The organism is Variovorax palleresanus (assembly GCF_051144945.1).
GTDB lineage: Bacteria > Pseudomonadota > Gammaproteobacteria > Burkholderiales > Burkholderiaceae_C > Variovorax > Variovorax paradoxus_S.
Genome location: NZ_JBJNVP010000002.1, coordinates 2,181,970 through 2,399,804, shown reverse-complemented (window position 1 = coordinate 2,399,804; position 217,835 = coordinate 2,181,970). Strand labels below are relative to the sequence as shown.

The following is a 217,835-nucleotide window of genomic DNA, read 5'->3' as shown; positions in this document are numbered from 1 at the left end:
AGCGCGAGGTCGAGCGCGACCAGGCGCACGGCGCAAAAGGCCCGCACTCGGTGGCCGCAGTGTTCCGCGATGCGCGCGTGTGGTGGATGGCGCTGATCTACTTCGCCTTCGTGATGGGCCAATATGCGCTGACTTTCTGGCTGCCCACGCTGGTCAAGGCCACGGGCGTGAAGGGCAACCTGCACATCGGCCTCCTGAGCGCCATTCCGTTCATCTGCGCGATCGTCGCGATGAATCTTTTCGGCCGCAGCGCCGACCGCCGGCAGGAGCGCCGCTGGCACCTGATCGTGCCGGCGCTCATGGGTGCCATCGGGTTCACCGTCGCCGCCTCGTACACGCAGAACACCGTCGTGTCGCTCGCGTTTCTCTCGCTCGCCGCCGCCGGTGTGCTCACCTGCGCGCCGCTCTTCTGGTCGCTGCCCACCGCCTTTCTTTCGGGCACGGCGGCGGCGGCCGGTATTGCGGCCATCAACTCGGTGGGTAACCTTGCGGGGTTTGCCAGCCCCTACCTCATCGGCTACCTGAAGGACCTCACGGGCAGCACGCAGATCGGCATGTACGTGCTGGCCGCCGCGCTGGTGCTCGGAGCCATCGGCGTGTGGCTCACGCCCAAGCAACTCGTCAACCGTTGACCGGAGAACCCACACCATGAACACCCAGATCAACACCCCCGTCGTCGGCGTCGTCGGCCTTGGCGCCATGGGCAGCGGCATGGCGCGATCGCTGCGCCGCGCGGGCCACGTGCCCCGCGTCTTCGACGTTCGCCCCGAAGCGGCCCAGGCCTTCGCGCGCGACGGCGGCGTGGCCTGCGACACGCTGGCCGCGCTCGGCGCGCAATGCGACATCGTGGTTTCCGTGGTCGTCAACGCGGCGCAGACCGAGTCGGTGCTGTTCGGCGACGGCACCACGCCAGGCTGCGCGGCGTCGATGAAGCCCGGCAGCCTGTTCGCGATGTGCTCCACCGTGGATCCGAACTGGTCGATCGCGCTGGAAGCGCGGCTGGCCGAACAGGGCATCCTGTACCTCGACGCCCCGATTTCCGGCGGTGCCGCCAAGGCCGCGAGCGGCCAGATGACGATGATGACCGCCGGCACGCCTGCCGCCTACGAAAAGGCCGGCGCCGTGCTCGACGCCATGGCGGCCAAGGTTTATCGTCTCGGGGACCGCGCGGGGGCGGGCAGCAAGGTCAAGGTTATCAACCAGCTGCTGGCCGGCGTGCACATCGCCGCCGCGGCCGAGGCCATGGCGCTGGGCCTGCGCGAAGGCGTCGACCCGGCCGCGCTGTACGAAGTCATCACCCACAGCGCGGGCAACAGCTGGATGTTCGAGAACCGCATGGCGCACGTGCTGGCGGGCGACTACACGCCGCTCTCGGCCGTCGACATCTTCGTGAAGGACCTGGGCCTGGTGCTCGACGTGGCGCGCGCCAGCAAGTTTCCGCTGCCGCTCTCGTCCACCGCGCACCAGATGTTCATGCAGGCGTCCACGGCCGGCTTTGCGCGCGAGGACGACAGCGCGGTCATCAAGATTTTTCCCGGCATCGAGCTGCCGGCCGCCGACAAGAAAGCCTGAAGAAGAAGGAAGACGAGCACCATGAACATTCTGATCACCGGCGGCTGCGGTTTCGTCGGAGCGCGGCTGGCCCGCACGCTGCTGGCGGGTGGGCCGCTGGCACTGGCCGGCGGCGTTGCCGAACCCCTCTCGCGCATTACGCTGGCCGACCGTGTGCCGCCGCCCGCCGACCTTGCCGCCGATGCCCGCGTGCAGTTCGTGCAGGGTGACCTGTACGAGCAGGCCACCAGCGGCGCACTGCCGCTGGCCGATACCCAAGCCGTATTCCACCTTGCCGCGGCCGTGAGCGGCGAATGCGAGGCCGACTTCGATCTCGGCATGCGCAGCAATCTCGACACCACGCGCGCGCTGCTCGACGCCTGCCGCCGCGCGGGCCATGCGCCGGTGTTCGTGTTCTCCAGCTCGGTCGCTGTCTTCGGCGATTCGCCGGAGCAGCGGCTGCCGGCGGTGATCGAAGACACCACGCTGCCGACGCCGCAGAACAGCTACGGCATCCAGAAGTTCATCGGCGAGCAGCTCGTGGCCGACTTCACGCGCAAGGGCTTCGTGCAGGGCCGCAACGTGCGGCTCATGACGGTCTCGGTACGGCCGGGCCGGCCCAACGGTGCAGCCTCCAGCTTTTTGAGCGGCATGCTGCGCGAGCCGCTGGCCGGCGAACGTGCGCGCTGCCCCGTGTCGCCCGATACGGCGGTCGCCCTCGCGTCGCCCGGCAACACCGTCGCCGGCATCGTCCGCGCGGCCACCGCCAGTGCCGCCGAATGGGGCGCGCGCACGGCCGTCAACCTGCCCGCCCTGACCACCACCGTGCGCGAAATGGCAGAGGCGCTCGAACGCATCGCGGGCCGCGACGCCACCGGGCTGATCGACTGGGAGCCCGATGCCGGCATCGCGAAGATCGTGACCAGCTGGCCTAGCCGCATTCATGCGGCCCGCGCCGAGTCGCTGGGCCTCCAGGCCGATGCGAGCTTCGACGCCATCCTGCGCGACTATGTGCGCGAGAACCCGCAGGCCGTGAAACTGCCTGTCGCGAAGGACTGAGCCATGGCAAAACTATTGCTGGGCTGCATTGCCGACGATTTCACCGGCGCCACCGACCTTGCCAACAACCTCGTGCGCGCCGGCATGCGCGTGGTGCAGGCCATTGGCGTGCCCGAGGGTCCGCTCGACGCCGACGTGGATGCCGTCGTCGTCGCGCTCAAGTCGCGCACCATCACACCGGCCGAGGCCATTGCGCAATCGCTCGACGCGCTGCGCTGGCTGCAGGCCCAAGGCGCGCAACAGATCTACTTCAAGTACTGCTCCACCTTCGACAGCACGCCGCAGGGCAACATCGGTCCGGTGACCGAGGCGCTGATGGAAGCGCTCCACTGCGACTTCACCATTGCCACGCCAGCCTTCCCTGACAACAAGCGCACCGTGTTCAAGGGCTACCTGTTCGCGGGCGACGTGCTGCTGAGCGAGAGCGGCATGCAGAACCATCCGCTCACGCCGATGACCGACCCGAACCTCGTGCGCGTGCTGCAGGCGCAGTGCCGGCGCAAGGTCGGGCTCATCGACCATGCGGTGGTGGCACGCGGCGCGGCGGCCATTTCGGAGCGGATCGAACAGCTGAAGGGCGAGGGTGTGTCGGTCGCCATCGTCGATGCGGTGTCGAACGACGATCTGCTGCGGCTCGGCCCGGCGATTGCGAAGATGCCGCTGGTCACGGCCGGCTCGGGCGTGGCCATCGGGCTGCCGGCCAACTTCGGCCTTGCGCCGTCGTCGCAGGCCAGCGCGTTGCCGGCCGCGGGTGGGTTGTGCGCCGTGGTCTCGGGCAGCTGCTCGCTCGCGACCAACCGGCAGGTGCTGGACTTTATCCAGCGCGGCGGCGCGGCGCTGGCCGTCGATCCGTTGCGCATTGCCGCGGGCGTGGATGTCGCGGCCGAGGCGCTGGCCTGGGCCGCGCCGCTTGTCGAGAAGCAACCGGTGCTGGTCTATTCCACGGCAGAGGCCGGTGCCGTCAAGTCGGTGCAAGGCCGGCTCGGCGTCGAGGAAGCCGGCGCCATGGTCGAGCGCACCATCGCCGCTATTGCGCGCGGCCTGGTCGAGCGCGGCGTGCGCCAGCTCGTGGTGGCGGGCGGCGAAACCTCAGGCGCCTGCGTGCAGGCGCTGGGCATTGCGCAGATGCAGATCGGTCCGCAGATCGACCCCGGCGTGCCGTGGTGCCATGCGCGTACCGACGTGGCAGAAGGCACGCCCGTGCACATCGCGCTCAAGTCCGGCAACTTTGGGGGGGATGATTTCTTCACCAAGGCATTTACAGTGCTGGCATGACGTTCAACCTCAGCGTTCGAGCACGTTCGTGGCGCGCTCCCGCCGACGGGGTACCTTGCTCCGCGAATGTCCCGCGCCCTTCGGGCTCCTCCTTTATTTCGCTGCGCAAGGCACCCCGCCAGCGGGAGCGTTGGGCAGTGCGGCGATTGATCCAGCGGAACAAGCGCAGCGTCCAGTGTGCACAGGGCGCCGGGTGCTCCCCGCAGCGAAATAAAGGAGGAGCCGAAGGCGGGGGACATTCGCGGAGGGGAGTACCCGGTGGCCTGTGCACGCGCCCTGAACAGCACAACAAACACAGCGCGCGTGGAAAACTGACATGACAGAAACCCAAGCCCGCGAAGAAATCTGCCGCGTCGGCCGCAGCCTGTTCGAACGCGGCTACGTGCATGCGACGGCGGGCAACATCAGCGTTCGGGTCGATGACGGTTTTCTCATCACGCCGACCGACGCCTGCCTCGGCTTTCTCGACCCGGCGCGCCTGGCCAAGCTCGACACGCAAGGCAACCAGACCGGCGGCGACCGGGCGAGCAAGACCATCGCCCTGCACACGCGCATCTACGCCGCTGCGCGCAGGTTCGATGCCGGCACGGCCTGCGTGATCCACACGCACAGCACGCATTGCGTCGCACTCACGCTGAACGCACCGGGCGACGACGAACTGCTGCCCGCGCTCACGCCGTATTTCGTGATGAAGGTCGGCCATGTGCCGATCATTCCGTACCACCGCCCGGGCGCACCCGAAGCGGCCGAGCTGGTGGCACAGGCCATCGAGCGCCACGGTGCCGCCGGCACGCCGATCCGCGCCGTGATGCTCGAACGCCTCGGCCCCAACGTCTGGCACGAGAGCCCGGCCGCCGCCATGGCCGTGCTCGAGGAACTCGAAGAAACCGCCAAGCTCCATCTGCTCGCCGGCCCCGCCAAACCCGAGCCGTTGAGCAACGAACAGATCGATGAACTGCGCCGCACTTTCGGTGCGCGCTGGTAGCAAGAGTAAAAACACACCATGCCTCAATTCGCCGCCAACCTCTCGATGCTCTATCCGGAGCTCGATTTCCTCGACCGCTTCGAAGCCGCCGCGAAAGACGGCTTCAAGGCCGTCGAGTATCTTTTTCCCTATCCCTACGAGCGCCGCCAGCTCGCGGCCCGCCTGAAGGACAACGGCCTGCAGCAGGTGCTCTTCAACGCCCCTCCGGGCGACTGGGACCGCGGCGAGCGCGGCCTGGCGTGCCTGCCCGGCCGCGAGACCGAATTCCGCGAAGGCATTGCCAAGGCCATCGACTACGCCGTGGCGCTCGACTGCCCGCGCATCCACGTCATGGCGGGCCTGGTGCCGGAAGGCGTGGAGCGCGAGGCCGTGCAGCCCGTGTACGTGGACAACCTGCGCTGGGCCGCCGCCGAGGCCGCCAAGGCCGGCCGCGACGTGCTGATCGAGCCGATCAACACGCGCGATATCCCGCGCTTCTTTCTCAACCGGCAAGACCATGCGCACGAAATCGTCGACATGGTGGGCGCGCCCAATCTCAAGGTGCAGATGGACCTGTACCACTGCCAGATCGTCGAGGGCGACGTGGCAATGAAGATCCGCAAATACCTGCCCACCGGCCGCGTCGGCCACATCCAGATTGCCGGCGTGCCCGAGCGCCACGAGCCCGACATCGGCGAGCAGAACTACCCGTACCTGTTCGACCTGATCGACGAGGTGTCGGCGCAATGCGGCTGGCAGGGCTGGGTCGGCTGCGAGTACCGCCCCAAGCGCGGCATGGAACCCGGCGGCACTTCGGCCGGCCTGGGCTGGCTGCGGGCATTGCAACAGCGCGCATGAAGCTCGAGGCCGTGCGCATTCCACCGCGGCTGCAAGGTTTTGCCGCGGACGATGCGCAGGTTTTCGACGTCACGCTGGCCGGCGATCGCGTGCAGGCCATCGTGCCGAGCGCATCGCAGGCACAGGCGCGCGGCACCCTGCTGAGCGCACTGGTCGAGGCGCATGCGCACATCGACAAGAACTACACCGTGCAGGAAGTCGGCGCCGCCCAGGGCAACCTGTTCGCGGCCATCGAACGCATGGAAAAGCACCGTGCGGGCTGGACCGGCGAAACGCTGCGCCCGCGCATGGAGCGTGCGCTGCACGAGGCCTGGCAGTCGGGCACGCGGGCGCTGCGCACGCACATCGACTGGGTGCAGGGCGACCCGCCGGCCGCGCTGGCCGTGTTCGAGGCCCTGCGGCATGAGTGGCGCGGCCGCATCGAGTTGCAGTTCGTCTCGCTCACGCCGCTGGACCTGTTCGCCGACCTCGCCGCCGGCGAGCGCATCGCGCGCGAGGTCAAGCGGGCGGGCGGCACGTTGGGTGCCTTCGTCTATCGCAACGAGGGCCTCATGCACAAGCTGGGCCGCGTGTTCGAACTGGCGCAGCACCACGGCCTCGGGCTCGACTTTCATGTCGACGAAGGACTCGATGCCGATGCGAGCGGCCTGCGCAGCATCGCGCAGCTGATGCGTGCGCGCGAATTCCGGCACGGCGTGGTCTGCGGCCACTGCTGCTCGCTGGCCATGCAGGACGACGCGGTGGCCAACGAAACGCTGGCGCTGTGTGCCGGGGCCGGCATCCACATCGTCGCGCTGCCGACCACCAATCTCTATCTTCAGGGCGCCTGGGACCGCACGCCCGTGCCCCGCGGCATCACGCGCATTCACGAAGCGGCGGCACGGGGCTTGCGTGTGAGCCTGGCAACGGACAACGTGCAGGACGCCTTCTATCCCTACGGCAGCTACGACCTTCTGGAGACCTTCGGGCTCGGCGTGCAGATGGCGCATCTCGCGCCCGCGTACGATTGGCTCGACGCCATCACCATTAGTCCCGCAAAGGCGCTGGGGCTCGCGTGGGACGGACGCATCGCGCCGGGCTGCCCCGCGGACCTGGTGCTGCTTGCGGCGACCGGCGAGCATGAACTCATCGGCCCGCGCGGGCGCCAGCGCACCGTGATCCGCGGCGGCCGAATCCTGGAGAAAACACAATGAGCATGGGCAAGCCAATGGCCAACTACGCCGCCGCCAAGCGCGTGGGCGATTTCGTCTTCATGAGCGGCGTGGTGGCGGTCGATCCGGCCACGCGCCGCGCGGTCGCCGGCTACGACGCGATTCCCGAAGAAGCCCGCACGGCCCTGCAGGGCGTGGGCTATGCCACGGGCCAGATGTCGGTCGACATCTTCGAAGCGCCCATCGTCGCGCAGAGCTGGTTCGTGCTCGAACGCATCCGCCAGATCGCGGCCGAGCATGGCGGCACCATGGAAGACGTGGTGAAGCTGGTGCAGTATTTCCGCCACCTGCCGCACTATGCGTTCTACAACCGCGTGCGCGGGCTGTTCTATCCGGGCGAGCCGCCGGTCAGCACGGTGGTCGAGGTGTCGCGCTTCCTGCCGGGCGACGAGGTACTGGTGGAAGTGGAGGCCACCATGTACCTGCCGCAGCACCGGCCTATTTGACCCCTGCGCCCTTGAGCAAAAATTCGGTCACCTGCTCGATCAGGTAGCGCCGGTCCTCGTCGTCGCCCTCTTGGGCCACATTGCGAAAGTAGGCGGCCTGTGTGGCGTGGTCGGCATAGAACTGCGTCACCGCCCAGATGTGGAACAGCACCAGCATCGGGTCGGCCTTGTCCATCAGGCCCTGGTTCATCCAGTTCTGGATCACGGCAGCGGCCTGGTCGGTGTGCTGCTTGCTCGTGTCCATCATGGTGTTGAGCACCGGCGCGCCGCGCATCATCTCGGCGGTGAAGATGCGGGAGCGCAAGGGGTGCTCGAACGAGAACGCCATCTTGCGGCGGATCAGGTCGCCCAGCACCTTGCGCGGACCGAAGGCTTCATCGGCAAAGCCGAACACCACGATCCAGTCGTGGAGGATGTCCTGCAGGATCTGCCGGTAGAGCGCCTCCTTGCTCTCGATGTAGTAGTGCAGCTGCGCCTTCGAGAGCCCGGCCTTGTCGGCAATGGCCTGCGTCGAAGCGCCGGCCAGCCCCTCGCTCGCGAACACTTCGATGGCGGCCTGGTTGATGAGGCCGAGCACCTGGGCGTACTTGCGCGAACGCCCGCGCGTGGGGGGCGCCTCGCCGTCGCTTTCTTCGTCGATGCTCACAGCTGCAGCACCAGTTCCTGGCCTTTGGCGCGCGAGCAGCACAGGGCCACGCGCGTGCGCCGCTCGCTGCCCGTGAGGCAGAAGTCGCGATGCTCCGCGCCTTCGCCGTCGCCCTCGACCACGCAGGTGCCGCACAGCCCCTGCTGGCACGACACCGGAATGTCGATGCCGACTTCATGCAGCGCATCGACGGCGGTCTGGTCGGCCGCCACCGGCACGCGGATGCCGCGCTGCGCGAGCTTGAGCGTGAAGGGCAGGCCCGTCGTGGTGTTGGCGTCGGCCGGTGCGGCGAAGTATTCGGCGTGCAGCGCGTCATCGGGCCAGTGTGCGGCGGCCTCGCGCACGGTTTGCATGAAGCCGCCGGGGCCGCAGACGTACAGGTGGGTGCCGGATGCGCGCTCGGCCAGCAGCGCGCGCAGGTCGATGCGTTGCGAGACGTCGCCCTGGTCGAGGTGCAGCCGCAGATGCGGCGCCAGCGCGGGGTCGCGCAACGCGCCGGCAAAGGCCAGGTGTTCTTCGCTGCGCGCGAACACGCAGAACGTGAAGTCAGCGCCGCGCGCCGCGAGCGCCTGCGCCATCGCCAGCAGCGGCGTCATGCCGATGCCGCCGGCCAGCAGCAGGTGGTGTTTCGCTTCTTCGCGCAGCGGAAAGGTGTTGCGCGGCGCGCTGATAGCCAGCAGGTCGCCTTCGTGCACGCGCTCGTGCATCGAGGCCGAGCCGCCGCGGCTCGCGGCCTCGCGCTTTACGCCGATCACATAAGACGCGGCGTTCGACGGTGCACCCGCAGGCCATCGCGCCAGCGAGTACTGGCGCGAGAAGCCGCCGGGCATGTGCACGTCGATGTGCGCGCCGGCTTCGTAGCCCGGCAGCGTGCGGCCCCACGGATGCGTCAGCTCGAAGGCGAGGATCTCGGGCGTCTGGCGCGAGATGCGTTCGACGCGGACGGTCAGCGTGCGTTCGAGGCTCATGGTGTGTTGTGTCTCCGTGGCTAGATGCGGTGCAGCTTGCGCGAAACGCGCTCGATGAAATGGGTGCGGTCGCGTTCGGTCACGGCGTTCATGTCGTGCAGCTGCAGCCACGTCACCTTGCAGCGCCACGCAAACAGGACCCGCAGCGCGCGCGTGAAGAGCCGCCGGCCCGGGTCGCCGATCATCATCACGAACCAGCGCGGCGAGCCGCCCGTGGTCACCACCGTCAGCCGCCGGATGTGCCGCATGCCCGACTTCGCGAGCTGTCCCTTGCGCTCGGCCGGCAGGAAGGCCACGCCCGGCAGCCACACGCGTTCGAGCCAGCCCTTGAGCATGGACGGCGGTCCGTGGAACCAGGTGGGATAGACGAACACCAGGTGCTCGGCCCACAGCAGCGCGTCGACATGCGGCTTCACGCGTTCGCGGATCAGTTCGGGGTTCTCGAGATAGGCGATGCGTTCTTCGCGGGTCAGCGTGGGGTCGAAGCCTTCGGCATACAGGTCGATGGCCCGGACGGGATGCCGGGGCTCGAGGGCTTCGAGGGCCGTGCGATAGAGCGCGTGGTTGAAGCTGTCAGGATTCGGATGGCAGTGGACGACGAGCGTTTTCATGAAAGAGGGCCGCATCGCCTGTCGGCGAGACGGGGTCAGAGCCCAAGAAGAGAAAAGTCGCGCGGTGCCTTATGGCAACCCAGGCACCGGCATCTGACCCCGGCGCAAGCCCCGCGCGACCCACGGGAAAAACGGTGAAACTCTTGCCTGCCTGCTTACTTTCCAGCGAGCTTCTTGCGGACGTCGACACCGACGCCCTTGTTGACGAATTGCGTGGTGACGACCTTGGAGAGGTCGATCTCGCCCGGCTTGTACAGGCCGGCCTTCACCATCTTGTCGTAGAAGTCCTTCACGCGGGCTTCGTCCATGGCGCCGATACCCTTGGCGAGCGAGTCGCCGCTGTCGACGATGCCCATCTTCTTCATCAGCTCGATGGAGCCCAGCGATGCGGCAACCGGCGAGTCGGGGTTGATCTTGGCGATCATTTCGTTGGCGGCCTTGTTGTCGCCGTAGAGGTAGTTGTTCCAGCCGATGATCGAGGCCTCGACGAACTTGCGCACGGTTTCGGGCTTGGTCTTGACCAGGTCGGCGCGCGTCTCGATGGTGGTCGAGTAGGTCGAGAAGCCGTTGTCGGCCAGCAGTTGCACCACCGGGTCGAAGCCGGCCTGCGCCTTGATCGAGAGCGGCTCCGAGATGGCGTAGCCCTGTTGAATGGACTTCTTGTCGGCCAGGAACGGGCCCACGTTGAAGGTGTAGGGCTTGAGCTGCGAATCCTTGAAGCCGTGCTCCGACTTCATCCACTGCCAGAAGCTGAACTGGCCGTCCTTGCCGATGAAGGCGACGGGCGCCTTGGCCATGTCCTTGAAGGTGTCGTAGCCCTGGCCCGGATGCGCGAACATGGCCTGCGGATCTTTCTGGAAGAAGGCCGCGACCACCACCGTGGGCACGCCGTTCTTCACGTTGTCGAAGGACTGCAGCAGGTTGCCGGTCATCAGAAAATCGACCTTGCCGGCCGGCAGCATCGGCCGGTTGTTGACCATCGGGCCGCCCTGCTGGATATCGACGTCCAGGCCGTACTTCTTGTAGGTGCCGTCCACCAGCGCCTGGTAGAAGCCGCCGTGTCCGGCTTGCGCTTTCCAGTTGGTGGCAAATACCACTTTTTCCTGCGCCTGCGCGGCGAAGGCGGCAGCTGCGAGGGCAAGGCCGAGAGCAAGCGGACGGATGGTCAGAGCGGGAACGCGCATGGCAGTGGACTCCTGGGTTGAATGCTGCGGGGGATTTTCATGTCGCCGTCGATCATGTGATGGAACGGACTTTTTGAGGGCGTGTTTTTTGGGGCGCTTGTGTTCTGTTCAGGGCGCTGTTGTTCAGGGCGCGTGCACAGGCCACCGGGTACTCCCCTCCGCGAATGTCCCCCGGCTTCGCCTCCTCCTTTATTTCGCTGCGGGGAGCACCCGGCGCCCTGTGCACGCCGAGCGCCGTCGTTGTGCTGGCTGATCAACGACCGCTCTGAACAACGCTCCCGTCGATGGGGTGCCTTGCGCAGCGAAATAAAGGAGGAGGCCGCAGGCCGGGGGACATTCGCGGAGCAAGGTACCCCGTCGGCGGGAGCGCACCACGAACAACAGCGTTCAGAACCATCGCGACGGATGACAAAGCAAGGCTTCATTTCAACGCTCGACAGCCATGTCGGATGTCCAGCCGCGCGTCTTTCCAGGGTTCATCAACCCCATCGGATCGCTGCGTTTCTTGAACTCGATCTGCTGCGTGTCGATGGTCTTCATGCCGCCGTCCTCGATGGTGACGACGTGCGGGTTGAAGATCTTGCAGCCGCCCTGCGACTCGATTTCGCGGATCACGTCGTACTGGTGGGCTTCGCCCTTCCAGCGCACCAGCAGGATGCCGAAGGTGCCGCACTCGCCACCGGCGCGCGCAAAGTCCTGGTGCTGCAGCACGTCGTCGCCGAAGATCCGCAGATGGCGCTCGACCACCGAAGGATCGAAGGGCTGGGCGTAGGCCACCTGCAGGTAGGTCCAGCCGCGGTCGGCCTTCAGCGCCTGCAGCGTGGTGTGGTTGAACGCGCATTCGTAGGCGGGCGGCAGTCCCTCTGCCAGCAGCTCGGGCTCGGTGCCCGCGACGGAGAGGGTGCCGCCATGCGCGGCGGCGAGCGCGCGGAAGTCGGCCATCGAATCGGGAGAGACCATGGTGAACGCCGCGTGCCGGTCGATCGGAAAGCGGTCGTGCATCGCCGTGTAGTAGGGCGAGAAGCGCGCCTCGACCGTGGACAGCAGGAAGATGTCGAGCGTGGGCGCCTGCGCCGCGACGGCGAAGGCTAGCGCGCCGCAGTATGTCTCGAACAGCACCGTGCAGTGCACCCATTCGACGGCAGGGCTCAGCGCCACTTCCACGTCGAGGATCACGCCGTTGGTGCCGTAGGCGTGGTGCACCTGCTGGATCTCGTCGCCGTGCAGCTCGATGATGCGCGGCTCGCGCTCCACGGTCATCACGCGCGCGCGCAGCAGGTTGCCCGGGTCGCGCAGGATGCCGTGGCGGAACGAGCCGATGCCACCGAAGCCGCCCGCGATGAAGCCGCCGATGGATGCCACGTGCCAGGTCGAGGGCCACATGCGCAGCGCCTGCCCGGTCTCGCGGGCCGCGAGGTCGATGTCGTGCATGCGCGCACCGGCCTCGACGCGGATGCGGCCCGGCTGGATGTCGAGCACGCGGCACATCTGCGTCACGTCGAGAACGATGCCGCCTTCGAGCGGCACGCACTGGCCGTAGTTGCCGGTGCCGCCCGCGCGCACGGTGAGCGGCAGCTTCCACTTCGCGGCCGTGGCGGCGACCTGGCGCACGTCGTCTTCAGTGCTGACCTTGACGACGAGGTCGGCCACGCAGCCCGCGAGCTGCGCCGTGAGGATGGGGCTGTACCAGTAGAAGTCCTTGGAGAGCTGCTTGCGCTGGCTGGGCGCGGTAATCAGGTTGAGGCCGCGCAGGTCCGCGCGTACGGCGTCCCAATCGACCGCAGGCACGATGGTCCTAGCGTTCACGGCGCATCTCGCTCTCGTGCCAGTGGCCGAGCACCAACCGCGACAACGCGGCGAACACGATGAAGATCACGATGCCGAGCAGGGACACCAGCAGCAGTGCCGCGAACATCATCGGGATCTCGGTGCGGAAACTCGATTCGAGAATGCGTGAGGCCAGCCCGGTCTCCTTGCCCGCGGTGCCGGCCGTGAACTCCGCCACCACCGCGCCGATCAGGCTCAGGCCGCCCGCGATCTTCAGGCCCGCCATGAAATACGGCAGCGCGCTGGGTGCGAGAAGGTAGCGGAAGGTCTGCCACGGCGAGGCCTTGTAGAGCTGGAACAGGTCGCGCAGATTGCTGTCCGCGCTTTTCAGCCCGATGACGGTGTTCGACAGGATCGGGAAGAAGGCGACGATCCACGCGCACAGCAGCAGCGCCGCCGTGGTGCTCGATACGTAGATCAAGATGAGCGGCGCAATCGCGATGATCGGCGTCACCTGCAGGATCACCGCGATCGGGAAGAGGCCGATCTCCACCCACTTGAAGAGCGCGAACGCAATTGCCAGCAGCACGCCGCCCACGATGGCCGCACCGAGCGCGAGCAGCGTGAGCTTGACGGTGAACCACAGCGCGCTGGAGAGCGAGCCCCAGTTGTCGAACAGCGTGCGCAGGATGAGGGAGGGCGCGGGCAATATGTAGTGCGGAATGTTGTTGGCGCGAACCATCCATTCCCACGCCAGCAGAAGCACGATGACGATGCCGGCCGGCACCGCGATGCGCAGCATCGACTCGCGCCGGCGCAGCTTGTCTTCGTGCGCGCGCAGCATCGCTTCCGAGGGCGCGACGTCGGCCGCATCCATCGGAACCTCTGCCGGCACGGCGGGCTCAGTGATCGATGTCATGCAGCGCTCCATGCAGGGACCGCGACACCGCCGTGCAGTGCGCGTTGTAGCGGCTCGAGGTGCGAAAGTCCTCGCCGCGCGGATAGGGTTCGTCGATGCGGATCTCGTCGATCACGCGGCCCGGGCGCGCCGCCATCACGACGATGCGGTTCGACAGATACACCGACTCGTACACGCTGTGCGTGACGAACACCACCGAGAAGCGGTGCTCGCGCCAGATGGCCAGCAGGTCGTTGTTGAGCTTGATGCGCGTCATCTCGTCAAGCGCGGCAAAGGGCTCGTCCATCAGCAGGAGGCGTGGGTGCGTGACCAGTGCGCGCGCAATAGACACGCGCATCTTCATGCCGCCAGACAGCTCGCGCGGATACACGTCGGCGAAGCGCGAGAGGCCCACCATCTCCAGCACCTGCCGCACCACGGGCGCGGCCGCGTCGCGGCTCTGTCCCGCCAGCTTGAGCGGCAGCCACACGTTGTCGAACACCTTGGCCCAGGGCATGAGCGTGGGCTCCTGGAACACGAAGCCCAGGTCGCGGTCGCTTCGGGTCTTTCCGGTGTTGGCGCCGGACCACTGCATCTCGCCGGAGCTGAGCCGGGTGAGCCCGGCGATCAGCCGCAGCGCGGTGCTCTTGCCGCAGCCCGAAGGGCCGAGAAAGCTGATGAAGTCGTGCTCGCCGATGTCGAGCGTCATGCCCTGCAGCGCCAGCGTGCCGTTGGCAAAGCGCTTGCTGACGTGGCGCAGGCTGACCAGCGGTGGCGTGAGTTCGGAACTCATTTCCAGGCGGGCTCGTTGGAAAGGCGGGAGAGCGGAAAGCGGTCGACCTCGTGCAGCAGTTCGACGAAGCGCCGGCCCACGTGGTCGAGCACCGCGGCACCTTTTTCGGCCGTGGCGCGCGTGGCGTCGCCGGCCGCGCCCGAGGGGTTGATGTCGTGCATCTGCCAGCCGAGCTTGCCGCTCGGCGTGATCGAGAGGAACTTGTTCTCGGCCGCCAGTTGCTCGGTCATCGAGCTGAAGTTCTGGAACTGGTCCTTGCGCACGAAGTCCGGCGTGAGGTGCAGCATCACCGAGCTTTCGAGGTCGCCAGCGTGGATGCCGTGCCTGCCCTCGTGCGCGGTGAAGAGCCCTTCGGGCAGGCCCAGCGTGTACCAGTTGGCGGCGACGACCATCATGCCGTGTTCCTCGCGCAGGTCGCGTGCCACGATGTCCATCACGCTCATCTGGCCGCCGTGGCTGTTGTAGAGCACCAGCTTGCGCACGCCGGCCTTCGCCACGCAGGCGCCGATGTCCTTCCACAGCGAGATCAGCGTGGTGGCCGAGACGGTGAGCGTGCCCGGGTAGCGCGAATGCTCGTTGCTCTTGCCGTAGGGCACGGTCGGCAGGAAGAGCACCGGCAGGTCGGGGGGCAGGTGCGGGAGCGTGGCGCGCACCATGCCGTCGATGGTGGCCGTGTCGGTCGACATCGGCAGATGGGGACCGTGCTGCTCGGTGGCGCCCACCGGCAGCACGGCGATGAGCCGTTCGCGGTCGAGGCGGGAGAACTCTTCGCTGGTCAGGTCGGACCAGAAGCGGCTGCGCAAGGGGACCGGGTTCATCGTGGCGTACCTCGTGGTGACGGGCAATAAGGAGCGGATGATGAGCTAAATTATCCGTTCGGTCAAAAAAAGGTGGGATGGCGGTTACCCCGTGCCGCTGCCGCCTGAAATGCGGTACCTACTTGATGGCGGCCCTCCTTGGGCATATAAGTCGTTCATGGTTCCTTGACTCGTCGCAAGACGAAAGGGGGATGCAGTGAAGAGACGCATCTACTGGTTGATGCCCGACCTGGCGAGCGCCAGGCGGGCGATGGACGATCTGGTCCGGGCGCGCGTCGACGTGGCGCACATCCATTTCGCCGGACCGGAAGGCCTGGACATGGCCGGGCTCCACGCGGCCAACGTATGGCAAACCTCCGACCTCGTCCACGCAGCCAAGACCGGGTGGGTGCTCGGCAGTGCCTGCGGCATCGTCGTCGGCCTGGTGGCCGCGCTGATGTTTCCGATCATCGGCGACGACCCCGAATGGGAGGTGGCCGTGTTCGTGGCCCTCCTGGGCGGCGTGGTCGGCGCCTGGTCGGCCAGCATGGTCGGCATTTCCATCCCGAGCCCCAGGCTGCAACGTTTCGAGGGCGCCATCGCACAGGGGCAGATCCTGCTGATGGTGGACCTGCCGCGTGCGCGCGTGCGGGAGATCGAGGCGCTGCTGCAGTCCGCGCATCCCGAAGCCCGGTTCGAGGGTGAAGAGCCCCAAGTCCCGGCTCTCCTCTGAAGCGCGAATGAGCCCCGAGCCCATGCCGAGCCGAGGAAGCGCACATGACCATGGCCGTTGCCCTGTTGCTCATCGTGGCCGGCTCGGTGCTGTTTCACGTTTTCAATCCGTGGTGGACGACGCCCCTTGCTTCGAACTGGAAGCTGATGGACGACACCCTCGGCATCACGCTGGCGATCACGGGCATCTTCTTCATTGTCATCAACGTGTTCATCGCCTACATGCTGGTGCGCTTCCGCCATCGCGCGGGGCGCCGCGCGGCATATGAGCCCGAGAACAGGAAGCTCGAGCGCTGGCTGATCGGCGGCACCACCGTCGCCATCATGGCGCTGCTGGCGCCCGGTCTCCTGGTGTACGCGAACTATGTCAGGGAGCCCCGCGATGCGCTCGTGCTGGAGGTGCTGGCCCAGCAATGGCAATGGCGCTTCCGATTCCCGGGCGAGGACGGCAAGCTGGGCGCGACCGATGCGCGCTTCTTCAGCGCCACCAATCCGTTCGGGATCGACCCCGCCGACCGGGCCGGGCAGGACGATCTGCTGATCGCCGGCACCGAGGTGCATCTGCCGCTCGGCAAGCCGGTGCTGGTGCTGATGCGCTCGCACGACGTGCTGCACGATTTCTTCGTGCCGAACTTCCGCGCCCGGATGAACACGGTGCCGGGGCAGGTCAGCCGCTTCTGGTTCACGCCGACCGTCGCGGGCCGCTATGAAGCGCTTTGCGCGCAACTGTGCGGCGTGGGGCATCCGAACATGCGCGGCCACGTGGTGGTGGAGGACCCGGCGGCCTACGGGGCCTGGCAGGCGGCGCTGCCGACCTTTGCCAAGTCGCAGATCAAGGCGCCCGAGGCCCCGGCCGGTGCCGTGGCGGCGGGCGGCGACGCACGCGTTCAGCAGGGACGCGCGCTGGCGGACAGCAAGGGCTGCGTGGCCTGCCACACGGTCGACGGCAGCCCGCGCGTGGGACCGACCTGGAAGGGGCTGTACGGCAAGACCGAAAACATGGCGGACGGTTCCACCGCACTGGTCGACGAAGCCTTCCTGCGCAGCTTCATCCGCGACCCGCAGGCGCGCCATGTGAAGGGCTTTCCGCCCGTCATGCCCAAGGTCGAGTTGAGCGAAGAAGAGCTGGCCGCGCTGGTGGCCTATATCCAGAGTCTGGGCAGCCCGCCGGCGCAGGCTGCCGCCGAACAGAAGGCGCCGCGATGAACACTCCTTCACCCACGGGGCACGCCGTGACCCACGACGACGACGCCGGGCATCCCGCGCCGCAGAGCTTTCTGACCCGCTACGTCTGGAGCCAGGATCACAAAGTGATCGCCGTCCAGTACGCCTGTACCGCCATCGCGGTGGGCGTGGTGGGCGTGGTCCTGTCCAACCTGATGCGGCTGCAGCTTGGCTTTCCGGGCCAGTTCGAGTTCATCAACGCGGAGCGCTACTACCAGTTCGTGACCATGCACGGGATGATCATGGTGATCTACCTGCTCACGGCGCTGTTCCTCGGCGGCTTCGGCAACTACCTGATCCCGCTGATGGTGGGGGCGCGGGACATGGTCTTCCCCTACCTCAACATGCTGAGCTTCTGGGTCTACCTGCTGTCGGTGGTGGTCCTGATGGCGAGCTTCTTCGTCGCGGGCGGCCCCACGGGTGCGGGCTGGACGCTGTATCCACCGCAGTCGATCCTGCCCGGCACGCCGGGCCATACCGGGGGCATCATCCTGATGCTGGTGTCGCTGGTGATCTTCATCGTGGCAACCACGATGGGCGGCCTCAATTACGTGACCACCGTGCTGCAGGCGCGCTGCGAAGGCATGACGCTGCTGCGCATGCCGCTCACGGTGTGGGGCATCTTCGTGGCCACCATCCTCGCGCTGCTCGGCTTCCCGGCGCTGTTCGTCAGCGGCGTGATGCTGCTGCTCGACCGGACGATGGGCACCAGCTTCTTCATGCCGGCGCTGGTGTCGATGGGCCAGGTGACAGGCTACAAGGGCGGCAGCCCACTGCTGTTCCAGCACCTGTTCTGGTTCTTCGGCCATCCAGAGGTCTACATCGTGGCGCTGCCGGCCTTCGGCATCGTCTCCGACCTGATCAGCGTGCACGCGCGCAAGTGCATCTTCGGCTACCGGATGATGGTGTGGGCCATCATCGCCATCGGCGGACTCAGCGTGGTGGTCTGGGCGCACCACATGTTCGTGAGCGGCATGAACCCGTACTTCGGCTTCTTCTTCGCGACCACCACGCTGATCATCGCGGTGCCCACCGCGATCAAGGTCTACAACTGGCTCCTGACGCTGTGGCGCGGCGACATCCACCTGACGGTGCCGATGCTGTTCGCGCTGTCCTTCCTGTGCACTTTCCTCATCGGCGGGCTGACCGGGCTGTTCCTGGGCAACGTGAGCGTGGACATCCCGCTGTCCGGCACCTACTTCGTGGTGGCGCACTTCCACATGGTGATGGGCGTGGCGCCGCTCTTGGTGGTGTTCGGCGGCATCTACCACTGGTTCCCCAAGGTCACCGGCCGCATGCTGGACGACCGGCTCGGCCGGCTGCATTTCTGGATCACCTTCCTCGGCACCTACGCGATCTACTTTCCGATGCACTACCTCGGTGTGCTGGGCATGCCGCGGCGCTACTACAACTTCGACGGCTACGACTTCATTCCGCCGTCGGCATTCACCATGAATGAATTCATCACCGTGGTCGCCTTGATCGTCGGCGTGGGGCAGTTGCTGTTCATCTTCAACCTTGCCTGGAGTGCCTGGCGCGGCCAGCCGGCCGACGCCAATCCATGGCGCGCCGCGTCGCTCGAATGGCAGACGCCCGCAACGCCGCCGGGTCACGGCAACTGGGGCCCGCAGCTGCCGGTGGTCTACAGGTGGGCCTATGCCTATGGCGAGCCGGGTGCGACGGAAGATTTCATTCCGCAGAACACACCGCCGAAGCCCGCGGCAGGGGAGCCCGAGCCGGAGGGCCAGAGCGAGGTCCGGGGAGCACCGGCATGAGCACAGCGCTGGGCCGCTCCCTGGCAGGCGCGCTCCACGGTGCGGAGCGCGGCGGCCGCCCTCGCGATGCCCACGCGAGCGCGGCCAGCATCGGCCTGTGGGTCTTCATGGGCGTGGCCACCGCGTTGTTCTCCCTCTTCATCGTGGCCTACGTGATGCGCATGAGCGGCGACGACGCGATCACGATCGCACTGCCGTGGCAGCTCTGGCTCAGCTCGGCGCTGCTCGTGGCGGGCAGCGTGGCGCTGCAATGGGCCGGTAACGCATCGCGCGGCCTCGACCCGATGCGGGCCCGTCGCCTGCTGCTGGCCGGCGGCCTTTGCGCAGTGGGCTTCCTGGGCGTGCAGCTGTGGGCCTGGCAGGCGCTGCTGGGCGCACAGGTGATGCCGGCCGGCAATCCGGCGGGCAGCTTCTTCTATCTGTTGACCGCCATGCACGGGCTCCACCTGGCGGGTGGGCTGGCCGGCTGGGCATGGACGGCACGCGCCGCGTGGCCCGACCCTGCCCGGGCCGCTTGGCGCATCGCGCTGTGCGCGCGCTACTGGCACTTCATGCTGGCGGTGTGGCTGGTGCTGTTCGGGCTGCTGGGCTGGGTGACGCCGGAGGTGGCGCGCTTCATCTGCGGCACATCCTGAGGAGGCGTTTTTCATGAACAACACCGCAACCGTCGCAGCAACGCCGTTGACTCCCGAGATCGCCGCCAGTGGCTGGCGCGGGCTGATTTCCGACTGGTCTTCCGACCGTCAGGCGTTCCACGTCTCGTGGGGCAAGGCGATGATGTGGATCTTCCTGCTCAGCGACACCTTCGTGTTCAGCTGCTTCCTGACTGGCTACATGACGGTGCGCGTCTCGACCACCGCGTCGTGGCCCAATCCGAGCGAGGTATTCGCGCTCCACGTGGGGGGCGCCGACATCCCGTTGCTGCTGATCGCGATCATGACCTTCGTGCTCATCACCAGCAGCGGCACGATGGCCATGGCCGTCAATTTCGCCTACCGCGGCGACCGCCTGAACGCCGCCACGCTCATGCTCGTGACCGCGACCTTCGGCGAACTCTTCGTCGGCATGCAGGCCTTCGAGTGGTCCAAGCTGATCCTCGAAGAGGGCGTGCGGCCCTGGGGCAACCCGATGGGCGCGGCGCAATTCGGCTCGGCCTTCTTCATGATCACGGGCTTTCACGGGCTGCACGTGTCGGCCGGCGTGGTTTTCCTGTTTGTCGTGGCCTTCAAGCTGTTGCGCGGCGACTATGACAAGGGCGGCGGCAACTACCAGATCGTCGAAATTGCCGGCCTGTACTGGCACTTCGTGGACCTGGTGTGGGTGTTCATCTTTGCGCTGTTCTATCTCTGGTGAGGACGACCATGAACTCCGTCACAGGCCAACAACATCCGATCAGCCTCTATCTCAAGATCTGGGGGCTGCTGTTCGTGCTCAGCGCGATGTCGTACATGGTCGACTACTTCCATTTCGAGGGGTATCTGCGCTGGAGCCTGATCATCACCTTCATGTTGCTGAAGGCGGGTCTGATCGTCGCGGTCTTCATGCACATGGCGTGGGAGCGGCTGTCGCTGGTCTATGCCATCCTGGTGCCGCCCCTGTGCCTGCTGGTCCTGGTCTGGCTCATGGCGGAGGAGGCCGGCCATACCTTCCTGACGCGGCTGCTGTTCTTCCACTGACGGCCTGGCGGGCCGCTCAGCGCCGCACGATGTAGCGCGTGACGACAGGCTGTGCTTCGCCGATGTGGAATGCGAGCCGGCGCTCCCGCAGCGCCATGTCGCTGGCCGTGGCGCGGTTGAAGCGGCGAAGGTGGTCGGTCCACGAGTCGTCGACGATCTGCTCCACATAGCGGCTGGGCTGCCCGATGTCGTGCAGCAGCTCCCAGCCGATGGCGCCCTGGCTCAGGCGCGCGCGGCGCGTCTGCTGCATCACGAGGTGGAAGGCCGCGGCGCGCGACGGCTCGATGAGGTATTCGACCGTGATCACCACGCGGCCGTCTTCCTGCGGCGCCTCGGCCGGCGGGCCGGCGGCCCAGCCGGCTTCGGCGGGGCGGGTGTCGTCTTCGCCGACGCCGTCGGTCACCCAGCGCAGGGCCACCAGCATCAGCAGCGTGCCGCTGGCGGCGGCGATGGCGAGGCTCAGGTAGAGCGACGTGACGGTCGCCACCTGGCCCCAGAGCGCCGCGCCGATCGCGCTCGCGCCCATGATCGCCATCTGGTAGGTCGACATGCCGCGTGCGCGCACCCAGTCGGGCAGCGCGAGTTGCGCCGACACCGAGAGCGAGTTGGCCACCGTGATCCAGGCCATGCCGCCGAAGAACATCGCGGGCACCGCGATCCATGCGTTGGGCGCAAAGGCCATCACCGCGGTGGCGAGCGACTGCAGCACCGTGCCGCGCAGCACCAGCTGGTCGCGCCCCAGCGCCTGGCGCAGCCGCGGCAGGAACAGCACCGCGATGATCGCGCCCGAGCCCATGGCCGCCAGCAGCAGCGTGAAGGTGCCCGCGCCGCCGCCCTTGAGGTTGCGCGCCAGGAGCGGCAGCAGCGCGAGCAGGGCCGTGGAGTGAAAGAAGAAGATCGTGATGCGCGAGAGCACCGCCCGCATGCGCTGCGACTGCCAGACGAACTGCACGCCCACGCGCATGGCGCTGATGAGCTTCTCGCGGCCCAGCGGATTGGGCTTGTGCTCGCGCCGCCAGCGCAGCACCACGAAGCCCGAGGCGACCGAAAGCACCGCGTTGAGTGCAAACACCCAGACGCTGCCCGCGCTGGCGATGAGCATGCCGGCCGTGAGCGGCCCGATGATGCGCGAGGCGTTCATCGCGATGCCGTTGAGGCCCAGGGCCGCCGGCAGCTGCGGCCGCGGCACCAGCTCGGGCACGATGGCCGAGAACACCGGCCAGCGCAGCGCCAGGCCGATGCCGTTGGCGAAAGTGAGCGCCAGCAGGAGCGGCGCGGTCATCATGTCCAGCGCAATGGCCGCGCACAGCACGATGGCCGTGCCCGCCAGCCAGAACTGCGTGGCCACCAGCCAGCGCCGGCGGTCGAGAATGTCGGCCAGCGCCCCGCTGGGCAGGCCCAAGAGGAACACCGGCAAGGTGGAGGCCGACTGCACCAGCGCCACCCAGATGGGCGAGGTGGTCAGCGAGGTCATCATCCACGCCGCCGCCACGTCGCTCATCCACATGCAGATGTTGGCGATGAGCCAGGTGCTCCATAGCATGCGGAACACAGGCAGCTTGAGCGGCACGAGCGCCGCGAATTTCGGTGGCTGCGGCCGGGTGGGGGGGATGGGTGTCTCTTCGGGCGATATCGGTGGCATGTGCCCCAATTGTGCCGATGCCATCGAAACCGGTCGCAAAACCGGCAATCGCAGGGAGGGGCAACGGCCCTGATGCCGCTAGCGTGCCAGGTGCCCGAGCGGCAACGCGCTGCTCGCCTTCACCTCGCCCAGCGAAAAGCTGGTGTGCAGGTCTTTCACGTTGGGGAGGTTCATCAGGTGCTGGCGCGCGAAGGCCGAGAAGCCGTTCAGGTCCTGTGCCACCACTTGCAGCTCGAAGGTTCCGGTGCCGCTGATGTAGTGGCAGGCCACCACCTCGGGCATCTTGCGGATCGCCTCCTCCAGCTTGCGGGTGGCTTCGTTGGTGACGCGCTCGGTGTCCACCCGCACGAAAGCGAGCACGCCAAGTCCGATCTTGTGGCGGTCGATCTCGGCGCGGTAACCCTTGATGAAGCCAGCTTCTTCCAGCGCGCGGACCCGGCGCCAGCAGGGCGCGGCCGAGAGCCCCACGCGCTGCGCAAGCTCGGCGTTGGTCAGGCGGCCGTCGGCCTGCAGTTCTTGCAGGATTGCAAGGTCGAACTTGTCAATGCTTTCCATAAGGATCGATCTTAAGCAAGATTCTTTCTGAAAGCCGGTTTTTAGGGGCAAAGAACGCAAACACCTGTCGCGCACCCCGGCATACACTTTGCGTGATCATGGGCTCGCGCCCTACCCGGGCACAGACCCACACCCCATCAGCCAGGCCCACCAGGCCCTGCCAAACGGAGACAGACACATGAACGCACCGCTGCCCGAGCACATTCGCAAGGCGCTGGAAACCGTCACGCTCGACGACAAATACAGCCTCGACTACGGCCGCGCTTTCATGAGCGGCGTTCAGGCGCTCGTCAAGCTACCGATGCTGCAGCGACTGCGCGACAAGCAGGCCGGCAAGAACACGGCAGGCTTCATCAGTGGCTACCGCGGCTCCCCGCTCGGCGGCTACGACCAGGCGCTGTGGAAGGCCAGCAAGTTCCTGAAGGAACAGAACATCGTCTTCCAGCCGGGCGTGAACGAAGAGCTCGCCGCCACGGCCCTGTGGGGCACCCAGCAGCTGGGCTTCTCGCCCGCGGGCACCAACAAGTTCGACGGCGTCTTCGGCATCTGGTACGGCAAGGGCCCGGGCGTGGACCGCTGCTCCGACGTCTTCAAGCACGCCAACATGGCGGGCACCACCGAATGGGGCGGCGTGATCGCGGTGGCGGGCGACGACCATATTTCCAAGAGCAGCACGGCGGCGCACCAGAGCGACCACATCTTCAAGGCCTGCGGCACGCCGGTGTTCTTTCCGACCAACGTGCAGGAAATCCTGGACCTGGGCATTCATGCCTTTGCCTTGAGCCGCTTCTCGGGCGTCTGGTCGGGCATGAAGACGATCCAGGAGATCGTCGAGTCGAGCGCCACGGCCATGATCGACCCCGACCGCGTCGAGATCGTCATTCCCACCGATTTCCAGATGCCGCCCGGCGGCCTGCACATCCGCTGGCCCGACCATGCGCTGGAGCAGGAAGCGCGCCTCATGCACTACAAGTGGTATGCCGCGCTGGCCTACATCCGCGCCAACCGGCTGAACCACAACGTGATCGAAGGCCCGAACGACCGCTTCGGCATCATGGCCAGCGGCAAGGCCTACAACGACACCCGCCAGGCCCTGATCGACCTGGGCCTGGACGACGCCACCTGCCGCCAGCTGGGCATCCGGCTGCACAAGGTGGGCGTGGTGTGGCCGCTCGAGGCGCAGCTCACGCGCGACTTTGCCACCGGGCTGCAGGAAATTCTGGTGGTCGAGGAAAAGCGCCAGGTCATCGAATACCAGCTGAAGGAAGAGCTCTACAACTGGCGCGCCGACGTGCGGCCCACCGTGCTGGGCAAGTTCAACGAGCTGGACGGCGATTTCTCCGGCGGCGAATGGGCCATGCCCAACCCCACCGCCAACACGCTGCTGCGCGCCAACGCCGACCTGAACCCGGCGCTGATCGCCAAGGCCATTGCACAGCGCCTGCGCAAGCTCGGCATCCTGGACCAGGCCGGCGCCGACATGCATGCGCGCATCGATGCGCAGATCGCCATCCTCGAAGCCAAGGAGCGCTCGATGGAAGTGCTCAAGGTGGGCGGCGTGCAGGGCGCCGACCGCCAGCCATGGTTCTGCTCGGGCTGCCCGCACAACACCAGCACCGTGGTGCCCGAAGGTTCGCGCGCCATGGGCGGCATCGGCTGCCACTTCATGGCGACCTGGATGGACCGCTCCACCATTGGCTTCACGCAGATGGGCGGCGAGGGCGTGCCGTGGGTGGGCCAGCAGCCCTTCACCACCGACCAGCACATCTTTGCGAACCTGGGCGACGGCACGTATTTCCACAGCGGCCTTCTCGCCATTCGCCAGAGCATTGCCGCAGGCGTGAACATCACCTACAAGATCCTCTACAACGACGCGGTCGCCATGACCGGCGGCCAGCAGGTCGGCGAACGGCCCGAGGGCCATTCGGTGCTGCAGATTGCCGAGAGCCTGCATGCCGAAGGCGCCAAGAAGGTCGTCATCGTCACCGACGAGCCCGAGAAGTACGAAGGCGTGAACATTCCCGGCGACCACGTGGCCGTGAAGCACCGCGACCTGCTCGACGAGATCCAGCGCGAGTTCCGCCAGATGGCCGGCACCACCGCCATCATCTACGACCAGACCTGCGCCACCGAGAAGCGCCGCCGCCGCAAGCGGGGCACGGCCGTCGATCCGGCCAAGCGCGTGGTCATCAACGACCTGGTCTGCGAAGGCTGCGGCGACTGCAGCGTGCAGAGCAACTGCCTGTCGGTCGAGCCGCTGGAAACCGAGTTCGGCCGCAAGCGCACCATCAACCAGAGCAGCTGCAACAAGGACATGAGCTGCCTCAAGGGTTTCTGCCCCAGCTTCGTCACGGTCGAAGGCGGGCAGCTCAAGAAAAAGTCCAGGAACAAGGCCGATTCGCCGCTCGAGCTCGGCCCGCTGCCCGAACCGGCCGTGCCGGCGCTGGCGCGCGACCAGGTCTGGGGCATCGTGGTGGCCGGTGTCGGCGGCACGGGCGTCATCACCATCGGCCAGCTGCTGGGCATGGCGGCCCACATCGAAGGCAAGGGCATCGTCACGCAGGACGCGGCCGGCCTGGCGCAAAAGGGCGGCGCCACCTGGAGCCATGCGCTGATCGGCGAATCGCAGGACGCGATCCGCACCACCCGCGTCGGCACCGCCGCGGCCGACCTGATCCTGGCGGCCGATCCGCTGGTGGCCGTGAACGCCGAAACCCTGGCCCGCATGCGCGAGGGCCGCACCCACGTGGCGCTCAACACGCACAGCACGCCCACGGCCGCTTTTGTGCGCAACGCCAACTGGGTCAACCCGCAAGACGACTGCGCGAACCAGATTGCGCGTGTCGTCGGCACCGATGCGCTCGGCACCTTCGACGCCGATGCCGCCGCCACCACTTTGATGGGCGACAGCCTCTACGCCAATCCGATGCTGCTGGGCTTTGCCTGGCAAAAGGGCTGGATCCCGCTGGCGCTCGAGTCGCTGATGCGCGCCATCGAGCTCAACGCCGTGGCCATCGACAACAACAAGGCCGCCTTTGCATGGGGCCGCCAGGCGGCCGCGAATCCGGCCGCGTTGCAAAAGCGCGTGCGCCCGGGCCAGGTGGTCGAATTCAAGAAGCGCGAAACCGTCGACAGCCTGGTCGCGCGCCGCGTCGAATTCCTCACGGGCTACCAGAACGCAGCCTATGCCGACGAGTACCGGCAGTTCGTGGGCAAGGTGCGGCAGGCCGAATCGGTGCTGGGCAAGACCGCGCTCTCCGAAACCGTGGCCCGCTACCTGTTCAAGCTCATGGCCTACAAGGACGAGTACGAGGTGGCGCGCCTGCACACCGACCGCGCCTTCCTCGACCGGGTCGAAGGCATGTTCGAGGGCCAGATGGGCAAGGACTTCAAGCTCAACTACCACCTCGCGCCGCCCATCATCGCGAAGAAGAACGGCAAGGGCGAACTGCAAAAGCAGAAGTTCGGCCCCTGGATGCTCACCGGATTCAGGCTGCTGGCCCGGCTCAAGGGCCTGCGCGGCACGGCGTTGGACATCTTCGGGCGCACCGAAGAGCGCAAGACCGAGCGCGCGCTCATCGGCGAGTACCGCGCGGCCATCGAGGAGGTTGTTTCCGGCCTCAACGCCGGGAACCACGCCCTGGCGCTGGAGATTGCGAGCCTGCCCGAGCAGATTCGCGGCTACGGCCACGTGAAGGACCGCAACCTGGCGGCCGCCCGCACCCGCTGGAGCGACCTGCTCGCCAAGTGGCGCAACCCGCAACAGGCCCAGCGCTCGGCCGCCTGAGATTCTGAAAGAACGCCCCTCGAGCCGCCGGCCCGCTTGCGGAGCCGCTATTCAAAGAAGAGCAGCCGAGGCGCGCCTGCCGCCCCTGGAAAGCCCTGCCCTCCGCGCCGGATAAGCGCGGAGCGCGGGGCGTTGCCACGAATACAATGCCCGGTGCTGTTCGCGGCCGATGCCGCTTCAAGCGCTGGTTCGCGGCCCTTTTTTACAGGGCCGCGGAACCGCGGGCCCGGCTCGCGCTTCTGACATTCCTCTTCTCTCTGCTGGAGACTCTTTTGTTCATTTCCTCTGCTTTCGCCCAAACCGCGCCCGCTGCTTCCGGCGGTGGCGACATGTTGTCCTCGCTCGGCAGCATGCTGCCCCTGGTCCTCATGTTCGTGGTGCTGTATTTCGTCATGATCCGCCCGCAAATGAAGCGCCAGAAAGAGGCCCGCGCCATGATCGAAGCCCTGGCCAAGGGCGATGAGGTGGCAACCGCCGGCGGCGTGCTCGGCAAGATCACCTCCATCGGCGACCAGTACCTCGGCCTCGAAATCGCCAATGGCGTGGAAATCAAGATCCAGCGCAGCGCTGTGGTCCAGGTCCTGCCCAAGGGCGCCGTCAAGCAGTAATCAAAATCAAAGCGCGACCCGGCCTTGCGCTTCCTGGCGCAAGGCCTCAAGTCACGCGGTGTTCCGTTTCTAAAAGCGCTTTCTCATGAACCGTTATCCGGTCTGGAAGTACGCGATCATCGTGATCGTGCTGCTTGTGGGGTTGATCTATTCCCTCCCCAATTTCTTCGGCGAGGCGCCTGCTGTGCAGGTGTCCGCAGCCAAGTCGACCGTCAAGGTCGACGCGGCAACCCAGGGCCGGGTCGAGGAGGCGCTGAAGACAGCCGGGGTCAAGCCCGACATGTTCACGCTCGAGGGCGGCTCGCTGCGCGCGCGCTTCGCCACCGCCGACGAGCAGATCAAGGCGCGCGATGCGGTGCAGCGCGCACTGGTGCCCGATCCGGCCGACCCTTCCTACGTCGTGGCGCTGAACCTGGTTTCGCGGTCGCCGGCCTGGCTCACGGCGCTGCATGCGTTCCCGATGTATCTGGGTCTCGACCTGCGCGGTGGTGTCGACTTCCTGCTGCAGGTCGACATGAAGGGTGCCATCGACAAGAAGGCCGAATCCTTCGCGGGCGACCTGCGCACCACCTTCCGCGACAAGGGTATCCGCGGCACGTCGGTCAACCGCAACGGCCAGACGATCGAGGTTTCGTTCCGCGACGCGGCCGCGCTGCAAACCGCCAAGCAGCTGATCCAGGACCAGTTCCAGGATCTCACGACCACCGACAGCCAGGACGGCAACGTCTGGCGCCTCACGGCCACCATCAAGCCCGAGGCCGCACGCCGGCTGCAGGACGCGGCCCTGAAGCAGAACATCACCACCCTGCACAACCGCATCAACGAGCTTGGCGTGGCCGAGCCGGTGATCCAGCAGCAGGGGCTCGACCGCATCGTGGTGCAGCTGCCGGGCGTGCAGGACACGGCCAAGGCCAAGGACATCCTGGGCCGCACGGCCACGCTTGAAATGCGCCTGGTCGACGAGAGCGCCGAAGGCCGCGCAGCCGAACTGAGCGGCGGGCCGGTGCCCTTCGGCTCCGAGAAATTCTTCGAGCGCAACGGCCGCGCGGTGATCGTGAAGAAGCAGGTGCTCGTCACTGGCGAAAACCTGACCGACGCGCAGCCTGGCTTCGACCAGCAGAGCAACCAGCCCAAGGTCGACCTGACCATGGACGCCAAGGGCGGTCGCATCATGCGCGACGTGAGCCGCGAGAACTTCAAGAAGCGCATGGCCATGCTGATCTTCGAGAAGGGCAAGGGCGAGGTGCTCACGGCCCCGTCGATCAACGGCGAGCTGGGCAACCGCTTCCAGATTTCGGGTTCGATGACCGTGGTCGAGGCCGCCGACCTCGCGCTGCTGCTGCGCGCCGGCTCGCTGGCCGCGCCGATGGAAATCATCCAGGAACGCACCATCGGTCCGAGCCTGGGCGCCGACAACATCGAGAAGGGCTTCAAGAGCGTGATGTATGGCTTCCTGGCCATCATGGTGTTCATGTGCGCCTACTACGCGCTGTTCGGCCTGTTCTCGTCGATCGCGCTGGCCGTCAACCTGATGCTGCTGGTGGCCATTCTGTCGATGCTGCAGGCCACGCTCACGCTGCCCGGCATCGCAGCCATGGCGCTGGCCATCGGCGTGGCCATCGACTCCAACGTGCTGATCAACGAACGCGTGCGCGAAGAACTGCGCAACGGCGCTTCGCCGCAGGCGGCCATCCATGCCGGCTACGACCGCGCCTGGGGCACGATTCTCGACTCCAACGTGACCACGCTGATTGCCGGCATCGCCTTGCTGGCCTTCGGCTCAGGTCCGATTCGCGGCTTTGCGGTGGTGCACTGCATCGGTATCGTCACCTCGATGTTCTCCGCCGTGTTCTTCTCGCGCGGCCTCGTCAATTTCTGGTACGGCCAGAAGAAAAAGCTCAAGTCGGTGTCCATCGGCACGGTTTGGCGGCCCAAGACCGACGGCACGGCCGTGGCCGAAGGCAAGTAAAGGTCAAGGACAAGCGCCATGGAATTCTTCCGCATCCACAAGACCATCCCGTTCATGCGCCACGCACTGGTGCTGAACATCATTTCCTTCGTCACCTTCGCGCTGGCGGTGTTCTTCCTGCTGCACCGCGGGCTGCACCTGTCGGTGGAGTTCACGGGCGGCACCGTGATGGAAGTGGCCTACCAGCAGTCCGCGGACATCGGCAAGGTGCGCGAGGCCGTCGGCAAGCTCGGCTATCCGGACGTGCAGGTGCAGAGCTACGGCACCTCGCGCGACGTGCAGATCCGCCTGCCGGCACAAAAGGGCATGAACTCCGACCAGCAGAGCGCACAGGTGATGCAGGCTCTCAAGGCGGTCGACCCGTCGGCCACGCAGCGCGGCATCGAGGTCGTCGGCCCGCAGGTGGGCGACGAGCTCACCACCAACGGTCTCAAGGCCCTGGGCATGGTGGTGGTGGGCATCATGATCTACCTGGCGTTCCGCTTCGAATGGAAGTTCGCCGTGGCCACCGTGCTGGCCAACCTGCACGACGTGGTCATCATCCTGGGGTTCTTTGCCTTCTTCCAGTGGGAGTTCTCGCTCGCGGTGCTGGCGGCGGTGCTGGCGGTGCTGGGCTACTCGGTCAACGAGTCGGTCGTGATCTTCGACCGGGTGCGCGAGAACTTCCGCCGCTACCGCAAGATGAACACGGTGGAGATCATCGACAACGCGATCACCTCGACCATCAGCCGGACCATCATCACGCACGGCTCGACGCAGCTGGTGGTGCTCTCGATGTTCTTCTTCGGCGGCCCGACGCTTCACTACTTTGCGCTGGCGCTGACCATCGGCATCCTGTTCGGCATCTATTCGTCGGCCTTCGTGGCTGCGGCGATTGCCATGTGGCTCGGCGTCAAGCGCGAAGATCTCGTCAAGGGCCCGGTCAAGCGCGACGGCGGACCGGACGATCCGAACGCCGGCGCGGTGGTCTGACCCCGATCGAATTCGAGAGGAACGCGCCGCCGGAGCCAGCGAGAATGACGGAGCTGATGCACACTTGTGCGGTTGCATTTCCGGATGCAAGCTCGCGGTCATCGCCCACCCACGGAGCCCCACTGGTCTTCCCGATCCTTCAATGAGCATTGCGCGGTCCGCCTCTTCTTTGCAGCTCGCACGCGAGACGCGCGAGCGCTTCGTTCTGGCGACCGGGGGCGTGATCGCCCCGTTGGCGCAAGCCATCCGGGACCGCCTGACGCAGCAGGCTTCGGAGATGGGCAATGCACGCGCCATGCAGGAGAGCCGCGACGATTTCGTGGCCTTCCAGGGCCAGGCATCGCAATGGGTGGCGCTCGCGCAAACGGGCTGGCGCAAGGCGGTCGATGCGCCGGGCGCGGTGCCGGGCGCGTCATCCAATGCGAAGCTGCGGCTCGAACTCATCGACGACGACGCGATGGAGAGCAGCATTCTGTCGTCGCGCCTGGCGCAGCTGATCCACGACAAGGCCAGCTTCGAGCTCAGCGACCTTCGGCTGCGCATCCAGCACCTGGAAGGTTCCAGCGAACTGGACGCCCACGACGTGCTCCGGCCCGAAAGCATGGCCAAGCTGCTGGTCGACCAGTGGCTGGCGGCGGGCTTGAGCCGCACCCTGTGGGCGCGGGTGCAGGACACCGTGCAGCAGCATCTCGTCGGCGTGGTCGTCAAGGCTTACGAAGACGCCAACGCGTTCCTGATTTCCAAAGGCGTGATGCCGGAAATCGATCTCAAGAGCTTTGTCCGGCGCACCGGCGCTTCCGGCGGCGGACCGTCGACGGTGCCCGCGCCCCCTTACGCGCCCGGCGCCCCCCAGAACGCGGGCGCACCCCAGGCCACCGGCGCCGTGCATCGGCAGCAAGGCTTCGATGCGCTGTCGCAGCCGCGGGCCTTTGCTCCTTCCGTGCCGGCCGCGACCACCGGCGGTTCGCCCTTGATGGTCGCGCGCCAGCGTGCGCAGACGGCGCTCCTGAGCCTCAAGCGCTTCGTTGCCGCCCGCATTGGCGCGGAAGCGCCGAACGCCTCCTCCTCCCCGACGACGACGGGAATGGATGGACGCGTGCCAGGTGCCGGACCGGCCGGCGCCGGCGACGGTTCTTCGCGCGCGGCTTCCAAGACCTTTGCAGGGCTCATCGCCGAAGCCGAAGTCGCCTACCGGATGGCCGCCACGCAGTACATGGAAGGCTCCGCGGAGCAGGCGACCGTCATCCAGCAGGCCTCGGTCGACCTGCGGCGGCGCAGCGCGGAGCTCAAGAAAAGGGCGCCCACCACCGCCGACAAGGCCACGGTCGAGATCGTGGCGCTCATGTTCCAGGCCATCCTCGCGGAAGAGCGCATTCCTTTCTCGGCGCGTGTCTGGTTTGCGCGCCTGCAGATGCCTGTGCTGCGCGTGGCCATTGCCGAGCCCGAATTCTTCGGCACGCTGCAGCATCCGGCGCGCATGCTGATCGACCGCATGGGCTCCTGCGTGATGGGCTTCGACGCCGCCGCCATTTCCGGCAGCGCGCTCGAGGGCGAGATCCGGCGCGTGGTTCAGGTGATCGAGCAGTACCCCGAAACCGGCCAGCGCGTGTTCAAGCTGGTGTTCGACGAGTTCGTCGCCTTCCTGAACCGCTATCTCACGCAGAGCGACGCCACCCAGCGCGTCATGAGCGTGGCGCAGCAGGTCGAGCAGAAGGAAACGATGGCGATCCAGTACACCATCGAACTGCGCAAGATGCTCAACGACATGCCGGTGCGCGAAGAGATACGCGAGTTCCTCTTCAAGGTCTGGGCCGAGGTGCTGGCGATTGCCGCATTGCGCTATGGCGCACAGGGCGAGCAGACCGTGATGCTCAAGCGCGTGGCCTCCGAACTGGTGTGGGCCGCGAGCGCCAAGCCCAACCGCGCCGACCGTGCGCGCGTGATCCAGGACCTGCCGCAGCTGCTGCAGCGCCTGCGCCTGGGCATGAACCTGCTCGGCATCATCGACGAGCCGCAGGAAGCTCACATCAAGACCATCGGCGCAACCTTGTCTGATGCCTTCCTGTCCAAGACCGAAGCCATTCCCGCGGCCAAGATCGAAGCCATGGCCGAGCGCCTGGCGCACCTGGAAGATTTCGTGAGCGACGACGGCGGCGCATCCAGCCTGCCGCTCGACGCGAACAGCATCGAATTGCTGCTGGGCATCGACGCGGCCTCGATCGAGGTCGTGGCCGACATCGCGGGCGGCACGCCGGCCGAAGACATGCTGGCGTGGGCCCATGAGCTGGAGGTGGGCAACTGGTTCATGCTCGACCACAATGATCGCGTGAGCCAGGTGCAGTTCGTCTGGCGCAGCGACCGCAAGCAACTGCACCTGTTTGCAACGGCCGACGGCCGCAGCTTCCTGATCCAGGTCGGCCGGCTGGCCAACTACCTGCAGGCCGGCCTGCTGGTGCCGGCCGAGGAAGAAACCCTCACAGTGCGCGCGACGCGCGAGGCGCTGGCCAAGCTGGATGCCAATCCGGAACGACTGCTGAACTAGCCCAACTAGTGGGCGATTCGGCCCTCGCGGCTTTCGCAGAGTTCATCGAGCACCAGCGCGTCAGGCTCGATGCCCGTGCTCCAGTGCACCATCAGCACGATGATCTTGAGTTCGTCGAGCGCGACCGGGTCGCCCGGGGCCGCCATGGCACGTTCGATGACGATCTCGCGCAGGCCGCAGGACAGCACATTCGACGACTCGAGAAAGCGGATGAAGCCAAGGCAATCGGCGCCCAGGTGCTCCTGCTCGGCCTGCGAATAGACCCGCATGGCGTTGTCCGACTGCGGCAGGGCCGGTTCGGGCGCGCCCCGCAGCGTGACCGTGGCGACCGCGTCGTCGATTGCGCTGCGCTCGAACTGCAAGCCTTGCGTTGCAAGGCTCAGGCCGTCGAGCCATTGCAGCGCATCGCGAATTTCTTCTGCCTCGAAGCCGTGCGCGCTGAGCTTGCGGCCCAGCTGTTCGGGTTCGGGGCAGGCATCGCCGCGCCAATAGTTTTCGTAGACAAACACGAGCACTTCGAACATGGGCCCAATATAGCCGAAGCCGGTGGCTCGCTCGCGAGCTTCGTGCGCTGCCCCTTCTTTCTCTTTGACAGAGAGAGAAAGAGCGGTTATGCCGCTGCCGCTCGTTGAAAAAGGCCGCCCGGCAGGCGCGCAACGTGGCCGTCGAGCTCGAGTTCGAGCATCTTGGCCTGCAGCGCGGCGGCGCTCCAGCCGGTGCGGGCGCTCAATGCGTCGAGGCTCACCGGATCGAAGCCGAGGGCTTCGAGAAGCGGATTCTCCGGCCCGGAGGAGGAGGCCGGATCGCCCGCACTCGCATTCTCGAAAAGACCCGCAGCCGCGCCGCCGGCAGCGCGCAGCGCGGGCAGTTCTTCGAGGATGTCGTTCACCGACTCGACCAGCTTCGCGCCCTGGCGGATCAGCGCATGGCAGCCGCGCGATTGCGGCGAATGGATCGACCCGGGAATGGCGAACACTTCCTTGCCTTGCTCCGAGGTGAGCCGTGCGGTGATCAGCGAGCCCGATTGCAGCGCGGCCTCGACCACCAGCGTGCCGCGGGCCAGGCCGGCGATCAAGCGGTTGCGCTTCGGAAAATTTTGCGTGAGCGGGGGCGTGCCGAGCGGCAGCTCGCTCACGATCAACCCCTGCAACATGATGCGGTGCGCGAGATCGCGATGCCGCGCCGGATAGACGCGATCGAGCCCGGTTCCCACCACGGCCACGGTCGCAAGCCGCACGGCGTCGCCGGCCGCGTCAAGCGCACCCTGGTGCGCGGCACCGTCGACACCGAGCGCCAGCCCCGACACCACCGGCAAACCCGCTTCACCCAATGCGCGCCCGAACGCGCGCGCATTGGCCGCGCCTTGGGGGGTCGGGTTGCGGCTGCCCACCACGGCAATGCTGTTTTCGAGCTGTGTCAGGTCGAAGGCGGCCGCACCGAGCACGTAGAGCATCAGCGGCGGGTCGGCCATTTCGAGCAGCGACGCGGGGTAGGCGGCGTCGCCCAGCGTCACCAGGCGGCGCGTCGTGGTGCCGTCGTCGGCGTTGGGTTGCAGCCATTGCCAAGTCTGGTCGATCTGGGCCTGAAGGCCGGAGGGCACCAGATGCAAGGCATCGGCCTGCGCCGCCGACACGACTTGCCGCAGCGCCGCGCTGGTCTCCGCAAAGATTTTCTCCGGCAGCCCGAAGGCGGCCAGCAGCCGGCGAGCGCCACCGTCGCCGATGCCCGGCGTCAGTGAAAGCCGCAGCCAGCCAGCGAGTTCAGCGCGTTCCAAGCGAAGGCGAAAGCGTCAGGGATTGACGAGGAAGTCGCCGGCACGCGGGGTGTCGGTAATTTCGAGCACCAGCGCGTACGACACCTTTTCGAAAGGCCGGAACACCATCAGGAGGCCGATGCGTTCGTTCGGGAGCTTGATCGTCTCCTTGCGTTCGCCGGTCCGGTCGAGAATGGTTTCGCCGTTCTTCAGGATGGCCAGCACGTGGCCGCTGTCGATGCCGTCGCGCGTGCCCTTGTTGATGGCCACCACCTGGTTCTGCGCCGCGAACTGCACCGCGTTGCCATAGACCGAGATGATCCGGCCCTCGACCTGCGTGGAGGGCGCGCGCGGCACGTAGCTCAGCAACTGGCGCGGCGGTTCCGGCAGCAGGCGGTCGCCGGCGCGGATTTCTTCGCGCGCCGCGATGATGTCGACGCTGGCCGGCACCACGGTGATGACGTCCTTGTCCTTCTGGGTCTCGACCGTGGTCGATTCGCCACGCTTGAGCTGGGCCTTGCCCAGGTACTGCGCCTCGTAGCCGAGGATTTCGCCGGTTCCGGGGTCCTTGAGCGGCGTGGCGCTGCGGAACACGCGGAAGTTCTTCAGCGGGCCCGGGGTTTCGAGCAGCGGCGTCTCGGCATTGCCGCGCGCATAGGCACGGTCGCCGCGCGACAGCAGCACCCGGCTGTCGTTGCCGGCAACGATGCGCGGCGCGCTCTGCAGCGTGTCGGAGTCCACCACGATCGGCTCGCTCAGGAAGGGCTCGATGATGCTCGGGTTGAGCGTGGGCAGCGCCATGCCGGCCAGCGAATCGAAGCGCGTGCGCGGCGACAGCTTGATGGTGCCGCCGTCGCCGCTGCCGCCCGCGCCGCGGCGCATGGTCAGCCGCGCACGGCCACCGCTCTTGTCCAGGTACAGCACCTGGCCAGGGTAGATGCGGTGAGGATTCGCGATTTCACTGATGTTCATGCCCCACAGTTCCGGCCAGCGCCAGGGGCGCAGCAGGTAGAGGCGGGAAATGGCCCACAGCGTGTCGCCGGGTTTTACCGTGTATTCGTCAGGCGCATTGGGCGCCAGTTCGCTCAACGGAACGCCGTTCTGGGCGGTCTGCTGGGCCGTGGCGCGCTGCTGCGGGGTGACTGGATAGCTTTGCGCCCAGGCCGTCGTGCCGCTGCTGATCACTGCAAGGGCTGCCAACGTGGCGAAGAGAGGCGTGCGCTGGCGGACAGGGTTTCGGAGCTTTTTCATGTCTGGATGGGTGAGCGCACCGAGTATCGGTGCACATACGAATCTCACAATTTGCTACGAATTCTGCGCCCGAAGCCCTTGGGAGGGCAACGTTTTCAGGCGATCCCGGCTCATCGCGTCGCGGAATTGGCGAAAATAGCCACAACTTTTCCCCTTTTTCATGGCCAAACGAATCATTCTGAGTTACCCGGACAAGCGACTGCACACGGTGGCCAAGCCCGTGCAGGGCGTGGACGCGCGCATCAAGGCGCTGGTTGCCGACATGCTGGAGACCATGTACGACGCCAGCGGCATCGGCTTGGCCGCGACCCAGGTCGACGTGCATGAACGGCTGGTCGTCATCGACGTTTCCGAGGAGCGCAACGAGCCGATCGTTCTCATCAACCCCGAGATTATCTGGGCCAGCGACGAAAAAGTGCTGAATGAAGAGGGCTGCCTGTCGGTCCCCGGCATCTACGACGGCGTCATGCGCTCCACGTCGGTCAAGGTCCAGGCCCTGGACGAGAACGGCGAAATGCGCACCATCGAGGCCGATGGCCTGCTGGCCGTCTGCATCCAGCACGAGCTCGACCACCTCCTGGGCAAGGTGTTCGTCGAATACCTGTCGCCGCTCAAGCGCAACCGCATCAAGAGCAAGCTGCTCAAGCAGCAGCGGGAAGAGGCCAAAGAGGGCCGGGCGTGACCATGCCGTCCCTGCGGCCCTGGGTGGCCGTTCTGGCCGCGGGGCTTGTCGTCGTCCTGGCCGGCTGCGCCAGCGAACCCACGCGCATCGTTCCGGGTACCACGGCGGCCGAAACGCTGCAGCGCCTGGGTGCGCCCACGGGCCGCTATCCGCTCAACGGCGGCGGGGAGCGGCTCCAGTATTCGCGCATGCCGGCGGGTTTCGAGGTCACCGACATCGACGTCGATGCCTCGGGCAAGGTCGTTTCCGTGACCCAGGTGCTCAACGAGGCGCGCTTCGGCCACGACATCAAGGTCGACCAATGGCGCCAGAACGAGGTGCTCGCCTTCTATGGCCGGCCCTATGAAACCAGCCGCGTGAGCTCCTTCGACGGCACCGTCTGGACCTGGCGCTACAAGGCGGTGAACGAGCGCCGCATGCTCTATATCTACATCGACCCGACAGGCGTGGTTCGCCGTTATCACACGGGGGACGACCTCGAACTCGATCGGATCCGCGATTGACCCCGCTGAAAGTCGTTTTCGCGGGCACGCCCGAGTTCGCGCGCGTCGCGCTCGAAGCCATTGCCGCCGCCGGCCATGAAATCACGCTGGTGCTGAGCCAGCCCGACCGGCCCGCGGGACGCGGCATGAAGCTGCAGGCTTCGCCCATCAAGCAATGCGCCGTGGCCCACAACTGGCCGGTGGCGCAGCCGCGCAGCCTGCGGCTGGACGGCAAGTACCCGGAAGATGCCTCGGCCGCACGCGAGGCCCTTCTGGCCGCTGCGCCCGACGTGATGGTGGTGGCCGCCTACGGGCTCATCCTGCCGCAATGGGTGCTCGACCTGCCGAAGTTCGGCTGCCTCAACATCCACGCCAGCCTGCTGCCGCGCTGGCGCGGCGCGGCGCCGATCCACCGCGCCATCGAAGCCGGCGACGCGCAGACCGGCATCACCATCATGCAGATGGACGCCGGCCTGGACACGGGCGACATGCTGCTGCGCGAAGCGGTCGAGATCGGCGGCGACAACACCGCCCGCCTGCACGACCGCCTGGCCGAGCTGGGCGGCCGCATGATCGTCCAGGCGCTGGCCAGCATCGGCCAGCTGGCGCGCACGCCGCAGCCGGCCGAAGGCGTCACCTATGCCAACAAGGTCGAAAAGCACGAAGCCCAGATCGACTGGAACCAGCCCGCCGACGCCATCGTGCGGCGCATTCGCGCGTTCGATCCCTTTCCGGGCGCCAACAGCCCACTCGACGGCGAGACCATCAAGCTCTGGTCCGCGCGCGCGGTCGCGGCCGAGGTGTCTGCCGCGCCGGGCACCCTCCTGGCCGTGACCGACGCCGGCGTTGCGGTGGCGGCGGCCGGCGCCATCGTGATGGCGACCGAACTCCAGCGTCCCGGCGGCAAGCGCCTGGCCGTGGCCGATTTCCTGCGCGGCTTCGACCTGAAGCCCGGGCAGCGCTTCGGCTGATGTTCCTGTCCGCTGCCATCCGCCGCCGGCCCGAGTTCCGCGCGGGCATCCGCGACATGTCGTCGGCCGCGCTGGGCATCGGCGCCTGGGGCCTGATGACGGGCGTGGCCATGGTCAAGTCGAACATGAGCGTGCTCGAGTCGGTGGCCATGACGCTGCTGGTCTATGCCGGCAGCTCCCAGCTTGCGGCCATTCCGCTGCTGTTCGCGGGCGCGCCGGCCTGGGTGATCCTGGCCACGGGCTTTTGCGTCAACCTGCGCTTCGTGGTGTTCAGCCTGCACCTGCGGCCGTACCTCATGCACATGCCGCGCTGGCGCCGCATGACGCACGGCTATCTCACGGCCGACCTCAGCTACGCGCTCTTCACGAGAAAGTACCCCTCGCCACCGCTCGTCGGCGATGAGCAGAAGGCCCAGGAGGCCTACCTCACTGGCAACTACTTCGTGACGTGGTGCTCCTGGATGGGCATGAGCCTCCTGGGCATCGCACTGGCCAATTTCATTCCGCAGAACTGGGGACTCGGCTTTGCCGGCGTGCTGAGCCTGGTGGCGATCGTCTGCTCGATGGCGACCACGCGGCTGCGCGTGCTGGCCGCGCTGATTGCCAGCGTCACCGCCGTGGCCGCCTATGCCTTGCCGCTCAAGCTCAACATCGTGGTGGCCATCGGTGTGGCGGTGCTGCTGTGCTTCTGGCTCGAGAAGCAGTTCGGGCTCGACCCCGACGCGGAGGACGACAAGTGAGGGGCACCGACCTGTGGACGCTGGGCGTGATCGTCGGCCTGGCCGCGGTCACCGTCCTCACCCGCTGCTTCTTCTTCATTCTCGACCGGCCCTGGGGCCTGCCCGACTGGGCGCACCGCGCCTTGCACTACGCACCGGCCGCCGCGCTCGCGGGCGTGATCGCGCCCGAGATCGTGATGACCCAGGGGCACCTGATCACCACGTTGCACGACGCCCGCTTGTATGCCGCGGTGGTCGGCGCCGCTTATTACTACTGGCGGCGCGGCGTGTTCGGCACGATGCTGGCGGGCATGGCGGTGTACCTGCCCTTGCACCTGGGGCTCGGCTGGTAGCCGGCGGCTGCCGCCGGGCCGCGCCTCCCCCTCGGGGGGTGGAGTTACACGCAGCGAAGCGGAGTGAAAAGCGGGGGGCCCTTTTAATCCAGCTTTACGCCGGCGGCCTGGATGATCTTGCCCCAGCGCTCGCTTTCGGCGCGCGAGAGCTTATAGAACTCCTGCGGCGTGCCCGGCAGCGCCTCGAAGCCGAATTCCGAGAACAGTTTCGCCACCTTCGGCGCCTTCATCGCCTTGTGCAGTTCGCCGTTGATGCGCGCCACCGCGTCGGGCGGCATGCCGCCCGGGCCGATCAGGCCGTGGAAGGCATAGGCGTTGACGTCGTTGAAGCCGGCTTCCATGAAGGTCGGCACATCGGGCAGTGCGCTGGCGCGCTGCGGCAGCGCGATGGCCAGCACGCGCACCTTGCCCGCCTTGATGATCGGCAGGCCCGAGGCCAGGTCGAGCATCATCGTCGGCACCTGGCCGCCCATCACGTCGGTCATGGCGGGCGCGGCGCCCTTGTAGGGCACGTGCGTGATGCTGATCGCGGCCTTCTGCTTGAAGAGCTCCATCGCCATGTGGTGCGGCGAGCCGTTGCCCGGCGAGGCGTAGCTCACCTTCTCCGGGTTGGCCTTCACGTAGCGCACGAACTCGGCCACGTTCTTCGCGGGAAAGTCGGGGTGCACGACCAGCGCCACCGGAAAGCGGCCGATGGTGCCGATGTACGTGAAATCGCTCGCGGGCTTGTAGGGCAGCTTGGCGAACATGTGTTCGTTGAAGAGCAGCGCCGCGTTCTCGGCCTGCATGATCGTGTAGCCGTCGGGCTTGGCCTGCATCAGCACCGACACGCCGATGTTGGTGGATGCGCCCGGCCGGTTGTCGATGATCAGCGGCTGCCCGAGCGACGGCTGCATCGCCTCCGCCAGTGCGCGCGCAAGGTTGTCGGTGCCGCCGCCGGCCACGTAGGGCACGATCCATTTCACGGGCTGGCTCGGGTAGGCCGCCTGCTGCTGCGCGGACGCAATGGGGCTGGTGGCCAGCGCGAGGGCTGCGGCCAGGAGGGGAAGGAATCGCTTCATCGTCTTTTGTCTCCGTTGCTTGTCTTGAAATCGTTCGCGGGTCATTCGCCGCGGAGCGTCTGCCAGAGCTCGCGGTCGCGCTCTGCCGTCCACACCACGGGATGCTCGATGCCGCGCAGCTCGTCATAGGCGCGCGATACGTCGAAGGGCAGCACGTGCTGGAACACGGGCCAGGTGCCGAAGCGCGGCGCCATCGCCGCCTCTGCTCGCGCGAAGCAGCCCTTGAGCGTTTCGCCGGCGGCAATGCCGGCCTTCACGCTGCCCAGCAACGTCCCGAGAAATGCCTTGGTGAGCCCGATGGCCTCGGCGCAAGCGGCTTCGTCCTGCAGCACCGCGCCGCGTCCCGGCACCAGCACGCGCGGCTTCAGCGCCAGCACGGCGTCGAGCGTGCCGGCCCAGTCGCCGATGTAGGCGTCGCCCGCATACACGCCGCAGTGGTTCTCCACCACGTCGCCCGAGAACAGCACGCCGCAGTCGGGCAGCCACGCGACCGTGTCGCCGCTCGAATGGCCGCGGCCCAGCGCCATCAGGCGAAGCTCGCGACCCAGGCCCGGGCGAGGGCCGAGCCACAGGCTCATCTCGCGCTCGAAGCTCATCGTCGGGAACGTGAGGCCCGGAATCTCCTCGACGCCCGCGAACAGGCGCGGAAAGCGGCCGACCTCCGAATCGAAATCGGCCTGTCCACGCGTGCGGATCCAGTCGAGCGTGCCGTTGCTCGCGACGATGGCCTCGACCTCGTCGAAGGCACTGGCGCCCATCACGCGCACCGCGTGGTAGTGCGTGAGCACGATGGTCTTGATGGGCTTGTCGGTCACCGTACGGATGGCCGCGAGAAAGTCGCGCGCCATGCGCGGCGTGGGACGCGTGTCGATCAGCACCACCTGCTCGTCGCCGACGACGAAGCCGCAGTTCGGATCGAAATCGCTGATGTAGCCGTACACGCCGGGCGCGAGTTCCCGCAGTCGGGGTTTCTGCTCGCGCGTGTCGGAGGCAGAGGCGAAGGAGACGTTGGCGTTCATGGGGCTTTGCTTGTGGGGGAGTCTTCGGCCGCCGCGCGGATGCAGGCCAGCAGCACGTCCTGGTCGCCGCACTGGTTGGCCAGCAGCAGCACGAGGCGCGCGTTGAGATCGGCGCTCTGCGCTTCGTCCAGGCCTTCATGCGCGGTGAGCATGGCTGCGTAGAAACCGTCGGGGTCGGGGATGCGGGGCTCGGTGGTCATGGGGTGGTGTTCCGGGCAAGGGCCGTGCGCAACGCGTTGGCAATCGATTCGGGGGTGGCCTGCGCGAGCAGCGCCGCGCGATAGGCATCGGGACGCACGAGCACAAAGCCGCCCGGATCGCCGATGCCCAGATGGCTGGTGAGCCGATCGTCGGCTTGCAGCGTCGGCAGGCCGCTGTCGCCGCTGATGGCCAGCAAGTGCAAGGGAAGCGAGGCGGTCGCTGCCAATGCCGCTTCTGCTTCGGCGCGTGTCGGCGCCAGCCATAGCCCAATGCACTGCGTGCCCTCGGCCAGCAACTGCATCAGCGTCGTCTCGCGCCCATCGGTCCAGCGCAGCGGCAGGTTCTGCACGGTGCGCCCACCCTCGGGCAATTGGGGCGCGGACGGATAGTCGTTGGCGACCGACATGCGGCCGGTGTTCACCAGCGCCCGCGCGAACGGATGGCGCGCAGCCAGTGCCACCACGGCGCGGCGCAGCGTGTGCTCGGCCGACGACCGCGGCGCGAGAAAGCGCGCCGAGCGGCTCGTCACTTCGAGGTTCTGCCGTGCCGCGGGCTGGCGCTCGGCGTCATAGCTGTCGAGCAGCGCATCGCTGGCCTGCCCTTGCGCGATCAGCGCGAGCTTCCATCCGAGGTTGGCCGCGTCCTGGATGCCGCTGTTGCCGCCGCGGGCGCCGAAGGGGCTCACCACGTGCGCGGCATCGCCGATGAAAAACACCTGGCCGTGGCGGAAACTGTCGAGCAGGTGGTCGCGGTAGCCATACGGGCCGATCCACACGAACTCGAACTCCACGCCCGGCCCGAGCTGCTCGCGCAGCCGCGCCCCCGCCACTTCGGGCTGGCTGATGGTGGCCGGGTCGCAGTCTTCGGGCATCTGGTAGTCGATGCGCCACACGCCATCGGCCATCAGGTGCTGCCACACGCCGCGGCCTTCGTTGAAGGGGGCGTCGACCCAGGTCCATCGTTCGACCGGCAAGGGCTTCTTGAAGCGCACGTCGCTGATGCACCAGCGGTCGGTGCTGCGCGACGAATGCGCATCGATGCCGAGCTGCGTGCGGATCGGGCTGTTGGCGCCCGTGGCGTCGATCAGCCGGTCGGCCTCGATCGTGTAGCGGCCCGCGGGCGTCTCGACGTCGATGCGCACGCCGTCGCGGAGTGGCTCCACGCGCGTCACCCGGCTCTTCCACCGCAGGTCGGTGAGCCCGAGTTCGAGAATGCGCTCGACCAGGAACCACTCCAGGTAGAACTGCTGCAGGTTGATGAACGGCGGCTGCCTGGAGACGCTGTTCGCCTGCAGGTTGAAGTTGTAGACCTCCTGTTCGCCCGAGAAGGTGCGCCCGAACGACCACGTGACGCCCTTGGCCGCGATGCGCTCGTAGATGCCCAGGCGCTCGAAGATCTCCAGGCTCTTCTGCGCATAGCAGATGCCGCGCGACGAGGCGCCGCGCACGCCGACGGTGTCGTCTTCGTCGAGCAGCACGGCGCGCACGCCGCGTTGCGCCAGGTCGCAGGCCAGCGTGAGGCCCGAAGGCCCGGCACCGACGATCACGATCGGGTGGCGAACGATCCGGGGGCTGCCCAGTTCGGGCGGCGGCGTGAAGGGCCAGCTCGGAAGCTCGTAGGCCGGTGCAAATGCAAAGCTTTCCATGTTTCTTCTACAGCGCGTGGGCAAACTCGGCGATCGCATCCGCGGCCTTGGGCACCAGCTCGGGTTGCCCCGCGAGATAGTGGTTGCCGCCCACGATGTCGACGTTGCGGATGCGCCCGCCGCCGGCGGCCAGCCACGCATCGCGCGTGCTCGGAAAGGTCGACTGGTCGCCCGTGTAGGTCAGCAGCAGCTTGGGCACCGTGGTGCGCGCGAGGTTGGTGGGCCCGTCGGCCTGCGAGCGCGACGACCATTGCGAAAGAAAGGCCGTGAGCGAGGTGGTGCGCCCCATCGCGTTGGCCGAATAGTTCACCTGCCGCGCATCGCCCCACACGCTGCCCGGCAGGCGGTCGTTGGCGTCGAGCGAAAGATCGACGCAGCGCGGATCGGCGTGCGTGCGGTAGACGACGAAGGCCTGGTCGCGCGGCGCGCCCGGGGTGCTGCGCAACTGCGCGAGCCGGTCGATGCACCATTGCTCGATGCGATCCAGCCGCGCCTTCTGCGCCGTGCTGAAGCGCGTGAGAAAGTCCGAGTCGTAGGGCACGCGGTGGCGCGGGTCGTACATGTCGAGCTCGGCGTCCACCGAAAGCGGATCGTGCTCGTCGGTGACAGAGGGATCGATCCAGTCGCGCATCAGCCGCGTGCGGCCCAAGTGCGCGGCGCACAGCGCAATGCCATCCACCGGCGGCAGGTCGCTCGGGTGCAGGTGGGTCGGGTCGCCATCGGGCAGGTGCGTGGCCGTGAGCTTCTCGGCCTGCGCCTGGTAGAAGCTCGCGAGCGCCGCGCCGCCCGAGTTGCCGATGAGAAACACCTTTTCGTAGCCGGCCGCGCGCAGGTACTGCACGCCGGCGCCCAGGTCCTGGATGGCACGCTCCATCAAGAGCACTGTGTCGTTGCCCACGTAACGCGAGTTCAGTCCCATGCAGCAGATGCCGCGCTCGGCCAGCGGGCCGATCAGGTAGTGGCCCATGAAGTTGCTGGCCGGGTGCATCACGATGGCCGCGATCTTCCTGGGGCCCGGCGGCGCGCGAAAGGCGCCGTAGATGCGCGGACGCAGCATCTGCAGGCCCGACTGGCTTTCCATGGCCGCGCCGGCTTTCACGTCGATGACGGCGAGCTGCAGTTCAGACATTCGCACCGCCTTTCGCTGCACGAAGCTGCGCCTTGCGTGCGGTCCACGCATCGAGGTCCGCGCGGGCGCGCCGCGCATGCGCATCCATCTCGGCCTGCGGCACGGTCGGCGTGGTGAGTTCCACGCGGATGCCGTTGGGGTCGAAGAAATAGATCGACTCGATGATGTGGTGGTCGGTCACGCCCAGCACTTCCACGCCCGCGCCTTCGAGCCGGGCCTTGGCGGCCAGCAGGTCTTCGACGGAATCCACACGCAGCGCAATGTGGTTCACCCACGCGGGCGTGTTGGGCGAAGGCAGTGCGGCAATGTCGTCGCCCAGGTCGAAGAAGGCGATGTACGAGCCATCGCGCATCTGGAAAAAGATGTGCACGTAAGGGCAGTACTCGCCCGTGCTCGGCACGTGGTCGCTCTTGATGACGTGGGCGAGCGGCAGGCCCAGCAGGTCTTCGTAGAAGCGGCGGGTTTCCTCGCTGTCGCGGCAGCGCCAGGCGAAATGGTGCAGCCCGCGAACTGGGGGGGCCGCGTTGGCAGTCGTCGGCATGGCTTGTCTCCGGTAAGCCGTGATTGGGCGATGCCGCGTCTTATGATGCAATCGAAATTAATTCATCGATTGATGAAATAACCATATGAATCTGACCCTGCGCCAATTGCGCGCCTTCGCGGCCGTGGCCGAGACCGGCAGCTTTACTGCCGCGGCGCAGCAGCTGCACCTCACGCAGTCGGCGCTCAGCGTGCTGGTGCGCGAGCTCGAGCGCGAAATGGGCGTGCAGCTGCTCGACCGCCACACGCGCCGCGTGCAGCTCTCCGAAGCCGGCCGCGAGTTTCTGCCTTCGGTGCACCGGCTCCTCGGCGACCTCACGACCGCGGTGGCCGGCGTGACGGATTTGCGTGACAAGAAGAAAGGTGTGTTGCGTCTTGCAGCGCCCCAACTCATGGCCTGCACGCTGATGCCGCGCGTGATCGCGGTCTATCGCGAGGCCTATCCCGATGTCGACGTGCGCCTGGCTGACACGCTGCCGGAGCACCTGCTGGCCGGCGTGATGGCCGGCGACGTGGAGCTTGCGGTGGGGCAGGACGTGGCGGTGGATGCCGCCATCGAGCGCCGCACGCTCTTGCGCGACCGGCACTGGCTGATCTGCCCGCCCGGCCATGCGTTTGCCAGGCGTCGCAAGGTGCGCTGGCACGAGCTCGAGCCCTACACCTTCATCGCGCCCACGCGTGACTTCCGCCAGCGCGTGCTGCCCGAACTGGCGCCCGCCGAACGTGACTACATGCTGCGCCCGGCCACGCAGGAGGTGTCGTACATGACCACGGCGCTCGGCATGGTGGCCTCGGGCCTGGGGCTCACCGTGTGCCCGACCTATTCGGCGCCGCTGGTGCGCGCCCACGGCCTGCAGATGGTGCGGCTCGAGTCGCCCGACTTCCACCGCGAAGTCTGCGTCTACAGCGCCGCGCGGCGCACCCTCTCGCCCGCCGCCGCGAGCTTTGTCGAGGTCCTCGAGCGCTTTGCCCGGGAACAGCAAAAGGCTGGCTGAAAAAGCATCGGCGCACGGCATGACGCGGGTAGAGCCGCCGCGGGGCGAAACCTACAATGCGGGCGACTTGTCTTCCACCACCTCCAGATCCATGAACGTCATTCGATTCACCGACCTCTGCGCGCAGGGCAAGGCCGCCGGCCAGCGCGTCTTCATCCGTGCCGACCTCAACGTGCCGCAGGACGACGCCGGCAACATCACCGAAGACACGCGCGTGCGCGCCTCGGTGCCCTGCATCCAGCTGGCGCTCGATTCCGGCGCCGCCGTGATGGTCACCTCGCACCTGGGCCGCCCGACCGAAGGCGAATTCAAGCCCGAGGACTCGCTGGCTCCCGTGGCCAAGCGCCTGGGCGAGCTGCTGGGCCGCGAGGTTCCGCTGGTGGCCAACTGGGTCGACGGCGTCGACGTGAAGCCCGGCCAGGTCGTGCTGCTCGAGAACTGCCGCGTCAACAAGGGCGAGAAGAAGAACGACGAAGCGCTGGCCCGCAAGCTCGCCGCGCTCACCGACATCTACGTGAACGACGCCTTCGGCACGGCCCACCGCGCCGAAGCCACCACCTACGGCATCGCGCAGTTCGCCAAGGTGGCCGCGGCCGGCCCGCTGCTCGCGGCCGAGATCGACGCCATCTCCAAGGCGCTGGCATTGCCCAAGCGGCCGCTGGTGGCCATCGTGGCGGGCTCCAAGGTGAGCACCAAGCTGACCATCCTCAAGAGCCTGTCGGCCAACGTCGACCAGCTGATCGTCGGCGGCGGCATTGCCAACACCTTCATGCTCGCGGCCGGCCTCAAGATCGGCAAGTCGCTGGCGGAGCCCGACCTGATCGACCAGGCCAAGGCGGTGATCGAATCCATGCGCGCCCGCGGCGCCGACGTGCCGATTCCGGTGGACGTGGTCACGGCCAAGACCTTTGCGGCCGATGCGCCCGCCACGGTGAAGGACGCGAACGACGTGGCCGACGACGACCTGATCCTGGACATCGGCCCCAAGACCGCCGCGCAGCTGGCCGCGCAGCTGCGCGAAGCCGGCACCATCGTCTGGAACGGCCCGGTGGGCGTGTTCGAGTTCGATGCCTTCGCGGGTGGCACCAAGGCCATCGCCCAGGCCATCGCCGAAAGCAGCGCCTTCTCGATCGCCGGCGGCGGCGACACGCTCGCGGCCATTGCCAAGTACGGCATCGAAAAGCAGGTCGGCTACATCTCGACCGGCGGCGGCGCCTTCCTCGAAGTGCTCGAGGGCAAGACCCTGCCGGCTTTCGAGATTCTTGCCAAGCGCGCCGCGGGCTGATTTTTCTCGCGTGGGCGCCGCGTCCACTTCCTGTAGTCACACAAAGTGTATACAGTAGCGGATACAAAATGGAGACTAGCTCAATGATCACGGATCGCCTTCCCCGCCACGCCACCAAGATCGTCGCCACGCTCGGCCCGGCGTCCAATACGCCCGAGCTGCTGGAACAGATGATCCTGAACAAGGTCAGCGTGGTGCGGCTCAATTTCAGCCACGGCACGGCGCAGGACCACATCGACCGCGCGGCCATGGTGCGAGAGGCGGCCCGCAAGACCGGCCGCGAGGTGGCGATCATGGCCGACCTGCAGGGCCCCAAGATCCGCGTCGGCAAGTTCGCCCAGGGCAAGGTCTGGCTCGAGCCGGGCGCCAAGTTCGTGCTCGACGCCTCGCGCACCGAACCCGGCGACACCGACGCGGTCGGCCTCGACTACAAGGACCTGCCGCGCGACGTGCGCCCCGGCGACAAGCTGTTGCTGAACGACGGCCTCATCGTGCTCACGGTCGACGCGGTGCGCGGCGAGGCGGTGCACACCACCGTCAAGCTGGGCGGCGAGCTCTCCAACAACAAGGGCATCAACAAGCAGGGCGGCGGCCTCACGGCGCCGGCGCTCACGGCCAAGGACATGGAAGACATCAAGACCGCGATGAGCTTCCAGGCCGACTACGTGGCGGTGAGCTTTCCCAAGAACGCCACCGACATGGAAATGGCGCGCCAGCTGTGCAACGTGGCCGCGGCCGAATTCGGCCACAAGCCGGGCCTGATCGCCAAGATCGAGCGTGCCGAAGCCATTCCCAAGCTGGAGGAGATCCTCCGCGCGAGCGACGGCATCATGGTGGCGCGCGGCGATCTCGCGGTGGAGGTGGGCAATGCCGCCGTGCCCGCGCTGCAGAAAAAGATGATCCGCATGGCGCGCGACATGGACAAGGTGGTGATCACCGCGACCCAGATGATGGAGTCGATGATCACCAACCCCGTGCCCACGCGCGCCGAGGTGAGCGACGTGGCCAATGCCGTGCTCGACGGCACCGATGCCGTGATGCTCTCGGCCGAAACCGCCTCGGGCCGCTACCCGCTCGAAACCGTGCAGGAGATGAGCCGCATCTGCGAGGCCGCCGAATCGGCCGAGGACAAGATGCTCGACGCCGACTTCAGCGGCAAGACCTACAGCCGCATCGACCAGTCGATTGCCATGGGCGCGCTGTTCACGGCCCACCATCTCGGCGCCAAGGCCATCGTGGCACTCACCGAGTCGGGCTCCACGCCGCTGTGGATGAGCCGCCACCGCGCGCACATTCCGATGTACGCGCTGACCTCGCGCCTTGCCACGCAGCGCAGGATGGCGCTCTACCGCAACGTGCGCCCGCTGCTGATGGATTCGGAAAGCGACCGCGACACCGCGCTCGAGCAGGCCGAAGCCCACTTGAAGAAGCGCGGCATCGTGCAGACCGGCGACGTCTATGCGATTACCTGCGGCGAGCCGATGGGTGCCCCGGGCGGCACCAACATGCTCAAGATCTGCCGCGCGAGCTGATCGATCGGGCATCGACGATGTCTCGAGCGCCGGAAGGGCGGGGGACATCAAATGGGGAATTGCTACATCCAAGGCGATGCTGCCGGCTTTGCTGACGGCGCTGTCCGTTGCAAGGTGCGGCGTTCCGCCGGGTGTGTCGAATTTCAATCCTTCCAACGCATAGACGTCGATAAGTTCACGATCAGCGGGAAAAGGCGCGTTGGTTTTGAACCGACCCCAAGAAATCCTGCGTGACACTGCGGATGTGATCGCGACATCCGGAAGGGCGGGAAATCAATGAAGCAATTGCACGCATTCAAAGCGGTGCTGCTGGCCTTGGCGACGGCGGTGTCCGTCGCAGGGTGCGGCGTTCTGCCGGGGGTGTCGAATTTCAACTCCTCGACGGCAGCATCATGCGCGGTTCAGAGCGCCGAAGCCCGGCCGCCGAAACACCCGATCGTCGAACTGGCCTGGTGCATCGCACGGACGGATGACCTCTCCGATCCAAGCCACCTGTTTTATGAAACCCTGGGGATCAAGAACGACCGGGACTACAGCGAGTCCAGAAATGTTCCTTGGCGGATCTCGGCGGGAGCGGGGAACGCAGAAGAGCTTCAACATTTGCCAGCGGGCGTCAGCAACTTTTACTACAAGCGTGCAGATGACGACAGACCAAGGTTTGGGGGGAAAAGGTATTTCAGCTTTGACGTCGACATCAGGAAATCATGCGTGACACTGGCGGATGTGATCGCCACCTTCGGCGACGGCTTCACCGTCTCGCCACACCGTCCCGTAGCGCCTGCTGTGGCGTTGCCAGGGGGGGTGCCAACGCCGCCCTTTCAAACAGGAAAGCTCCAGGGCATCTTCTATGTCACTCCCCGCTTCTTCAAGGGGCCTAGGAACGGGCGAATTGAATTCGATTTCAGTTACTACGAATGCGTGGGAGGCATCACCGTTCAGCGCGACCTTGAATCACTAAAGAATCAGAGAGAGGGAACCAAAAAATGAGCACTTTCACCACGGCCATCACAGCAGAGTGGTTGGCCGACGAGAAGAACAAATTCAAGGCGTACAAGATTTCGCCCGAGGCGCTCGCAATGATCAACAGGTCGGAAACGCTCAAGGCCGACATGCGCGCCTATGCCTCCAGCGATTACACGGCCGCTGGAAGGATCAACCCAGAAGCCGGTGCGGGCGAGTACAGGACGCCGGTGGATAAGGACAATCCCGGCCGCCTCCGCATCGCCCTCGACCGCTTCACCACCCCCGAAGGCACAGTCAGCATCCTGGCCCACGAACTCGGGCACTTTCGCGTTGAAGAACCCAATGCCGCCATCGCGACCGCGCGCTCCAACGCCCTGACGGGAAAAGACAAGGCCGCTTACGAGAGCGCCTGCCACCTGACCGAAGGCTACGCCCACTACAACGAAGTCAAAGTGCGCGAAGAAATCCTGGAAACCAATCGCTTGGCCGCCGAGCTCGAGCAACGGCCCCTTACGGAACAGGAAGTTCAACTGGAATCCCGCTGGCGCGGTGAAGGGGTGCACGGTAGCCGCGGCGAAGGCCAGGACCACCTGATCGCCAGACGCATTTCGGATGCCGCCCGGGAAGAACCCGGCCACATGACCGCCACTCAGGTCATGGAGGCGGCCGTCTATGCGCTGGCTCAGAACAACAGGGGCAACGTCACATCGAACACCAGGCAAACCTACGGCCAATTCTGTGAAGTCGAGGCGAGCCGCATGCTGCCTGGCGCCGCGCCTGCAGAAGCAACGGGCGAAGCGCAACGCACGCCGCAGACGCCATCCAAGGAGCCCTCACCCACTGACGACCTGTCCGCATTTCTGGACCGCATGCTGAGCGCCGATGACGCCACCTTCAGAAGAATGCAACAGACGTTGGCGGACCTGCCGCCGGGCCGAGAGGTGATCGCAGAGGGAATTGCGGAAGTGAATCGGCAGGAGCAATGGGTTGCGCAACAACAGGCGCAAGCGCAGCAGCAGCCTGCAATGAATGCGCCGGCGATGGTCATGCGCCATTGAGCCCATCCACGCGCGGAACAGGCGAGGCAAATAAAAGTGAACGATCAAACCATGCTGGCGTTGGCCAGCAAGATGAGCGCGCTGGTCGAAAAGTTCGAGCGCCGATGCGAGCAATCCGGCTCGGAACTGCAGAGGCTTTCCCAACAGGTGCCGGCCGTGGTGCGCCAAGCCGCCAACGAGCAGCTGGGCCGGCTGCCAGAGGCGGTGCTTGCAGATGTTCGCGGTGGCATCGAGCGGCCGGTTTCCGACTATGAACGGCGCCTGCGCGAAGCAGGCGAACAAATCCATCAGTCTTCTCTTGCCTTGAGCGCGCAGCTCCGACGTGCCGAGGCGTTGCACCGCCACCTGATCTGGAAGGTCGCAGGCATCACGCTGGGCAGCCTGGTGTTGATGCTGTCGGGCGGTGTTTGGTTGTCGAGTCACTACTACGACGAGATCTCGAAGAACCAAATTTCTGCCACATTGCTCAAGGCTTACAACGAGGCCGATGTCACGCTGTGCGACGGACACTTGTGTGTCAGGGCGGACAAGTCGGCCAAGCCCTCTGGGGAGTATGTGCGCGTCAAACCGCGATGACCGATCGAGGCAAATTGTCGGAAGGATAGGCGGGCTGAGCGGCTGCCTACATGACGGAGATCTGCCGCGCGAGCCGAGTTCGCTCAGCCGTTGCGGAACAGGAAGCTGTAGGCGTTCAGCGCCGGCACGCCGCCGAGGTGCGCATACAGCACCTTCGAGCCCGCGGGGAATTCGCCCAGGCGCACCTTCTCGATCATTCCGTGCATCGACTTGCCCTCGTACACGGGGTCGGTCAGCATGCCTTCCAGGCGCGCGCAAAGGCGGATCGATTCCAGCGTGCCTTCGTTGGGCAGACCGTATTCAGGGCCGCCGAAGCGGCGGTCGAGCACCACGTCCTTGTCGGTGATGTCGCGGCCCAGTTCGACCAGTTCGGCCGTGTTCCTGGCAATGCGCACGATCTGCTCGAAGGTCTGCTGCGGCTTGGCCGATGCGTCGATGCCGATCACGCGGTCGGCCCGGCCGTCGGCCGCAAAGCCCACCACCATGCCGGCCTGCGTGCTGCCTGTGACCGAGCAGGTCACGATGTAGTCGAACTTGAAGCCCAGCTCGGCTTCCTGCTGCCGTACCTCCTCGGCAAACCCCACGAAGCCGAGCCCGCCGTAGCGGTGCTCCGAGCAGCCGGCCGGAATGGGAAAGGGCTTGCCGCCGGCCTTGCGCACGTCGTCCATGGCTTCTTCCCAGCTCTTGCGGATGCCGATGTCGAAGCCCGCGTTGTCCAGCCGCACGTCGGCGCCCATGATGCGTGACATCTCGATGTTGCCGACGCGGTCGTACACCGCGTCCGAATAGTTGACCCAGTTCTCCTGCACGAGCACGCACTTCATGCCCAGGTGCGCGGCCACGGCGGCCACCTGGCGGGTCTGGTTCGACTGGATGCCGCCGATCGACACCAGCGTGTCGTAGCCACCCTCGATCGCCTCGGGGATCAGGTATTCGAGCTTGCGGGTCTTGTTGCCGCCGAAGGCAAGGCCGCTGTTGCAGTCCTCGCGCTTGGCGTAGAGCTCGACCTCGCCGCCCAGGTGCGCGCTCAGGCGCTTGAGCGGATGGATCGGCGTGGGGCCGAAGGTCAGGGTATGGCGGGGAAATTTCTTGAGGTTCATCGATGTGCTCCAGAGGAAATGAAAAGGAGGAGGAATGACCTCGATCGTAGAAAGAAGGCGAAGAAACGTGGTTGCAAACTTCGATGGAAATACGAGCAAAAAAAAGACAAGATCGCCAGATTGAATGTTTTTGGTTTGCAAAGGAAAAGATGAGCACAACAAAGTTGCGTACCACGCCGGCGCAGGCGGCCGAGGCGGCGGTGGAGCTCGACCGCACGGATCGCGCCATCCTTCGCGCCCTGCAGCGCGACGCCTCGGTGTCGAACGTGGCCTTGGCGGCCAAGGTCAATCTCAGCGCGCCGGCCTGCCTGCGCCGGGTCGAGCGGCTCAAGGCCGCGGGGCTCATCAAGGGCATCGTGGCGCTGCTCGATGCGAAGGCGCTGGATCTGGGCATGCTGGTGATGATTGGCGTGGTGCTCGACCGCTCGACGCCCGACTCGTTCGCCGATTTCGAGAAGGCCGCGCAGAAGGTGTCCGGCTGCCTCGAATGCCATGTGGTCACGGGTGAGTTCGACTACTTCATGCTCGTGCGAACGCGCGACAACGACAGCTTCAACCGCCTGCACGCCGAGCAGCTGCTGTACTTGCCCGGCGTGCGGCAGATCCGGACTTTCGTGGTGCTCAAGCAGGTGCTGTCGACCACGCAACTGCCGATCTAGAGGCGCCCGCGACCGCCTTGCCACCGGCTTGAGGTACCTGTCAGTGCCGTCCCACAAGGGGGCTCGATAGAATTGCGGCAGTTTTCTCTCGTCTTTCCGCCTTCTTTTTCCCCTATTTCCGCGAGGTATTTCCCATGGCACTCGTCTCGATGCGCGAACTGCTGGACCACGCAGCCGCCAACGGCTACGGCATTCCGGCCTTCAACGTCAACAACCTGGAACAGGTCCAGGCCGTGATGGAGGCCGCCAAGGAAACCGGCGCGCCCGTCATCCTGCAGGCCAGCGCCGGTGCCCGCAAATACGCTGGTGAAGCCTTCATCAAGCACCTGATCCAGGCCGCGATCGAGCAGTACCCCAACATCCCGCTGGTCATGCACCAGGACCACGGCCAGAACCCCGACGTCTGCAAGGGCGCCATCGACCTGGGCTTCAGCTCGGTGATGATGGACGGCTCGCTCGAGGCCGACGGCAAGACCATTGCCAGCTACGACTACAACGTGGACGTCACCAAGAAGGTGTCGGACATGGCCCACCGCCTGGGCGTGACCGTCGAAGGCGAGCTCGGCTGCCTGGGCTCGCTGGAGACCATGAAGGGCGACAAGGAAGACGGTCATGGCACCGACGACACCATGACGCGCGAACAGCTGCTGACCGATCCCGAGCAGGCCGCCGACTTCGTCAAGCGCACCCAGATCGACGCGCTGGCCATTGCCATCGGCACCAGCCACGGCGCCTACAAGTTCACGCGCGAGCCCACCGGCGACATCCTGGCGATCGACCGCATCAAGGAAATCCACCGCCGCATTCCCAACACCCACCTGGTGATGCACGGCTCGTCGAGCGTGCCGCAGGAGCTGCTGGCCATCATTCGCCAGTACGGTGGCAACATGAAGGAAACCTACGGCGTGCCCGTGAAGGAAATCCAGGAAGCCATCAAGCACGGCGTGCGCAAGATCAACATCGACACCGACATCCGACTGGCCATGACCGGCGCGGTGCGCAAGTTCCTGGCCGAGAACCCCGAGAAGTTCGACGCCCGCGAATGGCTCAAGCCCGCGCGCGAAGCCGCCAAGCTGATCTGCAAGCAGCGCTACATCGAGTTCGGCTGCGAAGGCCAGGGCGCCAAGATCAAGGGCGACACGCTGCAGGTCGTCGCCGCCAAATACGCCAAGGGCGAGCTCGCGCAAGAAGTCGTCTAAGGAAACTTTTTTCGCGATTCGCAGGCCACCGTTCGCGGTGGCTTTTTTCTGCGCGCACAATCCGTTTTTCCCGTCACCCGTTTCCGCACAGCACCGCCTCATGACCACCGTCCACACCTCCTCCATCCAGAGCCTGCCCCTGCTTGCGCGCGGCAAGGTGCGCGACAACTACGCCGTCGGCGAGGACCGCATCCTGATGGTCGCGAGCGACCGGCTCAGCGCCTTCGACGTGATCATGGGCGAGCCGATTCCGGGCAAGGGCGAAATCCTCACGCAAATGGCGCTGTGGTGGTTCGACCGCCTGGGCCAGCTGTGCCCCAACCACCTGACCGGCGACGCGCCCGAAAGCGCGGTCACGCCTGAAGAGGTGCCGCAGGTCACGGGCCGCTCGATGCTGGTCAAGCGCCTGACGCCGATTCCGGTCGAGGCGGTGGTGCGCGGCTACCTGGCCGGCAGCGGCTGGAAGGAATACCAGGAAAGCCGCTCGGTCTGCGGCGTGCCGCTGCCCGAAGGGCTCACCAACGCCAGCAAGCTGCCGCGCCCGATCTTCACGCCCGCCGCCAAGGCTGCGGCCGGCGAGCACGACGAGAACATCAGCTACGACCGCGTGGTCGAGATCGTCGGGCCCAAGCTGGCGCAGCAGATCCGCGAGACCAGCCTCGAGATCTACGAAACCGCCGCACAGATCGCGCTGACCAAGGGAATGATCATTGCCGACACCAAGTTCGAGTTCGGCCTGGACGAGGCCGGCACGCTGGTGCTGATGGACGAGGTACTCACGCCTGACAGCTCGCGCTACTGGCCGGTCGAGGGCTACCAAGCCGCGCTGGCCGCCGGCACCAATCCGCCGAGCTACGACAAGCAGTTCGTGCGCGACTGGCTCGAAGCCACCAAGATCAACGGCAAGCCCTGGGACAAGACGCCACCGGCGCCGCGCCTGCCGGCCGAGGTGATCGAGAAGACCGCGGCCAAGTACCGCGAAGCACTGGAACGCCTCACCGGCTGAGGAAAAAAAAGAGCGCGAAGAGCGCTCCCGGCGGCAGCCTTCAGCGCGTCGCCGCGTTCAGCATTGCCACGGTGCGCCCGCTCGCGTCGAGCAGCGCGAGCCGCCCGGGACCGGCGAGCCGGTAGCTGGCGGTGGTCTGCAGCGCCGAAACGAATTGCGCTTCGTTGGCGCCGCGCACCGGGTCCGCGCAGGCCATGCGGGTCGATGCCAGCTGGCCGATGCGCAGCGTGACGCCGCTGCGCGTGAATGAACCCGACACCCGGTTGCAGCCGCCCGATCCGCTGACGCGGCCGCTGCTGCGGTCGAACTGGATCTGCGCATCGCCGCCGGGCGCCACGGGTTCGCCGCCCAGCTGCGCGAGACGCCAGACCGGGCCTTCGATCGGCTCGTCGAGGCTGATGCCGCTGCCGCAGGCGGACAGGGCGGCTGCCAGTGCGGTCGCGAAGACGGGAAGCGCGAGGCGGGCGAGGAAGCGCATGGCCGATTTTTCCTTCTCAATTGCAACAAGTTGAATCGGCGCCATCGTATTCGAGACCGCCCTGGCCCGCCAATGCCGCGGCGCCCGCTGGCCGCGTCCAGAAGCGGTGAGCGGAGCAATGAAAAAGCGACCCGAGAGTCGCTTTTTCGTTGAATTGCGCACTGATCAAGGTGCGCAATCTGGCGTTCAGCTCAGCACCACGCTGCTGAGGCGGCGGCGGTAAGTGGCCACCACCGGGTCATCCGGCGGAATCTGCCCATCGGCCACCTTGACCTTCGGCGGCTCGATGAGGTCGAGGATCGCGATGTAGGTCTTGCGCGCGAGTTCTTCGTTCCAGCTCTTGTCGCGCATCAGGATCTCGAGCAGCTCGTCCATGGCATCGGTCCAGCGCTGGGCATCCATCAGCAGCTGCGCGCGGCCGAAGCGGGCATCGAAGTCGCGTTTGCCGGCGGCAATGCGGGCGTCGAAATCGGCCAGGGTGGGCGCGGGGCCCGAGGCCGGCGCCGCAAAATCGATGGCGTCCATCCAGCGCTGCAGCGAATCGAAGCGGCGCACCAGCGTGGTCTTGGCAATCACCGGCGCAAACGCCACCTTGGCGTCGTCGATGCGGCCCATCTGCAGCAGCAGCTTGACGTAGTCGAAACGCGCGTCGTCGTTGGCGGGGTCGGTGGCCACGGCATGCTGCAGCCGCTCGAGCGCGCCCTCGGTATCGCCTTCAGCCAGCGCCTCCTGCGCCGCGGCCCCCTCGGAAGCAGCCTCCGCTTCCTCGGCGCCGGGAACGTGCTTGTCGAGAAATTCGCGGATCTTGTCGGCCGGAATGGCACCGACGAAGCCGTCGACCGGCTGGCCGTCCTTGAACATCACGCAGAACGGAATGCTGCGCACGCCGAACATTTCGGACAGCTGCGACGAAATCTGCGGCACCTTGTCGGCGTCGAGCTTGGCCAGCGTAAAGCGGCCGGCGTACTCGACCTCGAGCTTTTCGAGCACCGGCCCGAGCTGCTTGCACGGCCCGCACCACTCGGCCCAGATGTCGAGCAGCACCGGCGTGGCGACCGAGCCTTCGATCAGTTCGGCCTGAAAATTTTCGAGAGTGATGTCGATCATCGGAACCAGCTGGGGGTGAAACGTAAAATTGAAACCATGAACGAAACCATTCAGGTCGGTGTAGTGATGGGCTCGAGCTCCGATTGGGAGACGATGCGCAACGCGGTCGAGATTCTCCAGCAATTCGGGATCCAGCACGAAGCGAAGGTGGTCTCGGCCCACCGGATGCCCGATGCGCTCTTCGCGTACGCCGAAAGCGCCGCCGGGCGCGGGCTCTGCGCGATCATCGCGGGCGCGGGCGGCGCGGCCCACCTGCCGGGCATGCTGGCCGCCAAAACCACGGTGCCGGTGCTCGGCGTGCCGGTGGCCAGCCGCCATCTGCAGGGCGTCGATTCGCTCTACAGCATCGTGCAGATGCCCAAGGGCGTGCCGGTGGCCACCTTTGCCATCGGCAATGCGGGGGCCGCCAACGCGGCGCTGTTCGCGGTGGCCATGCTGGCAGTGAACGACCCGGCGCTGCGCGCCCGGCTCGATGCCTTCCGCGCCGCGCAAACGGCCGCGGCCGAAGCCATGGCGTTGCCGCCGCCGGTCGACGGCGGCGCCGTGTCGCCTTTTTCGCCGCAAGGCGGGGGTGCCCTATGAGCAACAACGGCCTGCCCATTCTTCCCGGCGCCACGCTCGGCGTGCTCGGCGGCGGCCAGCTGGGCCGCATGTTCGCCCACGCCGCCCAGCGCATGGGTTATTTCACGGCCGTGCTCGACCCCGACGCCGACAGTCCGGCCGGCCGCGTGAGCCATCACCACATCCACACCGACTACGCCGACGTCGACGGCCTGGCGCGGCTCGCGGGCCTGGCCGATGCGGTCACGACCGAGTTCGAGAACGTGCCGGCCCCCTCGCTGGACAAGCTGTCGGCCGCCCGGCCCGTGTCGCCCGATGCCGCCGCCATTGCCATCGCGCAGGACCGCATCGCCGAAAAGGCCCATTTCACACGCTGCGGCGTGGCCTGCGCACCGTACGCGGTCATCGAGACCGCGGCCCAGCTCGCGGCCGGTGAAGACGGGCTGCTGCCCGGCATCCTGAAGACCGCGCGCCTCGGCTACGACGGCAAGGGACAGCAGCGCGTGACCACGCGCGCCGAGCTGGTCGACGCCTGGCAGGCCGCGCACTGCGTGCCCTGCGTGCTCGAGAAGATGCTGCCGCTCGAGTTCGAATGCTCGGTGATCGTCGCGCGCGGCCGCGACGGGCAGATCGTGCACTTTCCGCCCCAACGCAACCTGCACCGGGACGGCATCCTGGCCGTGACCGAGGTGCATGCGCAGAACATGCCCAAGACCGTGGCGCAGGCGGCCATCAATTCCGCCAAGAGCATCGCCACCGGGCTCAACTATGTCGGCGTGCTGTGCGTCGAATTCTTCGTCCTGACCGACGGCTCCCTGGTGGTCAACGAAATGGCGCCGCGGCCGCACAACAGCGGCCACTACACCATGGAAGCCTGCGACGTGTCCCAGTTCGAGCTGCAGGTGCGCACGCTTGCGGGCTTGCCGCTGGCCCCGCCGCGCCAGCACAGCCCGGCGATCATGCTGAACCTGCTCGGCGACCTGTGGTTCACCGCGGGCGGCACCAAGCCGGCCGCTCCGCGCTGGAGCGACGTGCTCGCGCTGCCCGGCGTGCACTTGCATCTCTACGGCAAGATCGAACCGCGCCGCGGCCGCAAGATGGGCCACCTGACCCTTACCGGCGCCACGCTGGAAAGCGTGCGCGCCGCGGCCTCGCAGGCCGCCACGCTGCTTGGCCTGCCGCCCCTTTCGGCGGCCGATTTCGCATGATTCTCGACGGGCAGGATCCCCACGCCATTGCCGAAGCCGTGCGCGTGCTGCGCGCGGGCGGGCTGGTCGCGTTTCCGACCGAGACCGTCTATGGGCTGGGCGCCGATGCCACCAGCGACATGGCGGTGGGCGGAATCTTCAAGGCCAAGGGCCGGCCGGCCGACCATCCGCTGATCGTCCACGTTGCGGCCGGCATCAAGGGCACCGAGGCGCTGTCGCGCTTTGCGCAGCCGCTGCCGCCTTTCGCGCAGAAGCTGGTGCAGGCCTTCTGGCCCGGCCCCCTGACGCTGATCGTCACGCGCCAGCCTGGCGTGGCCGGCGCGGCAGCCGGCGGGCAGGACACCATCGGCCTGCGCTGCCCTTCGCATCCGGTGGCACAGGCGCTGCTCGAGGCCTGCGCCGAGCAGGGCGTGCCGGGCCTTGCCGGGCCGAGCGCCAACCGTTTTGGCCGCGTCAGCCCGACCACGGCGCAGCACGTGGTCGACGAGTTCGGCGATTCGCTGCCGGTGATCGACGGCGGCGCCTGCGAGGTGGGCATCGAATCGACCATCGTCGACTGCAGCCGCGGCGCGCCCGTGTTGCTGCGCCCGGGCCTGATCACGCGCGCACAGATCGAGGCCGCCCTTGGCGAGCGCCTCAGCAACCGCGAGGTGCTCGAAACGCCCGACCCGCGCGCCCCGGGCACGCTGGAGGCGCACTACGCGCCCAACGCCAAACTGCGGTTGATGGACGCCAAGGCCATCCAGACCGCGCTCGACGTGCTCGGCGCGGGCGCCGCCAACATTGCGGTGTGGTCGCGTGCCGTACTGCGCAGCCCCTCGCAGCGGGTTCTCCAACGGCGCATGCCCGACGATGCAGTGGCCAGCGCGCACCAGCTGTTCGCGGTGCTGCGCCAGTTCGACGCAGAGGGCGTCAAGCTGATCTGGGTCGAGACGCCGCCCGACACGCCCGAGTGGGAAGGCGTGCGCGACCGCCTCCAGCGCGCGTCCCTGAGCTAACCCCCAGTCTTCGCGCACTTCGTGTCGCTTCGCCAACCCCCTTTCAGGGGGCAATGCCAGTGGACCGGCGAAGCCGGTTCCACGGCATTTCTGGAAGGGAGCCCCTCTTAACCGCCGGCGGCCAGCACGCCCTGGAAGAAACCTCGGGCCGAGGCCAGGCAGAACGGCGGCGCGAGCGTGCCGTGGTAGGCCATGGTGACGGCCTGCCGCTTGTCGGCGTCGCTGCCGGGGGTGTTCTGCGCCAGGGTGCTCTTGGCCTGCGCGAAGCCGGCGCGCGCGGTGGAGTAGGCGTCGGTGGTGGCCGTGTCTTCCAGGTCGATCACCGTCAGCGCGGCGGCAGGCATGCCGCGGGCGCGGAAGTAGCCGGCCGTGGCGCGGGTGCTCAGGAAATTCACGGTCGGGTCGTTGGCGCCGCCGCACATCAGCACCGGCCGGGCCGGCAGCCAGTTGCGCAGGTCGTTGGCGCGCGCCGCCTTGCGGAAGCCCACGGCCGGCCTGCAGTCCAGCGGCGAGGTCGTGCTGAGCGAGCCGGCCGTGGCGGGCAGCGCATTGCCGGGGCAGGGATTCGCCAGGATGTCGCCGGCCGCCTGCGTCAGGTAGGTCTGGCGGATCAGGTTGTTGGCGCCATAGAAGATCGACAGCTCCGGGCTCACCGGCCCCGGCGTTGCGCCGGCTGGAAACAGCGCGAGCTGCGGCAGCTTGCCATTGGCATACAGGGTGGCCAGGGGCGTCAGGCTCGGCAGCAGGGTGTCGATGCCGGTGGCGTACTGGGCTTCGTAGATGTCGGCGGTGCTGCCGTACACATCGCCGAACTGCTGCTGCCAGCTGGCCGAAAGCAGCGGCACGAAGAGCGTGCTGCCGAGGGCCGGCCAGCCCAGGAAGGTGTAATCCGCCAGCAGGCCGATGGCCGACGGGGCCGAGAGCGGCGCCGACGCCGTCACCGCCTTGCCCGTGGCCTGCATCTCGCGGTGCGCCGCCATCGCCACGTAGCCGCCCTGCGAATAGCCAGTGATCAGCAGCGAGCCCGCGTCCGCCGCGTCGATGCCCGAAAAAGTCTTGCGCGCCGCCGTGAGCGCATCGACCATGTCCTTGCCCTGCTGGTCGCCGTTCAGGTACGGGTGATAGGGCAGCGTCGACTTGTCGTAGCCCGCATAGTTGGGCGCCACCACGATGTAGCCCTGCGCCGCGAACATCGCGGCGATGGTCAGGCCTTCGCCGGCGGCCGGCTGGGTCGAGTCGGTCCACCTGGCGAGGTTGTAATTGCGCGCGGCGGTGGTGCCGTGCGCATACAGCACCACCGGGCGCGCGCCGTTGCAGGCCACGTCGGCCCCTGACGGCAGCATGATCGCGGCCGTCGCGTTGGTCGCTTCGCCCTTGCCACCCACCGTGCGGTATTCGAGATAGCGCACCTCGACCCCGCACTTGGGCGTGCCGGCCACCTGCAGCAAGGCCTTGCCCTGGTCGCTGGCCTGCAGGTTGGTCCTGAACTGGTCGGCCGTCAGCTTTGCGGTCTGCTCGGGCGGGTCGGTGACGACCGATCCGCGGCCGGTGTCGCCGACCGGCGGCGGAAGCCCCACGCCGATGCCGCCGCCTCCTCCGCCGCCACCGCAGGCGGCCAGCAGCAAGGTGACGCCGGCGAGCGCTGAAAGACCACGCAGCGGAGAAGAAGGTTGTCGTTGGGGCTGGTTCAAGGCGTGCCTCTTGATGTTTTGTCAGTCGGACCGAACGGGCGTCCGATTCTGTGCAGCGACCTGCCCGCACGCAAGCGGCGCGAATACCTAGAGAAGTTTTCAGTACACGGCCGCCAGCCGGCGGCTCAGTTGTCCTGGGAAGCCCAGTCGACCAGCGCGTCGAACGCGGCGCGCGCCGCCCCCGCGTTCTCGCCGTTGGCAATGGCCACCAGCACGTAGCGCCGGCCGCTCGCGCCGTGCACGTAGCCGGCCACGCCGGCCGAATCGCGCAGCGAGCCCGTCTTCAGGTGGGCCGCGCCGCCCGAACGCAGCGCGCGCTTCCTGAGCGTGCCGTCCACGCCAGTGGCGGGCAGCGAGGACACCAGTTCCGGCATCACCGGCGAGCGCCAGGCCACCTGCAGCATCTTGCCGAGCGCCGCCGCGCTGATGCGCTCGTCGCGCGACAGGCCCGAGCCGTTGTCGAACACCGGCGGCGCCTCGCCGGTGCCGATGCGGTCGCGCCACCATTGGCCCAGCGCGCTGCGCGAGGCCTCGAAGCTGCCGCGGTTCTTCTGCGTGAGCCCGATCGTAAGGAACACTTGCTGCGCCATCACGTTGTTGCTGTACTTGTTGATGTCGCGGACCACCTCCGCGAGCGGCGGCGATCCGAATTCGAAGGCCGGCCGGAGGCCCGCGGGCACCCGGCCCTCGCGCATCTGGCCGCCGACGCGGCCGCCCATCTCGCCCCACAGGCCGCCGATGGCGCGCAGGCCGTAGGTGCGCGGGTCGGCGTAGGCCACGGCCCAGCTTTTTTCGCCGCAGGCGGCCGGAAGCGCACCCGTGAAGCGGATGCGGTTCGGGTCGCTGAAGTCGGGCTTGATCGCTGTGCGCCAGTCGCCGCATTCGCCGGGCGCAAGCGCCACCGCGGGCTGCGTCGACACGCTGGCGAGCGGGGGCTCGTAGCTCACGCGCGCCTGCTGGCCGCCGCGCTCGGGCGTGAAGGTCATGTTGACCGACTTGAAGTTGACCAGCAGCGCGTCGGGCGAGGCGTTGTAGGGCCGCAGCGGCTCGCCGTCGAAGGCGCCGGGGTCGTTCTCGGCCGTGTTCTCGAAGGCGCTGCGGTCCAGCACGATGTCGCCGCTCACGGTGGTGATGCCCAGCCCCTGCACGCGCCGCAGCAGCAGCCACGCGCGTTCCAGCACCAGCTTGGGATCGCCCTGGCCCTTGATGTAGAGGTTGCCATTGAGCACGCCGTTGCTCACCGTGCCGTCGACATAGACCGGCGTGCTCCAGCTGTAGGCTGGGCCCAGAAGATCGAGCGCGGCGTAGGTGGTCACCAGTTTCATGATCGACGCCGGATTGACCTGTACCTGCGAGCGCCAGGCCAGCCGAGGCGGACGCACGCCGTCGGCATCGGCCACCAGCATCGTCACCGAATCGCGCGGCACTTTGGCGCGCGCGAGGGCAGCCTCTACTTCGGTCGGGAAAGCCTGCTGGGCAAAGGCGCTCGAGGCGGCCCATGCGGTCAAAGACAGGGCGCAGGCGGTACGAAGAAAGGAGAGGCGAAGAAGAAGCATCGGCCGATTATCTCGGCGCGAAAACATGCAACTGCGCGTGATACAGCAGCATCACCGTCTTGGCGTCGGCGATGCGCCCGTCCGCCACCATGGCCAGCGCCTCGTCGATGCGCAGTTCGAGCACTTCGATGTCCTCGCCCTCGTCGGCCAGGCCGCCGCCGTCACCGATGCGCATCGAAGGCTCGTATTCGGCAATGAAGAAGTGCAGCTTCTCGGTGACCGAGCCCGGGCTCATGAAGGCTTCGAGGATCTTCTGCACCGCGCCGAGCCGATAGCCCAGCTCTTCTTCCACTTCGGCGCGAATGCGTTCCTCGGGCGCCGCGTTGTCGAGCAGGCCCGCCGCGGCCTCGATCAGCAGGTCGTCGTGCCCGTTGACGAAGGCCGGATAGCGGAACTGCCGCGTCAGCAGCACCGTGCGCTGCGCCAGGTTGTAGGGAAGCAGCGTGGCGCCGTTGCCGCGGTCATAAGTCTCGCGGTGCATGCGCTGCCACTCGCCGTCGCTGCGCCGCCAGTCGAAGGCGGTGGTCTTCAGCGTGTACCAGTTGTCGGAAAGCAGGGTGACTTCGTGCACCCGGACGCGGTCTTGAAGGGTCATGGCGCGCAGCTTATGCGCAAATTCGTGCAGAAACAAGAAAATTCGTGCAATCGACCTCCTCGCCAGCTACCATCGACCGATGCTCACCCGCCAGCGCAAGCAACACATCCTCTCGGTCCTGCAACGCGACGGCAACGTCGTCGCCAAGTCGCTCAGCGAGGAGCTTGGGCTGTCGGAAGACACCATCCGCCGCGACTTGCGCGAGCTGGCGGCCGAGGGCCTGCTGCAGCGCGTGCACGGCGGCGCGCTGCCGCTCGCCAGGGCCGAAGCCGATTTCGCGGGCCGGCTGCAGCTCGCAACCGCGGAGAAGGTGGCCATCGGCCGCGCCGCGGCGCGCCTGGTGCGGCCCGCGCAGGTGGTGTTCATCGACGGCGGCACCACGGCCGTCCAGATGGCGCGGCACCTGCCGAAGAACCTGCGCGCCACCGTGGTCACGCACAGCCCGTCGGTCGCGGTCGAGCTGGTGGGCCACGCGGACGTCGAGGTGGTGCTGATCGGCGGGCGCCTCTTCAGGCATTCGATGGTGGCGGTGGGCGCGGCGGCGATGGACGCCATCTCGCGCATCCACGCCGACACCTGCTTCCTGGGCGTGACCGGCGTGCATGCCGAGGCCGGGCTGACCACCGGCGATGCCGAGGAGGCCGCGATCAAGCGCGCGCTCATGGCCGCCGCGGCCGAGACGGTGGTGCTGGCCTCGTCGGAAAAGATCGGCGCCGCCTCGGCCTGGATGGTCAACCCCGTGTCGTCGGCCACCCGCCTGCTGGTGTCGCCGGAAGCACCGGAGGCCGCGCTGGCGCCGTTGCGCAAGGCCGGGCTCGACATCCTTCGCAGCGACGGCGGCTGATCGCCGCATTCGGCGCCGATTCGCCCCTGGCCGGCGCGGCCAAGGGCGGGCCCTCGATAATGGGGGGATGCCCGCCACGCCACGCCTCTCGCCCCGCACGCTCGGCATCGGCGCGGCCGTGGTCACCGTGCTGGTCTGGACGGCCTTCATCGTGATTGCCCGGGCCTCGGCCGCACGCTCGCTCACCCCCTTCGACCTGGCGCTGGCGCGCATCTGCGGCGCCAGCCTGGTGCTGGTGCCCTGGGGTGCCTGGATGGTGATGAAGGACCTCCGGCAAAGGGACGGTACCACCGCCTCCTCGCTTTTCGGCCTCTCGCCCCTGTCGCTGCGCGTGACCGCCAGCGCCGGCATCTTCGGCGGCGTGGCCTATGCCGCGCTGGCCTACAGCGGCTTCTTCTTCGCGCCGGCCGGCCATGCCTCGGTGCTGATGCCCGGCAGCCTGCCGCTGTGGACCACGCTGCTGGCCGCCCTGGTGCTGCGCGACCGCATCACGCCGGGCCGCGCTTTCGGGCTGGCGCTGATCGTGGCCGGCGATCTGGTGGTCGGCGGGCGCAGCCTGCTGCACGCCTTCGAGGGCGGCGAGGTCTGGAAGGGCGACCTGCTCTTCATGTCGGCCGCCTTCTGCTGGGCCTGCTACAGCGTGGTGGCGCGCCGCCATGGGCTCGACGCCGTGCGCGCGACCATCGCCATCACCGTCTTCGCGTTGCTGACCTATGTGCCCGTCTACAGCCTGCTGGTGGCGGGCGGTGCGGTCGCGAGCCGCATCGGTTCCGCGCCGTGGGGCGAGGTGGCGTTCCAGATGCTGTTCCAGGGCCTGGGCTCGGTCGTCATCTCGGGCATCACGTTCACGAAGATGATCCAGTACTTCGGACCGGTGCGCAGCACCATGATCACGGCGCTCGTGCCCGGACTCTCGGCCTTCGGCGCGGTGATCTGGCTCGACGAGCCGCTGCACTGGAACCTGATGGCCGGCCTGCTGCTGGTGACCGCCGGCATCCTGTTCGGCGTGCAGAAATCGGCCGGGGCGCGCAATGCCCCGATGCCCACGGTTCCGGCCACCGCCATGGGACGACGCGATGCCTAAGCTCCTGGCTTTCGACACCAGCACCGAGCACCTGTCGGTCGCGGTTCGGCGTGGCGAGCGCCTGTTCACGCACAGCGGCGCCGGCGGCGCGCAGGCGTCGAGCACGCTGATCCCGCTCATCCTGCAATTGCTGGCCGAGGCCGGGCTCGAACTGGCCGCGCTCGACGCCATTGCCTTCGGCCGCGGGCCGGGTTCCTTCACGGGCCTGCGCACCGCCTGCTCGGTGGCGCAGGGCCTGGCCTTCGGCTCCGGCGTGCCGCTGCTGCCGGTCGACACGCTGCTGGCCGTGGCCGAGGAAGCCCGCCACACATTCGGCGCCCGCCAGGTGGTGGCCGCGCTCGACGCGCGCATGGACCAGCTCTATGCCGCGCGCTACGACTTCGACGGCGGCGGCGCGCTGGGCGCCCTGCAAGGCGATGGCGGCGAGCCGCTGCTGCTCGCGCCCGAAGCGCTCGAAGTGCCCGCCGGCTGGTCCCTGGCCGGTAACGCCTTTGCCGCCTATGGCCCGCGCCTGGCGCCCGCCGCGGCGCGCCATGAAGTGCTGCCGACCGCCACCGCCATGCTCCGCCTCGCGCCCGCGCTGCTGGCCGCCGGCCGCACGGTGGACGCGGCACATGCCTGGCCGCTCTATGTTCGCGATAAAGTGGCGCAAACGACCGATGAGCGCGCTGCCATCAAGGCGGCCGCCGCCGTCGCGGTTTCACCTGTTGCCAGCAAGACATGAGCGCCGCGCCGGGCCGCCCCAAGCAAGCTCGCATCGCAGTGCGAAGCACGGAGGTAATCGAATGAGCGCCGCGCCGGGCCGCCCCAAGCAAGCTCGCATCGCAGTGCGAAGCACGGAGGTAATCGAATGAGCGCCGTTCTTCAGCCCGTCGAAGCCCGCCTCGAACCGCTCACCGTCGAGCGGCTCGATGCCGTCTGCGCGGTCGAGCAGACGGCCTACAGCCATCCGTGGACGCGGGCCAACTTCATCGACTCGATGGCGGTCGGCTACCACTGCCAATGCCTGCTCGCGCCGGTCTCCGTGCCCGACCTGGCCACGCCGGTGACCAGCCTCGGCGAAACGCTGATCGGCTACTTCGTCGCCATGAAAGGCGTGGACGAGGTGCATCTGCTCAACTTCACGGTGGCGCCGGTTTTCCAGCGCCAGGGGTGGGCGCCGCTGATGCTCGAGGCGCTGACCGGATGGTCGCGCGGCGAAGGCGCGCTATGGCTCTGGCTCGAAGTGCGCCAGAGCAACCAGCGTGCGCTCGACGTCTACGTGCGCCAGGGTTTCCGCAGTGTCGGCGTGCGCAAGGGCTACTACCCGGCCCATGACAGCAAGCGCGAAGACGCCGTGGTCATGAGCCTGCGACTGAATGAAACAGGCTCCGCCTGGGGAGCTTTGCGATGAGCGCGATACAGACATTGAAACTCGATGCGCGCCAGCGCGCGATGCTCGACGAAATGGGCGTGAAGGTCTGGTGGCCGATGCCCGAAGTGGCCGAAGCGCCAAGGGTCGCCGTGGAAACGAAAGCGGTTGCCGCGGAGCCGCCGCCGGTTGAAGAAGAAACGCGCGAACGCTTCGTCGCCGAGGCGCCCGCCCCGGCCGCAAGGCCCGCTGCGGCAACGGCCCCGGCGGCCCGCCCCGCGGCCGCGCCGATCGCCCATGGCGCCGCGGTGCTGGTCGAGGCACCCCGCCGCCTTTACGCCGAGGCCGGAGCGGGGCCGGCCCAGGGCGGCTGGCTCGTCGTGGCCGACATGCCGCCCGAGGCCGAAGGCCGCCACGGCGAGCCCTTTGCGGGCGACGCCGGCAAGCTGCTCGACAACATGCTGCGCGCCCTCAAGCTGCACGACGGCAAGACGCCGGTGCACCTGATGCGCACGCACCGCGGCGTGGCCGCCGGCCAGTCCGGCAGCCCGCGTCCCATGGCCGAGGCCTTCGAGGAACAGGCCGCCGCGCTGGCACCGAGGCTGGTGCTCGCCATGGGGCCGCTGGCCGCGCAAGGGCTGATGCAAAGCGCCGATCCGCTCGGCAAGCTGCGCGGCCGTGCCGTGCCGCTGGCATCGATCCAGGGCGTATCGGTGGTGGCCACCTACCACCCCGCGTACCTGTTGCGAAACCCCGCCGACAAGGCGCGCGCCTGGGCCGACTTGTGCCTGGCCGCTGAACAGCAATCGCCGTCGAATTAAGGGCCGGCGGCCGGGGTCCTTAAAATCAGGCCCCATGACTTTCCTCGACAAGCTGGCCACTGCACAGCAAAAAAACGGTTCGTTGCTCTGCGTGGGGCTCGATCCGGAGCCAGCCAAGTTCCCGGGGCAGCTCAAGGGCGACGCGGGCCGCATCTATGACTTCTGCGCGCGCATCGTCGACGCCACGGCCGACCTGGTCATCGCCTTCAAGCCGCAGATCGCCTATTTCGCGGCCCACCGCGCCGAAGCCCAGCTCGAACAACTGATGGAGCACATGCGCCGCAATGCGCCTCACGTGCCCGTGATCCTGGACGCCAAGCGCGGCGACATCGGCTCCACGGCCGAGCAGTACGCCATCGAGGCCTTCGAGCGCTATGGCGCCGACGCGGTGACGCTGTCGCCCTTCATGGGCTTCGATTCGGTGGCGCCCTACCTCAAGCATGAAGGCAAGGGCGCCTTTTTGCTCTGCCGCACCAGCAACCCCGGCGGCTCCGACCTGCAGGGACAGCGCCTCGCGGACATCGAGGGCCAGCCTTTCCTCTACGAGCACGTCGCCAAGCTGGCGCAGGGGCCTTGGAACCTCAACGGCCAGCTCGGCCTCGTGGTGGGCGCCACCTACCCGGCGGAGATCGAACGCGTGCGCGAACTCGCGCCCACGGTGCCGCTACTGATTCCGGGTGTCGGCGCCCAGGGCGGCGATGCGGTGGCCACGGTGCGTGCCGGCTGGCGCGCCGATGCGCCGATCATCGTGAACTCGTCGCGCGCCATCATCTATGCCTCGTCCGGCGACGACTTCGCCGCCGCCGCGAAGAACGCCGCACGCACCACGCGCGACGCGCTGGAAGCCGCCAAGCCCTGAAGCAAGCCCTGAGGGTCAGCCGCGACGCAGGCGCGTGAAGGCTTCGAATTCCCAGTTCCGCATGCCCAGCAGCAGCGTGTAGCCCTCGCGGTCCTTGGCCGAGAGCTTCTGGTCCGTCTGGTGCTGCTGCGCAAAGTCTTGCGCCACGCGCTGCAGCCGCTCCAGGAACGCCGGCGCCAGCGACCGGCTGATCGAGCCGTGCACCAGCAGCAGCCCTTCGGCCGGGCCATCGAAACCACCGCGGTAGTAGTCGAGCACCACGTTCTCGCGAAAGAACTCCATCACCGGGCCGTGCGGCCGCCAGCGGAAGGTCTTGGCCAGCTTCAGCCGGTAGCGGTTGAGCGGGCGCAGCTCGATGATGCCGATGCGGTCGAGTTGCGCCAGAAAGCCGATGCATTCCGCCTCGCTGATCCGGTACGAGGACACGATCTGCTCCAGCGTCCACTGGCTCAGCACGCTGATCGCCACCAGCAGGAGCTTCTTGTCCTTGACCACCGCTTTTTCCTGCTCCTGGGTGAGCTCCTTCAGGAGCGGCTGGGCGTCGGCCACGCGGCGCGCCAGCTCGGCAAAGTCGATCTTGAGGGCGCGGCAGATCGCGTCGACGCGCGACAGCGGCATGTCGCTCTTGGCCAGCATGCGTTTCACGCTGGATTCGGCCATGTCGAGCGACCGCGCCAGGTCGGCGTAAGTCATGCGGGCGCTCTTGAGTTCGTTCTTGAGGGCTTGGACGAGGTCGACGGTGGTGCTCATGAAAAGTAGCTTGCTGGCAAAGGGGTACTAAAAGAAGATACCGAAAGGTGTGAATTAATGCCTCGTATCGATTCTCGATGCCTGTAGAGAGGCTGGCAACTAAATTCCGCGACTCGTACCCAACCCACGAGGACCGCCATGCTCCCGACCACCCTCAGCCGCCGCGAACGCGGATTGCTTTTCACCTTTGCGCTGCTCGCGTTGGCGGCCCTCTTCGGGCCCGCGCTGCCGGCCGCCGACGTGGCGATCGCCTCGGTGTTTGCCGACAGCCGCGCCTGGTACGGCCTGCCCAACGCGATGGACGTGCTCAGCAACCTGCCCTTTGCGCTCGTCGGCTGCTGGGGCCTGTACCGGCTCCACCGGATCGACCGTGCCCATCAGCAGGCGCTGGCCGAATTCCCGCTGGCACCGCCGGCCAATGATCCGCCGGACAACACGCTCGACTGCGCCTGGCTTTTCTTCGCGGGGCTGATCGCCACCGCCGCGGGCTCGGCCTTCTTTCACCTGATGCCCGACGCGTCCCGGCTCGCGGCCGACCGCGCCGGCATGGCCGTGGCCTTTGCGGGCCTGATCGGCATCGCGGTCTGCGAGCGCGTGAGCCAGCGCGCCGGTTGGCCGGCGGCCTGGTTCGTGCTGGCGGGCGGCCTGCTGGCGGCCGAGGTGTTCCATGAGAGCGGCAATGTCCTGCCCTGGGCGATCGTGCAGTTTGGCGGCATGGCCGTGGTGCTGACGCTGGCCCTGGCCACGCCGATGCGCGGCGCGGTCGGACTCAAGCTCGGCTGGGTGATCTTCTTCTATGTGCTGGCCAAGGGCTTCGAGCTGGCGGACGAGCCGATCTACGAGATGACCGGGCAGCTGATCTCCGGCCACAGCCTCAAGCACCTGGCCGCATCGCTGGCCGGCCTGCCTGTGCTTGCGGCGCTCAGGAAGCTCGACGTGAGCTGGCGCAGGGCCCTGCTGCGGCACAATCCGGACGCAGCCGTTCTAACGGCGTGACATTGGCTCGCCCCCAGTCTTCACGCACTTCGTGTCGCTACGCCAACCCCCTGCCGGGGGCAACACCAGAGGACCGGCGGAGCCGGATCCTCGGTGTTCCACGACGAAGAAGCGGAGACCGTGTGTAGATAACAAGAGGAGATGCTTCGAATGACGAACCCCGCCGCTGCTGCTGCCGTTACCGCGCCTCACGAAGCGAACGCGCACGCCAACCAGTTCGCGCTTCTCGGGCAGCGGCGCTTCGCGCCCTTCTTCTGGACGCAGTTCGCGGGGGCGGCGAACGACAATCTCTTCAAGTTCGCCTTCACCGTGATGGTGACCTACCAGCTCCAGCTGACCTGGATGCCGCCGGCCATGGCGGGCCTGGCCATCGGCGCGTTGTTCATCCTGCCGTTCCTGCTGTTTTCCGCCACGGCCGGGCAGCTCACCGACAAGTTCGACAAGACGAAGATGATCCGCTTCGTGAAGAACCTCGAGATCGCGATCATGCTGCTCGCGGCCTGGGGCTTCGTCAGGGCCGATGCGGTGGTGCTGCTGGGCTGCGTGTTCCTCATGGGCCTGCATTCCACGCTGTTCGGGCCGGTCAAGTTTGCCTACCTGCCGCAGGTGCTCGATGCGCGCGAGCTCACGGGCGGCAACGGCATGGTCGAGATGGGCACCTTCGTCGCCATCCTGCTCGGCCAGGTGGCTGGCGGGCTGCTGGTGGCCTTGCCGCAGGTCGGCCACACCACGGTGGCCGTGGCCTGCCTGCTGCTGGCGCTGGTCGGGCGCGGCGTGGCGCAGGCCATTCCACCGGCGCCCGCGACCGATCCGGGGCTGGTGATCAACTGGAACCCGTTCAGCGAGACCTGGCGCAACCTCAAGCTCGCGCACGGCAACATCGTGGTGTTCCGGTCGCTGCTGGGCATTTCGTGGATGTGGTTCTTCGGCGCGGTGTTCCTGAGCCAGTTCCCCAGCTTCGCGAAAGAAGTGCTGCATGGCGACGAGCAGGTCGCTTCGCTGCTGCTGGTGGTGTTCTCCGTGGGCATCGGCATCGGCTCGCTGCTGTGCGAGACGCTGAGCCGCCGGCAGGTGGAAATCGGCCTCGTGCCGCTGGGCGCCATCGGCATGAGCGTGTTTGCCATCGACCTTTACTTTGCGTCGCGCGGTCTGCCGCCCGCACCCGCGGCGGCGGGTGCTCTTGCCGCCTCGGCGGTCATGGGGCTCGGCACCTTCGTGAGCCAGGCCGCGCACTGGCGCGTGATGGCCGACCTGGCGCTGCTGTCGCTCTTCGCGGGCCTGTACAGCGTGCCGATGTACGCGCTGATCCAGCTGCGCAGCCAGCCCACGCACCGCGCGCGCATCATCGCGGCCAACAACATCCTCAATGCGCTGTTCATGATCGGCAGCTCGGTCATCGCGGGCGCGCTGCTCGGCGCCGGCTTCACGATTCCGCAGATCTTCCTTTTCACCGGCATCGCCAACGCGCTGGTGGCGTTCTACATCTTCATGCTGGTGCCGGAGTATCTGCTGCGCTTCATCGCGTGGCTGCTGTCGCACTTCGTCTACCGCTTCGAGATCAAGGGCGACCAGCACATTCCGACCGAAGGCGCGGCGGTGCTGGTGTGCAACCACGTGAGCTTCATCGACGCGATCCTGCTGATGGCGGCGAGCCCGCGCCCGATCCGCTTCATCATGGACCACCGGATCTTCAAGGTGCCGGTGCTCGGGTGGCTGTTCAAGCTGGCCAAGGCCATTCCCATCGCGCCGCAGAAGGAAGACCCCGCCGCCTACGAAGCCGCCTTTGCCAGGGCGCTGCAGGTGCTGCGCGAAGGCGACCTGCTGGCGATCTTTCCCGAAGGCGCCATCACGCGCGACGGCACGCTGCAACCCTTCAAGGGCGGCGTGATGAAGATCATCGAAGCCGCGCGCGCCGAGGGCATCGAGCCGCCGGTCGTTCCGATGGCGCTGACCAACCTCTGGGGCTCCTACTTCAGCCGCATCGAGCTGCGCGGCGGCCAGAACGTGGCCATGGCCAAGCCCTTCCGCCGCGGCTTCTACAGCCGCGTGGGGCTCCATGTCGGCCACGCGGTGCCGCCAGCCGACGTGCGGCCCGAGACGCTGCAGCAGCGCGTGAGTGGCTTGCTGGCCACCTAGGCCCGGCCTTGCCGGCACGCCCGGCATCAAAAAAGTATCTTTCCAAGATACCTGCAGCGGCTCAAACCAGAACTGGTTGAAGCATTTGATCCTCGCGGTGCGGGAGCGAACCATCATTCGCTCACCTTCACTACGCCGCGAGGCTTTCATGCAACCCTTCCCTTCCACCACCGTTTCGATCCAGCGCGACACGCGGGCCTGGCAGCTGCAGGTCTGGGCTTCTTTCGCGATTGCCGTGTTCCTGTGCGCCACCGGCTTGAGCTGGCTGCCGGGCGAGGCGCTGGACCGTGCGTTCATGGTGATGGGCTACGTGTTCTGCCTCAGCACCGCCTTCATGCTGGCCAAGTTCATTCGAGACAACCAGCACGCGGACGCCGGCGGCGCCGCAGGCCGCGACGTGCCGATGTGGCGCCTGGTGGTCTGGGGCAGCTTCTTCACCGCCATGGGCCTGACCGGCTGGGGCCTCGTCCGCATGGAGATCAACGACGCCTACAAGGCCTTCCTGGGCGTGAGCTGGCTGTTCCTGATCAGCTCGGCCTTCACGCTGGCCAAGACGCTGCGCGACCGCCACGAAGCCGACCTGGTCGAAGCGCGCCTGCAAGGCCGCCGCGCCGCCCGCCAGGAAAGCGCTGCTTCTTCGGCCTCGGCCGAATGAGTGCCGCTTCTGCTTCTCCTTGCTTCATCTCGACCCGCACATCAACCAACGAAAGACCGTCATGAATAAGTCGATTGCTTCTCTTCTGATCGCCGCTTGCACCGCATTCGCAGGCGCCACGCTCCCTCTTCATGCCCAGGCCCAAGCCCGGGGTTCCGAGGCTTCGGCCGCACTCTCGCTGCTCCCCGTGGCGTCGGTCGTGGGTGCCGCTTCAGCCGTGGGCGCTTCGGCCACGGCGGTGGTCGCGGTGCCTGCTGCGCTGTCGGTGGGCGGCTCGATGCTGACGGTGATTGCGGTCGAGGCTTCGGCCGATGGCACCGTCTACCTGCTGGAACGGGCTTCGGACGGCGCCCGCGCCAGCGTCAAGGTGATGGCGCGCGCCGCCAACGGCGTGTCCGCGGCGGTCGGCACGGGCGTGCTGGTCAGCGTGATCGGCAGCGGCGTGGTGCTGTCGGCCGCGGGCGAGGTGCTGGCCTTCGTGCCCAACGCCATCGGCCGCGCGCTGCTGCACAACGAGAGGCTGTCATGAAGCGCGCGCTTGTTTCATCGCTGCTGCTTGCGCTCGCGATCGCCATGCCGCTGCAGGCACAGGCCGGCCGCTCCTGCGAACAGGCCAAGCCGACTGCCGAGCTGATCGTCAAGGGCATGCAGCTGGCCGAGCGCACGTCGCAGCAGCTGGATGCGAGCGGCGCCCGGGTCGTGCTGCTGGCGCGGGCCGGGCAGGACCTCGGCAAGTACGGCCTGCGCTATTCGCACCTTGGCATCGCCTACAAGACCGAACAGGGTCCGTGGCGCGTGGTGCACAAGCTCAACCAGTGCGGCACGTCCGAGGCCGCGGTGTACCGGCAGGGGCTCGGCGAGTTTTTCCTCGACGATCTGTGGCGCTACGAAGCGGCCTGGGCGGTGCCCACGCCGCAGGTGCAAACGCAGCTGCTGGCCGCGTTGCACGAATCGCCGTCGCGCATCGTGCGGCTGAACATTGCGCCCTACAGCATCGTGAGCTACGTCTGGGGCCAGAAATACCAGCAGTCGAACCAGTGGGCCGTCGAGACGCTGGCCGCAGCCATGGAGCCCGCCACCATCGCCAATCGCGGGCAGGCGCAGGCGTGGATGCAGTTCAAGGGCTACGAACCGACGACACTGCGGCTCGGCCCACTCACGCGCCTGGGCGGCCGAGTAGGCTCGGCCAACGTGGCGTTCGACGATCACCCGAACGACAAGCGGTTTTCGGACCGCATCGAAACGGTCACGGTCGATTCGGTGTTCGCATGGCTGCCGCGCGCGGGACTGGGTGCGGCGCCGGTGGCGTTCAAGCTGTAGGTTGCAACGGGGCGTTCGCGCTTCGCAAGGAAAACGAGAAAGAAAAGAAATGAGCAAGTCATTGCGTCTGTCCGAAAAGTGGTTTCGCCGCGGCCTGTGGCTGGTGGCCTTGGTGTTCGCAAGCTTCCTGATCGGGCTCGGCGGCACCGTCGTTGGCGATCTGCCGCGGGTCGAGCGAGCGCTCGAACTCGACGACTTCATCGACCGTGCCGCGGCCGCGCCGCTGCGCGAGACGATCAAGGCGGCGGAAAAGACCGAACTGGCCGCGTCGCGGGAGCTCGAGCAGATCAGCCTGCAGCTCAGTGCCGCGCACCAGGCGAGCGCCAACGCACGCGAGACCTTCGGCAACTGGATTGCCACCCGACGCGCCACCGCGCAGCCCGACCAGGACCCGGAGCTCATCGCGCGCACCAAGGCGCTCGACGCGCTCAAGAACAAGGAAGACGCCGTGCAGCGCAAGGTGGACGCGCAGCATCAGATCGTGATCGATGCGCGGCAGGGCGAGCAGCGCGCCCGCGAATCGCTGGCGGTGCTGGAGCGCACCGCTCAGGACAAGCTGGACGCCGAGTACCGCCGCGTCGAACTGCGCGTGTTCGGCTACAGGCTTGCGCTCACGCTGCCCCTGCTGGCGGTGGCGGGCTGGTTGTTCGTGAAGAAGCGCAAGGGCACCTACTGGCCCTTTGTCTGGGGCTTCATCTTCTTTGCGCTGTTCGCTTTCTTCGTCGAGCTGGTGCCCTACATGCCGAGTTACGGCGGCTACGTGCGCTACGTGGTGGGCATCCTGGTCACAGTGCTCGTGGGACGCTACGCCATCGTCGCGCTGAACCGCTACCTTGCGCGCCAGAAGCTGGCCGAGCAGCAGCCCGACCAGGTGCGGCGCGAAGAGCTCAGCTACGACACCGCGCTCACGCGGCTCGGCAAGAACGTTTGCCCCGGCTGCGAGCGGCCAGTGGACCTGAAGAACAACGAGATCGACTTCTGCCCGCATTGCGGCATCGGCCTGTTCGACCATTGCGGCCAGTGTGAAACCCGCAAGGGCGCGTTCTCGAAGTTCTGCCATGCCTGCGGCACCTCCGCTGCGCCGCGGGTGCCGCTCGCATCGGCTGCAGGGTCTGTGGATTCGTTCACACCCGGCGCACCGGCTCAGCCCGCCGTGTAGCGGAAGCGCCGCACCACCGTGCTACAACGTCCGGCTGCGACACCGACGTGGCCGCGGGTTTTCAGTTTTCAACATTGATGGAGCACACGCATGAGCATTTTCGGCAGCATTCTTTCCAAGATCTTCCCGTCCGCAAACGCCGCCAACGCACCTGCGGCTGCTCCGGAACCCGCCCCCGCGGGCGCTCCGGCCGCGGCGGCACCGCCGCCCGCCATCACGGTGGTGGACGTCGAGGCCCTGCTCGACGGCATGCCCGGCGCGAGCAGCCTGAACTGGCGCACCTCCATCGTCGACCTGATGAAGCTGCTCGGGCTGGACAGCAGCCTCGACGCGCGCAAGCAGCTGGCCGCCGAACTCAGCTACGGCGCGGATACGAGCGACAGCGCCAAGATGAACATCTGGCTGCATCGCCAGGTCATGACCAAGCTGGCGGCCAACGGCGGCAAGGTTCCGGCCGAACTGCGCGATTGATCGTCCGCCCCCCTCGACGCAAGAAGCCCGGCATGCCGGGCTTCTTGCTTTTGGGGAGAGGGCGCGAGAGGCTCAGGTCCAGCCGGCATCCACCACGAAGTCTTGCGCGGTGCACATCTTCGAATCGTCGGCGGCAAGGAAGAGCGCCATGGCGGCAATGTCCTCGGCCATCACGCGGCCCGGCAGGCACTGGGCCGCATCGATCTCGGCGCCCGACTCCGGCTTGACCCACAGCTTGATCTGCCGCTCGGTCATGACCCAGCCCGGCACGATCGAATTGACGCGGATGTTCTCTTTGCCCAGGTCGCGCGCCAGCGAACGCGTGAGGCCGCGCGCGGCGGCCTTGCAGGCCTGGTAGACCGGGTAGCCCCGGCCCTTGATCATCCAGCTGATCGAGCCGAAGTTGATGATCGATCCGCCGCGCAGCGCGCGCATGTCGTCCGCCACGGCCTGCGCGGCGAAGAACTGGTGCTTGAAGTTGACCGCCACCAGGCGATCGAAGTCTTCGCTGGTCACGTCGGCCATGTCGTGGCGCCGGTCGTTGGCCGCGTTGTTCAGCAGCACGCCGATGGGACCGAACTGCGCGCGAACCGCGGCAATGGCGGCGATGAGCGCGGGGGTGTCGGTCACGTCGCACTCGCAAAACAGCGCCGGGTTGCTGCCTTGCAATCTGGACGCGAGCGCTTGGCCCGCGGCAGCGTCGAGATCGCAGAAGCCGACCTTCGCGCCCTGGGCGTGGAACGCCCGCACCAGCCCTTCGCCGATGCCGGTGGCACCGCCTGAAATGAACACGGTGCGGCCGGCCAGCGAGGGATAGCTGGCGGTGTAGGCAGTGGGTGGTGAGGAGGAAGCGGTGGTCATGCCGTTGAGCGTAGCGGATGAACGAATCGGCGCGCACCCGGTGTACTCCTGCATACCTCTGGCGTACGTGGCGTATGGCTTCCGGCATGTGGGCAACGGGCACTTGCGTGGCTACGCTTGCGGCCCATGAACACCCTTTACCGTCGCCGTGCAATGACCGGCCTCGCCGCCCTGGCGATTCTTCCGCTGGCCGCTGCCGTGCAGCCCGTCCGGGCACAAACGCCCGCGTCCGTTCAACTCTTCAAACTGGTTTCGCCACGCGACGAGATCGTCGTCGGCGTGGAGGCCGCGCAACTCGGCACGGGCTCGGGCCCCGCCGTGCAGCGCCTGGCCGAATTGCTGGCAGCCAAGGGGCATCTCACGCTCTGGCAATACGCATCGCAGAAGGACGCCGGCGGCGCCTTGGTGCAGGCCCCGCTGCGGCAGGTGGCGGTCTTCAAGAACGAGCTGCTGCGCATCGAGCCTTACACCACGCCGCTGGCGGTCAAGGCGCCGGCAGCCGCGAAGTAAACGGAAACGGTGCGCCGATGCGCGGCGGCTACACGCCGCGCGCGCGGTCGGCCTTGAAGCGGGCCCTGAATGCCGTGAAGCTGTCCGCCTCGAGGGCTTCGCGGATTTCGCGCATGAGATTCAGGTAGTAGTGCAGGTTGTGGATGGTGGTGAGCATCGGGCCCAGCATCTCGGCGCAGCGGTCCAGGTGGTGCAAGTAGGCACGGCTGAAGCCTTCGCGCCCACCGTCGTTCCACGAGACGCCCGAGGTGCCCGCGCAGGCGTGGCAGGTGCAGCTCGGGTCGATGGGCTGCGGATCGTTCTTGTGGCGCGCGTTGCGCATCTTCAGGTCGCCGAAGCGCGTGAACAGCGTGCCGTTGCGCGCATTGCGCGTGGGCATCACGCAGTCGAACATGTCGACGCCGTCGGCCACGCCCTGCACCAGGTCTTCGGGCGTGCCCACACCCATCAGGTAGCGCGGCTTGTGGGCCGGCAGCCGGTGCGGCGTGTGGCCCATGATGTGCAGCATCTCTTCCTTGGGCTCGCCCACGCTCACGCCACCGATGGCGTAGCCCGGAAAGTCCATCTCCACCAGTGCGGCGAGCGACTCCTCGCGCAGGTTCTCGAACATGCCGCCCTGCACGATGCCGAACAGCGCGTTCGGGTTCTCGAGCCGCGCGAATTCGTGCTGGCAGCGCTTGGCCCAGCGCAGGCTCAGCTCCATCGAGATGCGCGCCTCGGCCTCGGTGGTGATGTGGCCCTTGGTGTCGTAGGGCGTGCACTCGTCGAACTGCATCACGATGTCGCTGTTCAGGATGGTCTGGATCTGCATCGAGACCTCGGGCGTGAGAAACAGCTTGTCGCCGTTGACGGGCGAGGCGAACTTCACGCCTTCCTCGCTGATCTTGCGCATGGCGCCCAGCGACCAGACCTGGAAGCCGCCCGAGTCGGTGAGGATCGGCTTGTTCCATTTCTCGAACTGGTGCAGCCCGCCAAAGCTCGCCATCACGTCCAGGCCGGGGCGCATCCAGAGGTGAAAGGTGTTGCCCAGGATGATCTGCGCGCCCATCTCTTCCAGGCTGCGCGGCATCACGCCCTTGACGGTGCCGTAGGTGCCCACGGGCATGAAGATCGGCGTCTGCACCACGCCGTGGTTGAGCGTGAGCGTGCCGCGGCGCGCGTGGCTGTCGGTGTCGGCTTTGAGGAGTTCGAAGTTCAGCATGGTCGTTGTCTTCAATCTTGTCGTTGTCGTGCCAGCAGCATGGCGTCGCCGTAGCTGAAGAAGCGGTATCGGTGGGCAATGGCGTGGGCGTACAGCGACATCACGCGCTCGTAGCCCGCGAAGGCCGAGACCAGCATCATCAGCGTGCTCTTCGGCAAATGAAAGTTGGTCACCAGCAGGTCGACGTGCTCGAACGCAAAGCCCGGCGTGATGAAGATGCGCGTGTCGCCCGTGGCCTCGCCGCTCTTGGCCCACGATTCGAGCGTGCGCACGGTGGTGGTGCCGACCGCGACGACGCGGCCGCCGCGTGCCTTGCACTCGGCGATCGCGCGCTGCGTGGCCGCGGGCACTTCGTAGCGCTCGGCGTGCATCGTGTGTTCTGCGATGTTCTCGGTCTTCACCGGCTGGAAGGTGCCGGCGCCCACATGCAAGGTGACGTTGGCGCGCTGCACGCCGCGGGTTTCGAGTTCGTCCAGCAGCGCTTCGTCGAAATGCAATGCGGCCGTCGGTGCGGCCACGGCGCCGGGCACGCGCGCGAACACAGTCTGGTAGCGGCACTCGTCGTCGGCCGAATCGGTGTGGGTGATGTAGGGCGGCAGCGGCACGTGGCCGCAGCGGGCCATCAGCGCGTAGGGGTCTTCGCCCGCGTCGCTCTCGAAGCCGAAGCGGAACAGCGCGCCGTCTTCCTCGGGCCAACGCCCCAGGAGCGTCGCGCGGAAGCCGCCCACCATCTGCAGCGTGGTGCCCACCGGCGGCTTCTTGCTGACCTTCATGTGGGCCACCACTTCATGACCCTGCAGCACGCGCTCGACCAGCAGTTCGAGCTTGCCGCCGGTCGGCTTCTCGCCGAAGAGACGCGCCTTGACGACGCGCGTGTCGTTGAAGACCAGCAGGTCGCCTGCGCGCAACAGCGAAGGCAGGTTCTTGAAGATGCGGTCGACCGGGGCGCTGCCTGTGCCGTCGAGGAGGCGGGAGGACGTGCGTTCGGGGGCCGGGTGTTGCGCCACCAGTTCGGGCGGCAGGGCGAAATCGAAATCGGAGAGCGTGAAGGCGCGCATGGTGCTTGAGGGCCGGACGGGCCCGTGCCAAGGAGGCATGGAAAGGAAGAAGAACAAGGCTGGAGCCGGGCAGAATTGTCCCATGCCCGCTTCCGCGAAGTCAGTGCGCCCCCAAAAGACCGCAAACCCGCCCACCGTCGCCCCAGCCGCGCCCGGCGCCGGGCTGAGCCTCGTGCAGCGCGCGCTGCGCAAGCTCGGGCTCGTGCGCGACATCGACTTTGCGCTCTACCTTCCGATGCGCTACGAGGACGAGACGCGCATCGTGCGGCTGGCCGACACGCGCGACGGCGACATGGCGCAGGTCGAGGGCGTGGTGACCGAGTGCGAGGTGGTGTACCGACCGCGCCGCCAGTTGCTCGCCACCATCGACGACGGCAGCGACACCTGCCAGCTGCGCTTCTTCAATTTCTATCCCTCGCAGCAAAAGCAGCTCGCGGTCGGCGCGCGGGTGCGCGTGCGCGGCGAGGTGCGTGGCGGTTTCGTCGGGCGGCAGATGATGCATCCGACGGTCAAGGCGGCCGGTACTGCGCTGCCCGAAGCGCTGACGCCCGTGTACTCCACCGTGGCCGGCCTGCCGCAGCCGGTGCTCCGGCGCGAGGTGCGCTCGGGGCTGGCGCGCGCGGTGCTCGACGAGACGATTCCCGTGCAGATCGGACTGCGCGGCGCATGGGACCTGCGCAGTGCGTTGACCTTTCTGCACTACCCCACGCCCGACGTGGCGATGGCGACGCTCGAAGACCACAGCCATCCGGCGTGGCAGCGCATCAAGGCGGAGGAGCTGCTGGCGCAGCAGCTGTCGCAGCTGCAGGCGCGGCTGGAGCGTGCGGCGCAGCGCGCGCCGATGCTGCCCGCTTCGCCCGAGCCCCGGCCGGCCTCGCTGCATGCGCAGTTGCTCGCGGTGCTGCCCTTCGGCCTCACGGGCGCGCAGCAGCGCGTGGGTGAAGAGATCACGCGCGACCTGGGCCGCGAGATTCCGATGCACCGCCTGCTGCAGGGCGACGTGGGCTCGGGCAAGACCGTGGTGGCGGCGCTCGCGGCGGCGCGCTGCATCGACGCGGGCTTTCAGTGCGCGTTGATGGCGCCCACCGAGATTCTTGCGGCCCAGCACTTCGGCAAGCTGGTCGGCTGGCTCGATCCGCTGCTGGCCGAGCGCGGCCTGCGGGTGGCCTGGCTCACGGGGAGCCAGAAGAAGAAGGAGCGCGACGCGATGTCGGCCGCGGTCGAGAGCGGCGAGGCCGCGCTGGTCATCGGCACCCACGCCGTCATTTCTGAAAAGGTGCGCTTCAAGAACCTGGCGCTCGCCATCATCGACGAGCAGCACCGCTTCGGCGTGGCGCAGCGGCTGGCGCTGCGCGGCAAGGCCGTGGGCCATCTCGAGCCGCACCTGTTGATGATGAGCGCCACGCCGATCCCGCGCACGCTGGCGATGAGCTACTACGCCGACCTGGATGTTTCCACGCTCGACGAGCTGCCGCCGGGCCGCACGCCCATCGTCACCAAGCTGGTGGCCGACCACCGGCGCGACGAGGTGATCGCGCGCATCCAGGCACAGCTCGGGCAGGGGCGGCAGGTCTACTGGGTCTGTCCGCTCATCGAGGAGAGCGAGGCCGTCGATCTGCGCAACGCCACCGAAACGCGCGACGAGCTCGCGGGTTCATTGGGCTCGGCGGTCAACGTCGGGCTGCTGCACTCGCGCATGCCCACGGCCGAGAAGCAGGCGGTGATGGCGGCCTTCACCGCCAACGAAATCCAGGTGCTGGTGAGCACCACCGTGATCGAGGTGGGCGTGGACGTGCCCAACGCCTCGCTGATGGTGATCGAGCATGCCGAGCGCTTCGGCCTCTCGCAACTGCACCAGCTGCGCGGCCGCGTGGGGCGCGGTGCCGCGGCCTCGGCCTGCGTGCTGCTCTATGCGCCCGGCGACAGCGGCCGCGTGGGCGAAGCCGCACGCGCGCGGCTCAAGGCCATGGCCGAAACCAGCGACGGCTTCGAGATTGCGCGGCGCGACCTCGAGATCCGTGGGCCGGGCGAATTTTTGGGCGCACGCCAGTCGGGCGCGCCGCTGCTGCGCTTTGCCGACCTGGCCACCGACGTGATGCTGCTCGACTGGGCGCGCGAGCTGGCGCCGCGCATGCTCGAGAAGCACCCCGACCTGGCCCAGCGCCACATCGATCGCTGGCTCGGCACCAAGGCCGAGTACCTGAAGGCGTAGGCCGACCCCAGACAATGCCCGGTCACGGAGGCTTGCGCATAATTGACGCAAGCTATGACTCTCACCGAACTCAAATACATCGTCGCAGTCGCCCGCGAACGGCACTTCGGCAAGGCGGCCGAGGCCTGCTACGTCTCCCAACCGACTCTCTCCGTGGCCATCAAGAAGCTCGAGGACGAGCTCGAGGTCAAGCTCTTCGAGCGCAGCGCCGGCGAAGTGACCGTCACGCCGCTCGGCGAGCAGATCGTGCAGCAGGCGCAGAGCGTGCTCGACCAGGCCGCCAGCATCAAGGAAATTGCCAAGCGCGGGAAGGACCCGTTGGCCGGCCCGCTGAACCTTGGCGTGATCTACACCATCGGCCCGTACCTGCTGCCCGACCTCGTGCGCCAGGTGATTGCGCGCACGCCGCAGATGCCGCTGGTGCTGCAAGAAAATTTCACCGCCAAGCTGCTCGAGATGCTGCGTGCCGGCGAGATCGACTGCGCGATCATGGCCGAGCCTTTTCCCGACACGGGCCTGGCGATGGCGCCGCTCTACGACGAGCCCTTCATGGCGGCGCTGCCCACCAAGCACAAGTTCGCGGACCGCGAATCCATCACTTCAGAAGAGCTGCAGAACGAAACCATGCTGTTGCTCGGCACCGGCCATTGCTTTCGCGACCATGTGCTGGAGGTGTGTCCCGAGTTCGCGCGCTTCTCGAGCAATGCCGAGGGCATTCGCAAGAGCTTCGAGGGCTCGTCGCTCGAAACCATCAAGCACATGGTGGCCTCGGGCATGGGCGTGACGCTGGTGCCGCGCCTGTCGGTGCCTGCCGAAGCGCTCAAGCTCAAGGTGAAGGGGCGCAAGGAGCCCGAGCAGATGGTGCGTTACCTGCCGGTGCGCGACGCGCAGGACCGCGATCCGCCCACGCGGCGCGTGGTGCTGGCCTGGCGCCGCACCTTCACGCGCTATGAAGCGATTGCCGCGTTGCGCAACGCTATCTATGCGTGCGAGCTGCCGGGCGTCAAGCGGCTGTCATAGAAGAATTGCGAACTCGGCCTACGCGGCGACCGTTCGATTTCGTTCATCGCCGGGATAGAGTGACGCTGTTGCGAAGCCGCGGGTCGGCTTTCAGAATCAAGGTGTCCGTCAATAGTTGAAGAAAGAGTTTCACGCCATGGCAAAAGCATTGAAGAAAACGTCGTCGGGCAAGGTGCCCAAGAAGGGCGGCGCTCTGGTGGCGCAGGAGTCCGGCAGCCGCAACGCGCCCATCATCAACATCGGCATCGAGCGCCAGGACCGCGCCGCCATTGCCGAAGGCCTGAGCCGCGTGCTGGCCGACACCTACACGCTCTACCTCACGACCCACAACTTTCACTGGAACGTGACGGGGCCGCACTTCAACTCGCTGCATGCGATGTTCATGGGCCAGTACACCGAACTCTGGGGCGCTACCGACGTGCTCGCGGAGCGCATTCGCGCGCTGGGCCACTACGCGCCGGGCTCTTACGCCGAGTTCAGCAAGATCGCCACCGTGCCGGACGTGCCGCAGACCCCGCCCAAGGCGATGGAGATGGTGCGCATCCTGGTCAAGGGCCACGAGACCGTGTCGCGCATCGCGCGCGAATTCATTCCCGTGGCCGAGGAGGCCGGTGACGACCCGACGGCCGACATGCTGACCGCGCGCTGCACGGTGCACGACCAGACCGCATGGATGCTGCGTTCGCTGCTCGAAGACTGAAAAAGCGCCCGGGGCCTCCGAGCCCCGGCACCGAGAGCGGCACAATGGCCGCTCTTTTTTTGCCTGCCGCATGCTTGCCCGCCGTTTTGCGCTCTATCTCGACCTGATTCGCTGGAACCGCCCCGCGGGCTGGCTGCTGCTGCTCTGGCCCACGCTGGGGGCGCTCTGGTTTGCGGCCGAGGGCTGGCCGGGCTGGCATCTGCTGACGGTGTTCGTGCTGGGCACCATCCTCATGCGCAGCGCGGGCTGCTGCGTCAACGACGTGGCCGACCGCGACTTCGACCGCCACGTGAAGCGGACCGCGGAGCGGCCGGTGACGAGCGGCGCGGTTTCGGTCAGGGAAGCGCTGCTGCTCGGTGCGGTGCTGGCGCTCGCGGCCTTCGCTCTGGTGCTCACGACCAATCGGCTCACCATTCTTTGGTCGTTCGCGGCGCTGGCCATCACGCTGGTCTATCCGTTCGCCAAGCGCTTCGTGTCGGTTCCCCAGGCGGTGCTCGGCATCGCCTTCAGCTTCGGCATCCCGATGGCTTTTGCGGCGGTGCAATCCACGGTTCCGGTGTTCGCTGCCTGGCTGCTGGCCGGCAACCTGTTCTGGGTGCTGGCCTACGACACCGAATACGCAATGGTCGACCGTGACGACGACCTCAAGATCGGCATGAAGACCTCGGCCATCACCTTCGGCCAATTCGACGTGGCGGCCGTGATGGCGAGCTACGGCGTATTTCTGGCGGTCTGGGCCTGGGCCGGCCGCGGCCTCGGGGCCGTGTTTTTCGCAGCCATCGGCATCGCCGTGGCGCAGGCCGTCTGGCACTGGCAGCTGATTCGCGGTCGCACCCGCGACGGCTGCTTCAAGGCCTTCCGCCTGAACCACTGGCTCGGCTTCACGGTGTTCGCCGGCGTCGCGGCCGGCTATGCGCTGAAGTAGATGGGGCGATGAGCGGGGCTCTCAGGCCTTGCCGAATTCCTCGCCCAGTTCGGCCGCGCGTTTCTGCGCCGCGCGAATCGCGGTCTTGAACTTCGCCTTGACGTCGGCCCCCTCGAGCGAGCTGAGCGCCGCATGGGTCGTTCCACCCTTCGAGGTCACGCGTTCGCGCAGCACCGACGGTGGCTCGGTGGCGCTGTGCGCCAGTGCCGAGGCCCCGGTGAAGGTGCCGATGGCCAGCCGCTGGGCCTGGTCGGGCGGCAGGCCCATTTCGATGCCGGCTTCGGTCATGGCCTCGATGAAATAGAACACGTAGGCCGGGCCCGAGCCGGACATGGCCGTGACCGCGTCGAGCGCGGCTTCGTCGTCGACCCAGAGCAGTTCGCCGGTCGGTGCCAGCAGCTGCCCGACCAGGGCGCGGTCGGCGGCGTCCACCCCGGCGCGTGCATAGAGGCCCGTCATGCCCTGGCCGACCAGCGCGGGCGTGTTGGGCATGGCGCGCACCACGCGTTCGGCGCCGAGCCAGCGCGCAATGCTGCCCGACGGAATGCCTGCCGCCACGCTCAGGTGCAGCGCGTTTTCGGCGAACGGGCGCACCGGCAGGGCGGCGTCCGCAAAAGTCTGCGGCTTGACCGCCCACACCACCACCGCGCAGCGCGAAAGGGCTTCGCCGGCCTCGGCGCGCGCGATGATGCCGAAGGACTGCGCCAGCTTCCGGCGAGCCTCCTCGAAAGGTTCGACCACCTCGAAGGCGTCGGCGGGCGTGCCCTGCTTGATGAGGCCGCCGATGATGGCGCTGGCCATGTTGCCGCCGCCGATGAAGGCAATGGGGGGAAGCGGCGCCGGGCCGGTGCGGGGCAGGAATGTGACGGCAATGGTCATGGTCGGTCGGTGTATTCGAATGCCGCGAACTGGGTTGTCTGCAGCGGGTTGAAATTGTCGTCGCTCACCACCACCAGCATGCGCTTGCCGTCCGGCAGCGCCGGCCCCCAGCATATGCCTTCGGTGTTGTCGAGGCGCGAAAGGCCGAGCTGGGCAAAGTCGGCGACCAGCGTCTTTGCCGCGGGACGATGGTTGCCCGCGGCGAGCGTGTCGGTCGCCAGCACGTCGGTGGCGTCACGGGTGTCGATCTCGTACAGGCGCAGCGAGTTTCCGGCGCCCGTGGCATAGGCGCGTTCCAGCACCAGCATGCGGTCGGCATCGAGCATCAGGACCTCGGTGATGCCATTGTCGGCATGGCTGCCGGGAATCAGCGGCCGCAGCGGGATCGCGTCGGGAACATAGGCGATCTGGCGCGTGGCCTGGCCGGTTTCCAGGTCCATCCGGGTCAGCCGGCAGGGCCCGCCCGGCGCCTTGGTGGTGGGAATCGGGCCGTCCTGGACCAGCGCGCTTTCCATTGCAAGCCAGGCGTGGCGGCCGTCGGGCGTCAGCGCCAGGCCTTCCAGGCCCAGGTTGTCGCGCAGGCCACGGCGCTGCGAGGCATCGGCATTGAACATGGCCGGCAGGGGAAACTCGCGCAGCAGCCGGCCATCGCGCGCCGATTCGTAGAAAGCCGGTCCGAACCCCCGTGTCACATCGCCTTCGCTGGTCCAAAGCAGGGTGCCGGCGCCGGGCCGCAGGCGCAGCGCCTCGGGGTCGGGTACGGGCATCCGGGCTTCGACCCGTCGGCGCGCGAGCCAGGGGCCGCCGCCGGGGCGTTGCAATTCCACGACGCTCTTCGGCGCGGGTGGCTGCAGCCACGGCGGTGCCCATTGAGCGGTATAAAAACGGGCGGGGTTCAGGTCTGACCGGTCATCACTGAGAAGGATGTACTCACTTCTTTCCGTGTCGTAGTCGATGCCGGAGAGGCCACCCGCCGTTGTGCCTTGTATAATATTCAGCCGGTGCGGCCAGTACGCCTCGGCCACGCGGCGCAACCGTGACGCTGCGGCAGGCGGCGGGATTACAGGGCTGCCGCAGCCGGCCAGTCCTCCGAGCCCCGCCAGCCCCGCCGCAGCGGCGGCCGTGCTGGCCAGCAGCCTGCGGCGCAGGGGAGACGCGGGAGCTACTACGGGGCCTGAATTGACGGTACGCACGCCGCCAAGTCTAGTTCCAGTGCATTTCGCGTCAGAAGGCAGTTGACATGCCCTGGTCACCGTGCAACAATCGCAGGCTTCGCTTCAAAAAAGGCGAAGCTTTCAGCCCAAAGCGGAAGTGCCTCGAGTGGTTCGAGGTGCAGACGACGGGCCCAAGACTGACCGCAGCGTTTCCCTCCCGGAGACGCATCGGTACAAGTTGGGAACTACTAGCAATGATCCAAACTGAATCCCGGCTCGAAGTGGCCGACAACACAGGCGCGAAGTCCGTCCTGTGTATCAAGGTGCTCGGTGGCTCCAAGCGGCGTTACGCCAGCGTGGGCGACGTCATCAAGGTGAGCATCAAGGAAGCCGCTCCGCGTGGTCGCGTCAAAAAGGGCGAGATCTACAGCGCAGTGGTGGTCCGCACCGCCAAGGGCATCCGTCGCGCCGACGGCTCCCTCGTTAAATTCGATGGCAACGCAGCCGTGTTGCTCAACGCCAAGCTGGAGCCTATCGGCACCCGCATCTTCGGACCGGTGACGCGCGAGCTGCGCACCGAAAAGTTCATGAAGATCGTGTCGCTGGCCCCCGAAGTTCTTTAAGGACAACAACGCCATGAACAAGATTCGCAAAGGCGACCAGGTCATCGTGTTGGCCGGGCGCGACAAAGGCAAGCGCGGCACCGTCTCGCTTCGCAAGGACGATTCGCACCTCGTCGTCGAGGGCGTGAACATCGTCAAGAAGCACGCCAAGCCGAACCCCCTCAAGGGTACGACCGGCGGCATCGTCGAAAAGACCATGCCCATCCACCAATCCAACGTGGCGATCTTCAATGCCGCGACCGGCAAGGCCGATCGCGTGGGCATCAAGATCACCCAGGGTGCTGACGGCAAGCGCGTGGCTGTTCGCGTCTTCAAGTCCAGCGGCGACGAAATCAAGTTCGCCTAAGAGGTACTCACATGGCACGTCTCCAACAACACTATCGCGAAAAGATCGCGAAAGACCTGACGGAAAAGTTCGGCTACAAGTCGCCGATGCAGGTCCCCCGCCTCACCAAGATCACGCTCAACATGGGTGTGGGTGAAGCTGTCGCCGACAAGAAGGTTCTCGACAACGCTGTCGCCGACCTGACCAAGATCGCCGGCCAGAAGCCCGTGGTCACCAAGTCGAAGAAGGCCATCGCCGGTTTCAAGATCCGCGAAAACCAGCCCATCGGCTGCATGGTCACGCTGCGTGGCGTGCAGATGTATGAGTTCCTGGACCGTTTCGTGACCATCGCGCTGCCGCGTGTTCGCGACTTCCGCGGCATCTCCGGCCGTGCGTTCGACGGCCGTGGCAACTACAACATCGGCGTCAAGGAACAGATCATTTTCCCTGAGATCGAATACGACAAGGTCGATGCCCTGCGCGGTCTCAATATCAGCATCACGACGACGGCCAAGACCGACGAAGAAGCCAAGGCGCTTCTCGCTGGTTTCCGTTTCCCGTTCAAGAACTGAGGTGATCTGTGGCTAAAGCATCTTTGATCCAGCGCGAACTCAAGCGCGACAAGCTGGTCGCCAAGTACGCTGCGAAGCACGCGGAACTGAAGGCAATTTCCAACGACGTGAAGAAGAGCGACGAAGAGCGCGCTGCTGCCCGCCTGGGCCTGCAAAAGCTCCCGCGCAACGCGAACCCCACGCGTCAGCGCAACCGCTGCGAAATCACCGGTCGCCCCCGTGGCACCTTCCGTCAATTCGGTCTGGCCCGCGCCAAGATCCGCGAACTGGCTTTCAATGGCGACATCCCCGGTGTCACCAAGGCCAGCTGGTAAGCCAGGCAGGAGCAAACAACATGAGCATGAGTGATCCCATTGCCGACCTGCTGACGCGTATCCGTAACGCGCAGATGGTGGCGAAGCCCACTGTGTCGGTCCCGTCTTCCAAGGTGAAGATCGCGATCTCGCAGGTCCTGAAGGACGAGGGCTATATCGACGGTTTCCAGGTCAAGACCGAAGACGGCAAGACCGAACTCGTCATTACCCTGAAGTACTACGCTGGCCGTCCGGTCATCGAGCGCATCGAGCGCGTGAGCCGTCCCGGCCTGCGCGTCTACAAGGCCAGTGCTTCCATTCCGCAAGTCCAGAACGGCCTCGGCGTTGCGATCGTCACGACCCCCAAGGGCGTGATGACGGACCGCAAGGCACGCGCTACCGGTGTCGGTGGCGAAGTGCTGTGCTACGTCGCCTAACCGAGACATCGAGGAGTAACTGAAATGTCCCGAGTAGGAAAAATGCCGATCACCATCCCCGCAGGCGTGGATGTGTCGATCAAGGAAGACCAGATCAGCGTCAAGGGTACGGGCGGCACGCTCAACCTTGCACGCAATGCCCTGGTCAAGGTCGTCAGCAATGACGGCAAGCTGAACTTCGAGCCCGCCAACGAGTCGCGTGAAGCGAACGCGATGAGCGGCACGATCCGTCAGCTGGTGAACAACATGGTGGTTGGCGTGACCAAGGGCTTCGAGAAGAAGCTCAACCTGGTCGGCGTCGGCTACAAGGCTGCAGCCTCCAACAACAAGTTGAACCTGCAAGTCGGTTACTCGCACCCGGTCAACATCGAAATGCCGCAAGGCATCACGGTGGCCACCGCGACCCCGACCGAAATCGTGATCAAGGGTGCTGACCGTCAGCGCGTTGGTCAAATCGCCGCTGAGATCCGCGCTGTTCGTCCGCCTGAGCCTTACAAGGGCAAGGGCATCCGTTATTCGGACGAGAAGATCGTGATCAAAGAGACCAAGAAGAAGTAAGGGGCAGCAAAATGATGTTGACCAAAAAAGCACAGCGTCTTCGCCGCTCGCGCCAGACCCGCATCCGCATCGCGACGCAGGGCGTGGCCCGTCTGACGGTGAACCGCACCAACCTGCACATCTACGCCACCGTCATCTCCGACGACGGCACCAAGGTGATTGCCACCGCATCGACGGCCGAAGCCGAAGTGCGCACCGCACTCGGCGGCTCGGGCAAGGGCGGCAATGCCGCCGCTGCAACGGCCATCGGCAAGCGCATCGCTGAAAAGGCGAAGGCTGCCGGCGTCGAGAAGGTCGCCTTCGACCGCGCAGGTTTTGCGTACCACGGCCGCGTCAAGGCGCTGGCCGATGCGGCTCGCGAAGCCGGTCTGCAGTTCTAACCGGACACGAGATTCAAAATGGCAAAGATTCAAGCAAGAACGCAGAACGAAGGCCCTGAAGACGGTTTGCGCGAGAAGATGATCGCGATCAACCGCGTCACCAAGGTGGTGAAGGGTGGTCGTATCCTCGGTTTCGCAGCACTGACCGTCGTGGGCGACGGCGAAGGCCGCGTCGGCATGGGCAAGGGCAAGTCGAAGGAAGTGCCTGCTGCCGTGCAAAAGGCGATGGAAGAAGCCCGCCGCAACCTGGCCAAGATCTCGATCAAGAACGGCACGCTGCATCACCGCGTGACGGGTCACCATGGCGCCGCCTCGGTCGTCATGATCCCCGCCCCGAAGGGTACCGGCATCATCGCCGGCGGCCCGATGCGCGCCGTGTTCGAAGTCATGGGCATCACCGACATCGTGGCCAAGAGCCATGGTTCGTCGAACCCCTACAACATGGTTCGCGCCACGCTCGACGGGTTGAAGAACTCGACGACCGCGTCCGAAGTGGCTGCCAAGCGCGGCCTGACCGTCGAAGAAATCTTCGCCTGAGCGCAAGCTCTCGCAAGGCTGAAGGAAGCATTCAAATGACGACGCAACAACAAACCCTCAAGGTGCAATTGGTCAAGAGCCCGATTGGCACCAAGGAATCGCATCGCGCGACCGTGCGTGGCCTCGGCCTGCGCAAGCTCAACAGCGTGAGCGAGCTGCAAGACACCCCGGCGGTGCGCGGCATGATCAACAAGATCAGTTATCTGGTCAAAGTTCTGTAAGAGAGACTGATATGGAACTCAATGGCATCAAGCCGGCGGATGGCGCCAAGCACGCCAAGCGCCGCGTCGGCCGCGGTATCGGCTCCGGTATCGGCAAGACCGCAGGTCGCGGTCACAAGGGTCAGAAGTCGCGCGCAGGCGGTTTCCACAAGGTCGGCTTCGAAGGCGGTCAAATGCCGCTGCAGCGTCGCCTGCCGAAGCGTGGCTTCAAGTCGCACCTGCTGAAGTTCAACGCCGAAGTCACGCTGACTGCCCTCGAGCAGCTCGGCCTGGCCGAAGTCGATGTCCTGGCACTCAAGCAAGCCGGCCTCGTGGGCCAGCTCGCCAAGGTGGTCAAGGTCATCAAGACCGGTGAACTCACCAAGGCCGTCAAGCTGACGGGCGTGGGCGCAACCGCTGGTGCCAAGGCTGCCATCGAAGCAGCCGGCGGCAGCATCGCCTGATCACACTGGACTGAAAGAAGTTCTTCGTGGCAACTAACGCGGCAACGATCGCAAAAACAGGCAAGTTCGGCGACCTCCGTCGTCGGCTCGTCTTTTTGCTGCTCGCGCTCGTGGTCTACCGGATCGGCGCGCACATTCCTGTGCCGGGCATCAACCCGGACCAGCTGGCTGCGTTGTTCCAGGGCCAGCAGGGCGGCATCCTGAGCCTGTTCAACATGTTCTCGGGCGGGGCGCTGTCGCGCTTCACCGTGTTCGCGTTGGGGATCATGCCGTACATCTCGGCGTCGATCATCATGCAGCTGATGACCTACGTGCTTCCGACCTTCGAGCAATTGAAGAAGGAAGGCGAGGCCGGCCGCCGCAAGATCACGCAGTACACACGCTACGGCGCACTCGGCCTGGCCCTGTTCCAGTCGTTCAGCATCGCAGTGGCCCTCGAATCGTCGGCTGGCCTCGTCATCGCCCCCGGTTTCGGCTTCCGCCTGACCGCGATGGTGAGCCTCACGGCAGGTTCGATGTTCCTGATGTGGCTCGGCGAGCAGATCACCGAACGCGGCCTGGGCAACGGCATCTCGATCCTGATCTTTGCAGGTATCGCCGCCGGTCTGCCGAGCGCCATCGGCGGCCTCGCTTCGCTGGTGACCACCGGTGCAATGAATCCGATCATTGCGCTCTTCATCATCGCGGTCGTGGTGCTGGTCACCTACTTCGTGGTGTTCGTCGAACGCGGCCAGCGCAAGATCCTCGTGAACTATGCGCGGCGCCAGGTCGGCAACAAGGTCTATGGCGGCCAGTCGTCGCACCTGCCCTTGAAGCTGAACATGGCCGGTGTGATTCCGCCGATCTTCGCCTCGTCGATCATCCTGCTGCCGGCAACGGTGGTCGGCTGGTTCAGCGCCGGCGAAGGTGGTTTCCGGTGGATCAAGGACATTGCCGGCGCACTGCGTCCGGGCGAGCCGATCTACGTGCTGCTGTACGCTGCCGCGATCGTTTTCTTCTGCTTCTTCTACACGGCACTCGTGTTCAACAGCAAGGAAACGGCCGACAACCTGAAGAAGAGCGGTGCATTCATTCCGGGTATCCGTCCGGGTGACCAGACCGCTCGCTATATCGACAAGATTCTGGTTCGCCTGACGTTGGCCGGCGCGGTGTACATCACCTTCGTCTGCCTGCTGCCCGAGTTCCTGATCCTGAAGTACAACGTGCCGTTCTACTTCGGTGGTACCTCCCTGCTGATCATCGTGGTCGTCACGATGGACTTCATGGCCCAGGTGCAAAACTACATGATGTCCCAGCAGTACGAATCGCTGCTGAAGAAGGCCAACTTCAAGACATCGTAGGGCTGTGAGTTTCAGTATTGAGAATTTGGGTGTGGGCGGTGTACCGCCACGTTAAACAGTTTTAGGAGAATGAAATGAGAGTTTCGGCTTCGGTCAAAACCATCTGCCGTAATTGCAAGGTCATCCGCCGTAAAGGTGTGGTGCGTGTGATTTGCACCGACCCGCGCCACAAGCAGCGCCAGGGTTGATTGAAGAGTATTAGAGGACGCACATGGCACGTATTGCTGGCATCAACATTCCGCCGCACAAGCACGCTGAAATCGGCCTGACCGCCATCTTCGGCATCGGTCGCACCCGCGCCCGTCAAATCTGCGAAGCGAGCGGCATCGAATATTCGAAGAAGATCAAGGATCTGACCGACGCCGATCTCGAAAAGATCCGCGACCAGATCGCTCTCTTCACCATCGAAGGCGATCTGCGTCGCGAGACGACGATGAACATCAAGCGTTTGATGGACATCGGCTGCTATCGCGGCTTCCGTCACCGTCGCGGCCTGCCGATGCGCGGCCAGCGCACGCGCACCAATGCCCGCACCCGCAAGGGTCCGCGCAAGGCTGCGCAGTCCCTGAAGAAATAAGGATAGACCAGCATGGCTAAAGCACCTGCAAACAACGCCGCACAGCGCGTTCGCAAGAAGGTTCGCAAGAACGTTGCGGACGGTATCGCCCACGTGCATGCCTCGTTCAACAACACCATCATCACGATCACCGATCGCCAGGGCAACGCCCTGTCGTGGGCTTCGTCGGGTGGCCAGGGCTTCAAGGGCTCGCGCAAGTCGACGCCGTTCGCTGCGCAGGTGGCTTCCGAAGTGGCCGGCCGTGCTGCTGTCGAACAAGGTATCAAGAACCTCGACGTCGAGATCAAGGGCCCGGGCCCCGGTCGCGAATCGTCGGTGCGCGCACTGGCTGCGCTCGGCATCCGGATCAATTCCATTGCCGACGTGACGCCCGTTCCGCACAACGGCTGCCGTCCCCAGAAGCGTCGCCGCATCTGATCGTCAGTCCGCAAGGCGCAGCCGGCTTTTGAGCGGCTGCGCATTTGTTTTTTTACTAAGCCCACCGCCATCCGCGTCCGCGCCGATGGCTCCCGCAGGCAACTGCGGCAGATGACACAAAGGAAAACTCGTGGCACGCTACCTCGGCCCCAAGGCCAAACTCTCCCGCCGTGAAGGCACCGACCTGTTCCTGAAGAGCGCCCGCCGCTCCATCCAGGACAAGGCCAAGTTCGATTCCAAGCCCGGCCAGCATGGCCGCACTTCGGGTCAGCGCACCTCCGACTACGGCCTGCAGCTGCGCGAAAAGCAGAAGGTCAAGCGCATGTACGGCGTGCTCGAGAAGCAGTTCCGCCGCTACTTCGAAGAAGCTGATCGTCGCCGTGGCAACACGGGCGCCAACCTGCTGTTCATCCTCGAATCGCGCTTGGACAACGTCGTCTACCGCATGGGCTTCGGCTCGACGCGCGCCGAAGCACGCCAGCTCGTGTCGCACAAGGCGATCACGGTGAATGGCCAGTCGGTCAACATCCCGTCGTACCTGGTGAAGACCGGCGACGTGATCGCCGTTCGCGACAAGTCGAAGAAGCAGACCCGTATTGCCGAAGCGCTCCAGCTCGCCCAACAAGTCGGTATCCCGGCCTGGGTCGAAGTGAATGCCGACAAGGCCGAAGGCACCTTCAAGAAGGTGCCCGATCGCGACGAATTCGCAGCCGACATCAACGAATCGCTGATCGTCGAACTGTACTCGCGCTAAACAGACGATAACGGGCCGCCCTTCGCGGCCCGAATTTGATTTTTTTGTTCCCATCGGGAGGCACTCTCGACGGGTGCTTCACCAGCCTTACCGGTGTAACGAGCCGGGGGTATTGAGAGGAAGTCTGCATGCAAACCACCCTGCTGAAACCCAAGACCATTCAGGTCGAGCAACTTGCCGCCAACAAGGCCAAGGTCACGCTCGAGCCTTTCGAGCGCGGCTACGGCCACACGCTCGGCAACGCGCTGCGTCGCGTTCTGCTGTCGTCGATGGTCGGTTATTCGGCCACTGAAGTCACGATCGCCGGCGTTCTGCATGAGTACTCGTCGATCGACGGCGTGCAGGAAGATGTCGTCAACATCCTGCTGAACCTCAAGGGCGTGGTGTTCAAGCTCCACAACCGCGATGAAGTCACGCTGAGCCTGCGCAAGGACGGCGAAGGCCCGGTCCTGGCATCGGACATCCAGACCCCGCACGACGTCGAGATCATCAACCCCGACCACGTGATCGCGCACCTGTCGCAAGGCGGCAAGCTCGACATGCAGATCAAGGTCGAAAAGGGCCGCGGCTATGTGCCGGGCACGATGCGCCGCTACGCCGACGAGCCGACCAAGTCGATTGGCCGCATCGTCCTGGACGCTTCGTTCTCGCCCGTGAAGCGCGTGAGCTACACGGTCGAAAGCGCCCGCGTCGAACAGCGCACCGACCTGGACAAGCTGCTGGTCGAGATCGAAACCAACGGCGCGATCACCGCCGAAGACGCCGTGCGCGCCTCGGCTAAAATCCTGGTCGAGCAACTGGCCGTGTTCGCACAGCTCGAAGGCGGCGAACTGGCTGCATTCGATACGCCGGCACCGCGCAGCGCACAGCAATTCGACCCGATCCTGCTGCGCCCTGTCGACGAGCTCGAACTCACCGTGCGTTCGGCCAACTGCCTGAAGGCCGAAAACATCTACTACATCGGTGACCTGATCCAGCGCACCGAGAACGAGCTGCTCAAGACCCCGAATCTGGGTCGCAAGTCGCTCAACGAAATCAAGGAAGTGCTTGCCTCGCGCGGCCTGACCTTGGGTATGAAGCTTGAAAGCTGGCCGCCGGCCGGTCTCGACAAGCGTTGATTTTTGAAGAGAGCCCATGAGGGCTCGTGCACCGGGCAGTACCTGATACGGCTGCCTGTTTAAATAAAGTAAAGGAAAGCACCATGCGTCACGGACACGGACTCCGCAAACTCAACCGCACCAGCTCGCACCGCCTTGCGATGCTGCAGAACATGATGAATTCGCTCATCGAGCACGAAGTCATCAAGACCACGGTCCCCAAGGCCAAGGAACTGCGCCGCGTCATCGAACCGATGATCACGCTCGCCAAGAAGCCCACGCTTGCCAACAAGCGCCTGGCCTTCGACCGCCTGCGCAGCCGCGACAGCGTCGTCAAGCTCTTCGGCGAACTCGGCCCGCGTTTCGCCGCGCGTCCGGGCGGCTACACCCGCATCCTGAAGATGGGTTTCCGTGTTGGCGACAACGCACCCATGGCTCTGGTCGAACTGGTCGACCGTGCTGAAATTAAAGAAGAAGCCGCCGAGCAAGGCGCTGCTGAATAAGGTATAATTCCATCTTGCCGCGCGATGGAGCAGCCTGGTAGCTCGTTGGGCTCATAACCCAAAGGTCGCAAGTTCAAATCTTGCTCGCGCAACCAATTTAAAAGGCCCTTTGAATTTCAAAGGGCCTTTTTCTTGGGTCGAAGAATTCGAATGAATAAAAATGCCCTCGCGAAGAGGGCTTTTTTATGGGTCGAGTGTTTGCGTCAGTCAGGGATGACGGCCGTGACCTCGATCTCGACCTTGGCGCGCGTCTCGACCAGCGCCGCCACCTGCACGCAGGTCATGGCCGGAAAGTTGCGCCCCATGGCATCGCGGTACACGGGGCCGAGTTCCGCCAGTCGGCGGCTGTATTCGTCGCGGTCCGTCACGTACCAGGTCATGCGCACCATGTGCTCGGGGCCGGCGCCGGCTGCGCGAAGCACCTCGGCAATGTTGCGCAGCGCCAGGCCGCACTGGTCGATGAAGTCGTCCGATTCGAATTGCTGCTGCGCATTCCAGCCGATCTGGCCGCCGACGAACACCATGGTGCCGCGTGCGGCCACGCCATTCGCATAGCCCTTGGGGGGCAACCAGCCCGGTGGCTGCAAGAGTTTGTTCATCATGATGTGGTGTCGTTGTCGAGTTGTCTCAGTTTGAAGCGCTGGAGCTTGCCGGTCTCGGTGCGTGGCAGCACCGTCACGAATTCGATCTCCCGCGGGTATTTGAACGGTGCGATGGTGGCCTTCACGTGGTCCTGCAGCGCCTTGACGAGTGCGGCATCGCCTTCGTGGCCGGGCTTCAGCACGCAGAATGCCTTCACGATCATGCCGCGGTCCGGATCCGGCTTGCCGATCACGCCGCACTCGGCCACGGCCGGGTGCTTGAGCAGCGCATCTTCCACCTCGGGCCCGCCCACGTTGTAGCCGGCCGTGATGATCATGTCGTCGGCGCGCGCCTGGTAGAAGAAGTAGCCATCGTCGTCCTGCACGAAGGAGTCGCCGGGGTAGTTCCAGCCGTTCTTCACGTAGTCGGCCTGGCGCGGATCGTCGAGGTAGCGGCAGCCCACCGGCCCCTGCAGTGCGAGCTTGCCGACCGTGCCGCGTGGCACTTCGTTGCCTTGGTTGTCCACCACCTTTGCGGTGAAGCCGGGCACCACCTTGCCGACCGCGCCGCGGCGCACCTGGTCGCCCGCGGCGGAAATATAGATGTGGAACACCTCGGTGCCGCCGATGCCGTCGAGCATTTCGATGCCGGTGGCTTCCTTCCACAGCTGCCGCGTGGCGTCGGGCAACGCCTCGCCGGCGCTCACGCAGATGCGCAGGCTCGGCGCGCCGTGCTGGCGGACGAAGGGCGCCATCTGGCGGTAGAAGGTGGGTGCGGTGTAGCAGATCGTCGCGCCGACCTCGTTGATGAGCTTCACCAAACCTTCGGGCGTGAACGGTGCATCGGCAAAGTACACCGAGGCGCCGGCCCACATCGGGAACACCAGCAATCCGCCGAGCCCGAAGGTGAAGGCCAGCGGCGGGGAGCCGATCACGATGTCGTCGCTTTGCGCCTTCAGCACGTGGCGCGGCCAGGTTTCGCACATCGCCAGCACGTCGCGGTGCGTGGTGACCGGTGCCTTGGGCTTGCCCGTGGTGCCGGAAGTGAACGCGAGCAGGGCGATGTCATCCGACGCCGTGGGGCATGCGGTGAACACGCCGCTCTTGCCGGCCGCGCGTGCCGACAACGAATCGGGCGCATCGGGCTTGTTGAACGCCACCACCGTGGCAAGCACTGGATGTTCGCGCTGCGCGAGCACCAGCTCGTCGAGCAGCCGGCCATCGCACAGCGCCGCCACGGGACGGGCCTTCTCGATGATCTCGCCCAGTTCCTTGGCGCGCAGCAGCGGCATGGTGGCCACCGCGATCAAGCCGGCCTTCACCACGGCCAGCCATGACAACGCCATGGCCACCGAATTGCCGCCGCGCAGCAGCACGCGATTGCCGGGCACGAGGCCCAGGTCTTCCGTCAGCACCTGCGCAATGCGGTTGACTTCAACGGCGGCCTGCGAATACGTCAGCGTGCCGGCAGGTGAACGCAGCATCGGCTTGTCGCCGAACCCCTTGGCGGGCGCCTTGTCCAGCAGCTCTTCGACCAGGTTCAGCTGATCGGGCAGCCGCAACTCCGGCAGGTCGTAGCGAAAGACCGGCAACTGCTCGGCAGGCGGCAGGCGGTCGTGAACGAAGCGGTCGACTTGTGCAGACACGGTGTTTATCCCCGCAGAACGGATTTGCCAATGATCAGTTGTTGAACCTCCGTCGCGCCTTCATAGATGCGCAGCGAGCGGATGTCGCGGTAGAGGCTTTCAATCTTCGTGCCGACCTTCACGCCAAGGCCGCCGTGCATCTGCAGTGCCATGTCGATCACGCGGCTGGCGTTCTCGGTGGCGCACATCTTGGCCATGGCCGCGGCAGCGGAAACATCGCCCACCGCTGGGGCGCCGCGCTGTTCGGCGTCGTCGCGCATCCAGGCGGCGCGGTAGGTGAGCAAGGCGGCACTGTCGATCAGCGCCGCCATCTCGCCGAGCTTGGCCTGGGTGAGCTGGAAGTCGGCCAGCGTCTGCCCGAACATGCGCCGGCCCTTCGCGTGCGCAATCGCCTCGGCGAGCGCGCGCCGGCCCATGCCGAGCGCAGCCGCGGCGACGGACGCACGAAAGATGTCGAGCGTGCGCATCGCCAGCTTGAAGCCGCCATTGAGCTCGCCGAGCTGCGCGGTGCGCGGCACGATGCAGTTCTCGAACCGCAAGGTGGCGAGCGGGTGGGGCGCCATCACGTCGATGTGCTCGGACGTATCGAGCCCGGGCGAATTCGCATCGACGATGAACGCGGTGATGCCGCGCGTGCCGGCCGTCGGCTCCGTCTTCGCGAACACGCAATAGAAGTCGGCGATACCGCCGTTGCTGATCCATGTCTTTTCGCCATGGAGGCGCCAACCGTCGGCCGTGGCCTCGGCGCGCATGGCCATGGCGGCCACGTCCGAACCGGCCTCGGGTTCGCTGAGCGCGAAGGCCGCGATCTTGCCGCCCTTGCCGACGGACGTGAGGTAGTGCGATTGCTGATCGGGCGTGCCCGCGAGCGTGATCGCGCCGCTGCCCAGCCCCTGCATCGCGAACGCGAAGTCGGCCAGCGGCGAGTGGTAGCCGAGCGTCTCGCGCAGCAGCACCAGCGCGCGCGAATCGAGGCGATCGAGCGCGCCGCCCGCGCTGCCGGGCACGGCATAGCGCAGCCAGCCGCCGTCGCCGAGGCGGCGCACCCATTCGCGGCAAGCGGCGCGGTCGTCGCGCTCGTCCACCTCCTGGGCTGCGCACCAGGGCAGCAGGTCGCGTGCGAGCGCCTGGTGGGCGTCGTCGAAGAACGGCAGTGCAAGGTGCGCTGTCGAAGGCGGTGCGGGAATCCTGGTCATCATGACTTCAGTCCCCACCGAACACGGGCTTGCGCTTGGCAGCGAAAGCTTCATAGGCGCGCTTGAAGTCTTCGGTCTGCATGCAGATCGCCTGCGCCTGCGCTTCGGCCTCGATCGCCTGGTCGATGGTCATCGACCATTCCTGCGACAGCATGGTCTTGGTCATGCCATGCGCGAAGCTCGGTCCCTCGGCCAGCTCGCGCGCTACCTTGGTGGCCGCTTCGAGCAATGCATCGCTCTCGTGCAGCGCATTGAAGAAGCCCCAGGCCTGGCCTTCCTGCGCCGTCATCGCGCGGCCGGTGAACAGCAGCTCGGAGGCGCGGCCCTGGCCGATCACGCGCGGCAGCAGCGCGCAGGCGCCCATGTCGGCGCCGGCAAGGCCCACACGGGTGAACAGGAACGCCGTGCGCGTCGAAGGAGAGCCATAGCGAAGATCGCAAGCCAGCGCGATCATCGCGCCGGCACCGGCGCACACGCCGTCGATCGCGCCGACGATGGGCTGCGGGCAATGCCGGATGGCTTTCACCAGGTCGCCCGTCATGCGCGTGAACTCGAGCAGCTCGGGCATGCGCATCGTGGTGAGCGGGCCGATGATCTCGTGCACGTCGCCGCCCGAGCAGAAGTTGCCTCCCGCACCGGTGATCACGATTGCCTTCACATCGGTCGCATAGTTCAACGCGCGAAACAGGTCGCGCAACTCGGCGTACGAGTCGAAGGTGAGCGGGTTCTTGCGCTCGGGCCGGTTCAGCGTGATGGTGCCGACACCGGCCTCGTAGTTCCATGCGAAGTGCCTGGCCACGTAAGGCGCCTTGGCCTCGAATTGCGCGCGCATGGGATTGCCCGCGCCGATGTAGTGCTTCATTCGGCCTCCGCCATCTGGCTGTGTGAGTGTTGCTTGACCTTGCCGAGCAGCTTGTGAAGCTGCGCGATCTCCTTGGCGCTGAGGCCCGCGAAGGCATCGACGATCCAGTCTTCGTGCTGCTGCGCCATGTCGTTGAAGAGCTTGCGTCCGCGCGCGGTGAGCCGCACGCGCCAGGCACGGCGATCGCCCTCGACGTTGATGCGCTCGACCAGCCCCTCGGTCACGAGCTGGTCGGTGATGCCGGTGACGTTGCCGCCCGTCACCATCATGCGGCGCGAGAGTTCGTTCATCTTCAGCCCGTCGGGCGAGCGCTCGAGTTGCGACATCAGGTCGAAGCGCGGCAGCGTGGTCGCGAACTGCGAGCGCAGTTCGTTGCGCACCTGCTTCTCGATCAGTTGGGTGCAGGTGAGGAGCCGCAGCCAGAGGCGCAGGGCCTCGGGGTGCTCGCTGTGGGCGCGTGCTTCGAGGTCCATGTCAGTGTGTCTCCTCGGGGTTTGGCGATGCCAGCGCGGCATTCGCGGCCGCAGCCATCTGCTGCTGCTTCGCGATTTCTCGGTACATCTGGTCGCGTCCGCTCAGGTACTGCTTGGGCCAGTCGACGTCGCGGCTTTGCAGCTTGGCGGCTTCGTGCAGCGTCCAGGCGGGGTCGGCGAGGTGCGGGCGCGCAATGGCGCACAGGTCGGCGCGGCCGGCCGCGATGATGCTGTTGGCCTGGTCGGCATCGGTGATGGCGCCCACGGCAATGGTCGAGATGCCGACCTCGTTGCGGATGCGGTCCGAGAATGGCGTCTGGTACATGCGGCCGTACACCGGCTTGGCGTCGCGCGTGGTCTGGCCGGAAGAGACGTCGATGAAATCCGCGCCGGCATCCTTGAAGAGTCGAGCGACGATGACCGCATCGGCGTCGGTGTTGCCGCCCGGCGCCCAGTCGTGTGCGGAAATCCGCACGCTCATCGGCTTGTCTTCGGGCCACGCCGCACGCATGGCGTGGAACACTTCGAGCGGATAGCGGCAGCGGGCCTCGATGCCGCCGCCGTACTCGTCGGTGCGCAGGTTGGTGAGCGGGCTCATGAAGGCCGACAGCAGGTAACCGTGGGCACAGTGCAGTTCGAGCCAGTCGAAGCCGCATTCGGCGGCCCGGCGCGTGGAGTCGACGAAGCGTTCGCGCATGTCGTCCATCTGCTCGCGCGTCATCGCCGCCGGCAGCTGGTTCTGCTCGCCATAGGCGATCGCGCTGGCGGCCAGCAGCGGCCAGTTGCCGCTCTCCAGCGGCTCGTCGGTGCCTTCCCAGCCCACGCGGGTGGAGCCCTTGGGACCGCTGTGGCCGAGCTGCATGGCGATCTTCGCGCTCGACTGCGTGTGCACGAAATCGACGATGCGCTTGAACGCCGCCTGCTGCGTGTCGTTGTAGAGACCCGTGCAGCCGGGAGTGATGCGGCCCTCCGGCGTCGGGCTGGTCATTTCGACGCACACCATCGCGGCGCCGCCGAGCGCGCGCGCGCCCAGGTGCACCAGCAGAAAATCCTGCGGCACGCCGTCCACGGCGCTGTAGGTGGCCATCGGCGACACCAGGATGCGGTTCTTCAGCGTGAGGCCGCGCACTGTGAACGGCATCAGCATGGGCGCCACGGGCTTGCCCCCGGCGAGCCAGCGCTCGTAGCCGCCCAGCCATTCGGTGTCGCGCACGCGCAGGTTCTCGTGGCTGATGCGCTGCGAGCGCGTGAGCAGCGAGTACGCGAACTGCTCGATCTGCATGCCGGTGTAGCGAGGCACGTTCTCGAACCACTCGGTCGAGTTGCGCGCGGCGTTCTGGATCTTGAGCACCTCGACGCTGCGGCGTGCCTCGTAGCCTTCGAGCACGTGGTCGACCGTGCCGCCGCGCTCGAACTCGTTCGCCAGGTCGATCGCGTCCTCGAGCGCGAGCTTGGTGCCCGAGCCGATCGAGAAGTGCGCCGTGTGCGCCGCATCGCCCATCAGCACCACGGGCACCGAGCGGCCTTCCACGTCGATGCGGTGCGTCCAGCGCTCGCACACCACGCGCGGAAAGCGGATCCAGTTGGCCGAGCCGCGCAGGTGCGTGGCGTTGCTGATGAGCGGGTGGCCGCCCAGGTATTTGGCAAACAGCTTCTCGCAGAAGGCGATGGCTTCGGGCTGCTCCATCTGGTCCAGGCCGTGGGCCTTCCACACCGCCTCGGGCGTCTCGACGATGAAGGTCGAGGTCTTGTCGTCGAACTGGTAGGCGTGGGCCTGGAACCAGCCGTGCTCGGTCTGTTCGAAGGCGAAAGTGAAGGCGTCGAAGGTCTGGTGCGTGCCGAGCCACACGAAGCGGCAATTGCGCAGGTCGATGTCGGGCTTGAACACATCGGCGTAGCGCTGGCGGATACGGCTGTTGAGGCCGTCGCTGGCAATCACCAGGTCGGCGTTGTACTGGGCGGCGATCGCCTGGTCGTCGGTGGCGTCGGTTTCGAAGACCAGATTCACGCCCAGCGCCAGGCAGCGCTCCTGCAGGATGTTCAAGAGCCGCTTGCGGCCGATGCCGCAGAAGCCGTGGCCGCCCGAGCGCACCTGCCGGCCCTTGAAGAACACCTGGATGTCGTCCCAGTGGTGGAACTCATGGCCGATCAGCGCCGCAGTCTCGGCGTCGGCCGCCGCCAGGTTGGCGAGCGTCTGGTCGCTCAGCACCACGCCCCAGCCGAAGGTGTCGAAGGGGCGGTTGCGCTCCACCACGGTGATTTCGAGCGCCGGGTTGCGCGCCTTCATGAGCAGGGCGAAGTAGAGGCCCGCGGGGCCGCCGCCTATGCACAGGATGCGTTGAAGGTCCATGGCGGGGGCGGCGGAAAGGCCGGCGGTGAGGCTGTTCATGATTGAATAGTTTAAGCATAAACAATCTGGTGTCAACGGGGTCATACCACAGGGGTACCCCGCAAGTCGTGTGATGTCATGCAAAAAACCGAAAAAATCAATACTATGGGCTCACCATGCAAAGCTTGATACCCAAGATCGAGTCGCAGCTTGCGTCGCTGCCCGTGCCCATCGCGCTGGAATTGCCTGATGGCCGAAGAGTGGCCAAGCCGGGGTCGCGCGTGACGCTGGCATTCAGCGAGTGGTCGGCGCTGGCCAAGCTGGCGGCGCACCAAGTGGGCGCCATCGGAGAGGCCTACGTGGAAGGCAAGGTGCAGATCGAGGGCGCCATGCGCGACCTGATCGACGCAACGGTCGGCATGCTGCCCGGCAACCCCGCCCAAACCGACACCACCTGGTGGACCCGCCTGCTGCGGATGGCCAAGTCCCGCGGCTCCCATTCATTGAACAAGGATGCGGAGCAGATCCAGTTCCACTACGACGTTTCCGACGACTTCTACGCGCTGTGGCTCGACCCGCGCCGGGTCTATTCGTGCGCGTACTTTCGTACGCCCGAGCTGAGCCTGGCAGAGGCGCAGGAAGCCAAGCTGGACCACATCTGCCGCAAGCTGTTGCTGCAGCCCGGCGAGCGATTTCTGGACATCGGCTCCGGCTGGGGCGGCCTGCTGCTGTGGGCGGCGGAGCACTACGGCGTCGACGCCACCGGCATCACCCTGTCGAAGAACCAGCACGCGCACGTGCAGCGCCTGATCGAGGAAAAAGGCCTGCAGGGACGCGTGCGCGTGGAGCTGCGCGACTACCGCGAGCTGTCCGCCGACGCGCCTTTCGACAAGATCTCGTCGGTCGGCATGTTCGAGCACGTGGGTGCGGCCAACATGCCCACCTACTTCCGCAAGATCCATTCGCTCCTGAAACCCGGCGGCCTGGTGCTGAACCACGGCATCACCTCGGGCCAGCTCGACTACCGGCAGCTGGGCGCGGGGATGGGCGATTTCATCGAGAAGTACATCTTCCCGGGCGGCGAACTCCTGCACGTGACGCACGTGCTGCGCGAAACGGCCGCCGCGGGCCTGGAGATGGTCGACACCGAAAGCCTGCGACCGCACTACGCGCGCACGCTGTGGGCCTGGTCCGACGCGCTGGAGTCGCAACTCGGCGCCGCACGCGAGGTGCTTCAGCGAGCGGGTGGCCGGCAGGGCGCGAACGCGGAGCGCATCCTGCGCGCCTATCGCCTCTACCTGGCGGGCTCCGCCATGAGCTTCGAGCAAGGCTGGATCTCACTGCACCAGATGCTTTCCACCAAGCCCGACGGCAGGGTCGAGCACGGTGTTTTGCGCGGCTCGCAATCGGTGTACCCTTTTGCCCGTGACCACATCTACAAGTGAGTGAAAACAATCATGCTGTACCGATTCCAGTCCCGCGCCTCCCCTGACTTCGTGATGCTCGAGGTGCATGCGCGCCAGCTGTTCGACATCATCGGCAAGGACATCGCGCCCAAGGGCATCGTCACCGTCGAGCAGATTCCCGCCGCCATTGCGGCGCTCGAATCCGCGCTGGCACGCGAGGCCGGCAATCCCCACAATAACGACGACTACGCCGTCGAAGGCCACGCCGCCGAGGCCGAGAAGCAGCACGTGGGACTGCACCAGCGCGCAGCCCCCCTGCTCCACATGCTGAGGGATTCCCTGGCCGACAAGAAAGACGTTACCTGGAAGACCTGAGCGTCAGTCAACTTTTGCGCCGGAGTCCTTCACCACCTTCGCCCACTTCACGTGCTCGCTGGCAATCAGCTTGGTGAATTCGGCCGGCGTATTGCCGCTCGGAATCGCGCCCTGGGCCAGCATCTTTTCCTTGATGGCGGGCGTGCCGAGCGACTTGGCCACTTCCTGCTGGATCCGGTTCACGATGTCGGGCGAGGTGCCGGCGGGTGCCAGCAAACCGAACCACGAACTCGCGTCGAAGCCCTTGAGCGCCGGGCCGCCGGCTTCTTCCACCGTGGGCAGATCGGGCAGCGCCGGCGAGCGCTGGGCGCTGGTCACGGCCAGGGCCGTGAGCTTGCCACCCTTGATCTGCGCCATCGACGAGGGCAGGTTGTCGAACATCAGGTCGGCGTTGCCGCCCACCAGGTCGAGCAGCGCCGGGCCTGATCCCTTGTACGGGATGTGCGTCATGAAGGTGCCGGTCATGCTCTTGAAGAGCTCGCCCGCCAGGTGGATCGAGGTGCCGCTGCCGCTCGACGCCATGTTGAGCTTGCCCGGATTGGCCTTGGCGTACTTGATGAAATCCTGCACGTTGCGGATGCCAAGTGCCTTGGCCTTGTCGGCGTTCATCTCCATCACGTTCGGCACGGCCGCCACCAGCGTGATCGGCACGAAGTCCTTGATCGGGTCGAACGGCAGCTTGGGATAGAGCGCCCGGTTGATGCCATGCGTGCCGACCGTGCCCATCAGCAGCGTGTAGCCGTCGTTCGGCGCGCGCGCCACGATCTCGGCGCCCACGTTGCCGCCCGCGCCGGCGCGGTTGTCGACGATGAACTGCTGGCCGAAGGCCTTCGACAATTCGGGCGCAATGGCGCGCGCCAGGATGTCGGTGGTGCCGCCCGCCGCAAAGGGCACGACGATGCGCACCGGCTTGTTCGGCCAGGTGTTCTGGGCCCAGGAAGGTGAGGCTGCAAAAGCGATGGCCGCAGCCGCGGATGCAGCAAGCGCCAAACGGCGATTCGTTTTGAAAGTTGAAGAAGTCATGCGTCTGTTTGTACAGGTGAACGGCGGCGGGCGCCGCCGGTAAAACCCCGGTGGCCGCGTCTGCTATGCCACCTGCATCCGCTCCGCGAAGCGCTCGCTGCGAAAGCGCTCCAGCACGAAGTCGATGAAGACCCGCGTCTTCGCGGGCAGCAGCTTCTTGCTCGGGTAGTAGAGCCAGACCGCACCCGCGTCGAAATGCCATTCGGGCAGCAGGCGCACCAGTTCGCCGCTGCGAAGGCCGCGCTCGACGAAAGGCATCGGCAGCATGGCCACGCCCAGCCCCATCAGCGCGGCATGCGCAATGGCTTCGGGGTCGTTGAAGATCGCGCGCGGGCGAGGCAGCTCCACCGTGGTCTGGTCGCCGCCGGCATGCTGCAGCGTCCAGCTGCGGAGCCGCCCCGTGGGCGAAGAGCGGCGCAGCAGCGCGTCGAACCGCACCAGCTCCGTGGGGTGCGCCGGCAGCGTGCGGCCCGCCAGATAGCCAGGGGCGGCCACCGCCACCACGTGAATGCGCGACAGCTCTCGCGCCACCATGCCCGGCGACAGCTCGATGCCGCCGCCGATGGCCGCGTCGAAGCCTTCGCCCACCAGGTCCGCCTGCTGGTTGTCGAAGTGCCAGTCGGGCAGGATCGACGGATAGCGCGCCAGGAAGTCGCCCATCATCGGCAGCACGTGCTCGCGCCCGAACGCCTGGCCCATGCTCACCTTGAGCGTGCCGGCAGGCTGCCCGTCGTTCTTCGAAACATCGGCCACCACATCTTGCAGTGTGGCGAGCGCGCCGCCAATCTGGCCCAGGAAGCGTTCGCCGCTTTCGGTGAGCGTGAGGCGGCGCGTGCTGCGCTGGAACAGCCGCACGCCCAGCCGGGCTTCCAGCCGCGCGACGTTCTTGCTGACCGCGGCAGGCGTGAGCCCGAGCCGCCGCGCCGCAGCCGAGAAGCTGCCGCTCTCCGCGCTCTGGACGAAGGACTCGAGGTGATTGAGCGGTTCCATGGACCGCTATTTTCAACCATTGGTTGAATTTGATTGCGTCAATTGGTGGCTACCGCGAAGGTAATTGAATCACGACACTGAAGGCCTTCAACCTCACAACCGACAGGAATACCCATCATGGCTCCCAGCAAATCAACCTCTCCCATCCTCGCGGGCAAAGTCGCTTTCGTCACCGGCGGTTCGCGCGGCATCGGCGCCGCCATCGTGCGGCGCCTGGCCGAAGATGGCGCCGCCGTCGCCTTCAGCTACGCGAGTTCGAGCGCGCCGGCCGACGAATTGGCGCGCAGCATCGAAGCCGAAGGCGGCCGCGCGCTGGCGCTGAAGATCGACAGCGCCGACGCCGCCGCGCTCACCGCCGGCATCGATGAAGCCGCACGCACGCTTGGCCGCATCGACGTGCTCGTCAACAACGCCGGCGTGTTCCTGCCCGGCACCCTGGAAGATTTCTCGCTCGAGGATTTCGATCGCACGCTGGACATCAACGTGCGCGCCGTGTTCGTGGCCGCCAAGGCGGCCGCGCGGCACATGGGCGAAGGCGGCCGCATCATCAACATCGGCAGCACCAACGCCGAGCGCATGCCCTGGCCCGGCGGCAGCGCCTATGCCATGAGCAAGTCGGCGCTGAAGGGGCTGGTGCAGGGCCTGTCGCGCGACCTCGGTCCGCGCGGCATCACGGTCAACAACGTGCAGCCCGGCCCGGTCAACACCGACATGAACCCCGTCGACGGCCCGAACGCCGCCGCCATGCACGGCCTGATGGCGCTGGCCCGCCATGCGCGCCCCGAGGAAATTGCCGGCATGGTGGCCTATCTGGCCAGCCCGGAGGCAGGTTTCGTCACCGGTGCCAGCCTCAACATCGACGGCGGCTTCGCAGCCTGACCAGGCGCCTCAGTCGGCGCGCTGGACGGCGGCAACGAGCTTGTCCAGGGTGGCGTCGAGGCGGGCCAGCTCGTCGGCGTTCACGCCCTCGAACAGCACGGCCTCGCGCTGCCGGCCCAGCGCGCCGACGGTTTCGTGCAGCGCCTTGCCGGCCGCCGTGAGATAGAGCCGGCTACGGCGCCGGTCGGTGGGGTCGCCCAGGCGCTGCACGCGCTTGTGGCGCTTCAGGCCGGCCAGCGCGCGGCTCACCGCCATCTTGTCGAGGCCGGTGAAGTCGGCGATCTGCGTCGCGTTGAGCCCGGGCTCGCTGCCCAGCACCGCCATCACGCGCCATTCGTTGAGCGTGAGATGGTGCTCGCGGCCGACCTTCTCATGGAACGGGCGTGCCGTGAGGTTGACCACCCGCACCAGCTTGAAGAACAGCGGGTCCATGGCGCACGGCGGCTCAGCCCAGCAGTTTTCTCGCGCCGGCCGCGATGGCTTCGGCGCCGACGCGCGACTCTGCCTCGAGCACCGGCGCATAGCCGACCGGAATGCGCGGTGCGCCGAGCCGCGCAACGCGGCACCCCGTGGCCTCCGCGGCGCTGGCTGCAATCTCCGCCCCGAAGCCCGCCACCTGCACCGCCTCGTGCACCACCAAAAGCCGCCGCGTGCGCGCACACGATGCGAGCACCGTTTCGCGGTCCCAGGGCCAGAGCGTGCGCAGGTCGATCAGGTCGACCGCAATGCCTTCGGCCGCGAGCGTGTCGCAGGCCGCGGCGCACGCCTGCATCTGCTTGCTCCAGCTCACGAGCGTGAGCGCGTCGCCCTCGCGCACGCGCCGCGCCGTGCCGAGCGGCACGGCCATGTCCTCGTTCACTTCGCCGCGCTGGCCCCAGAGCGTCTTGTGCTCGATGTAGACCACCGGATCGCCGCATTGCAGCGCCGCGCGCAACAGGCTGTAGTTGTCCTGCGGCGTCGAAGGGCTCACCACCACCACGCCCGGCAGGTGAGCAAACCAGGCTTCGAGCGACTGCGAATGCTGCGCGGCCGAGGCATCCCAGATGCCGCCCGGCATGCGCGCCACCAGCGGCACGCGGCCCTGCCCGCCGAACATGAAGCGGTTCTTGGCGGCCTGGTTCACCAGTTCGTCCATTCCGCAGAGCGCGAAGTCGACCACGCGCATTTCCACCACGGGCCGCAGGCCCGCCAGCGCCATGCCCACCCCCGCGCCCATGATCGCGGCCTCGCTGATCGGCGTGTCGATCACGCGCTCGGCGCCGAAGGCCTGCTGCAGGCCCTTGTACTGGCCGAAGATGCCGCCGCGGCCCACGTCCTCGCCGAGCACCACCACGCGCGGATCGGCCTCCATCTCGCGCTGGATGGCGAGCACGGCGGCTTCGGAATAGCTGAGGTCCTGCGTCATCGTCAGTGCCATTGCCCGGCTCCGATGGTCTGCACGTCGGTGAAGGCGTCGCCGGGCTCGGGCCAGGGCGCCGCGTCGGCCACGGCCAGCGCGGTATCGACTTCGTCGCGCGCCGCGTTCTCGATCGCATCGAGCGTGGCTGCGCTGACGCCGTGCGAGAGGAGATGCCCGCGTGCCCGCGCGATCGGATCGGTTTCGAGCGCGGCAGCCAGTTCGGCCGGATCGCGGTAAGCCGCGACGTCGACCGACACATGCCCCTTCACCCGATAGGTCAGCGCATGCAGCAGGCGCGGCCCGTCACCGCCGCGCACCTCGGCGACCAGCCTGGCCGCGGTTTCGTGCACCCCGAACACGTCGTTGCCATCGACCTGCGTCGCCGCGATGTCCATCGAGGCGGCGCGTGCCGATGCACCTTCGCCGGCCGTCATCGGTCCGCTCGCGGTGGTGGCGCTCCAGCGGTTGTCTTCGCAGACGAAGAGCACCGGCAGGTCGTACACGCGCGCCCAGTTCAGCGCCTCGAGAAAGGGCCCGCGGTTGATCGCGCCATCGCCGAAGAAGCAGACCGTGATGTCGCCATTTTTCTTCAGCAGCTTCTGCGCATGCGCCGCACCCACTGCAATCGGCAGTCCCGCCGCCACCACGCCGTTCGCGCCCAGCATGCCGACGGAAAAATCCGCGATGTGCATCGAGCCGCCCTTGCCGCCATTGAAACCGGTGGCCTTGCCGAACAGCTCGCACATCATGCGTGTCAGGTCCGCGCCCTTGGCCAGCGTATGGCCGTGGCCGCGATGCGTGGAGGTGAGGTAGTCGCTCGTTCGCAGATGGGCGCACACGCCAGCGGGCACGGCCTCCTGCCCGGTCGAGAGGTGCAGCGGTCCGCGCACCTTGGCGGAACCGGCGGCCTGCTGGCCATAGGCGCTCACGCCACCCTGGCTCGCCGCTTCCGCGGCATTTTCAAAGGCGCGGATGCGCACCATGGTGCGGTACAGCGCCTGGCCGGCGCCGCTCGGTGAAATGCTCGAACCCATCTTGTCTCCAACGCCTTTGAAACCGGCGGCTTTGGCAAAAATCGTATCAAACGAGACGGAAATCGGGCACGGGGCTTACCCCGCCGGGCTAAAGGATTTCATGAACACACCCAAAACTGCCGAGTGCATGTCGGAAGCAAGTAGATACGCCGTGACGTACCTGCGCGGCCCGGAGATGGTTCAAGACGTCACTGAGCATGGCGTCAGCGCATCAAATGCCGTCGTCTTGCCCGGTGTCAGTGCCGTCAGCGCGACCAAGTGGCTCGCCCGCACCTAGTCGATGGTGCGGCAGGCCTGCTGGACAAATTTCTCGTCCAAAAAGTCACCCCGTTCAATCGAGCCTCATGTGGCCCATCGCGAAGTTGTGGCGCAAGCTGTACCTGCAGGCACGCATTGACTCGTACATGGGCGTGTCCAGGGCGACGGTTGGCCGTGCGATCGCCTCAATAACTTTCGAGGGGCACGGGCACCCCGTTCTTGAATACGTAAACGGTGACGGGCGCCTTCTTCATGTTGCCCTTTTCGTCGTACTCATACAGTCCTGCGATCCCTTTATAGGATGCTTTGTACATTTCGGCGCCGACCTTGTCGACGTCCAGCGAGTTGGCCTTTTGCATCGATTCGGCCACAAGCATGGTCTGGTCGTAGAACGACGCAGCATAGGCATCGGGCTCCTGATTGAAGCGTTTTTGGTACGTCGCCCGAAATTGCGGGCCGTTTGCCGTTTTGTTCAAGATGGCACCGCCCTGCGCGCAGAACAGGGTATCGTCAGCCGCGCTTCCGGCAATCTTGCCGAGTTCCGGCGTGCAGACCGTGTCTCCTCCCAGTAGCTTGGCATTGACGCCAAGCTGCTTCATCTGGCGCACCAGCGGGGCGCCTTGCGGGGTGTAGCCGCCGAAGAAGATGACGTCGGGTTGCTTGCTCTTGAGACTGGTGAGAATCGCAGAAAAGTCGACCGATTTGTCAGTGGTGAATTCCTGACCGACCACCGTCATTCCCAGTGCTTTGGCCTCCTTGATGAATTCATCCGCCAGGCCCTGACCGAAAGCGGTCCGATCATCGATGACGCCGACGGTCTTTGCCTTGAGTGCCTTGGCCGCGTAGGTGGCCATGCTCGCTCCAACTTGGTTGTCACCAGCAATGATGCGAAACAGATTTTTGTACCCGCCCTGCGTGACCTTGGGATTGCTGCCGACCGTGGACAGCATCGCGTTGCCTTCGCTGTAGATGCGCGATGCCGGTATAGCGACGCCTGAGCAGTAAGGACCGAAAACGTACTTGACGCCGCTGTCGATAAGCTTCTGTGCGACCGTCACGCCAGCCCTCGGATCGCATTGATCGTCCTCGGACTGGAGTTCGAACTTGATCGTCTGGCCACCGACCACGATCTTCTTTGCGTTCAAGTCCTGAATGGCCAAGGCGACGCCATTCTGATTGTCTCTGCCAGCGTACGCATTGCCGCCCGACAGGGGGCCGGTCATGCCGATCTTGACGACCTGTTCTGCAGACTGTGCAGTGGTGCCGACGACTAAGCCGAGGCAAAGCGCCGCGAGTTGGAGGTGATTGAGTTGCATGTCGGATCCTGGAGTGAAGAGGGTTGGCAACGTTGTCATCGTCCGACATCCGGCTGATCGCACTTCTCGCTGTGTCATCCGACCAAGCGACACATGAGCCAACCACCCTGGTGCTGAACACCTACGTCGTCGGCGGGTCCTTATTCGGACGAAATTCTCCTGATCCCGAAAAATAAAAACGTTGAACTAATTATTGATCAGAAAAAAAAGCAAGGCAATATTTTTCTCAACCCAGACGCGTGCGCAATCCGCGGGCGATCGCCAGAAGTCAAGGAACCGATTGGGGCGCCCCCGGTTACCTGCCAGGAACCTTCGCAGGAGAAAGGCGCTAGTGAAGACCGGAACACTCTGCAAGCGACAAGCCACTCGGTGCCGACCGCAACTGGAGTCCCCGGCGCATCGAGTTCCGCGGTTCACTGGCACGGGCGAACTTCACCGGTCGTGCCCGGCGGAATTGATGGTCGGCGTGATTGGGAGGGCAGCGCCGGCTTGAAGAGGGGCAGTCAAGCGAGCGGCAGGTGTGCCAATGATCAATAGGTTGGAGGGGAGATCACCCAGACCACCACCGCATCTTCCTTGGTGGGGTTGGCCCATCGAAAGGGCTCGCGCACGATTCTGAAACTGTCGCCGGCATTTACCGTGAAACGCTTTTTCCCGATCCAGAGGTTCAGACTGCCTCTGACGACATAGCCTTCTTCTTCGGTGTCGCGCTGATTGAAAGTTCGAAGTGCGGCGCCCGGTTCAAAGGTACTGAGGAACATTTCAAACGCACCGCCTATATCGGGCGAAAGTAACTCTTCCAGCAGCCCGCTCGTCACAGTGCCTAGCCGTCGCCGCTCGGTGCTCCTTACGATTTTTCCGCGCTCGTTGGATGGAACCTGATCGTGCGAGAAGAACCAGCCTAAGGGCACTTCCAATTTTTGCGCGATGCCCCTGAGGTCTGCGATGGATGGGGACGCGTTGCCTCTTTCAAGTTGACTGATGAAGCTGATCGAACGCGAAATTGCCGTGGCCACGTCCGTCAAAGAGTAGCCTCGCGCCTTCCGAAGTTTTCTGATCTCTTCACCCAGGCTCGCACCGTCGACATTTGCCGGTGCCGAATCTCCGCCTGCAAGGATATTGTCTGTCTTCATCACCGAAGCACATAATAACCGAGCGGCTTTTCCTTCCAAGAACAAAAGGTTTGCAGTTTTTTCCTGCTGGCAAAACGGGACTTCGCGCTGCGGGGAATCGCTTCGCGGATGAGCGAAGCCGTTTACTTGAAGACGACGGTGCGGCTTCCATTGGGGATCAGGCGGTGCTCGGCATGCCACTTGACCGCTCGGGCCAATACGACGCTTTCCACGTCCCTGCCAAGAGACGTCAGTGCCGCTGGGCTCATGGCATGGTCGGCGCGTTCGACACCTTGCTCGATGATGGGGCCTTCATCCAGGTCACCGGTGACGTAGTGGGCGGTGGCACCGATCAGCTTCACACCACGTTCGTAAGCCTGATAGTAAGGTTTCGCGCCTTTGAATCCTGGCAGAAAGCTGTGGTGAATGTTGATGGCCTTGCCGGCAAGTTTTCTACAAAGGTCATCACTCAGGACTTGCATGTAGCGGGCAAGCACGACCAGCTCTGCTTTTTCCCCACCAACGATCCGCAGCAGCTCGGCTTCTGCTTCTGCCTTGGTGTCAGGCGAGACAGGAATGTGGTGGAACGGGATGTCATAGGAGGCCGCCAACTGATAGAAGTCTCGATGATTCGACACGATCGCCCTGACGTCGATGGGAAGCAGTCCGGTCTTCCAGCGCAACAGAAGATCATGCAGGCAATGGCCGAGTTTGGACACCATGATGACGGTGGGCATGCGCACCTGCGTGTCCACTAACTGCCACTCCATGCCGAATTCCTCGGCGGTGTTCGCAAATTGCGAGCGCAAGTCCTGCAGGCTGACGGCTTCTTCCTGCATGGTGAAAGCTATGCGCATGAAGAAACGCTTGGCTTCCTGATCATTGAACTGCGCGGCCTCTTCGATGTTCCCATTGCGATCACTCAGGAATCGAGAAACGGCGCTGACGATTCCGCGCCGGTCGTTGCAGGTCAGGCTCAGCACATAGGAAAGAGAAGGCAAGTTCACGGTGGCTCCAGAGAGAAGGGGGATCGAAGCAGCAGAGGTTTCCCCCGTTCGGCTTCTCCGTTTGGGTTTGGCTGTCCTGACGCCGTTCATGCCTTGACGCGCTGCTGTTTGGGATCGTAGAAAGGTGCCAGTTGAGCCTGCGCCTCGTAGCGCTCCCATCCAATTTCGATCTCGAACTTCTGTGCCGTCAGCCATTCGGCTGTGATCGCCTCGGACGCGCGTATATAGCCCATACCTAGCGACGCTTCGATGCGGTGGCCGTACATGCCCGAAGTGATCGACCCGGCACGCGCGTTGTTCACCCAGATCGGCTCCTCCTTGTAAAGCAGGCGGTCGGTGTCCTTCAGCCGGAACTGGAGCAGGCGCTTCTTGGGTGTGCCCTCGGCTTTTTGACGCAGCAGCGCGTCCTTGCCAATGAAATCGATTGGCTTGTCGTAAGCGACGGCAAAGCCGAGGCCAGCTTCGATATTGGTGTCTTCGACGCTGATGTCGTCACCCCAATGGCGGTAGCCTTTTTCCATGCGGCAGGCGTTCATCGCATGCATGCCGGCCAGCGACAACCCGAATTCCGAGCCAGCTTCACGCAGCCGTTCGTAGACATGCAGGGCAAATTCACCTGGGATGTAAAGCTCCCATCCCAATTCGCCCACGTAGGTGATACGGCTGGCGCGCACTTGCGCATACCCGATCTCGATCATCTGCGATGTACCGAAAGGGAAGGCGTCATTGGAAAAGTCGGTGTGCGGTGCGGCCTTTTCCAGCACCGCACGCGCCTTCGGTCCCATCAGGCCCAGCATTGGCGTACCTGCCGTCTGGTCGACGACGAAGCAGTGGCTCGCCGCCTCGGCGTGCCGGCGCAGGTAGGACAGGTCCCGGAAGTGTGTCGCCGCAGCAGATACGACCAGGAACTGCTGTTCGCCCGTTCGGGTGATGGTCAAGTCCGCCTCGATTCCTCCGCGCGGGTTGAGCCACTGCGTATAGACGAGCTTGTTCAACGGGACGTCGATCCGATTGCACGAAATGGTCTCGAGGACCGTCAAGGCATCTCGCCCTTCGACCAGAAACTTGGTCATCGTGCTTTGGTCATACAGCGCGACGCTGTCCCGCGTCGCGCGGCACTCGGCCGCAACATGCGGGAACCAATTTTGTTTACCGTAGCTGTATTCGTATTCTGGCGCCACGCCTTTTGGCGCAAACCAGTTGGGGCGCTCCCACCCGGCGAGTTCGCCGTACACGGCACCTTCCTGCATGAGCTTGTCGTAGAAATGACTGCGCCTGGCGCCACGCGCCGTGGTGTATTGGTAGAACGGCCAGTGTGTCTTGTAGAGCAAACCCAAGGTTTCGACGGTCCGGTCATGCAGATATTGCCGGGTGCCCTGAAACGGATTCATCCGCTGCACCTCGATGTCGACCAGGTCGAGCGGTGGGCGGCGGTCCCGTATCCATTCAGCCAGTACTTTGCCTGCGCCCCCCGAACTCTGAATGCCGATGGAATTGAAGCCACAGGCAACGAACAGGTCTTTGACTTCCGCGGTTTCACCCAGCAGATAGCGGTCGTCGGGCGTAAAGCTCTCCGGGCCGTTGAACCAGGTTTGGATGCCCGTGTTTTCGAGTGCGGGCATGCGTGAAGCGGCCTTTTCCAGGACAGGCATGAAGTGATCCATGTCCTCGGGCAGGGAGTCGAAAAAAAAGTCTTCGCGGATCCCCTTCATTCCCCACGGCTTGGCCTTGGGCTCGAAGCAACCAAGCAGAATCTTGCCTGCATCTTCCTTGTAGTAGGCCCATTCGTCGGGGACACGCAGCACGGGCAGATTCCCTGGCAAATCCTTGATGTGGTCGGTAACGATGTAGAAATGTTCCGCCGCATGCAGTGGAATGTTCACCCCGGTCTGGCGGCCCAGCTCATGCGACCACATGCCGGCGGCAATCACAACGGTGGAGGAACGCACCTCGCCTTGGTCGGTGACCACACCCACAGCCTTGCCGCCTTCCTTGAGGATGCGTTCCACCTTGACGTTCTCGATGATCTTCGCCCCGCCCATGCGCGCACCTTTGGCATAAGCCTGGGTGACGTCTACAGGATTGCATTGGCCATCCTTGTGCAGGAATACACCCCCCACCACGCTGTCGAGGTTGATGTACGGGTACCGCTGCAAGATGTCCCGTGGCGAGATGACATCCACCTCCAGGCCGAAGTTCTGCGCCATCGAAGCCTGCCGCTTCAACTCCTCCATTCGCTCTTGCGTCAATGCAACGGAGATCGAGCCGTTCTGCTTGAGTCCGGTGGCCTGGCCGGTTTCCGCCTCCAGTTTGTAGATCAGATCGGTCGTGTATTTGGCCAGCTCTGTCAGGTTGCGCGTCGCACGAAGCTGGCCGACCAGCCCGGCTGCGTGCCAAGTCGTACCGCAGGTGAGTTGTCTGCGTTCAAGCAGCAGCACGTCGCGGATGCCCAGCTTGGTCAAGTGATAGGCGATCGAGCATCCGACCACGCCGCCTCCGATGATCACGACGTCTGCATAAGACGGAACCGTTGCTGCCATGGCAAGTGCCCTATGGGAAGAAAAAAATAGTTTACTTTATTTTTTCTGAGAAGAATAGTGATTGGTATTTTTCTCAACGCAAAGTTGTCCTATGTTGATGTGCCGGACCTCCCCCTTAGAGGCCAAGGCTGGCGAGGAGCAACGTGATGGCGCCAGCACGCTGAACCAGGGATGCATGTAGTCCCTTGCTTTGCGATATCGGTAACCTTAAGCCTCTGTTCCCGCCCGTCCTCGCCTATCCTCGGACCCGCATCCAGAGAAAGCACCTTGCCCTCGACCAAAGCCTCCGCCCCCCTGCCTCGTCCGGCGACGATGGCCGACGTCGCCGCGCGCGTCGGCGTCTCGAAGATGACCGTGTCGCGTGCGCTCAACCGGCGCACGGGCAGCGACCGCGCCACCTCGGAGGCGCTGCGCCAGCGCATCCTGCAGGCCTGCGAAGAGATGGGCTACGTCATCGACCAGACCGCGCGCACCTTCTCCAGCAAGCGCTCGGGTTTCGTCGCGGTGCTGATTCCGTCGCTGAACAACTCCAACTTTTCAGAAACCGCGCAAGGCATTGCCGCCGCCCTGGAAGCGCGCGGGTTGCAGCTGCTGCTGGGCTATACCGACTACCGCGTGGAGACCGAGGAACGCCTTGTCCGTGCGATGCTCGCGCGCCGCCCCGAGGGCGTGATCCTCACCGGAGGCGCGCACACGTCCGCCGCGCGCGCCATGCTGCAGGCGGCCGGCATTCCGGTGGTCGAGACCTGGGATCTGCCCGCCACCCCCATCGAGCACACGGTCGGCTTCTCCAACGCGCAAGCGGCCGCCGCGATGGTGCGGCACCTGCACGGCCAGGGCTACCGGCGCATCGCCTTCATCGGCGGCACCTCGAACCGCGACACCCGCGGGGCCGACAGGCAGCGCGGCTATGTCGAGGCGATCCGCGAACTGGGCCTGCCCGATGGGCGCGTCATCAGCTTCGGCCAGCCGCCGATCTCGATGGCGCAAGGGGGCGAGGCCGTGGTGCAGCTGATCCATCAATGGCCCGACGTGGATGCCGTGATGTGCGTGTCCGATCTCTCGGCCTTCGGCGCGCTGATGGAATGCCAGCGCCGCGGCTGGGACGTGCCGGGCCGCATCGCGATCGCGGGTTTCGGCGACTTCGAGGTGGCGCGCGCCTGCCATCCGCGCATCACCACCGTGGCGGTGGATTGCGTGGGCATCGGCAGGGCCGCGGGCGAACTGCTGCTGCGGGTGATCGACGGCGCCCGCGAAGGCAATCGGCCGCCCGCGGAAACGGTGCTGATCCCGTTTCGCGTCGTGCAGCGGGAAAGCTCCTGAGGCCGATCAGGCCGCGGCGTTTTCCGCGCCGGTGTCGGCAAAGTCGATCAGCACCTTCATCGCACGCTGGCGGTCGCTCGCCAGTTCGAAGGCCTCGCGTGCCTGCTGCATCGGGAAGGTGTGCGACACGACCGGCGACAGATCGACCCGGCCTTCGTTGATGAGCCGCACCGCCAGCGCGAACTCCGCATGGAAGCGGAACGAGCCGCAGATGCTGAGCTCCTTCGCAACCACCATGTTCTGCGGAATGCTCACGTCGCCGCCCAGCCCCAGCTGCACCACCACGCCGCGCGGGCGCATGACCTCCAGCCCGTCGCGCAGCGCGCGCTCGTTGCCCGAGCATTCGAGCATCACGTCGAAGGTGCCCTTGTCGGCCGAATAGCGCGACACCCAGGCCTTGTCCTGCGCGACGTTGATGGTGTGGTCGGCGCCCATGGCGCGCGCGAAGGTGAGCGGTTCGTCGACGACGTCGGTGGCGGTGATTTCGGCCGCGCCGTGCGCACGCGCCGCCGCAATGGCCAGCACGCCGATGGGCCCGCAGCCCGACACCAGCACGCGCTTGCCCAGGAGCGGGCCTGCGCGCGACACGCCATGCAGCCCCACCGAGAACGGCTCGGCCAGCGCCGCGAGGCGCAGCGGCACGTGCGCCGCCACCTTCACGCACTGCGTGGCCTCGCACAGCAGCATGTTGCGGAACGCGCCCTGCACGTGCGGCGTGCGCATGGCGCTGCCGTAGAAGCGCATGTCCAGGCACTGGTTGGGCAGGCCTTCGAGGCAGAACTTGCAGGCGCCGCACGGGCGGCTCGGGTTGATGGCCACCTTGTCGCCGATGCGCACGCTGTCGACGCCGGGCGCCGTGGCCACCACGGTGCCCGCCACTTCGTGGCCCAGCACCATCGGCTCCTTGATGCGCACGGTGCCGAAGCCGCCGTTGTGAAAGTAATGCAGGTCGGAGCCGCAGATGCCGCCCATGCCAACCTTGACCAGCACCTGGCCCGGGCCGATGTCTCCGGCGTCCTGTTCTTCCAGGCGCAGGTCATCGGGGGCATGGATCACGAGGCACATACAACGCATACGCATGGGGTTCTCCTTCAGGCCGTCAGGCGACCGGGGTGACGAGGGGCTGGCCACCGAAGTGAGCCTGCAGATTACGGCGAACCAGTTCGCCCATGGCGCGGCGGGTCTCCTCGGTGCCGCTGCCATGGTGCGGATGCAGCACCACATTGTCGAGCGCCGCAAAGCGCGGGTCGATGCGCGGCTCGTTCAGAAACACGTCGAGCGCCGCGCCCGCGATGCTGCGCTGCTCGAGCGCCTGCAGCAGTGCGCCCTCGTCCACCGTGGTGCCGCGCGACACGTTCACCAGCCAGCCCTTGGGGCCCAGCGCCTGCAGCACCTCGGCATCGACGATGCCGCGCGTGGCCTCGCCGCCGGGCAGGATGACGATGAGCACGTCGCACCATTCGGCCATGGCCGCAAGACTGTTGAAGTGGCGCAGCGCACTGTCTTCGCGCGCCGTGCGGCTGAAGTAGCCCAGCTCCATCTCGAAGCCCGAGAGCCGCCGGGCGATGGTGCTGCCGATGCGCCCGAAACCGGCAATGCCCACGCGCTGGCCGAAGACGCGCGTGGCCAGCGGCATCGGGCCCTGGGCCCATTCGCCGCTGCGCACGAAGCGGTCGCCGGCCGGAATGCGCCGCTGCAGCGCGAGCGTGAGGCCCACGGCAAGGTCGGCCACGTCGCCATTGAGCACGTCGGGCGTGTTGGTGACGCGGATGCCGCGCGCGCGGCAGGCCGCAAGGTCGATGCCGTCGGTGCCCACGCCGTAGCAGGCGACCAGCTCCAGCCTGGGCAGCGAGGCGATCAGCTCGGCGCTCGCGCCCAACTCGCCGCGCGTGGCCACCGCGCGGATTTGCGGGGCGTGTTCGGCGATGAAGGCCTGCCGGTCCGGCGCCTCCCACCAGCGAAGCAGCGTGTAGCTCGCCGCCATCGGCGCCATGTCCCATTCCGGATAGGGGCCGGGCATCAGCACGTGCGGGGGTGTAGTGGCAGCGGTCAAGCGAATTCTCCTGCGGGTGGCGCGGCTGGGCGCAATAAAGATACCGGTAACTTTAACCTTTGCCTGAGGTCGTCCAAAGGAAGTTCCACCAAGGTTTTCACCCTTGACGCTCCAATAGGATACCGGTAACGTATTCGCATTGCCGCCTCGTGCGCATTCCGCCCATTCCTCCTGGAGCCCCGCTTGAAACTGTTCGACCTCTCCGGGCGCACCGCCCTCATCACCGGCTCCAGCAAGGGCATCGGCTTCGCGCTGGCCGCGGCGCTGGGCTCGGCCGGCGCACGCATCGTGCTCAATGCGCGCGATGCCGGCGCGCTCGAAGCCGCGCGCGACGCCTTGCGCGCCCGGGGCGTCGCGGCCGAAGCCATGGCCTTCGACGTGACGGACGCCGCCGCGGTGGAAGCGGGCGTGGCACGCATCGAAGCCGAAGTCGGCCCCATCGACATCCTGGTCAACAACGCCGGCATGCAGCACCGCGGCGCGTTCGCGGAGTTTCCGATCGACGCCTGGCACAAGATCACCACCACCAACATCGACAGCGTGTTCTTCGTCGGCCGCTTCGTGGCGCAGCGCATGATCGAGCGCAAGCGCGGCAAGATCATCAACGTCTGCTCGGTTCAGAGCGAGCTGGGCCGCCCCGGCATCGCGCCCTACGCGGCCACCAAGGGCGCCGTGAAGATGCTCACCAAGGGCATGGCCATCGACCTCGGCAAGTACGGCATCCAGGTCAACGGCCTGGGGCCCGGCTATTTCAAGACCGAGCTGACGCAGGCGCTGGTCGCCGACGAGGCATTCACCGCGTGGCTTTCCGGCCGCACGCCCGCCGGGCGCTGGGGCGACGTGGAAGAACTGGGCGGCGCGGCGATCTTTCTCGCGTCGGACGCATCGAGCTTCGTCAACGGCCACATCCTGTACGTGGACGGCGGCATCACCGCCAGCCTCTGATTCCCATGGCCCCCCTTCAGCAGCAACCGCACCGGGCAAGGCTGGCCGTGGTGGTGATGGGCGTCTCGGGCACCGGCAAGAGCAGCGTGGCCGCCGGCCTGGCCTGTGTGCTGGGCGTGCCCTGGGTGGACGGCGACGACCTGCACCTGCCGGAGGCGGTGGCGCGCATGCGCGGCGGCGTGCCGCTCTGCGACGAGGACCGCTGGCCTTGGCTGGAACGCATCGGTGCGCGATTGAGCGACGAAGCTGCGGCGCCGGCAGGCGTGGTGGTGGCTTGCTCGGCATTGAAGCGCGCCTACCGCGACCGCTTGCGCACGGCGGCACCCGGCCTGCACTTCGTCTGCCTGGACGGTCCGCGCGCACTGGTCCGGCACCGGCTGGAGGAACGCACCGGCCATTACATGCCGCCCGCGCTGCTCGACAGCCAGCTGCAGAGCTTCGAGAAACCCGGCGCGGACGAGCCGGAGGTACTGCACGCCGGCATCGAGGAGCCGGTGCCGCTGATCGTGGCCTCTGTGGGCGCGCGCCTGATCGCGTTCGCACAGAATTGCTCCGCCTCACTGAAAGTTGCCGCATGACATTCCCAAGCCAGCGCGTGGCCGTGATCGGCGTCGGCATCATGGGCTCGGCCATTGCGCGGCGCCTGCTCGAATGCGGCCACACGGTGCGCGTGTTCGACCTCGACACCGCCAAGGTCGCCGCGCTGGAGCCGCACGGCGCGCACGTCGCCGGCACCGCGGCCATGGCCGCGGCGGCTAGCGACTTCGTCATCACCAGCCTCAATTCGGCGGCCGTGGTGGAGCGTGCGCTCTTCGGAGAAACCGGCGTGGCCGCCGCCGAGCCCGCGGATTCGCGCCGGCTGCTGATCGACATGTCGTCCATCGATCCGGTCTCCACGCGTCGGCTCGCGCAGCTGCTGCGCGAACGCACGGGCATGGGCTTCGTCGATGCGCCGCTCTCGGGCGGCGCCCCCAAGGCCCTCGTCGGCCAGCTGACGGTCATGGCGGGCGGCAGCGAAGACGACGTGGCACGTGCTCGCGCCGTGATGGACAGCCTGTGCGCCAACTACACCCGCATGGGCGAAAGCGGCGCCGGGCAGACCACCAAGCTGGTCAACCAGCTGCTCTGCGCCATCGGCTTCCAGGCCGTGGCCGAGGCGGTGCGGCTGGCCGAAGCCGGCGGCGTCGATGCGTCGAAGCTGCACACCGCGCTGGCCGGCGGCCGGGCCGACAGCCAGATCCTGCGCGAGTTCGGCCCCAAGATGGCCGCACGCGATCTCACGCCCACCGGCCGCATCGACAACATGCTCAAGGACCTCGAGGCCGTGCAGGCTTTTGCGCAAGCCGAACGCCTGCCGCTGCCACTGGCGGGCGCGGTCTCCGAGCTGCACCGCGCCTTCGTGGCGGCCGGTCTCGGGGCCGAGGACACGGCGGCCATGATGCGCCAGTTCAACGGCTACGCGCGCGACTGAAGCACGCATTGGCCGCACCCTGCGCGCGGCCCGACAACACATTTCAACCAGTAAAGAAGACACCCATGTTCATCCGTTGCGCGTTTTTCCGGGGCAAGGTCAAGGCCGGCATGGAAGAGGCTTTCGACCGGCACGTGCACGAGAAGCTGGTGCCGCTCTGGACCCGTTTTCCCGGCGTGCTCGAAGTGCGCGTGCTGCGCCAGATCGAAAGCGATGTGAGCGATCCCGAACTGGCCATGGTGCTGTCGACCCGCTATGCCAGCCGCGAAGACATCGCGCTGGCGCTCGATTCGCCCGTGCGCTACGAAAGCCGCGAGCTCTCCAAGCATCTGTTCGAGATGTTCGACGGCACGGTCTTTCACACGGTGTTCAGCGCCGAAGAATTTCCGCTCGCCAACCGCTGATGCGGCGGGCGACGGCCTAGCGGCGCTTGGCGCCTTCGGCCTTCGCCTTCGGAGGCCGGGCCTTTTCTTCCGCGGCTTCTGCCGCCTCCCGCAAGCACTGCGCAAACTGCGCAACCACCGGCGGACTCGCCCGCGGCTTGCGTTGAAGAAGCCCCACCTCGCGATAGAAAGTGAGCTCGCCCAGCGAAAGCACGCGAACGCCCGCCGGAAGGGGAAGGTGCGCCTCGACCAGCGGAACCAGCGCAACGCCCAGTCCCTTGGCGGTCATGTGGATGAGGCCGGGTATCTCGTCCAGCTCGATGGCGTCTTTCACCACAAGCCCTTCGCGCCGAAGAAATCTTTCCACCATGCGCCCGCCGAACGACGCGCGGTCGTAGCGCAGGAAGGGCTGCTCCTGGAGCAGCGTGCGCCAGTCTTTTCCGGGCACCTTCGTCGGCGCAATGAGAACGTAAGGCTCGTGCACCAGCGATTGCCACATCAGGTCCGGAAGAATCCCGAACGGCGGCCGGATCATCACGGCCGCATCGATCTTGCCCGCGTCGAGCTCGTCCATCAGCCGCATCGACACGCCCGGCGACACGTGGACCCGCAGCAGCGGCAGCGTGGCGCGCAGCTTGGCCAGCGCCCGCGCCACCAGCGTCGATTGGGCCGAAGCGATGGCGCCGATCCGCAGCAGCCCGCCGTTCGAGGCGTCGTCCGGCAGCTCGCCGAGCTTTGCATAGAGCGCACAGATCTCCTCGGCGCGTGCCAGGGTCGTCTCCCCGGCGGCGTTCAAGGTGGCCGACCGCCCGGTCCTGTCGAAGAGCTCGAACCCCAAGGCATCTTCGAGCCGCTTGATCTGGCTGCTGACCGCCGATTGGGTCAGGCCGATCCGTTCTCCGGCGGCGGCGAAGGTGCCGTGGCGGCAGACGGAGATGAAGGTTCTGAGCTCGTTGATCATGAACCGAGCATCTCAAGAATCGATGCGCGGTTCAATGAGTCATCACCATCTGCTGTGGCTGGCGCTTTCAGACGGCGAACAGCGAGTCCAGGTTCGCGAACGACTTCATCTCAATGGCATTGCCCGAGGGGTCGAGAAAGAACATGGTCGCCTGCTCGCCCGGCTCGCCCTTGAAGCGGATGTAGGGCTCGATCACGAAGCGGGTTTTCCGGGCGACCAGCTTGTCGGCCATCGCCTGCCATTTGTCCATCGGAAGAATCGCGCCGAAGTGGCGCACCGGCACGTCATGGCCGTCCACCGCGCTGCTGGCCTTGTGGCCGCATTCATCGGGCGCCAGGTGCGCCACGATCTGGTGGCCGTAGAAATCGAAATCGACCCACTCGGGCGCGCTGCGGCCTTCCGGGCAACCCAGAAGCTTGCCATAGAAGGCGCGCGCTTCGGCAATGTCGCGAACGGGAAAAGCCAGATGGAACGGAATTCTTTCGGTGGGCGCGGTCATGGTTCGAATCGCATCTGTGAGTTCAGGAGCGCCGAACTTTAAGCAGCGAATCACATAACCGAAAACGATATATTTTTTCTCTGAGCATTGAATATTTCGATGTTTCGCCACGCCTCCGCGCGCGCCTGTTCCCCGGGAATTCCCGGATGCCCATCGTCCGGCGGCGATGGGATAGTTAGTTCGCCCTTCAAACTAACTAATTTCTTACACGGCTTTTTCGCCGGGCAAATCCTCCAAGGAGAGACATCGATGCAACTCAAGCACACCCTGGCCGCCATGGCCTTCGGCCTCACCGCAGTGGGCGCACTGGCCCAGACCGTGGTCGGCGTGAGCTGGTCCAACTTTCAGGAAGAACGTTGGAAGACCGACGAGGCCGCCATCAAGGCCCAGCTCGAGAAGCTCGGCGCCAAGTACATCAGTGCCGACGCGGGCGGCTCGCCCGAGAAGCAGCTGGGCGACATCGAGGGGTTGATGTCCAAGGGCGCCAAGGCGCTCATCGTGCTGGCGATGGACAAGGACGCGATCCTGCCAGCCATCACCAAGGCCACGCGCCAGAAGGTGCCCGTGGTCGCGTACGACCGGTTGATCGAGGCGCCGGGCGTCTTCTACATCACCTTCGACAACGTCGAGGTCGGCCGCATGGAGGCGCGCGAGGTCTTCAAGGTCAAGCCCAAGGGCAACTACGTGATCATCAAGGGCTCGCCGAGCGACCCGAACGCCGACTTTTTGCGCGCGGGCCAGCAAGAGGTGCTGGACGCCGCCGTGAAGAAGGGCGACATCAAGATCGTCGGCGACGAATACACCGAGGGCTGGAAGCCCGAGGTCGCGCAGAAGAACATGGAGCAGATCCTCACCAAGGTCGGCAACAAGGTCGATGCGGTGGTGGCGGCCAACGACGGCACGGCCGGCGGGGCGGTGGCGGCGCTCACGGCCAAGGGCCTGCGCGGCGTTCCGGTGTCGGGACAGGACGCGGACTTTGCGGCGCTCAACCGTATTGCGCTGGGCACGCAGACCGCCACCGTCTTCAAGGACTCGCGCGAACTCGGCCGCGAAGCCGCCAGCGCCGCCATCGCGCTGACGCAGGGCAAGCCGGCCGAGAAGGCCGCGCCGTGGAATTCCGGTCCGAAGAAGATCTCGCTCTCGTCGCGCCTGCTCACGCCGGTGCCGATCACGCGCGACAACCTCGACGTGGTCGTGAAGGCCGGCTGGATCAAGAAGGACGAGCTCTGCAAGGGCGTCCCGGCCGCCAGCGCGCCAGCCGCCTGCAAGTAGCGGGTGCGCCCGCAGGCGCTCCCCGATCCGTGCCGTCTCGCGGTTCCGGTCGGCCCGAAGGCCGGGCCGGCGCGCGGCCGCGCACCTCCGTTTCTTCTTCGAGAGGATCTGAAAAATGAGCAATCAAACGCCAGGCTGGTGGCGGCGTGCGGGCGTCGATCTGCGGCTTCTGCTGATGAGCGTGCTGCTGGTCGTCATGGGCATCGTCTTCAACGTGATGTCCGGCGGCGTGTTCCTGTCGCCCGAGAACCTCTACAACGTCGCGCAGCAGACGGCCGTGGTGGGCATCGTCGCGACCGTGATGGTGCTGGTCATCGTGGCGCGCCACATCGACCTGTCCGTGGGCTCGGTCATGGGCTTTGTCGGCGTGCTGATCGCCTACCTGCAATACACCTCGGGCTGGTCCTGGCCCACGGCCTGCCTGGCGGGGCTTGCGGTGGCGCTGCTGGTGTCCATCTACCAGGGCTGGCTCACGGCGATGCTGGGCGTGCCGTCGTTCGTGGTCACGCTGGGCGGGCTGATGTCGTTCCGCGGCGCGGCCTTCCTGGTGGCCGACGGCAAGACGCAGCCGGTGAACGACGAGTTCTTTCAGCGCCTGGGCGGCGGGTACGACGGCGGCATCGGCACCACCGCGACCTGGGTTCTCGCGGTGTTCGTGGCGGTGGTGCTGTTCGCGCGCATGCTGCAGAAGCGCCGCGCGCGCGCCCATCACGAGATGCCCAACGAGCCGCTGTGGCTCGAGCTGCTGCTGACCGCCGTGCCGGTGGCGGTGGTGTTCGTTTTTGCGGCCGTCATGAACAACTACCAGATCGCCTCGAAAGACGCGCCCCAGGGCCTGCCGATTCCGGTGCTGATCTGGGCCGTGGTGGCCATCGTGCTGTCGTTCATCGTGCACCGCACGCGCTTCGGGCGCTACGTGTTCGCGATGGGCGGCAACTCCGATGCGGCGGCGCTGGTGGGCATTCCGGTCAAGCGCGTCACGCTGATGCTGTTCGCGCTGCTTGCGGTGCTGGTGACGGTGGCGGCCATCGTGTCGATTGCGCGGCTCAATGCCGGCACCAACTCGCTCGGCACGGGCATGGAGCTGTACGTGATCGCGGCCGCCGTCATCGGCGGCACGGCGCTCGCGGGCGGCAGCGGTTCGATCTTCGGTTCGGTGCTGGGCGCACTCATCATGCAGTCGCTCGACAGCGGCATGCTGCTGCTCGACGTGCCCATCGGCAAGCGCATGGTGATCATCGGGCAGGTGCTGATCGTGGCGGTGGTGTTCGACGTTCTCTATCGCAAGCGTTTCGGAGAGAACTGAGATGAGCACCATCGACACATCCAGACCCCTCGTCGAACTGCGCGACATCCGCAAGGCCTTTGGCGGCGTGAAGGCGGTGGACGGCGTGAGCGTCAACCTCCATCCCGGCGAAGTGGTCGCGGTGCTTGGCCACAACGGCGCCGGCAAGTCCACGCTCATGAAGATGCTCGCGGGCGCCTACCCGATCGACTCCGGCGACACGCTGATCGCGGGCGAGAAGGTCCACATCCGAACGCCCGCCGAGGCGCAGGCGCTGGGCATCGAGACCATCTACCAGACGCTGGCGCTGGCCGACAACCTCGACTCGGTGTCCAACCTCTTTCTCGGCCGCGAGAAGATGACGCGCTGGAACACGCTCGACGACCACTTCATGGAGGTGCAGGCGCGCAAGGTGTTTAACCGCTTGAACAAGAACTTCACCAACATCCGCATTCCGGTGCGCCGCCTCTCGGGCGGGCAGCGGCAGGTGGTGGCGATCTCGCGCGCGCTGTACTTCAATGCGCGCATCCTCATCATGGACGAACCCTGCGCCGCGCTCGGCCCCGAAGAAACCGCGATGGTCGGCGGCCTCGTGAAGCAGCTCAAGGCCGATGGCGTCGGCATCTTCCTGATCACGCACGACATGCCCGACGTCTTCTCGCTGAGCGACCGCGTCGCGGTCATGAAGAACGGCAAGCTCGTCGGCACCTACCGCACCGCGGACGTCACCGAAGACGAAGTGCTCGGCATGATCATCGCCGGCAAGCGCCCTGAAGGAAAAGAGCAGGCGCACCGGTGAATGCAGGCGCGCTCGTGGTTCGCAGGCTGAGGGTCGGTTCGTGACCATCGGCGATCAACAGCTGCTCAAGCGGATGAACCGCAGCGTCCTGTTGCGGCTGCTGCGCGCAAGGCCGGGGCTCTCGCGTGCGCGGCTCGCCACCGAAAGCGGCCTCACCAAATCGACCGTGAGCCTGCTGGTGCGCGAGCTGCTCGACGAGGGCTGGCTCAGCGAAGCGGGTACGACGGTTGCCGATGGCCTGGGGCGGCCTTCCACGCCGCTGCAGATCAACGTCGGCGTGCGCGCATTGATGGGCGTCGAGATCGCCGTTGAAACGGTGCGCCTGGCCTGCGTCTCGCTGCAGGGCGAGGTGCTCCATGCCGACACGCACGCGCTGACCGACAGCGCCCCGGCCGGCGTCTGCGCGCAGGTCGCGCGCATGGCCGCGGAGGGGCACCGGCAGTTGAACGAACGGGGGCTGCGCCTGTCGAGCATCGGCGTCTGCGTGCCCGGCGCGGTGGACGATTGCACCGGCGTGGTCCGCTTTGCGCCCAACCTCGGCTGGCGCAATGTGAGCCTGCTGCCCGCGCTCGAAAAAGCCTTTGCGGCAGCGGGCCTGCCGGGCGTCACGGTGCAGCTGCAGAACGATGCCGATGCCGCCGCGCTCGGTGAGTACGAGTTCTTCGGCGGCGAAGGCGGCGACCCGCTGATCTTCGTCAGCTGCGACGTCGGCGTGGGTGCCGGCGTGGTGCTGAACGACCGCCTGTTCACGGGCGCGCAAGGCATGGCGGGCGAGATCGGCCACACCATCCTGCAGATCGACGGGCCGCTGTGCTCGTGCGGGCGAAGAGGCTGCGCCGAAGCCTTCTTCGGCTCGCGCGCGCTGGAGCGCGAGGCACCCGACACGGCGCGTGCGGCCGCCTTCTTCGGCGTGCTGCTGCAGAACCTGTGGGTCACCTTCGATCCGCGCGCCATCGTGCTCGGCGGCAAGTCGTGCACCCACCATCGCGGCCTGGCGCAAGCGGCTTTCGAGAGGGTGAAGCGCCATGCCGATGCGGCCGGCATGCCCGCGCCCGACCTGCGCCTGGCCCGCTATGGCGAGCTGGCTCCCGCGGTGGGCGCGGCCGCGCTGGCGTTGCACGAGTACCTGCGGCCTCTTCAGCTCGATGCGCGCGCGCGCCGGGCCCGCGCCGCGCGCGAGTACCGAATTCCTTCGGCCTGAAAGACCGGCGACGGGGGCCAGTACGCGATCAGTCCGGCGCGGTCGGCGTGCCCTTGTCCGCTTCGCGCCAGTCGCGCAGCCGCCGGTACAGCGTGCCGCGCGACACGCCCAGCTGCCGCGCTGCCTGCGACACGTTGCCGCCCTGCGCCGCCAGCGCTTCCTCGATCAGCTTGCGGCTGTGCTCGCGCAGGGTTTCGCCCTGCGGCATTTCTGTTTCCATGTGCGCGTGGCGGGGAACCACCGCTCCCGCGCTGTCTTCGGCCGCACAGGCGTCGATCGGCGTTGCGGGCTCGATGGACATTACCGCGCCGGTCTCGCCGGGCATGGCCACCGCATGCCTGAAGTCCGCGCCGTCCGCCGCCTTGAGCCGCGCCTGCACCCACACGCCGAGGCCACTGGCCAGGCGCAGCGGCTGCGCGGCGTCGCGCCGTTCGAGCCGCAGCAGGCTGGCGAGATCATGGCCCAGCATGGACTCGACATCGCGCTCGCAGGCCTCCTCGGGCAAGCGGCCGATCAGCCGCGCGCCGGCGCCGTTGAGCCACGCGATGGTGCCGTCGGGCGCCACGCCGGCCAGTGCTTCCATGGGCGTGCCCAGCAAGGTGGGGCTGGCCTGGAAGCGCAGGATCAGGTGGTCGCGCGACTGCGCCTGCAGCAGCCGGTTCTCGATGGTGGTGGCGTACAGCGCCACCATCGAGGCCGCGTCGAAACCGAAGCGCCGCGCCTCCATCGTGATGTCGAGCACGCCGGCAAGCTGGCCCGTCACGTCCCGAATGGGCGCCGCGGCGCATTGCATCTGCGACAGCACGTCGAAATAGTGCTCCGCGCCGTCGACGGTGCAGGCCTGACCGGTGGTCGCCACGATGCCCGGCGCGGTGGTGCCGACGATGCGCTCCGAAATGTTCACGCCCACGCGCGCGGTCTTGCGCAGCACCGGCTGGTGCGCCCCGGCCGGGTGCTGCGTGACATGCACCACCACGCCTTCGCCGTCCGTCAGGATCACGCGGCAATCGGTGCCCGAGAGCGCGCTTTCCATGCTCGCGAGCTCTTGCCGCGCGACCTCGAGCAGTTCGCGGTTGCGCGCCAGCGTGGCGTGCAGCCGGCTGGGCGTGACCGCATCGAAGGGCACGATGCGTTGCCGGTCGCTGTGGTTGCGGGTGCAGCGCAGCCATGACTGGATCACCGCTTCGCCGACGAGGCCCGAGGGCCGCACGCCTTCCTCGAAGAACTGCTGCCGCGCAAGCGCCACGCGCTGCGCGGGCGTGGTGGAAAAGAGTTGGCGCGGCGCGGTTGCCGTGCCCAGCCTTTCGAAAGCCATGCTGTTCGCTGCTCCTCGAAGTCGGGGGAATCAGGAAAATGGGGAATCGGAAATCGCTGGCCCCTCTCGAATGTGTTCTGCAATGGAACAGCGCCGGACTGGGGAAATCCCGAAGGTGAAGGCAAGGGCGACAAAAACGATCCTTGCGGCACAAAGGAGACTCACGATGAAAAAGATCCACGCCGGGCTGCTTCCGCTCGCCGCTGCATGGCTGTGCCTGGGCGCGTCGACGGTTTCCGCCCAGGCTCCGGGCAACCCGCAGGACCGCGCCGCGGCAGCCGTCAAGCAGGTGAACGGCGACTTCATCCGCGCCAACGCGGCACAGAAGAAGACGCCCGACTGGCCGAGCTACGGCCTCGACTACGCCGAGTCGCGCTTCAGCAAGCTCGACCAGGTGAATGCCGGCAACGTGAAGCAGCTTGGCCTGGTCTGGTCCTACAACCTCGAGTCGACGCGCGGCGTGGAAGCCACGCCGCTGGTGGTCGATGGCGTGATGTACGTCACCGCGTCATGGAGCGTGGTGCACGCGATCGACACGCGCACCGGGCAGAAGCTCTGGACCTTCGATCCGCAGGTCGACAAGTCCAAGGGCTTCCGGGGCTGCTGCGACGTGGTGAACCGCGGGGTTGCGCTGCATGAGGGCCGGGTCTACGTGGCCGCCTACGACGGCCGGCTCATCGCGCTCGATGCGGCCACGGGCCAGAAGGTCTGGGAAAAGAACACCATCGAGGGGCAGAAGGGCTCCTACACCATCACCGGCGCACCGCGCGTCTTCAAGGGCAAGGTCATCATCGGCAACGGCGGCGCCGAATACGGGGTGCGCGGCTACGTCACGGCCTACGACGCGAAGACCGGCGACCAGAAGTGGCGCTGGTTCGTGGTGCCGGGCGATCCAAGCAAGCCTTTCGAGGACGAATCGATGGCGCGCGCCGCCAAGACCTGGGATCCGAGCGGCAAATACTGGGAGGCGGGCGGCGGCGGCACCGCATGGGACAGCTTCGCTTTCGATCCCGAACTCAACCTGATGTACGTGGGCACCGGCAACGGCTCGCCCTGGGCGCACAGCAAGCGCAGCCCCAAGGGCGGCGACAACCTCTACCTGGGCTCGGTGGTGGCCCTGAACCCCGACACCGGCAAGTACGTGTGGCACTACCAGGAGACGCCGGGCGACAACTGGGACTACACCTCCACCCAGTCGATGATCCTGGCCAACGTCAAGCTGGGCGGCAAGGCGCGCAAGGTGCTGCTGCACGCGCCGAAGAACGGCTTCTTCTTTGTCATCGACCGCACCAACGGCAAGTTCATTTCGGCGAAGAATTTTGTCGAGGTGAACTGGGCCACCGGCTACGACAAGAACGGCCGGCCCATCGAGATCGCCGCCGCACGCCAGAACGAAAAGCCCGGCGACAGCATCCCCGGCCCCTTCGGCGCGCACAACTGGCACCCGATGTCGTTCAACCCACAGACCGGCCTCGCCTACCTGCCCGCGCAGAACGTGCCGATCAACCTGATGGACGACAAGGACTGGAAGTTCGACCAGAACGTGCCGGGCCGCCCGCACGGAGGGATGGGCTGGAACACCGCGATGTTCGCCAATGCCGAGCCGCCCAAGAGCAAGCCCTTCGGCCGTCTCATCGCCTGGGACCCGGTGGCGCAGAAGGAAGCCTGGGGCGTGGACTACGCCTCGCCCTGGAACGGCGGCACGCTCACCACGGCAGGCAACCTCGTGTTCCAGGGCACGGCCGACGGACGCCTGCTGGCCTACAACGCCAAGAGCGGCGAGAAGCTCTGGGAGACCCCCACCGGTACCGGCGTGGTCGCGGCCCCGTCCACCTACATGGTCGACGGCAAGCAGTACGTGTCGGTCGCAGTGGGCTGGGGCGGTGTCTACGGCCTCGCGCAGCGCGCGACCGAGCGGCAGGGTCCGGGCACGGTCTACACCTTCGCGGTCGGCGGCACGGCCAAGATGCCCGAGTTCGTGCAGTACCGCATGAGCAAGCTGGTGGAGGGGGTGAAGTACGACCCCGCCAAGGTGCAGGCCGGCACCATGCTCTATGTGAGCAACTGCGTGTTCTGCCACGGCGTGCCGGGCGTGGACCGCGGCGGCAACATTCCGAACCTCGGCTACATGGACGCCGCCTACATCCAGAACCTGGACAAGTTCATTCTCAACGGCCCTGCCGTGGGGCGCGGCATGCCCGACTTCACGGGCAAGCTCTCGGGCGAGGAGATCGAGAGCATCAAGGCCTTCATCCAGGGCACGGCGGACGCGATCCGGCCGAAGTGACGCCCTCGCCACCATGAAGAAAGCCGCCGGGCCTGAAGGCCCGGCGGCTTTTTTGTTGTTGTCGGCGGATCGGAGCGATCAGTCGGCGTACACGCCGGCAGCCTTGATGATCGGGCCCCACTTGGCGATTTCAGCCGAAACGAACTTCTTGTGCTCGGCCGGTTCGACGCGCTTGTCGGTGGTGATCACCGCGCCAAGGCCTTCCTGGCGCTTGATGAAGCCCGGGTCCTTCATGGCGGCCTTGATGGCTTCGTTGAGCTTCTTCACCACCGGCGCCGGCGTGCCCTTGGGCGCGTACACGCCGTGCCAGATGGTGACCTCGAAGTCCTTCAGGCCCGATTCGGCGAGCGTGGGCAGGTCTTTCAGGACCGCCGGCGTGCTCAGGCGCTTGGACGTGGTCACGGCATAGGCCTTGACCTTCTTGGCTTCGATCTGCGACGTGGTGTTGGTGGTCTGGTCGCACAAGAGGTCGATCTGGCCGCCCAGCAGGTCGGCAATGGCCGGCGCGGTGCCCTTGTAGGGAACCGACGTCATCTCGGTCTTGAGCGCGCTCTGGAACAGCAGGCCGCACAGGTGCGAGGCAGCGCCCAGGCCGGCGTTGCCGAGGTTGATCTTGCCCTTGTTGGCCTCGATCCAGCTCGTCAGTTCCTTGTAGTTGTTGGCCGGCAGGCCCGGCTTGCCGATGAGCGTCATCGGCACTTCATTGACCATGCCGAGGTATTCGAAGTCGTTCTCCACGTTGAATGGCAGCTTGCGGTACAGCGCCGGCATTGTCGACATGGCAATGTGGTTCAACAGCAGCGTGTGGCCGTCCGGTGCGGCGCGGGCCACCTTGGCGGTGCCGATGGAGCTGCCGGCGCCCGCGGTGTTGTCCACCACGATCGTCGTGCCGAGGGTCTTCTGCATGGCTTCGGCCAAGTCGCGCGCTACGCGGTCGGTCGGGCCGCCGGCTGTGAAAGGCACTACCAGCGTGACGGTCTTGCCCGCGGGGAAATCCTGGGCATAGGCGCCCGCGGCGGCAGCGGCAATCGCCGTAAAAGCAAGCAATTTCTTCATGATGTCTCCCGACGATTGAATTGAAAACGGCCGCGATCATAAAGGCTGACCATGACCTGACCCATAGCGAATAGCCCTAGGGACGTGCCAGAAACCGCACTTTCCTCGGGCATGATGCGCGCTCGCAAGTCGCGCCTGGGGAGGCGCGAAAAAAAACCATAAACACTGCAGGCCCACGGGCCGCATCGAGGAGGAATTTCCAAATGGATCCATGGGTCTACCCGCGCGAGCGCTCGCTCGGCATCATCACGCTCGTGCTCGGCCTTCTGGTCTGGGCGCTGCTGGTGCTCGGCACTCTGGGCATTGCGCTGATCTACGTGCTGTTCGGCTTCATCGCCTACGTGTTCGCGCAATCGGCCGTCATTGCCTGGATCAAGGGCACGGCCGTGAAGCTTTCGCCCACCCAGCTGCCCGAGCTGCATGCGCGCTTCGAGGCCTGCTGCGGCTATCTCGGCATCCAGAACCCGCCCGAGGCCTACCTGCTGCATGGCGACGGCATGTTCAATGCCTTTGCCACGCGCTTCTTCGGCCGCAACTTCGTCGTGCTGCTGTCCGACGTGGTCGATGCGATGGAAGCCCAGCCCGACGGCATCAACTTCTACATCGGCCACGAGCTCGGCCACATCCGGCGCGGCCACCTCACGGGTCACATCTGGCGCGCCCCGGTGCTCTGGCTGCCACTGCTCGGCGCCGCCTACTCTCGCGCGAAGGAATACACCTGCGACCTGCACGGCGCCGCCTGCTGCGAGCAGCCCGACTCCGCGCCCCGCGCACTCGTGGCGCTGGCCGCCGGTGCGCAGCAATGGCGCAACGTCGACCTGCAGCGCTACGCCGACCAGTCGGCGGGCAACAGCGGCTTCTGGGGCTCGTTCCATGAAGTGATCGCCGGCTACCCCTGGCTCACCAAGCGCGTGGCGCGCACCATCGACGCGGATGCGAAACTGCCGAGCCGCAATCCCGTGGCTTACCTGCTCGCGATCTTCGTGCCGTACACCGGCCGTGCCGGCGGCGGTGCGCTGGCGTTGGTGATGGTGGTTGCCATCATCGGCGTGCTGGCCGCGGTGGCCATTCCGGCCTACAAGGAATACCAGTCCCGGGCGGTCGTTTCCCAGGCCTGGTCGGAGGCCGCGCCGGTGCGCGAAGCGCTCGGCAACTACTACAAGCAGAAGGAAGAGATTCCCGACTCGCTCTCGATCGCCGGCGCGCCTGAAAGCCTGCCCGGCGGCGCGGAGTTGACGCTCGATCCGGACACCATGGTGGTCGACGTCGCGCTTCCAAAGGCGGCAGGCACGCTGCGCATGGAGCCCTCGGCCACCGATGACGGCATTGCATGGAACTGCGTGGCTGGTGACGACCTGGCTGACAAGGCACTGCCGAGCGCCTGCCGCAAATAGCGGCAAACCGAACGACATATACAGTCGTAAGAGAAGTTTGCCGGCCGTCGAACTGTCCGACAGGCAGACCCGGCGCGTGCCGATGCCCGCCGCGGGGGTGGGTTCTAGGGTGAAGTCTTTGTTGCCGTCATCAGGCATCCAACAAGGAGAATTTCACCCATGCCCATCACCTCATCCTCGCTGGACGGAATGAAGGTTGCCATCCTCGTGTCGGACGGCTTCGAACAGGCCGAGATGACCGAGCCGCGCAAGGCGCTCGAAAGTGCCGGCGCAGAGACGCAGATCGTCTCGCCGCTGGACGGCAGCGTGCGCGGCTGGAGGCACCTCGAACCGGCCGACACCTTCGAGGTCGACGTGCCGCTCAAGAACGCCAATGCCGATGACTTCGATGCGCTGCTGCTGCCTGGCGGCGTGGTCAACCCCGACGCACTGCGCATCAACCAGAAGGCCGTGGCCTTCGTGCGCGCCTTCGTCGAATCGGGCAAGCCCATTGCCGCCATCTGCCACGGTCCATGGACGCTCATCAACGCCGATGGCGTCAAGGGCCGAAAGCTGACGTCGTGGCCTTCGCTGCGCATCGACCTGATGAATGCCGGCGCGAAGTGGACCGACCAGGAAGTGGTGGTCGATCGCGGTCTGGTAACGAGCCGCCGGCCCGACGACCTGCCGGCATTCAACCGCGAGATGACGAAGCTGTTCGAGCTCGCGCACGAAGTGGCGATTCACTGAGGGTTGCGACGCCTGGCCCCGTGTAGCGCGCTCGCGGGCGTATCAGTTGCCCCGAGGCCTGTTGCTCGAGCACGTGTGCCGTCCAGCCGACCGTGCGCGCCAGCGCGAACAGCGTCAACGGCGCATCGGCCGGCAGCTTGTGCACGGCAGCCAGTGCCGCCAGCGCGAAATCGACGTTCGCTGCTTCCCCCACCAGCGTTTCGCCGGTGGCGCGCAGTGCCGCGAGCGTGGGCGGCAGCTCGATGCCGGCCAGCAGGGCGGCGCAGCGCGCGTCTCCCTGCGGGTAGAGCGGATGGCCGAAAGCCGCTAGCGGCCGGTCGTGCGCGAGCCACTCGCGCACCGCGGCTTCGCTGCCCATGGCCGTCGCACTGCGCATCAGCGCCTGCACCGCCGCCGCGGCACCGCCATGCAAGGGACCCGTGAGCGTGGACAGGCCGGTGAGCAGACACGCCGCGAGCGAGGCACCCGTCGATGCCGTCACGCGTGCGGCGAAGGTCGAGGCGTTGAGTTCATGGTCGGCCAGCAGCACCAGTGCGCGCCGCAACACATCGGCTGCGCGCGGGCGGCGCCATGCCGCGGCAATGCGCATGTGCAGCGGAGCGGTGCGCGAAGGCGACGGCCCGAGCAATGCATCGGCCAGCGTGCCGATCACTTCCGCCGCTTCGGACTTCAGCACCGCGGCGGCGCGGCCGCGCGAGGGCGGATCGGTCCCGGCGCGTGCGGCAAGCGCGAGCAGGCCGGCCTGCAGCGGCGTCGCGCGTTCGCCATGCAACGGCTCGGGAGCGTGGGCCGGGGCGAAGCGCGGCGGCGCGCTTTCCCACAGCAGCCCTGCCACGTCTTCGAGCGTGGCATGTTCCGCAAGCAGGCAGGCATCCTGCCCGCGGTACCAGAGGCGCCCTTCGGACACCGTGGACACGGCAGACGCCAGCACCGGTTCGCCCCATCGAATGGCCTCGCTCGCGACCGCCTCGCTGCTGCGCCGGCCGCGCGTGCGCGCCGCGATGCGCTGCACGTCGTCCCGGTGATAGAGGCTGCGCCGAGGGTCCGCCGCATCGGGCTTGGCGCGAACGCGCCCGCGGCTCACGCTGGCGTAGAGCGTCTGCGGACGCACCTGCATCAGCGCGAGGGCTTCGGCAGCGGGAAGCCAGAGCGGTGTCTTCGTCGCCATGTTGATGCAATAAATCAAGATTGACGTCAATATTAGCGCCGCCAGAATCAACTTCGTCACGCAAACACAGGAGTACAGCGATGAACGACGACGAAGACGGCCTCGAAGGCGTGGTGGCCGCGCGCACGGTGCTGTCCGAGGTGGATGGCGCCGCCGGCCGGCTGGTGATTCGCGGCCACCAGCTCGACGAGATCGCACGGCACTGGCGGTACGAAGACGCGGTGGCGCTGCTGTTCCAGGGCTTCTTCGATACGCTGCCCAGCGTGGTTGGCCTGCGCGCGGCGCTGGGCCGCGCACGGCGCGAAGCCTTCGAGCGCCTGCCTCCGAACGACGATGCCGCCTTGCGCAAGCTGCCGCCCATCGAAGCGGTACGCGCCCTGCTTGCCCGCCTGCCCGATGGCGACGACCTGGCCACCGCGCTGCGTCTGGTGGCCGCGCCCGCGGTCTACACCGCTGCGGTCATGCGCTGGCGCCTGGGCGTGCAGGCCCTTGCGCCTGACGAAACGCTGCCGCAGGCCGCCGACATGCTGCGCATGCTGCATGGCCGCGCGCCCACCGAAGCACAGGTTGCCGCGCTGGACACTTACCTCGTCACCGTGTGCGACCACGGCCTCAACGCGTCGACCTTTGCCGCGCGTGTGGTCGCGTCAACCGGCGCGGGCCTGGCGTCGGCCGTGCTGGCCGGCATCAGCGCGCTCAAGGGGCCGCTGCACGGCGGCGCGCCCGGCCCGGTGCTCGATGCGCTCGATGCCATCGGAACCGCGGCCAATGCCCGGGCATGGCTCGAAGGCGCTGTCGCCAGTGGCCAGCGGCTGATGGGTTTCGGCCACCGCATCTACCGCGTGCGCGATCCGCGCGCCGATGCGCTCAAGGGGGCCCTGCGCCGGCTGGGCGCGGAAGGCAACGCGGACACCGTTCAGGCCGCGCGCTTCGAACTGGCTGAAGCAGCGGAGCAGGCCGCGCTCGACATCCTGCGCGAGAAGAAGCCCGATCGCGCGCTGGAAACCAACGTCGAGTTCTATACCGCGCTGCTGCTCGAAGCGCTGGGCTTCGGCCGCGAGAGTTTCACCTGCGTGTTCGCGGCGGGCCGCGTGTGCGGATGGGTGGCGCATGCGCGCGAGCAGGTGAAGAAGGGGCGGCTGATCCGGCCGCAATCGGTGTACGTGGGGCCCGCTCCGGAAGAGGCCGAAGCCGCGCTCGCGCACTGAACGCGCGCTGCAGCGCCCGGTCTTCGGAACGCCGCCACGTTCCGGTACGCTCGCCTTTTTCTTCGCATCGCCCGCACGGCCCGTGCGGCGCGGTGGTTCTGCAAGGCGAAAGTATTCCAACCCATGGCGGCATCTTCTTCGTTCGAGCGCGCGCAGCGCCTGCCCAGACATTTCGCATGGATCGCACTCGTGGTCGATGCGGCCCTGTTCGTGGTGAACATGGTGGTGCTGCTGCTGCCTTCGTCGCCGCACAGCGAGCACATGCGCAGTGTGTATGCGCAGCCGGGCGTGTGGATTCCGCTCTTGTCCCGCGTCGTCACGGTGTGGCTGCTGGCTGCCACGCTTGCGTGGTGCCATGCGCGCAAGGCGCTCGACGAGCGCGGTGCGCCCCGCATCGCGCGGCTTCGGAGCCCCGGCAGCCGCTTTGCCGCCGTGTACCTCGCGGCGATGGTCGTCAACCTTCTGGCATTGACGCCGCTGTTCTATCAGGCGCAGGTGCTCTTCATGCCGGGCGGCCCGCTGCACGAGCGCGTCGACACGTACGGCTTGCGCTCGCTCATGGCCATGTCGATGCTGGTCCAGTCGGTCATCCAGGTGCTCGTCCTCGTCGCGGGCGTGTGGCTTGCCGCCCGGTTCGCGCTGCGCGAGCGCGGCGCCGCTGCGCTCGCGGATGCGTCACCACCCGGCGCGGCGGAGGCCGGCCCGGACACGGCACCGCCTCGCCGCGCGGTGGCTCTCGTGGCCGCCGCGATATTCGTTTCGTTGCAGATGTGGATCGGCAACATCGCGAGCGGCTGGGTCGACACCTCGAGGGATTCGGACGTGATGCCGCTTCTTCTGGGCTGGTTCGCGGTGCCGCTGCTGGTCTATGCGCTGGCGTTCTGGGGTGGGTGGCTCGGCGCCGCGCCGGGGCCCACGCAAGCGCGTCCCTTCCGGGCCGTGGCGGCCTCTGTGTCGGCCTTCGTGCTGCTGCAGGCGGTCTGCGTCGCGCTCGCGCTCGGCGGGCTGCTGTGGATCGCGAGCGGGAGCTTCTCGGGCGGCAGCAGCGACAGCCGCCTCGTGGCGCTCGCCGCCGTGATGGTGGCGCTCTACCTCGTGCTGCTGGTCGTGTTGGTGCGCATGATCACGCGCCGCTTCTACCGCCGCTACTTGTAGCTGCGCGCATCCTCGATCACCTTGCCGTCGTTCGGCAACGTGCCCGGCGCCACCAGTTCGATGGTGCCGCGCAGCTTGGTCACTTCGCGCACCGCATCGGCAATGCGCGCATCGAGCCCGGCCGGTGCGCCGTCGCATTCGAGCCTGAAGGTCATCTGGTCGTCGCCCATCTCGCCCGAGACCACGAGACGCGCACGCAGGATTTCCGGAAAGCGCCGCGCGATTTCCGCCACCTGCGAAGGGTGCACGAACATGCCGCGCACCTTGGTGGTCTGGTCGGCGCGGCCCAGCCATCCCTTGATGCGCCTGTTGGTGCGGCCGGTGGGGCAGGCGCCCGCAAGCACGGCCGAAAGATCGCCGGTGCCGAAGCGCACCAGCGGATAGTCGGGGTTGAAGGTGGTCACCACGATCTCGCCCACTTCGCCGTCGGGTACAGGGTCTCCGGTGCCGGGCCGCACGATTTCCACCAGCACACCTTCGTCGATCACCAGGCCTTCGCGCGCGCTGGTTTCGTAGGCGATGAGGCCGAGGTCGGCGGTGGCGTAGCACTGCGTGCCCTTCACGCCGTGCGCGGCAATCCAGTCGTGCAGGCTGGGCGGAAAGGCTTCGCCGGACACGAGGGCCTTGGTGAGCGAAGGCAGCTTCAGGCCTTTTTCTTCGGCCTTCTCCAGCAGGATCTTCAGGAAGCTCGGCGTGCCGGCATAGCCTTCGGGCTTCAGGTCGGCCATGGCCTCGAGCTGCTGCTCGGTCTGGCCGGTGCCGCCCGCAAACACGGTGCAGCCGATCGCGCGCGCGCCGCTTTCCATGATGGAGCCGGCCGGCGTCATGTGATAGCTGAAGCTGTTGTGAATGAGCTCGCCGTTGCGAAAGCCGGCCGCATGCAGCGCACGTGCCGTGCGCCAGTAGTCGCGCGCCTCGCCTTCAGGCTCGTAGATGGTGCCGGGGCTTGCGAACACGCGCGGCATGCGGGTGCCGCGGCCGATGGCGGAAAAGCCGCCGAAGGGGTCGTCGGCGCGGCGCTGTTTCTGCAGCTCGAGCAGTTCGGTCTTGCGTGTGACGGGCAGCCTGGCGAGCGCTTCGCGCGTGGTGATGTCCGCCGGCTTCACGCCATCGAGGATCTTTGCAAACGCGGGTGCGGCGGTCTGGGCCTGCGCGATCTGCTTCGGCAGCGCGGCCAGCAGGTCACGCTCGCGCTCGGCGGGGTCACGGATTTCGAGGGCGTCGTAATGGTCGGTCATGTCCGTACCCTTTGTCTTTCTGTTCGGTCTTGCTCCCTCTCCCCTTGGGGAGAGGGCTGGGGTGAGGGCCGCAGCCGCTGCACCCTCACCCTAGCCCTCTCCCGGAGGGAGAGGGGACAACACGAAATGCGCGCCATCAAGCCAGCCACCTCTTGCGGCGCTTGTAGCTCTTCACATCGCGAAAGCTCTTCCGGTCCGCGCCGCCGACGCCAAGGTAGAACTCCTTCACGTCCTCGTTCTCGCGCAGGCTCTTGGCCTCGCCGTCCATCACGATGCGGCCGTTCTCCAGGATGTAGCCATAGTCGGCATAGCGCAGAGCCATGTTGGTGTTCTGCTCGGCCAGCAGGAAGGTCACGCGTTCCTTGGTGTTGAGGTCTTTCACGATCTCGAACACCTCCTCGACGATCTGCGGCGCAAGGCCCATCGACGGTTCGTCGAGCAGCACCATCGTCGGGTTGGCCATCAACGCGCGGCCGATGGCGCACATCTGCTGCTCGCCGCCCGAGGTGTAGGCGGCCTGCGAAGAGCGCCGCGTCTTCAGGCGCGGGAAATATGCGTACACCTTCTCCAGTGTCTCCTGCACCGCGGCCTTGCCGTCGGTGCGCGTGTAGGCGCCGGTCATCAGGTTCTCTTCGATGGTCAGGTGCGCGAAGCAGTGCCGGCCTTCCATCACCTGGATCAGGCCGCGCCTCACCAGCTCGGCGGGCGAGAGCGCCTCGATGCGGTCGCCGCGCAGTTCGATGGTGCCCTTGGTCACCGCGCCGCGTTCGCCCGCGAGCAGGTTGCTCACGGCCCGCAGCGTGGTCGTCTTGCCCGCGCCGTTGCCGCCGAGCAGCGCCACGATGCCGCCTTCGGGCACCGTGAGCGATACGCCCTTGAGCACCAGGATCACGTGGTTGTAGATGACCTCGATGCCGTTGACGTTGAGAACGATGTTCGGTGAACTCATATTGCTTCCAATAACTGGCGAAGCCGCCCAGCAGCCCCTTCGCGGAACACCGCGGAACCGGCTTTGCCGGGCCGCGGGTGTTACCCCCTCGAAGGGGGTTGGCGAAGCGACACGAAGTGCGCGAAGACTGGGGGTGGGCCTAGCTCTGGCAATCTGCCGGCGTACGCGCCGTCAGCTTCTTCTCGGCCGCGTACTTGGCGGCGGTCGACCTCACGAGCGGCTTGATGATCTGCTCATCGGCCTGCAGCCAGTCGGACGTGAACTTCCAGGCCTTGCCGTCCCAGGTGTGGATGCGCGCCCAGGCCGCGCCCATGTGGTCCGTGCACGAGGTGCTGATCGGCCGCATCACGCCGGCAAAGCCCAGAGCGTCGAGCTTGGCCTGCGTGAGGCTCAGGTTCTCCAGCCCCCAGCGCACCTGCTCGCCCGTCATGACCTTGCCTTTGCCGAAGCGTTCCTGCGCGGCGCGGATGCCCTCTACGCCGAGCATCGCGCTCATGGCGCCGCGCATGTAGAGCACCTGCCCCACTTCTTCCTTGGGGCCCGTGCCCTGGTTCTTGTCGTGCAGCATCGCGACCACGTCCTTCGCGAGCTTGGATTGCGGCTCGGCACCGTGCTGCATGGTCACGGCGTTGTAGCCCTTGGCACCGTCGCCCACGTCCTTCACGTCGGGTTCGGCGCCGGCCCACCACACGCCGTACATTTTTTCGCGGGCGAAGCCGGTGGCCTGCGCTTCCTTCAGCGCGGTCGAGTTCATCACGCCCCAGCCCCACAGCAGCACGAAGTCGGGCCGGGCCTGGCGCACCTGCAGCCAGGTGGCCTTCTGCTCGACGCCAGGCGCCGTCACCGGCAGCAGCTGCAGGTCGAAGCCATGCATCTTCGCGCGCTCCTGCAGCAGCGGGATCGGTTCCTTGCCGTAGGGGCTGTCGTGATAGATCAGGGCGATCTTCTTGCCCTTGAGCTTGTCGAGCCCGCCTTCCTTCAGGGCGATGGCCTGGATGATCGCGTCGGCGGCCACCCAGTAGGTGCCGGCGATCGGGAAGTTCCACTTGAACACCGTGCCATCGGCGCTTTCGCTGCGGCCATAGCCCACGGTCACCACGGGAATCTTGTCGACGGGCGCTTTCTCGGTGATGGCGAAGGTCGCGCCGGTGGACAGCGGCTGCACCAGGGAGGCGCCGCCGTTCTTGCCCTTCAGGCGCTCGTAGCACTCCACGCTGCGCGCCGTGTCGTAGCCCGTCTCGCATTCCTCGAAGGAGATCTTCACGCCGTTGATGCCGCCGCGCGCATTCACCAGCTTGAAGTAGTCGACATAGCCATTGGCCCAGGGCGTTCCGTTGGGCGCGTAGGCGCCGGTGCGGTACGACAGCACGGGGATGAACTGCTCCTTGGCCTGCGCGAACGCAGGGGCCGCGCCCGCGAGCGCGGACACGATAGCCACGGCAAGTGCGAGTGATTTCAGTTTCATGGTTGTCTCCTGGTTGAATGGGAAGTCACGCTGGAAAAAATGGGCGCTTCGAAAAAAAACATGTCGGTGCGCGGTGGCGGTCAATGAGGGAAGGGCCAGAGCCGCAGCTTCTGCTTGCCGGTCGACCAGAGCTTGGCCAGGCCGTGCGGCTCGACGATCAGGAACCAGACGATCAGGCCGCCGAAGATCATCAGCTCCGCATGCGCAATGCCGACAGTGGAAATCTGCGCGCCGAACCAGCCGGCGATGACCGGCAGCGCCTGGTTCAGGATGATCGGCAGCACCGTGATGAAAGCCGCGCCGAAGAAGGCCCCCATGATCGAGCCGAGCCCGCCGATGATCACCATGAAGAGCAGCCGGAACGACTGGTCCACCGAGAACGCCGCCGGCTCCCAGGCACCCAGGTAGACGAAGGCCCAGAGCGCACCGGCCACGCCGATGATGAACGAGCTGACCGCGAAGGCGCTGAGCTTGGCGTACATCGGACGGATGCCGATCACCGCGGCCGCCACGTCCATGTCGCGGATGGCCATCCACTCGCGGCCGATGGCGCCGCGCACCAGGTTCTTGGTCAAAACGGCAATCACCACCAGCATCGCCAGGCAGAGCAGGTACTTGCTCGCGGCGCTCTCGATCGGCAAGCCGAAGACCTGCAGGTTCGACACCGACACCGAGCCCGAAGGCGTGTCGAGCGTGAACCACTTGATGCGCAGGAACATCCAGTCGCTGAAGAACTGTGCCGCCAGCGTCGCCACCGCCAGGTAGAGGCCCTTGACCCGCAGGCTGGGCAGTCCGAACAGGATGCCGAACAGCGTTGCGCACAGGCCGCCCAGGATCAGCGCGGGAATCAGCGGCAGCCCCGGGAAGCGCACGAAGAAGTTGTAGGCCCCGTAGGCACCCACCGCCATGAAGGCGCCCGAGCCCAGCGAGATCTGCCCGCAGTAGCCCACCAGCACGTTCACGCCGAGCGCCGCCAGAGAGATGATCACGAACGGAATCAGGATCGCCCGCATCAGGTAGTCGCTGGCGACGAAGGGCACGACCGCGAACGCGAAGATCAGCACCAGGCCGATGGCCACGCGGTCCTGAAGGATCGGGAAGACCTGCTGGTCGGCGCGGTAGCTGGACTTGAACTGCCCATTTTCTCTATAGAACATGTTCAGACCCGATCAATTATTTTTTCGCCAAACAGGCCCTGCGGCCGGAACAGTAGGAACACCAGCGCCAGCACATAGGCGAACCAGATCTCGATGCCGCCGCCCACGTACGGGCCCAGGTACACCTCCGACAGCTTCTCGCCGACGCCGATGATCAGCCCGCCGATGATGGCGCCCGGCACCGAGGTGAGGCCCCCGAGAATCACCACCGGCAGCGCGCGCAGCGCCACCGTGGTGAGCGAGAACTGCACGCCCAGCTTGCTGCCCCAGATCATTCCGGCCACGAGCGCCACCACGCCGGCCACGCACCACACGATGACCCAGATGCGCGTGAGCGGAATGCCGATCGACTGCGCGGCCTGGTGGTCGTCGGCCACCGCACGCAGCGCGCGGCCGGTGCCGGTCTTCTGGAAGAACAGCGAGAGCAGCGCCACCAGCGCGGCCGCGATCGCGGCGGCGTACAGGTCTTCCTTGTTGATCAGGATGCCGCCCTCGAACACCGAGCCGAGAAGGAAGATCGGGTCCTTCGGCATGCCGATGTCGATCTTGTAGATGTTGCTGCCGAACAAGGTCTGGCCGGCGCCGTCCAGGAAGTACGCGATACCGAGCGTCGCCATCAGCAGCGTTGCACCTTCCTGGTTGACCAGGTGGCGCAGCACCAGCCGCTCGATCAGCCACGCCACCGCGAACATCACCAGCCCCGCCACCACGAAGGCCGCGCCGTTGGCGAACCAGCGGCTCTCGATGCCGGTCCACATCGGGATCCATTCGGCAAAACGCGCCATGGCGAGCGCCGCGAACAGCACCATCGCGCCCTGCGCGAAATTGAACACGCCCGAGGCCTTGAAGATCAGCACGAAGCCGAGCGCCACCAGCGAATACAGCATGCCCACCATGAGGCCGCCAAAGAGGGTTTCGAGAAAGAAGGCCATCAGTGTTCGACCCCAAGGTAGGCACGGATCACGTTCTCATTGCTGCGCACTTCGTCCGGCGTGCCGTCGCCGATCTTCTTGCCGTAGTCGAGCACCACCACGCGGTCGGAGATGTCCATCACCACGCCCATGTCGTGCTCGATGAGGACGATGGTGGCGCCGAACTCGTCGTTCACGTCGAGGATGAAGCGGCTCATGTCCTGCTTCTCTTCCACGTTCATGCCGGCCATGGGTTCGTCCAGCAGCAGCACCTGCGGCTCCATCGCGAGCGCGCGGCCCAGGTCGACGCGTTTTTGCAGGCCGTAGGGCAGGCGGCCCACCGGTGTCTTGCGGTGCGCCTGGATCTCGAGAAAGTCGATGATGTGCTCCACGAATTCGCGGTGCCGCAGCTCCTCGCGTTCCGCCGGCCCCCAGCGCAGGGCCTGCGCGAACAGGCCGCTCTTCATCTTGAGGTTGCGCCCGGTCATGATGTTGTCGAGCACGCTCATGCCCTTGAAGAGCGCCAGGTTCTGGAACGTGCGCGCCACGCCCATCTCGGCCACCTCGCGGGAGTTCATGTGCTTGAAGGTCTGGCCGCGGAAAGTGATGGAGCCCTGCTGCGGCCAATACACGCCGTTGATGCAGTTGAGCATCGAGCTCTTGCCCGCGCCGTTGGGCCCGATGATGGCCCGCACCTCGTGCTCGCGCACGTTGAAGCTGATGTCCGTCAGCGCCTTCACGCCGCCGAAGCTCAAGCTGATGTTCTGCACGTCGAGGATGACGTCGCCGACTTTTCTATTGCTGCTCATGCCGCCGCCTTCACGATGGGGAAGGTCCTGGCCTCGACGATCTTCAGCGTGGCATTCACCACGCCGGTGCGTCCATCCTCGAACTTGACCTGGGTCTCGATGTACTGCTCGGTCTTGCCGCCGTAGAGCGCACTGACCAGCACCGCGTATTTCTCGGCGATGAAGCCGCGCCGCACCTTGCGCGTGCGGGTGAGTTCGTCGTCGTCGGGGTCGAGCTCCTTGTGCAGCACCAGGAAGCGCGCGATCTGCGTGTCGCCCATGCCGTCTTCGCTCGCAAGGTCGGCGTTCACCTTGGCAATGCATTCGCCGATCAGCGCCAGCACTTCGGGCTTGCCGGCCAGGTCGACATAGCCGCCATAGGCCAGACCGCGCCGCTCGGCCCAGTTGCCCACCGCCTCGAAGTCGATGTTGATGGCCGCGCAGACTTCGTCGCGCGCATTGCCGAAGCACACGGCTTCCTTGATCTGCGGAAAGAACTTGAGCTTGTTCTCGATGTAGTTGGGCGCAAAGATCGCGCCGCTCACGAGCCGGCCCACGTCCTTGGCGCGGTCGATGATGCGCAGGTGGCCTTCGCTGTCGAGCACGCCCGCATCGCCGGTATGAAAGTAGCCGTCGGCATCGAGCACCTCGGCCGTGGCGTCGGGGCGCTTGTAGTATTCCTTGAGCACCGACACGCCGCGCACCAGCACCTCGCCGTCGTCCGCAATCTTGAGTTCGATGCCCGGCGCCGCGGTGCCGACGGTCTGCAGCTTGACCTTGCCGTCTTGCTGCAGGCACACGTAGGCGCAGGTCTCGGTCTGGCCGTAGAACTGCTTCAGGTTCACGCCGATGGAGCGATAGAAGCGGAACAGGTCGGGCCCGATGGCCGCGCCCGCCGTGTAGGCCACGCGGATGCGGCTCATGCCCAGCACGTTGCGCAGCGGCCCGTAGATGAGCAGGTTGCCCAGGCCATACATCAGCCGGTCGCCCGTGCTCACCGGGGCGCCGTTGAGGATGTCGGCGCCCACGCGCTGGGCGAGCGCCATGAACTTGGCATACAGCCAGCGCTTCGGCGCGGCCGCGTCTTCCATGCGGATCGACACCGCAGTGAGCAGGCCTTCGAAGGTGCGCGGCGGGCCGAAGTAATAGCTCGGGCCGATCTCGCGCATGTCGTTCATCACCGTCTCGGACGACTCGGGGCAGTTGAGCGTGAAGCCGCCCACCAGCCATTGCGCCACCGAGAACAGATGGTCGCCCACCCACGCCATCGGCAGGTAGCTCATGATGTTGTCGCCGGGGCCGAGCTTGTCGGTCTCCACGCCGCCGCGGCCCGCCGCGATGAAGCTCGCATGCGTCTGGCACACGCCCTTGGGACGGCCCGTGGTGCCCGAGGTGTAGAGGATCACGCCGACGTCGGTGGCTTCGCCACTCGCCACCGCGCGGTCGTAGGTGCCCACGTGGGTCTTGTCGAATTCGCGGCCCAGCTCGCGCAGCTGCTCGTAGCTCATGAGCCCGGGCTGGTCGTAGTGGCGCAGGCCCTTGGGGTCGTCGTAGATGATGTGGCGGATGCTGGGCTGCTTGCCCGTCTGGAGCTCGCGGCACTCGAGCAGCTTGTCGACCTGCTCCTGGTCTTCGACGATCACGAACTCGATGCTCGCGTCCTGCAGCATGAAGACCATCTCGCCGGCCACCGCGTCCTGGTAGAGCGGTACCGGCACGCCGCGCAGGCTCTGCGCCGCGACTACCGCCATGTACAGGTGCGGCCGGTTGGCGCCCACGATGGCCAGGTTGTCGAAGGCCTTGAAGCCCATGCTCGCAAGGCCGCACGCGATCTCGCGCACCTCCTGCGCCACGGCGCTCCAGGTCCAGGTTTGCCAGATGCCGAGGTCCTTCTCGCGGATGGCGGGCGCCTCGGGCTGGGCCTGGGCGTGAGCGAGCAACAGACGGGGGAAGGTGGGGGCGGTGGTTTGCACAGTGGCCGGATCGTAGGCCTCACTTTGACGTTGGGTTGTCGTTCCAACGACAATCCTAGGGACACTACTCCCCGGAGTTTCCCGATGCTTCACGGCGATTCACACCACAGCGTGCACGGCGCTTCGATCAAGGACCGCGCGCGTTCTCCCAATGCCGCCGAGCTCGACGGCATTCCGTGGCTGCCCGCGCTCACGCCGGCCGAGCGCCGCCGCGCCGAGGCCGCGCTGGTGGTGGGCGAGGCCGAGGTTGGCGACCTGGTGTGCCGCGTCGGCCGCTCGCCGACCTATTGGTTCGGCGTGGTCGAGGGCCTGCTCAAGATGAGCAACGACAACGCCGACGGCGGCTCCGTCACCTATGCCGGCATACCGCCCGGCGGCTGGTTCGGCGAAGGCACGGTGATGAAGCGCGAGCCCTACCGCTACAACATTCAGGCGCTGCGGCGCAGCGTGGTGGCGGGCCTGCCGATCGATGGCTTTCATTGGCTGCTGGACCATTCCATCGGCTTCAACCGCTTCGTGATGAACCAGCTCAACGAGCGGCTCGGCCAGTTCATTGCGGCGCTGGAGATCGACCGGCTCAACAACCCCGACGCGCGCGTGGCGCGCAACCTGGTGTCGCTGTTCAACCCGGTGCTGTACCCCGGCGTGGGCGAGGTGCTGCGCATCACGCAACAGGAGCTGGCGTACCTGGTCGGCCTCTCGCGCCAGCGCGTGAACGAGGCGCTCAACGGCCTGTCGGCGCAAGGGTTGATCCGCGTGGAGTACGGTGGGCTGCGCGTGCTCGACCTGCCGGGCCTGCGCGCCACCGCGATCTCGAACAAGAAGCACCCTTCACGGGAAACGGAAAACTCATGACCCTGTCCGACCAGCTCCAGGTCGTTTCCGCGAATGCGGAAGCGGCCTTCATTCCGCCGCCCGAGGCACCGAAGGCCAAGGCCGGCGAGGCCGGGCCTACGCTCGAGGAAGCCATCGCACGCAACGAAGCCCTTAGCGAGAAGATCGACGCGCTCGACGCCGTGCTGGCCAAGCCGCTCGTCGAGATTCTTGCCGAGCGCGAGAAGGCCGACGAGGCCGCCCTGGCCTGGGACCGCTTCGGCGCGATGTGGATGCTCTCGCAGCGCGCGATGCGGCGCGTGGCGCTCGATCTTGCGGCGCAGCTCGGCGTGAGCGAGGAAGAAGTGGTCGCGCGTGCCATGACCCATGCCAACGCGGTGCTCAACGGCGCGGACGAGGTCGACCTTGGCGGCACCATTGCCCCGGCGCAGCTGCAGCACATTGCGCGCCACCGGGCTTTCCTGCGCAAGCAGTTCCGCACCGGTTGAACGCGCCTCGCAAGTATTCGAACCCCTTTACGCTCCCCGGCTCCGTTTCAGAAAGACTCTCTCGATGACCGCTTCCCACCTCACCCTGATCACCGGCGCCTCGCGCGGCCTGGGCCATGCCATGGCCGAACAGCTGCTGCAAGCGGGCCACATGGTGCTCGGCATTTCGCGCCGGCAAGACCCGCAGCTCGCCGAGCTGGCGCAACGGGCCGGCGCCGAACTCGTCCAGTGGGAGCAGGACCTGTCCGATCCCGTCGCCGCGTCGGCCCGTGTTTCGGCCTGGCTCAAGACGCTCGACGGCCAGCGCTTCGACAGCGTGACCCTGATCAACAACGCCGGCACCGTCGGCAACCCCGCACCGCTGGCGAGTGCCGTCGGCGCCGAACTGTCGCAGGCGCTGCGCATCGGCCTGGAGGCGCCGATGCTGCTGACGGCCGCGTTCCTCGGCGCCACGCGCGAATGGCGCGGCGCGCGCAAGGTGCTGAACATTTCGTCGGGCCTGGGCCGCAATGCCATGGGCAGCCAGGCGCCCTATTGCGCGGCGAAGGCCGGCATGGACCACTTCTCTCGCGCCGTGGCGCTCGAGGAAGCCGGCGCACCGAACGGCGCGCGCATCGTCTCGCTCGCACCCGGCGTGATCGACACCGACATGCAGGTTCAGCTGCGCGGCGCATCGGCCGAGAAGTTTCCGGACCGCGCGCGCTTCGAGCGCCTGAAGAACGATGGCATGCTCGACAGCCCCGCCACCGCCGCGGCCAAGGTGCTCAGGTACCTGGCGCGCGCGGATTTCGGCAGCAACCCCGTGGCCGACGTGCGCGACCCCGCCTGAACACAAAAAAAACGAGTACGAGCACAAAGACATGGCCACCGCAAAGTCGATCGACACCAGCGACTACAAGCTCTTTCCTTCGCCGAGGAACGTGCACCGCGTCATCTTCGAACACCAGGTCTTCGTGCCGTATCCGTACGCGCTGATCGTGATGGAGGAGTTCTATTTCAAGGGCCGCTACAGCCTGTTCGCAGCCTGCCGCCTCAGCGACGGAAAGATGGGGCAGGTGGCGACCTTCGAGCTGGCGTCGGACGTGGACATCTTCAACAAGAAGTTCACGCCCGACTGACCCCTTGCATCTCTCCCTCCCCTTCCGGGGGAGGGCAGGGGTGGGGGCACAGCGGCATCGGCCTCCGCGCAGCCGCGAACGCGGGAGCCGCCCCCAATCCCAACCTTCCCCCAGAGGGGGAAGGAGCAGGACGGGATCACTGCATCGCGAACCGGTCGCGCTGCGCCTGCGCGCATCCGCCCATCACCGCCAGTGCCCGTTCCACGGTCGGGGTGCCGAGTACGAACGGGTTCGCCGCCGGTGCGGGCTGCTGCCGCAACGCGGCCAGCTTGGCCTGCGAGCCGTCGATGTTGGAGTGGTTCGACAGCAGCACGTCGATGCGCTGGCTTTGCACCACGGCGCCCATGCGCTGCGTGGCGCCGATGTAGGCGTCGAGCCGCGGCACGTCCTTGCCGAAGTTGAAGCCCGTGCCGCCCCAGAGCATGGCGCGGTGCTTCTGGCCGTTGGAAGTCACATCGAAAACCGGCGAGATCGTGCCCATGGTGTGGCCCGGCGTGATGTACATCGAGACGGAGGTATTGCCCAGCGTGATGCGGTCGCCGTCTTTCACCGACACATCGCGCTTCGGCGGCGCCCCCCAGATCGGCGTGGCGAACTCGAGCCGGGTTTCGGTCATGGTCCAGTCGGCCTCGCTCATCACCACGCGCGCGCGATACTTCTGTGCCAGGTAGGGCGCACCGCCGTAGTGATCGCCATGGCCGTGCGTGACGATCACGTACTTGATCTGCGCCGGATCGAGGCCCAGCTTGCGCATGCCGCCTTCGATGAGCGCCGCGGCCTCGGCCTGGGTGTTGAGCGCATCGATGAGGATGATGCCGTCCGAGGTCTTGATGGCCCAGGCGCTGACCCAGTCGGCGCCCACGAAGTACAGGTTGTCGAAAGCCTGGCCCGGCGGCGGTGCGGGCCTGGCGATGAATGCGGCAAGGCCCCTGTCCAGCTCGGCCTGGGGCGGCCGCGCGGCGGGAGCCGGTTTGCAGAGGGTCAGCAGCGCCGTCAGGTCGGAACGCGCGGCGCGGGTGGCGGCCGCCACATGCACCGCAACGGAGGCCTCCGACGGCGCCTGTTGCTGCTGCGGCGATGTCTGCGCGCAGCCCTGCGCCAGGGCGACGGCAACCGCTGCCAGGGCGGTTGTCTTCAGCGGAAAGGCGTTCCCGGATTTCTTGCGCTGTGCTGCCATCGCTGTCTCCATGCCGTCGATGCGGCTTGTTGTGGAGACGCCATTCTGCGACGCCGGGCGCTTATTCGATGGTCGCGCCCGAGGCTTGCACGATGCCCTTCCACTTCTCGTAATCGGTCTTCAAGAGCGTCTCGAACTGTTCCGGCGTCATGCTCTGCGGCTCGGCGCCCTGGGCGACGATGGCGGCCTTCATTTCGGGCGTGGCCAGCAGCTTGTTGACTTCGGTATTCAGCGTGGCGACCACGTCCTTCGGCGTCTTGGCCGGCACGAAGAGGCCGTACCAGGTGGACACGTCGAAGCCCTTGTAGCCGAGCTCGGCCACGGTGGGCGTGTCGGGCAGCGAGGTGCTGCGCTTGGCCGAGGTCACGGCCAGCGGGCGCAGCTTGCCCGCCTTGATCTGCGCCAGCGCAGAGGGAACCGACGAGACCATCAGGTCGACGTTGCCCGCGAGCACGTCCATCATGGCCGCATTGGAGCCCTTGTAGGGCACGTGGCGCATCTTGATCTGGGCGGCGCCGTTGAAGATCTCGCCGGCCAGGTGGATGGTGGTGCCGTTGCCCGGCGAGCCGTAGGTGACGGTGTCGGGCGCGGCGCGCGCGGCGGTCACCACGTCGTTCAGCGTCTTGAACTTCGAGTTGGCCTGCGTGACGATCACCACCGGCGTGTAGGCCACGTGGGCCACGGCCGTGAGGTCCTTCACCGGGTTGTAGCTCAGGTTCTTGTAGAGCCAGGGCGCGACGACCATGTTGTCCTTCTGGCCCATCACGATGTCGTAGCCCGTCGGCGCGGCGCGCGCGGCTTCGGCAATGCCGATGGTGCCGCCGGCGCCCGCGCGGTTGTCGGGCACCACGGTCCAGTGGTTAGCCTCGGTGAGCTTCTGCGCCACCAGCCGCGCCAGGATGTCGGTGCCGCCGCCGGGCGGGAACGGCACGATCATGCGCACGGGCTTGGCGGGATAGGCCTGCGCGTGGGCGGCCGTGCTGAACGTGAGGGAAACGGCCAGGGGAAGCGCCAGCGCCAGGGCCAGCGAGCGGGTGAGTTTGCGGATCATGGGTTTGTCTCTGTATCGGGGGAGCAAATCGGTGGGTCAGGCTTCAGGCCTCGTCGGGCACTGCACCAAGGGTGCAGTGTGCCGCAGGGCGCAGCCGTGTGGTTTTCTTCGTTCGAGATGGGGGCCCTATCGGGTAGCGGCGGCTTGACATGGCCACTGCGGCGCAGAAGATGGGAGTCCATCCACACAGGAGACAGCCATGCTCGGAAACATCAATGCCGTGGCCAACCTCGCGGTGAAAGACCTTGGCGCGGCCCGCCGCTTCTACGAAGACACGCTGGGCCTGTCGCCGGCCGACACGGATTGCGAGGGCATGATCGCCTACCGCAGCGGTAACACCCGTATCAATGTCTACCAGTCGTCATTCGCCGGCACCAACCAGGCCACGGCCGTGACCTGGGCAGTGGGTGACGACCTGGAGCGGGTCGTGGCGGCGCTCAAGGCCAAGGGCGTACGCTTCGAGCACTACGACATGCCGAACACAACGCTCACGGGCGACATCCACGTCATGGACAAGATGAAGGTCGCCTGGTTCAAGGACCCGGACGGCAACATCCTGAACCTCGTCAACGAGTGAGGATGCCGCCGGCAGGAACTTCGGCTGCCGTCAACCGAAGTTCTTTGCCGCGAAGTCCCAGTTGACCAGCTTGGCCAGGAAGGTCTCCACGAACTTGGGGCGCAGGTTGCGGTAGTCGATGTAGTAGGCGTGCTCCCAGACGTCCACCGTCAGCACCGGGGTGTCGCCGGTGGTCAGCGGCGTGCCCGCGGCACCCATGTTCACGATGTCCAGCGAACCGTCGGCCTTCTTCACCAGCCAGGTCCAGCCCGAGCCGAAGTTGCCCACGGCCGACTTCACGAACGCTTCCTTGAAGGCGTCGTAGCTGCCCCACTTGGCATCGATGGCCTTGGCCAGCGCGCCGCCGGGAGCGCCGCCGCCCTGGGGCTTCATGCAGTTCCAGAAGAAGGTGTGGTTCCAGATCTGGGCGGCGTTGTTGTAGATGCCGCCGCTGGACTTCTTGACGATTTCTTCCAGCGTCATCGACTCGAATTCGGTGCCCTTTTGCAGGTTGTTGAGGTTCACCACGTAGGCGTTGTGGTGCTTGCCGTAGTGGTACTCGAGGGTCTCCTTCGAGTACTCGGGTGCCAGCGCGTCGAGGGCGTAAGGCAGGGGTGGGAGGGTGTGTTCCATGGTGGGTTTTTCCTTTAGCGTCTAGGTAGGGGTCTGGAAATGGATCAAGGCGAGTTCTTCGGGCTCACCTGGTAGGCACAGCGCCGCGCGCCCGCGAGCACGTGCTCGACGCGGCTCACGCTTACGCCGGGCCCCAGCACGGCGTCGAAGAGCTGCAGTTCGCTGCGGCAAAAGCCCGTGCAGGCCCGCGCCGCGGTGCAGATGGGGCAATGGTTCTCGATGAACAGGAAGCCGTCGCCCTCGGGCCGGAACTCGGCCATGTAGCCTTCGCGGCTGCGGATGTCGGCCAGCCGCTCTAGCTTGGCCTTGAGGCTGCGCGCGCCTTGCAGGGCCTCGCGGTAGCTGGCGCGCATGGCTTCCTCGCGTGCGCCGATGAGCTGGTCCATGCCCTTCTCGCCGAACACGCTGATCACCGCGCTGATCATCTGCACCGTCATCTCGGCGTGCGTGTCGGGAAAGCGCGCGTGTCCGGCGCCGGTGAGCCGCCATATCTGCGTCGGCCGGCCGCGGCCCGCCGGACGGCTCTCGGCATCGACCAGGCCCTCGGCCTGCAGCTTGGCCATCTGCTGGCGCACGGCCTCCACCGTGACGTCGAGCACCTTGGCGATGTCGGGAATGCCGAGCGCGCCACGCGTCTTGAGCGTGGACAGGATGCGGTCTGCCGGCTGGTGCGGCATCCAGGCGGGCTTGGCATCGAAGGGGCGCGTGGTCATCCTTTTTCTTTTATTCAAAGATGGTTCTTTGATTATCAAGGGACACGCCAGCCGTTGTCGAGCACTTTGAAAAAGAGGGGACGCCTTTACGGTTTCTTTATGCGCCGCAGCCGACTCTGTTCCCTGTTTTTACGGGCGCCTGCCGAGACTCGAGGCCTTGTTTCGCTGCAGGAGTGATGAATGGATTTCGTCTGGATGGGCGCCTTGCTGGCGCTGTGGGCGGTGGTGGCGGCCATGGCCGTCGGGCTGAACCGGCTCAACGGGCCGAACGCGCCAGGCGCGCCGAAAGCCGCCGTGGGAGAACGGCCATGATCAGCCTCGAAGCTCTCTATGGTTTCGGCGCATTGATTGCCGTGGTGCTGTTCGCGTACCTCGTGTTCGCACTGATCTGCGCCGAGGAGTTCTGACATGACCGCCTCCGCCTGGTCCTTGCTGGCTTCCTTTCTCGTCGTGCTTTTGCTGCTGGCCTGGCCTGTCGGCAAGTTCCTGGCTGCGCTGTGCGACGAGCGCATGCCGCGCTGGATGCAGCGCATCGAGGCGCCGCTCTACAAGCTCGCCGGCACCCAGCCGGGGCAGTCGATGCACTGGCTGACCTATGCGCTTGCGCTGCTGGCCTTCAATGCCGTGGGCGCGATCTTTCTCTACGCGCTGCAGCGCATGCAAGGTTCGCTGCCGCTCAATCCCGCCGCCATGGGCGCGGTGTCGCCCGACTCGGCCTTCGACAGCGCGGTGAGCTTCGTCTCCAACACCAACTGGCAGGGCTACGGCGGCGAATCGACCATGAGCTATCTCACGCAGATGCTCGGGTTCACGGTACAGAATTTCTTCTCGGCCGCCACGGGCATTGCGGTGGCCTTCGTGCTGGTGCGCGGCTTCGCGCGCCGCGGCGACGGCAAGAGCCGTGGCCTGGTCGGCAACTTCTGGGCCGACCTCACGCGCATCACGCTCTGGCTCCTGGTGCCGCTGTCGTTCGTGCTCGCGCTGCTCTTCGTGGGCCAGGGCGTGATCCAGAACTTCGACGGCTACAAGACCGTGCACACGGTCGAGGCGACGGCGAGCGCGCAAACGATCGCCATGGGCCCGGTCGCCTCGCAGGAAGCCATCAAGATGATCGGCACCAACGGCGGCGGTTTCTTCAACGCCAACTCGGCGCACCCGTACGAGAACCCGACCGCGCTCAGCAACCTGCTGCAGATGCTCGCGATCTTCCTGATCCCGGCGGCCCTGTGCTTCGCCTTCGGGCGCGTGGTCGGCGACCTGCGCCAGGGCTGGGCGGTGCTCGCGGCCATGGCGGTGATGTTCGTCGTCGCGGTGGCGGTCATCATCCCGGCCGAGCAGGCCGGCAATCCGCTCTTCGGCGCGTTGGGCGTCGACCAGGTATCGAGCGCGCTGCAAAGCGGCGGCAACATGGAAGGCAAGGAAGTGCGCTTCGGCATCGACGCCTCGGCACTCTTTGCCGCCATTACCACCGCGGCATCCTGCGGCGCGGTGAATGCCATGCACGACTCCTTCACGCCCATCGGCGGCATGGTGCCGATGGTGCTGATGCAGCTTGGCGAGGTGGTCTTCGGCGGCGTGGGGAGCGGCCTGTACGGCATGCTGATCTTCGCGATGCTCGCGGTGTTCATCGCGGGGCTGATGATCGGCCGCACGCCCGAGTACCTGGGCAAGAAGATCGAGGTGCGCGAGATGAAGCTGATCTCCATCGTCATTCTGGTCACGCCGATCCTGGTGTTGGCCGGCACCGCGGTGGCGGTGATGGCCGGCGCCGGCAAGGCCGGCATCGCGAACCCCGGCGCGCACGGCTTCTCGGAGATCCTGTATGCGCTGAGCTCGGCCGCCAACAACAACGGCAGCGCCTTCGCGGGGCTCTCGGCCAACACGCCGTTCTACAACGGCCTGCTCGGGCTTGCCATGTGGTTTGGCCGCTTCGCGGTGATCGTGCCGGTGCTGGCCATTGCTGGTTCGCTCGCGGCCAAGCAACGCCTGCCGGTCACCGGCGGCACGTTGCCCACGCATGGGCCGCTGTTCGTCTCGCTGCTGATCGGCACCGTGCTGCTGGTCGGCCTGCTCAACTACGTGCCGGCATTGGCCCTCGGGCCCGTCGTCGAACACCTCGTGCTCTGGAAGTGAAGGAGCGCACCATGACAAACACCAAGACTTCCCTTTCGCTGTTCGACGCCGCGCTGGTCAAGCCCGCGCTCTGGGGCGCCTTTGCCAAGCTCGATCCGCGTACCCAGTGGCGCAACCCGGTGATGTTCATCGTCTATATCGGCAGCATCCTCACGACGCTGCTCTGGGTGCATTCGCTGACCTTCCCGGGCGACACCGGCATGAAGCCGGCCTTCGTGCTGGCCGTGTCCGTGTGGCTGTGGTTCACCGTGCTGTTCGCGAACTTCGCGGAGGCGCTGGCCGAAGGCCGCAGCAAGGCGCAGGCCGCCTCGCTGCGCGGCCTGCGCAAGGACACCTGGGCCAAGAAGCTGCAGGAGCCGCATCATGGTGCGCGCTTCGCCGCCGGGCCGCCCCAAGGCGAAGCGGCCCCCTCGGGGGGCAGCGCAGCACACGCAGTGGCAAGCGTGGGGGCTCACAGCTGGCTTCCGGAGCAGGCGCCAAACTTGCGAAAAGGCGACGTCGTGCTGGTCGAGACCGGCGACGTCATCCCGCTCGACGGCGAAGTGATCGAAGGCGTGGCCTCGGTCGACGAGAGCGCCATCACCGGCGAATCGGCGCCCGTGGTGCGCGAATCGGGCGGCGACTTTTCGGCCGTGACCGGCGGCACCCGCGTGCTGTCCGACTGGCTGGTGGTGCGTATCTCGGTGAACCCCGGCGAGTCTTTCCTCGACCGCATGATCGGCATGGTCGAAGCCGCCAAGCGCCACAAGACGCCCAATGAGATCGCGCTCACCATCCTCTTGGTGGCGCTGACGCTTGTGTTCCTGATGGTCACGGTCACGCTGCTGCCGTTCTCGCTTTTCAGCGTGGAGGCTGCGGGCGCGGGTACCGTGGTGTCGCTCACCGCGCTGGTGGCGCTCCTGGTGTGCCTGATCCCGACCACCATCGGCGGCCTGCTCTCGGCCGTGGGCGTGGCCGGCATGAGCCGCATGATGCAGGCCAATGTGATCGCCACTTCGGGCCGCGCCGTGGAAGCGGCCGGCGACGTCGATGTGCTGCTGCTCGACAAGACCGGCACCATCACGCACGGCAACCGCCAGGCCAGCGCCTTCCTGCCCGCGCCTGGCGTGCCCAAGGGCCGCCTCGCCCGCGCCGCGATGCTGGCATCGCTGGCCGACGAGACGCCCGAAGGGCGCAGCATCGTCGACCTCGCGCGCCGCGACGGCCTGGAGGCCGCATCTGTCGAGGGCGCCCGGTTCGTGCCCTTCACCGCACAGACCCGCATGAGCGGTGTCGACCTGCCGGCCGCACCCAGCAGCCTGGATACCGACGCCATCCTGCTGCGCAAGGGCGCGGTCGATGCGGTACGCCGCCATGTGGAGTCGCTCGGCGGCGCCATGCCGGCTGAAGTGCTGCGCGCGTCCGAGGAAACCGCGCGCCGCGGCAGCACGCCGCTGGCCGTGGCCGAGGGTGCCCGCGTGCTCGGCGTGGTCGAGCTCAAGGACATCGTCAAGACCGACATCAAGGAGCGCTTTGCCGAGCTGCGCCGCATGGGCATCAAGACGGTGATGATCACCGGCGACAACAAGCTCACCGCCGCGGCCATCGCAGCCGAGGCGGGCGTCGACGACTTCCTGGCCGAGGCCACGCCCGAGGACAAGCTGGCGCTGATCCGCAAGTACCAGTCCGAAGGCCGCCTGGTCGCGATGACCGGCGACGGCACCAACGACGCACCCGCCCTCGCGCAGGCCGACGTGGCCGTGGCCATGGGCAGCGGCACGCAGGCCGCGAAAGAGGCCGGCAACATGGTCGACCTGGACTCGAACCCGACCAAGCTGCTCGAGGTGGTGGAGACCGGCAAAGCGCTCTTGATGACGCGCGGCTCGCTCACCACCTTCTCGATCGCGAACGACGTGGCGAAGTATTTCGCGATCATTCCGGCGATCTTCGTCTCGACCTATCCGCAGCTCGGCGCGCTCAACGTGATGCGGCTCGCGAGCCCGTCGTCGGCGATCCTGTCGGCCGTGATCTTCAACGCGCTGGTCATCGTCTTTCTGATTCCGCTCGCGCTCAAGGGCGTGCGCTACCGGCCCGTGGGCGCGGCCGCGCTGTTGCGGCGCAACCTGGCCATCTACGGGCTGGGCGGCCTGCTCGTTCCCTTCATCGGCATCAAGCTGATCGACTGGCTGCTCGTTGCCGTACACCTTGCTTGAGAAGCGCTTCATCATGAACAACATCATTCGTCCCGCGCTCGTGCTCTTCGCATTGCTGAGCGCACTCACCGGCCTGGTCTATCCGATGGCCGTCACCGGTGCCGCCAAGGCGCTGTTTCCGTCGCAGGCCGCGGGTAGCCTGATCGTGCAGGGCGGCACCACGGTGGGCTCGACGCTCATCGGCCAGAACTTCAGCGATCCGAAGCACTTCTGGGGCCGGCCGTCGGCCACTGCGCCGCAGCCCTACAACGCGAGCGCTTCGGGCGGCTCGAACCTGGGCCCGCTCAATCCGGCGCTGGTGGATGCGGTCAAGGCGCGGGTCGAAGCCCTGCGTGCCGCCGACCCGGGCAACACCGCACCGGTGCCGGTCGATCTCGTCACGGCCTCGGCCAGCGGGCTCGATCCCGACATCAGCCCCGCCGCCGCGCGCTACCAGGCGGCGCGTGTGGCGCGCGTGCGCGGCGTGCCGGTCGAGCAGGTGAACGCGCTGGTCGCCAGCCACACGCAGGCGCCGCTCTGGGGCTTGCTGGGCGAGCCGCGCGTCAATGTGCTGGCACTGAATCTCGCGCTCGATGGGAGCGGGCCGATGCGCTAACCTGCGCTGCCACCGCCATGTCCGACGCCCGCCCCGATCCCGACGCCCTGCTTGCGCAATTGCGCAGCGATGCGGCGCGCGCGCAGCGCGGCAAGCTGCGCATCTATTTCGGGGCCAGCGCGGGCGTGGGAAAGACCTGGGCCATGCTCAGCGCTGCACAGCGCGAGCACGCGGCGGGCCGCGACGTGCTGGTCGGCGTGGCCGAAACCCACGGCCGCAGCGAAACCGCGGCGCTGCTCGCGGGGCTGGACGCGTTGCCGATGCGTGAGGTGGACTACCGCGGCCGCAAACTGGCCGAGTTCGATCTCGACGTCGCCCTGGCCCGCAAGCCCGCCGTGCTGCTGGTCGACGAACTGGCCCACACCAACGCGCCCGGATCCCGCCATGCCAAGCGCTGGCAGGACGTGCAGGAGCTGCTGGCCGCGGGCATCGAGGTCTGGTCCGCGCTCAACGTACAGCATCTCGAAAGCCTCAACGGCACGGTGGGGGCCATCACCGGCGTGCGGGTGCAAGAGACCGTGCCCGACACCGTGCTCGACGAAGCCGACGAGGTGGTGCTGGTCGACGTCACGCCCGACGAGCTCACGGCGCGGCTTGCCGCCGGCAAGGTATATCTGCCACAGCAGGCCGAGCGCGCCGCCCAGAACTTCTTCCGCAAGGGCAACCTGATCGCGCTGCGCGAGATTGCACTGCGCCGCACCGCCGAGCACGTGGAAGACGACGTGCGCGGCTGGCGCGTCGAGCAATCGGGCGCGGCCGGCAACGGCAACGGCGGAGCGCTGCAGGCCTGGAACACCTCGGGCGCGATCCTCGCATGCGTCGGACCGCACGAGGGCGCCGCACAGACGGTGCGCACCGCGGCGCGGCTGGCGGGCCAGCTCAACGTGCGCTGGCATGCAGCCTATGTCGAAACGCCGCGGCTGCAACGGCTTGCCGCGCAGGAGCGCGACCGCATCCTCGCGGTGCTCAAGCTCGCGGAGGAACTGGGCGCGGCCACCGCGGTGCTCACGGGTTCCGACGTGGCGGAGCAGCTGGCCGAAGAGGCGCGGCGGCTCAATTGCGCAACGCTGGTGCTGGGACGCTCGGAGCCCCTCAAGGGCTGGCGCCGCTGGTGGCCCGCCACGCCGATGCCGCTGCCGCGCGCGCTGGCGCAACGCGCGCCCGCGCTCGACATCCTGGAGGTGGGCCATGCCGACAGTTCGCGGCGCCTCGCGCGCGCCGCCATCAACGGCATGCGTGCCGACGAGGGCGATCACGAGAAGGCGCCCGTTCATTGGCCGGGCTACGCCTGGGCGACGGCCGCCAGCGTGGCGCTCACGCTGGTGTGCGCGCCCCTGGCCAACGTGCTGGAGCTGTCCAACATCGTGATGCTGTTGCTGCTGGGCGTGATCGGCGTGGCCATGCGCTTCGGCCGCGGGCCTTCGGCGCTCGCGGCTCTCCTCAACGTGGCGGCGTTCGACTATTTCTTCGTGCCGCCGCGCCTGTCGTTCGCGGTGAGCGACGTGCAGTACGTGCTGACCTTCGCGATCATGCTGGGCGTGGGCCTGCTGGTGGGCCAGCTCATGGCGGGACTGCGCTTTGCGGCCGGCGTGTCGACCAGCCGCGAGCGGCGGGCACGCTCGCTGTTTGAACTCACGCGCGAACTCTCGGCGGCGCTGGAGAGCACGCAGGTCGTCGCGCTGGGCGCTGCCGCGGTGCAGGGCCACTTTGGCGGCCATGCGCTGGTGCTGGTCACCGACGCGGCCGACCAGCTCGTGCTGCCCAGGAATCCGCCAGAGGGCTTCGATGCGCAGGTGGCCGACTGGGCTTTCCGCCATGGCCAGCCCGCCGGCCTTGCCACCGCCACGCTCGCAGCTCAGCCCTGGCACTACGTGCCGCTGCAGGCGCCCATGCGCGTGCGCGGCGTGCTTGCGCTGTCACCGGCGCAGCCGCGCTGGCTGCTGATTCCCGAGCAGGCACAGCAACTCGACACGCTGGCCCGGCAGATCGCGATCGCGCTGGAGCGCGTGCACTACGTGGAGGTAGCCCAGCAGGCCGTGGTCGAGATGGAGTCGGAGCGCCTGCGCAACGCCCTGCTCGGCGCCATTTCGCACGACGTGCGCACGCCGCTCACGGCACTGATTGCGCTGGCCGAATCGCTGCAGACCCTGCCGCCCGAAGCGCACGCCGAGGCGGCTCGCGCCATCGTCGCGCAGGCGCATGAACTGCACGCGCTGGTCAACAACCTGCTCGACATGGCGCGGCTCGAAAGCGGCATTGCGGGCGGCGCGGTGAATCTGCGGCGCGACTGGCAATCGGTCGAGGAAGTGGTGGGCTCGGCCATTCGCGCGGCGCGCACGTCGTTGGGCAACAGCATCGTGCAAACCGCGCTCGACCCGGATCTTCCCCTCGTCGAATTCGATGCCGTGCTGATCGAGCGCGTGCTGGTCAATCTGCTGGAGAACGCCGCCAAGTATGGCGCGCCGCCCATCGTCGTCGGTGCGCGGGCCGAGCCCGGCACGCTGGTGCTCACGGTGCGCGACCACGGCCCGGGCCTGCCCGCCGCGCTGCTGGGCCGGGAGCAGAAGCTGTTCGACAAGTTCACCCGCGGCGAGACCGAATCGGCCACGCCGGGCGTGGGGCTGGGCCTGGCCATCTGCCGCGCCGTGGTGAGCGCGCATGGCGGCGAGATTGCGGCGGCCAATGCAGAGGGCGGCGGTGCAGAATTCACGGTCACATTGCCGCGCCGCGAGCCACCCGAACCGGCCGAAGCACAACTCTGAAACCATGCCATCCCCCACCGCCATCGTGATCGAGGACGAGCCGCAGATCCGCCGCTTCGTGCGCGGCGCGCTCGAGGCCGAAGGCTGGGTGGTGCACGAGGCCGGCACGCTGCAGGGTGGGCTGGCGGCGGCCGGCACGCGCCAGCCCGACCTGCTGGTGCTCGACCTCGGCCTGCCCGACGGCGACGGTGTTTCGCTGATTCGCGATGTGCGCGGCTGGTCGGCCGTGCCCATCATCGTGCTGTCCGCGCGCAGCGACGAGGCCGACAAGATCGCCGCGCTGGATGCCGGCGCCGACGACTACCTGACCAAGCCCTTCGGCACCGGCGAACTGCTGGCGCGGGTGCGCGCCAACCTGCGCCGCCCGCGCGCGGCCGGCGGTGGGGACGAACCCGCGGACCCGCTGTTCCGTTTCGGCGAGGTCGAACTCGACCGCGCCGCGCGCATCGTTCGCCGCGCCGGCGCCGAGGTGCACCTGACGCCGACCGAGTACCGGCTGCTGTCGGTATTGGTCGCCAACGCCGGCCGCGTGCTCACGCAGCGACAACTGCTGCGCGAGGTGTGGGGTCCGTCGCACACGGACCAGAGCCACTACTTGCGCATCTACATGGGGCATCTGCGGCAGAAGCTGGAAGCGGATCCGGCGCAGCCCAAGCATCTGTTGACGGAGACTGCGGTGGGGTATCGGTTGGTGGTTTAGGTTTTTAAGGGCGCGCCTCATCGTGGGCACAGAGCCCTCACCCCAGCCCTCTCCCAGAGGGAGAGGGGGCAATACCCGATGCCTCACCGCTCCGTCTTGTTCCCTCTTGTTCCCTCTCCCTCCGGGAGAGGGTTAGGGTGAGGGCAGCGGCATTCACGCCACCACAAAATCCCCAAGAGAAGATCAGCCCCCCACACCCCTGTTCGGATTCAACAAGAACTTCTCCCCCGTCGCCTGCTTGCCATACACACCAATGGCATCCAGCTGCAGCGCCTCGAACAAGGAAACTTCCCGCGTGTAGTGGCTCGCAAACGTGGTCTTCAATTCAGCCACCACCCGCGCCCGCAACCGCTGCGTCCCTTCATCCCCGAGCTTCTGCAGGAACGGAAACAGCAGCCACCCGCCCATGCCCCAAGCCATGCCGAAGTTGCGCACGAACTCCGTCGGCGAACGGTCGAGCCCGCCGTAGATGTAGACCTGCTTGTGCGTGGTCGAGCCGTAGCGGCTGTATTCCTTGGCGGTGCGATTCAGCGCCGCTTCCATGCAGCCGAGGATCTGGCCCGCGAGCTTGCCGCCGCCGGTGGCGTCGAAGGCCAGCGTCGCGCCGGTCTCGACCAGGGCCTGCGTCAGGTCTTCGAGAAACGTGGGCGAGCTGGTGCTGCACACGTGCTTCGCGCCGATGCCGCGCAGCAGCGCTTCCTGCTCGGGCTTGCGCACGATGTTGACCAGGGCGATGCCGTCCTTCTGGCAGATCTTGTTGAGCATCTGGCCCAGGTTGGAGGCAGCGGCCGTGTGCACCAGCGCCTTGTGGCCTTCGCGCCGCATTGTCTCGACCATGCCGAGCGACGTGAGCGGATTCACGAAGCACGATGCGCCTTCGGCCGGCGGCGTGCCCGCGGGCAGTTCCAGGCACTGGGCCGCCGCCACCGCGCGGTACTGCGAATACATCGCGCCGCCGATCGCGGCCACCGTCTTGCCCAGCAGCGCTTGCGCCGCCGGCGACGAACCGGCCTTGACCACCACGCCGGCGCCTTCGTTGCCCACCGGCATCGACTGGTCCAGCCGTCCGGCCATCGCGGGCATGCCGCGCTCGGGCACCGTGGCCGTCACGACGGGGCGCTCGGGCGTGCCGGAAACCTTGGCGGTGCCCATGTCGGCCGCGCCGAACAGCAGCCCCAGGTCCGACGGATTCATGGGCGACGCCTCGACCCGGATCACCACTTCATGCGGCTGCGGTTCGGGAATCGGTTCGTCGTGCAGCGAGAGCTCGAGTTCGCCGTTCGCGCGGATGAGGGAGCGGAGTTGGAGTGCCATGGATGAGCCCCTTGTGGCCTTGTGAAAAAGGCAAGTTCGAACATGGCCCAGGGCCACGGGGCGGCCAGTATAGGAGCGGCGTACGAAAGCTGCTGCCGCCTTCAGGACACCACGGGAATCACCGGCGCGTGGGCCAGCGCACGGCGCATCTTCTCCGGATCGAGCCGGTCGATGTAGCGCGGGATGTTGCGCCACAGCGTGTGGTAGCCGTAGCCGCCGCGAAACATCTCCTGCCGCGCGCTCTCCTTGTCCCAGCCCTGCACCGCCATGCGGTAGACCGCCGCGACCACGCCGGTGCGGTCGGCACCGTGCATGCAGTGGATCAGCACCGGGCCCTGCTTTTCGGCTTCGCGAATGGCGACCAGTGCGCGCAGCACCTTGGCGTCGTCGATCGACCAGGTGTTGATCGGCACGCGCACCAGGCGGATGTCGTGGCCCGAGAACACCTTCTTGTCGTCGTTGAAGGAGCGCAGGCTCACGATGGTGCGGATGCCGAGCGACTTGAGCGCCGCCACGTTCGCGACGCGCGGCTGCGCGCTGCGGTACAGCGTCGGCGTGATGCGGTGCAGGTTCTCGACCTGCAGTTCGTCCAGCGGGTCTGCCCAGTGCGAGGGGCGTGGAGTGGTTGTCATGAAGTCGAGCGGGGCCAGTGGCGCCGCAACAGTATGAGCAGGGCGACCGCGAGGCCGCCCCAGTAGTCCACCGGCGCGCCCCAGATCCAGTGCTTGTGCCAGAAACCGTCGGCCGGATTGAAGCGTGCCCATCCGAAGGCCGGGTTGATCATGAACCACAAAAAGTCTTCGCAAACCCAGAACACGATCAGGCCCGCAGCCGCCAGCCCCAGGTCGCGCAGCGTCCAGCGGCCGTTGAACGCCAGCGGCGAGAAGAACACCAGCAGCATGAAGGTGAACACCCAGGCGTGGTAGCCCGTCATGGCGCGCCCGCCCCAGAAAATGTCGAGCCAGATGCTGTTCTCGATGCGCCACGTGGGCAGCGAGGTGGCCCAGCCGGCGCCGCCTTCGATCTGGATCTCGGCGTTGGCAAAGAAGAAGGCCATCACCACGACCCAGGCCAGGTAGCCGATGGTGCGGGCCACGCTGGTCTTCTCGGCGGGGCTGTTCATTCCTTTCATTCCTTGTTTCCCAGCACGTGGCGCAGCACCGCGGCCGCGGCGCGCGGCTTGCCGAGCGCACGGCTGCGCCGGGCCATGTCCGCCAGCTTGGCGGGGTCGGCCATCAGGCGCGCCACCTTGTAGTCGAGCCCGATCGCGTCGTAGGCGAGCCAGGCCGCGCCTTCTTCCATCAGGAAACCGGCGTTGTGCTCTTCCTGCCCCGGAATCGGCGAAATCAGGAGCATCGGCTTGCCCAGCGCCACGCATTCCGACACCGTGAGCCCGCCGGGCTTGGTGACCACCAGGTCGGCCGCGGCCATGAGCTTGTGCATCTCGTTGGTGAAGCCGATGGCGACCACGCGGCCCGGGTGGCGCGCGGCCAGGGCCTGGAGCTTGGCGTGGGCCTCGGCGTTGCGGCCGGCCACGGCAATCACCTGCAGGCCGCTGTCGCTGCCGAGCAGGAGCACGCGTTCGACCATGCTCGCCAGGTCGCCGACGCCTGCGCCGCCCGAGGCCATCAGCAGCACGGGCCGCGCGGGGTCGAGGCCGAGCGCCTTGGCGCAGGCATCGTGGGCGAGCGCTGGCGCATCGGGTTCGGAGAAGGCGGGCATCACCGGAATGCCCGTCACGTGGATGCGCTCCGGGGGAATACCGCGCGCGCGCAGCCTGAAGGCCACTTCGTCCGTCGCGGCCAGGTAGCCTGCCATGCCCGGCACAACCCACATGTTGTGCAGGTCGTAGTCGGTGATCTGCAGCCACACCGGGTAGTCGATGCGGCCGCCATTGCGCTCGCGCATCAGCAGCTCGGCCGGCAGGAAATGCGTGCAGACCACCGCGTCGGGCTTCTCTCGGCGGATCTCACGCAACAGAGTGCCGGTGCTCAGCCGCTCGATGCCGCGGCGCAGGCGCTGCGAAGGCGCATGGTGCGGCGTGGCGTCGGCGCGCTGGTGCAGGTACGACCACAGCTCCGGCGCGCGGTTCACGAGCTGGATGTACCAGTCGGTGTAGACCTTGCGGAAACCGCTGGCCACGTGGGCCATGGCGTCCATGTGGACGGCCGTGTGCGGCGGGGTCGATTGCACGGCGGCTTCGAGGGCTTGCGCTGCGCGCACATGGCCGTTGCCGGCGCTCACACTGAGGATCAGGATTTTTGTCATGCGGGTCCGGGCCGTCGGCGGGCCATTGGCGCGCATTATCCCTATGCAATGCGACACATTCCGGAGGCAGCTGCAATGGACGAAAATGCCGCTGCGCACCGCTCCACCGGGCGTGACCTGCCCCCAACCGACCGCGCACCCGCATGACCGACGACGCCACCGCTCCGATCCGCCTCAACAAACGCATGGCCGAGCTCGGCATCTGCTCGCGCCGCGAGGCCGATGAGTGGATCGCCAACGGCTGGGTGAAAGTGAACGGCAAGCCGGCCGAAATGGGCGTGAAGGTGACGCCGGCCGACCGCGTCGAGGTCGACAAGGCCGCCAAGGGCCAGCAGGCGAACCAGGTCACCATCCTCATCAACAAGCCCATCGGCTACGTGAGCGCGCAGGCCGAAGACGGCCATGAGCCGGCGGTCTCGCTCTTCACGCCGCAGAACCGCTGGGCCGAAGACAACACGCGCTTCTTCTTCAACCCCCAGCAACTGCGCGGCCTGGCGCCGTGCGGCCGGCTCGACATCGATTCCATCGGCCTGCTGGTGATGACGCAGGACGGCCGCATCGCGCGCCAGCTGATCGGCGAAGACTCGGTGATGGAGAAGGAATACCTGGTGCGCGTGGCGTATCACGGCCTCGGCCAGCCCGCGCCCACCGGCCAGCTCGTGCGCATGGACGACGACGATCCCGTCACCACCAATGTGCAGGCGGTCTTTCCGCCGGCCATGCTCGCCAGGCTGCGCCACGGCCTCAGCCTCGACGGACAGCCGCTCAAGCCGGCGCGGGTCGAGTGGCAGAACCCCGAGCAGCTGCGCTTCGTGCTCACCGAGGGCAAGAAGCGCCAGATCCGCCGCATGTGCGAGCTGGTCGGCCTGAAAGTGGTGGGCCTGAAGCGCGTGCGCATCGGCAAGGTGATGCTCGGCAACCTGCCCGTGGGGCAGTGGCGCTACCTCGGTCCGCACGAGAAGTTCTGAGTCTTCGCCGATGGCCGTGGTGCTGAGCCAGCGCGCGCTGAACCGGGCCACGCTGGCGCGGCAGATGCTGCTGGAGCGGCGCAAGGCGACGGTCGCGCAGGCCATCGAAAAGCTGGCGGGCCTGCAGGCGCAGGCGCCGAACCCGCCTTACATCGGGCTCTGGAGCCGGCTCGAAGGCTTTCGCCGCGCGCAGCTGACTGAAGCCCTGGAGAAGCGCCGCGTCGTGCGCATGTCGACGATGCGTGCGACCCTGCACCTGATGGCCGCATCGGATGCGCTGTCCTGGCGGCCGCTGCTCGAACCCGTGCATCAGCGCGGCCTCTCGGGCGAGCACGCGCGGGCTCTCGAAGGCATCGACCGTGCAGCCGTGGTGAAGGCGGGGTGGGCGTTGCTGCGCGAAGGCCCGCTCACCGGTTCCGAGCTCGGGCAGGCACTCGCGGCGCGCTGGAAAGACCGCCAGCCCGCCTCGCTCGCCGCACTCATCCGCAACAACCTGCCGCTGGTGCATCTGCCGCCCGCGGGCAGCTGGAACTCGCACCAGAGCGCACAGCTGCAGCCCATCGGACAGTGGCTCGGCGATTCCGCTGCCGATGCCGCAGCCGCCACGCAGGACGACCTGCTGCTGCGCTACCTGGCGGCCTTCGGTCCCGCCACGCTCGCCGATGCCGGCGCGTGGTCGGGCCTCACGGGCTGGAAGGCCGTGGCCGAGCGCCTCCGGCCGCAGCTGCGCACGTTTACCGGCGAGCAGGGCCAGGAGCTGTTCGACCTGCCGCGTGCGCCGCGCCCCGGTCCCGACACCCCCGCGCCGCCGCGCCTCGTCGCCGAATGGGACAACCTGCTGCTCTCGCATGCCGACCGCAGCCGCGTGATGAGCGAGGTGCATCGCAGCCGGGTGTTCACCGTCAATGGCATCGTGCGCGGCACGGTGCTGCTCGACGGTTTCGTCGCGGGCATCTGGAAGATCGAGCGGGCGAAGAACGCAGCCACGGTGGTGCTGGAGCCCTTCGCGCGGTGGTCCAAGGCCGACCGGCTCGGCGTGCAGGAAGAGGCCATGCGCCTGCTGGCCTTCGCCGCCGGTGGCGAGGGCGAGCGGCACGACGTCCGCGTGGCGTGACCCTTGTGCCTTCACGGCGTCTAAGCCCCGCCTAAGACTTCGCCTCTACGCTGCGCCGCGGCGCAGGGCCACTACCGATCATCCCGATCACGTGCTACCTTGCAGCCCAAGGAGTCGACGCAATGCGTGTACTGCTGGTGGAAGACGACGAGATGATCGGGCGCAGCCTGAAGCAGGCGCTCGAAGGCGCGGGCTGGTCGGCTGACTGGGTGCGCGACGGCGAGCTGGCGCAAAGCGCGCTCGGCGACGGCGACTACACCTGCGTGCTGCTCGACCTGGGCCTGCCGCGGCAGGACGGCACCGAGGTGCTGCGGCGCGCGCGCGAACGCGGCGATGCCACGCCGGTGCTGGTGCTCACCGCGCGCGACGGGCTCGACGACCGCGTCCACAGCCTCGACCTGGGCGCCGACGACTACCTGCTCAAGCCTTTCGAGTTTCGCGAGCTGCTCGCGCGCATGCGGGCCGTGGTGCGCCGGCGCGACGGCGCCGCGCATTCCCTGATCGGGGGGAGCACCTTGCAGCTCGACCTGACCACGCGCGAGGTGGTGGTCGATGGCGCGCGCGAGGCGCTCACGGCGCGCGAGTTCGCGCTGCTGCACGCCTTGCTCGAGCGGCCCGGCGCCATCCTCTCGCGCGAGCAGCTCGAGAACCGCATCTACGGCTGGGGCGAAGAAGTGACCAGCAACGCCATCGACGTGCTGATCCACGGCATGCGCCGCAAGCTCGGCGCGGATTCGATCCGCAACGTGCGCGGACTGGGCTGGCGCGTCGCGGCATGAGCGCTCGCCCGGCCGTTCCGAAGGGGGCTCGCGCCGCAGCGCGAAGCACGAAGGTTTGCCAATGAGCGCTGCGGGCGGCGGTCGCTGGTGGCGCCCGCGCTCGCTGCGCACGCAACTGCTGTTCTGGCTCGTCACGCTGCACCTGGCGGCGGCGGCGATCACGGCGTGGTTCACCTTCGTGGCCTATGGCGACCTGGTCCACAACGCGCTCGACGAGCAGATGCGGCTGGTGGCCGATTCCTATGCGGGCGGCGACCCGCCCCGGACCCCGCGCCCGCTCGACGCCGAGGCCGCCCTGGTGCGCGGCGCCTTCGTGGTCCAGCTATGGAGCGCCGACGGCCGCACGCTGCGCGCGAGTTCCTGGCCGCCGCTGGCCGTGGTGCCCTTGCAGCCGCAGCCGGGCTTTGGCGATGTGGACACCGGCGTGCATCCGCATTCGCGCTGGCGCGTGCTCACGGCCGAACCCGGTGCGCACGCCGACCAGCCGCGCGTGCAGGTCTTGCAGAACGAGGACTACCGCCGGCGCCGAACGCTGCGACGCGCGCTGCTCGAAGGCCTGCCCATCGCGTTGCTGCTGCCCCTGGCGTTGTTGATCCTGTGGCTCATCGTGTCGGCGGCGTCGCGTTCGCTCAGGGCGGTGGCGCGCGACGTGGCCTCGCAGGACGAGCGCAGCCCGACCGATCTGTCGCTGGCGCGCGTGCCCGACGAGATCGCGCCGCTGGTCCACGCGTTCAACCACCTGTTGTCGCGCGTGCGCAATGCCTTTGCCACGCAGCGCCGCTTCGTGCAGGACGCGGCGCACGAGCTGCGCACCCCCATGGCCGCCATCGGCCTGCAGATCGAGAACCTGCGCGCGCACGTCCCCGCCGGCGAAGCCACCGAGCGCTTCAACCAGCTCGAGGCCGGCGTCACCCGCGCGCAGCACCTGATCGAACAATTGCTGAGCCTCTCGCGGCAGGATGCGCCGGGCCGCCCCACGTCGTGCGAGCCCGTCGACATCGAAACCCTGCTGCGCGAGAGCGTGAGCCAGCTGATGGTGCTGGCCGATGCGCGCCGCGTCGACATCGGATTCGAAGGCCGCATTGCGCCCGTGGTGATGGCGCCGCCCGCCGAGCTGCGCAGCGTGTTCGACAACCTGATCGACAACGCGCTGCGCTATGCGCCCGAAGGCGGCGTGGTCGACGTGCGGCTGCACGAGTTCGAAGGCCATGCGGTGGTCGACGTGCTCGACAACGGGCCGGGCATTCCAGCGTCGTCGATAGCCCGCGTGTTCGACCGTTTCTTTCGCGTGCCGGGCGCGCCGGCGGGCGGCAGCGGACTCGGGCTGGCCATTGCGCGCACGGCCGCCGAAAGGCATGGCTTGCGCATCGAGCTGCGCAACCGCGATGAAGAAGAAGGAGGCGGAGGCGGCCCGGGACTGATGGCGCGGGTGCACCTGCCTTCGTCATCCATGCCGCTCACGCCGGCCTAATTGTTTGCTCACGGCCCGCTCAGTCAGGCTGCCTAGAGTGCGTTCAGGCCCTGCCACGCGCAGTTCGCGCGATGGCACGCGGCCGGAGACAACCACCCGCCATTCAGGAGCACACACCATGCGCACTTCCGTCAAGCTTATTGCCCTTGGTTCTTTTGCCGCGTTCGCGGCGCTCGGTGCCGTCCATGCATCGGCCGAGACGACCGACGGTTCGGACTACCACCCGTTGCAGATGAACTCACCCGAGAACCCCGAAGTGCAGGCGGGTGCGATGGCCGCCGCGCGGCCGAGCGGCACCGAGTCCATCGGCCAGTCGACCAGCGCGCCGGCCATGAACTCGACTATCCCGGTGTCCGATGTGCAGGCCGGTGCTTATGCGGCGTCGCACGCCACCGGCACCGAGTCGATCGGGCAATCGACCTCGCTGCCGCTCGTGCAGTCGGCCAGCGGCAGTTGATCGGTTGCCTGCGGCTTCCGTCAGTCGTCGTTGGCGTTGCTGAGCAGCACGCGATAGATCACCGCACCGATGACCGCGCCCACGATGGGTGCGGCCCAGAAGAGCCACAGTTCCGGCAGGGCGTAGGAGGGGCCGAACAGCGCCGGCCCCGTGCTGCGCGCCGGGTTGACCGAGGTGTTGGTCACCGGAATGGAGACCAGGTGAATCAGCGTGAGGCACAGGCCGATGGCCAGGCCCGCGAAGCCGCCGGCCGCGCGCCTGGCGGTCGAGCCGAGGATCACGATCAGGAACACCGCGGTCATCACCACTTCGCACACCAGCGCGGCGGTCATGCCGTACTTGCCGGGCGAGTGCTCGCCATAGCCGTTGGTGGCAAAGCCGCCGATGTCGGCGCCGGGCTTGCCGGTGGCAATCAGGTAGAGCACGCCGGCCGCGGCAATGGCGCCCAGCACCTGCGCGACGATGTAGCCCGCGAGCTGCGAGGCCTTGAAGCGCCCCGCGGCCGCGAGGCCGATCGACACGGCGGGGTTGAAGTGGCCGCCCGAGATGGGGCCGAGCGCATAGGCCCCCGTCACCACCGTGAGGCCGAACGCGAGCGAAACGCCCAGGAAGCCGATGCCCAGGTTGCCCGGAAAGGCCGCCGCGAGGACGGCGCTTCCGCAGCCGCCCAGCGTGAGCCAGAAAGTACCTATGAACTCGGCCGACCACTTTTTGTAGGTGCTATGTTCCATGCTGTTCCATCCTGAAGTTGAGAAAAGCGCATGGCCTCCCGGCCATCGTGCGGGCGGATTCTAGGAACGGAACACGCATGCGCCATGCATGTTGTTGCGGCTAACGGAACCTGTTCACAAATCGACGGTCTTTTGTTTCTGACACGGGGCGTGCAAGAGACCAATAGGTCTCATCAAAGCGTGACGACGACCTTGCCGAACGCGCCGCGCGCGAGATGGTCGAGCGCATCGGGCAGCTCGGCGAAGGCATGGCGCGCCGCGATCACGGGCTTGAGCGCATTGACGTCGATGGCGCGCACCAGCTCTTCGAGTGCGCGCCGATGGCCCACGCCAATGCCCTGCACCGTGATGCGGCCGAGCACCATCGCATAGAACGACGCACTCAGCGTCTCGCCGCCCAGCATGCCGATGATCGACACGCGGCCGCCCTGCGCCGTGGCCTGCAGCGAACGATCCAGATTCGGCCCGCTCGCGAGTTCGAGCACGTGGTCCGCGCCGCGGCCTTCGGTGAGCCGCCGCACTTCGGCCGGCCAGTCGCTGTCGCGCATCAGCACGTGGGTTGCGCCGAGCGCGAGCGTTTGCGCGCGCTTGTCTTCGCTGCCCGAGACGACGATGGTGCGCGCGCCGTACAGCCGTGCCAGCTGCAATCCGAACAGCGCCACGCCGCCGGTGCCATGGATCAGCACGGTCTGGCCGGGCCTCACGGCCTGGTTCGCGCCGGTCTCGGCCAGCGCGAACCAGGCCGTGAGGCCGGCGCACGGCAGCGTGCTCGCTTCGGCGAAGTCCAGCGTGGCCGGCGCCGCCACGGCCCAGGCCGCATCGAGAAGCACGTGCGAGGCCAGCATGCCCGGACCGGGCCCGCCGGCCAGCACGGCCCCTGCCGGCCACTGCCCGTCGATCCAGCCGCCCCAGAAGGTGTTGACCACGCGGTCGCCGATGGCAAAGCGCTGCACGCCCGGCCCCGTGGCCACTACGGTGCCCGCCATATCGGAACCGGGCGTGAACGGCATGTCGAACTTCATGCCCATGCCGTCGCGAACCATCAGGAGGTCGCGGTAGTTGAGCGACACCGCGCCCACCCGCACCAGGACCTGGCCCGGGCCGGGCGTGGGGAGCGGCAGTTCGACCTGCTGGAGCTGCTCGCGGCCGAAGGAAGAGAGTTGCCAGCGGCGAAGCGTTTGAGGTTCCTGCATGAAAAAAGACTCCTTCGAAGAAACAAGGGAGCCTTCATGCTATTGGCGACTTGATTTATCCAGTGGTGGATAATTTTCAACTTCATGGCGCCTGAAAATATCCAATGAGCCAACGTCTCCAAAGCATCGAAGAGTTCGTCGCCGCGGTGGAAGCAGGCAGCTTTGCGCGTGCGGCAGAGCGGCTGCACGTCACGCGCTCGGCGGTGGCCAAGAGCATTGCGCGGCTCGAGGCGCGGCTGGGCACTCGGCTTTTCCTGCGCACCACGCGCAGCCAGAGCCTCACCGAAGAAGGCCACGGCTACTACGAGCGCTGCCGGCGCGCGCTGGCCGAGCTCGACGCAGCCGAAGCCATGGCGGACGCCGCGCGCAGCACCGCGGCCGGGCTGGTGCGCCTCAGCATGCCGGCGATGCTCGGGCGCCTGAAGGTCGGGCCGCTGCTGCTCGCGCTGGCGCGCCGGCACCCGGGGCTTTCGCTGGAGCTTTCTTTCAACGACCGGCGCGTGGACTTGGCCGAAGAGGGCCTCGACCTCGCCATTCGAAGCGGCGAGCTGCCCGACAGCGCCGACCTGGTGGCGCGGCCGGTCGGCACGCAATGGATGGTGCTGTGCGCCGCTCCCGCCTATCTTGCCGAGCGCGGGCGCCCCGCCGACGTGGCCGAGCTCGGCGCTTCGGCGCACGAGGCGGTGCTCTATGCCCGCGACGGGCAGATCTCGCCCTGGCGCTTTCACGACGCCGAAGGCCGGCTGGTCGAGATGGCACCGCCTTCGCGGCTGCGCTGCGACAGCGCGGAGGTGCTGCTCGAAGCCGCCATCGGCGGCATGGGCCTGGCGCGCCTGCCGGCCTGGCTCGCGGCCGATGCGCTGGCCGCCGGCACGCTGGTGCGCGTGTTCGACGAGCCGCGGCCGTTCGGCTTCGAACTCAACGTCATCCGTTCCCGCAGCCGCTACCTGCCGCACAAGACGCGGGTGGTGGTCGACTGGCTGGCCGAGCACCTGCCGCCGCTGCTGGCGGCCCGCTGAGCGGCGTTGCCGGCTATCCTGCGGCCTGGCCTTTCCAATAAAACCATTTGCCGGAGGAGAACGCATGCGCCCCTTTGCCACCAGGAATGCCGCGGCCCTTGCCGCATGCGCGGGCGCCATGGCCTTTTTCTTTTCCCCCTGCGCGGCCGCGCAGGGCACGGTCAACGCGCTCTGCAGCACCGATGCCGGCTGGTGCGAAGCGGCCGCCGCGGCCTTCACGCGCGAGACCGGCATCAAGGTGCAGCAGGCGCACAAGGGCACCGGAGAAATCGGCGCCCAGCTGCGTGCCGAGGCGGCCAACCCCAAGACCGACATCTGGTGGGGCGGCACCGGAGACCCGTTCCTGCAGGCCGCCGAGCAGGGTCTGCTGGAGCCCTACCGGCCGGCCTACATCAACGACCTGCACGACTGGGCGGTGCGCCAGTACGCCATGTCGCAGAACATGGTGGGGGGCTTCTACACCAGCGCCATCGGCTTCGGCTTCAATACCGACCTGCTCAAGAAAAAGAAACTGCCCGAGCCGAAGTGCTGGGCTGATCTCGTCAAGCCCGAGTACCGAGGCGAGATCGAGATCTCGCACCCGGCCTCGAGCGGCACGGCCTACACCATCATCGCGGGCCTGGTGCAGCAGATGGGCGAAGACGCGGCCTTCGACTACCTGAAGAAGCTGCATCGCAACGTCACCAGCTACACCCGCAGCGGCCAGGCGCAGGCGCCCAACGTGGCCAAGGGCGAGGTGGCGATCGGCGTGAGCTTCATCTTCGGATTCGAGCGCTGGCGCTACGACAAATTTCCGGTGAAGACGGCCGCGCCCTGCGAAGGCACCGGCTACGAGGTGGGCGGTATCGCGCTGGTCAAGGGCGCGCGCAACAAGGAGAATGCCAAGCGCTACTACGACTGGCTCATGAGTCCGGCCGGCCAGGCGACCGGCGGACAGGTCGGCAGCCTGCAGTCGCCGGCCAACAAGACCTTCAAGCCCGATGCGCGCATTCCGTCGATGAGCGACGTGAAGCTCATCAAGTACGACTTCGAGAAATACGGCAAGGCCGCCGAGCGCAAGCGGCTGATCGACCGCTGGACCCGCGAAGTCGAATCGCAACCGAGATAGGCCTAAAAAAAGCACGCTTCCGGCAGATATTGTTTTTTGGGGCGGAAGCCCCAACTCGCAGAGTTGATAAGCCGAACGCGCCCCGGCGGCCGCCCGGCTTAGAATTTTTCAGTTCGATATTTCTTCTTTCTCATGGCTGATTCCTCCAACACGAAACTACCGTTCCAGGCTGAAGTCGCGCAGCTTCTGCACCTCGTCACGCATGCGTTGTATTCCAACAAGGAAATCTTCCTGCGCGAGTTGATCTCGAACGCATCGGACGCCTGCGACAAGCTGCGCTTCGAGGCCATCGACCATCCCGAGCTGTACGAAGACCAGCCCAACCTGGACGTGCGCCTTTCCTTCGACAAGGCCGCGCGCACCATCACCATTACCGACAAGGGCATCGGCCTGTCGCGCCAGGAAGCCATCGACCACCTCGGCACCATCGCAAAAAGTGGTACCAAGGACTTCATGAGCAAGCTCAGCGGCGACCAGAAAGCCGACGCGCAGCTCATCGGCCAGTTTGGCGTGGGCTTCTACTCGGGCTTCATCGTGGCCGACAAGATCACGGTCGAATCGCGCCGCGCCGGCCTGCCGCCCGAGCAGGGCGTGCGATGGGTGAGCGGCGGCGCCGGCGACTTCGAAGTGGCCGACATCACGCGCGCCGAGCGCGGCACAAGCATCACGCTGCACCTGCGCGACGACGCTGACGAATACCTCAACGCCTGGAAGCTCAAGCAGATCGTCGGCAAGTATTCCGACCACATCTCGCTGCCCATCCTCATGGAAAAAGAGGAGTGGAAAGAAGGCGAGAACGACCAGCCCGGCGACATGGTCAAGACCGGCGAATGGGAAACGGTCAACAAGGCCAACGCCCTGTGGAGCCGCAACAAGAAAGACATCACGCCCGAGCAGTACGAAGAGTTCTACAAGACCGTCAGCCACGACTACGAGGCGCCGCTCGCCTGGAGCCACAACCGCGTGGAAGGCAGCACCGAGTACACGCAGCTGCTCTTCATCCCCTCGAAGGCCCCGTTCGACCTGTGGAACCGCGAGAAGAGCGCGGGCGTCAAGCTCTACGTCAAGCGTGTCTTCATCATGGACGACGCCGAGGCGCTGCTGCCGAGCTACTTGCGCTTCGTGAAAGGCGTGATCGACTCGTCCGACCTGCCGCTCAACGTGAGCCGCGAATTGCTGCAGGAAAGCCGCGACGTGAAGGCCATCCGCGAGGGCAGCACCAAGCGCGTGCTCTCCATGCTCGAAGACCTGGCGAAGAAGCAGAAGACCGCGCCCGAAAGCGCCGAAGGCAAGATCGACGTCGGCTCCGGGGAATCGGTGCCCGCGCCCGATCCGACCGAGATTGCGGCCGACGTCACCGACGTGGTCGACAAGAAAGCCATGCCGGCTGCCGAGGCGGCGGCCGAGTACGCCGACGAATCGGGCAAGTACGCCAGGTTCTATGCCGAGTTCGGCGCCGTGCTGAAGGAAGGCCTGGGCGAAGACTTCGCCAACCGCGACCGCATCGCCAAGCTGCTGCGCTTTGCCTCCACCACGAGCGACACGGCGAGCGTGAGCTTTGCCGACTACAAGGCGCGCATGAAGGAAGGCCAGGACGCGATCTACTACATCACGGCCGACACGCTCGCCGCCGCCAAGAACAGCCCGCAGCTCGAGGTCTTCAAGAAGAAGGGTATCGAGGTGCTGCTCATGACCGACCGCGTCGACGAATGGGCGCTCAACTACCTCACCGAGTTCGACGGCACGCCGCTGCAAAGCGTGGCCAAGGGCGCGGTCGATCTCGGCAAGCTGCAGGACGAGGCCGAGAAGAAGGCCGCCGAGGAAGCCGCCGAGTCCTTCAAGCCGCTGCTCGAGAAGCTCAAGGAAGCGCTCAAGGACAAGGCCGAGGACGTGCGCGTGACCACGCGCCTGGTCGATTCGCCCGCCTGCCTGGTGGTGAATGACGGCGGCATGAGCACGCAGCTCGCGCGCATGCTCAAGCAGGCCGGCCAGCCGGCGCCTGACCTCAAGCCGGTGCTCGAAGTGAACGCCGAGCACGCGCTGGTGAAGAAGCTCGAAGGCTCGGCGCATTTCGACGACCTTGCCAACATCCTGTTCGACCAGGCGCTGCTGGCCGAAGGCGGCCTGCCGGCCGACCCCGCGGCCTACGTGAGGCGCGTGAACGCGCTGCTGGTGTGAACGCCCGGCCGCGCTCCAGTCGGGCAACAGCCGCCGCCGTGGCGGTGGCGCTGTTGCTCCTGGTGGGCGGCTGTTCGCACTATCACATCGGCATACCGCTGGTGCCGGGGCTCTCGCTGGGTCTTGGCGCGACCAAGGACGGCAATTTCTCCGTCGGGCTCAACACCGGCTGGGGCCCGCTCGGCGCGGGCGTGGTAGTCAACAACGCCGGCGTGGTGGCCGGCACCGCGGGCGTGGGTGTCGGCGTCGGCATCGGGCCGATCGGCACCGGCGTCGGCGTGGGCAAGAGCGTGGTGCTGCACGACCCCAATGCGGGGAAAGCCGGGTACGCGCCGGCGGGCGGCGCCGCGCCAGTCACGACGGCGGCGATCGGGGCTACGGTCCCGGTATCCGGTACGTCAGGCATTGCCGGTGTGGCTCCCGTGGCAACCATTCCGCCCGCTGCGCCGGTCACGGTCACCAAGGGCGGCGTGACCAGGCCGGTCACCGCTTCCGCACCGCAGGCGGCGCCGCAGCCTTCCGCGGTGCGCGTGTCTTACCGCACGCCGGCCGATGCCGCGGCCCTTCCGGCCGGCAGCCTCGGCACGCCGGGCAATCCCGTCGCGCCTTGATGGCCGCGCTTTTCCAATCTTCCGCGCCGCGGACCGGCGCGAGGGTGCCCTGATGACTCTCAGCACAGAAGCCGTCCTGGCGCTCGCGCCCGACGATGCCTCGGCGAAAGCCGCCAAGGGCCTGCTTGCACCAGCCAAATGGCCCACGCTCGGATATTCCGACGATGCGGTGTGGGGCGAATGCCAGGGCAGCGGCAGCAAGCCTTATCAGACGCAGGCCGACCTCGCCGGCCCGGTGTTCCGCTGCTCCTGTCCGAGCCGCAAGTTCCCCTGCAAGCACGGCCTCGCGCTGATGCTGCTGCGCGCGCAGAGCGAAGCCAGCTTCACCGCGGGCACGCCGCCGGCCTGGGTGTCCGAGTGGATCGCTTCGCGGCGCGACAAGGCCGAGAAGAAGGAAGCCCGCGCCGCCGAAGCGCCGGCCGCGCCCGATCCCGCCGCGGCCGCCAAGCGCGACGCGCAGCGCTGGAAGCGCATCGAGGCCGGCACGCAGGAGCTCGCGCGCTGGCTCGACGACCAGACCCAGCGCGGCCTTGCCTCGCTCGGCAGCGAGCAGCAACAGGCCTGGGGCTCGATGGCCGCGCGCATGGTCGATGCGCAGGCGCCCGGGCTCGGCCAGCGCATCGCGCAGGCGGCCGAACTCATCGGCGCCGGTGAAGGCTGGCCGGCGCGGCTGCTCGACCGGCTGGGCCGGCTTCAACTGATCGTCGATGCGGTGCCGCGCCGCGAATCGCTCTCGCCCGCCACGCTGGCCGACCTGCGCACCGCGCTCGGCTGGCCTCAGGACCGCGAAGCCCTGCTGGCGGATGGCGAGCGCGTTGCCGACCACTGGCTCGTGCTGGGCCAGTGCACCGACGAGCGCGACACCAAGCTGGTCGAGCGCCATGTCTGGCTGCAAGGCCGCGCGAGCGGGCGGCGTGCCCTGCTGCTCGACTATTCGCATGGCGGCCGGGGTTTCGAAACCGGATGGGTCAGCGGCAGCGAGCGCGCCGCAGTGCTGTGCTTCTACCCCGGCCATGCGTCGCAGCGCGCGCTGGTGGCCGAGCTGCTGGCGGATGCACCCGCTGCATCGGCAGAGTCCGCATCGAACGCATCCGACGAATGGCAACGCATGGCGCAGCAGATTGCCGCCAACCCCTGGCAACCCCTGCTGCCGATGGTGTGGGCCGAAGCCGTGCCCGCGCGGCATGGCGACCAATGGTGGCTGCGACTCGATGCCGCACCGCAGGCGCTGCCAATGCAATTGGCGACGCAGGAGGCGTGGCAGTTGCTGGCGCATTCGGGCGGCGCGCCGCTGCGTGTCTTCGGCGAATGGGACGGCGAGCAGTTCGCGCCGCTCACCGCCTGGGCCTCGGGCGCCGCAGCGGGCAGCGCGCCGGTCTGGACCTTGAGCGGAGTGCGGACATGAGCCGCCGGGCCGCCCCAAGGCGAATACCGCAGCGCGTGAGCGCGGAGGTTATCGAATGAGCCATTGGAACTCGCTACTGCAGACCGCGCTGGTCGGCACCGCCCGTCAGCCCGTGCCGGCAGCTCAAGGAATGGCAGGCGGCGAATTCGCCGCGCTGCTGCAAGCGATACAGGACGGCGAAGCACAAGGCCAGCTCCTGCGCGCCGCGGGCGCCGTGGCCATCGGCCGCCGTGCCGGCTTCGTGGCGCCGGGCCTCTCGCCTTCCGACGCACCGGTCGCCGCCGCCGACGAACGCCCCGTGCTGAACGATTCCGCGCTGCAAGCCGCCATCGTCGACGCACTCGCGAGCGGACCGCTGCGTTTGCAGCACGAAGGCCTCGCCGCGCTGGCCGCCGCCGGCCTGCGCCTGCCGCACAGCCTGCTGCCCGCCGCACTCGACGCCGGCCGCCGCGCCGTCGACCTGCGGCCCGCCGTGATTCCTGCGCTCGGCGAGCGCGGACTCTGGCTTGCCGCACGCAACGACGAGTGGCGCTATGCCGTCGGTGCCAGTGAGCAGGCCGACGCACAGACACGGTGGGATGAGGGCAGCCTCGAACAGCGGCGCGCGGTGCTGGCCGAACAGCGCCGCATCGATCCCGCCGCCGCGCGCGAACGCCTTGCGGCGGAACTGCCACAACTCCCGGCGAAGGAGCGCGCCGCGCTGCTGGGCGCGCTGGCCGAGAACATCGGCCCCGATGACGAAGCCCTGCTCGACGCCCAGCTCAAGGATCGCGCCCGCGACGTGCGGCAGGCCGCGGTCGAACTGCTGCAGCGGTTGCCCGCGAGCGCCCATGTGCAGCGCATCGAGGCCTTCTTTGCGCCGCTGCTCTCGCAGGAGGGCGGAGCATGGCAGCTGAAAGCACCCGAAGCCGCCGATCCGCGCTGGAAGGACGATGCCATCGACGCCGCGCGTCCGACCCACGAAAGCCTCGGTGAACGCGCCTGGTGGCTCTACCAGCTCGTGCGCCAGGCCCCGCTCGCATGGTGGACCGCGCGCACCGGCATGGCGCCCGCCGCGCTGCTCGACTGGGCCGCGAAAGGCGACTGGAAGGACGCACTGCTGCGCGGCTGGAACGACGCGATCGTGGCGACCCCCGATTTCGACTGGTGCGACGCCATGCTCGACCGCGCGCGCGCCCAGCGCGCGTGGGTGGGCCAGCTGCTGGCACTGTTGCCGCGCGAACGGCGCGAGCGTCACTGGGTCCGCGAGCTCGGCGAATCGGGCAACGGCGTGCAGGAGGTGGTCGCCTTCGCCGAGCAGGCCTGCGCGCCCGGCGAAACCCCTTCCGCCGAACTCTCGCTGAAGCTTGCGAGCGCACTGCGCACCCGCGTCGAACGCGGCGATCTCGTCAACGACTACGTGCTGCGCCAGGTGCTCGGCGATGCGGCCGCGCTGCTTCATGCGAGTGCGCTGCACCTGCTGGCCGACCTGCCGCGCGCGGCCGAGGAAAGCCCCGGCCTTGCCAACGCACTGGGCGACACCGCACGCATCGTGCGCGCGCGCCAGCTGTTTTCAACCCTTCGTTCCCAGCCCCCCTCTTCATCTTCCCAAGGCCGTCCATGAGCAATGTCCTGCGCCAGCATGCCGAACAGCAATTCGCCGAAGAACTCGATGCGCTCCAGAAGGTCGACGACCGCCAGCGCCCGGCCAACTGGAAGCTCTCGCCCTGGGCCGTGCTCACCTACCTGATGGGCGGCAAGCTGGCCAACGGCTTCGAGGTCAGCCCCAAGTACATCGGCAATCCCCGGCTCATGGAGATCGCGGTCTCCACGCTCGCGACCGACCGCGCGCTGCTGCTCTACGGCGTGCCGGGCACCGCCAAGTCGTGGGTGTCTGAGCACCTGGCCGCCGCCGTGAGCGGCGACTCGACCATGCTGATCCAGGGCACGGCCGGTACCAGCGAGGAGCAGCTTCGCTATGGCTGGAACTACGCCGAACTGCTGGCCAACGGCCCTTCCGAAAAGGCGCTGGTGCCGAGCCCGCTGGTGCATGCAATGCGCCTGGGCAAGATCGCGCGCGTCGAAGAGCTCACGCGCATTCCGGCCGACGTGCAGGACACGCTGATCACCGTGCTGTCCGAAAAGACGCTGCCCATTCCCGAGCTCGGCAGCGAGGTGCAGGCCGTGCGCGGCTTTTCGGTGATCGCGACCGCCAACAACCGCGACAAGGGCGTGAACGAACTTTCCAGCGCGCTCAAGCGCCGCTTCAACACGGTGGTGCTTCCAGTGCCGGCCAGCGAAGCGGAGGAAGTGCAGATCGTGGTCAAGCGCGTGTCCGAACTTGGCCGCGCGCTCGCGCTGCCGGCCGAGCCGCCCGCGCTGCAGGAAGTGCGCCGCGTGGTGCAGATCTTCCGCGAGCTGCGCAACGGCCAGACCGAGGACGGCAAGACGCGCATCAAGTCGCCGACCTCCACGCTCTCCACCGCCGAGGCCATCTCCGTCATCAACAGCGGCATGGCGCTCGCGGGCCATTTCGGCGACGGCGTGCTGCGCTCGGCCGACGTGGCTTCGGGCCTGATCGGCGCCGTCATCAAGGACCCGGTGCAGGACCACGTGGTGTGGAAGGAGTATCTGGAGACCGTGGTGAAGGAACGCACCGACTGGAAGGATCTGTACCGCGCCTGCCGCGAACAGCTTTGATGACTCCCCCAGTCTTCGCGCACTTCGTGTCGCTTCGCCAACCCCCTCGCCGGGGGCAACGCCAGCGGCCCGGCAGAGCCGGTTCCGCGGCGTTCCACGGAAAAACCGGGTCGCTTTGTGCGCAGTGAGGCCATCGATATGACTTCGAGCAAGCCGGCTTCACCGCTGCACTACTTCGGCATCCGCCACCACGGGCCTGGCTGCGCGCGCAGCCTGCTGCGCGCCTTCGAATCGCTGCAGCCCGACTGCATCCTGGTCGAAGGGCCGCCCGAGGCCGAGGGCCTGCTCTCCTTCATGGCGCATGCCGAGCTGCGTCCGCCGGTCGCGATGCTGGTGCATGCGAACGACGACACGCGCCTGGCTGCCTTCTACCCGTTCGCCGAGTTCTCGCCCGAGTGGCAGGCGCTGCAATGGGGCGTGAAGCACGGCCTGCCCACGCGCTTCATCGACCTGCCGCAGGCGCATCGCATGGCCATCGACCAGGCAGCGCGCGAGGCCGACGAGGCCAAGGCTGAAGCACCGGTCGAAACGCCGCTCGACGACGACGAGACCGACAAGGTGCCCGTCTCCGAAACGGTCGAAGCGCCAGAGCAGGAACCAGTGGCCGCCGCGGCACTGCCCGACGACCCTTTCGACTGGCTCGCCCACGCCGCCGGCTATGCCGACGGCGAGAGCTGGTGGAACCACATGGTCGAGGAGCGCGGCGACGGCGAAGACCTGTTCGGCGCCATCGCAGAGGCCATGACCGCCGTGCGCGCCGAGACGCCCGAAGACCGGCGCGGGCAACGCGCCATGGAACGCGAACAGCAGCGTGAGGCCTTCATGCGGCAATCGATCCGCGAGGCCGTGAAAGCCGGCCACCAGCGCATCGCCGTCGTCTGCGGCGCCTGGCATGTGCCCGCGCTGCAAGGCGCAGCCACCGCCAAGGCCGATGCCGCGCTGCTCAAGGGCCTGCCCAAGCTCAAGGTGCTTGCCACCTGGGTGCCGTGGACCTATCGCCACCTCACGAGCGCCAGCGGCTACGGCGCCGGCATCGATTCGCCCGGCTGGTACGAACACCTGTGGCAGCAGGGGCACGATGTGGCCGGCCGCACGACGGGCTGGCTTGCACGTGTCGCCAGGCTGCTGCGCGCGCACGACCTCGATTGTTCGTCCGCCCATCTGATCGAGGCCACGCGCCTCGCCGACACCCTGGCCGCCCTGCGCGAGCGCCCCGCGCCTGGCCTGCCCGAGCTCGACGAGGCCGTGCGCAGCGTCATCTGCATGGGCGAGCAGGCACCGCTCACGCTGATCCGCGAGCGCCTCACTGTCGGCGACCGCATGGGCCAGGTGCCGGCCGAAGTGCCGACCGTGCCGCTGCAGCGCGACATCGAACAGGCGCAGAAAAGCCTGCGCCTGAAACCCGAGGCAACCGCCAAGACGCTCGACCTCGACCTGCGCCAGCCCAACGACCTGGCGCGCAGCCACCTGCTGCACCGCCTGCGCCTGCTCGACCTGCCCTGGGGCGAGATCACCGCCGGCCAGCGCGCGAGCCGCGGCACCTTCCACGAGGTGTGGCAGTTGCAGTGGCAGCCCGAGTTCGCGCTGCGCATCATCGAAGCCAGCCGCTTCGGCGCCACCGTGGCCCACGCCGCGAGCGCGCGCGTGATGGAAGGACTGGCCGCGGAAACCTCGCTCGCCGCACTGGCCGAGCAGGTCGACACCGTGCTGCTGGCCGACCTGCCAGTAGCCGTGCAGGCCGTGACCCGCGCGCTCGAAGACCGCGCCGCGCTCACCGGCGATGCGGTGCAGCTCATCGGCGCGGTGCCGCCGCTGGCCAACGTGTTCCGCTACGGCAGCGTGCGCCAGACCGACAGCGCGCTGCTCTCGCACGTGCTCGACAGCCTGATCGTGCGCGGCGCCATCGGCCTGCCGATTGCCTGCGGCGCGCTCGATGCCGAAGCCGCCGAGGCGCTGCGCACAAGGCTCATTGCCGCGCACGATGCGGTGCGCCTGCGCGACGGCGAAGAGACCACCGCCGCCTGGCGTGCTGCGCTGCGCGCCATCGCCTTCAGCGAAAGCGCGGCCTCGCTCTTGCGCGGCGTGAGCTGCCGGCTGCTGCTCGACGACGCGCAGCTCGACAGCGATGGCGCTTCGCAGCAGCTCGCGCGCAACCTTTCTTCCGGCGCACCGCCGACCGAAGCGGCTGCGTGGCTCGAAGGTTTTCTCAACCGCAACGCGATGGTGCTGCTGCACGACGAGGCCGTCTGGTCGCTGGTCGACGGCTGGCTCTCGGGGCTCGGCGAAGAGCACTTCGTGCAGGTGCTGCCGCTGGTGCGCCGCAGCTTCGCGGATTTTTCGGGCGCCGACCGGCGCGCCCTGGGCGAGCGCGCCAGGCGCGGCGCTGCGGGCGGTACGGCTTCGACGGCCACCGCCGCGGCCGACTGGGACGAAACACGCGCGGTGCTCGCGCTGCCGCTGCTGCGGGAACTGCTGGGAGTGAAAGCATGAGCGTGAATCCGGACCCCGCCGACATCGAAGAAGAGGCACCGCCACCCACTGGCCGCCTGCAGCGCTGGCGGCTCGTGCTCGGCAGCGAGGCCAACGCCAGCTGCGGCGCCGTCGAGGGCCGCGTGCGCGAGATCGACCAGGCGCTTGCCGCGCTCTATGAAGCCGACGGCCGCCGCGGCCTGGGCCAGGGCGGCCAGCGCGGCGGACGCGGTGATTCGGCGCCCAGCGTGGCGCGCTGGCTCGGCGACATCCGCAAGTATTTTCCGAGCCAGGTGGTGCAGGTGATGCAGCGCGACGCGATGGAGCGGCTCAACCTGCGCCAGATGCTGCTGCAGCCCGAGATGCTCGAGAACGCGCAGCCCGACGTGCACCTGGTTGCCAACCTCGTGGCGTTGTCGAGCGTGATCCCGGCCGGCACCAAGGACACCGCGCGCGCCGTGGTGCGCAAGGTGGTCGACGAACTCATGAAGCGGCTCGAAGAGCCGATGCGCAGTGCCGTGAGCGGCGCGCTCAACCGCAGCCAGCGCAACCGCCGGCCGCGCCATTCGGAGATCGACTGGAACCGCACCATCCGCGCCAACCTGCGCCACTGGCAGCCCGAGTACCGCACCGTGGTGCCGCAGACGCTGGTCGGCTATGGCCGGAAGGCCCGCCAGCCGCAGCGCGAGGTGATCCTGTGCATCGACCAGAGCGGCTCGATGGCCGCCTCGGTGGTCTATTCGAGCATCTTCGGCGCCGTCATGGCGAGCCTGCCGGCGGTCTCGACCAAGCTCGTGGTGTTCGACACCGCCGTGGTCGACATGACCGAGCAGCTGCAAGACCCGGTCGACCTGCTGTTCGGCGTGCAGCTGGGCGGTGGCACCGACATCAACGGTGCGGTGGGCTACTGCCAGAGCCTGGTGCGCGAGCCGCGCAACACCATCCTGATCCTGATCTCCGATCTGTACGAGGGCGGGGTCGAAGGCAACCTGCTGCGGCGCGCCAACGAACTGGTGGAGGCCGGCGTGCAGTTCATCGCGCTGCTGGCGCTCAGCGACGAGGGCGCGCCCGCCTACGACCGCGACCTGGCCGCCAAGCTGGCCGCGCTCGGCGTGCCGTCGTTCGCCTGCACGCCGGATGCGTTCCCGGGCCTGATGGCCGCGGCCATCAAGCGCGAAGACGTGGCCGCCTGGGCGGCGGGGCAGGGCCTGAAGACCAGCCGGGCGGCATAGCGCAGTCGCCCGCCGGGCGCTCGCTCAGGCGTAGAGCGGCTCTTCGGCCATCTGCTCGCACTGCTCCTGCAGCACGAGGATCTGGCCCTTCCAGTAGTCGCTGGAGCCGAACCACGGAAAGTTGATCGGAAAGATCGGGTCTTCCCAGCGCCGGGCGAGCCAGGCGCTGTAGTGGATGAGCCGCAAGGTGCGCAGCGGCTCGATCAACGCGAGTTCGCGGCGGTCGAATTCGCGGAACTGCTCGTAGCCGTCGAGCAACCCCGAGAGCTGCGCGGTGCGCTGCGCGCGCTCGCCCGAAAGCAGCATCCACAGATCCTGCACCGCGAAGCCCGTGCGCGCGTCGTCGAGGTCGACGAAGTGCGGGCCGCCACCCGGGCGGTCGGTGGGCGTCCACAGGATGTTGCCGGGGTGCACGTCGCCATGCAGCCGCAGCTTGCGCGGCTGGAAGTCGGAGGCGGGGGCGTTCACCGCCAGCGCGGTGGCGGCAATCATGTCCAGCGCCTCGTTGCAGGCCTTTTCCCAATCGCGCTGCACGTCGAGCGGCACCTTGTCGTGGCCGAGCAGCCAGTCGCGCGAGGCCATGCCGAAGGTCTGCAGGTCGAGCGCGGGCCGGGCCTCGAAAGGCCTGGCGCTGCCCACGGTGTGGATGCGCGCGAGAAACCGGCCGACCCATTCGAGCACTTCGAAATCGTCGAGCTCCGGCGCGCGGCCGCCGCGATACGGGCTCACGCTGAAGGCGAAGCCGCCGTGGTGGTGCAGGGTGGTGCCGTCGAAGGCCAGTGGCGCCACGGCGGGCACTTCGGCCGCCGCCAATTCAAGCGAGAAGCCGTGCTCTTCCAGGATCTCGGCCTCGCTCCAGCGCTCGGGCCGGTAGAACTTGACCACCACGGCTGGATGCGGATCCGGGTCCTCCAGGAACACCTGGTAGACCCGGTTTTCATAGGAGTTCAGGCCGGTGAGCCGGCCATCGCCGTGCAGGCCGAGCGTCGCGAGCGCGTCGAGCACCACGTCGGGCGTGAGGCTCTCGTAAGGATGTGTGTTGGCGGGCGTCGCGGGGGAAAGGGTCATGCAGCAATTGTCGCTACACGGGCCCTCCCCGGCGTCACAACCCGCCGGGTTGTTTGTAAAGCGAAAGGATATGCCCGATGCGCGGGTCGCCCTTGCCGGCCAGCACCTGCGCGTAAGCGGCCTGCACCGCCTCGCCGCCGTGGTGGTGCTCGGCGCGCAGCCAGGGGGTCTTCGCATTGGTCACGGTGGCAAGGAAGTCGTGCCAGGCGGCCACCATGCGGCGGCCGAATTCGTCGGCGCCCCATTCGGCGGTGCGCTTCTTGATCTGCGCCGGCGCAAAGAACAGCGTGGCGCGCGGGCCGGGCAGGTCCTTGCCCGCGCCCTGGGCGGCGAGCTGTTCGACATGCGTGCCGCCGATCGAGCAGCTGTACTTGAGGTTCGCGAAGCGCGCGTGGATGGCATTGCGCAGGCCGCCGTTGCCGGCGAAGTCCACGTACACGGCGGGCGTCTCGGCCGCGATGGTGTCGAGCGCGTCGTACGTCACCACCCGGTCGTAGCAGCCCAGGCTTTCGCAGAAGGCCACGTTGGCGGGCGAGGTCAGGCCGATCACCTCGATGCCTTTGCGCTGGTGCAGCTGGAAGGCCGTGCCGTAGGCCGTCTTGCTCGACGCGCTCGACAGCAGCATGGTGTTGCCGCCGAAGAAATCGTTGTCGGCCATGAAGTCGTCGATCAGCCACGAGGTGATGAACAGCGGGCGCAGCAGCGCCTGCAGGTCTTCGGTGTCCGCGGTGTAGAGCGGATCGGCATTGCAGCGGAAATACTGGTTGTAGACCGCGGGCAGCGCCGCGCGGTGCGCAGCAGCATCGGTGAAGCGCGCGGACGTGAGACGGTCGGGGCTCAGCACCGCGCTCGACGACATCGGCCAGTAGCCGTAGAGCCGTTCGCCCACCGCCACGCCCGGGTGCAGCGACTGCACCACGCTGCCGAAGCCCCACACCGGAATGCTTCCCCAGCCCTCTTCGCCGGACGGGAAGAACTGCCAGTAGCTCATGGCATCGCCAAAGGCCGCATAGGTGATGTTGTTGGAGGTGAGCGCAAAGCTGTCGATGCGAACACGCACCTGGCCGTCGGCCAAAGGCTCGTCGGTGGCGGTGTGCAGGCGCGTGGCGGGGAGCTGGTCCTTGCGGATCAGGAGGCTGGTGGTGCTCATGGTGTCTCGATCTCCACGGTGGTGTGAGTTTCGTTGCGTGCAGCCACATTAGCCAAGCTTGATGAAACGCGCTATCGCACAGGGCGTTTCGGCGTCACCCGTGAGACACGACGGCGCGCATGAAAAAAGCGCCCCGGCTTGTGGCCGGGACGCTTTTTGCTGCGTTGAGCTGCGCTGCGCTTTGCTTAGCGCGAACTCAGGCGATCGTCAGTTCGACGTCGATGTTGCCGCGCGTGGCGTTCGAGTACGGGCACACCTGGTGGGCGGTGTCGACCAGCTTCTGCTTCTGGTCGGCATCGAGGCCGGGCAGCGTGATCGCGAGCTGGACGGAAATGCCATAGGCAGCGCCGCCGTTCGTCGGGCCGAGGGAAACCTTCGAGTCGATGGCCACGTCTTCAGGCACCTTGACACCGATCTTCGGGCCGACGGCCTTCATCGCACCGATGAAGCAGGCGGCATAGCCGACCGCGAACAGCTGCTCGGGGTTGGTGCCGGGCTTGCCCGAACCGGGCGAGCTCAGCTTGACGTCGATGGCGCCGTCGCTGGACTTGCCTGCGCCGTCACGGCCGCCGACGGTATGGGCTTCAGCGGTGTAGAGAACCTTGTCGAGCTTGGTGGTCATGGTGATTCCTTTGATGATGATGGAGGAGGGGGAGGGTGAAAAAAGCTTCTCTCTTTTTCGATCGAAGCGGGGAGAAAACCGGGTTGTCCCGTCGTCAGGCCGCCTTCTTGATGCGGTCGCGCAGCGACTGGATCTGCTGGGTGAGCGAAATCAGTTCGGGCACCGAGCATTGGGCGGCGGCCATCAGGCATTCGGGCACGTTGGCAGCACGGGCCTTGAGCTTGCGGCCGGCGGCGGTGAGCGTGATGTGCACGCGGCGCTCGTCGGCCGTGTCGCGCACCCGGGCCACGTAGCCGTTGGCTTCGAGCCGCTTGAGCAGCGGCGTGAGCGTGCCGGAGTCGAGCGAGAGACGTTCGCCCAGCGCGGAAACCGTGGGGCCGTCTTGCTCCCAGAGGGCGAGCATCACGAGGTATTGGGGGTAGGTGAGCTGCAGCTTTTCCAGGACCGGCTTGTAGAGGCGGGTCATGGCCAACGAGGCGGAATAGACGGCGAAGCAGAGCTGGTTGTCCAGCTTGAGCATTTCGTCCGAGGTATGTTGGGTAGGCATGGGATGAATTGTAGTGTGCAATTCAATTGTGTGCAATGTAATATTTTTGGGTACTTTGGGTGTTTGCTTCCCGAGGCCGGGGCGAGACCCGGCCTCGGGAAAGAAAAAGAACCCGTAAAAACAGCTATCCCCGGAACCTCTTCCGAGTCAAAGCCAAAGCAATCCAAAAAGCCACAACCGCATAAACCGCCAACACTCCCCCGTGCAGCCACCAGTCCGTCGGCCACTGATCCATGAACAACGGCCTCACCAGCGCCACCGCAGTAGTCAACGGCAACCAAGCCGCCACAGCCCGAACAGCAGAAGGCAATTGCTCCAGAGGAAAGAACACGCCACTCAGAAACATCATCGGCGTCATGAACAGCGTGAAGTAATAGGTGAAGAAGTCATACCCCTTCGCCAGCGCATTGAAGATCAGCGCAATGGACGAGAAGGTGATGCCGGCGCCGATCAGCACCATCCACGCGACCACCAGCTTCGGGCTGTGGCTGATGCCCAGCCCGAGCATCACGAACAGGATCGCGGTGACGGTGAAGATCGACTTGAAGGCGGCCCACAGCATCTCCGCCAGCACGATGTCGTCGAGCCCGACCGGCGCGTTCATGATGCCGTCCCAGGTCTTCTGCACGTGCATGCGCGAGAAGGCCGAGTACAGCGCCTCGAAGCTCGCGGCATTCATCGCGCTCATGCAGATCGAACCGCTCGCCAGAAAGAGGATGTAGGGCACCCGCGTTCCGTTCACTGACACCTCGCCGACAAGCGCACCCATGCCGTAGCCGAAGGCCACGAGCCAGATCAGTGGCTCGGCGATGTTGCCGATCAGGCTCGGGATCGCGAGCTTTTTCCACACGAGCAGGTTGCGCAGGAAAACCGGCCACCAGCGCAGCGAGAGTTCGGGCGCGCGCCACACCGAAGGCGATGGCGGCGTGGCGCCGGTTGCAGTTGTTGTCGTTGTTGTCGTCGTCGTGGTGTTGTTCATTGACTAGCCCTCCTGGCGGATCTGCCGGCCCGTGAGCTTGAGAAAAAGGTCTTCGAGGTTCGCGGGCCGATGGAAGGTGCGCAGCCGGCCGTGCCGCGCCAGCGCATCGAGCAGGCGGCGCGCATCCTGCGTGTAGAAGAACACGGTTTCCCCGCTCACTTCCACGCGTGCCGCCATGGCCTTGAGTTCGGGCGACTCGGCCAGCGAGAGCGCGCCGTTGCCATACACCTCGACCACGTCGGGCTCCAGGTGTTCGGCGATCAGGTCGCGCGGCCGTCCTTCGGCAATCTTTCGGCCGTGGTCGAGCACCAGCAGGCGCGAGCACAGGCGCTCGGCCTCGTCCATGAAGTGCGTGGTCAGGAGAATCGACTTGCCTTGCTGCAGCAACACCTGCAGCCGCTCCCACATCAGGTGCCGCGCCTGCGGGTCGAGCCCGGTGGTCGGCTCGTCGAGCAGCAGCAGCTTGGGGTCGTTCACCAGCGCGCGCGCCAGCGACAGGCGCCGCCGCATGCCGCCCGACAGTTCGCCTGGCTTCGCGTTCGCCTTGTGCGAGAGGGCGGCAAACTCCAGCAGCTGCGGCACGCGCTCGCTCGCCTGCGCCTTGGTGAAGCCAAAGTAGCGGCCGTACACCACGAGGTTCTCGGCGCAGCTGAAGTCGGGGTCGAGCGTGTCGAACTGCGAGACCACGCCAAGTTGCGCCTTGATGGCCAGCGCATCGCGCGGCATTTGCAAGCCCAGCGCCGAGATCTCGCCGCCGTCGGGCGTGGTCAGGCCCAGGCACATGCGGATCGTGGTGGTCTTGCCCGCGCCGTTCGGGCCGATCACGCCAAGGCATTCGCCAGGCGCGATCTCGAACGACAGGTCGTCGACGACGGTGGTGCCGCCATAGCGCTTGAGGAGATGGCTGGCGTGGAAGAGGGGGGTGGAAGAGGAGGATGGCACGCGGCCATTCTGGCCCAGGCTCGCGACACTTGCCGCCATCGCTTCAACCGATGGACAACCCCTGCGCGTTCGGAGCGGCCCCCGGCCATTGGCGCCCTACATCCGTAGGCCGCTGAACTCGCTCTTCATCCAGTCGATGAAAGCCCGCGTGCGCGCCGGCAGCAGCCGCGCGTTCGGGTAGATCACGCTCACCGGCCGCGGCGGCGGTTCGTAGTCTTCGAGCACCAGCTTCAACCGGCCTTGCGCCACGTACGGAAGCACCTGGTAGGAGAAGAAGGTGCCGAAGCCCATGCCCGCAGCGCAAGCCTCCACGGCGGGTGCGAGGTGGTTGAACTCGAGCCGGTTGCTGGGCGTCACGCTCACGGTCTTGCCGCGCTCGTGAAACTGCCACTGCGGCGGCGCGTCGATGCGGCCGCGCACGCAGGGGGCGCCGGCCAGGTCGCGCGGGTGCCGCGGCGTGCCTTGGAGCGCGAGGAAGTCGGGGCTCGCCGCCACCACGCGCCGGATGGTGCCGAGCGTCTGGGCAACGAGCGATGAATCCTGCAGCGGGCTGATGCGGATGCCGATGTCGATGTTTTCCTCCAGCAGGTTCACCGTGCGGTCGTACAGCAGCACGCTGCAGCGCACCTTGTCGTAGCGCTTCATGAAGCGCGTGATGGCCGGCGCCACGTACATGTGGCCGAACAGCACCGGCGCGGTGATGGTGAGCAGGCCCGCGGGCTCGTGAGCCTCGGCCTTGAGCGCGAGGTCCGCGGCGTCGGCCGCGAGCAGCACCTCGCGCGCGCTGGGCAGATAGTGGCGGCCTTCCTCGGTCAGCGAGAGGCGGCGCGTGGTGCGGTGGAACAGGCGCACACCCAGGTGCGCCTCGAGCGCGGCAAGAGAGCGCACCACCGCGGGCAGCGAACTGCCCATCGATTCGGCGGCACGGGTCAGGCTGCCCTGCTCGGCAATCTGCACGAAGGTCTGCATGGCTTTGAAGCGGTCCATGGCGCAATTAAACCGGAAAACGCAGCAGTCAAATCCAGGAATGGCTATTCATTCATTTGCCGCAAGAGAGAAGAATCGGGGCACGCCATCCACCATTCCAAAAAGGACCTCTCCATGAACGCCGTCGCCCGCCTTCCCGCACAACCCATCAAGCTCTACGGCAGCGCCATCTCGGGCCACGTGCACCGGGTGCGGTTGTTTCTCTCGATGCTCGGCCTGCCCTTCGAGAGAATCGAGCTCGACCTCAAGCAGCGCGCCAGCCGTACGCCTGAGTTCCTGGCGCGCAACCCCTTCGGCCAGGTGCCGGTGATCGAGGACGGCGAGGTCACGTTGGCCGATTCGAACGCGATCCTGGTCTACCTCAACGAGCGCTACGCCTCCGATCCGGCGGCCTGGATGCCGCGTGATCCGGTGGGCGCCGCGCGCGTGCAGCGCTGGTTCTCGGTGGCGGCCGGCCCGCTGGCCTATGGCCCTGCGGCGGCGCGCGTCATGGCGCTGTTCGGCCGCGCCGACTCCGGTGAAGCAGTGACGCGTTCGCACGCGCTGCTCGCGGTGATGGAGATCCACCTGGAGCAGCTGCCCTTCCTGGCCGCCCCTTCCGCCACGCTGGCCGACATTGCGAACTACGCCTACGTTGCCCATGCGCCCGAAGGCAGCGTGTCGCTCGAACCGTATCCGCATGTGCGGGCCTGGCTCGCGCGCGTGGAGGCCTTGCCCGGTTTCGTGCCGATGGTGCGCACGCCTGTCGGGATGGCGGCATGATCTCCGCGCCGTTCCATGCGGGCGAGCGCGCGCTGCAAGCCCAGACCGGCTGGCGCGATCGCATGGAGGCCTTGGGCCCGCGCGTGATCCGCGACTACATGCCCGACCAGCACCGCGAATTCTTCGCGCAGCTGCCGTTCCTCGTGGTGGGCAGCCTCGATGCCAGCCTGCAGCCCTGGGCCAGCGTGCTCGCGGCGCCCGCGGGGTTCGTGCATTCGCCCGATGCCACGCACCTGCGCATCGATGCGCTGCCGGCGGCCGGCGATCCACTGGCCGGCCAGCTCGCGCAAGGCGCTTCGCTGGGCCTCTTGGGCATCGAGCCGCACACCCGGCGGCGCAACCGCATGAACGGCACGGTCGAGTTGCTCGATGCCGCGGGCTTCATGGTCGAGGTGCAGCAGAGCTTCGGCAACTGCCCGCGCTACATCCAGGCGCGGGAGCCCGTGTTCGCGGCTGCGCGCAACGCCCACAGCGTGCCGGTGCAGCGACTCGACACGCTCGACCTGGCCGCCCAGCGGCTCATCGGCAGCGCGGACACGCTGTTCATCGCGACGGCCTATCCCGACGAAGCGGCGGTCGGCGACGATGCCGATGCAAGGTCGCACGGTGTCGACGTGTCGCACCGCGGCGGCCTGCCGGGCTTCGTTCGCGTCGACGAAGGCGGCGTGCTGACCGTGCCCGACTTCAACGGCAACCGCTTCTTCAACACGCTGGGCAACCTGGTGGCCCATCCGCGCGCTGGCCTGCTGTTCATCGACTTCGACAGCGGCGAGCTTCTGCACGTGGCGGCCACGGCCGAGATCGTGCTGGACGGACCCGAGCTCGCGCAGTTCGAAGGGGCCGAGCGCCTGCTGCGGCTGCATGTCGACCATGCATTGCGCCGGCCCGCCGCCCTGCCGCTGCGCTGGGGCGATGCCGAGCTGTCGCCGCACCTGGCGGGCTCGGGGCGCTGGGCCCCTCAGTGAAAGACGGGGATGCGCGCGTTGGCTGAAGGGCGGTAGCTCCAGCCGCGTTCGCGCATCGCATCGAGATCGGGCGCGCGACTCAGCAAAGCCTCGAGCCCCGCGGCTGCGAGCGTGCAGGCCAGCGCCTGCCCCGGACAGGCGTGCACGCCGTGGCCGAAGCCCAGCATGCGGCGCCGTGCGCGCACGAGCGTGAAGCGGTCGGGGTCGGGGTTGAACGCCGGGTCGCGATTCGCAGCCGCCAGCACGAGCAACACCGCATCGCCCGCCGCCAGCGTCGTGCCTGCGATGGTGATGGGTTCGACCGCGAAGCGGCGCGTGTTCTGGACCGAAGGGTCGTGCCGCGCGGTTTCCAGGGCAACGGCCTGCAATCCGTCGCGTGTTCTTGCGGCTCCACGCAGTGAAGGCTCGCGCATCAGGGCGATGAGGCTGTTGCCCAGCAGGCCCGCCGTCGCATCGCAGGTCTGCGAGAGCAGGCCGACGAGGTTGGCGAGCAGCGAACGCGAAAGAGGCGCGCCGGCATCATCGCTTTCGGCCAGCACCGCCGCGAGCAAGCTTCCGTGTCGCGGCGGCGCGCCCGCGGCCAAGGCCTCGAAGCGCGCCATGAGTTCGTTCGCTGCGACGCTGGCGCCTTGCAGCTGGTCGGCGCTGGAGAGCGGCGACAGGCAGGCGACGAAATCGCGCATCCAGTGGTCGACCTTCGGCAGCGCCTCGTCGGCGAAGCCGAGCAGATGAGCCACCGTACGAACCGGCATCGAAAACAGCGCATCGGACAAGGGTTGTGCGGGCACGCTGCGCGCGACCTGCAAGGCGGCCGCGTGAGCGGCATCCAGGTCCAGCCCGGCCAGCGCACGTTGCAGCGCGGGCCGGTGTGCCTGGTGCGCGGCGCCATCGTTCATGCGCACCAGGTGGCCGAACACTTCACCGGCCGCGCTGCCGACGATGGCGCGCGGCACTGGTTCGGCGGCCGGCCGCACACGCAGCGCGCCGTGCGCGAGCAGCAACGACTCGATGACGTCCGCGCGGCTCGCGACCCACGCGCGCAACCTCTCGTTCCACACGAGCGGCGGACCCGCGCGAAGCCCGGCATAGAAGGGGTAGGGGTCGGCATGCGTGACGGCCGCGACCGGGTCGGCGACGGGCGTATCGGCGAAAGAATTGGGGCTTGGATTCATGGGCCGCAGTGTGCGGTTGAAGCCGCCGCCACACTTCGCCCGCGAACGAAGTGTGGATTGCGGCTGCGCCTTAGGATCGGCGCATGGACACGTCCTCTTCATCGAACGCCGATCTCCAGCTGGCCCGCCTGGCCGGCGCCATTGCCGAGCCCGCGCGCGCCCGCATGCTGAGTTGCCTGATGGACGGCCACGCGCGCACCGCCACCGAGCTTGCCGCCGTCGCCGAGGTGGCCGCCTCCACCGCCAGTGCGCATCTCGCGCGCCTGAAGGAAGAGCGGCTGGTCGAGTTGCTGGTGCAAGGCAAACATCGCTATTTCCGCCTGGCCGGCGACAACGTCGCGGCCGCGCTCGAGAGCCTCATGGTGGTGGCCGGCGCGCCGCGCGCGGCCGAGTTCAAGCCGAGCACCCCAAGCCGGCTGCGCACCGCGCGCACCTGCTACGACCACATGGCGGGCACGGCCGGTGTCGCGCTGCACGATCGGCTGCATGCGCAGGGCTGGCTCAGCGGACTGCAGAGCGGGTCGTACGAGCTCACGGCCGAAGGCGCCATCGCGCTGGAGAGCCTGGGTGTCGAGATCGACGCGGTGCGCCGATCGCGGCGGCGCTTTGCCTGTGCCTGCCTCGACTGGAGCGAGCGCCGTCCGCACCTGGGCGGCGCGCTCGGTGCGGCCTGGCTCCAGCTGTCGCTGCGCCGCGGCTGGGTGCGGCAGGCGCTCGACGGGCGCGAACTGACGCTCACGCCCAAGGCGCAGCGCGAGATGCCGGAGTTGTTCGCCTGAAAAGCGTCTTCAGGCCTTCAGTTTGAGCAAGTAGATCATCGGCCCGGCCATGGCCAGGTCCAGCTCGAGGAAGCTCTCGAAATCCTTGCCCGCCATCCAGTACGCATCCCAGTTGTTGCGCTTGATGGTCTTCTGCCAGACGTCGGCGGTGGTGGCGCGGTGCACGGCTTCGAGCAGCACGGCCTTGCGGTCCGCGGGCACCTTCTTGCCGGTGAGCACGCCGCGCCAGTTGGCGAGGTCGGCATCCACGCCCTGCTCGCGCACCGACGGAATGCCCAGAAACGGCCGCTTCGACGACACGCCGATGGCGCGCAGCTTGCCGCTGGACAGGCTTTCGCTGAATTCGCTGAAGCCCGAGATTCCCGCAACGGCCTTGCCGGTCATGAGTGCCTCCACCACCTGGGCGCCGCCGGGGTACGGCTGGTAGACCAGGTTCGCGGCGTTGCCGGCCACGCGGGCCAGCATGCCGGCGTACATGTGGTCCACGCCACCCGCCGAGCCGCCGGCGATGACGGTCTTGGCCGCGTCGGCGCGCAGCTGGGCGATCAGGTCCTTCGGTGTCTTGATAAGGGAGTCGGCTTTCACCGCCACCACTTCGTAGTCGCTGGTGAGGCGCGCGACGGGCGCGACCTGCGCCATGGTGACGGCCGGCTTCTGCAGTGCCACCGCGCCGACCATGACCATGCCGCTCATCAGCAGCGTGTCGGGATCGGCATCGTATTTTTCGACGTACTTGGCCAGCCCGATGGTGCCGCCCTTGCCGCCGATGTTTTCGTAGGTCACCTCGCCGGCCGCGCCCGAGGCCAGCAGCGCCGCGCCGAGCGCACGGCCGGTCTGGTCCCAGCCGCCGCCTTCGTTGGCCGGAATGACGATGCGCAGCTTGGAGACGAGTTGCGGCTCGGCCGCCCCGGCCGAACGGGGCCACAAAGCGGCATGCCCGGCGCCCGCGACGGCGGCCGCGCCCGCCATCCATGCGTTGAAATTGCGGCGCGAAAGGCCCGCGAGCGACGAACGAGGCATTTTGTTTCCAGTTGTTGAGAACGGTAACCGAATGATCCACGCGAATTGCGTCGCCCGCCTACACCCGGAAGTAGGTGAAAACCCTAGGAAGTGCCAACTATTACTGAAAAGCGACCTCCGCGAAGCTCCGCAGCTTGCGGCTGTGCAGCCGCGTGGAGCCCTGTTCGCGAAGGATGTCGATGGCCCGCATGCCGATGCGCAGGTGCTGCTCCACGCGTTCGCGGTAGAAGTGGTTGGCCATGCCGGGCAGCTTGATCTCGCCGTGCAGCGGCTTGTCGCTCACGCACAAAAGCGTGCCGTAGGGCACCCGAAAGCGGAAGCCGTTGGCCGCGATGGTGGCGCTTTCCATGTCGAGCGCCACCGCCCGGCTCTGGCTGAAGCGCCGCTGCGGCTGGTTGCCGGGCAAAAGCTCCCAGTTGCGGTTGTCGGTGCTCGCCACCGTGCCCGTGCGCATGATCTTCTTCAGGTCGGGCCCTTCGTAGCGGGTGACGTCGGCCACCGCTTTTTCCAGCGCGAGCTGAATTTCCGAAAGCGCCGGAATCGGCACCCACAGCGGCAGTTCCTCATCGAGCACGTGGTCTTCGCGCACATAGGCGTGGGCCAGCACGTAGTCGCCGAGCTGCTGCGCGTTGCGAAGCCCCGCGCAGTGGCCCAGCATCATCCAGGCGTGGGGGCGCAGCACGGCGATGTGGTCGGTGATGGTCTTGGCGTTGGCCGGGCCGACGCCGATGTTCACCATGCTGATGCCGCTGCAGTCCTCGCGCACCAGGTGGTAGGCCGGCATCTGGGGCAGGCGCGGTGGCGCCGTGCCCTGGCTGCCGTCGAGCAGGCCGCCGTAGTTGGTGCTTGCGCCCGCAGGCAGCCCGCGCCGCCGCGTGATCACGTTGCCGGGCTCGATGAAAGCGACGTACTCGCTTTTTTCGTCGGCCATGGCCTCATGCCCGAGGCGCACGAACTCGTCGATGTAGAACTGGTAGTTGGTGAACAGCACGAAATTCTGGAACCACTCGGGCGCCGTGCCGGTGTAGTGGCGCAGGCGGTGCAGCGAGTAGTCCACGCGCGCCGCCGTGAAGAGCGAGAGCGGCTGCGCCTCGCCGGCCTGCGCCTCGTAGGTGCCGTTGGCAATGCCGTCGTCCATCACGCCCAGATCGGGCAGGTCGAACACGTCGCGCATCAGCGCGCGCCGCTCATCGCTCATCGTGCCTTCGATGTGGTCGTTCTCGGCAAACGAGAAGTGGATGGGAATCGGCTGCGTGCTGGTGCCGACCTCGATGTCGACCTGGTGGTTTTCGAGCAGCAGGCGGAACTGGTCGAGGTAATAGCGCGAGAAAAGATCCGGCCGCGTGAGCGTGGTTTCGTAGCGGCCCGGCCCGGCGACGAAGCCGTAGCTCAGCCCCGCGTTGGCCGGCGGCGTGTGGCGCGACACGGTGTGCGTGTGCACCCGCACGAAGGGGTAGCAGGCCCGCACCCGCCCCGGCAGCGCCTCCCCGGCCACGAAACGCAGCATCGACTCCCGCAGATGCGCGAGGCCAGCCTGGTAGATGGACTTGACCTGTTCGAGAGCGGCGGCGGCGTCGGTGAAGCGGGCGGGGGCGACGAAGGTGGGCATGTAGGGCATGTCGGCATTGTGCAATGCCTGCCCGATCCGATCAGCCGATGTCGCCGTGAAAGTCGCCGCGCAAATACTGGCGCAGCAGCGAGCCCGCCAGGGCCGGTTCGCGCTGCAGCATCAGCTGCATCTTGCGCAGCACGATGTCGCAGTAGGCGGCCGGATTCGCTTCGCGCCACTGGCGGTCCTTGGTGCGGCCCGCGTCGTCGCCGAACTCGCCTTTCGTCTGTTCCTGTACCAGGCGGTACTCGGTCTGGAGCGCCTGAAGATCCACCTGCGGATCGGTGCGAACCGTGTCACGGCGCATGCCAGCGTCGGCGGAGGCGTATACATCCGCTACCGCCTGCAGGAAGGCCGCAGCGCTGGCGTCGCTCAGCACCCGCTCCGACAACGGATGCGGCACGCCTGGCTCAGGGTACAGCGTGCGGACGCACTTCTGCGGATCGGCCGCCTTCATCTGCTGCAGCGTGTCGCGCATCACGTGCGCCCATGCCACGGCCGTGGACTGGTCGACGAAGCCCAGCCGCTCGCGAACCAGCGTCGCGAACAGGGGGCGAATGCGCACGAAGGCGTCCTCGAGCTTCACCCCTCTGCCGACCTCGCTGCCCAGCGCCGCCTGCACCTTGGCCGCATCGCTCGGTGCGTATTTCCGGATGGCTTCGTATGCGGGGTTCGCACTCAGCTGTTCCCGGACCTTGACCTCGGGATTGATGCGCGACTGAACCGACGGCAAGCGGCTGATGCCCCAGGTCGCGGCCGCGAAGATGGCAAGGAACAACAGGAACTGCCGCACCAGGCTGCCGTCCTCGGGCGACTGGTCCCGGTTCGATACGCCCACGACAACGCCGGCGATCGCTGCGCATACGGGCAACAGCAGCAGCACGACGGCGTAGCTCAGCCACAGGCCGGCCTGCTGGCTGGCAGGGATTGCGAACATGCTGTTGCCGCTCATCGTGGGCCTCCGGTTTTCTTCTTCACGATGCCTTGGCGCCAAGCAGGCCCACGCGCCAGCCGGCGGCGCGCAGCAACCGGTTGGTTTTGGCACTCAGGTAGACCAGGGCGATCAGGTTCACCAGCGGCACGAATGCCAGCACCATGAACAGGATCTTGCCCGAGGTGCCGTGGCCCAGCCCGGAGCAGATGCGCACGATGCCGAACAGGCTCACCGCCGCCGTGGCGATGTACAGCGCCGAGGCAACCAGCGGCGGGAGCGATCCTCCCCGCGCGGCGGCCGACAGCACGAAATTCGCGATGAGGCAGTAGATGACGGTCTTCTGCCCGCTGGCGACGAGCGACAGCGACAGCTCCTGTTCGTCGTACGGCTCGACGGATTCGCGGGCCGGTTGGCGGCTGGCCGGCCTGGTGCGGCCTCCCGCGGCGGAGGTGGGCGCAGGCGCCTCGGCGGGCAGGGTGCCAAGGACTTCCCAGCCGCGCGCGCCGAAGATGTACAAAAAATTGGACACCCGATGCTCGCCCGCCGCATGGTGCAGGCGTGCAGCCATGCGCGCGAGTTCTTCGGTCGCGGCGCTGTCGCCGGCATCCGCGAAGAACAGGCTGCCGCGCCGCGGTATCGCCGCGACCACGCCCTTGGGAAAGGCCTGCAGCTGGGTGCGCCAGAAGCCGCGATCCAGCAGGTAGCTGGCGTCGGTGTCCGCGTCGCCACGGCCCGTGAACTGATAGACGCCCTGGCCGAACAGCCCATGCTTGGGCGCTCCGCGCGCACGGCGCGAGTTCACGGTGACCTGCGTCATCGCGAGTTGAGGTGTGAGGTTCAGGCGTTGCAGGTCGGACTCTTTGGCGACCGCATTGGTGCCGTCTGACGCCGTGAACATGAAGCGCAGCTGCATGTCGCCCAGGTAGTCGTAAACCGCCGGTGGGTCGTCGCCTTCGACGGCCGGCGCACCCAGTTGCTCGATGCGCTGCTCGCTTGTCTTGCCGCGCTGGAACGCGACAGACAGGTTTTCGCGCAGACGAAGGGCGGAAACGGGCATGGCGGAAACTCTGGGGTAGTGGGGTTGGAGACGGCGGGCCGCGCGCATTGTGCCCGGCTTCAAACCGTTAACCTGGACAGATTCCATCAACAACCGCGAAAGGTGAAGCAATGAAAGTCGCAGTCATGGGCGCCGGTGCAGTCGGCTGCTACTACGGCGCCATGCTGGCGCGCGCGGGCCACGAGGTGGTGCTGATCGGGCGGCCCTCGCATGTGGAGGCCGTGCGCGCCAACGGGCTGCGGCTGGAGACGAAGGCTTTCGACGAGCAGGTGAAGCTCGGGGCAAGCACGGAAGCGAATGCGGTGCAGGGCGCCCACCTGGTGCTGTTCTGCGTGAAGTCCACCGACACCGAATCGGCCGCGGCGCAGATCAAGCCGCATCTCTCGCCCGATGCACTGGTGCTCACCTTGCAGAACGGGGTCGACAACGACGAGCGCGTGCGCTCGGTGCTGCCGTCCAACGACGTGGCCGCCGCCGTGGTCTACGTGGCCACCGAGATGGCGGGGCCGGGCCACGTGAAGCACCATGGCCGCGGCGAACTGGTGATTGCGCCTTCACGCAGCAGCGAGCAGGTGGCGCAACACCTGGCCGCGGCCGGCGTGCCGACGCAAATCTCTGACAACGTGCGCGGCTCGCTCTGGGCCAAGCTGGTGCTGAACTGCGCCTACAACGCGCTATCGGCCATCACCCAACTGCCCTATGGCGAGGTGGTGAAGGGCCAGGGCGTGGCCGAGGTCATCCGCGACGTGGTGGCCGAATGCCTTGCCGTCGCCAAAGCCGAAGGCGTCGCCATACCCGGCGACACCGACGCCGCCGTGCGCGGCATTGCGCAGACGATGCCCTCGCAATACTCATCGACCGCACAGGACCTCGCACGCGGCAAGCCGAGCGAAATCGATCACCTCAACGGCTTCGTCGTGCGGCGCGGCGAGGCGCTCGGCGTGCGCACGCCCGCCAACCGCGTGCTGTTCACGCTGGTGAAGCTGCTCGAAAGCAAGCCGCGGTCTTGTTGAGGGGCCCATTCGCGAAACACCGCGGAACCGGCTTTGCCGGGCCGCTGGTGTTGCCCCCGGTAGGGGGTTGGCGTAGCGACACGAAGTGCGCGAAGACTGGGGGCGAGCCCTTCCTCTAGCCTGGCATTGGTTCGCGCATCGTCACGAACTCTTCGGCCGCAGTTGGGTGGATGCCCACGGTGCTGTCGAACAGCGCCTTGGTTGCGCCCGCGCGCATCGCCACGGCAAAGCCCTGCACGATCTCGCCCGCATCGGCGCCCACCATGTGCAGGCCGACCACGCGGTCGGTGGCCTTCTGCACCACCAGCTTCATGAAGGTGCGCTCGCCGCGTCCAGAAAGCGTGTGGCGCAGCGACTTGAATTCGCTCGAGAACACCGTGACCTCGCCGAACCTGGCGCGCGCGTCGATCTCGGTGTAGCCGCAGGTGCCGATGTTCGGGTGCGTGAAAACCGCGGTCGGAATGTATTCGTAGTCGAGGGCGCGCTTGCCTTGGCCGAACAGGGCATCGACCACCACCATCGCCTCGGCCAGCGCCACGGGCGTGAGCTGCACGCGGGTGGAAACGTCGCCCACCGCATAGATCGACGGCACCGAACTGCGGTAGTGCGCATCGACTGCGATCGCGCCGCGCTCGTCGAGCGCCACGCCCGCGGCCTCCAGGCCGAGGCCCTGCGTGTTGGGCACGCGGCCGGTGGCAAAGAGCACCGTGTCGGCGTCGATCTGCTGCCCGCGCGCCAGCGTGACGACGAGCCCGTGCGGGCCGCGCGCGATCGACGTGGCTTCGATGTTGAGCCGCACGTCGACGCCCGCCTTGCCCATTTCGTGCGCCACGAACTGCCGCACGTCGTCGTCGAAACCGGTGAGCAGATGCGCGCGGCGATGCAGCTGCGTCACCTTGGCGCCCAGGCCGTTGAAGATCGACGCGAACTCGCAGGCGATGTAGCCGCCGCCCACCACCAGCAGGCGTTTCGGAAAAGGGCTGAGATCGAACATCGCGTCGGAGGTCACGATGTGCTCGCGTCCCGGAATCTCCGGCACGTAGGGCGTGCCGCCGGTGGCCACCAGCAGATGGCGGGCCGTGTGGCGCTTGCCGTCGATTTCGACCGTGTGGCCGTCGGCCAGCTGCGCCCAGCCCGTGACGAGGGTGACGCCGGAATTCTTCAGCAGCGAGGCATACACGCCGTTGAGCCGAGCGATTTCCTTGGCGCGCTGGGTCTTGAGGTAGGCCCAGTCGAACTGCGGCGCTTCGGGCAGCTTCCAGCCGTAGCCGGCGGATTCCTCGAAGGATTCGGCATAGCCGGCTGCGTAGCTGTAGAGCTTCTTTGGAATGCAGCCCACGTTGACGCAGGTGCCGCCGAGTTCGGCCGCCTCGGCCAAGCCCACGCGCGCGCCTTGCTGCGCCGCCATGCGCGCGGCGCGAACACCGCCGCTGCCGCCGCCGATGACGAAAAGATCGAAGTCGAATGTGGGCATGGAAAAGACGCTCCTTGGCGGCGACTGTAGCCGCCAAGGAGGCGTCGGTGCTGGCGGGGCCTGCGCGCGGTGCGATGCAGCGCCGCGCGCCCGCCGTTCAGCGCTGGTCGGGAGAGGTCACGAGCCGGCGACGGTCGTCGCCGGGGCGTTGGCCCGGTTGGGCCGGGGGGTGGGGCTGGACCTGGGGCTGTTGGGCTTGAGGTGGCGGCGCAAAACCGCGTTGCTGCTGTATCGCGCGCACCTGTGCTTCCTGGGCCTGGCGTTGAGCCTGCTGTTGTGCCTGGAGCTGCTGCTGAGCCTGGGCTGCGCGTTGCTGCGCCTCTTGCTGCTGGCGCAGCATCTGTTGCTGAGCCAGGGCCTGCTGCTGCGCCGCGCGCTGTTGCTGCTGCAACTGCTGCTGGGCTTGCGCCTGTGCCTGTGCCTGTGCCTGTGCCTGGGCTGCCGCACGCTGCTGCATCTCCTGCTGTTGCCGCTGTGCCTGTTGCTGTTGCTGCAGTTGCATCTGCTGGTGCTCTTGCGGCTGTCGCCTGTTTTGCCACTGCTGCTCCTGGGCGCCGCGCTGCGGCCACTCCTGTTGCTGCTGCTGGCGCAAGCCCTGCTCGCGCTGCCATTCCATTTGCTGCCGTTGCTGCAGCTGCTGGGACGGTTGACCCTGCAATGCGCGCTGCTGCGCCTGCTGCATCTGCCGGGCCTGCCGCGCCTGTTCGTATTGCTGTTCCTGCTGTTGGCGCAGCATCGGCGGGGTCGGCGGCGGCAGCACGGCCGCGGGCCGGCCGAAGCCGCTGCCGAAGCCGTGCACGGGCACGCCCGGCGCTGGCACCACCGGCACGCGCGCAAAGCGGTCGTCCGGCACACGCACCAGGTCGCGCCGGCCGAAGGGGCCGCGGCCGAAGCGGTCGGCCGGCAGCACGGTCACAGCGCCCGGCATCCGCTGGTTGGCATAGAAGTCGTTGCGCAGCTCGGCCTGCCGGTTCCGGTAGGCGGCCATGCGGTTCACCTGGTCCACGTAGCGCGGGCTCGCGCGATAGGCGGGCCGCCATGGCTCGCCGGGCGCCAGCGGGAACCAGCCCACGCCGCTGCGGCCGTCGCCGATCTGCAGGGTGGCGTTCGCGCCGCCGCCTACAAAGCCGACCAGTGCGGGCGAATACACGGGCCGCGTGGTCGTGCGCCCCGGCACCCAAGCCCAGCGCGGGCCCACGCGGGCCCAGCGGCCATAGTGGAAAGGCGCAAAGCCCCATGGCGCGGCATCGACCCAGGTCAGGCCCCAGGGCGCGATGTTCACCCACTGGCCGTCGCGGTAGGGCGCCCAGTCGGCGTCCACGTTGCGCGGAAACCAGACGTCGCCGTACGTGGGGTCGCTTTGCCAGTCGCCATACATGTCGAGCTGCTGGTAGCCGACGACTTCGCGCGACACGTAGCGCGCGGAAATCGACTGGTCCTCGATGCGGTTGCGCTCCGCCACCCAGGCATCGAAGCTGCCGTTCTGCGCCGGCGCACCGCCCACCGCGGCCAGGTTGCGGCCACCGACCGTGATCTGCTGCCGCGCGCCCAGCGATTGCGATTCGCCGTTCTCGCCATGGAGCGTGACGCGGCCAGAGGCCACCGCGATCCACGTGGTGTCGGCGGCCGGGTCGGCCGCAATGCGGTATTCGCCGGGTGCGTCGATCACCACGGCAAGGTTGCCGGTGTCGATCTCGACGCGCTGGCCCGAGAGGTCGTCGCGCACGCGCAATTGCAGGTTGCCCTGGTTCGCGGTGAGGCGCACGGTGTCGTCGTCCAGCTCGGAGAACTCGACGTGCGTCTGGCCGTCCATCCGCAGCGTCGACGAGCCGATGTGCACTTCGGCGCGCGCATTGCGGTCGGTCCAGAGCCGGTCGCCGGTGGTGATGGGTCGATTGGGCTGCGCGTCGTACCAGCTGTCTTCGCCGGCCGGCGCGAAGCTCACCGCGCCCTCGTGCAGGTTCAGGCGGGCCACGCGGCCCGGCGGGTCTTGTTGTGCGCTGGCCGCCGCGCCGAGGCACAGCAGCGCCAGTCCGAGCAGCCACCGGTGCAGCGGCCGGGGAGGAAGGATGGAAAGAGCGGGGCGTTTCATGGTTTGTCTCTGGTTCGCGGGACCGGATGAAAGCAATGCATATGTAACGCGCGAGAATCCGCTGCCGCTGTCAGCGCAAGCCCCCTGCTTGGTGAAGCGCACGCACATTCGGCAACCGCTTGTAATGAGGGACCCTGCATGAAAAACGACAAATATCAAGGCGCATCGGGCCAACCACGCTACCGAAACAAGAGCAAGCCGCGCTGGCTCGCGACGCTGGCGCTGGGCGCCATGGCCGTCGCCATCCTGCCGGCGCAAGCCCAGCTGGCGCGCAAGCCTTCCTACTATCAGCAGCAGAACAACACGGCCGCTCCCGAAGGCGCGGCCGGGCAGCCCGCAAAGCGCGTGGCGGCACCTGCGTCGCTGCCCGCGCTGCGCAGCCGGGGCGATTTCGACAGCCTGGCGCGCATCTACGACGCCGGCACGCCGATGCAGCTGGCCCACGTGCTGTTCGCGGTCGATCGCCAGGCCAGGCCGGTGCGCACCTATTACATCGACACGCCGCGCTACCAGTTGCACGTTCGCTTCGTGCGGGACACCGGGCTTGCGCCGAGCGCGGGCAAGCGCGAGATCGACCGCAACTACCTCGTGCCCGATCGCCGCTTCCTGTTCGGCACGCTGAGCTGGCAGCAGAACATCGGCAGCTTCACCTACGAGTTCTGGGAGGGCGACCAGCTCACCCCTGCGCTGCTGCGCCAGGCGGACGCAGAGGCGAAAGCCAGTTTCTTCGCGCCCGTCAAGTTCAAGACCAACTCGACGCTGCACGATCGGGTCGCCAAGGAAGCCGGCATCGACTTCGTCAGCCAGGAAGCGCTGATCCGCGAACAGCCCTACATGCCGATGAATCTGGGCACGGCCACGGGCCGCGTCCGGATCGTGGACGAGGCCTCGGGCGCGAACGCATTGAATGCGCTGTTGCCCGACGACATCGCCGTGCTGCGCCAGGTGCCGATCAACCTGCCGCCCGTGGCCGGCGTGCTGACCGAGCGGCTGTCGACCGCGCTCTCGCACGTCAACCTGCTGGCCAAGGGGTGGGGCATTCCCAATGCCTATGTGCGCGATGCCGCATCCGTGCTGCGCGAGCATGCGGGCCAGTGGGTGGCGCTCAAGGTCGCGGCCTCGGGCTACCAGGTGCGCCGCCTCACGCCCGACGAGGTTGCCGCGCTGCCGCCGCGCAACGTGCGCACCGCGGCCATCGGCGCGGTGCCCGGCAGCGCGAAAGCCGCCAGGCCCGACCTGCGCGAAACCCGTCTGCTGCCGCTTTCCTCGCTGCGCGCGCGCAACAGCGCGCAGTGCGGTTCCAAGGCCGCCAATCTGGGCGCCGTGCTGGCCGCGCGCATTCCCTCCACCACGGTGCCCGACGGTTTCTGCATTCCCTTTGCGCACTACGACCGCTTCATGCGCGCCAATGGCCTCGCCGACCGCATCGCGCGCATGCAGCAGCAGCCCGGGTTTGCGGGCGACCCGCAGACCAGGCAGAAGGCGCTGGCGCAACTGCGCGACGAGATCGTCAAATGGCCGGTCGATCCCGCCACCGCGGCGTCGTGGCGCGCCGCATGGCAATCGCAGCTGGGCGGCGGTGGCGTGTTCGTGCGCAGCTCGTCCAACTCCGAAGACCTGCCCGGCTTCAGCGGCGCGGGGCTCTACACGACGATGCCCAACGTCAAGACCGGCGACGCGCTCGAGCTCGCGGTGAAGAAGGTCTGGGCCTCGGTCTTCAACCCCGAGGCCTGGGAGGCGCGCAGCGCCGCGGGCTTCGGCGCCGAGTCGGTGCTGATGGGCGTGTTCGTGCAGACCGCCATCGATTCGACCAACGCCGGCGTGATGATCACGCGCGACCCCTTCGACGCCGGGCATCCGCACGTCACCTACATCTCGGCCAAGCGCGGCATCGGCATCCGCGTGGTCGAGGGCCAGCGCGTGGCCGAGCAGGTGATGTATTCGAGCTGGTCGAAGGCGATCCAGGTGCTGAGCCGCTCGGCCGAGGAGACGGCGCTGCAGCTCGACAAGGACGGCGGCGTGAAGGAAGTGCCGGTGGAGCTTGGCCGCAACGTGCTGACGGACGAACTGGTGCTGCGCCTTGCGAGCGTCGGTGCGGCCGTGAAGCGCTCGTTCGGCGGCCTCGACCAGGACATCGAATGGGCGACGGTGGGCGACCGCATCGTGCTGCTGCAGGCGCGCCCCTACGTGGAGCGGCGCCGCTGAGCTGGCCGGTTGGCTACTTGTAGAGCAGCTGCGGCAGCCAGAGCCCGATTTGCGGCCAGATGTAGAGCAGCACGATGGCCAGCACCTGGATGCCCATGAAGGGCAGCATGCCCAGGAAGATCTGGTTCAGCGTCACGTGCGGCGGGCTCACGCCCTTCAGATAGAACGCCGCCATGGCCACCGGCGGGCTCAGGAACGCCGTCTGCAGGTTCATCGCAACCAGCAGGCCGAAGAACAGCGGATCGACGCCGAAGTTGTCGAGCAGCGGAATGAAGATCGGCATGAAGATCACGATGATCTCGGTCCACTCCAGCGGCCAGCCCAGGAGGAAGATGATGACCTGGCTCAGCACCAGGAACTGCACCTTCGTGAGGTTCATGCCCAGCACCCACTCCTCCACCAGCGCCTGCCCGCCGAGCAGCGCGAATGCGGCCGAGAAGATGGCCGAACCGACGAAGAGCCAGCACACCATGGCCGAGGTCTTGGCGGTGAGGAACACCGACTCCTTGAGCACCGACAGATTGAGCCGGCGGTAGGCCGCGGCCAGCAGCATGCCGCCGAGCGCGCCCATCGCGGCCGCCTCGGTAGGGGTGGCCAGGCCCAGCACGATCGAGCCGAGCACCGAAAGGATCAGCAGCACCAGCGGGAAGAACGAGGCCAGCAGCATCTTGAAGATCTCGAGCCGTGCGAAGCTCAGGAACAGATAGAACAGCGTCACCAGCGCGCCGAAGATGGCGAAGGTGACCCACCACCAGCTGGGTGCCGGACGTACCGAGGCGCCTTCTGGCGCGGTTGCGGCCGCGGCCGGGCTTGCGGCGGGTGGTTGCGCCGCGGAGGCTGCTTCGGCCGGCGCGGTGGATGCGCCCGGCGGTTCCGCCAGCGGACCGGAGGAAGGCGCCTCCCCCGAAGGCGGCTCCTGCAAGCCGCCTGCCGACGGTGGTTCCTGCAGCCCGCCTGTAGAGGGGGGCTCCTGCAGTCCGCCCGCGCCCTCCGCGGGGCCGCTGCGCGTGGCGCCGATCTCCTCGATGTCGTAGCGCGCCTGTGCCTCGACCGTGGTCACGGCCTTGTAGCTGTAGCCGGCGAGCAAGAGAAAGATCACGCCGGGCATCGCGACGATGCCCAACTGCCGCAGCACGTGGGAGAACGGCACGCCCGCGTTGCGACGGCCCTTCAGCAGCCCGACCACCGCGTGCGCGGCGGGGCTTTCGGCCAGCCGCTGCGACATTGGCGACAGCGGCACCACGCGTTCGGCCTGCGACAGCGGCGGCGCCCATTGCGGCTTCAGGCGGGCGACGATGATCACGTACACCACGTAGAGCGAAGCGAGCATCAGCCCCGGAAAAAAGGCGCCCGCATACAGCTGCACCACCGAAACGCCGGCCGTTGCGCCGTAAACGATCAGCAGCACCGAAGGCGGGATCAGGATGCCCAGGCAGCCCCCCGCCGTGATCGCACCCGCGGCCAGCGGCACGCTGTAGCCCCCGCGCAGCATCGCCGGCAAGGCCAGCAGGCCCATCAGTGTGACCACCGCGCCGACGATGCCTGTGGCGGTGGCAAAGATGGTGCAGGTGACCAGCGTGGCCACGGCCAGCGCGCCCGGCAGCCGCGCGAGCGCCAGATGCAGGCTCTTGAACAGCGACTCGATGAGGTTCGCGCGCTCCACCAGGTAGCCCATGAAGACGAACAGCGGCACCGCAATGAGCACGTCGTTGGCCATGGTCTTGTAGGCTGCCTGCACCATCAGGTCGAGCGTGCGGTGCCAGTCGCGGTCATAGGCCAGCCAGGTGAAGAGCATGCCCATGCCCATCAGCGTGAACGCCGTGGGAAAGCCCAGCATGATGGCCACCACCACCAGCGAGAGCATCAAGAGGCCCAGGTGGCCGTTGGTGATGGTGTCGGCGCTCACGAGCACCGCCGCAGCGCCGATCACGATCAGCGCCATGAACGAGAGGCCGAACCAGAGTTCGCGGCGGATCATCGCGCGGCCTCCTTGGCAGCCACCACGCGGTCGAGCGCGGCAATGTCCTCGTCCTTGACGTTGACCATCTCCTTGAGCTTCTCGACGTCGACTTCTTCCACGTCCTGCTCGCGCGAGGGCCAGGCGCCGGTCTGGATGCACTGCACGCAGCGGATGATCTCGACCACGCCCTGCAGCAGCAGCGTGAAGCCGGCGAGCGGAATGATGAACTTGAACGGATACAGCGGCAGCGGCTCGGCCGAGAAGGTCTGCTCGCGTATGGCGAGCGACTCGCCCGCGTAGATCCAGCCAGCCCAGGTGAGCGCCACGATGCCCGGCAGGAAGAAGACGATGTAGAGCACCAGGTCCACCAGCGCCTGCGTGCGCGGGCGGAAGAACCCGTAGAGCACGTCGCCGCGCACGTGGCCGTTCTTCGACAGCGTGTAGGCGCCGGCGGTCATGAACATGGCGCCGTACAGCATGATCTGCGCGTCGAGCACCCACGCATGCGGGTGGTTCAGCACGTAGCGCGAGAACACCTCCCAGCTGATCAGCAGCGTGAGCAGCAGCGCGCACCACGCGAAGGTCTTGCCGATCCAGGTCGAAAAGCGATCGACGGCCAACAGGAAAGATTGCATCGAAGAGAACTCCTCGCCGCGGCCGGCGCAGCATGGGCAGCCGTGAAAAGAGGGCACCGCTGGGGTGCCCTCGGGTCATCGGGTCGGTTTCAGCTCTTCTTGGCCTGCGGACCGAAGTAGTGGTTGTAGGCCATCTTGAAATCGACCGTGTAGTCGTTGTGCCACTGGCCGGCGCGTTCTGCGAAAGCCTTCTGCGAGTCGAGCACCTTCTTGAACATCGGGTTCTCGGCCGCCTTCTTGGCAACGGTCTTGTCCCACGATGCAAGCTGCGCGCGCAGGATCGCGTCGGGCGTCTTGTAGAACTTGATGCCGGCCTTCTTGAGCTCGATGTAGTCCTGCGAATTGCGCTGGATGGCCTTCCAGCTCATGTCGGCACTGGCGGCTTGCACCGCGTAATCGATGATGGCCTTGAGATCGGCCGGCAGCGCCGCGAGCTTGCCCTTGTTGAACAAGACCTCGAACTGCTCGCCCGACTGGTGGAAGCTCTGCAGCATGCAGTTCTTCGCCACGTCGGGAAAGCCCAGCACGCGATCGCTCGAAGCGTTGTTGAACTCCGCCGCATCGATGAGGCCGCGGTCCAGCGCCGGCACGATCTCTCCGCCCGGCAGCGGGTTCACGGCCGTGCCCATGTCGGTGAACACGTCGACCGCCAGGCCCACGGTGCGGAACTTGAGGCCCTTCATGTCTTCCACGCGGGCCACCGGCTTCTTGAACCAGCCCAGCGGTTGCGTGGGCATGGGGCCGTAGAGGTAGGACACCACGTCCAGGTTCAGGCTCTTGTAGATTTCCTCGATCAGCGCCTTGCCGCCGCCGTAGTTGTGCCAGGCCAGCACCATGTTGGCGTCCATGCCGTAGCCGGGGCCCGACCCCCAGAGCGCGAGCGCCGAGTTCTTGCCATACCAGTAGGCCACCACGCCATGGCCGCCGTCGAGCGTGCCCTTGGCCACCGCATCGAGCAGCTGGAAGGCGGGCACCACCGAGCCCGCCGGCAAGACTTCGATCTTCAGGCGGGTGCCCGCCATGTCATTGACCTTCTTGGCGAAGTCTTGCGCGTACTCGTGGAAGATGTCCTTGGCCGGCCAGGTGCTCTGGAAACGCAGCGAGGTGGTCTGGGCCATGCTGACCATCGGCGCCGACATGGCGCCTGCGGCCACGGCCGCACCCTTGAGAAGGCTGCGGCGGCGGGGCGATTTGCTGTTTGTCATGTTGTCTCTCTCCAAACAAGTTCTGACCGGAAGAAATCCTGCCCACCTTCCTGGAGTTATGTTCGGCAGGCCCAATCCGCATCTTTGGCTCGGCGCAATATGCGACAAACAGGGTTTTCACGAACTGGTGAAAAATTCCATCATCCGGACGGGGCTGGGGCAAAGCTCAAGGGAGCCGTCCCACGTAGTTACCCTGTCTATCGAAAGGACGCAAAGAAATGACCGAACCCGTTGGGGAAAAGGGCTATGCCGGCGATGTGACGCCCGAACAGGCGGCGCTGTGGATGGCGAGCGGCGAGGCCGTGCTGGTTGACATACGCAGCGATGCCGAGCGCGAATGGGTCGGCTACGTGCCCGGCGCCGTGGCGCTGGCCTGGAAGCAGTGGCCGGGCATGGTGCCCAATCCGGCTTTCGACGACGGCATCCGTGCCGCGGGCGAGGGCAAGCAGAAACTGGTGCTGCTGTGCCGCAGCGGCGTGCGCTCCATTGCCGCCGCCAAGCGCGCCACCGAACTCGGCTTTGAGGCCTACAACATTCTCGAAGGCTTCGAGGGCAACCCCGACGACCAGGGGCACCGCGGCACGATCGGCGGCTGGCGCAAGCGGGGACTGCCCTGGAAGCAGAACTGAAACGAAAAACGCCCGCCGAAGCGCGGCGGGCGTTTTCATGGGGGCGGGGCGGTCAAGGCGCCGGAATGCGCAGCTTCTGGCCCGGATAGATCTTGTCCGGGTGGCTCAGCATCGGCTTGTTCGCCTCGAAGATCGCGTTGTACTTGTTGGGGTCGCCGTAGTATTTCTTCGAGATGGCCGAGAGCGTGTCGCCCTTGACCACGTCGTGGTACTGGGCGGGCGGCGCGGCCGGGGCGACCAGCTTGTTGTCGACGCTCGTCACGTTGGCCACGTTGCCCGCGGCGAGCGCGGCTTTTTCGCTGGCCTCCTGCGAGGGCGCCTGGCCGGCCAGGGTCACAAGGCCGCTGCTGGCGGTGTAGGTCACCTCGAGGCCCGTGAGTCCGAGGTTCTGCGTCTCGATGTAGGTCTTGATGGCCGCCGCGGCCTTGGTGTTGGCGTCCGGCTCGGCGGCCTGGGCCGACGATCCGCCGAACAGTTTTTCACCGGCTTCCTTGATGAAACTGAGCAATCCCATGGTGATCTCCTTGTGCCGTGGTGGATGGAACTGGCGAATGTAGCGGCGGAACGGGAGGTGCCGGCGTAGGCCCGCGCCGCGTGTGTCAACGACGCGCCAGCATGAATGCCGACAAAGTCGCAATAATCCCGCGCATGGCATCCCCCTTCCTCGCGATCGACATCGGCAACACCCGCCTCAAATGGGCTCTCTACGATGCCGCGCATCCGGGGGCTGCGCTGCAGGCGCACGGTGCCGAGTTCCTGGACCACATCGAGCGGCTGGCCGAAGGCCCCTGGGCCGACCTGCCCGCGCCCGGCTCCATGCTGGGCTGCGTGGTCGCGGGCGACGCGGTGCGCCGCCGCGCCGAGGAGCAGATCGAGGAGCGCTTCGACTGCGCGCCGCGCTGGGTGGTGTCGAGCGCAGCCGAGGCCGGCATCGTCAACGGCTACGACCATCCCACGCGGCTGGGCGCCGACCGCTGGGTGGCGATGATCGGTGCGCGCCAGCGGATGCTGGATGCCGGGCCGGCGCGGCCGATGGTGGTGGTGATGATCGGCACGGCCGTCACGGTCGAGGCCATCGACGCCGGCGGCAAGTTTCTGGGCGGCTTGATCCTGCCGGGCCACGGCATCATGCTGCGCGCGCTCGAATCGGGCACGGCCGGGCTGCACGTGCCCACCGGCGAGGTGCGCGAATTCCCCACCAACACCAGCGACGCCCTCACCAGCGGCGGCACCTACGCCATTGCCGGCGCCGTCGAGCGCATGGTGCAGCACGTGCGCTCGCATTGCGGCGCCGAGCCCGCCTGCTACATGACGGGCGGCGCGGGCTGGAAGATGGCGCCCGTCATGAACGGGGACTTCGAACTGGTCGAAAGCCTGATCATGGACGGACTCCTGGTGATTGCCCGCGAGCGAGCCGCGGGCTGAGCCCTCAAGACTCAAGGGCGCATGAGCGCTTCGGCCACGGCCTGGAATGCCGGCAGCGTGAGCGGGTCGTTCCCCGCATTGGCCGCCACCGGGTGCGCGGCGTAGCGCACGATCACCATCTCGGCCTTCGGATCGACGTAGATGCTCTGCCCGTGGATGCCGCGCGCCATGTAGGCGCCGTGCGGGTTGTTCGTGACCCACCACATGTTGCGGTACGACCAGCCCGGCAGCAGCGCGTAGCCGGCCTTGGCAAACTGGGCCCGATCACCGCCGCGCTGGATGTCCTCGACCACCGCCTTGGGAATGGCCTGCTGCCCGTTGGGCGCGCGGCCGCCGTTGCGCATGGTTTCGCCGAAGCGCGCAATGTCGCGCAGCACGGTGTTGAGCCCGCCGCCGCCCGACTCGGTGCCGATGCGGTCGACCATGAAGTAGGCGTCCTGCTCGGCGCCGATGCGGCGCCAGATCTTCTCGCTCAGCAGGTCGGCAAGCGGCTGGTTGCTGACGCGGCGAAGAATCCAGGCGAGCACTTCGGCATTCACCGTCTTGTAGGCAAAGGCGGCGTCGTGCGCGCCTTCCTTCTTCAGCGTGGCGAGAAATTCGTAGAACGACCTGGGCCCGGCGTAGTTCGGCCCCTGCACCAGCATGCCGCCGGCGCGCGCGTAATCCCAGATCTCGGCCTTCGGATCGGCGTAGTTCTCCGAGTAGTGCACGCCGATGGTCATGTCCATCACCTGGCGCACCGTGGCGTCGCCGTAGGCGGTGTCCTTGAGTTCGGGCAGGTAGCGGGTGACCGGTGCCGACGGATCGAGCTTGCCCTCGTCCGCGAGGATGGCCGCCAGCGTGCCCACGAAGGACTTGGTGACCGACATTGCGAGGTGCGGCCGCTCGGGCGTGAGCGCGCCGAAGTACTTTTCATAGACCACGCGGCCGCGGTGCAGCACCAGGATGCCGTCGGTGTAGGTGCGCGGGATCATCTGGGCGAAGGTCACCGTCTCGTTGCTGCCCAGCGGTTTGAAGGTCACGGCTTCGAGGTCGCTGCGCGGTGCCGCCGGCAGGGGGCTGGCCGCGCCGCTGCCGCGCCACACGTTGGCGGTGGGCACGGTTTCGCGCACGTGCGAGAAGCTCCAGCGCGTGCGCGGAAACGCGCCGCCGGCGGGGTTGTCGAAGGTGATCAGCTTGTCGGGCGGGGGCGGAAAGCCCTTCATCCAGCCCATGGCCTCGACCGACGTGGCCGCGGGGTCGGGCAGTGATGCGGCTGTTTGGGCGTTGGTGGAGGTGTTCACGGCAAGCAGTGTGAAGGCGGCAGCGAGCGCCGCGCGTTGGAGAAAGGCCATGGGCAAGGCTCCGGTGAATTCATCAGCGGCCGCTGAAGCGCGCGGGCCGGCGTTCGACGAAGGAACGCACGCCTTCGGCTGCGTCTTCGCTGTTCGACAGGCGCTTTTGCGTCTCGATGAATTCCGACACCGCCGCGAGCGGGCCCTGTTCCACTGCCTTGATCACGTTGAGCCGGGTGGCCACCACCGCCAGCGGCGCTTGCGCCGCGATGCGCTGCGCAATGGCCAGTGCCGCGTCGAGCTCCTGCCCGGCCGGCACCACCTTCTGCACGAAGTTGAGGCGATAGGCCTCGGCGCTGTCGAACTCGTCGGCCGTGAGCAGGTGCAGCATCGCATTGCCCACGCCCGCGCGCTCGGCCATGCGCAGCGTGGCGCCGCCCGTCGCCATGATGCCGCGCTGCACTTCCATTTGCGAAAAGCGGCAGTTGTCCGCCGCCACCACGATGTCGGCGCCCAGCATCAGCTCGATGCCGACCGTGAAGCAGATGCCCTTCACCGCCACCACCATCGGCTTGGTGCGGCGGCGGTAGTCGGGCAGGCCGAAGTCGTGCGGCTCCACCAGCCCGGCCGGAATGGCTTTTTCGCCGCGCTTCATGTACTCGGTGACCGCCGGCAGGTCGAGCCCGGCCGTGAAGTGATCGCCGAAGGCATGCAGCACGCCCACGCGCAGGTCCGGGTCGTCGTCGAGCCGGGTGTAGGCCTCGGCCAGCTGCTTGAACATCGGCGGCGTCCAGCCGTTGCGCTTGGCCGGGCGGTTGATGCCGATCAGCAGCACATGGTCGATCACCTGGGTGTCGATGCAGCCTTCCGGCGGTGGGTTGGTGGGCACGGCGGTCATGGTTTTTGTCTCCTTTTGTTTTTGTTGGATGACGCTCAGTAGGCGTACACGCCGCGTCCGGTCTTGCGGCCCAACTGGCCGGCCGCGACCATTTCCTTCAGCAGCGGGCAGGGGCGGTACTTGGAATCGCCGAACTGCTCGAGGTAGACCTCCATCACGGCCAGGCACACGTCCAGGCCAATCATGTCGGCCAGGGCCAGGGGACCGATGGGCTGGTTGCAGCCCAGCTTCATGCCGGCGTCGATGTCTTCGGCCGTGGCAATGCCTTCGGCCAGCACGAAGAAGGCCTCGTTGATCATCGGCACCAGGATGCGGTTGACCACGAAGCCCGGCGCGTTCTTCACCGTGATCGGCGACTTGCCGAGCGTCTCGGCCAGCGCCTTGACGGCGTCGTGCGTGGCGTCGCTCGTGAGGTAGCCGCGGATCAGCTCCACCAGCGCCATCATCGGCACCGGGTTGAAGAAGTGCATGCCGATGAAGCGGTCCGGCCGCGAGGTGGCGGCCGCGAGCTGGGTGATCGAGATCGACGACGTGTTCGAGGCAATGATCACCTCGGGCGCCAGCAGCTCGTCGATCTGCTTCAGGATCTTGAGCTTGAGCGCATGGTTCTCGGTGGCGGCCTCGATCACGAGTTGCGCGCTCTTCAGGTCGTCGTAATTCGTCGAGCCCTTGATCAGGGCAAGCGCCGCGCTCTTCTGCTCGGCCGTGAGCTTCTCTTTCTTGATCAGCCGGTCGAGGCTGCCCGAAACGGTGGCCAGGCCCTTGTCGACCGCTGCCTGGGCGATGTCGACCATCACCACGTTGACGCCGGCCACCGCGCAGGCCTGTGCAATGCCATTGCCCATCGTTCCGGCGCCGATGATGCCGACAGTCTGGATCGTCATGAGAAAACTCCTTGAAGAAAAAACAGGGGAAAGGGGAGCGGGTGGGGCGCTGGCCGCCACCGCGACAGGAGATCGATTGTGAAGCAGCCCCGCCAGGCCGCCGTTGCCGTGCGTGACACGGGCCGCCCGCGGGTGGCTTACAGTGCGGCGGTTGCTTTTTCTTCTCTCTTTTCGATCCCGACCATGACCACCCTCGGCACCCCTCTTTCCCCCTCCGCCACCCGCGTGATGCTGCTCGGCTCCGGCGAGCTCGGCAAGGAGGTGCTCATCGCCCTGCAGCGCCTGGGCGTCGAGACCATCGCGGTCGACCGCTACGAGAACGCGCCCGGCCAGCAGGTGGCCCACCATGCGCGCACCATCACCATGAGCGACCCGGAGCAGCTCAAGGCGCTGATCGAGGCCGAGAAGCCCCTGCTCGTGGTGCCGGAGATCGAGGCCATCGCCACGTCGATGCTGCAGCAGCTCGAAGACGCCGGCGTGGTGCGCGTGATTCCCACCGCCCGCGCCGCCCGCCTCACGATGGACCGCGAAGGCATTCGCCGCCTGGCGGCCGAAACGCTGGGCGTGCCGACCAGCCCCTACAGGTTCTGCGACTCGCTGGCCGAGCTGCAGGCGGCCATCGATGCCGGCATTGGCTACCCCTGCATCGTCAAGCCCGTGATGAGCAGCTCCGGCAAGGGCCAGAGCAAGATCGACGGCCCGGCCGACGTGCAGAAGGCCTGGGACTACGCCATGGCCGGCGGCCGGGTGAGCCATGGCCGCGTGATCGTCGAGGGCTTCATCGACTTCGACTACGAGATCACGCTCCTGACCGTGCGCGCCAGGGACGCGGCCGGCGCGGTGCAGACGCACTTCTGCGAACCCATCGGCCACGTGCAGGTGAGCGGCGACTATGTCGAGAGCTGGCAGCCGCATCGCATGGCGCCGGCCGCGCTGCAGAAGGCGCAGCAGATCGCCGAGGCCGTCACGGCCGACCTCGGCGGCCAGGGCCTGTTCGGCGTCGAGCTGTTCGTGAAGGGCGACGACGTGTGGTTCAGCGAAGTGAGCCCGCGGCCGCACGACACCGGCATGGTGACCATGGCCACGCAGTGGCAGAACGAGTTCGAGCTGCATGCGCGCGCCATCCTCGGCCTGCCGGTGGACACCTCGCTCAAGAGCCCGGGCGCGAGCGCGGTGATCTACGGCGGCGTCGATGCCACCGGCATCGCGTTCGACGGCGTGGCCGAGGCGCTGCAGGTGCCCGGCAGCGACGTGCGCCTCTTCGGCAAGCCCGAGAGCTTTGCCAAGCGCCGCATGGGCGTGGCCCTGGTGCATGCGGCCGACACCGGCACCGCCCGCAAGCTGGCCAAGGAAGCCGCCTCGCGCGTGAAGCCGCGCATCGCCTGAAGGGCGCGAGCCCCGGCACAGGCGGTTTTACAGCCAGTTTTCGCAAGCGGCGACCGGCGCCTGCGGGCATCGTGTGGATGAGATCGGGAGCACCCCAGCCCGACCCACCGGAGACACCATGCTGCACCCCCAGGCGCGCGCCTTGCTCGACTTCATCGAGGCGCGCGGCATCCCGCCGACCCACACGCTTTCGCCGGCCGAGGCACGTGCGTTCTATCGCGAACGGCGCGCCACCACGCAACCCGAAGCCCCGCAGGTTGCCCAAGTCCGCGAGCTGAAGGCCGAAGGGCCGCACGGCACCATCCCGGTGCGCCTGTATCGCCCGCTGGGTTCCACAGCCGATGCGGCGCTGCCGGTGCTGGTTTACTTCCATGGCGGTGGCTGGGTCATCGGCGACCTCGACACGCATGACGTGCTGTGCCGCTCGCTCGCCAACGGCGCGGGCTGCGCGGTCGCCTCGATCGACTACCGCATGGGGCCCGAGCATCGCTTTCCGGCCGCCGTGGACGACGTGCTGGCGGCCACCCGCTGGGTGCGCCGCGAGGCCGCCTCGCTCGGCCTGGATGCCGGCCGCCTCGCGGTGGGCGGCGACAGCGCGGGCGGCAACCTTGCGGCGGTGGCGGCCATTGCGGCCCGCGATGCGGGCGACCTCCCGATTGCCTTTCAGCTGCTGATCTATCCCGCCACGGACCAGCGCCGCGGCCACCCGTCGCACCAGGCCAACGGCCAGGGCTACCTGCTGACCCGCGACACGATGACCTACTTCCACGACCACTACATCGACGACCCCCGGCACGACCTCGACTGGCGCGCGTCGCCGCTGCTGCACGCCGATCTTTCGGGCCTGCCGCCCGCACTGGTGCTCACCGCCGGCTTCGACCCGCTGCGCGACGAAGGCATGGCCTACGCCGAGGCGCTGACCGCCGCCGGCAACCGCGCCGCATGCGTCTGCTTCGAGCGCCAGATCCACGGCTTCATCACCATGGGCAGGGTGCTCGACGAGGCCGATACGGCCATCGCGCTGTGCAGTGCCGAACTCCGCCGCGCACTTGCGCCGGCCTAGGGAAAGTCCCCGCGCAAATGAACGCCGCGCCGCCGGCCCCCGCCGCTACGATCCAGCCAACGCAACGCCGGCCCCTGGCCGACGGCGGCCGGATGCAGGAGACGGACACCATGCAGCGAACGAAGACGGCGCCGCCCGAAAGCGGCGGCGCAGAGCGCGGGGAGCGCCTGATGTGGCTCACGCATCAGCGGGTGTTCTACGCAGGGCTGCTCGGCGCCGCGGCCGAACGCACGGTGGGCGGGCACGGCGTGTACGTGTCGCCGGCCGGTGCGCCGCCCAACCGCCTCTGCATCGGCGGGGGCGCCTGGCAGACGGGCGAGCTGCTGGTGGTGCCGCCGCAGGTGCCGCACCGGGTGGAAAGCGCGCATCCCCTCATCTTCAACCTGCTGATCGAGTCGGAATCGGTCGATCCGGCGCGGCTGCCGGGCTTTCTCCAGCATTGCGGGCCGGTCGATGCGCCGGCGTTCGTGCAGCGCGTGCGCGATGCCCACGCCCAATTGCTTGCGCTCTCGGGTCGCCAGGGCTTCGAAGGCCTCGAGTTCGATCGCCTGTTCTTCGGCGAGGCGCTGGCGCCGCGCGCGCTCGATGCACGCATCCGCAAGGTCATCGACGCCATCAACGCCGACCCGGCCGCGCCCACCTCGGCCGAAGACTGCGCGGCCTCGGTGCACCTGTCCTTCTCGCGCTTCCTGCACCTGTTCAAGCAGGAAACCGGCATGGCGTTTCGTGCCTTCCGGGCCTGGAAGCGCGCGCGCAGCTTGCTGCGCTACGTGCGCCAGACCACCACGCTGACCGACATCGCGCTGGACGCCGG

Annotated in this window: 216 protein-coding genes, 1 tRNA gene and 1 pseudogene (2 of these 218 only partly in view); 127 read left to right on the top strand and 91 right to left on the bottom strand. The window is 67.1% G+C overall.

All coding sequences use genetic code 11. The features are described 5' to 3' along the window. The 8 genes and pseudogenes from ACJ7Z0_RS15255 to ACJ7Z0_RS15220 form a co-directional block, all read left to right on the top strand. A protein-coding gene (locus ACJ7Z0_RS15255; protein WP_434790489.1) for an MFS transporter crosses the window boundary here: on the top strand, nucleotides 1-632 show its 3' portion. It extends 700 nt beyond the left edge of the window; the window shows 632 of its 1,332 coding nt (coding positions 701-1,332); its start codon lies off the left edge, out of view; the stop codon is at nucleotides 630-632. A 10-nt stretch (nucleotides 633-642) separates the two neighbouring features. Then, nucleotides 643-1,572: pseudogene (ltnD, locus tag ACJ7Z0_RS15250) on the top strand (L-threonate dehydrogenase); the annotation flags it as partial. Between the two features lie 21 nt (nucleotides 1,573-1,593). Further along, nucleotides 1,594-2,610, top strand: a complete 1,017-nt coding sequence (gene denD / locus ACJ7Z0_RS15245; protein ID WP_434790488.1) for a D-erythronate dehydrogenase — start codon at nucleotides 1,594-1,596, stop codon at nucleotides 2,608-2,610. 3 nt (nucleotides 2,611-2,613) lie between these two features. Further along, a complete protein-coding gene (otnK, locus tag ACJ7Z0_RS15240) occupies nucleotides 2,614-3,885 on the top strand; it encodes a 3-oxo-tetronate kinase (RefSeq protein WP_434790487.1) in 1,272 nt (423 codons plus the stop codon). A 316-nt stretch (nucleotides 3,886-4,201) separates the two neighbouring features. Next, on the top strand, nucleotides 4,202-4,870 hold the full coding sequence (locus ACJ7Z0_RS15235; RefSeq protein ID WP_434790486.1) for a class II aldolase/adducin family protein: 669 nt from the start codon (nucleotides 4,202-4,204) through the stop codon (nucleotides 4,868-4,870). A gap of 18 nt (nucleotides 4,871-4,888) precedes the next feature. Beyond that, entirely contained in the window at nucleotides 4,889-5,707 is an 819-nt protein-coding gene (gene otnI / locus ACJ7Z0_RS15230; protein ID WP_434790485.1) for a 2-oxo-tetronate isomerase, read from the top strand. Then, nucleotides 5,704-6,900, top strand: a complete 1,197-nt coding sequence (locus tag ACJ7Z0_RS15225) for an amidohydrolase family protein (protein WP_434790484.1) — start codon at nucleotides 5,704-5,706, stop codon at nucleotides 6,898-6,900. The genes otnI and ACJ7Z0_RS15225 overlap by 4 nt, the downstream gene beginning before the upstream one ends. Next, nucleotides 6,897-7,364, top strand: a complete 468-nt coding sequence (locus ACJ7Z0_RS15220; RefSeq protein ID WP_055807648.1) for a RidA family protein — start codon at nucleotides 6,897-6,899, stop codon at nucleotides 7,362-7,364. Before ACJ7Z0_RS15225 ends, ACJ7Z0_RS15220 begins: the two co-directional genes overlap by 4 nt. Here the strand turns inward: ACJ7Z0_RS15220 and ACJ7Z0_RS15215 are convergent. The 8 genes from ACJ7Z0_RS15215 to ACJ7Z0_RS15180 all read right to left on the bottom strand — a co-directional run bounded on the left by ACJ7Z0_RS15215 (nucleotide 7,357) and on the right by ACJ7Z0_RS15180 (nucleotide 15,049). Further along, the gene (locus ACJ7Z0_RS15215) at nucleotides 7,357-8,010 is read right to left on the bottom strand and encodes a TetR family transcriptional regulator C-terminal domain-containing protein (RefSeq protein ID WP_434790483.1); all 654 of its coding nucleotides are present in this window, start codon (nucleotides 8,008-8,010) and stop codon (nucleotides 7,357-7,359) included. The genes ACJ7Z0_RS15220 and ACJ7Z0_RS15215 overlap by 8 nt on opposite strands. Beyond that, the gene (locus ACJ7Z0_RS15210) at nucleotides 8,007-8,978 is read right to left on the bottom strand and encodes a PDR/VanB family oxidoreductase (protein WP_434790482.1); all 972 of its coding nucleotides are present in this window, start codon (nucleotides 8,976-8,978) and stop codon (nucleotides 8,007-8,009) included. The genes ACJ7Z0_RS15215 and ACJ7Z0_RS15210 overlap by 4 nt, the downstream gene beginning before the upstream one ends. Nucleotides 8,979-8,998: 20 nt before the next feature. Further along, on the bottom strand, nucleotides 8,999-9,589 hold the full coding sequence (locus tag ACJ7Z0_RS15205; protein ID WP_434790481.1) for an NAD(P)H-dependent oxidoreductase: 591 nt from the start codon (nucleotides 9,587-9,589) through the stop codon (nucleotides 8,999-9,001). A 155-nt stretch (nucleotides 9,590-9,744) separates the two neighbouring features. Next, the gene (locus ACJ7Z0_RS15200; RefSeq protein WP_434790480.1) at nucleotides 9,745-10,773 is read right to left on the bottom strand and encodes an ABC transporter substrate-binding protein; all 1,029 of its coding nucleotides are present in this window, start codon (nucleotides 10,771-10,773) and stop codon (nucleotides 9,745-9,747) included. 426 nt (nucleotides 10,774-11,199) lie between these two features. Next, a complete protein-coding gene (locus tag ACJ7Z0_RS15195; RefSeq protein ID WP_434790479.1) occupies nucleotides 11,200-12,579 on the bottom strand; it encodes an FAD-binding oxidoreductase in 1,380 nt (459 codons plus the stop codon). Then, nucleotides 12,569-13,459, bottom strand: a complete 891-nt coding sequence (locus ACJ7Z0_RS15190) for an ABC transporter permease (protein WP_434790478.1) — start codon at nucleotides 13,457-13,459, stop codon at nucleotides 12,569-12,571. Before ACJ7Z0_RS15190 ends, ACJ7Z0_RS15195 begins: the two co-directional genes overlap by 11 nt. Beyond that, the gene (locus ACJ7Z0_RS15185; protein WP_431126519.1) at nucleotides 13,443-14,231 is read right to left on the bottom strand and encodes an ABC transporter ATP-binding protein; all 789 of its coding nucleotides are present in this window, start codon (nucleotides 14,229-14,231) and stop codon (nucleotides 13,443-13,445) included. The genes ACJ7Z0_RS15190 and ACJ7Z0_RS15185 overlap by 17 nt, the downstream gene beginning before the upstream one ends. Continuing rightward, the gene (locus ACJ7Z0_RS15180) at nucleotides 14,228-15,049 is read right to left on the bottom strand and encodes a creatininase family protein (protein ID WP_434790477.1); all 822 of its coding nucleotides are present in this window, start codon (nucleotides 15,047-15,049) and stop codon (nucleotides 14,228-14,230) included. Before ACJ7Z0_RS15180 ends, ACJ7Z0_RS15185 begins: the two co-directional genes overlap by 4 nt. A 196-nt stretch (nucleotides 15,050-15,245) precedes the next feature. On the opposite strand from ACJ7Z0_RS15180, the gene ACJ7Z0_RS15175 reads away from it, so the two are divergent. The 6 genes from ACJ7Z0_RS15175 to ACJ7Z0_RS15150 are packed head-to-tail and all read left to right on the top strand — an operon-like array spanning nucleotide 15,246 to nucleotide 20,435. Next, a complete protein-coding gene (locus tag ACJ7Z0_RS15175) occupies nucleotides 15,246-15,761 on the top strand; it encodes a DUF1269 domain-containing protein (protein ID WP_431126523.1) in 516 nt (171 codons plus the stop codon). A gap of 44 nt (nucleotides 15,762-15,805) precedes the next feature. After that, nucleotides 15,806-16,966, top strand: a complete 1,161-nt coding sequence (locus tag ACJ7Z0_RS15170) for a cytochrome c oxidase subunit II (protein WP_434790476.1) — start codon at nucleotides 15,806-15,808, stop codon at nucleotides 16,964-16,966. 26 nt (nucleotides 16,967-16,992) lie between these two features. Further along, entirely contained in the window at nucleotides 16,993-18,759 is a 1,767-nt protein-coding gene (gene ctaD, locus ACJ7Z0_RS15165; RefSeq protein WP_434792670.1) for a cytochrome c oxidase subunit I, read from the top strand. Then, the gene (locus tag ACJ7Z0_RS15160; protein WP_434790475.1) at nucleotides 18,756-19,394 is read left to right on the top strand and encodes a cytochrome c oxidase subunit 3 family protein; all 639 of its coding nucleotides are present in this window, start codon (nucleotides 18,756-18,758) and stop codon (nucleotides 19,392-19,394) included. Before ctaD ends, ACJ7Z0_RS15160 begins: the two co-directional genes overlap by 4 nt. A 13-nt stretch (nucleotides 19,395-19,407) precedes the next feature. Further along, nucleotides 19,408-20,112, top strand: a complete 705-nt coding sequence (locus ACJ7Z0_RS15155) for a heme-copper oxidase subunit III family protein (RefSeq protein ID WP_434790474.1) — start codon at nucleotides 19,408-19,410, stop codon at nucleotides 20,110-20,112. Between the two features lie 8 nt (nucleotides 20,113-20,120). Beyond that, nucleotides 20,121-20,435: a cytochrome C oxidase subunit IV family protein gene (locus ACJ7Z0_RS15150; protein WP_434790473.1), complete on the top strand. Its 315-nt coding sequence runs from the start codon at nucleotides 20,121-20,123 to the stop codon at nucleotides 20,433-20,435. A gap of 16 nt (nucleotides 20,436-20,451) precedes the next feature. On the opposite strand, the gene ACJ7Z0_RS15145 is transcribed toward ACJ7Z0_RS15150, so the two are convergent. Together ACJ7Z0_RS15145 and ACJ7Z0_RS15140 are read right to left on the bottom strand one after the other, a co-directional pair. Continuing rightward, nucleotides 20,452-22,077, bottom strand: a complete 1,626-nt coding sequence (locus ACJ7Z0_RS15145; protein ID WP_434790472.1) for an MFS transporter — start codon at nucleotides 22,075-22,077, stop codon at nucleotides 20,452-20,454. Nucleotides 22,078-22,155: 78 nt separating this feature from the next. After that, on the bottom strand, nucleotides 22,156-22,632 hold the full coding sequence (locus ACJ7Z0_RS15140; RefSeq protein WP_431126535.1) for an Lrp/AsnC family transcriptional regulator: 477 nt from the start codon (nucleotides 22,630-22,632) through the stop codon (nucleotides 22,156-22,158). A 178-nt stretch (nucleotides 22,633-22,810) separates the two neighbouring features. Here ACJ7Z0_RS15140 and ACJ7Z0_RS15135 point away from each other — a divergent pair, with 178 nt between their 5' ends. The 5 genes from ACJ7Z0_RS15135 to ACJ7Z0_RS15115 all read left to right on the top strand — a co-directional run bounded on the left by ACJ7Z0_RS15135 (nucleotide 22,811) and on the right by ACJ7Z0_RS15115 (nucleotide 32,510). Further along, nucleotides 22,811-26,419 carry an indolepyruvate ferredoxin oxidoreductase family protein gene (locus ACJ7Z0_RS15135; RefSeq protein WP_434790471.1) on the top strand — a complete coding sequence of 1,203 codons (3,609 nt, stop codon included), beginning with the start codon at nucleotides 22,811-22,813 and terminating at the stop codon, nucleotides 26,417-26,419. A gap of 272 nt (nucleotides 26,420-26,691) precedes the next feature. Next, the gene (gene yajC / locus ACJ7Z0_RS15130) at nucleotides 26,692-27,027 is read left to right on the top strand and encodes a preprotein translocase subunit YajC (protein WP_307577177.1); all 336 of its coding nucleotides are present in this window, start codon (nucleotides 26,692-26,694) and stop codon (nucleotides 27,025-27,027) included. 85 nt (nucleotides 27,028-27,112) lie between these two features. Further along, nucleotides 27,113-28,996 carry a protein translocase subunit SecD gene (gene secD / locus ACJ7Z0_RS15125; protein WP_431126539.1) on the top strand — a complete coding sequence of 628 codons (1,884 nt, stop codon included), beginning with the start codon at nucleotides 27,113-27,115 and terminating at the stop codon, nucleotides 28,994-28,996. Nucleotides 28,997-29,014: 18 nt separating this feature from the next. After that, entirely contained in the window at nucleotides 29,015-29,968 is a 954-nt protein-coding gene (gene secF, locus ACJ7Z0_RS15120) for a protein translocase subunit SecF (RefSeq protein WP_307577179.1), read from the top strand. Between the two features lie 142 nt (nucleotides 29,969-30,110). Beyond that, on the top strand, nucleotides 30,111-32,510 hold the full coding sequence (locus tag ACJ7Z0_RS15115) for a DUF1631 family protein (RefSeq protein WP_434790470.1): 2,400 nt from the start codon (nucleotides 30,111-30,113) through the stop codon (nucleotides 32,508-32,510). Between the two features lie 5 nt (nucleotides 32,511-32,515). Here the strand turns inward: ACJ7Z0_RS15115 and ACJ7Z0_RS15110 are convergent, their stop codons facing one another. The 3 genes from ACJ7Z0_RS15110 to ACJ7Z0_RS15100 form a co-directional block, all read right to left on the bottom strand. Beyond that, nucleotides 32,516-33,034, bottom strand: coding sequence for a Smg family protein (locus tag ACJ7Z0_RS15110; protein ID WP_434790469.1), 519 nt, complete (start codon nucleotides 33,032-33,034; stop codon nucleotides 32,516-32,518). 86 nt (nucleotides 33,035-33,120) lie between these two features. Beyond that, entirely contained in the window at nucleotides 33,121-34,284 is a 1,164-nt protein-coding gene (gene dprA, locus ACJ7Z0_RS15105) for a DNA-processing protein DprA (RefSeq protein WP_434790468.1), read from the bottom strand. A gap of 15 nt (nucleotides 34,285-34,299) precedes the next feature. Continuing rightward, entirely contained in the window at nucleotides 34,300-35,514 is a 1,215-nt protein-coding gene (locus ACJ7Z0_RS15100; RefSeq protein ID WP_434790467.1) for a LysM peptidoglycan-binding domain-containing protein, read from the bottom strand. Between the two features lie 160 nt (nucleotides 35,515-35,674). Here ACJ7Z0_RS15100 and def point away from each other — a divergent pair, with 160 nt between their 5' ends. The 5 genes from def to ACJ7Z0_RS15075 are packed head-to-tail and all read left to right on the top strand — an operon-like array spanning nucleotide 35,675 to nucleotide 38,721. Then, nucleotides 35,675-36,196: a peptide deformylase gene (def, locus tag ACJ7Z0_RS15095; RefSeq protein ID WP_093020510.1), complete on the top strand. Its 522-nt coding sequence runs from the start codon at nucleotides 35,675-35,677 to the stop codon at nucleotides 36,194-36,196. A gap of 2 nt (nucleotides 36,197-36,198) precedes the next feature. Next, nucleotides 36,199-36,699: a hypothetical protein gene (locus tag ACJ7Z0_RS15090; RefSeq protein WP_434792669.1), complete on the top strand. Its 501-nt coding sequence runs from the start codon at nucleotides 36,199-36,201 to the stop codon at nucleotides 36,697-36,699. After that, nucleotides 36,696-37,649, top strand: coding sequence for a methionyl-tRNA formyltransferase (gene fmt, locus ACJ7Z0_RS15085; RefSeq protein ID WP_434790466.1), 954 nt, complete (start codon nucleotides 36,696-36,698; stop codon nucleotides 37,647-37,649). Before ACJ7Z0_RS15090 ends, fmt begins: the two co-directional genes overlap by 4 nt. Then, a complete protein-coding gene (locus tag ACJ7Z0_RS15080; protein WP_093020516.1) occupies nucleotides 37,649-38,389 on the top strand; it encodes an AzlC family ABC transporter permease in 741 nt (246 codons plus the stop codon). Before fmt ends, ACJ7Z0_RS15080 begins: the two co-directional genes overlap by 1 nt. Beyond that, complete coding sequence (locus ACJ7Z0_RS15075; protein WP_434790465.1) at nucleotides 38,386-38,721, top strand: AzlD domain-containing protein; 336 nt, start codon at nucleotides 38,386-38,388, stop codon at nucleotides 38,719-38,721. Before ACJ7Z0_RS15080 ends, ACJ7Z0_RS15075 begins: the two co-directional genes overlap by 4 nt. Before the next feature lie 83 nt (nucleotides 38,722-38,804). On the opposite strand, the gene ACJ7Z0_RS15070 is transcribed toward ACJ7Z0_RS15075, so the two are convergent. Genes ACJ7Z0_RS15070 through ACJ7Z0_RS15045 form a run of 6 tightly spaced genes read right to left on the bottom strand, consistent with a single transcriptional unit; the run spans nucleotide 38,805 to nucleotide 44,317 of the window. Continuing rightward, entirely contained in the window at nucleotides 38,805-39,782 is a 978-nt protein-coding gene (locus ACJ7Z0_RS15070) for a Bug family tripartite tricarboxylate transporter substrate binding protein (protein ID WP_434790464.1), read from the bottom strand. 41 nt (nucleotides 39,783-39,823) lie between these two features. Beyond that, nucleotides 39,824-40,801: an MBL fold metallo-hydrolase gene (locus ACJ7Z0_RS15065; protein ID WP_434790463.1), complete on the bottom strand. Its 978-nt coding sequence runs from the start codon at nucleotides 40,799-40,801 to the stop codon at nucleotides 39,824-39,826. Continuing rightward, nucleotides 40,798-41,001 (bottom strand): DUF2783 domain-containing protein, encoded by a 204-nt coding sequence (locus ACJ7Z0_RS15060; RefSeq protein ID WP_434790462.1) that lies wholly within the window; start codon nucleotides 40,999-41,001, stop codon nucleotides 40,798-40,800. The genes ACJ7Z0_RS15065 and ACJ7Z0_RS15060 overlap by 4 nt, the downstream gene beginning before the upstream one ends. Continuing rightward, nucleotides 40,998-42,647 (bottom strand): FAD-dependent oxidoreductase, encoded by a 1,650-nt coding sequence (locus ACJ7Z0_RS15055; protein WP_434790461.1) that lies wholly within the window; start codon nucleotides 42,645-42,647, stop codon nucleotides 40,998-41,000. Before ACJ7Z0_RS15055 ends, ACJ7Z0_RS15060 begins: the two co-directional genes overlap by 4 nt. A gap of 7 nt (nucleotides 42,648-42,654) precedes the next feature. After that, nucleotides 42,655-43,776, bottom strand: coding sequence for an alpha/beta hydrolase family protein (locus ACJ7Z0_RS15050; protein ID WP_434790460.1), 1,122 nt, complete (start codon nucleotides 43,774-43,776; stop codon nucleotides 42,655-42,657). Then, nucleotides 43,769-44,317 carry a VOC family protein gene (locus ACJ7Z0_RS15045; RefSeq protein WP_434790459.1) on the bottom strand — a complete coding sequence of 183 codons (549 nt, stop codon included), beginning with the start codon at nucleotides 44,315-44,317 and terminating at the stop codon, nucleotides 43,769-43,771. The genes ACJ7Z0_RS15050 and ACJ7Z0_RS15045 overlap by 8 nt, the downstream gene beginning before the upstream one ends. Before the next feature lie 85 nt (nucleotides 44,318-44,402). Between ACJ7Z0_RS15045 and ACJ7Z0_RS15040 the strand changes: the two genes are divergently transcribed. From ACJ7Z0_RS15040 to ACJ7Z0_RS15015, 6 genes are all read left to right on the top strand, one after another. After that, nucleotides 44,403-45,311 carry a LysR family transcriptional regulator gene (locus tag ACJ7Z0_RS15040; protein WP_434790458.1) on the top strand — a complete coding sequence of 303 codons (909 nt, stop codon included), beginning with the start codon at nucleotides 44,403-44,405 and terminating at the stop codon, nucleotides 45,309-45,311. 91 nt (nucleotides 45,312-45,402) lie between these two features. Then, a complete protein-coding gene (locus ACJ7Z0_RS15035) occupies nucleotides 45,403-46,596 on the top strand; it encodes a phosphoglycerate kinase (protein ID WP_431126567.1) in 1,194 nt (397 codons plus the stop codon). A gap of 83 nt (nucleotides 46,597-46,679) precedes the next feature. Continuing rightward, nucleotides 46,680-48,128, top strand: a complete 1,449-nt coding sequence (pyk, locus tag ACJ7Z0_RS15030) for a pyruvate kinase (protein ID WP_021012969.1) — start codon at nucleotides 46,680-46,682, stop codon at nucleotides 48,126-48,128. Between the two features lie 276 nt (nucleotides 48,129-48,404). After that, on the top strand, nucleotides 48,405-49,115 hold the full coding sequence (locus tag ACJ7Z0_RS15025) for a hypothetical protein (RefSeq protein WP_434790457.1): 711 nt from the start codon (nucleotides 48,405-48,407) through the stop codon (nucleotides 49,113-49,115). Continuing rightward, nucleotides 49,112-50,149, top strand: a complete 1,038-nt coding sequence (locus ACJ7Z0_RS15020; RefSeq protein WP_434790456.1) for a hypothetical protein — start codon at nucleotides 49,112-49,114, stop codon at nucleotides 50,147-50,149. The genes ACJ7Z0_RS15025 and ACJ7Z0_RS15020 overlap by 4 nt, the downstream gene beginning before the upstream one ends. A 36-nt stretch (nucleotides 50,150-50,185) precedes the next feature. Next, on the top strand, nucleotides 50,186-50,725 hold the full coding sequence (locus tag ACJ7Z0_RS15015) for a hypothetical protein (RefSeq protein WP_434790455.1): 540 nt from the start codon (nucleotides 50,186-50,188) through the stop codon (nucleotides 50,723-50,725). 83 nt (nucleotides 50,726-50,808) lie between these two features. Here the strand turns inward: ACJ7Z0_RS15015 and ACJ7Z0_RS15010 are convergent, their stop codons facing one another. After that, nucleotides 50,809-51,825 carry a 1-aminocyclopropane-1-carboxylate deaminase gene (locus ACJ7Z0_RS15010; protein WP_434790454.1) on the bottom strand — a complete coding sequence of 339 codons (1,017 nt, stop codon included), beginning with the start codon at nucleotides 51,823-51,825 and terminating at the stop codon, nucleotides 50,809-50,811. Nucleotides 51,826-51,974: 149 nt separating this feature from the next. Between ACJ7Z0_RS15010 and ACJ7Z0_RS15005 the strand changes: the two genes are divergently transcribed. From ACJ7Z0_RS15005 to ACJ7Z0_RS14995, 3 genes are all read left to right on the top strand, one after another. Then, nucleotides 51,975-52,484 carry an Lrp/AsnC family transcriptional regulator gene (locus ACJ7Z0_RS15005; protein WP_434790453.1) on the top strand — a complete coding sequence of 170 codons (510 nt, stop codon included), beginning with the start codon at nucleotides 51,975-51,977 and terminating at the stop codon, nucleotides 52,482-52,484. Between the two features lie 134 nt (nucleotides 52,485-52,618). Then, nucleotides 52,619-53,683 (top strand): class II fructose-bisphosphate aldolase, encoded by a 1,065-nt coding sequence (gene fba, locus ACJ7Z0_RS15000; RefSeq protein WP_013544161.1) that lies wholly within the window; start codon nucleotides 52,619-52,621, stop codon nucleotides 53,681-53,683. Nucleotides 53,684-53,783: 100 nt separating this feature from the next. Further along, complete coding sequence (locus tag ACJ7Z0_RS14995) at nucleotides 53,784-54,689, top strand: phosphoribosylaminoimidazolesuccinocarboxamide synthase (RefSeq protein ID WP_434790452.1); 906 nt, start codon at nucleotides 53,784-53,786, stop codon at nucleotides 54,687-54,689. Nucleotides 54,690-54,729: 40 nt separating this feature from the next. Here ACJ7Z0_RS14995 and ACJ7Z0_RS14990 read toward each other — a convergent pair whose 3' ends face one another. Both ACJ7Z0_RS14990 and ACJ7Z0_RS14985 read right to left on the bottom strand, forming a co-directional pair. Further along, complete coding sequence (locus ACJ7Z0_RS14990; RefSeq protein ID WP_434790451.1) at nucleotides 54,730-55,167, bottom strand: META domain-containing protein; 438 nt, start codon at nucleotides 55,165-55,167, stop codon at nucleotides 54,730-54,732. Nucleotides 55,168-55,353: 186 nt separating this feature from the next. Continuing rightward, the gene (locus ACJ7Z0_RS14985; protein ID WP_434790450.1) at nucleotides 55,354-56,274 is read right to left on the bottom strand and encodes a tetratricopeptide repeat protein; all 921 of its coding nucleotides are present in this window, start codon (nucleotides 56,272-56,274) and stop codon (nucleotides 55,354-55,356) included. Between the two features lie 36 nt (nucleotides 56,275-56,310). Here ACJ7Z0_RS14985 and purE point away from each other — a divergent pair, with 36 nt between their 5' ends. The 3 genes from purE to ACJ7Z0_RS14970 are packed head-to-tail and all read left to right on the top strand — an operon-like array spanning nucleotide 56,311 to nucleotide 59,041. Next, nucleotides 56,311-56,856 (top strand): 5-(carboxyamino)imidazole ribonucleotide mutase, encoded by a 546-nt coding sequence (gene purE / locus ACJ7Z0_RS14980; RefSeq protein ID WP_431126579.1) that lies wholly within the window; start codon nucleotides 56,311-56,313, stop codon nucleotides 56,854-56,856. Further along, a complete protein-coding gene (locus tag ACJ7Z0_RS14975) occupies nucleotides 56,853-58,043 on the top strand; it encodes a 5-(carboxyamino)imidazole ribonucleotide synthase (protein ID WP_434790449.1) in 1,191 nt (396 codons plus the stop codon). The genes purE and ACJ7Z0_RS14975 overlap by 4 nt, the downstream gene beginning before the upstream one ends. Beyond that, entirely contained in the window at nucleotides 58,040-59,041 is a 1,002-nt protein-coding gene (locus tag ACJ7Z0_RS14970) for an L-threonylcarbamoyladenylate synthase (RefSeq protein WP_434790448.1), read from the top strand. The genes ACJ7Z0_RS14975 and ACJ7Z0_RS14970 overlap by 4 nt, the downstream gene beginning before the upstream one ends. A 107-nt stretch (nucleotides 59,042-59,148) precedes the next feature. Here the strand turns inward: ACJ7Z0_RS14970 and ACJ7Z0_RS14965 are convergent, their stop codons facing one another. The 3 genes from ACJ7Z0_RS14965 to ACJ7Z0_RS14955 form a co-directional block, all read right to left on the bottom strand. Further along, on the bottom strand, nucleotides 59,149-60,732 hold the full coding sequence (locus ACJ7Z0_RS14965; protein ID WP_434790447.1) for an alpha/beta hydrolase family protein: 1,584 nt from the start codon (nucleotides 60,730-60,732) through the stop codon (nucleotides 59,149-59,151). A 125-nt stretch (nucleotides 60,733-60,857) separates the two neighbouring features. Further along, nucleotides 60,858-62,288: a D-alanyl-D-alanine carboxypeptidase/D-alanyl-D-alanine endopeptidase gene (gene dacB / locus ACJ7Z0_RS14960; RefSeq protein WP_434790446.1), complete on the bottom strand. Its 1,431-nt coding sequence runs from the start codon at nucleotides 62,286-62,288 to the stop codon at nucleotides 60,858-60,860. A gap of 7 nt (nucleotides 62,289-62,295) precedes the next feature. Then, complete coding sequence (locus ACJ7Z0_RS14955; protein WP_434790445.1) at nucleotides 62,296-62,883, bottom strand: NUDIX hydrolase; 588 nt, start codon at nucleotides 62,881-62,883, stop codon at nucleotides 62,296-62,298. 79 nt (nucleotides 62,884-62,962) lie between these two features. Between ACJ7Z0_RS14955 and ACJ7Z0_RS14950 the strand changes: the two genes are divergently transcribed. The 6 genes from ACJ7Z0_RS14950 (at nucleotide 62,963) to pyrF (ending at nucleotide 67,842) form a co-directional block, all read left to right on the top strand. Next, nucleotides 62,963-63,727, top strand: a complete 765-nt coding sequence (locus ACJ7Z0_RS14950) for a DeoR/GlpR family DNA-binding transcription regulator (RefSeq protein ID WP_434790444.1) — start codon at nucleotides 62,963-62,965, stop codon at nucleotides 63,725-63,727. 67 nt (nucleotides 63,728-63,794) lie between these two features. Next, nucleotides 63,795-64,811, top strand: a complete 1,017-nt coding sequence (locus ACJ7Z0_RS14945) for a DMT family transporter (RefSeq protein ID WP_434790443.1) — start codon at nucleotides 63,795-63,797, stop codon at nucleotides 64,809-64,811. Beyond that, on the top strand, nucleotides 64,804-65,535 hold the full coding sequence (gene tsaB, locus ACJ7Z0_RS14940; RefSeq protein ID WP_434790442.1) for a tRNA (adenosine(37)-N6)-threonylcarbamoyltransferase complex dimerization subunit type 1 TsaB: 732 nt from the start codon (nucleotides 64,804-64,806) through the stop codon (nucleotides 65,533-65,535). The genes ACJ7Z0_RS14945 and tsaB overlap by 8 nt, the downstream gene beginning before the upstream one ends. 126 nt (nucleotides 65,536-65,661) lie before the next feature. After that, nucleotides 65,662-66,204 (top strand): ribosomal protein S18-alanine N-acetyltransferase, encoded by a 543-nt coding sequence (gene rimI, locus ACJ7Z0_RS14935; protein WP_431126597.1) that lies wholly within the window; start codon nucleotides 65,662-65,664, stop codon nucleotides 66,202-66,204. Next, nucleotides 66,201-66,983 carry a uracil-DNA glycosylase family protein gene (locus ACJ7Z0_RS14930; RefSeq protein WP_434790441.1) on the top strand — a complete coding sequence of 261 codons (783 nt, stop codon included), beginning with the start codon at nucleotides 66,201-66,203 and terminating at the stop codon, nucleotides 66,981-66,983. The genes rimI and ACJ7Z0_RS14930 overlap by 4 nt, the downstream gene beginning before the upstream one ends. A 34-nt stretch (nucleotides 66,984-67,017) precedes the next feature. Continuing rightward, a complete protein-coding gene (gene pyrF / locus ACJ7Z0_RS14925) occupies nucleotides 67,018-67,842 on the top strand; it encodes an orotidine-5'-phosphate decarboxylase (RefSeq protein WP_434790440.1) in 825 nt (274 codons plus the stop codon). 15 nt (nucleotides 67,843-67,857) lie between these two features. On the opposite strand, the gene ACJ7Z0_RS14920 is transcribed toward pyrF, so the two are convergent. Continuing rightward, a complete protein-coding gene (locus tag ACJ7Z0_RS14920; RefSeq protein ID WP_431126603.1) occupies nucleotides 67,858-68,592 on the bottom strand; it encodes a helix-turn-helix domain-containing protein in 735 nt (244 codons plus the stop codon). Between the two features lie 138 nt (nucleotides 68,593-68,730). Here ACJ7Z0_RS14920 and ACJ7Z0_RS14915 point away from each other — a divergent pair, with 138 nt between their 5' ends. From ACJ7Z0_RS14915 to ACJ7Z0_RS14885, 7 genes are all read left to right on the top strand, one after another. Beyond that, entirely contained in the window at nucleotides 68,731-69,588 is an 858-nt protein-coding gene (locus ACJ7Z0_RS14915; protein ID WP_434790439.1) for a hypothetical protein, read from the top strand. Between the two features lie 150 nt (nucleotides 69,589-69,738). Then, nucleotides 69,739-71,724, top strand: a complete 1,986-nt coding sequence (locus tag ACJ7Z0_RS14910) for an MFS transporter (protein WP_434790438.1) — start codon at nucleotides 69,739-69,741, stop codon at nucleotides 71,722-71,724. A gap of 148 nt (nucleotides 71,725-71,872) precedes the next feature. Continuing rightward, nucleotides 71,873-72,379, top strand: coding sequence for a YiaA/YiaB family inner membrane protein (locus ACJ7Z0_RS14905; protein ID WP_434790437.1), 507 nt, complete (start codon nucleotides 71,873-71,875; stop codon nucleotides 72,377-72,379). 61 nt (nucleotides 72,380-72,440) lie between these two features. Further along, entirely contained in the window at nucleotides 72,441-72,908 is a 468-nt protein-coding gene (locus ACJ7Z0_RS14900; protein WP_434790436.1) for a hypothetical protein, read from the top strand. Next, nucleotides 72,905-73,699: a DUF2145 domain-containing protein gene (locus ACJ7Z0_RS14895; RefSeq protein ID WP_434790435.1), complete on the top strand. Its 795-nt coding sequence runs from the start codon at nucleotides 72,905-72,907 to the stop codon at nucleotides 73,697-73,699. Before ACJ7Z0_RS14900 ends, ACJ7Z0_RS14895 begins: the two co-directional genes overlap by 4 nt. Nucleotides 73,700-73,748: 49 nt before the next feature. Further along, entirely contained in the window at nucleotides 73,749-74,858 is a 1,110-nt protein-coding gene (locus ACJ7Z0_RS14890) for a serine endopeptidase (protein WP_434790434.1), read from the top strand. Between the two features lie 90 nt (nucleotides 74,859-74,948). After that, the gene (locus tag ACJ7Z0_RS14885) at nucleotides 74,949-75,329 is read left to right on the top strand and encodes a DUF3597 domain-containing protein (RefSeq protein ID WP_431126616.1); all 381 of its coding nucleotides are present in this window, start codon (nucleotides 74,949-74,951) and stop codon (nucleotides 75,327-75,329) included. A gap of 72 nt (nucleotides 75,330-75,401) precedes the next feature. Here the strand turns inward: ACJ7Z0_RS14885 and ACJ7Z0_RS14880 are convergent, their stop codons facing one another. After that, entirely contained in the window at nucleotides 75,402-76,190 is a 789-nt protein-coding gene (locus ACJ7Z0_RS14880; RefSeq protein WP_434790433.1) for an SDR family NAD(P)-dependent oxidoreductase, read from the bottom strand. 153 nt (nucleotides 76,191-76,343) lie between these two features. Between ACJ7Z0_RS14880 and ACJ7Z0_RS14875 the strand changes: the two genes are divergently transcribed. After that, entirely contained in the window at nucleotides 76,344-76,700 is a 357-nt protein-coding gene (locus ACJ7Z0_RS14875) for a hypothetical protein (protein WP_434790432.1), read from the top strand. Nucleotides 76,701-76,728: 28 nt separating this feature from the next. Here ACJ7Z0_RS14875 and tgt read toward each other — a convergent pair whose 3' ends face one another. Together tgt and queA are read right to left on the bottom strand one after the other, a co-directional pair. Then, a complete protein-coding gene (tgt, locus tag ACJ7Z0_RS14870; protein ID WP_434790431.1) occupies nucleotides 76,729-77,901 on the bottom strand; it encodes a tRNA guanosine(34) transglycosylase Tgt in 1,173 nt (390 codons plus the stop codon). Between the two features lie 11 nt (nucleotides 77,902-77,912). Then, complete coding sequence (gene queA, locus ACJ7Z0_RS14865; protein ID WP_434790430.1) at nucleotides 77,913-78,959, bottom strand: tRNA preQ1(34) S-adenosylmethionine ribosyltransferase-isomerase QueA; 1,047 nt, start codon at nucleotides 78,957-78,959, stop codon at nucleotides 77,913-77,915. Between the two features lie 82 nt (nucleotides 78,960-79,041). On the opposite strand from queA, the gene recG reads away from it, so the two are divergent. The 4 genes from recG (at nucleotide 79,042) to ubiA (ending at nucleotide 83,816) form a co-directional block, all read left to right on the top strand. Continuing rightward, the gene (gene recG, locus ACJ7Z0_RS14860) at nucleotides 79,042-81,171 is read left to right on the top strand and encodes an ATP-dependent DNA helicase RecG (RefSeq protein ID WP_434790429.1); all 2,130 of its coding nucleotides are present in this window, start codon (nucleotides 79,042-79,044) and stop codon (nucleotides 81,169-81,171) included. Nucleotides 81,172-81,225: 54 nt separating this feature from the next. Further along, a complete protein-coding gene (locus tag ACJ7Z0_RS14855) occupies nucleotides 81,226-82,191 on the top strand; it encodes a LysR substrate-binding domain-containing protein (RefSeq protein WP_431126635.1) in 966 nt (321 codons plus the stop codon). 136 nt (nucleotides 82,192-82,327) lie between these two features. After that, on the top strand, nucleotides 82,328-82,891 hold the full coding sequence (locus ACJ7Z0_RS14850) for a Dps family protein (protein WP_431126637.1): 564 nt from the start codon (nucleotides 82,328-82,330) through the stop codon (nucleotides 82,889-82,891). Between the two features lie 70 nt (nucleotides 82,892-82,961). Then, nucleotides 82,962-83,816 (top strand): 4-hydroxybenzoate octaprenyltransferase, encoded by an 855-nt coding sequence (gene ubiA / locus ACJ7Z0_RS14845; protein ID WP_434790428.1) that lies wholly within the window; start codon nucleotides 82,962-82,964, stop codon nucleotides 83,814-83,816. Between the two features lie 21 nt (nucleotides 83,817-83,837). Here the strand turns inward: ubiA and proC are convergent, their stop codons facing one another. Beyond that, on the bottom strand, nucleotides 83,838-84,695 hold the full coding sequence (proC, locus tag ACJ7Z0_RS14840) for a pyrroline-5-carboxylate reductase (protein WP_434790427.1): 858 nt from the start codon (nucleotides 84,693-84,695) through the stop codon (nucleotides 83,838-83,840). Beyond that, a complete protein-coding gene (locus ACJ7Z0_RS14835; protein WP_434792668.1) occupies nucleotides 84,692-85,843 on the bottom strand; it encodes an esterase-like activity of phytase family protein in 1,152 nt (383 codons plus the stop codon). Before ACJ7Z0_RS14835 ends, proC begins: the two co-directional genes overlap by 4 nt. Nucleotides 85,844-86,103: 260 nt before the next feature. On the opposite strand from ACJ7Z0_RS14835, the gene rplN reads away from it, so the two are divergent. The 18 genes from rplN (at nucleotide 86,104) to ACJ7Z0_RS14745 (ending at nucleotide 95,021) form a co-directional block, all read left to right on the top strand. Continuing rightward, nucleotides 86,104-86,472 (top strand): 50S ribosomal protein L14, encoded by a 369-nt coding sequence (gene rplN, locus ACJ7Z0_RS14830; protein WP_009124801.1) that lies wholly within the window; start codon nucleotides 86,104-86,106, stop codon nucleotides 86,470-86,472. 13 nt (nucleotides 86,473-86,485) lie between these two features. Continuing rightward, nucleotides 86,486-86,818 carry a 50S ribosomal protein L24 gene (gene rplX, locus ACJ7Z0_RS14825; protein WP_015867799.1) on the top strand — a complete coding sequence of 111 codons (333 nt, stop codon included), beginning with the start codon at nucleotides 86,486-86,488 and terminating at the stop codon, nucleotides 86,816-86,818. A gap of 11 nt (nucleotides 86,819-86,829) precedes the next feature. Beyond that, entirely contained in the window at nucleotides 86,830-87,369 is a 540-nt protein-coding gene (gene rplE / locus ACJ7Z0_RS14820) for a 50S ribosomal protein L5 (RefSeq protein ID WP_013544114.1), read from the top strand. An 8-nt stretch (nucleotides 87,370-87,377) separates the two neighbouring features. Beyond that, nucleotides 87,378-87,683, top strand: a complete 306-nt coding sequence (gene rpsN / locus ACJ7Z0_RS14815; protein WP_258502860.1) for a 30S ribosomal protein S14 — start codon at nucleotides 87,378-87,380, stop codon at nucleotides 87,681-87,683. A gap of 20 nt (nucleotides 87,684-87,703) precedes the next feature. Beyond that, on the top strand, nucleotides 87,704-88,099 hold the full coding sequence (gene rpsH / locus ACJ7Z0_RS14810; protein ID WP_015867797.1) for a 30S ribosomal protein S8: 396 nt from the start codon (nucleotides 87,704-87,706) through the stop codon (nucleotides 88,097-88,099). A gap of 24 nt (nucleotides 88,100-88,123) precedes the next feature. After that, nucleotides 88,124-88,657, top strand: a complete 534-nt coding sequence (rplF, locus tag ACJ7Z0_RS14805) for a 50S ribosomal protein L6 (protein WP_028258412.1) — start codon at nucleotides 88,124-88,126, stop codon at nucleotides 88,655-88,657. A gap of 14 nt (nucleotides 88,658-88,671) precedes the next feature. After that, nucleotides 88,672-89,037, top strand: coding sequence for a 50S ribosomal protein L18 (gene rplR, locus ACJ7Z0_RS14800; protein ID WP_038111818.1), 366 nt, complete (start codon nucleotides 88,672-88,674; stop codon nucleotides 89,035-89,037). 18 nt (nucleotides 89,038-89,055) lie between these two features. Next, a complete protein-coding gene (gene rpsE / locus ACJ7Z0_RS14795; protein WP_042577478.1) occupies nucleotides 89,056-89,574 on the top strand; it encodes a 30S ribosomal protein S5 in 519 nt (172 codons plus the stop codon). Nucleotides 89,575-89,609: 35 nt separating this feature from the next. Beyond that, on the top strand, nucleotides 89,610-89,795 hold the full coding sequence (gene rpmD / locus ACJ7Z0_RS14790) for a 50S ribosomal protein L30 (RefSeq protein WP_009124818.1): 186 nt from the start codon (nucleotides 89,610-89,612) through the stop codon (nucleotides 89,793-89,795). A gap of 11 nt (nucleotides 89,796-89,806) precedes the next feature. Beyond that, nucleotides 89,807-90,238 (top strand): 50S ribosomal protein L15, encoded by a 432-nt coding sequence (gene rplO, locus ACJ7Z0_RS14785; protein ID WP_434790426.1) that lies wholly within the window; start codon nucleotides 89,807-89,809, stop codon nucleotides 90,236-90,238. 26 nt (nucleotides 90,239-90,264) lie between these two features. Continuing rightward, a complete protein-coding gene (secY, locus tag ACJ7Z0_RS14780) occupies nucleotides 90,265-91,578 on the top strand; it encodes a preprotein translocase subunit SecY (protein WP_431126646.1) in 1,314 nt (437 codons plus the stop codon). Between the two features lie 74 nt (nucleotides 91,579-91,652). Further along, entirely contained in the window at nucleotides 91,653-91,766 is a 114-nt protein-coding gene (gene rpmJ, locus ACJ7Z0_RS14775) for a 50S ribosomal protein L36 (protein ID WP_013544106.1), read from the top strand. A gap of 23 nt (nucleotides 91,767-91,789) precedes the next feature. Further along, nucleotides 91,790-92,155 carry a 30S ribosomal protein S13 gene (gene rpsM, locus ACJ7Z0_RS14770; protein WP_013544105.1) on the top strand — a complete coding sequence of 122 codons (366 nt, stop codon included), beginning with the start codon at nucleotides 91,790-91,792 and terminating at the stop codon, nucleotides 92,153-92,155. Nucleotides 92,156-92,167: 12 nt separating this feature from the next. Further along, nucleotides 92,168-92,572, top strand: coding sequence for a 30S ribosomal protein S11 (rpsK, locus tag ACJ7Z0_RS14765; protein WP_009124825.1), 405 nt, complete (start codon nucleotides 92,168-92,170; stop codon nucleotides 92,570-92,572). Nucleotides 92,573-92,702: 130 nt separating this feature from the next. Next, a complete protein-coding gene (gene rpsD / locus ACJ7Z0_RS14760; RefSeq protein WP_013544104.1) occupies nucleotides 92,703-93,326 on the top strand; it encodes a 30S ribosomal protein S4 in 624 nt (207 codons plus the stop codon). Between the two features lie 128 nt (nucleotides 93,327-93,454). After that, entirely contained in the window at nucleotides 93,455-94,444 is a 990-nt protein-coding gene (locus ACJ7Z0_RS14755; protein WP_028258417.1) for a DNA-directed RNA polymerase subunit alpha, read from the top strand. A gap of 83 nt (nucleotides 94,445-94,527) precedes the next feature. Then, nucleotides 94,528-94,926 carry a 50S ribosomal protein L17 gene (rplQ, locus tag ACJ7Z0_RS14750; RefSeq protein WP_354396814.1) on the top strand — a complete coding sequence of 133 codons (399 nt, stop codon included), beginning with the start codon at nucleotides 94,528-94,530 and terminating at the stop codon, nucleotides 94,924-94,926. An 18-nt stretch (nucleotides 94,927-94,944) separates the two neighbouring features. Then, nucleotides 94,945-95,021, top strand: a tRNA-Met gene (locus tag ACJ7Z0_RS14745). A gap of 108 nt (nucleotides 95,022-95,129) precedes the next feature. Here the strand turns inward: ACJ7Z0_RS14745 and ACJ7Z0_RS14740 are convergent. The 6 genes from ACJ7Z0_RS14740 to ACJ7Z0_RS14715 are packed head-to-tail and all read right to left on the bottom strand — an operon-like array spanning nucleotide 95,130 to nucleotide 102,034. After that, nucleotides 95,130-95,528, bottom strand: coding sequence for a RidA family protein (locus ACJ7Z0_RS14740; protein ID WP_434790425.1), 399 nt, complete (start codon nucleotides 95,526-95,528; stop codon nucleotides 95,130-95,132). After that, on the bottom strand, nucleotides 95,525-97,153 hold the full coding sequence (locus ACJ7Z0_RS14735) for an AMP-binding protein (RefSeq protein WP_434790424.1): 1,629 nt from the start codon (nucleotides 97,151-97,153) through the stop codon (nucleotides 95,525-95,527). The genes ACJ7Z0_RS14740 and ACJ7Z0_RS14735 overlap by 4 nt, the downstream gene beginning before the upstream one ends. 5 nt (nucleotides 97,154-97,158) lie before the next feature. Beyond that, entirely contained in the window at nucleotides 97,159-98,352 is a 1,194-nt protein-coding gene (locus ACJ7Z0_RS14730) for an acyl-CoA dehydrogenase family protein (RefSeq protein WP_434790423.1), read from the bottom strand. 4 nt (nucleotides 98,353-98,356) lie between these two features. Then, nucleotides 98,357-99,211, bottom strand: coding sequence for an enoyl-CoA hydratase family protein (locus ACJ7Z0_RS14725; RefSeq protein WP_434790422.1), 855 nt, complete (start codon nucleotides 99,209-99,211; stop codon nucleotides 98,357-98,359). After that, nucleotides 99,208-99,684 carry a MarR family winged helix-turn-helix transcriptional regulator gene (locus ACJ7Z0_RS14720; protein ID WP_055807832.1) on the bottom strand — a complete coding sequence of 159 codons (477 nt, stop codon included), beginning with the start codon at nucleotides 99,682-99,684 and terminating at the stop codon, nucleotides 99,208-99,210. Before ACJ7Z0_RS14720 ends, ACJ7Z0_RS14725 begins: the two co-directional genes overlap by 4 nt. Nucleotide 99,685: 1 nt before the next feature. Further along, nucleotides 99,686-102,034 (bottom strand): bifunctional salicylyl-CoA 5-hydroxylase/oxidoreductase, encoded by a 2,349-nt coding sequence (locus tag ACJ7Z0_RS14715; protein ID WP_434792667.1) that lies wholly within the window; start codon nucleotides 102,032-102,034, stop codon nucleotides 99,686-99,688. Between the two features lie 155 nt (nucleotides 102,035-102,189). Between ACJ7Z0_RS14715 and ACJ7Z0_RS14710 the strand changes: the two genes are divergently transcribed. Further along, nucleotides 102,190-103,458 (top strand): class I SAM-dependent methyltransferase, encoded by a 1,269-nt coding sequence (locus tag ACJ7Z0_RS14710; protein ID WP_434790421.1) that lies wholly within the window; start codon nucleotides 102,190-102,192, stop codon nucleotides 103,456-103,458. Between the two features lie 12 nt (nucleotides 103,459-103,470). After that, complete coding sequence (locus ACJ7Z0_RS14705; RefSeq protein ID WP_434792666.1) at nucleotides 103,471-103,794, top strand: DUF1840 domain-containing protein; 324 nt, start codon at nucleotides 103,471-103,473, stop codon at nucleotides 103,792-103,794. A 3-nt stretch (nucleotides 103,795-103,797) separates the two neighbouring features. Here ACJ7Z0_RS14705 and ACJ7Z0_RS14700 read toward each other — a convergent pair whose 3' ends face one another. Further along, nucleotides 103,798-104,754 (bottom strand): Bug family tripartite tricarboxylate transporter substrate binding protein, encoded by a 957-nt coding sequence (locus ACJ7Z0_RS14700; protein WP_434792665.1) that lies wholly within the window; start codon nucleotides 104,752-104,754, stop codon nucleotides 103,798-103,800. Here ACJ7Z0_RS14700 and ACJ7Z0_RS14695 point away from each other — a divergent pair. Then, nucleotides 104,693-104,860: a hypothetical protein gene (locus ACJ7Z0_RS14695; RefSeq protein WP_434792743.1), complete on the top strand. Its 168-nt coding sequence runs from the start codon at nucleotides 104,693-104,695 to the stop codon at nucleotides 104,858-104,860. The two genes, ACJ7Z0_RS14700 and ACJ7Z0_RS14695, sit on opposite strands and share 62 nt — an antisense overlap. Before the next feature lie 20 nt (nucleotides 104,861-104,880). Here the strand turns inward: ACJ7Z0_RS14695 and ACJ7Z0_RS14690 are convergent, their stop codons facing one another. Beyond that, the gene (locus ACJ7Z0_RS14690; RefSeq protein WP_434790420.1) at nucleotides 104,881-105,807 is read right to left on the bottom strand and encodes a LysR family transcriptional regulator; all 927 of its coding nucleotides are present in this window, start codon (nucleotides 105,805-105,807) and stop codon (nucleotides 104,881-104,883) included. A gap of 117 nt (nucleotides 105,808-105,924) precedes the next feature. Here ACJ7Z0_RS14690 and ACJ7Z0_RS14685 point away from each other — a divergent pair, with 117 nt between their 5' ends. Beyond that, on the top strand, nucleotides 105,925-106,686 hold the full coding sequence (locus tag ACJ7Z0_RS14685) for an SDR family oxidoreductase (RefSeq protein ID WP_434790419.1): 762 nt from the start codon (nucleotides 105,925-105,927) through the stop codon (nucleotides 106,684-106,686). Between the two features lie 9 nt (nucleotides 106,687-106,695). On the opposite strand, the gene ACJ7Z0_RS14680 is transcribed toward ACJ7Z0_RS14685, so the two are convergent. Genes ACJ7Z0_RS14680 through ACJ7Z0_RS14670 form a run of 3 tightly spaced genes read right to left on the bottom strand, consistent with a single transcriptional unit; the run spans nucleotide 106,696 to nucleotide 109,119 of the window. After that, complete coding sequence (locus ACJ7Z0_RS14680; protein WP_434790418.1) at nucleotides 106,696-107,118, bottom strand: MarR family winged helix-turn-helix transcriptional regulator; 423 nt, start codon at nucleotides 107,116-107,118, stop codon at nucleotides 106,696-106,698. Between the two features lie 13 nt (nucleotides 107,119-107,131). Beyond that, nucleotides 107,132-108,103, bottom strand: a complete 972-nt coding sequence (locus ACJ7Z0_RS14675) for an alpha-ketoacid dehydrogenase subunit beta (protein WP_434790417.1) — start codon at nucleotides 108,101-108,103, stop codon at nucleotides 107,132-107,134. Continuing rightward, nucleotides 108,094-109,119, bottom strand: coding sequence for a thiamine pyrophosphate-dependent dehydrogenase E1 component subunit alpha (locus ACJ7Z0_RS14670; RefSeq protein WP_434790416.1), 1,026 nt, complete (start codon nucleotides 109,117-109,119; stop codon nucleotides 108,094-108,096). The genes ACJ7Z0_RS14675 and ACJ7Z0_RS14670 overlap by 10 nt, the downstream gene beginning before the upstream one ends. On the opposite strand from ACJ7Z0_RS14670, the gene ACJ7Z0_RS14665 reads away from it, so the two are divergent. After that, entirely contained in the window at nucleotides 109,106-109,396 is a 291-nt protein-coding gene (locus ACJ7Z0_RS14665; protein WP_434790415.1) for a hypothetical protein, read from the top strand. The two genes, ACJ7Z0_RS14670 and ACJ7Z0_RS14665, sit on opposite strands and share 14 nt — an antisense overlap. A 166-nt stretch (nucleotides 109,397-109,562) precedes the next feature. On the opposite strand, the gene ACJ7Z0_RS14660 is transcribed toward ACJ7Z0_RS14665, so the two are convergent. The 4 genes from ACJ7Z0_RS14660 to ACJ7Z0_RS14645 form a co-directional block, all read right to left on the bottom strand. Next, entirely contained in the window at nucleotides 109,563-110,693 is a 1,131-nt protein-coding gene (locus ACJ7Z0_RS14660) for a branched-chain amino acid ABC transporter substrate-binding protein (protein WP_434790414.1), read from the bottom strand. Between the two features lie 530 nt (nucleotides 110,694-111,223). Further along, entirely contained in the window at nucleotides 111,224-111,826 is a 603-nt protein-coding gene (locus tag ACJ7Z0_RS14655) for a helix-turn-helix domain-containing protein (protein WP_434790413.1), read from the bottom strand. Nucleotides 111,827-111,948: 122 nt separating this feature from the next. Beyond that, nucleotides 111,949-112,806: a formyltetrahydrofolate deformylase gene (gene purU, locus ACJ7Z0_RS14650; RefSeq protein WP_434792664.1), complete on the bottom strand. Its 858-nt coding sequence runs from the start codon at nucleotides 112,804-112,806 to the stop codon at nucleotides 111,949-111,951. Nucleotides 112,807-112,898: 92 nt separating this feature from the next. Beyond that, complete coding sequence (locus ACJ7Z0_RS14645) at nucleotides 112,899-115,352, bottom strand: GcvT family protein (protein WP_434790412.1); 2,454 nt, start codon at nucleotides 115,350-115,352, stop codon at nucleotides 112,899-112,901. A gap of 312 nt (nucleotides 115,353-115,664) precedes the next feature. Between ACJ7Z0_RS14645 and ACJ7Z0_RS14640 the strand changes: the two genes are divergently transcribed. Beyond that, on the top strand, nucleotides 115,665-116,675 hold the full coding sequence (locus ACJ7Z0_RS14640) for a LacI family DNA-binding transcriptional regulator (protein ID WP_434790411.1): 1,011 nt from the start codon (nucleotides 115,665-115,667) through the stop codon (nucleotides 116,673-116,675). Nucleotides 116,676-116,681: 6 nt separating this feature from the next. On the opposite strand, the gene ACJ7Z0_RS14635 is transcribed toward ACJ7Z0_RS14640, so the two are convergent. Further along, the gene (locus ACJ7Z0_RS14635; protein WP_434790410.1) at nucleotides 116,682-117,755 is read right to left on the bottom strand and encodes an L-idonate 5-dehydrogenase; all 1,074 of its coding nucleotides are present in this window, start codon (nucleotides 117,753-117,755) and stop codon (nucleotides 116,682-116,684) included. A 19-nt stretch (nucleotides 117,756-117,774) separates the two neighbouring features. Next, nucleotides 117,775-118,728, bottom strand: coding sequence for a 2-hydroxyacid dehydrogenase (locus ACJ7Z0_RS14630; RefSeq protein ID WP_434790409.1), 954 nt, complete (start codon nucleotides 118,726-118,728; stop codon nucleotides 117,775-117,777). 183 nt (nucleotides 118,729-118,911) lie between these two features. On the opposite strand from ACJ7Z0_RS14630, the gene ACJ7Z0_RS14625 reads away from it, so the two are divergent. The 4 genes from ACJ7Z0_RS14625 to ACJ7Z0_RS14610 all read left to right on the top strand — a co-directional run bounded on the left by ACJ7Z0_RS14625 (nucleotide 118,912) and on the right by ACJ7Z0_RS14610 (nucleotide 121,548). Continuing rightward, nucleotides 118,912-119,673 (top strand): SDR family oxidoreductase, encoded by a 762-nt coding sequence (locus ACJ7Z0_RS14625; protein ID WP_431126675.1) that lies wholly within the window; start codon nucleotides 118,912-118,914, stop codon nucleotides 119,671-119,673. Nucleotides 119,674-119,678: 5 nt separating this feature from the next. Beyond that, the gene (locus ACJ7Z0_RS14620; protein WP_434790408.1) at nucleotides 119,679-120,251 is read left to right on the top strand and encodes a gluconokinase; all 573 of its coding nucleotides are present in this window, start codon (nucleotides 119,679-119,681) and stop codon (nucleotides 120,249-120,251) included. Further along, nucleotides 120,248-121,144 (top strand): NAD(P)-dependent oxidoreductase, encoded by an 897-nt coding sequence (locus tag ACJ7Z0_RS14615; protein WP_434790407.1) that lies wholly within the window; start codon nucleotides 120,248-120,250, stop codon nucleotides 121,142-121,144. Before ACJ7Z0_RS14620 ends, ACJ7Z0_RS14615 begins: the two co-directional genes overlap by 4 nt. Before the next feature lie 65 nt (nucleotides 121,145-121,209). Continuing rightward, nucleotides 121,210-121,548: a putative antibiotic biosynthesis monooxygenase gene (locus ACJ7Z0_RS14610; RefSeq protein ID WP_431126681.1), complete on the top strand. Its 339-nt coding sequence runs from the start codon at nucleotides 121,210-121,212 to the stop codon at nucleotides 121,546-121,548. A gap of 16 nt (nucleotides 121,549-121,564) precedes the next feature. On the opposite strand, the gene ACJ7Z0_RS14605 is transcribed toward ACJ7Z0_RS14610, so the two are convergent. Both ACJ7Z0_RS14605 and ACJ7Z0_RS14600 read right to left on the bottom strand, forming a co-directional pair. After that, nucleotides 121,565-122,488: a LysR family transcriptional regulator gene (locus ACJ7Z0_RS14605; protein WP_434790406.1), complete on the bottom strand. Its 924-nt coding sequence runs from the start codon at nucleotides 122,486-122,488 to the stop codon at nucleotides 121,565-121,567. Nucleotides 122,489-122,555: 67 nt separating this feature from the next. Then, the gene (locus tag ACJ7Z0_RS14600; protein ID WP_434790405.1) at nucleotides 122,556-122,987 is read right to left on the bottom strand and encodes a VOC family protein; all 432 of its coding nucleotides are present in this window, start codon (nucleotides 122,985-122,987) and stop codon (nucleotides 122,556-122,558) included. A gap of 249 nt (nucleotides 122,988-123,236) precedes the next feature. Here ACJ7Z0_RS14600 and xylF point away from each other — a divergent pair, with 249 nt between their 5' ends. The 4 genes from xylF (at nucleotide 123,237) to ACJ7Z0_RS14580 (ending at nucleotide 127,544) form a co-directional block, all read left to right on the top strand. Continuing rightward, nucleotides 123,237-124,259 (top strand): D-xylose ABC transporter substrate-binding protein, encoded by a 1,023-nt coding sequence (gene xylF / locus ACJ7Z0_RS14595; protein WP_369654249.1) that lies wholly within the window; start codon nucleotides 123,237-123,239, stop codon nucleotides 124,257-124,259. Between the two features lie 115 nt (nucleotides 124,260-124,374). After that, nucleotides 124,375-125,565, top strand: coding sequence for a sugar ABC transporter permease (locus ACJ7Z0_RS14590; protein WP_434790404.1), 1,191 nt, complete (start codon nucleotides 124,375-124,377; stop codon nucleotides 125,563-125,565). A gap of 1 nt (nucleotide 125,566) precedes the next feature. Continuing rightward, on the top strand, nucleotides 125,567-126,343 hold the full coding sequence (locus ACJ7Z0_RS14585) for an ATP-binding cassette domain-containing protein (RefSeq protein ID WP_434790403.1): 777 nt from the start codon (nucleotides 125,567-125,569) through the stop codon (nucleotides 126,341-126,343). A gap of 40 nt (nucleotides 126,344-126,383) precedes the next feature. Continuing rightward, nucleotides 126,384-127,544 carry an ROK family transcriptional regulator gene (locus ACJ7Z0_RS14580; RefSeq protein WP_434790402.1) on the top strand — a complete coding sequence of 387 codons (1,161 nt, stop codon included), beginning with the start codon at nucleotides 126,384-126,386 and terminating at the stop codon, nucleotides 127,542-127,544. A gap of 28 nt (nucleotides 127,545-127,572) precedes the next feature. On the opposite strand, the gene ACJ7Z0_RS14575 is transcribed toward ACJ7Z0_RS14580, so the two are convergent. Then, nucleotides 127,573-128,859: a helix-turn-helix domain-containing protein gene (locus ACJ7Z0_RS14575; RefSeq protein WP_434790401.1), complete on the bottom strand. Its 1,287-nt coding sequence runs from the start codon at nucleotides 128,857-128,859 to the stop codon at nucleotides 127,573-127,575. A gap of 166 nt (nucleotides 128,860-129,025) precedes the next feature. On the opposite strand from ACJ7Z0_RS14575, the gene ACJ7Z0_RS14570 reads away from it, so the two are divergent. Then, nucleotides 129,026-131,146 carry a PQQ-dependent dehydrogenase, methanol/ethanol family gene (locus ACJ7Z0_RS14570; RefSeq protein WP_434790400.1) on the top strand — a complete coding sequence of 707 codons (2,121 nt, stop codon included), beginning with the start codon at nucleotides 129,026-129,028 and terminating at the stop codon, nucleotides 131,144-131,146. Between the two features lie 78 nt (nucleotides 131,147-131,224). Here ACJ7Z0_RS14570 and ACJ7Z0_RS14565 read toward each other — a convergent pair whose 3' ends face one another. Continuing rightward, nucleotides 131,225-132,202 carry a tripartite tricarboxylate transporter substrate-binding protein gene (locus tag ACJ7Z0_RS14565; protein ID WP_434790399.1) on the bottom strand — a complete coding sequence of 326 codons (978 nt, stop codon included), beginning with the start codon at nucleotides 132,200-132,202 and terminating at the stop codon, nucleotides 131,225-131,227. 203 nt (nucleotides 132,203-132,405) lie between these two features. Between ACJ7Z0_RS14565 and ACJ7Z0_RS14560 the strand changes: the two genes are divergently transcribed. Together ACJ7Z0_RS14560 and ACJ7Z0_RS14555 are read left to right on the top strand one after the other, a co-directional pair. Further along, nucleotides 132,406-133,596 (top strand): M48 family metalloprotease, encoded by a 1,191-nt coding sequence (locus ACJ7Z0_RS14560; protein WP_434790398.1) that lies wholly within the window; start codon nucleotides 132,406-132,408, stop codon nucleotides 133,594-133,596. Between the two features lie 159 nt (nucleotides 133,597-133,755). Then, entirely contained in the window at nucleotides 133,756-134,325 is a 570-nt protein-coding gene (locus ACJ7Z0_RS14555) for a type 1 glutamine amidotransferase domain-containing protein (protein ID WP_434790397.1), read from the top strand. Here the strand turns inward: ACJ7Z0_RS14555 and ACJ7Z0_RS14550 are convergent. Further along, the gene (locus ACJ7Z0_RS14550) at nucleotides 134,270-135,493 is read right to left on the bottom strand and encodes a citrate synthase (RefSeq protein WP_434790396.1); all 1,224 of its coding nucleotides are present in this window, start codon (nucleotides 135,491-135,493) and stop codon (nucleotides 134,270-134,272) included. The genes ACJ7Z0_RS14555 and ACJ7Z0_RS14550 overlap by 56 nt on opposite strands. An 80-nt stretch (nucleotides 135,494-135,573) precedes the next feature. On the opposite strand from ACJ7Z0_RS14550, the gene ACJ7Z0_RS14545 reads away from it, so the two are divergent. Further along, nucleotides 135,574-136,701, top strand: coding sequence for a citrate synthase/methylcitrate synthase (locus tag ACJ7Z0_RS14545; protein WP_434790395.1), 1,128 nt, complete (start codon nucleotides 135,574-135,576; stop codon nucleotides 136,699-136,701). Between the two features lie 123 nt (nucleotides 136,702-136,824). Next, nucleotides 136,825-137,856: a hypothetical protein gene (locus tag ACJ7Z0_RS14540; protein ID WP_434790394.1), complete on the top strand. Its 1,032-nt coding sequence runs from the start codon at nucleotides 136,825-136,827 to the stop codon at nucleotides 137,854-137,856. On the opposite strand, the gene ACJ7Z0_RS14535 is transcribed toward ACJ7Z0_RS14540, so the two are convergent. From ACJ7Z0_RS14535 to ACJ7Z0_RS14505, 7 genes are all read right to left on the bottom strand, one after another. Beyond that, nucleotides 137,847-139,094, bottom strand: coding sequence for a phenylacetate--CoA ligase family protein (locus ACJ7Z0_RS14535; RefSeq protein ID WP_434790393.1), 1,248 nt, complete (start codon nucleotides 139,092-139,094; stop codon nucleotides 137,847-137,849). The two genes, ACJ7Z0_RS14540 and ACJ7Z0_RS14535, sit on opposite strands and share 10 nt — an antisense overlap. Nucleotides 139,095-139,230: 136 nt before the next feature. Then, nucleotides 139,231-140,043 carry an ABC transporter ATP-binding protein gene (locus tag ACJ7Z0_RS14530; RefSeq protein ID WP_434790392.1) on the bottom strand — a complete coding sequence of 271 codons (813 nt, stop codon included), beginning with the start codon at nucleotides 140,041-140,043 and terminating at the stop codon, nucleotides 139,231-139,233. A gap of 139 nt (nucleotides 140,044-140,182) precedes the next feature. After that, the gene (locus ACJ7Z0_RS14525) at nucleotides 140,183-141,508 is read right to left on the bottom strand and encodes an ABC transporter substrate-binding protein (protein ID WP_434790391.1); all 1,326 of its coding nucleotides are present in this window, start codon (nucleotides 141,506-141,508) and stop codon (nucleotides 140,183-140,185) included. Nucleotides 141,509-141,588: 80 nt separating this feature from the next. Beyond that, complete coding sequence (locus ACJ7Z0_RS14520; RefSeq protein WP_434790390.1) at nucleotides 141,589-142,665, bottom strand: branched-chain amino acid ABC transporter permease; 1,077 nt, start codon at nucleotides 142,663-142,665, stop codon at nucleotides 141,589-141,591. Nucleotides 142,666-142,667: 2 nt separating this feature from the next. Further along, complete coding sequence (locus ACJ7Z0_RS14515; protein WP_055802350.1) at nucleotides 142,668-143,597, bottom strand: branched-chain amino acid ABC transporter permease; 930 nt, start codon at nucleotides 143,595-143,597, stop codon at nucleotides 142,668-142,670. Then, a complete protein-coding gene (locus tag ACJ7Z0_RS14510) occupies nucleotides 143,597-144,385 on the bottom strand; it encodes an ABC transporter ATP-binding protein (RefSeq protein ID WP_434790389.1) in 789 nt (262 codons plus the stop codon). The genes ACJ7Z0_RS14515 and ACJ7Z0_RS14510 overlap by 1 nt, the downstream gene beginning before the upstream one ends. Further along, entirely contained in the window at nucleotides 144,382-146,337 is a 1,956-nt protein-coding gene (locus ACJ7Z0_RS14505; RefSeq protein ID WP_434790388.1) for an AMP-dependent synthetase/ligase, read from the bottom strand. Before ACJ7Z0_RS14505 ends, ACJ7Z0_RS14510 begins: the two co-directional genes overlap by 4 nt. An 84-nt stretch (nucleotides 146,338-146,421) precedes the next feature. On the opposite strand from ACJ7Z0_RS14505, the gene ACJ7Z0_RS14500 reads away from it, so the two are divergent. The 4 genes from ACJ7Z0_RS14500 (at nucleotide 146,422) to ACJ7Z0_RS14485 (ending at nucleotide 148,777) form a co-directional block, all read left to right on the top strand. Beyond that, on the top strand, nucleotides 146,422-147,192 hold the full coding sequence (locus ACJ7Z0_RS14500; RefSeq protein ID WP_434790387.1) for a Crp/Fnr family transcriptional regulator: 771 nt from the start codon (nucleotides 146,422-146,424) through the stop codon (nucleotides 147,190-147,192). Then, nucleotides 147,189-147,659 (top strand): hypothetical protein, encoded by a 471-nt coding sequence (locus ACJ7Z0_RS14495; RefSeq protein WP_434790386.1) that lies wholly within the window; start codon nucleotides 147,189-147,191, stop codon nucleotides 147,657-147,659. Before ACJ7Z0_RS14500 ends, ACJ7Z0_RS14495 begins: the two co-directional genes overlap by 4 nt. Before the next feature lie 64 nt (nucleotides 147,660-147,723). After that, entirely contained in the window at nucleotides 147,724-148,488 is a 765-nt protein-coding gene (locus ACJ7Z0_RS14490) for an SDR family NAD(P)-dependent oxidoreductase (protein ID WP_434790385.1), read from the top strand. Between the two features lie 31 nt (nucleotides 148,489-148,519). Continuing rightward, nucleotides 148,520-148,777, top strand: coding sequence for a hypothetical protein (locus ACJ7Z0_RS14485; protein WP_055802363.1), 258 nt, complete (start codon nucleotides 148,520-148,522; stop codon nucleotides 148,775-148,777). A 136-nt stretch (nucleotides 148,778-148,913) separates the two neighbouring features. Here ACJ7Z0_RS14485 and ACJ7Z0_RS14480 read toward each other — a convergent pair whose 3' ends face one another. Together ACJ7Z0_RS14480 and ACJ7Z0_RS14475 are read right to left on the bottom strand one after the other, a co-directional pair. Further along, entirely contained in the window at nucleotides 148,914-149,954 is a 1,041-nt protein-coding gene (locus tag ACJ7Z0_RS14480) for an MBL fold metallo-hydrolase (RefSeq protein ID WP_434790384.1), read from the bottom strand. 61 nt (nucleotides 149,955-150,015) lie between these two features. Next, a complete protein-coding gene (locus tag ACJ7Z0_RS14475) occupies nucleotides 150,016-151,005 on the bottom strand; it encodes a Bug family tripartite tricarboxylate transporter substrate binding protein (protein WP_434790383.1) in 990 nt (329 codons plus the stop codon). Between the two features lie 199 nt (nucleotides 151,006-151,204). Here ACJ7Z0_RS14475 and ACJ7Z0_RS14470 point away from each other — a divergent pair, with 199 nt between their 5' ends. Beyond that, nucleotides 151,205-151,582, top strand: coding sequence for a VOC family protein (locus tag ACJ7Z0_RS14470; RefSeq protein WP_431126734.1), 378 nt, complete (start codon nucleotides 151,205-151,207; stop codon nucleotides 151,580-151,582). A gap of 30 nt (nucleotides 151,583-151,612) precedes the next feature. On the opposite strand, the gene ACJ7Z0_RS14465 is transcribed toward ACJ7Z0_RS14470, so the two are convergent. Both ACJ7Z0_RS14465 and ACJ7Z0_RS14460 read right to left on the bottom strand, forming a co-directional pair. After that, complete coding sequence (locus ACJ7Z0_RS14465; RefSeq protein ID WP_434790382.1) at nucleotides 151,613-152,194, bottom strand: superoxide dismutase; 582 nt, start codon at nucleotides 152,192-152,194, stop codon at nucleotides 151,613-151,615. A gap of 44 nt (nucleotides 152,195-152,238) precedes the next feature. Then, entirely contained in the window at nucleotides 152,239-152,907 is a 669-nt protein-coding gene (locus tag ACJ7Z0_RS14460) for a helix-turn-helix transcriptional regulator (protein WP_434790381.1), read from the bottom strand. Between the two features lie 180 nt (nucleotides 152,908-153,087). On the opposite strand from ACJ7Z0_RS14460, the gene ACJ7Z0_RS14455 reads away from it, so the two are divergent. Genes ACJ7Z0_RS14455 through kdpE form a run of 7 tightly spaced genes read left to right on the top strand, consistent with a single transcriptional unit; the run spans nucleotide 153,088 to nucleotide 161,289 of the window. Continuing rightward, entirely contained in the window at nucleotides 153,088-153,219 is a 132-nt protein-coding gene (locus ACJ7Z0_RS14455; RefSeq protein WP_431126740.1) for a hypothetical protein, read from the top strand. Continuing rightward, nucleotides 153,216-153,314, top strand: a complete 99-nt coding sequence (gene kdpF, locus ACJ7Z0_RS14450; protein WP_041943086.1) for a K(+)-transporting ATPase subunit F — start codon at nucleotides 153,216-153,218, stop codon at nucleotides 153,312-153,314. The genes ACJ7Z0_RS14455 and kdpF overlap by 4 nt, the downstream gene beginning before the upstream one ends. Nucleotide 153,315: 1 nt before the next feature. Continuing rightward, entirely contained in the window at nucleotides 153,316-155,040 is a 1,725-nt protein-coding gene (gene kdpA, locus ACJ7Z0_RS14445) for a potassium-transporting ATPase subunit KdpA (RefSeq protein ID WP_434790380.1), read from the top strand. A gap of 11 nt (nucleotides 155,041-155,051) precedes the next feature. Beyond that, nucleotides 155,052-157,232 (top strand): potassium-transporting ATPase subunit KdpB, encoded by a 2,181-nt coding sequence (gene kdpB / locus ACJ7Z0_RS14440; protein WP_434790379.1) that lies wholly within the window; start codon nucleotides 155,052-155,054, stop codon nucleotides 157,230-157,232. Nucleotides 157,233-157,245: 13 nt separating this feature from the next. After that, entirely contained in the window at nucleotides 157,246-157,827 is a 582-nt protein-coding gene (gene kdpC / locus ACJ7Z0_RS14435) for a potassium-transporting ATPase subunit KdpC (protein WP_434790378.1), read from the top strand. A 17-nt stretch (nucleotides 157,828-157,844) separates the two neighbouring features. After that, on the top strand, nucleotides 157,845-160,589 hold the full coding sequence (locus ACJ7Z0_RS14430; protein ID WP_434790377.1) for a DUF4118 domain-containing protein: 2,745 nt from the start codon (nucleotides 157,845-157,847) through the stop codon (nucleotides 160,587-160,589). A gap of 4 nt (nucleotides 160,590-160,593) precedes the next feature. Then, entirely contained in the window at nucleotides 160,594-161,289 is a 696-nt protein-coding gene (kdpE, locus tag ACJ7Z0_RS14425; RefSeq protein ID WP_431126751.1) for a two-component system response regulator KdpE, read from the top strand. Nucleotides 161,290-161,472: 183 nt separating this feature from the next. On the opposite strand, the gene ACJ7Z0_RS14420 is transcribed toward kdpE, so the two are convergent. The 4 genes from ACJ7Z0_RS14420 to ACJ7Z0_RS14405 form a co-directional block, all read right to left on the bottom strand. Further along, the gene (locus tag ACJ7Z0_RS14420) at nucleotides 161,473-162,603 is read right to left on the bottom strand and encodes a zinc-binding dehydrogenase (RefSeq protein WP_434790376.1); all 1,131 of its coding nucleotides are present in this window, start codon (nucleotides 162,601-162,603) and stop codon (nucleotides 161,473-161,475) included. Nucleotides 162,604-162,704: 101 nt separating this feature from the next. Beyond that, entirely contained in the window at nucleotides 162,705-163,235 is a 531-nt protein-coding gene (locus tag ACJ7Z0_RS14415; protein ID WP_434790375.1) for a phosphatase domain-containing protein, read from the bottom strand. Continuing rightward, nucleotides 163,232-163,726 (bottom strand): hypothetical protein, encoded by a 495-nt coding sequence (locus ACJ7Z0_RS14410; RefSeq protein WP_431126756.1) that lies wholly within the window; start codon nucleotides 163,724-163,726, stop codon nucleotides 163,232-163,234. The genes ACJ7Z0_RS14415 and ACJ7Z0_RS14410 overlap by 4 nt, the downstream gene beginning before the upstream one ends. Before the next feature lie 5 nt (nucleotides 163,727-163,731). Then, a complete protein-coding gene (locus ACJ7Z0_RS14405; RefSeq protein ID WP_434790374.1) occupies nucleotides 163,732-164,871 on the bottom strand; it encodes an MGDG synthase family glycosyltransferase in 1,140 nt (379 codons plus the stop codon). A 143-nt stretch (nucleotides 164,872-165,014) separates the two neighbouring features. On the opposite strand from ACJ7Z0_RS14405, the gene ACJ7Z0_RS14400 reads away from it, so the two are divergent. From ACJ7Z0_RS14400 to ACJ7Z0_RS14380, 5 genes are all read left to right on the top strand, one after another. Continuing rightward, nucleotides 165,015-165,839, top strand: coding sequence for a pseudouridine synthase (locus ACJ7Z0_RS14400; RefSeq protein WP_434790373.1), 825 nt, complete (start codon nucleotides 165,015-165,017; stop codon nucleotides 165,837-165,839). Nucleotides 165,840-165,849: 10 nt separating this feature from the next. Next, nucleotides 165,850-166,953, top strand: coding sequence for a winged helix DNA-binding domain-containing protein (locus tag ACJ7Z0_RS14395; RefSeq protein ID WP_434790372.1), 1,104 nt, complete (start codon nucleotides 165,850-165,852; stop codon nucleotides 166,951-166,953). A 122-nt stretch (nucleotides 166,954-167,075) separates the two neighbouring features. Continuing rightward, nucleotides 167,076-167,732, top strand: coding sequence for a response regulator (locus ACJ7Z0_RS14390; protein WP_093023928.1), 657 nt, complete (start codon nucleotides 167,076-167,078; stop codon nucleotides 167,730-167,732). Between the two features lie 61 nt (nucleotides 167,733-167,793). Beyond that, nucleotides 167,794-169,203, top strand: a complete 1,410-nt coding sequence (locus ACJ7Z0_RS14385) for a sensor histidine kinase (RefSeq protein ID WP_434790371.1) — start codon at nucleotides 167,794-167,796, stop codon at nucleotides 169,201-169,203. Nucleotides 169,204-169,321: 118 nt separating this feature from the next. Next, the gene (locus tag ACJ7Z0_RS14380) at nucleotides 169,322-169,660 is read left to right on the top strand and encodes a hypothetical protein (RefSeq protein WP_434790370.1); all 339 of its coding nucleotides are present in this window, start codon (nucleotides 169,322-169,324) and stop codon (nucleotides 169,658-169,660) included. A gap of 20 nt (nucleotides 169,661-169,680) precedes the next feature. Here ACJ7Z0_RS14380 and aqpZ read toward each other — a convergent pair whose 3' ends face one another. Both aqpZ and ACJ7Z0_RS14370 read right to left on the bottom strand, forming a co-directional pair. Then, entirely contained in the window at nucleotides 169,681-170,391 is a 711-nt protein-coding gene (gene aqpZ, locus ACJ7Z0_RS14375; protein WP_431126770.1) for an aquaporin Z, read from the bottom strand. A 173-nt stretch (nucleotides 170,392-170,564) separates the two neighbouring features. After that, entirely contained in the window at nucleotides 170,565-171,584 is a 1,020-nt protein-coding gene (locus ACJ7Z0_RS14370) for a zinc-dependent alcohol dehydrogenase family protein (protein ID WP_434790369.1), read from the bottom strand. A gap of 104 nt (nucleotides 171,585-171,688) precedes the next feature. Here ACJ7Z0_RS14370 and ACJ7Z0_RS14365 point away from each other — a divergent pair, with 104 nt between their 5' ends. From ACJ7Z0_RS14365 to ACJ7Z0_RS14325, 9 genes are all read left to right on the top strand, one after another. Next, nucleotides 171,689-172,603: a LysR family transcriptional regulator gene (locus tag ACJ7Z0_RS14365; protein WP_434790368.1), complete on the top strand. Its 915-nt coding sequence runs from the start codon at nucleotides 171,689-171,691 to the stop codon at nucleotides 172,601-172,603. Between the two features lie 64 nt (nucleotides 172,604-172,667). After that, nucleotides 172,668-173,711 (top strand): ABC transporter substrate-binding protein, encoded by a 1,044-nt coding sequence (locus ACJ7Z0_RS14360; RefSeq protein ID WP_434790367.1) that lies wholly within the window; start codon nucleotides 172,668-172,670, stop codon nucleotides 173,709-173,711. Nucleotides 173,712-173,843: 132 nt separating this feature from the next. Further along, nucleotides 173,844-175,889 (top strand): molecular chaperone HtpG, encoded by a 2,046-nt coding sequence (htpG, locus tag ACJ7Z0_RS14355; protein WP_434790366.1) that lies wholly within the window; start codon nucleotides 173,844-173,846, stop codon nucleotides 175,887-175,889. After that, nucleotides 175,886-176,500 carry a hypothetical protein gene (locus ACJ7Z0_RS14350; protein WP_434790365.1) on the top strand — a complete coding sequence of 205 codons (615 nt, stop codon included), beginning with the start codon at nucleotides 175,886-175,888 and terminating at the stop codon, nucleotides 176,498-176,500. The genes htpG and ACJ7Z0_RS14350 overlap by 4 nt, the downstream gene beginning before the upstream one ends. Nucleotides 176,501-176,552: 52 nt before the next feature. After that, the gene (locus ACJ7Z0_RS14345; RefSeq protein ID WP_434790364.1) at nucleotides 176,553-177,905 is read left to right on the top strand and encodes an SWIM zinc finger family protein; all 1,353 of its coding nucleotides are present in this window, start codon (nucleotides 176,553-176,555) and stop codon (nucleotides 177,903-177,905) included. A gap of 55 nt (nucleotides 177,906-177,960) precedes the next feature. Beyond that, the gene (locus ACJ7Z0_RS14340) at nucleotides 177,961-179,508 is read left to right on the top strand and encodes a DUF5691 domain-containing protein (protein ID WP_434790363.1); all 1,548 of its coding nucleotides are present in this window, start codon (nucleotides 177,961-177,963) and stop codon (nucleotides 179,506-179,508) included. Beyond that, nucleotides 179,505-180,584, top strand: a complete 1,080-nt coding sequence (locus ACJ7Z0_RS14335; RefSeq protein WP_055802383.1) for an ATP-binding protein — start codon at nucleotides 179,505-179,507, stop codon at nucleotides 180,582-180,584. Before ACJ7Z0_RS14340 ends, ACJ7Z0_RS14335 begins: the two co-directional genes overlap by 4 nt. A 138-nt stretch (nucleotides 180,585-180,722) precedes the next feature. Continuing rightward, nucleotides 180,723-183,074: a DUF5682 family protein gene (locus tag ACJ7Z0_RS14330; protein WP_434790362.1), complete on the top strand. Its 2,352-nt coding sequence runs from the start codon at nucleotides 180,723-180,725 to the stop codon at nucleotides 183,072-183,074. Next, a complete protein-coding gene (locus tag ACJ7Z0_RS14325; RefSeq protein ID WP_431126788.1) occupies nucleotides 183,071-184,285 on the top strand; it encodes a VWA domain-containing protein in 1,215 nt (404 codons plus the stop codon). The genes ACJ7Z0_RS14330 and ACJ7Z0_RS14325 overlap by 4 nt, the downstream gene beginning before the upstream one ends. Nucleotides 184,286-184,309: 24 nt before the next feature. Here the strand turns inward: ACJ7Z0_RS14325 and ACJ7Z0_RS14320 are convergent, their stop codons facing one another. From ACJ7Z0_RS14320 to ACJ7Z0_RS14290, 7 genes are all read right to left on the bottom strand, one after another. Further along, a complete protein-coding gene (locus ACJ7Z0_RS14320) occupies nucleotides 184,310-185,353 on the bottom strand; it encodes a serine/threonine protein kinase (RefSeq protein WP_434790361.1) in 1,044 nt (347 codons plus the stop codon). A 34-nt stretch (nucleotides 185,354-185,387) separates the two neighbouring features. Continuing rightward, entirely contained in the window at nucleotides 185,388-186,503 is a 1,116-nt protein-coding gene (locus ACJ7Z0_RS14315) for a DUF2855 family protein (protein WP_434790360.1), read from the bottom strand. 196 nt (nucleotides 186,504-186,699) lie between these two features. Beyond that, a complete protein-coding gene (locus ACJ7Z0_RS14310; protein ID WP_307577402.1) occupies nucleotides 186,700-187,125 on the bottom strand; it encodes an organic hydroperoxide resistance protein in 426 nt (141 codons plus the stop codon). A 94-nt stretch (nucleotides 187,126-187,219) separates the two neighbouring features. Then, nucleotides 187,220-187,672, bottom strand: a complete 453-nt coding sequence (locus ACJ7Z0_RS14305) for a MarR family winged helix-turn-helix transcriptional regulator (protein WP_434790359.1) — start codon at nucleotides 187,670-187,672, stop codon at nucleotides 187,220-187,222. A 124-nt stretch (nucleotides 187,673-187,796) separates the two neighbouring features. Then, nucleotides 187,797-188,651 (bottom strand): ABC transporter permease, encoded by an 855-nt coding sequence (locus tag ACJ7Z0_RS14300; RefSeq protein WP_434790358.1) that lies wholly within the window; start codon nucleotides 188,649-188,651, stop codon nucleotides 187,797-187,799. Nucleotides 188,652-188,654: 3 nt separating this feature from the next. Further along, a complete protein-coding gene (locus tag ACJ7Z0_RS14295; protein WP_434790357.1) occupies nucleotides 188,655-189,632 on the bottom strand; it encodes an ATP-binding cassette domain-containing protein in 978 nt (325 codons plus the stop codon). A gap of 57 nt (nucleotides 189,633-189,689) precedes the next feature. Then, entirely contained in the window at nucleotides 189,690-190,580 is an 891-nt protein-coding gene (locus tag ACJ7Z0_RS14290) for a LysR family transcriptional regulator (protein ID WP_434790356.1), read from the bottom strand. Nucleotides 190,581-190,694: 114 nt separating this feature from the next. On the opposite strand from ACJ7Z0_RS14290, the gene ACJ7Z0_RS14285 reads away from it, so the two are divergent. Both ACJ7Z0_RS14285 and ACJ7Z0_RS14280 read left to right on the top strand, forming a co-directional pair. After that, the gene (locus tag ACJ7Z0_RS14285) at nucleotides 190,695-191,342 is read left to right on the top strand and encodes a glutathione S-transferase family protein (protein WP_434790355.1); all 648 of its coding nucleotides are present in this window, start codon (nucleotides 190,695-190,697) and stop codon (nucleotides 191,340-191,342) included. Then, the gene (locus tag ACJ7Z0_RS14280) at nucleotides 191,339-192,307 is read left to right on the top strand and encodes a pyridoxamine 5'-phosphate oxidase family protein (RefSeq protein ID WP_434790354.1); all 969 of its coding nucleotides are present in this window, start codon (nucleotides 191,339-191,341) and stop codon (nucleotides 192,305-192,307) included. Before ACJ7Z0_RS14285 ends, ACJ7Z0_RS14280 begins: the two co-directional genes overlap by 4 nt. Here the strand turns inward: ACJ7Z0_RS14280 and ACJ7Z0_RS14275 are convergent. Beyond that, on the bottom strand, nucleotides 192,301-193,479 hold the full coding sequence (locus tag ACJ7Z0_RS14275; protein WP_434790353.1) for a cytochrome P450: 1,179 nt from the start codon (nucleotides 193,477-193,479) through the stop codon (nucleotides 192,301-192,303). The two genes, ACJ7Z0_RS14280 and ACJ7Z0_RS14275, sit on opposite strands and share 7 nt — an antisense overlap. Nucleotides 193,480-193,562: 83 nt before the next feature. Here ACJ7Z0_RS14275 and ACJ7Z0_RS14270 point away from each other — a divergent pair, with 83 nt between their 5' ends. After that, complete coding sequence (locus ACJ7Z0_RS14270) at nucleotides 193,563-194,258, top strand: ArsR/SmtB family transcription factor (protein ID WP_434790352.1); 696 nt, start codon at nucleotides 193,563-193,565, stop codon at nucleotides 194,256-194,258. 9 nt (nucleotides 194,259-194,267) lie between these two features. Here ACJ7Z0_RS14270 and ACJ7Z0_RS14265 read toward each other — a convergent pair whose 3' ends face one another. The 4 genes from ACJ7Z0_RS14265 to ACJ7Z0_RS14250 all read right to left on the bottom strand — a co-directional run bounded on the left by ACJ7Z0_RS14265 (nucleotide 194,268) and on the right by ACJ7Z0_RS14250 (nucleotide 198,878). Beyond that, the gene (locus tag ACJ7Z0_RS14265) at nucleotides 194,268-195,278 is read right to left on the bottom strand and encodes a Bug family tripartite tricarboxylate transporter substrate binding protein (RefSeq protein WP_434790351.1); all 1,011 of its coding nucleotides are present in this window, start codon (nucleotides 195,276-195,278) and stop codon (nucleotides 194,268-194,270) included. Between the two features lie 100 nt (nucleotides 195,279-195,378). Beyond that, the gene (locus ACJ7Z0_RS14260) at nucleotides 195,379-196,896 is read right to left on the bottom strand and encodes an AMP nucleosidase (protein ID WP_434790350.1); all 1,518 of its coding nucleotides are present in this window, start codon (nucleotides 196,894-196,896) and stop codon (nucleotides 195,379-195,381) included. Nucleotides 196,897-196,927: 31 nt separating this feature from the next. Beyond that, nucleotides 196,928-197,824 (bottom strand): hypothetical protein, encoded by an 897-nt coding sequence (locus tag ACJ7Z0_RS14255; RefSeq protein WP_434790349.1) that lies wholly within the window; start codon nucleotides 197,822-197,824, stop codon nucleotides 196,928-196,930. A 37-nt stretch (nucleotides 197,825-197,861) separates the two neighbouring features. Then, entirely contained in the window at nucleotides 197,862-198,878 is a 1,017-nt protein-coding gene (locus tag ACJ7Z0_RS14250) for a DUF1444 domain-containing protein (protein ID WP_434790348.1), read from the bottom strand. A gap of 110 nt (nucleotides 198,879-198,988) precedes the next feature. On the opposite strand from ACJ7Z0_RS14250, the gene ACJ7Z0_RS14245 reads away from it, so the two are divergent. Next, a complete protein-coding gene (locus ACJ7Z0_RS14245; RefSeq protein WP_434790347.1) occupies nucleotides 198,989-199,891 on the top strand; it encodes a ketopantoate reductase family protein in 903 nt (300 codons plus the stop codon). A 115-nt stretch (nucleotides 199,892-200,006) separates the two neighbouring features. On the opposite strand, the gene gorA is transcribed toward ACJ7Z0_RS14245, so the two are convergent. Then, nucleotides 200,007-201,365, bottom strand: coding sequence for a glutathione-disulfide reductase (gorA, locus tag ACJ7Z0_RS14240; protein WP_434790346.1), 1,359 nt, complete (start codon nucleotides 201,363-201,365; stop codon nucleotides 200,007-200,009). Nucleotides 201,366-201,462: 97 nt separating this feature from the next. Next, nucleotides 201,463-203,457 carry a DUF6600 domain-containing protein gene (locus ACJ7Z0_RS14235; protein WP_434790345.1) on the bottom strand — a complete coding sequence of 665 codons (1,995 nt, stop codon included), beginning with the start codon at nucleotides 203,455-203,457 and terminating at the stop codon, nucleotides 201,463-201,465. Nucleotides 203,458-203,595: 138 nt separating this feature from the next. Between ACJ7Z0_RS14235 and ACJ7Z0_RS14230 the strand changes: the two genes are divergently transcribed. Next, the gene (locus ACJ7Z0_RS14230) at nucleotides 203,596-205,662 is read left to right on the top strand and encodes a PEP/pyruvate-binding domain-containing protein (protein WP_434790344.1); all 2,067 of its coding nucleotides are present in this window, start codon (nucleotides 203,596-203,598) and stop codon (nucleotides 205,660-205,662) included. 13 nt (nucleotides 205,663-205,675) lie between these two features. Here ACJ7Z0_RS14230 and ACJ7Z0_RS14225 read toward each other — a convergent pair whose 3' ends face one another. The 3 genes from ACJ7Z0_RS14225 to ACJ7Z0_RS14215 all read right to left on the bottom strand — a co-directional run bounded on the left by ACJ7Z0_RS14225 (nucleotide 205,676) and on the right by ACJ7Z0_RS14215 (nucleotide 209,462). Beyond that, the gene (locus ACJ7Z0_RS14225; protein ID WP_434790343.1) at nucleotides 205,676-207,640 is read right to left on the bottom strand and encodes a TRAP transporter large permease; all 1,965 of its coding nucleotides are present in this window, start codon (nucleotides 207,638-207,640) and stop codon (nucleotides 205,676-205,678) included. Continuing rightward, nucleotides 207,637-208,257, bottom strand: coding sequence for a TRAP transporter small permease subunit (locus ACJ7Z0_RS14220; protein WP_431126829.1), 621 nt, complete (start codon nucleotides 208,255-208,257; stop codon nucleotides 207,637-207,639). Before ACJ7Z0_RS14220 ends, ACJ7Z0_RS14225 begins: the two co-directional genes overlap by 4 nt. A gap of 89 nt (nucleotides 208,258-208,346) precedes the next feature. Then, nucleotides 208,347-209,462: a TRAP transporter substrate-binding protein gene (locus tag ACJ7Z0_RS14215; RefSeq protein WP_434790342.1), complete on the bottom strand. Its 1,116-nt coding sequence runs from the start codon at nucleotides 209,460-209,462 to the stop codon at nucleotides 208,347-208,349. Between the two features lie 218 nt (nucleotides 209,463-209,680). Here ACJ7Z0_RS14215 and ACJ7Z0_RS14210 point away from each other — a divergent pair, with 218 nt between their 5' ends. Then, nucleotides 209,681-210,091 (top strand): rhodanese-like domain-containing protein, encoded by a 411-nt coding sequence (locus tag ACJ7Z0_RS14210; RefSeq protein ID WP_434790341.1) that lies wholly within the window; start codon nucleotides 209,681-209,683, stop codon nucleotides 210,089-210,091. A 52-nt stretch (nucleotides 210,092-210,143) separates the two neighbouring features. Here ACJ7Z0_RS14210 and lysM read toward each other — a convergent pair whose 3' ends face one another. Then, a complete protein-coding gene (lysM, locus tag ACJ7Z0_RS14205) occupies nucleotides 210,144-210,605 on the bottom strand; it encodes a peptidoglycan-binding protein LysM (protein WP_431126835.1) in 462 nt (153 codons plus the stop codon). A gap of 134 nt (nucleotides 210,606-210,739) precedes the next feature. On the opposite strand from lysM, the gene ACJ7Z0_RS14200 reads away from it, so the two are divergent. Beyond that, a complete protein-coding gene (locus ACJ7Z0_RS14200; protein WP_431126837.1) occupies nucleotides 210,740-211,516 on the top strand; it encodes a type III pantothenate kinase in 777 nt (258 codons plus the stop codon). Nucleotides 211,517-211,527: 11 nt separating this feature from the next. On the opposite strand, the gene ACJ7Z0_RS14195 is transcribed toward ACJ7Z0_RS14200, so the two are convergent. From ACJ7Z0_RS14195 to ACJ7Z0_RS14185, 3 genes are read right to left on the bottom strand one after another with little or no spacing between them, the layout of a single operon-like run. Beyond that, nucleotides 211,528-212,850: a serine hydrolase domain-containing protein gene (locus tag ACJ7Z0_RS14195; RefSeq protein ID WP_434790340.1), complete on the bottom strand. Its 1,323-nt coding sequence runs from the start codon at nucleotides 212,848-212,850 to the stop codon at nucleotides 211,528-211,530. A gap of 22 nt (nucleotides 212,851-212,872) precedes the next feature. Further along, entirely contained in the window at nucleotides 212,873-213,688 is an 816-nt protein-coding gene (locus ACJ7Z0_RS14190) for a crotonase/enoyl-CoA hydratase family protein (protein ID WP_434790339.1), read from the bottom strand. Nucleotides 213,689-213,723: 35 nt separating this feature from the next. Next, entirely contained in the window at nucleotides 213,724-214,572 is an 849-nt protein-coding gene (locus ACJ7Z0_RS14185) for a 3-hydroxybutyryl-CoA dehydrogenase (protein ID WP_434790338.1), read from the bottom strand. Between the two features lie 183 nt (nucleotides 214,573-214,755). On the opposite strand from ACJ7Z0_RS14185, the gene purT reads away from it, so the two are divergent. The 3 genes from purT to ACJ7Z0_RS14170 form a co-directional block, all read left to right on the top strand. After that, complete coding sequence (purT, locus tag ACJ7Z0_RS14180) at nucleotides 214,756-215,958, top strand: formate-dependent phosphoribosylglycinamide formyltransferase (RefSeq protein ID WP_434790337.1); 1,203 nt, start codon at nucleotides 214,756-214,758, stop codon at nucleotides 215,956-215,958. A 118-nt stretch (nucleotides 215,959-216,076) separates the two neighbouring features. Continuing rightward, nucleotides 216,077-217,021 carry a LipP1 family hormone-sensitive lipase gene (lipP1, locus tag ACJ7Z0_RS14175; RefSeq protein ID WP_434790336.1) on the top strand — a complete coding sequence of 315 codons (945 nt, stop codon included), beginning with the start codon at nucleotides 216,077-216,079 and terminating at the stop codon, nucleotides 217,019-217,021. Nucleotides 217,022-217,131: 110 nt separating this feature from the next. Next, nucleotides 217,132-217,835 carry the 5' portion of a helix-turn-helix transcriptional regulator gene (locus ACJ7Z0_RS14170; protein ID WP_434790335.1) on the top strand. The gene runs 124 nt beyond the window's last position, so only the first 704 of its 828 coding nucleotides appear in the window; its start codon is at nucleotides 217,132-217,134; the stop codon falls past the right edge of the window.

Bases quoted from the DNA above. Each gene is read 5' to 3' on its own strand.
- denD (WP_434790488.1), top strand. From the start codon at position 1,594: ATGAACATTCTGATCACCGGCGGCTGCGGTTTCGTCGGAGCGCGGCTG.
- otnK (WP_434790487.1), top strand. From the start codon at position 2,614: ATGGCAAAACTATTGCTGGGCTGCATTGCCGACGATTTCACCGGCGCC.
- ACJ7Z0_RS15235 (WP_434790486.1), top strand. From the start codon at position 4,202: ATGACAGAAACCCAAGCCCGCGAAGAAATCTGCCGCGTCGGCCGCAGC.
- otnI (WP_434790485.1), top strand. From the start codon at position 4,889: ATGCCTCAATTCGCCGCCAACCTCTCGATGCTCTATCCGGAGCTCGAT.
- ACJ7Z0_RS15225 (WP_434790484.1), top strand. From the start codon at position 5,704: ATGAAGCTCGAGGCCGTGCGCATTCCACCGCGGCTGCAAGGTTTTGCC.
- ACJ7Z0_RS15220 (WP_055807648.1), top strand. From the start codon at position 6,897: ATGAGCATGGGCAAGCCAATGGCCAACTACGCCGCCGCCAAGCGCGTG.
- ACJ7Z0_RS15210 (WP_434790482.1), bottom strand. From the start codon at position 8,978: ATGAGCCTCGAACGCACGCTGACCGTCCGCGTCGAACGCATCTCGCGC.
- ACJ7Z0_RS15205 (WP_434790481.1), bottom strand. From the start codon at position 9,589: ATGAAAACGCTCGTCGTCCACTGCCATCCGAATCCTGACAGCTTCAAC.
- ACJ7Z0_RS15200 (WP_434790480.1), bottom strand. From the start codon at position 10,773: ATGCGCGTTCCCGCTCTGACCATCCGTCCGCTTGCTCTCGGCCTTGCC.
- ACJ7Z0_RS15190 (WP_434790478.1), bottom strand. From the start codon at position 13,459: ATGACATCGATCACTGAGCCCGCCGTGCCGGCAGAGGTTCCGATGGAT.
- ACJ7Z0_RS15185 (WP_431126519.1), bottom strand. From the start codon at position 14,231: ATGAGTTCCGAACTCACGCCACCGCTGGTCAGCCTGCGCCACGTCAGC.
- ACJ7Z0_RS15180 (WP_434790477.1), bottom strand. From the start codon at position 15,049: ATGAACCCGGTCCCCTTGCGCAGCCGCTTCTGGTCCGACCTGACCAGC.
- ACJ7Z0_RS15170 (WP_434790476.1), top strand. From the start codon at position 15,806: ATGACCATGGCCGTTGCCCTGTTGCTCATCGTGGCCGGCTCGGTGCTG.
- ACJ7Z0_RS15160 (WP_434790475.1), top strand. From the start codon at position 18,756: ATGAGCACAGCGCTGGGCCGCTCCCTGGCAGGCGCGCTCCACGGTGCG.
- ACJ7Z0_RS15155 (WP_434790474.1), top strand. From the start codon at position 19,408: ATGAACAACACCGCAACCGTCGCAGCAACGCCGTTGACTCCCGAGATC.
- ACJ7Z0_RS15150 (WP_434790473.1), top strand. From the start codon at position 20,121: ATGAACTCCGTCACAGGCCAACAACATCCGATCAGCCTCTATCTCAAG.
- ACJ7Z0_RS15145 (WP_434790472.1), bottom strand. From the start codon at position 22,077: ATGCCACCGATATCGCCCGAAGAGACACCCATCCCCCCCACCCGGCCG.
- ACJ7Z0_RS15140 (WP_431126535.1), bottom strand. From the start codon at position 22,632: ATGGAAAGCATTGACAAGTTCGACCTTGCAATCCTGCAAGAACTGCAG.
- ACJ7Z0_RS15135 (WP_434790471.1), top strand. From the start codon at position 22,811: ATGAACGCACCGCTGCCCGAGCACATTCGCAAGGCGCTGGAAACCGTC.
- secD (WP_431126539.1), top strand. From the start codon at position 27,113: ATGAACCGTTATCCGGTCTGGAAGTACGCGATCATCGTGATCGTGCTG.
- secF (WP_307577179.1), top strand. From the start codon at position 29,015: ATGGAATTCTTCCGCATCCACAAGACCATCCCGTTCATGCGCCACGCA.
- ACJ7Z0_RS15115 (WP_434790470.1), top strand. From the start codon at position 30,111: ATGAGCATTGCGCGGTCCGCCTCTTCTTTGCAGCTCGCACGCGAGACG.
- ACJ7Z0_RS15110 (WP_434790469.1), bottom strand. From the start codon at position 33,034: ATGTTCGAAGTGCTCGTGTTTGTCTACGAAAACTATTGGCGCGGCGAT.
- ACJ7Z0_RS15100 (WP_434790467.1), bottom strand. From the start codon at position 35,514: ATGAAAAAGCTCCGAAACCCTGTCCGCCAGCGCACGCCTCTCTTCGCC.
- def (WP_093020510.1), top strand. From the start codon at position 35,675: ATGGCCAAACGAATCATTCTGAGTTACCCGGACAAGCGACTGCACACG.
- ACJ7Z0_RS15090 (WP_434792669.1), top strand. From the start codon at position 36,199: ATGCCGTCCCTGCGGCCCTGGGTGGCCGTTCTGGCCGCGGGGCTTGTC.
- ACJ7Z0_RS15080 (WP_093020516.1), top strand. From the start codon at position 37,649: ATGTTCCTGTCCGCTGCCATCCGCCGCCGGCCCGAGTTCCGCGCGGGC.
- ACJ7Z0_RS15070 (WP_434790464.1), bottom strand. From the start codon at position 39,782: ATGAAGCGATTCCTTCCCCTCCTGGCCGCAGCCCTCGCGCTGGCCACC.
- ACJ7Z0_RS15065 (WP_434790463.1), bottom strand. From the start codon at position 40,801: ATGAACGCCAACGTCTCCTTCGCCTCTGCCTCCGACACGCGCGAGCAG.
- ACJ7Z0_RS15060 (WP_434790462.1), bottom strand. From the start codon at position 41,001: ATGACCACCGAGCCCCGCATCCCCGACCCCGACGGTTTCTACGCAGCC.
- ACJ7Z0_RS15055 (WP_434790461.1), bottom strand. From the start codon at position 42,647: ATGGAAAGCTTTGCATTTGCACCGGCCTACGAGCTTCCGAGCTGGCCC.
- ACJ7Z0_RS15050 (WP_434790460.1), bottom strand. From the start codon at position 43,776: ATGTCTGAACTGCAGCTCGCCGTCATCGACGTGAAAGCCGGCGCGGCC.
- ACJ7Z0_RS15045 (WP_434790459.1), bottom strand. From the start codon at position 44,317: ATGCCGACGACTGCCAACGCGGCCCCCCCAGTTCGCGGGCTGCACCAT.
- ACJ7Z0_RS15040 (WP_434790458.1), top strand. From the start codon at position 44,403: ATGAATCTGACCCTGCGCCAATTGCGCGCCTTCGCGGCCGTGGCCGAG.
- ACJ7Z0_RS15035 (WP_431126567.1), top strand. From the start codon at position 45,403: ATGAACGTCATTCGATTCACCGACCTCTGCGCGCAGGGCAAGGCCGCC.
- pyk (WP_021012969.1), top strand. From the start codon at position 46,680: ATGATCACGGATCGCCTTCCCCGCCACGCCACCAAGATCGTCGCCACG.
- ACJ7Z0_RS15025 (WP_434790457.1), top strand. From the start codon at position 48,405: ATGAAGCAATTGCACGCATTCAAAGCGGTGCTGCTGGCCTTGGCGACG.
- ACJ7Z0_RS15020 (WP_434790456.1), top strand. From the start codon at position 49,112: ATGAGCACTTTCACCACGGCCATCACAGCAGAGTGGTTGGCCGACGAG.
- ACJ7Z0_RS15010 (WP_434790454.1), bottom strand. From the start codon at position 51,825: ATGAACCTCAAGAAATTTCCCCGCCATACCCTGACCTTCGGCCCCACG.
- ACJ7Z0_RS15005 (WP_434790453.1), top strand. From the start codon at position 51,975: ATGAGCACAACAAAGTTGCGTACCACGCCGGCGCAGGCGGCCGAGGCG.
- fba (WP_013544161.1), top strand. From the start codon at position 52,619: ATGGCACTCGTCTCGATGCGCGAACTGCTGGACCACGCAGCCGCCAAC.
- ACJ7Z0_RS14995 (WP_434790452.1), top strand. From the start codon at position 53,784: ATGACCACCGTCCACACCTCCTCCATCCAGAGCCTGCCCCTGCTTGCG.
- ACJ7Z0_RS14990 (WP_434790451.1), bottom strand. From the start codon at position 55,167: ATGCGCTTCCTCGCCCGCCTCGCGCTTCCCGTCTTCGCGACCGCACTG.
- ACJ7Z0_RS14985 (WP_434790450.1), bottom strand. From the start codon at position 56,274: ATGATCGACATCACTCTCGAAAATTTTCAGGCCGAACTGATCGAAGGC.
- purE (WP_431126579.1), top strand. From the start codon at position 56,311: ATGAACGAAACCATTCAGGTCGGTGTAGTGATGGGCTCGAGCTCCGAT.
- ACJ7Z0_RS14975 (WP_434790449.1), top strand. From the start codon at position 56,853: ATGAGCAACAACGGCCTGCCCATTCTTCCCGGCGCCACGCTCGGCGTG.
- ACJ7Z0_RS14970 (WP_434790448.1), top strand. From the start codon at position 58,040: ATGATTCTCGACGGGCAGGATCCCCACGCCATTGCCGAAGCCGTGCGC.
- dacB (WP_434790446.1), bottom strand. From the start codon at position 62,288: ATGCTTCTTCTTCGCCTCTCCTTTCTTCGTACCGCCTGCGCCCTGTCT.
- ACJ7Z0_RS14955 (WP_434790445.1), bottom strand. From the start codon at position 62,883: ATGACCCTTCAAGACCGCGTCCGGGTGCACGAAGTCACCCTGCTTTCC.
- ACJ7Z0_RS14950 (WP_434790444.1), top strand. From the start codon at position 62,963: ATGCTCACCCGCCAGCGCAAGCAACACATCCTCTCGGTCCTGCAACGC.
- ACJ7Z0_RS14945 (WP_434790443.1), top strand. From the start codon at position 63,795: ATGCCCGCCACGCCACGCCTCTCGCCCCGCACGCTCGGCATCGGCGCG.
- tsaB (WP_434790442.1), top strand. From the start codon at position 64,804: ATGCCTAAGCTCCTGGCTTTCGACACCAGCACCGAGCACCTGTCGGTC.
- rimI (WP_431126597.1), top strand. From the start codon at position 65,662: ATGAGCGCCGTTCTTCAGCCCGTCGAAGCCCGCCTCGAACCGCTCACC.
- ACJ7Z0_RS14930 (WP_434790441.1), top strand. From the start codon at position 66,201: ATGAGCGCGATACAGACATTGAAACTCGATGCGCGCCAGCGCGCGATG.
- pyrF (WP_434790440.1), top strand. From the start codon at position 67,018: ATGACTTTCCTCGACAAGCTGGCCACTGCACAGCAAAAAAACGGTTCG.
- ACJ7Z0_RS14920 (WP_431126603.1), bottom strand. From the start codon at position 68,592: ATGAGCACCACCGTCGACCTCGTCCAAGCCCTCAAGAACGAACTCAAG.
- ACJ7Z0_RS14915 (WP_434790439.1), top strand. From the start codon at position 68,731: ATGCTCCCGACCACCCTCAGCCGCCGCGAACGCGGATTGCTTTTCACC.
- ACJ7Z0_RS14910 (WP_434790438.1), top strand. From the start codon at position 69,739: ATGACGAACCCCGCCGCTGCTGCTGCCGTTACCGCGCCTCACGAAGCG.
- ACJ7Z0_RS14905 (WP_434790437.1), top strand. From the start codon at position 71,873: ATGCAACCCTTCCCTTCCACCACCGTTTCGATCCAGCGCGACACGCGG.
- ACJ7Z0_RS14900 (WP_434790436.1), top strand. From the start codon at position 72,441: ATGAATAAGTCGATTGCTTCTCTTCTGATCGCCGCTTGCACCGCATTC.
- ACJ7Z0_RS14895 (WP_434790435.1), top strand. From the start codon at position 72,905: ATGAAGCGCGCGCTTGTTTCATCGCTGCTGCTTGCGCTCGCGATCGCC.
- ACJ7Z0_RS14890 (WP_434790434.1), top strand. From the start codon at position 73,749: ATGAGCAAGTCATTGCGTCTGTCCGAAAAGTGGTTTCGCCGCGGCCTG.
- ACJ7Z0_RS14885 (WP_431126616.1), top strand. From the start codon at position 74,949: ATGAGCATTTTCGGCAGCATTCTTTCCAAGATCTTCCCGTCCGCAAAC.
- ACJ7Z0_RS14880 (WP_434790433.1), bottom strand. From the start codon at position 76,190: ATGACCACCGCTTCCTCCTCACCACCCACTGCCTACACCGCCAGCTAT.
- ACJ7Z0_RS14875 (WP_434790432.1), top strand. From the start codon at position 76,344: ATGACCGGCCTCGCCGCCCTGGCGATTCTTCCGCTGGCCGCTGCCGTG.
- tgt (WP_434790431.1), bottom strand. From the start codon at position 77,901: ATGCTGAACTTCGAACTCCTCAAAGCCGACACCGACAGCCACGCGCGC.
- queA (WP_434790430.1), bottom strand. From the start codon at position 78,959: ATGCGCGCCTTCACGCTCTCCGATTTCGATTTCGCCCTGCCGCCCGAA.
- recG (WP_434790429.1), top strand. From the start codon at position 79,042: ATGCCCGCTTCCGCGAAGTCAGTGCGCCCCCAAAAGACCGCAAACCCG.
- ACJ7Z0_RS14855 (WP_431126635.1), top strand. From the start codon at position 81,226: ATGACTCTCACCGAACTCAAATACATCGTCGCAGTCGCCCGCGAACGG.
- ACJ7Z0_RS14850 (WP_431126637.1), top strand. From the start codon at position 82,328: ATGGCAAAAGCATTGAAGAAAACGTCGTCGGGCAAGGTGCCCAAGAAG.
- ubiA (WP_434790428.1), top strand. From the start codon at position 82,962: ATGCTTGCCCGCCGTTTTGCGCTCTATCTCGACCTGATTCGCTGGAAC.
- proC (WP_434790427.1), bottom strand. From the start codon at position 84,695: ATGACCATTGCCGTCACATTCCTGCCCCGCACCGGCCCGGCGCCGCTT.
- rplN (WP_009124801.1), top strand. From the start codon at position 86,104: ATGATCCAAACTGAATCCCGGCTCGAAGTGGCCGACAACACAGGCGCG.
- rplX (WP_015867799.1), top strand. From the start codon at position 86,486: ATGAACAAGATTCGCAAAGGCGACCAGGTCATCGTGTTGGCCGGGCGC.
- rplE (WP_013544114.1), top strand. From the start codon at position 86,830: ATGGCACGTCTCCAACAACACTATCGCGAAAAGATCGCGAAAGACCTG.
- rpsH (WP_015867797.1), top strand. From the start codon at position 87,704: ATGAGCATGAGTGATCCCATTGCCGACCTGCTGACGCGTATCCGTAAC.
- rplF (WP_028258412.1), top strand. From the start codon at position 88,124: ATGTCCCGAGTAGGAAAAATGCCGATCACCATCCCCGCAGGCGTGGAT.
- rplR (WP_038111818.1), top strand. From the start codon at position 88,672: ATGTTGACCAAAAAAGCACAGCGTCTTCGCCGCTCGCGCCAGACCCGC.
- rpsE (WP_042577478.1), top strand. From the start codon at position 89,056: ATGGCAAAGATTCAAGCAAGAACGCAGAACGAAGGCCCTGAAGACGGT.
- rpmD (WP_009124818.1), top strand. From the start codon at position 89,610: ATGACGACGCAACAACAAACCCTCAAGGTGCAATTGGTCAAGAGCCCG.
- rplO (WP_434790426.1), top strand. From the start codon at position 89,807: ATGGAACTCAATGGCATCAAGCCGGCGGATGGCGCCAAGCACGCCAAG.
- rpmJ (WP_013544106.1), top strand. From the start codon at position 91,653: ATGAGAGTTTCGGCTTCGGTCAAAACCATCTGCCGTAATTGCAAGGTC.
- rpsM (WP_013544105.1), top strand. From the start codon at position 91,790: ATGGCACGTATTGCTGGCATCAACATTCCGCCGCACAAGCACGCTGAA.
- rpsK (WP_009124825.1), top strand. From the start codon at position 92,168: ATGGCTAAAGCACCTGCAAACAACGCCGCACAGCGCGTTCGCAAGAAG.
- ACJ7Z0_RS14755 (WP_028258417.1), top strand. From the start codon at position 93,455: ATGCAAACCACCCTGCTGAAACCCAAGACCATTCAGGTCGAGCAACTT.
- rplQ (WP_354396814.1), top strand. From the start codon at position 94,528: ATGCGTCACGGACACGGACTCCGCAAACTCAACCGCACCAGCTCGCAC.
- ACJ7Z0_RS14740 (WP_434790425.1), bottom strand. From the start codon at position 95,528: ATGATGAACAAACTCTTGCAGCCACCGGGCTGGTTGCCCCCCAAGGGC.
- ACJ7Z0_RS14730 (WP_434790423.1), bottom strand. From the start codon at position 98,352: ATGATGACCAGGATTCCCGCACCGCCTTCGACAGCGCACCTTGCACTG.
- ACJ7Z0_RS14725 (WP_434790422.1), bottom strand. From the start codon at position 99,211: ATGAAGCACTACATCGGCGCGGGCAATCCCATGCGCGCGCAATTCGAG.
- ACJ7Z0_RS14720 (WP_055807832.1), bottom strand. From the start codon at position 99,684: ATGGACCTCGAAGCACGCGCCCACAGCGAGCACCCCGAGGCCCTGCGC.
- ACJ7Z0_RS14715 (WP_434792667.1), bottom strand. From the start codon at position 102,034: ATGGACCTTCAACGCATCCTGTGCATAGGCGGCGGCCCCGCGGGCCTC.
- ACJ7Z0_RS14710 (WP_434790421.1), top strand. From the start codon at position 102,190: ATGCAAAGCTTGATACCCAAGATCGAGTCGCAGCTTGCGTCGCTGCCC.
- ACJ7Z0_RS14705 (WP_434792666.1), top strand. From the start codon at position 103,471: ATGCTGTACCGATTCCAGTCCCGCGCCTCCCCTGACTTCGTGATGCTC.
- ACJ7Z0_RS14695 (WP_434792743.1), top strand. From the start codon at position 104,693: ATGCGCACCGGCTTGTTCGGCCAGGTGTTCTGGGCCCAGGAAGGTGAG.
- ACJ7Z0_RS14690 (WP_434790420.1), bottom strand. From the start codon at position 105,807: ATGGAACCGCTCAATCACCTCGAGTCCTTCGTCCAGAGCGCGGAGAGC.
- ACJ7Z0_RS14685 (WP_434790419.1), top strand. From the start codon at position 105,925: ATGGCTCCCAGCAAATCAACCTCTCCCATCCTCGCGGGCAAAGTCGCT.
- ACJ7Z0_RS14680 (WP_434790418.1), bottom strand. From the start codon at position 107,118: ATGGACCCGCTGTTCTTCAAGCTGGTGCGGGTGGTCAACCTCACGGCA.
- ACJ7Z0_RS14675 (WP_434790417.1), bottom strand. From the start codon at position 108,103: ATGGCACTGACGATGACGCAGGACCTCAGCTATTCCGAAGCCGCCGTG.
- ACJ7Z0_RS14665 (WP_434790415.1), top strand. From the start codon at position 109,106: ATGCTCGAACCCATCTTGTCTCCAACGCCTTTGAAACCGGCGGCTTTG.
- ACJ7Z0_RS14670 (WP_434790416.1), bottom strand. From the start codon at position 109,119: ATGGGTTCGAGCATTTCACCGAGCGGCGCCGGCCAGGCGCTGTACCGC.
- ACJ7Z0_RS14660 (WP_434790414.1), bottom strand. From the start codon at position 110,693: ATGCAACTCAATCACCTCCAACTCGCGGCGCTTTGCCTCGGCTTAGTC.
- ACJ7Z0_RS14655 (WP_434790413.1), bottom strand. From the start codon at position 111,826: ATGAAGACAGACAATATCCTTGCAGGCGGAGATTCGGCACCGGCAAAT.
- ACJ7Z0_RS14645 (WP_434790412.1), bottom strand. From the start codon at position 115,352: ATGGCAGCAACGGTTCCGTCTTATGCAGACGTCGTGATCATCGGAGGC.
- ACJ7Z0_RS14640 (WP_434790411.1), top strand. From the start codon at position 115,665: ATGGCCGACGTCGCCGCGCGCGTCGGCGTCTCGAAGATGACCGTGTCG.
- ACJ7Z0_RS14635 (WP_434790410.1), bottom strand. From the start codon at position 117,755: ATGCGTATGCGTTGTATGTGCCTCGTGATCCATGCCCCCGATGACCTG.
- ACJ7Z0_RS14620 (WP_434790408.1), top strand. From the start codon at position 119,679: ATGGCCCCCCTTCAGCAGCAACCGCACCGGGCAAGGCTGGCCGTGGTG.
- ACJ7Z0_RS14615 (WP_434790407.1), top strand. From the start codon at position 120,248: ATGACATTCCCAAGCCAGCGCGTGGCCGTGATCGGCGTCGGCATCATG.
- ACJ7Z0_RS14610 (WP_431126681.1), top strand. From the start codon at position 121,210: ATGTTCATCCGTTGCGCGTTTTTCCGGGGCAAGGTCAAGGCCGGCATG.
- ACJ7Z0_RS14605 (WP_434790406.1), bottom strand. From the start codon at position 122,488: ATGATCAACGAGCTCAGAACCTTCATCTCCGTCTGCCGCCACGGCACC.
- ACJ7Z0_RS14600 (WP_434790405.1), bottom strand. From the start codon at position 122,987: ATGACCGCGCCCACCGAAAGAATTCCGTTCCATCTGGCTTTTCCCGTT.
- xylF (WP_369654249.1), top strand. From the start codon at position 123,237: ATGCAACTCAAGCACACCCTGGCCGCCATGGCCTTCGGCCTCACCGCA.
- ACJ7Z0_RS14590 (WP_434790404.1), top strand. From the start codon at position 124,375: ATGAGCAATCAAACGCCAGGCTGGTGGCGGCGTGCGGGCGTCGATCTG.
- ACJ7Z0_RS14585 (WP_434790403.1), top strand. From the start codon at position 125,567: ATGAGCACCATCGACACATCCAGACCCCTCGTCGAACTGCGCGACATC.
- ACJ7Z0_RS14575 (WP_434790401.1), bottom strand. From the start codon at position 128,859: ATGGCTTTCGAAAGGCTGGGCACGGCAACCGCGCCGCGCCAACTCTTT.
- ACJ7Z0_RS14570 (WP_434790400.1), top strand. From the start codon at position 129,026: ATGAAAAAGATCCACGCCGGGCTGCTTCCGCTCGCCGCTGCATGGCTG.
- ACJ7Z0_RS14565 (WP_434790399.1), bottom strand. From the start codon at position 132,202: ATGAAGAAATTGCTTGCTTTTACGGCGATTGCCGCTGCCGCCGCGGGC.
- ACJ7Z0_RS14560 (WP_434790398.1), top strand. From the start codon at position 132,406: ATGGATCCATGGGTCTACCCGCGCGAGCGCTCGCTCGGCATCATCACG.
- ACJ7Z0_RS14555 (WP_434790397.1), top strand. From the start codon at position 133,756: ATGCCCATCACCTCATCCTCGCTGGACGGAATGAAGGTTGCCATCCTC.
- ACJ7Z0_RS14550 (WP_434790396.1), bottom strand. From the start codon at position 135,493: ATGGCGACGAAGACACCGCTCTGGCTTCCCGCTGCCGAAGCCCTCGCG.
- ACJ7Z0_RS14545 (WP_434790395.1), top strand. From the start codon at position 135,574: ATGAACGACGACGAAGACGGCCTCGAAGGCGTGGTGGCCGCGCGCACG.
- ACJ7Z0_RS14540 (WP_434790394.1), top strand. From the start codon at position 136,825: ATGGCGGCATCTTCTTCGTTCGAGCGCGCGCAGCGCCTGCCCAGACAT.
- ACJ7Z0_RS14535 (WP_434790393.1), bottom strand. From the start codon at position 139,094: ATGACCGACCATTACGACGCCCTCGAAATCCGTGACCCCGCCGAGCGC.
- ACJ7Z0_RS14530 (WP_434790392.1), bottom strand. From the start codon at position 140,043: ATGAGTTCACCGAACATCGTTCTCAACGTCAACGGCATCGAGGTCATC.
- ACJ7Z0_RS14525 (WP_434790391.1), bottom strand. From the start codon at position 141,508: ATGAAACTGAAATCACTCGCACTTGCCGTGGCTATCGTGTCCGCGCTC.
- ACJ7Z0_RS14520 (WP_434790390.1), bottom strand. From the start codon at position 142,665: ATGTTCTATAGAGAAAATGGGCAGTTCAAGTCCAGCTACCGCGCCGAC.
- ACJ7Z0_RS14515 (WP_055802350.1), bottom strand. From the start codon at position 143,597: ATGGCCTTCTTTCTCGAAACCCTCTTTGGCGGCCTCATGGTGGGCATG.
- ACJ7Z0_RS14510 (WP_434790389.1), bottom strand. From the start codon at position 144,385: ATGAGCAGCAATAGAAAAGTCGGCGACGTCATCCTCGACGTGCAGAAC.
- ACJ7Z0_RS14500 (WP_434790387.1), top strand. From the start codon at position 146,422: ATGCTTCACGGCGATTCACACCACAGCGTGCACGGCGCTTCGATCAAG.
- ACJ7Z0_RS14495 (WP_434790386.1), top strand. From the start codon at position 147,189: ATGACCCTGTCCGACCAGCTCCAGGTCGTTTCCGCGAATGCGGAAGCG.
- ACJ7Z0_RS14490 (WP_434790385.1), top strand. From the start codon at position 147,724: ATGACCGCTTCCCACCTCACCCTGATCACCGGCGCCTCGCGCGGCCTG.
- ACJ7Z0_RS14485 (WP_055802363.1), top strand. From the start codon at position 148,520: ATGGCCACCGCAAAGTCGATCGACACCAGCGACTACAAGCTCTTTCCT.
- ACJ7Z0_RS14480 (WP_434790384.1), bottom strand. From the start codon at position 149,954: ATGGCAGCACAGCGCAAGAAATCCGGGAACGCCTTTCCGCTGAAGACA.
- ACJ7Z0_RS14475 (WP_434790383.1), bottom strand. From the start codon at position 151,005: ATGATCCGCAAACTCACCCGCTCGCTGGCCCTGGCGCTGGCGCTTCCC.
- ACJ7Z0_RS14470 (WP_431126734.1), top strand. From the start codon at position 151,205: ATGCTCGGAAACATCAATGCCGTGGCCAACCTCGCGGTGAAAGACCTT.
- ACJ7Z0_RS14465 (WP_434790382.1), bottom strand. From the start codon at position 152,194: ATGGAACACACCCTCCCACCCCTGCCTTACGCCCTCGACGCGCTGGCA.
- ACJ7Z0_RS14460 (WP_434790381.1), bottom strand. From the start codon at position 152,907: ATGACCACGCGCCCCTTCGATGCCAAGCCCGCCTGGATGCCGCACCAG.
- ACJ7Z0_RS14455 (WP_431126740.1), top strand. From the start codon at position 153,088: ATGGATTTCGTCTGGATGGGCGCCTTGCTGGCGCTGTGGGCGGTGGTG.
- kdpF (WP_041943086.1), top strand. From the start codon at position 153,216: ATGATCAGCCTCGAAGCTCTCTATGGTTTCGGCGCATTGATTGCCGTG.
- kdpA (WP_434790380.1), top strand. From the start codon at position 153,316: ATGACCGCCTCCGCCTGGTCCTTGCTGGCTTCCTTTCTCGTCGTGCTT.
- kdpB (WP_434790379.1), top strand. From the start codon at position 155,052: ATGACAAACACCAAGACTTCCCTTTCGCTGTTCGACGCCGCGCTGGTC.
- kdpC (WP_434790378.1), top strand. From the start codon at position 157,246: ATGAACAACATCATTCGTCCCGCGCTCGTGCTCTTCGCATTGCTGAGC.
- ACJ7Z0_RS14430 (WP_434790377.1), top strand. From the start codon at position 157,845: ATGTCCGACGCCCGCCCCGATCCCGACGCCCTGCTTGCGCAATTGCGC.
- kdpE (WP_431126751.1), top strand. From the start codon at position 160,594: ATGCCATCCCCCACCGCCATCGTGATCGAGGACGAGCCGCAGATCCGC.
- ACJ7Z0_RS14420 (WP_434790376.1), bottom strand. From the start codon at position 162,603: ATGGCACTCCAACTCCGCTCCCTCATCCGCGCGAACGGCGAACTCGAG.
- ACJ7Z0_RS14415 (WP_434790375.1), bottom strand. From the start codon at position 163,235: ATGACAACCACTCCACGCCCCTCGCACTGGGCAGACCCGCTGGACGAA.
- ACJ7Z0_RS14410 (WP_431126756.1), bottom strand. From the start codon at position 163,726: ATGAACAGCCCCGCCGAGAAGACCAGCGTGGCCCGCACCATCGGCTAC.
- ACJ7Z0_RS14405 (WP_434790374.1), bottom strand. From the start codon at position 164,871: ATGACAAAAATCCTGATCCTCAGTGTGAGCGCCGGCAACGGCCATGTG.
- ACJ7Z0_RS14400 (WP_434790373.1), top strand. From the start codon at position 165,015: ATGACCGACGACGCCACCGCTCCGATCCGCCTCAACAAACGCATGGCC.
- ACJ7Z0_RS14395 (WP_434790372.1), top strand. From the start codon at position 165,850: ATGGCCGTGGTGCTGAGCCAGCGCGCGCTGAACCGGGCCACGCTGGCG.
- ACJ7Z0_RS14390 (WP_093023928.1), top strand. From the start codon at position 167,076: ATGCGTGTACTGCTGGTGGAAGACGACGAGATGATCGGGCGCAGCCTG.
- ACJ7Z0_RS14385 (WP_434790371.1), top strand. From the start codon at position 167,794: ATGAGCGCTGCGGGCGGCGGTCGCTGGTGGCGCCCGCGCTCGCTGCGC.
- ACJ7Z0_RS14380 (WP_434790370.1), top strand. From the start codon at position 169,322: ATGCGCACTTCCGTCAAGCTTATTGCCCTTGGTTCTTTTGCCGCGTTC.
- aqpZ (WP_431126770.1), bottom strand. From the start codon at position 170,391: ATGGAACATAGCACCTACAAAAAGTGGTCGGCCGAGTTCATAGGTACT.
- ACJ7Z0_RS14370 (WP_434790369.1), bottom strand. From the start codon at position 171,584: ATGCAGGAACCTCAAACGCTTCGCCGCTGGCAACTCTCTTCCTTCGGC.
- ACJ7Z0_RS14365 (WP_434790368.1), top strand. From the start codon at position 171,689: ATGAGCCAACGTCTCCAAAGCATCGAAGAGTTCGTCGCCGCGGTGGAA.
- ACJ7Z0_RS14360 (WP_434790367.1), top strand. From the start codon at position 172,668: ATGCGCCCCTTTGCCACCAGGAATGCCGCGGCCCTTGCCGCATGCGCG.
- htpG (WP_434790366.1), top strand. From the start codon at position 173,844: ATGGCTGATTCCTCCAACACGAAACTACCGTTCCAGGCTGAAGTCGCG.
- ACJ7Z0_RS14345 (WP_434790364.1), top strand. From the start codon at position 176,553: ATGACTCTCAGCACAGAAGCCGTCCTGGCGCTCGCGCCCGACGATGCC.
- ACJ7Z0_RS14340 (WP_434790363.1), top strand. From the start codon at position 177,961: ATGAGCCATTGGAACTCGCTACTGCAGACCGCGCTGGTCGGCACCGCC.
- ACJ7Z0_RS14335 (WP_055802383.1), top strand. From the start codon at position 179,505: ATGAGCAATGTCCTGCGCCAGCATGCCGAACAGCAATTCGCCGAAGAA.
- ACJ7Z0_RS14330 (WP_434790362.1), top strand. From the start codon at position 180,723: ATGACTTCGAGCAAGCCGGCTTCACCGCTGCACTACTTCGGCATCCGC.
- ACJ7Z0_RS14325 (WP_431126788.1), top strand. From the start codon at position 183,071: ATGAGCGTGAATCCGGACCCCGCCGACATCGAAGAAGAGGCACCGCCA.
- ACJ7Z0_RS14320 (WP_434790361.1), bottom strand. From the start codon at position 185,353: ATGACCCTTTCCCCCGCGACGCCCGCCAACACACATCCTTACGAGAGC.
- ACJ7Z0_RS14315 (WP_434790360.1), bottom strand. From the start codon at position 186,503: ATGAGCACCACCAGCCTCCTGATCCGCAAGGACCAGCTCCCCGCCACG.
- ACJ7Z0_RS14310 (WP_307577402.1), bottom strand. From the start codon at position 187,125: ATGACCACCAAGCTCGACAAGGTTCTCTACACCGCTGAAGCCCATACC.
- ACJ7Z0_RS14305 (WP_434790359.1), bottom strand. From the start codon at position 187,672: ATGCCTACCCAACATACCTCGGACGAAATGCTCAAGCTGGACAACCAG.
- ACJ7Z0_RS14300 (WP_434790358.1), bottom strand. From the start codon at position 188,651: ATGAACAACACCACGACGACGACAACAACGACAACAACTGCAACCGGC.
- ACJ7Z0_RS14295 (WP_434790357.1), bottom strand. From the start codon at position 189,632: ATGGCGGCAAGTGTCGCGAGCCTGGGCCAGAATGGCCGCGTGCCATCC.
- ACJ7Z0_RS14290 (WP_434790356.1), bottom strand. From the start codon at position 190,580: ATGGACCGCTTCAAAGCCATGCAGACCTTCGTGCAGATTGCCGAGCAG.
- ACJ7Z0_RS14285 (WP_434790355.1), top strand. From the start codon at position 190,695: ATGAACGCCGTCGCCCGCCTTCCCGCACAACCCATCAAGCTCTACGGC.
- ACJ7Z0_RS14280 (WP_434790354.1), top strand. From the start codon at position 191,339: ATGATCTCCGCGCCGTTCCATGCGGGCGAGCGCGCGCTGCAAGCCCAG.
- ACJ7Z0_RS14275 (WP_434790353.1), bottom strand. From the start codon at position 193,479: ATGAATCCAAGCCCCAATTCTTTCGCCGATACGCCCGTCGCCGACCCG.
- ACJ7Z0_RS14270 (WP_434790352.1), top strand. From the start codon at position 193,563: ATGGACACGTCCTCTTCATCGAACGCCGATCTCCAGCTGGCCCGCCTG.
- ACJ7Z0_RS14265 (WP_434790351.1), bottom strand. From the start codon at position 195,278: ATGCCTCGTTCGTCGCTCGCGGGCCTTTCGCGCCGCAATTTCAACGCA.
- ACJ7Z0_RS14260 (WP_434790350.1), bottom strand. From the start codon at position 196,896: ATGCCCTACATGCCCACCTTCGTCGCCCCCGCCCGCTTCACCGACGCC.
- ACJ7Z0_RS14255 (WP_434790349.1), bottom strand. From the start codon at position 197,824: ATGTTCGCAATCCCTGCCAGCCAGCAGGCCGGCCTGTGGCTGAGCTAC.
- ACJ7Z0_RS14250 (WP_434790348.1), bottom strand. From the start codon at position 198,878: ATGCCCGTTTCCGCCCTTCGTCTGCGCGAAAACCTGTCTGTCGCGTTC.
- ACJ7Z0_RS14245 (WP_434790347.1), top strand. From the start codon at position 198,989: ATGAAAGTCGCAGTCATGGGCGCCGGTGCAGTCGGCTGCTACTACGGC.
- gorA (WP_434790346.1), bottom strand. From the start codon at position 201,365: ATGCCCACATTCGACTTCGATCTTTTCGTCATCGGCGGCGGCAGCGGC.
- ACJ7Z0_RS14235 (WP_434790345.1), bottom strand. From the start codon at position 203,457: ATGAAACGCCCCGCTCTTTCCATCCTTCCTCCCCGGCCGCTGCACCGG.
- ACJ7Z0_RS14230 (WP_434790344.1), top strand. From the start codon at position 203,596: ATGAAAAACGACAAATATCAAGGCGCATCGGGCCAACCACGCTACCGA.
- ACJ7Z0_RS14225 (WP_434790343.1), bottom strand. From the start codon at position 207,640: ATGATCCGCCGCGAACTCTGGTTCGGCCTCTCGTTCATGGCGCTGATC.
- ACJ7Z0_RS14220 (WP_431126829.1), bottom strand. From the start codon at position 208,257: ATGCAATCTTTCCTGTTGGCCGTCGATCGCTTTTCGACCTGGATCGGC.
- ACJ7Z0_RS14215 (WP_434790342.1), bottom strand. From the start codon at position 209,462: ATGACAAACAGCAAATCGCCCCGCCGCCGCAGCCTTCTCAAGGGTGCG.
- ACJ7Z0_RS14210 (WP_434790341.1), top strand. From the start codon at position 209,681: ATGACCGAACCCGTTGGGGAAAAGGGCTATGCCGGCGATGTGACGCCC.
- lysM (WP_431126835.1), bottom strand. From the start codon at position 210,605: ATGGGATTGCTCAGTTTCATCAAGGAAGCCGGTGAAAAACTGTTCGGC.
- ACJ7Z0_RS14200 (WP_431126837.1), top strand. From the start codon at position 210,740: ATGGCATCCCCCTTCCTCGCGATCGACATCGGCAACACCCGCCTCAAA.
- ACJ7Z0_RS14195 (WP_434790340.1), bottom strand. From the start codon at position 212,850: ATGGCCTTTCTCCAACGCGCGGCGCTCGCTGCCGCCTTCACACTGCTT.
- ACJ7Z0_RS14190 (WP_434790339.1), bottom strand. From the start codon at position 213,688: ATGACCGCCGTGCCCACCAACCCACCGCCGGAAGGCTGCATCGACACC.
- ACJ7Z0_RS14185 (WP_434790338.1), bottom strand. From the start codon at position 214,572: ATGACGATCCAGACTGTCGGCATCATCGGCGCCGGAACGATGGGCAAT.
- purT (WP_434790337.1), top strand. From the start codon at position 214,756: ATGACCACCCTCGGCACCCCTCTTTCCCCCTCCGCCACCCGCGTGATG.
- lipP1 (WP_434790336.1), top strand. From the start codon at position 216,077: ATGCTGCACCCCCAGGCGCGCGCCTTGCTCGACTTCATCGAGGCGCGC.